The organism is Actinoplanes sp. NPDC051475, from assembly GCF_040689425.1.
Classification (GTDB): Bacteria; Actinomycetota; Actinomycetes; order Mycobacteriales; family Micromonosporaceae; genus Actinoplanes.
The window spans coordinates 1-213,267 of the sequence record NZ_JBFAZZ010000016.1 but is presented as its reverse complement, the minus strand read 5'-3'; the positions used below and the strand labels follow the sequence as shown (position 1 = coordinate 213,267).

Below are 213,267 nucleotides of genomic sequence, written 5' to 3'. Positions count from 1 at the left end.
GGCCTTCCTACATCACTACAATCACCACCGGCCCCACTCAGCAATCGGCGGCCTACCACCCATCACCAGGTTGACCAACGTCCCTGGACAGCACACCTAGGCCGCGAGGTCGAGGGCGGCCAGATATCCGAAGGTCATCGCGGGTCCCAGGGTGGCGCCGGCCCCGGCGTAGCTGCGGCCCATCACCGAGGCGGTGGCGTTGCCCGCCGCGTACAGGCCGGGAACGGGCGTCCCGTCCTCGCGGAGGACACGAGCCCGTTCGTCGGTGCGCAGTCCGCCCTTGGTGCCCAGGTCGCCGGGCACGACCCGGAAGGCGTAGAAGGGTGGCTTGCGCACCGGGCCGAGGCACGGGTTCGGCCGGTTCCGCGGGTCTCCGTAGTAGCGGTCGTAGGCGGAGTCGCCGCGGCCGAAGTCGTCGTCGTGGCCGCGGGCGGCGAACCCGTTGAACCGCTGCACCGTTTCGCGCAGCGCGCCGGGCGCGACGCCGATCCGCGCGGCGAGCTCGTCCAGCGTGCCGGCCCGATGCGCCACTCCGGCGGTGAACCAGCGCCGGGGCAGCGACGTCCGTGGGCCGTGCCCGGCGAACAGGTAACGGTCCCGGTACGTCCGATCGGTGACCAGCCAGGCCGGCACGTGCCCGGGTGCGGCGAGCATGGCGTGCACGGCGTCCACATAGGGTGCCGCCTCGTTGACGAACCGGCGGCCCGCGGCGTCCACCATCAGACTGCACGGCAGGTTGCGCTCGGCGAGGCAGAAGTACGGCCCGCCGGTGAGCGGCAGCGACGGCCCCCACCACGCCTCGTCCATCAGGTCGAGCGCGGCGCCCAGGCGCCGGCCCGCCTCGATGCCGTCGCCGGTGTTTCCCGGCGCGCCGGTCGTCCACGCGGCACCGACCGGCTGGTGCCGGCGGCGCATCGGCTCGTTCTGCTCGAATCCGCCGCTGGCGACCACCACGCCCCGGCGGGCGCGGAACGACAAGGGTCCGGCCTGGATTCCGGCGACCCGGCCGCCCTCGACGATGAGCTCCGTCATGGGTGTGCCGAGCCGCACCGGAACTCCGGCCGAGCGCAGACCGGCCCGCAGCCCGGCGGCAAGCGCCTGCCCCATGGTGAGCCGGCGTTTGTGCCGGAGCCGGGAGCTCAGGCCACCGGCGGCGAGCCGCGCCGCCGTCAGGATCGACCGCGGGTGGCGGGTGCCGAGCGACAGCCACCGGTAGTCGGCCGCGGTCACCGTGATGCCGGCCGGCGCGGCCCGGTACGGCGGGGCGAGCGTGTCCAGGTCGGACCCGAGCAGACGGGTGTCCAGCGGGCGCGGCTCGATGGTCCGGCCGCCGGGCAGCCCGCCGGGTGCCTCGGGGTAGTAGTCGGCGTAGCCGGGCACCCAGGCGAACTCGAGGGGGGTGCGCTCCCGGACGAGCTCGAGCATGGCCGGCCCGTACGCGAGGAACGCTTCCCGGCGCGACTCGGCCACCTCCGGTCCGGCGACGTGGGCCAGGTACTTGCGGGCGGCCTCGGCATCGTCCACGACCCCGGCCTGCCGCAGCACCGCGTTGCCGGGCAGCCAGAGCGCACCGCCGGAGCGGGCGGCCGAGCCGCCGAACAGGTCGGCCTTCTCCACCACGACCACGCTCAACCCGCGATGCGCCGCGGTGAGCGCCGCCGCCATTCCCGCCGCGCCGCAACCGACCACGACAACGTCGAATTCCGCCACTAGAACAGGTTATAGTTTTCTGCGTGGGTATGCCATCCGAGGCGTGGCACGAGACGGCCGATGTGGTGGTCGTGGGATTCGGCGCGGCCGGGGCCTGCGCCGCCGTCGAGGCGGCCGAGGCGGGCGCCCGCGTCCTGATCCTGGACCGCTTCACCGGTGGCGGCGCGACCGCGATCTCCGGCGGCGTGGTCTACGCCGGCGGCGGCACGCGGCAGCAGGCGCAGGCCGGCGTCGCGGACAGCCCCGAGGCGATGGCCGGCTACCTGCGCGAGGAGGTGGGCGACGCCGTCTCCGCGGCGACCCTGCGCCGGTTCTGTGCGCAGAGCGCCGCGATGCTGGCCTGGTTGGAGGAGCACGGCGTGCCGTTCGACGCCCGGCTCTGCCCGGACAAGACGTCCTACCCGACGAATCGGCACTTCCTCTACTACTCCGGCAGCGAGCTCTCCTTCGCTCAGCCGGCCCCGCGCGGGCACCGCACGCACGCGCCCGGCGCCTCCGGCCGGGTGCTGTTCGCCCGCCTCGCCGCGGCGGCCCGGGCGGCCGGCGCCGGGGTCCGCGTCCAGACCCGCGCCCACCGGCTGATCACCGCCGAGGACGGCCACGTGATCGGCGTCGACTGCCGAAGCTTGCGGGACGCACCCGCCTGGGCCCGGCGAAGCCACCGCGTCCTGCATCGGTGGTCGGTCAAGCCCGGCATCTATGTGCCCGCGCTGGGCCGCACGCTGCACCGGCCGGTGTCCTGGCTGGAACGCCGATACGCCCGCCCGCTGCGAATCGGCGCCCGGCACGGAGTCGTCCTCGCCGCCGGCGGGTTCGTGTTCGATCGCGAGATGCTCCGCGAGCACGCCCCGGCGTATCGGGGCGGCCTGCGGCTCGGCACGCCCGGCGACGACGGCTCGGGCATCCGGCTCGGCGTCGGCGTCGGCGCCGCGACCGGCCACCTGGACCGGGTGAGCATCTGGCGCTTCCTCACGCCGCCGTCGGCGCTGGTCGGCGGCCTGCTGGTGGATCGCGACGGGCGGCGGGTCTGCGACGAGTCCCGCTACGGTGCCGCGATCGGCGATGCCGTGCTGCGCTGCCCGGGCCGGCGGGCATGGCTGCTGGTCGACGCCGCGGTGCTCGCCGACGCCCGGCGCCAGCTGCGCGGGCAGGCGTCGTGGTTCCAGTGGCTGCAGGCCCGGTGGCTGTTCGGGGTCGACCGGGTCTCGGCGCCGTCGCTCGAGCGGGTGGCACAAAAGGCCGGGGTCGATCCGGCAGGACTGGCCGCCACGGTGGAGGCGTACACGGCCGATCGGCCCGATCCCGCCGGCAAGCCCGCTGAGCTGATCCGGCCGCTGGTCCGGCCGCCGTACTCGTTGATCGACGTCTCGATCCGCCGGCGGCTCGCCGTGCCGGCGCCCATGCTCACCCTCGGCGGCCTGCGGGTCGACGAGGTAACCGGGCGGGTGCTGCGGCTCGACGGCAGCGGCGTACCGGGGCTGTTCGCGGCCGGCCGCACCGCGGTCGGCGTCTGTTCGCACAGCTACGTCAGCGGGCTGTCGCTGGCCGACTGCGTCTTCTCCGGCCGCCGGGCCGGCCGGAGCGCGACGGCCGAGGACCGTGGAGGGGTGCATGCTCACCGAGACTGAGCTCCGGGCGCTGGCCGACCGGCTGCACGCGGCCGAACGGGACCGCGCACCGATACCGCCGCTGGTGTTGGAGCATCCGGACCTGACCGCGGCGGAGGCGTACGCGATCCAGCTGCACAACGTGCGCCGCCGCGACGAGGCCGTGGTGGGGCACAAGGTCGGCCTGTCGTCGGAGGCCATGCAGGTGATGATGGGCGTCGACGAGCCTGACTACGGTCACCTGCTGGCCGGCATGCGGCTGTCCGAGACGGAGCCGGCGCGGGCGTCGCGCTACTGCTACCCGCGCGTCGAGATCGAGGTCGCGTTCCTGCTCGGCGCCGACCTGCCCGGCGAGGGCTGCACCGAGGCGGACGTGCTGGCCGCCACCGAGGCGTTCGCACCGTCCATCGAGCTGATCGACAGCCGTATCGCGGACTGGAAGATCAGCCTCGCCGACACGATCGCCGACAACGCGTCCTCGGCCGGGTTCGTGGTCGGCGCGGGCCGGGTGGCGCCGGATGCGGTGGACCCGCGCACCATCGACGCCGTCCTGTACCGCGGGGACGAGGCGGTGGCGCGGGGACGCTCGGACGCCGTGCTGGGCAATCCGGTGACGGCGGTGGCGTGGCTGGCGCGTACGGTCGCCGGCTTCGGGGTCCGGCTGCGCGCGGGCCACCTCGTGCTGCCGGGAGCCTGCGCCCGCGCCGTCGACGTCCACCCCGGCGACCGGTTCCGGGCGGTGTTCACGGGCCTCGGCGAGGTCCGTGTGACCTTCGAGGAGGAATCGCATGGCTGAGCTCACGGCCGCCATCGTCGGATCCGGCAACATCGGCACCGACCTGCTGTACAAGCTGCGCCGCTCGGCGCTCGTCGAGCCGCGCTGGATGGCCGGCATCGACCCGGACAGCCCGGGCCTGCGCCGCGCCGCCGAGCTGGGCCTGGCCACGAGCACGGCCGGCACGGACTGGCTGCTGGCCCAGGATCCGCTGCCCGACCTGGTCTTCGAGGCGACCTCGGCGACCGTGCACCGGGCCAACGCACCGCGCTACGCCCGCGCCGGCATCCGGGCGATCGACCTCACCCCGGCGGCCGTCGGGCCACCGGTGGTGCCGGAGGTCAACCTGCACGCCCACCTGGACGCGCCCAACCTGAACCTGATCACCTGCGGCGGGCAGGCCACGATCCCGATGGTGTACGCGGTCTCCCGGGTCACTCCCGTGAGTTACGCCGAGATCGTGGCGACGGTCGCCTCCCGGTCGGCCGGGCCGGGCACCCGGGCCAACATCGACGAGTTCACCCGTACCACCAGCCGGGCGCTGGAGGTCGTCGGCGGGGCGGCGCGCGGTAAGGCCATCGTCGTGCTCAATCCGGCCGAGCCGCCGCTGATCATGCGGGACACGGTGTTCTGCGCGATCGACCCCGAGGCCGACACCGCAGCGGTCACCGCCTCCATCGTGGCGATGGCGGCCGACGTGGCCCGCTACGTGCCGGGCTACCGGCTGCTCAGCGAGCCGCAGTTCGACCCGCCGTCCCCGGCGACCGGTGCCCGTACCCGGGTCGGGATCTTCGTCGAGATCACGGGCGCCGGCGACCACCTGCCCCGTTACGCCGGCAACCTGGACATCATGACCGCCGCCGCGACCCGGGTGGGCGAGGAGCTCGCCCGGGCCGCCGTACCCGCCTAGGAGATCTCATGCCCTTCTCAGCCGAGCTGGACGTACGCATCACCGACTCGGCGCTGCGCGACGGCTCGCACGCCAAACACCATCAGTTCACCGTGGCGGAGGTCGCCTCCGTGGTCGCCGCGCTCGACGCGGCCGGCGTACCGGTGATCGAGGTGGCGCACGGCGACGGGCTGGGCGGCTCGTCGTTCACCTACGGCCTCAGCCGGACGCCGGAGCAGGAGCTGATCGAGGTGGCGGTGCGGACCGCCACCCGCGCCAGGATCGCGTTCCTGATGCTGCCCGGCGTCGGGGTGGTCGACGACATCCGGGTGGCGGCCGGCAACGGGGCGGGCGTCTGCCGGATCGCCACCCACTGCACCGAGGCGGACATCGCCGTGCAGCACTTCGGGCTGGCCCGCGAGCGCGGGCTGGAGACCGTCGGCTTCCTGATGATGGCCCACTCCCAGCCGCCGGAGGTGCTGGCGAAGCAGGCCCGCATCATGGCCGACGCGGGCTGCCAGTGCGTGTACGTGGTGGACTCGGCGGGAGCGCTCGTCCTCGACCAGGTGGCCGACCGGGTCGCGGCGCTGGTGGCGGAGCTGGGCGACGACGCGCAGGTCGGCTTCCACGGGCACGAGAACCTGGGCCTCGGCGTGGCCAACTCGGTGCTGGCCGTCCGGGCCGGGGCCACCCAGATCGACGGCAGCACCCGGCGTTTCGGCGCGGGGGCCGGCAACACGCCGGTGGAGGCGTTCGTGGGCGTCTGCGACAAGCTCGGCATCCGTACGGGGGTCGACTTCTTCGCCATCGTGGACGCGGCCGAGGACGTGGTGCGCCCGGCCATGCCCCAGGAGTGCCTGCTGGACCGGCTCGCCCTGACCATGGGCTACGCCGGGGTGTACTCGAGCTTCCTCACCCACGCCTTCACCCTGTCGCAGCGCTACGGGGTCTCGGGTGCGGAGATCCTGGTCCGGGCCGGGGAGCGGCGCCTGGTCGGCGGCCAGGAGGACCAGCTCATCGACATCGCGCTGCAGCTCAGGAATAGCTGACCACGACCGTGCCGCTGCGGGCCACCGCCTGGCACGCGAGGATGTAGCCGTCGGCGAAGTCCTCCTCCTCCAGCACCTCGTTGTGCACCAGCTCGACCTCGCCTGTGAGCAGCCGGCAGGCGCACGCGCCGCAGTTGCCCTGCCGGCACGAGAACGGCGGGTTGAGCCCCGCCGCGATGATCACGTCGAGCAGGCGGGTGCCGGCCGGCCACGGCAGCCGGTGGGTCTGCCCGTCCAGGGTCACCTCGGCGGTCGCGTCCTCCGTGGCGGGCAGGGCGGAGTCGAAGCGCTCCACCCGGATCCGGTCCTCCGCGACGCCCGCCCGGCCCAGGGCCTGCCGGGCCACCACGACGAACGGTTCCGGTCCGCACACGAAGGCCTCCCTTTTCGTGTACGGGCTGAGCAGCGGCGCCAGATCCTCCCCGCGGGGAGCGCCGCGCTCGTGGTCCAGCCAGTGCGTCACCATGAGCCGCTCGGGGTGCCGTTCGCGCAGCGCCGCCAGCTCCCCGGCGAAGATGACCGAGTCCGCGTCGCGGTTGGCGTAGACCAGGGCGAGCCGCCCGCGCCCGTGGGCGAGCACGGACTTGATGATCGCCATCACCGGCGTGATGCCGCTGCCCCCCGCGAGCAGCAGCAGGTCGTCGTCGAGCGAGGCCGGTGTGAACGTCCCGGCGGGCGGTGCGAGGTCGAGCTCGGCGCCGGCCCGGACGTTGTCGCAGATCCAGTTCGACGCCTGACCGTCGCGTACCCGCTTCACCGTGATCTTCAGGTCCGGGTCCGTGTGCGGGGAGCTGGAGAGTGAGTAGCAGCGGGCGACGGTGCCGCCGCCACCCGGCACCCGCACGGTGAGGTACTGCCCCGGGAGGTAGCCGAACGCCGAGGCCAGCGCGGGCGGCACCGCCAGCACCAGCGAGTGCGCGTCCGCCGTCTCGGCGATGACCTCGGCGACCCGCAGCCGGTGGAACATCAGGTCACCTCCAACCGGCCCGCACGGACCGCGCGATCGATGCTGTCGCGCAGGTCGGGGCAGGTCGGCACCAGCGCCGCCGGGCGCCCGGCGGCGTGCGCCGCGGCCAGCGCGGCGCACGCACCGGCGGCCCGGACGGTCCACTGGACGCTGGTCTGCTGGGCGCTGCGCTTGCCGACCCGGACCAGGGCGCCGCAGCGGTCACAGCCGAGGTCGGCGAGACCGTCCTCCAGGTACGCCCGCCGCTCGGCGACCGTCTCGGAGATCACGGCGCCGCCGCTTCGGCCTGGCGCCGCAGGTTCTCGGCCACCTCGGCCTCCCAGGTCTGGATCGCGCGGGTCGTGTCGACCTCGAACTCGTACCGGGCCACCATGTCCTCCGAGACGTCCTCGACGTCCACGTAGAACTGCTCGTACCACCGGCGGAGCTGGTAGACCGGGCCGTCCTCGACGCACAGCAGCGGATTGTCGATGCGGCTCTTGTGCTGCCAGATCTCCACGTCCTGCCGGAAGCCGACCCCGATGCCGCGGGCGAACTTGGCCGCCGCCTTCTGCGCCTGCTCGGTGGTGAGGCCGGGCAGCCGCTTGACGATCAGGCCCCACTGGAGCACGAACGAATCGGCCGTGACCGGATAGTGGCAGTTGATCAGCACGGACTCGACGTCGACGCCGTGGTAGTCGAGGTAGAGATTGTCGATCATGTACGACGGGCCGTAGTACGCGGCCTCGGAGCGCAGGCCCCCGCCGCCCGACTGGCTGGCACCGATCGGCACGTCCGGGCGCGGCCGGGTGGTGAGGTACTGCGCGGCCACGTGGCCCTCCAGCACGTTCTTGAAGAACGTCGGGAAGGCGAAGTGGATGTAGAAGAAGTGCGCCATGTCGACGACGTTGTCGATGACCTCGCGGCAGTTGGCGCCGTCGATGCGGATCGAGTCCCAGGTCCAGGAGCTCCACTCGTCGGAGAACGCACCCTCGACGCGCGGGATGGTGATCTCCGGCGGGGGAGGGGCGCCCTGCGGGTCGTTCCAGACGAACAGCTGGCGGTTCTCCTCGAGGGTGGTCCACGAGCGGGTACGGGCCCGCATCGGCACGCGGTGGGCGTACGGCACCGAGTCGCACCGGCCGTCGCCGCGCCAGCGCCAGTCGTGGAACGGGCAGGCGACCGTGTCCCCCTTGATCGTGCCCATGGTGAGGTCGCCGCCCATGTGCCGGCAGTACCCGTCGAGCACCTGCAGGGCGCCGCCGGAGTCGGCGAACACCACCAGCTTCGTGCCGAACGCCTCGATGGCGTGCGGCTGTCCGTCCCGGAAGGAGTCGGCCAGCCCGAGGCAGTGCCATCCGCGGGCGAACCGCGCCGGCAGCGCGCCGGCGTCGATCGTTCGTGCCCCGTCGCCGTTGCGCATGAGCCGCTCCCTACTTCCCGGTGGCCCGAAAGCTAGAACGTGTTCTAGTATAGGGATCGTCGAGTTCGTCGGCCAACCCGCTGGAGGGATCCCATGGAGGCAAGCGCCGGCGCGGCGGTGCTGACCGCGGTGCGCGACCTGGTGCCGGCCCTGCGCGAGCGCGCCCAGGAGACGGAGGACCGCCGGGCGCTGCCCGCCGAGACCGTCAAGGCCCTCGCCGAGACCGGGTTCTTCCGGCTGCTCCAGCCGGAACGGTACGGCGGATACGAGGCACACCCGCTGACCTTCCTGCGGGGCGTCCGGGAACTCGCCGGCGCCTGCGGCTCGACCGGCTGGGTGGCCTCGGTGATCGGGGTGCACAACTGGCAGCTCGCCCTCTTCCCGGAGCAGGCGCAGCAGGACGTCTGGGGTGAGGACCCGGGCACGCGGATGTCCTCGTCCTACGCGCCGACCGGCACGATTCGCGCGGTCGACGGCGGTTACCGGGTGAACGGCCGGTGGAGCTTCTCCTCCGGCTGTGACCACGCCGGCTGGGCGCTGCTCGGCGGCATCATCCCGTCCGGTGACGGCGGCGCGCCGGCCGACTTCCGTACCTTCCTGCTGCCCGCGACGGATTACACCATCGAGGACGTCTGGCACACCGTCGGGCTTCGCGGCACCGGCAGCAACGACGTCGTGGTGTCCGATGCGTTCGTTCCGGAGCACCGGACGCTCAGCTTCAACGACACTGCCCGCTGCCTCTGTCCGGGGCAGGAGGTCAACACCGCGCCGCTCTACCGGATCCCGTACGCGTCGATCTTCTCGTACGCCATCACCGCCCCGATCATCGGCATGGCCACCGGGGCGTACGAGGCGCACGTCAGCTACCTGCGGGAACGGGTGCGGGCCTCGTACGTGGGGGTGCGCGCGGCCGAGGACCCGTACTCGCAGGTGCGCGTCGCGACCGCGGCGGCCGACCTGGACGCGGCCTGGCTGGCCCTGGAGGCCGACCTGAGCGAGCTGATGGAGCTGGCGACGGCCGGTGAGAAGCTGCCGATGCGCCTGCGTCTGCGGACCCGCCGCGACCAGGTCCGCGGCACCGAGCTCGCGATCGGCGCGGTGGACCGGCTGTTCGAGAATTCCGGCGGCCGGGCGCTGGCCACCGGCACCCCCATCCAGCGGTTCTGGCGCGACGCGCACGCCGGCCGGGTGCACGCGATCAACGATCCGGAGCGGGCGCTGTCGCTGTTCGGCCGCGGCGAGTTCGGCCTGCCTCTCAACGACGCGATGATCTGAGGCGGCCATGACCACAAGTAGCGTCTCCATCGACTTCGCCGGCAGCAGCGCACACGCCGCCGGACTGCACTTCCACCGCGCCGGCGCCGGCCGCCCGGTGGTTCTCCTGCACGGCGGCGGGCCCGGCGCCTCGGCCTGGAGCAACTTCGGGCGCAGCCTGCCCGCCTTCGCGGAGCGCTTCGACACGCTCGCCGTGGACCAGCCGGGCTACGGCGGATCGGTGGCCGCGCCGATCACGGGGCAGTACTTCACCGCCTCCGCCGACGCATTGCTCGCGGTCCTCGACGAACTCGGCCTCGACCGGGTCGACCTGGTCGGCAACTCGCTGGGCGGCGGTACGGCGGTCCGGTTCGCGCTGCGCCACCCGCGCCGGGCCGGGCGGCTGCTGCTGATGGGCCCGGGGGGGCTGAGCCTCAACGTGTTCTCCGCCGACCCGACCGAGGGCGTGAAGCGGCTCTCCGCGTTCGGTGCGGCTCCGAGCCGGGAGAAGCTGACCGCGTTCCTGCGTACCCTCGTCTTCGACCCGAAGCTGATCACCGACGAGCTGGTCGAGGAGCGATTCGGTGCGGCCGCCGATCCGGCGGCGATGAGCGCGATGCGCGCGATGGGTGCCTCCTTCACCGATCCGGAGCGCTACGAAGAGGGCCTGCTCTGGCGCGACGCGCACCGGCTGCGTCACGAGGTGCTGCTGGTCTGGGGCCGCGAGGACAGGGTCAACCCGCTGGACGGCGCGCTGGTGGCGCTCAAGCTCATCCGCCGGGCCCGGCTGCACGTCTTCGGCGGCTGCGGGCACTGGGCGCACCTGGAGAAGTTCGACGAGTTCAACCGCCTGGCGTTCGACTTCCTGGAAGGTGACAGACCGTGAGTCTCGTTCGATCCCTCGGATACCTGCGCGTCGAGGCCACCGACGTGGCCGCCTGGCGAGAGTTCGGCGTCGGGGTCCTCGGCATGGTGGACGGACGCGGCCCGGACCCGGACAGCGTCTACCTGCGCATGGACGAGCTCGCCGCGCGCATCGTGGTCGTGCCCGGCGACCGGGACCGGCTGACCGCCACCGGCTGGGAGGTCGCCGACCCGGCGGCCCTGGCCCGGCTCACCGCGGTCCTCGAGGAGGCGGGCGCCGCGGTCAAACCGGCCGGCGCCGAGGAGCTCGCCGACCGCCGCGTCGGGCAGCTGGTCAGCGCTGACGACCCGTTCGGCAACCGCCTCGAGTTCTTTTGCGGTGCCGCGCTGGGCAGCCGCCCCGCGCTGAGCCGGTACGGCACCCGGTTCGTCACCGCCGAGCAGGGCATGGGCCACGTGGTGCTGCCGGCCGGTGACGACGCGGCGGCCCTGCACTTCTACACCGAGGTGCTCGGCTTCCGGCTGCGCGACTCGATGCGGCTCATCCCCGAGACCGTGGGCCTGCCGCCCAGCGACCGGCCGCTGTGGATGCGGTTCCTCGGCTGCGGCCCGCGCCACCACAGCGTCGCGCTCGCCCCGATGCCGGCACCCAGCGGCCTCGTACACCTCATGGTCGAGACCGAGACCATCGACGACGTGGGGCTGGCGATGGACCGCTGCGCCAAGCGCGGGGCGCCGCTGATCTCGACCCTCGGCCGGCACGCCAACGACCGGATGATCTCGTTCTACGTCCGGACGCCGAGCGGTTTCGACATCGAGTACGGCACCGGCGGCGGCACCGTGGACGACCGGACCTGGGTGGCGCGGCAGACCACCGCGCACAGCGTGTGGGGCCACCGCTTCGCGGCGGGAGCGCGGTGACGGCCACGCCCGGCTCCCTGGCCGCCGTGGAGGCCCGGCTCTTCCGCCGGGCGTTCGGCCACTTCTGCACGGGCGTCGTGGTGATCACGACGTGCGACGACGAGGGGCCGGCCGGGTTCTCCTGTCAGGCGTTCGTCCCGCTGTCCCTGGATCCGCCGCTGGTGCTGTTCTGCCCGCAGGCCGGCTCGGACACCTGGCGGCGGGTCCGCGGCTCCGGCCTGTTCGGGATCAACGTCCTGGCCGTGGAGCATCGCGACCTGTCCCGCGTCTTCGGCACCCGGGGCACCGACAAGTTCGCCGGCGTCGGCTGGGCGCCGTCCCCGGCCGGCGTACCGATCCTGACGGGCGCGCTGACCTGGGCGGAGTGCCGGGTGGAGGCGGTACACCCGGGTGGCGACCACGCCATCGTGGTGGGCCGGGTGACGGCCCTCGGGGACTGCCGCGACGGCGCGCCGCTGCTGTTCTACCGGGGGCGCTACACGGGGACGGCCGCGGTGTCGCCGTACGAGTCACCCGAGGTGGTCGACACCCTGCTCGCGTGGCCCCGGCACACCGACTGGATCTGACGGTTTGTTGCCGGAACGGCAAGGGAGTTTGTCATTTGTCGCCGGCTGTGCGGATGCTGGGCCCATGAGCGAACACGACCATCACGGAACCCAGGAAGAAGCGGCCCGCATGTTCGAGCCGGAGGGCTGGGACGAGCGGTACTCCGGCGAGGAGAAGATCTGGAGCGGGAACCCCAATCCGCAGCTCGTCGCCGAGGCGGCCGGACTGACCCCGGGTACGGCGCTCGACGTCGGCTGCGGCGAGGGCGGCGACGTGATCTGGCTGGCCCGCCAGGGCTGGACGGTGACCGGCGCCGACTTCTCCGCCAACGGCCTGGCCCGCGCCGCCCGGCACGCCGAGCAGGCGGGGGTCGCCGACCGCATCGACTGGTGGCGGATCGACGCGCGGGACTTCGCGGCCGACGGCCGGTCGTACGACCTGGTCACCACCCACTTCCTGCACCCGCCGGAAGGCGGGATGGCGGAGGTGACCCGGCGGCTGGCCGGCGCCGTGGCGCCGGGCGGCCACCTGCTGGTCGTCGGCCACGCGCCCTCCGAGGCCTTCGCCCACCTCGATGCGACCAAGCACAAGGCGATGTTCGTCGCCGAGGAGCTGCTGCCCGCCCTGCCGGACGGCTTCGAGGCCCTCGTGGTCGAGCAGCGGCCGCGCACGGTCACCCGCGGCGACGTGACGATGGACATCGAGGACTCCACCCTGCTCGCCCGCCGGACCTCCTAGGCGCGGGCCCGGCGGCGCAACGGGGAACTCGGCTTGGACACCGCCAGCGGGTCCCAGTCCGGGCCGATCGGCGTGAGCTTGCCCGGATCGGCGATCACGGCACCGGCCTTGACCTCGGCGCTGAGCGGACGGCGGAGGATCGCGCCGGCCACGCCGAGGCCGCTGCTGACGGCGCCGACGATGCCGTTGCCCCAGACGGTGCTGGCACCGGTGAGCCACAGGCCGGGTACCTCGGTCCGCGGGCCCGGCCGGCGCGGGCCGATCTGGTCGGCGGCCATCTCGATGCCGTAGCAGGAGCCGAGGCTGGACAGGGTGAACCGCTCATGGGTGACCGGGCTGGACGCCTCCTGCCACACGATGTGCCGGCGCAGGTCGGGGATCACCGTGCCGGCGCGATCGATCAGCCGCTCGGTGAGGCTCTCCTTGAGCGCGAGGTACTCCGGGTCCCGGCTGTAGGCGTCCCCGCCGGGCCAGAACACCCCCTGCGGCACGAGGCACATGACCTCCAGCGTGCTGTGGCCCGGCGGGGCGGCGTGCGGGTTGCCCGGGTCCTTGGTGGTGGCCGACGTGAGGAAGATGGGCATCTCGTCGGGGATGCGGCCCTCGTACGCGGCGCGGTAGGCACCCTCCACATCGGTGTCCGGGTAGCACCAGTACGTGCTGTTGGGCATCCGGTCGGCCAGGTCGATGTCGAGTCCGAGATAGACGCTGAACAGGGGTAGCGCCATCCGGTAGCGCTCCACGCGGGCGACGGTGGCCGGCGACAGGTGCTCGCGGCCGACGAGGTCGAGGTAGGTCCGCTTGAGGTCGGCCCCCGACACCACGATCGGGGCCATGATGGTCTCGTCGTCGTCGAGCTGGACGCCGACCGCGGCTCCGTTCTCGATCAGGATGCGGGTGACCCGCGCCTTGGTGCGTACCCGGCCGCCGTGGCTCTGGATGACGTCGATGAGGTGCGCGGGGACGACCTGGCCGCCGCCGCGCGGATACCAGGCGCCGCCGGTGAGGTAGTGATCGAGGAAGCCGCCGTGCAGGGCGACCGAGGTTCGCGACGGCGGCGCCCCGTAGTCGCCGGACTCGCCGACGATCACCGCTCGGGCGAGCGGGCTGAGCCGGCAGAAGGCGAACAGCCGGTTCAGCGGGAGCTGCCCGACGGTGGCGAGGGTCGGCGCCTTGCGAGCGAACCGCAGCAGACTCCGGACGGAGCGCTTGGGCAGCTCGGCGGTGCGCAGCTCGGCGCCGATCCGCCGCAGGATGCCGATGCAGAGTCGCAGGCCGCGCCGCTGGTCGGGGAACGCCTCGATCAGCCGGGCCAGGTAGGTGTCCCAGTCGCTCGGCACCCGGAACGTGAGGCCGGGGAACACCAGGGTCGAGTGCCCGTCGCGGTCGAGCGGGCGGAACTCGATCCGGTCCTCCAGGCCGAGCCCGCGCAGCGCCGCCGTCATGCGGCCGCCGGGGTGGCACTCGCCGATGTAGTGCATGCCGACGTCGAACTCGTACCGGTTGCCCTTGCGCCGGAAGACCTGGCTGCAGCCGCCGGCCACCTGGTTCTGCTCGAGCACCAGGGTGCGTTTCCCGGCGGCGGTCAGGTAGGCGGCACAGGTCAGCCCGCCGAGCCCGGAGCCGATGACGATCGCGTCCCAGTCGGTCATGAAGCACCTCCGCGGGCCACCATAGCACCAGATATATCACTTGCTATAGCGCTAGAATCCCGGGCGTGACCGAACGTCGTGGCAATCCGGAGGTGCGGGTCCGCCTGCTGGAGGGTGCCGCCCGCCTGCTCGCCGAGGAGGGACCGTCGGCGCTCACCCTGCGCCGCGTCGCCACCGAGGCCGACACCTCCACGATGGCCGTGTACACGCACTTCGGCTCCATGGCCGACCTCGCCGACGCGGTGGTCGACGAGGGCTTCCACCGGCTGGCCGCCCTGCTCGCCGCGGTGCCGCGCACCGCCGACGCGATCACCGACCTGGCCGGACTGGGCCTCGCCTACCTGGTCAACGGCCGGCAGAACCCGCATCTGTACGCCGTCATGTTCGGCAGCGCCTCGCTGGGCAAGTACCGGCCGCAGACCGCCGACGAGCGCCGGCGCGGCCGGTACACCTTCGACGAGATCGTGGACGCCGCCCGCCGTGCCGTGGACCAGGGACGGCTGCGGCCCGCCGAACCGTCGGCCGTCGCCGGCCAGCTGTGGACCGCGATGCACGGGTACGTGATGCTCGAGGTCGGCGGCTACTTCGGCACCGACGGCGTCGAGCACGTCATGATGCCGATGTTCGTGAGCCTGCTCAGCGGCCTCGGCGCCGACCGGGACGCCGCGTTCGCGTCGATCAGGACGATCGCGCCGATCGGGGCCCGCTCCCGCTGAGTTCCCGCGGCGGGAGAAGGGCGTCGGCCAGGCGGGCGACGTGGCGGCCGGGAGCACCGAAGAGCTGGGCCGAGGCCCAGGCCCGGCGTACGTAGAGGTGGGCGTCGTGTTCCCAGGTGATGGCGATGCCGCCGTGCATCTGCACCATCTCGGCCGCGATCGCCTGGAGCGCCTCCGAGCAGGTCACCTTGGCCACCGCGGCCAGCGCCGGGGCGTCGGCAGCGCCGGACACCAGGGCGTCGGCCGCGGCGGCGGACGCCGAGCGGGCCGCCTCCAGCCGTACGTGGGCCTCGGCCAGCCGGTGCTGCAGGGCCTGGAAGGTGCCGATCGCGCGGCCGAACTGCTCCCGGACCTGTACGTACTCGACGGTGGCCGCCAGCGCCTGTGACGCCGCGCCGACCTGTTCGGCGCCGAGTGCCACACAAGCCACGTCGCGCAGGCCCGCCAGCGCGGAACCGTCCCCGATGTGGCGGGCGGGCGCATCGGCGAGCCGCAGCGTCCCGAGCCGTCGGGTCGGGTCCAGCGGGGTCGAAGCGTGGCGGGTGACGCCGGGAGCCTTCGCGTCCACCTCGTAGAGCGCCGCCTCAGCGGGGACGAGCAGCGTGTCCGCGGCTGCCAGGTCGAGGACGTTCGCCACCTCGCCGGTGAGCCGGCCGGCGGGGGAGGCGGTGCAGGGCAGATCGTCCGGATCCCCGCTCCACGCCAGCGTGGCGATGAGCTCCCCGGCGCAGATGCCGGGCAGCAGCCGCGTGCAGGCGTCCGCGTCGCCGGAGCGCAGCAGCGCCTGGGTGGCCAGGACGGCGCAACCGAGCATCGGTCCCGGGGTGAGCGTGCGGCCCAGCTCCTCGAGCACGACCAGCGACTCCCGCAGGGTGGCGCCGGCGCCGCCGTACGCCTCGGGCACGGCCAGGCCGGCGACGCCGATCTCCTTGCACAGCCGGGCCCAGAGGCCGGCGTCCCAGCCGGACGGCGTGCCGATCGCCGCCCGCGTCGAGGATCCGGAGAGCAGGTCGCGCAGCGTGTCGCGCAGCGCCCGGCGTTCCGCGGTCAGGTCCATGGTCACCTCGTCAGCTCCGCCATCACCCGGGCCCGGTGCTGCGCCGGCGTACCCCACGCCAGCGTCAGCACGCGGACCTTCGTCAGCCACCGGCCCAGCCCGTGCTCCCGGGTGTAGCCGATGGCACCATGCACCTGCAGCGCCGCACGGGCGGCCCGGTGCGCGGCGGTGCCGCAGGCCACCTTCGCCGCCGAGACGTCCCGCGCGGCCGTGCCCGCGGCGCTGTGCTCCCTCGGCCCGTCCCCGTCGGCGAGGGCCACCGCGGCCGCGTACAGCAGGGGCCGGGCGAACTCCAGGCCGACGGCCACATCGGCGAGCCGGTGCTGGACCGCCTGGAAGCGTCCGATCGGACGGCCGAACTGGACCCGGGACCGGGCGTGCGCCACCGCGGCGTCGAGCAGCGCGCAGCCGGCACCCAGCAGCTGCGCGGCGGCGGCGAGGACGCCGAGGTCGAGGGCGCGGGCCACCGCATTCGCTGCGGCGGGCCCTTCGGCGAGGGCGCCGCCGGCCGGGAACACCTCGAACAGCCGCCGGGTGTAGTCCATCGAGGTGTGCGCCGGTCCGGTACGCGCCGCCCGGACGGAGTCGCCCTCGGCGAGCAGCACCAGATCGGCGGCGTGCGCGTCGGCCGCGTACGGCAGCCAGGGCGGCGCGGCGAGCGTGGCGACCACCCGCCCGGCGGCCAGCTCGGGCAGCCACTTGTCGCACAGCCGGTCGTCGCCGAGGGCGATCAGCAGCGCCGGTACGGCGGCCAGCGTCTCGGTCACCGGGCCGGGCACCGCGTGGTGACCCAGCTCCTCGGCGGCGATGACGAGGTCGGCAGGATCGGCGCCCGTCCCGCCCCACCGTTGCGGCACCGCGAGCCCGGCGACCCCGGCGTCGGCCAGCCGCGACCAGACGGCCCGGCCCGGCCCGCCGTCGCCCCGCGCCCAGCTCTCCGCCACCGCCGGCAGGTCGGCGGTGGCCAGCAGGTCGTGCAGGACGGCCGCGAATCGATCCTGCTCCGCCGACGGCACCAGCCTCATCGCGCCACCTCGCGGGGCAGGCCCAGCATCCGCTCGGCGACGATGCCCCGGTGCACCTCATTCGTGCCCGCGTAGATCGGGCCGGCCAGCGCGAACAGATACCCGTCGGTCCAGGCAGTGTCCGTCTCCGCCCGGGCACCGAGCACGTCGAGGGCGGTCTCGTGCAGCGCGACGTCCAGCTCGGACCAGAACAGCTTGGTGGCACTCGCGGCGAACGGTCCCGCGGGCGCGTCCAGCGCGGCGAAGGTCCGCATGCGGTACGCCTGAGCGCCGATCCACGCGTCCACCACCCGGTCCCGCGTCGCCGCGTCGCCGGGGTCGCCGGCCCGCCAGAGCGCCACGAGCCGCTCGGCGGCCGCGAGGAACCGGCCCGGGCTGCGCAACGTCTGCCCGCGCTCGTGGCCGGCCGTGCTCATCGCCACCCGCCACCCGTCGCCGGCCTCGCCGATCACGTCGCGGTCCGGCACGAACACGTCGTCCAGGAAGATCTCCGCGAAGCCGGGGTCGCCGTCGAGTTGGCGGATCGGGCGTACGGTCACGCCGGGGGCGCGCAGGTCGAACATCACGGCGGTCAGGCCGCGATGCCGGACGGCCTGCGGGTCGGTGCGGACCAGCCCGAACGCCCGGTCCGCCGCGGCCGCCCGCGAGCTCCACGTCTTCTGCCCGGACAGCAGCCATCCGCCGTCCGTACGCCGGCCGCGGGAACGGATCGCGGCCAGGTCGCTGCCCGCCTCCGGCTCGGACCATGCCTGTGCCCACACCTGATCGGCGCGGGCCATCGGGGGCAGGATCCGGTCGCGCTGCTCCGCCGTACCGTGCCGGAAGAGCGTGGGTGCGAGCAGGAACAGGCCGTTCTGGCCGATGCGGCCGGGTGCCCCGGCGGCGTGGTACTCCTCCTCGAACAGCAGCGCGTGCAGCGGCGGAACGGCCCGCCCGCCGTACTCCAGGGGCCACGAGACGACGGCGAGGCCGGCGTCGGCGAGGCGGCGCTCCCAGGACCGGTGCGCCGCGTCGCCCTCCGGCGTGTCCATGCTGGGCAGCCGGGCGGCGGGAACGTTGGCCGCCAGCCAGCGGCGGACCTCGTCCCGCAAGGCCCGCGCGGCCGCGTCGAGATCCAGGTTCACGGCGCGGCCCGCTTCATCGCGGCCGGATCGAGTCCGGCCAGCGAGTCCTCGCTGACCTCGACATTGTGGGCGTGGGCGACGTGGTGCAGGCCGAAGACGGAGTCCATCCCTGCGCGCATGCCCATCTCGTCCTCGCACTGATTGACCGCGCGCTTGGCCAGCGCCAGCCCGAACGGCGGCATCGCGGCGATCCGCCCGGCCAGCGCGAAGGTGGCCGGCTCCAGCTCGGCGCGGGGCACGACGCGATTCACCATGCCGATCTCGTACGCCCGCCGAGCATCGAACCGGTCGCCGGTGAACAGCACCTCGCGGGCGAACCGGGGCCCGAGCACCCAGGGGTGAGCGAAGTACTCGACGCCGGGAATGCCCATCCGCAGCACCGGATCGGCGAAGAACGCGTCCTCGGCCGCCACGATGAGGTCGCAGACCCAGGCCAGCATGAGTCCGCCTGCGACACAGGCGCCCTGCACCATGGCGACGGCCGGCTTGGGCATGTCCCGCCACCGCCGGCACATGCCGAGGTAGACCTCGAGCTCGCGGGAGTAGCGCCGGTCCGCGCCGGCCTTGCCGGTGTGGTCCCACCACAGCGCGGCCCGCCGGGGGTACGGGGTGTCCACGTCGCGTTCCGGGGTGCCGATGTCATGCCCGGCCGAGAAGTGGTCGCCCGCCCCCGCCAGCACGATCACCGCGACGTCGTCGTCGTCCACGGCCCGGGTGAACGCCGCGTCCAGGGCGTAGGTCACGGCCGAGTTCTGCGCGTTGCGATACCGGGGACGGTTCACGGTGACCAGAGCGATCCGGTCGCGGCGTTCGTAAAGGACGACGTCAGTCACGGCACCTCCCGGAGCAGATACTTGAGGACCTTGCCCGAGGCGTTGCGGGGCAACTCGGTGCGCAGCTCGACCGTGCGCGGCACCTTGTAGCCCGCGAGCCGGTCCCGGCAGAACTCGATCACCCGGTCGAGGGAGAGCTCGTGCCCCGGTCGCGGGACGACGTAGGCCTTGCCGACCTCGCCGTGGCGCGGGTCGGGTACTCCGATCACCGCCGACTCGGCCACCCCGGGCAGGTCGGCCAGGGTGCGCTCCACCTCGGCCGGGTACACGTTGAAGCCGCCGCAGATGAACATGTCCTTGAGCCGGTCGGTGATGGTGAGGTAGCCGCGCTCGTCCAGCCGCCCGATGTCCCCGGTGTGCAGCCAGCCGTCGGCGTCGATGGCCGCGGCGGTGGCGTCCTTGTCGTCGAGGTAGCCGAGCATGACGTTGGGGCCGCGCAGCAGCACCTCGCCGCTGGGCTCGCCGATCGCGACCTCGAAGTCCGCGGCGGCCCGCCCGCAGGTGTACGCCACGGTCCGGTCGTCGTCGCCCGGCCGGCACATCGTCGCCACCACCGCCTCGGTCAGCCCGTACGCCGTCAGCACGGTCCGTACCCCCAGCTCCGAGCGCATCCGAGCGATGAGCGCGGGCGGCACGGTGGTCGCTCCGGTCACGGCGAGGCGCAGCGACGACAGGTCGTGCCGGGGTCGCTCGGGATGGTCGAGCAGGTCGACGTAGAGGGTCGGCGGGCCGGGAAGCACAGTGATCCGCTCGGCCGCGATCAGCGCCATCGTCCGCGACGGGTCGAAGACCGCCTGGGGCACCACCGTGGCGCCGCTGACGAGGCAGGCGAGGATGCCGGCCTTGAGCCCGAAGCTGTGGAAGAACGGATTGACGACGAGGTAGGAGTCGCCGGGGACGAGCCCGCCGATGCCGGCCCACGCGGCCGCCGTGCCCAGCGACTGACGGTGTGCGCTCATCGCGCCTTTGCTTCGGCCGGTGGTGCCCGAGGTGAAGAGGATGTCGCTCACGTCGTCCGGGGTGACGGCCTCGGCGCGGGCGTCCGCGTCGGAGGCCGCCACGCCGTCGCCGCGGCGCAAGAAGGCCGGCCACTCCAGCACGTCCGGCTCGGGGCCGACCGGAACGTCGGTGGGCACCCGGACGAGGAGGCGGGGGAGGGGGATCCCGGTTCGGCCGGCGGCGGCACGCAACGCGGCGAGCCGGTCCGCGCCCAGGAAGGGGCCGGTGACGATCAGGCCTCGGGCGTCGCTGCGCTGCAGCACGTCGAGGGCCTCGACGGCGGTGAACCGGGTGTTCACCGGCACCAGCGTGGCACCGGCGTAGCTCGCGCCCAGCGCGGCCAGCACCCAGTGCCGGGTGTTCGGCGCCCAGACGGCCAGCCGGTCGCCCGGGTGCAGGCCCTCGGCGATGAACGCGCGAGCCACGATGCGCACCTGCTCCAGCAGCTCCATGAAGGACAGCCGGTGCTCACCCGGCTCCGCCAGCGCCGGCGCCGACCCGAAGGTGCGGGCCGCGTTCACGATGGCCGCCGGGATGGTCGATTCCACGGTGCCACCGTAGCCCAACCAAGCGGTTGCTTGGTAGGGTGATTTGACCGCGGCCTGAGAGGTGGCGCCAGTGGACGGTGACGAGGAGTTCCGCCGCGAGGTTCGGGACTGGCTCGCGGCGAACGTGACGGACGAGTTGCGGGGCGTGGGCGGCGCGGGCCGGGAGAACGAGGCCTATCCGCAGCGTCTCGCCTTCACCCGCCGCCTGGCTGCGGCGGGATGGACGACCCTCGCCTGGCCGGTGGCGCACGGCGGTCGCGGCGCCTCGCTCGCCCGGCAGATCATCTTCCACGAGGAGTACGCCCGCTCGGGTGCGCCGTCGCGCGTCGACCACATCGGCACCACCATGGTCGGGCCCACCCTCATGGCGCTGGGCACCGAGCCGCAGCGCCGCCGGTTCCTGCCCCGCATCGCCGCGGTCGACGAGCTGTGGTGCCAGGGCTACTCCGAGCCGGGTGCCGGCTCCGATCTTGCCGGCGTCACCACCCGCGCCCGGCTCGACGGCGACCACTGGGTGATCACCGGGCAGAAGGTGTGGACCTCGCTCGCGCAGGTGGCCGACTGGTGCTTCGTGCTGGCCCGTACCGAGCCGGTGCCCGAGGGCGGCCCGCGCCATGCCGGGCTGTCCTATCTGCTGGTGCCGATGCGCTCGCCCGGCATCACCGTGCGGCCGATCCGGCAGCTCACCGGCGACAGCGAGTTCAACGAGGTCTTCTTCGACGACGCGCGCACCGGCCGCGACCTCGTGGTCGGCGAGCCCGGGCAGGGCTGGCGGGTGGCGATGGCCACGCTGGGCTTCGAGCGGGGCGCGGCAACCGTGGGCCAGCAGATCGGATTCCAGCAGGACCTGGACGACCTGATCGAGCTCGCCGGGCGCACCGGGGCGGCCGCCGACCCGGTGCTGCGCGAGCGGCTCACCCGGGCCTGGATCGATCTGTCCGTGCTGCGGTCGCACACGCGCCGGGTCCTGAGCGAGCCGGACTCGACCGGGACCGCCTCGGTGATCAAGCTGCTCTGGTCGCGGTGGCGCCAGGGCCTGGGCGAGCTCGCCATGGCCGTGCTCGGGCCGGGCGGCGCCGCGGCCGGTCCCGGCGACCGGGACGTCGAGCGCTGGTGGCGGCTCTTCCTCTTCAGCCGGGCGGACACGATCTACGGCGGGTCCAACGAGATCCAGCGCACCATCGTGGCCGAGCGGGTGCTCGGGCTGCCCCGCCAGGACCGCCGGTGACCGAGCCGGCCGGGCACGGCCTGCTGGCGGGAAAGTCCGTCGTGGTCACCGCCGCGGCCGGCACCGGGATCGGCTCCGCCGTCGCCCGGCGGTGCCTGGCCGAGGGTGCCCAGGTGGTGCTCAGCGACAGCCACCGGCGGCGGCTCGACGAGACGTGCGAGCAGCTGGCGTCGGCATACCCGGGCCGGGTCTGGCCGGTGCCGTGCGACGTCACCGACGAGCATGACGTCCAGGCGCTCGTCGCGGCCGCGGTCGTCCACTGTGGGCGTCTCGACGTCATGGTGAACAACGCCGGGCTGGGCGGCACCCGCGCGGTGGTCGAGATGGCCGACGACGAGTGGCGGCGGGTCCTGGACGTCACGCTGACCGGCACGTTCCGCTGCACCCGGGCCGCATTGCGGCGGATGATCGCGCAGGGCGGCGGCGGCGCGGTGGTCAACAACGCCTCGGTGCTGGGCTGGCGGGCCCAGGCCGGGCAGGCGCACTACGCCGCCGCGAAGGCCGGGGTGATGGCGTTCACCCGCTGTGCCGCGCTGGACGTGGCCGGGCACGGCATCCGGGTCAACGCAGTGGCGCCCAGTCTCGCGGCCCACCCGTTCCTGGCGAAGGTGATGCCCGAGGAGGAACTGGCCGGGCTGGCGCTGCGGGAGGCGTTCGGGCGGGCCGCGCAGCCCTGGGAGGTGGCGACCGTGGTGGCGTTCCTGGCCAGCGACTACGCCTCGTACCTCACCGGCGAGGTGATCTCGGTGAGCAGCCAGCACGCCTGATGGTCACATCCGCTCGATGATGCTCGCCGTGGCCATCGCGCCGCCCGCGCACATTGTGATTAGCGCGGTGCCGAGGCCCGACCGTTCCAGCTCGTGCAGCGCGGTGGTGATGAGCCGGCACCCGGTGCTGCCGACCGGGTGCCCGAGCGCGATCGCCCCGCCGTTCACGTTGACCCGGTCGGGGTCCGCGCCGTGTTCGCCGAGCCAGGAGAGCACCACGGCGGCGAACGCCTCGTTCACCTCGAACCGGTCGACGTCGTCGATCTTCATGCCGGTACGGGCCAGCACCCGCTCGGTGGCCGCGATCGGGCCGTCCAGGTGGTAGTACGGCTCGGCGCCGACCAGGCATTGCGCGAGGAACCGGGCGCGCGGGCGCAGGCCGAGCTCCCGTGCCCGGTCCGCGTCCATGAGCAGCACGGCCGCGGCGCCGTCGGAGATCTGCGAGGAGGTGCCGGCGGTGTGCAGGCCGCCTTCCAGGACGGGGCGCAGACGGGCCAGGCCGGCCTCGGTCGTCTCGCGCAGGCCCTGGTCGCGCTCGACGGTCCGGGTCTCGCCGGTGGTGTGGCCGTCCGCGTCCAGCGCCGGCGCGCCGACCGGCGTCACCTCCGCCGCATAGCGTCCCTCGGTCCAGGCCCGGGCGGCGTTGCCCTGCGAGCGCACGCCGAACAGGTCGAGGTCGGCCCGGGTCAGCCCGCGCCGTACCGCGATGCGCTCCGCGGCCTCGTACTGGTTGGGCAGGTCGATGTGCCACGAGGCAGGACGGGGGAGTCCGGCGTCGGTACCGAGGTTGGCGCGCAGCGGGACCCGGCTCATCGACTCCACCCCGCACGCCACGCCGACCTCGATGGCATCCGCGGCGATCAGCCCGGCGACGAGGTGGGCCGCGTGCTGGGCCGATCCGCACTGCGCGTCGACGGTCAGGCAACCGGTCGCGTACGGCAGCCCGGCGTGCAGCCAGGCGGTACGGGTGATGTTGTTGGACTGCTCCCCGCCCTGCGTGACGCAACCACCCACGACCTGCTCGACCAGCGCGGGGTCGAGCCCGGTGCGGGCGAGGACCGCGCGTTGCGCCGCGCCGAGCAGCTCGGCGGCATGTAATCCCGCCAGCCACCCGCCGCGGCGGCCGATCGGCGTACGGACCGCGCCGATGATCACCGGAACACCCACGGTGGCCTCCCTGTAGAACGTGTTCTTATTCTGCGGCATCCGAGGTATACCACAGGCCGTGACGAGCGTGCTTGAATGTGGTGGAACCTGTTGCCGTAGGAGGAGCCGTGACCGAGCCTCGCATCCCCAGCGGTTTCGATTTCACCGATCCGGAGATCTACCTCGGCGGTCTTCCGCACGCGGAGTTCGCCGAGATGCGCCGGACCGCTCCGGTGTGGTGGATCCCGCAGGCGCGGGGCAGCGCCGGCTTCGACGACGAGGGCTACTGGGCGGTCACCCGGCACGCCGACGTGATGACCGTGTCCCGCGACAGCGACACGTTCTCCAGCTGGGAGAACACGGCCATCGTCCGGTTCCAGGCGGGCCTGGACCGCGAGCGGATCGAAATGCAGCGGTGCGTGCTGCTCAACATGGACCCGCCGCAGCACACGAAGCAGCGCGCCGTCGTCGCGCGCGGCTTCACCCCCCGGGCCATCAACGCGCTGCGGACGGCGCTGTCCGCCCGCGCGGAGCGGATCGTCCGCGAGGCGGGCGCCGCGGACACCGGCGACTTCGTCAGCGACGTCGCCTGCGAGCTGCCCCTGCAGGCCATCGCGGAACTGCTCGGCGTGCCGCAGGAGGACCGCCGGCACGTCTTCGAGTGGTCGAACGCGATGATCGGTTACGACGACCCGGAGTACAGCGGCGGCGCCGATCCCATGGAGCCGGCGATGGAACTGCTCGCGTACGCGATGAAGATGGCCGAGGAGCGGCAGGCCTGCCCCCGCGACGACATCGTGACCACGCTCGTGAAGGCGGAGATCGACGGCGAGCACCTGTCCACCGACGAGTTCGGCTTCTTCGTCCTGCTGCTGGCGGTGGCCGGCAACGAGACCACCCGCAACGCCATCTCGCACGGGATCCTGGCCCTGCTCGAGCACCCCGAGCAGTGGGAGCTGTTCAAGGCCGGGCGGCCGAAGACCGCGGTGGAGGAGATCGTCCGCTGGGGCACCCCGGTGAACGTCTTCCAGCGCACCGCGGTGCGTGACACCGTGCTGGGCGGTCAGGACATCAAGGCCGGCCAGCGCGTGGCGCTCTTCTACGGCTCGGCGAACTTCGACGAGACGGTCTTCGACCACCCGGAGCGCTTCGACATCACCCGCAGCCCGAACCCCCATCTCGGTTTCGGCGGCAGCGGCGCGCATTTCTGCCTGGGCGCCAACCTGGCCCGGCTGGAGATCGACCTCATCTTCAACGCGATCGCCGACGCCATGCCGGACATCAGCCTGGCCGGTCCGCCGCAGCGGCTGCGCTCCGGCTGGCTGCACAGCATCAAGCACCTGCCGGTGCGCTACCGCTGATCCGGCTCGGCCGCGACCACCCAGAGCGAGAAGAACTGCGAGCCGCCACCGTACGCGTGCCCGACCGCGGTCCGCGCCCCGGCGACCTGGTGGGCACCGGCCCGGCCCATCACCTGCATGGCTGCCTCGGCGAAGCGCAGCATCCCGGAGGCGCCGATCGGGTTGGAGCACAGCACACCGCCGGACGGGTTGACCGGCAGCCGCCCGCCGATCCGCGTCTCGCCGGCCTCGGTGAGCTTCCAGCCGTGCCCGGGCTCGGCGAAGCCCAGGTTCTCCAGCCACATCGGCTCGAACCAGGAGAACGGCACGTACAGCTCGGCGACGTCCACCTCGTCCAGCGGGTCGGTGATGCCGGCCGCGTCCCACAGCGCACGGGCCGCCTCGGCACCGGCACGCGGGTGCACGTGGTCCTTTCCGGCGAAGAAGGTCGGCTCGGTGCGCATCGCGGTCGCCCGGATCCACGCCACCTGCCGTTCGCTCGCCTCGGCCGCCGCCTGGTCGCCGAGCACGACGGCGCAGGCGCCGTCCGAGGACGGGCAGGTCTCGTCGTAGCGGATCGGATCCCACAGCATCGGCGAGGACCGGACCGAGTCCAGCGTGATGTCCGGCTGCCGGAGATGGGCGTACGGGTTGAGCGCCCCGTTGCGCCGATCCTTGACCGCCACCAGCGCGCCGATGTGCTCCGGTGCCGAGGCCCGGCGGATGTAGGCGCGGATGTGCGGCGCGAAGTAGCCGCCGGCACCGGCGCCGATCGGCGCGCTGAACGGCGGCTGGATGGACAGCGCCCACATGGCATTGGACTCCGACTGCTTCTCGAACGCGACCGCGAGGACCCGCCGGTGCACGCCGGCGCGGATGAGGCTGGTCGCCACGTTCGCGGTGGCCCCGCCCACCGAGCCGGCCGTGTGCACGCGCAGCAGCGGGCGGCCGGCCGCACCGATCGCGTCGGCCAGGAACAGCTCGGGCATCATCACGCCCTCGAACAGATCCGGCGCCTTGCCCAGCACGACCGCGTCGATCTGCGACCAGTCGGTGCCCGCGTCGGTCAGGGCCCGGTCGATGGCCTCGCGGCACAGCCCGGCCATCGACACGTCGGTGCGCCGGGTGCGGTGGTGGGTCTGCCCGGTGCCCAGTACGGCCGCCCGTCTCATCGTTGCGCCTCCAGCACGCAGACCAGATTCTGTTGCAGGGCCGGGCCGCTCGTCGCGTGCCCGGCCACCCGTTGAGCCCGTCCGGACATCACCAGCGCGGCCGCGGCCCCGATGCGGGTCAGCCCGGCCGAGAACATCGGGTTGCCGCAGAGTGCGCCGCCGGAGGGGTTGATCCGTACGTCGTCGCCCAGCCCGAGCGCCGTACGCAGCAGCAGCTCCTGGTGGGTGAAGGGAGCGTGCACCTCGGCCGCGTCGAGGTCGGCGGGCAGTCCCGCCGCCGCGGCCGCCGCGGCTGCCGAGGGCACGGTGGTCAGGTCCCGCTCGCCGAGCCCCTGGGGGTCGATCCGGTGTGCCGCGCCGGTGATCCAGGCCGGCCGCTCGTGCTGCCGGCGGGCCCGGTCGCCCGCCGCCAGGACCAGCGCCGAGGCGCCGTCCGAGACGGGTGCGCAGTCGTGCGCGCGCAGCGGGTCGGCGAGATACGGCTCGGCGAGCAGCCGCTCGGCCGTGGTTTCCTCGGCCACCTGGGCGTACGGGTTGGTCGTCGCGTCGGCCCGGCTTCGCGCCGCCACCTCGGCCATGTCCCGCTCGCTGACGAGCCCGGCGTCGAGCGCGAGGCGGGCCTGGAGCGCGGCGACGCTCACCGAGTCGGGCCACAGCGGTGCCGTCGCGTACGGGTCGAGCTGCAGCGCCAGCACCCGGCGCAGCTCACCGGCCGAGGACTTGCCGAAGCCGTAGACCAGCGCGGTCTCCGCCTCGCCGGCGAGGATCTTGACGTACGCCTCGTAGAAGGCCCAGGCGGCGTCCATCTCCACGTGCGACTCGCAGATCGGCGGGCACGCCCCGATGGCGTCGATCGCGTTGACGAAGGAGAAGGCCCGCCCGGCCAGGTAGTCGGAGGACCCCGAGCACCAGAAGTCCACCTCCCGCCGGTGCAGCCCGGCGCCGGCCAGCGCCTCTCGAAGCACCGGCACGAGCGTCTCGACGCCGCTGGTGGTGCCCGCCTCGGCCCGGCAGGGCGACTGGGCGAAGCCGATGACGGCGACGGTGTTCACAGGTGCTCCGCGTACGACTCGTAGGGCGCGTCGGGCTCGCCGGCCGGCGCGAAGTGCGCGATGTTCTCCGGCGTGGTGGACCACTGCCCGGGCTCCCGCCAGACCGCCGCCACCCGCATGCCCATCCGGACCTCGTCGGCGGGACAGCCGAGGATGAGATGCGACAGCGGGATGTCGGCCCCGTCCAGCAGGACCTGCGCGACGACGTAGGGCGGGTCGAGCCGCTGACCGGCGAACGGGACGTTGACCACGCAGAACGTGGTGATGGTGCCCCGGTCGGCGACGGTCACCTCCTCGTCCGGCGGTACGCCGTCGGCGGGACAGACCCGCGGCGGCACATAGACCTTGCGGCACACCGGGCAGCGCTGACCGACCAGCCGCCCCTCGGCCAGCGCCCGGAGATACCGGCTCTCCTCGGCCGAGGTCGTGTGCCGGTAGCTCAGCCGGATCGGGGTCGTCATCATGGTTACCGGCGGTTCTGCCGCATCGGTGGCCTCGGGGGTCGGCGCTTCGCCGGGTTCGAAGCAGGCGATGTCGCGGATGTGACCGACGCGTTCTGCGGCCCAGCGGATGCGGACCCGCATCCCGGTGTGCATCCGATCGGCCTCGCCCGCGTCCACGGCGTGCAGCAAAGCCGTGTCCGCCCCGTCGAGCCGGATCAGCGCCCAGCCGAACGGGTGGGCGAGCGGTTGCCCGTCGAGCGGCCGGCTCATCCAGCTCCAGCTCACCACGGTCCCGGTGGGAGCCACCTCCACCAGATCGGTCACCGGTGCGTGCGTGACCGGGTCGTACTCCAGCGGGGGGACGTGGACGCGCCCGTCCGAGGTCCGGCAGCCGTGCACCCGGCGGTCACGCAGCCCGGTCATGAATCGGCTGAGGATCGGGCCGAGCGAGCGGGTGTAGTCGAAGGCGATGTCCATCGGGGCGGACAGCGGCGGCGCCTGCGCGGTATCCACGAACGCCAGTGAAACACGTTGCCGCGTGGCCGGGCAAGATGCAGTGACGGCGGCCTTCCATTGAGTAGAACGCGTTATAGAATCGCGGCATGACGGACATCGGGCTGTGGACCATCGCGGGGAAGTCGGCGGACCGCGTCGCCATCGTGGACACCGACGGCCGTACCGTGAGCTACGGCGAGCTGGCCGCGCAGGCCGACCGGATCGGGCGCGGGCTGCGGGACCTCGGCCTGAACCCCGGCGACACCGTGGCGGTCCTGCTGCCCAACGGCGCCGACATGCTCGCGACCTTCTTCGCCGCCCTCCAGACGGGCCTCTACCTGGTGCCGACGAACTGGCACCTCACCGCCCCCGAGATCGCCTACATCCTCCGCGACAGCGGCGCGCGGGCCTTCGTCGCCCACGAGCGCTTCTCCGCCGCGGCGGTACCGGCGGCGGACGAGGCGGGGGTGCGGGACGAGGGGCGCTTCGCGGTGGGGGAGGTCCCCGGCTTCCGTCCGCTCGAGACGCTGGGCGCCGACGGGTCCGGCCGCCCGGGGTCGCGGACGGCCGGGGCGCTGATGGTCTACACCTCGGGGACCTCGGGCCGCCCCAAGGGCGTACGCCGGCCGCTCACCGGAGGCGACCCGGACGACGTACCCGGGGCCTCGACGTGGTTCTTCGGCCTCTTCGGCCTCGAGCCGTTCGGTGAGCACGTGCACCTGTGCGGCTCGCCGCTCTACCACACGGCCGTGATGAACTTCGCCGTCATCTCGATCCAGCTCGGGCACACCGTCGTCGTGATGGACCACTGGGACTCGCACGAGGCGCTGCGCCTGGTCGAGCGCCATCGGGTCACCCACAGCCACCTGGTGCCGACCCAGTTCGCCCGCCTGCTCGCGCTGCCCGCCGAGGTGCGTACGGCACACGACCTGTCCTCGATGCGCGTGATGATCCATGGCGCCGCGCCCTGCCCGGCGCACGTCAAGCGGCAGATGCTGGACTGGTGGGGGCCCGTGGTGGTCGAGTACTACGCGGCCTCGGAAGGTGGCGGCACCCTGATCACCGCCGAGGAGTGGGCGGCGCGGCCCGGCTCGGTGGGGCGCGCCTGGCCCGGGTCGAAGATCCGGGTGCTGGACGCCGACGGCAACGACGCGCCGGCCGGCTGCCCGGGCCAGGTCTATCTGCAGATGGGCGACGCCGGCTTCGAGTACCACCGCGACCCCGAGAAGACCCGCGAATCGTGGCGCTCCGGCATGTTCACGGTCGGCGACATCGGATACCTGGACGACGACGGGTATCTGTACCTGTGCGACCGCAAGAGCGACGTCATCATCTCGGGCGGCGTCAACGTCTATCCCGCCGAGGTCGAGGGGGAGCTCGCGGGGCATCCGGCGGTCGCCGACGTGGCGGTCTTCGGGATCCCGCACGACGAGTGGGGCGAACAGATCAAGGCCGTCGTGCAGCCGGAACCGGGCGTCCGGGCCGGGGCGGAGCTGACCGCCGAGCTGTTGGCGTACCTGGGCGGCCGCGTCGCCGGGTTCAAGCTGCCGCGCAGCATCGACTACGTCGACGAGCTCCCGCGCGACCCGAACGGCAAGCTCTACAAGCGACTGCTGCGCGACCCGTACTGGGCCGGGCGGGACCGGGCGATCTGAGCGTCAGACCCCGCGGAAGAGCGGGGTGCGCTTCTCGGCGAACGCGCGGGGGCCCTCCTTGGCGTCCGCACTCAGGAAGACCGCGGTGCCGAGCCGGGACTCCACGGCAAACGCCTCGTTCTCGGGCATCCCCTCGGTCTCCCGCATGGTGCGCAGGATGGCCTGGATCGCGAGCGGACCGTTGGCGGCGATCTTCCCGGCCAGCTCGAGCGCCTTCTCCAGCGCCTGCCCGTCGGGCACGACATGCCCGATCAAGCCGATGCGGCGGGCCTCCTCCGCGTTCAGGTGCCGGCCGGTGAGCAGCAGCTCGGCGGCGATCGTGTACGGCAGCTGCCGCGGCAACCGGACGGCCGACCCGCCCAGCGGGAAGAGTCCCCAGCACGCCTCGGAGACGCCGAACCGGGCGCCCGCGCCGGCCACCCGGACGTCGGTGGCCTGGAGGATCTCGGTGCCCCCGGCGACGGCGGGCCCCTCGACGGCGGCCACCAGCGGCTTGCTGAGGCGCCGGCCCTTGAGCAGCGCGTCGATCCGGGAGAGGTCGGTGCCGCCGGAGCGGAAGCCGTCGCCGGGATGGTCGCGGGTCATCGCCTTCAGGTCGGCGCCGGCGCAGAAGGCGCCGCCCGCCCCGGTGAGCACGCAGACCCGGATCTCCGGGTCGGCGTCCACCCGGTCCCAGGCGTCGCGCATGATGGCGAGCATCTGCCCGGACAGGGCGTTGCGGGCCCGCGGCCGGTTCATCGTGACGATGAGGACGGGTCCGCGCTGCTCGACGAGGGCGTGCGGTTCCTCGGTCTCGGCTTCCACGCCCGTCTCCTCCTCCTCCTGCAATGGGGCTTGCCCGGCACAATAACACGTTCTACTTTCGACTGATGGCGGCCAATATAGCGGATCTGTTCGAGCACGCGGTCGACGCGTTCGGCGCGCGTACCGCCGTGGCCTGCGGCGAGCGGCTGACGACGTACGAGGAGCTGGAGGCCGATGCCAACCGGCTGGCGCACTTTCTCCGTACGCGAGGGATCGGTGCGGGCGACCACGTCGGCCTGTACGCGGGCAACTCGATCGACGCCGTGACGGCCATGATCGCCGTGTACAAGCTGCGCGCGGCGGTGGTCAACGTCAACTTCCGGTACGTCGAGAACGAGTTGCAATTCCTCTTCGCCGACGCCGACCTGACGGCCCTGATCCACGACCGGAAGTACGCGCCCCGGGTCGCCGCCGTGCTGGCCGGCGCCCCGGATGTGCACACCGTCGTGGCCCTGCCGGACGACGCGGACGCCGACATCGCCGCGTACGGCGGGGTGACCTACGCCGACGCGCTGGCCGCCGGCGACCCCGTCCGCGACTTCGGCGAGCGCTCCGGCGACGACCTCTACCTGCTCTACACCGGCGGGACGACCGGCTTCCCGAAGGGCGTGATGTGGCGGCACGAGGACGTCTGGCGGGTGCTCGGCGGCGGCGTCGACTTCATGTCCGGCGTACCGCTCGACGACGAGTGGGCCCAGTCCCAGCGCGGCGCCGAGACGGGTGGGATGGTGCGCCTCTGCCTCGCCCCGCTGATCCACGGCAACGCCCAGTGGGCGGCGCTCGCGGCACTGTTCGGCGGGGACACCGTGGTGATGCTGCCGCACTTCGACGCCGACGCCGCGTGGCGGGCGATCGAGCGGCACCGGGTGAACGTGGTGGTGCTCATCGGTGACGCGATGGCCCGCCCGATGATCGAGGCCTACCAGTCCGGAGGGTACGACGGCTCGTCGCTGTTCGCGATCTCGTCGAGCGCCGCGCTGTTCTCCCCGGTGGTCAAGCGGCAGTTCCTCGAGACGCTGCCGAACGTGCTGGTAACCGATGCGATCGGCTCGTCGGAGACCGGCTTCGCGGGCCTGGGCGTGGTCGCCGAGGTCGAGGGCGGCGCGGTGGACGGGCCCCGCTTCACGCCCGGCCCGGACACCATCGTCATCGACGAGCACAGCCGGCCCGCCCCGCCCGGCGTGATCGGCCGGCTGGCCCGCGGCGGCTACCTGCCGCTCGGCTACCACAAGGACCCGGAGAAGACCGCCGCCCTGCTGACCGAGGTGGACGGCGTGCGCTACGCCGTGCCGGGCGACCTGGCACGGCTCGAGAAGGACGGCACCATCACGCTGCTCGGGCGCGGCAACACCTGCGTCAACACCGGCGGCGAGAAGGTCTTCCCGGAGGAGGTCGAGGGGGCGCTCAAGGCCCATCCCGGCGTCTTCGACGCGCTCGTCATCGGCGTACCCGACGAGCGGCTCGGGCAGCGGGTGGCGGCGCTGGTGCAGGCCCGGCCCGGTCATCGGCCCGACGCGGCGGACCTGGACGGTCACCTCCGCCGGCGGATCGCCGGCTACAAGGTGCCCCGGGAGCTGTGGTGGGTGGACGAGATCGCGCGCACGCTGAGCGGGAAGGCGGACTACCGCTGGGCGCACCGATACGCCGAGAAGCATTCTGACGAGGCCGTGACCCATGCGGACTGAGCTGTGCGACCTGCTCGGCGTCGCGTACCCGGTCGTCGCCTTCAGCCCCTCCGAGCACGTGGTGGCGGCCGTCAGCCGGGCGGGCGGCCTGGGCGTGCTCGGCTGCGTACGCTTCAACGACCCCGCCGAGCTGGACGCGACCCTGTCCTGGCTGGACGGCGAGACGGCGGGCCACCCGTACGGGGTGGACGTGGTCATGCCCACCCACGGCCCGGCCGAGGGCGCTCCCGCCGACCTGGACCGCCTGATCCCACCCGGGCACCGCGACTTCGTGGAGCGGACCCTGCTGCGGCTCGGCGTGCCCCCGCTGTCCGCCCACGCGCCGAGCCGGTCCGGCGTGCTCGGCTGGCTGCACTCGGTCGCGCGCTCGCACGTCGAGGTGGCGCTGACGCACCCGGTGCGGCTGATCGCCAACGCGCTCGGCCCGCCCCCGGCCGATGTCATCGACCGGGCGCACGGGCGCGGGCTGCTGGTGGCCGCGCTGGCCGGCCGGCCCGAGCACGCGCGCGGCCACGTGGCCGCCGGCGTGGACCTCGTCGTCGCCCAGGGCTACGAGGCCGGCGGGCACACGGGCGAGATCGGCAGCATGGTGCTGGTGCCGGACATCGTCGACGCGGTGGGGGAGCGGGTCCCGGTCCTGGCCGCGGGCGGGATCGGCAGCGGGCGCCAGGTCGCCGCCGCGCTGGCGCTGGGCGCGCTCGGGGTGTGGACCGGCTCGGTCTGGCTCGGCACCGAGGAGTATCGCAGCCCGCCCGCCCTGCGCGAGGCGCTCCTGCGGGCCGGCTCCGGTGACACGGTCCGCAGCCGCGTCTACTCGGGCAAGCCGGCCCGTCTGCTCCGCAACCGCTGGACCGACGCCTGGAACGAGCCGGAGGCCCCGCGGCCGCTGCCGATGCCGCTGCAGAACATGCTGGTGGCCGAGGCGCACTCCCGGCTCATGGCGGCCGGGGACCCGAGCGTCGTGCCGATGCCGGTGGGGCAGATCGTGGGCCGGATGAACCGGGTCCGGCCGGTCGCCGAGGTGCTCGCCGACCTGGTCGCCGAGGCGGACGAGACCCTCGCCCGCCTGCGCAAGCTCAGTACTTGAGCGTCAGCAGTCCGGCGCCGGCCGGATCGGAGAGAGTGACGACGAACAGGTTGTCGAAATGGCTCTCGCCGATGACGGGCGGCGCCGGCACCCCCAGCTCGGCGATCACCTCCGGCACGGTGTTGCTGTGACCGGCGATCACCACGACGGTGCCGAACTCACCGTCACGGATCCTCGGCGCGACGGCGGCCGCGGACGGCATCAGCCGCCCGCTGATGCCGAGCAGCTTGAGCAGCGGTTCGACCGTCTGCTGGGTGCGGACCAACGACGAGGTGAACACCGTGGTCACTCCGGCGGAGCCGGCGACGTGCGCGAGCGCCTCGGCACGCTCGCGCCCGTCGTCGTTCAGCGCCGGGTCCGCCGTGACCGGTGGAAGATCGATGTCCGCATGCCGGACCAGCAGGATCGTGATCATGCGCCCCTCCCGGAACCGATACTCGCAGTGATCAGTCGCCGGTCGAGAGGCGCGTCTCCATTCAGACAGTCGTGGTGAACACCGCGACCGCGTTGGCCCCCACGCTCAGTTCCTTACCGTTGTCGAAGCTCGCCGAGAGGTGATCGGCCGGCTTCGGGAAGCCGGTCGCCGGGTCGGTCGGCGCGTTGTCCGGGCTGTAGACGTACTTGTCCAGCTCGATCCTCCCGGTCGGCGCGGTGATCGAAACCCGGGCCGGAGAGGTGTTGCGGTTGACCAGGACGAACGTCCAGCCGTCGGTGCCCGGCAGCTTGGCCTTGAGCACCCGCACGCCGGTCGGCTGCGCGGGCGCGTACATCTGGGTTCCGGGCGGCAGGTACCGGCAGAGCAGGCTCCAGGTGTAGAACCAGGGCCGCAGCGTCGCCGGGCTCTGGGGCTTGAAGTGGTCCCACATCCCGCACTGGACGTCCTCGTCGTAGCCGTCGAGGCACCACGCCAGGGCGCCGTCCACGCCGGCCCGCGCCTCCTGCACGGCGAGGTCGGCCATCCGTACGCCGTGGGCGTACTCGCCGGTGAAGGAGTAGTCCTTGTCGGGATCCTCACCGGGCGCCTTCATGCCGGTCTCGCCGAGGATCACCGAACCGCCGTTACTCGCCTCCTTGAGCTGCCGCACCGCCTCGGTGACCGTCGCCTCGGGGTAGTCGGGCGGCGAGCCGAGGTCCACCTCGTGCACGTAGAAGTGAGCCTCGGACTGGGCGACCTCGCGGTCCATGGCGGACTGCAGCCACCAGTCGTTGACCGAGGAGCCGCCCGGGTAGGTCCACCCGGCGGAGTGCGAGTCGGTCTTCGTGAGGTCGTTCATCGGGTCGGTGGTGGCACCGCTCCCGGTGAAGAGGGTGACCGCCGAGACGGCCCGCTCGATGCCCGGACGGGGCGGCATCGTGAGCCGCAGGTACTTGATGCCCTCCGGGAACGCGCGCGGGGAGACGTCGACGCGGTACCACGCGGTGGTGGCGTTGGTCTTCACCGGCGGCGTCTGCTGGAGGTCGATGTCCGTCCACTGCGTGCCGTTCTTCGAGGCCTGGAACGTCCAGTGCACGCCGTCCGCTTCCGGCGTGCGGTAGAAGCGGGCCGAGAAGCCCGTCAGGCCCGCCTTCTTCCAGACGAGGTTCTGCTCGGTCCCGGCCGCCTCCACCGGCACCGACTGCAGGCCCAGGTCGCCCTCCTGGGCGGCGATCCCCGCCTCCGCGGTGTCCGGGCCGCCGATCAGGTCGGCGCTGAGGCCGGCGCGGCCGAACGCCGTTCGCAGGTTCGCGGTGGCGGTGACCCAGTCGGCGTACTTGAGGCCCTTGGCGTTGTTCGGCTCGTTGATGCCGTTGTAGCGGACGACGTTGGTGTAGCCCTTGGCCTGGAACTTGCGCACGAGGTCGGTCTGGAGCGTGGCCGCCTCGGGCGAGACGTAGAAGGCCGGGTCGTTCAGGCCCCACATGCCGGTCATCACGTTGGTGCCCTGCTCCTTGTAGTGCGCCAGGATCCGGAAGACGTTCTTCATCTGGGGGGTGTCCCAGTCGTACGAGCCGACCGTGCCGGACGGGTTGAACCACGGGCGGTTGACCATGATCCGCACCAGGCCGGGGCTGATGTAGTCGGTCCGCCCGGTCAGGACGCCGAACTCGGTCCTGGGCCACTCGTCGTTGCCGGGTGAGCCGTCGTCCGCGCCACGGTACAGCGGGTCCTGGTTGTATCCGAGTCCGAGCCAGGTGCTGCCGACGGCGTCGTCGAGCACGGCGGCGTGGGTCGGCGCGGTGGGCGCCAGCACCGTGGCGGCGAGGGCCAGGGCGGCCACCGGCGCGGCGAGCGCGCGCCGGAGGGTGGGTTTGGTGTGCATGGCGTCAGGAGATCCGTTCCGGGTCAGGAATCTACGCGGATAGTGTTCGCGTTCGGTAAGGATTCCACATCGGAGAGTTGCCGCGGTTGACGGTCGACGACGACCACGGCGCGGCCTGTGAGGGTTCCGGCTGCCAGCCGGGCGTACGCCTCGCCGATCGCGCCGAATGCGAACTCCTCGACCCGGTTGCGGACCGCACCGGCGCCGGTCAGGGCGATCACCTCCTGGGTGTCCGCGATCGTGGCGCCCTGGAAGGTGAAGACCTCGCCGTCGCGGGGAAGGCTGCCGAACCAGGGTTTCGCCAGCCGGCCGCCCGCCGATCCCACCAGCCCGTACGCCCCGCCGGCCCGGACCGCCGCGACGCCCGCGGCGATGGTCTCGTCCGCGCCGACGAAGTCGAGCACCGCGTCCGCGCCCGCTTTCCCGGTGAGCCGCCGCAGGTGTCCCGCAGTCTCGGCATCCACGCCGGCCAGCGGCACGGCGCCGGCCTCCTCGGCGAGCGCGCGCCGGCCCGGGTCCGGATCGACGGCCACCACGCGGGCCGCGGTCAGCACCCGCAGGAACTGCACCGCGAACAAGCCCAGCCCGCCCGCGCCCAGCACCACCACGGTGCCACCCGCGGTGATCCGTGGCAGCGCCCGCCGGACCGCGTGATAGGCGGTGGCGCCCGCGTCGGTGAGCGGGCCGGCGTGTGCCGGGTCGAGCCCGCCCAGCGGCAAGAGGCCGCGGCGGCCGGTCACCAGGACGTAGTCCGCGAGGCCGCCGTCGCGCCCGTAGCCGCGGCCGGCGAGCCCGTCCGGGCACCCGTTGTCCAGTCCCCGGACGCAGAACCAACAGGTGCCGCAGGAGGCGGACGCGGCCAGCGCGACGGCGTCGCCCTCGGCGAGGCCCTCGACGCCGGTGCCGAGCGCGGCGACCCAGCCGGCCGTCTCGTGGCCCAGGGTGTACGGCATCGCCCAGCCCAGCCGCTCGCCGGCCGTCCGCAGCATCCGCCGCATCGTGAGGTCCGACCGGCACAGCCCGCACCCGGCCACCCGCACCAGCACCTGCCCGGCGCCCGGTGCCGGCACCGGCACCGTGACCGCCTGCGGCGCGCCGCCCCACTCCACCATCCGGTACGCCCGCATCATCTCGCCCACGCGCCAAGAGTGAAACAGGTTCTCGGTGTGGTCAAGCCTCGACGGCAACGCCCGTTGACCCCAGAATAGAACGCGTTCTAGCATGAGCCAGTGCTCACCCAGCCGTTCTCGCAAGCGATCCACGAAGCGGAGCAGGTCATGGCCGCGGCCCCGCACGTACGGGACGACCAGGACCTGGTCGAGGGGTACGACTACCTCGCCGGCAGCATCCGGGCGTCGCTGCAGATGGCGTGGGCGTACGAGCGTGACTTCCCGTACTTCGTCCGCTCCACCGGGCCCTACACCAAGCTCGGCCTGGACAATCCCGACACGCTCTACTTCCACGCCTGGCTGCGCGACGACGCCGAGTACGTGGTCACCGGACGCCGGGGCAGCACCACCGACCTGAGCTTCCAGATCCTCGACGGCGACTATTCACCGCTCGAGGTGCCGGGCAGCCTCGCCGCCTTCGACGACCGCGAGATCGGCCTCGACCCGGACGGCTCGTTCCGGCTCCGGTTCGCCCCCGGCGTCTCCGGCCGCAACGCGTTCGCGCTCGCGCCCGGATCGGCCATGCTCGTCGTCCGCGAGGTGTTCAGCGACTGGGCCGGCGAACAGCCCGGCATGCTGCGCATCCAGCGCGCCGACCGGATCGGGCTGGCCCCGCCGCCGCCGACCCGCGACGCCCTCGCCAAGCGGTACACGGTGGCCGGCAAGATCCTGCTCAGCCGGCTGCGCACCTTCCTGGCCTTCGCCGAGCGGTTCTACCTCGGGCTGCCGGTGAACACCCTCACCCCGCCCCGCCCGACGCCCGGCGGCCTGGCCACCCAGTATTCCTCCGTGGGGCACTACGACCTCGGCGAGGACCGGGCCATGGTGGTCACCGTGCCCGCCTCCGACGCGCCCTACCAGGGCATCCAGCTCGGCAGCATGTGGTACGTGTCGCTGGACTACATCAACCACCAGACGAGCCTGACCGTGCCCCAGGCGCAGGTCGACCCGGACGGCATGATCCGGTACGTGGTCAGCGAGCGTGACCCGGGCGTGGCCAACTGGCTGGAGTGCACCGGTCACAGCCGGGGTTACCTCCAACTGCGCTGGCAGCGGCTGTCCCGCCCGCTGACCGCCGAGGACGGGCCGCAGGTGGAGGTCGCCGCGGTGGACGACGTACCGAAGCTGCTGCCGTACTTCGAGCCGATCGAGCCGGCCACCTACCGGGGACGGATCGCTGCCCGGCAGGCCGCGGTGGCGTCCCGGATGCTGGGGTGAGTCAGGTGTTGCTGGCGGACAAGGTCGTGCTGGTCGCCGGGGTCGGCCCCGGGCTGGGCCGCGCCCTCGCGGTCCGCGCCGCGCAGTGCGGCGCCGACGTGGTGCTCGCCGCGCGGACCGAGTCCTTCCTGGCCGAGGTGGCCGGGAAGGTGACGGCCGCGGGCCGCCGGGCGCTGGCCGTACCCACCGACCTCACCGACCCCGCGGCCGCCCAGCGGCTCGCCGACGCCGCGCTGGGCGCGTTCGGCCGGGTGGACGCGCTGGTGAACAACGCCTTCGTGATGCCGCCGATGCGCAGCCTGGGCCGGGTGGAGCTGGACGACCTGCGCGACAGCTTCGAGATCAACGTGCTCGCCGCGCTGCAGTTGACCCGGCTGCTCACGCCCGCGCTGGTGGCGTCCGGCGGGTCCGTGGTGATGGTCAACTCCGCGGTGCTGCGGCACTCGCGGCGCCCGTTCGGCCCGTACAAGCTCGCCAAGGCCGGACTGCTCGCCGTCGCGCAGAACCTGGCCGGAGAGCTGGGCCCGCACGGGGTACGGGTCAACTCGGTGGCACCCGGCTGGATCTGGGCGGACAGCCTGCGGACCTGGTTCGAGTTCCAGGCCGCCGACCGAGGGGTGCCGGCCCGGCAGATCTACGACGAGACCGCGGCGACGACCGACCTGCGCCGGCTGCCGGAGCCGGACGAGGTCGCCGACGCCATCCTCTTCCTCGCCTCCGACCTCGCCCGTGGCATCACCGGGCAGTGCCTCGACGTGAACTGTGGGGAGTTCCACCATTGAGCGGCACACGCACCGATGTGGGTACGGTCGACGACCTCCACGCCTCGGCGACCCGGCTCACCGGACTGGACGACTTCGGCGACGACGACTACCTCGACGGGCTGCGGACGCTGCTGGCCTCGTACGCGAAGGAGAGTGCCCTCACCCCGGCGGGCAGCAAGGCGACCCGCGCGATGGTGCGCGGGGCCCTGGTATCCAGGCTGCTCAGCGAGGCGGGCTGGCGGCAGCATCCGGAGTACGCGTCGGTGGCCGTGCCCCGGCCGGTCTTCGTGACCGGGCTGCCCCGCACCGGCACCACGGCCCTGCACCGGCTGCTCGCCGCCGACCCGGCGCACCAGGGCCTCGAGCTCTGGCTCGCCGAGGCGCCGCAGCCCCGTCCGCCCCGCCGGCTCTGGGAGTCCCATCCCGTCTACGCCGCGCTCCAGGCCGGGTACGGGCGGCATCACGAGGCCGACCCGGAGTTCATGGGCATGCACTACACCGCCGCCGACCAGGTCGAGGAGTGCTGGCGGCTGCTTTGCCAGTCGATGATGTCGGTGTCGTTCGAGTGCCTGGCCCACATTCCGGCGTACTCCGGCTGGCTGGCGGCGCGGGACTGGACTGGCGCCTACCGCCGGCACCGGCGGAACCTCCAGCTGATCGGCCTCGGGGATGCCGGACGGCGCTGGGTGCTGAAGAATCCGAGCCACCTGTTCGCCCTGGACGCGCTGCTCACTGTCTATCCGGACGCCGTGGTGATCCAGACCCACCGGGCGCCGCGCACCGCGATCGCCTCGGTGTGCAGCCTCAACGCCCGGGCCTCGCGGGGCTGGTCCGAGCGGTTCGCGGGCGAGACGCTCGGGCGGGACCAGCTCGCGCTGTGGTCGCGGGGTGTGCGCCGCTTCATGGCCGATCGGGCGCACCACGACCCTGCGCACTTCGTCGACGTCGACTACGACGACTTCGTGGCCGATCCGGCCCGGACCGTCGCGGCGATCTACGACCGGCTGGGCCTCCCGGTTCCCCCGCAGGCGCGGTCCGCGATCGAGGCCCTGCATGCGCCCCGCCCCGCTCACCGGTACGAGCTCTCCGACTTCGGGCTCAGCGCGGCGGAGGTCGACGACGCGTTCGGTGACTACCTGGCCGCCCGCCCGTCGGTCAGGTCATCCGGCCGATGACCCCGTCCGCGAACCGGCGGACGGCGTCCTTCTTGACGGTTACCGGGGCGTCGAATCCGGCGCTCTCGGCGAGCCAGGGCATCACGATCGCGTCGGTCACCCCGATGTCGGCCTGGCGGCGGAAGCCGTCCAGCCCGGGGGCGTCCACGCACACCGCCTGGATCTCGAACGGTTCGCCGTCCCGGCCGTACTCGGCGCGCAGGCGCGACAGGCGCTCGATGATCGCTCGCAGTGCCTCGAGGCGGATCATGGCCGAGCTCCAGCCGTCGCCGGTCCGGGCCGCGCGGCGCAGCGCCGGCTCGGCGTGGCCGCCCACATAGATCGGGATCGGCTCGCTCGGCGCGGGGCTCATCTGCAGGCGGCCGAAGTCGAAGTGCTTGCCGTGATACTCGACCATGCCGCCGCCGAGGATGAGGCGCAGCACCTCGATCGCCTCGTCGGCCCGGCCCGCCCGCTCGGCGAACGGGGCGCCGCACCACAGCGACTCCTCCGGGTTCCAGCCCAGCCCGACGCCGAGGCCGAACCGGTTGCCGATGAGGTTCGCCACCGAGCCCACCTGCCGGGCCAGCAGCACCGGATTGCGCGGCCCGAGCTTGAGGACCTGGGTGTAGAAGCGGATCCGCTCGGTGACCGCGCCCAGCGCCGCCGCGGTGACCATCGGGTCGGCCCACGGGGTGTCGGCATCCCAGAACCGCCGTCCGTCCGGTGTGTACGGATAGGCGGCGCCGGCGTGCTCGCCGTAGAAGATGGAGTCTGGCAGCGCGATCGCCGAGAAGCCGCACTCCTCGGCGGTCCGGGCGAGCTCGGTCAGCTGGTCCAGCGGGTTCAGCGCGATGCCGAGGGTGAACTTCATTCGAAAACTGTAACGCGTTCTACCGGCGACCGTAAGGTCTCGCCGAGCGTCAGCAGCTGCGCCGTGGCCCCGCCCAGCAGGAACTCGTGGTACTTGGCGGCGAGGAAATACCGGTGCAGCGGATACTCGACGTCGATGCCGACCCCGCCGTGGACGTGCACGGCCGTGTGCAGCACCCGATGCCCCGCCTCCGCGGCCCAGAAGCCCGCCGTGGCCACCTCGGCGCCGGCGGGCGGATGCTCGGACAGCCGCCAAGCGGCCTGCCAGAGCGTGACCCGCAGCGCCTCGACGTCGATGTAGGCGTCGGCCAGCCGCTGCGCGACCGCCTGGAAGGAGCCGATCGGCCGCTCGAACTGCACCCGGGTACGGGCGTACTCCGCGGTCATCTCGAGGGCCCGCTCCGCCACGCCGAGCTGCGCGGCGCAGGCGCCGACCGTCGCGTACGCGGTCAGCCAGGGTCGCGCCGCCCGGTCCGCGAGCAGCCGGTCGCCGGGCAGGACCGTGCCGCCCAACCGGAGCAGGCCCGCGCCGGGGCCGCCGGCCACCTCCTGGTCCGCTGTTTCGACGCCGTCATCGTCCGGCCGGACCAGGAAGACGCCCGCCTCGGCCGGCACCAGCAGCAGCGCGGCGCCGGTCGCGACCGGAACGACCGGAATCGTGCCGTCCAGCCGCCAGCCCGCCCCGATCCGCTCCGCCTGAACGGCGCCGGTCGCGGCAGTGAGCACGACCTCGCCCCGGCTCGCCGGCAGGGCCCACTCGGTCACCTGCTCCTCGGTGCCGAAGCGGGCCAGCGTGCCGGCCGCCACCACGATGGACGGCAGGTACGGCACGACGGCCGCGGCCCGGCCCAGCTCGGTCAGCACGGCGCACTGCTCCAGCAGCCCGTGACCCTCACCGCCGGCCCGCTTGGGCAGCGCTGCGGCGAGCACACCGGCGTCGGCCAGCGCCGGCCACAGCGGACGGCCCGAGGCCGCCAGGTCCCGCGTCAGGGCGGCCAGTTCCCGCGCCTCGTCGCTCAGTGAGAAGTCCACGTCAGCACCCCTATCGGCGGACGGGCAGCCCGAGCGGGCCGGCCGCGATGATGTCCCGCTGCACCTCGTTCGTACCGCCGCCGAAGGTGAGGATCAGCGACGCGCGGTGCATGCGCTCGATCCGGCCCTGCAGCAGCGCGCCGGGCGAGCCGGCCCGGACCGTGGCGGCCGGCCCGAGCACCTCCATGAGCAGCCGGTACGCCTCCACCGCCAGCTCGGTGCCGTACACCTTGCCGGCCGAGGCCCCGGCCGCGGCGGGGGTGTCGTCGCCGCCGGCCGCCGTCCGCCAGTTGAACAGCTTCAGCGCCTCGGTCCGGGCGTGCACCCGGGCCAGATGCAGCCGGACCCACTCCTGGTCGATCACCCGCCGGCCGTCGGCGAGCCGGGTCTGCCAGGCCCAGTCGGCGACCTCGCGCAGCGCGCGGCGCAGCGGGGCGGCCGAGGTGAGCGCCACCCGCTCGTGGTTGAGCTGGTCGGTGATCAGCCGCCAGCCCTGGTTCTCCGCGCCCACCAGCGCGGCCGCCGGGACCCGTACGTCGGCGTAGTAGGTCGCGCTGGTGGTCGGCCCCGCGAGCGTGCGTACCGGGGTCCAGGAGAAGCCGGGCGCGTCGGTGGGCACGATGAGGATCGACAGGCCCTTGTGCCGGGGCGCCTCCGGATCCGTCCGGCAGGCGAGCCAGACGTAGTCGGCGTACTGGATGAGGCTCGTCCACATCTTCTGGCCGGTGATGACGTAGTGGTCGCCGTCGCGGACCGCCCGGGTGCGCAGGGCCGCGAGATCGGTGCCGGCATCCGGCTCCGAGTAGCCGATCGAGAAGTGGACCTCCCCGGCGGCGATCCGCGGCAACAGCTCGGCGCGCTGCTGGGGGGTGCCGTGGCGCATGATCGTCGGACCGACCGTGTAGATGGTCAGGAACGGCACCGGTACGCCGGCCGTCGCGGCCTCGTCGGCGAAGACGAGCTGCTCCATCCGGGACCGGCCGCCGCCGCCGTGCTCCGCGGGCCAGCCGAGCGCGAGCCAGCCGTCGCGGCCCAGCTGCCGGACCACCGTCCGGTACGCGTCGCCGTCGCCGTACTCGCCGTGCTCGTCGGTCAGCGCCGCGCGCAGCGACGGCGTCATCAGGTCGGCGAAGTAGGCCCGAAGCTGCCGGCGCAGCTGCACGTGCGCCGGTGTGTATCCGACGTGCATGGGTGGCCCCGATTCCCTAGACTAGAACGAGTTCTAGTAGAGACGACGGAGCGGAGGGCGTCAACCGTGGAGGCGTTTCTGGTCGGTGCCGTCCGTACCCCCGTCGGCCGCCGTGGGGGCGCGCTGTCCGCGGTGCATCCGGCGGACCTCGGCGCGCATGCCATCACCGCGCTGCTGATGCGCACCGGGGCCGACCCGGGCGCCGTCGACGACGTCATCTTCGGCTGCGTGGACACGCTGGGCCCGCAGTCAGGCGACATCGCCCGCACCAGCTGGCTCGCCGCGGGCCTGCCCGAGCACGTGCCCGGCGTGACGGTCGACCGGCAGTGCGGCTCGGCCCAGCAGGCGGTCCATTTCGCCGCGCAGGCGGTGCTCAGCGGTACGGCCGACCTGGTGGTGGCCGGCGGTGTGCAGAGCATGAGCCAGGTGCCGATCGGCAGCGCGATGGCGCCCCACGGGCCGTACGCGGGCTCGACCGGCTGGGCCGCCCGCTACGGCGACCAGGAGGTCTCCCAGTTCCGCAGCGCCGACGAGATCGCCGCCAAGTGGGGCCTGACCCGCGCCGAGCTCGAGGAGTACGCGCTGACCAGCCACCACCGGGCGATCCGCGCGATCGACGAGGGCCGGTTCGGCGCCGAGATCGCGCCGCTGGCCGGGTGCGGCACCGACGAGGGCCCGCGCCGGGACACCTCGGCGGCGCGGATGGCCGCGCTCGAGCCGCTGCGTCCGGGCGGTGTCACCACCGCGGCCACGTCCAGCCAGCTCGCCGACGGCGCCGCCGCTGTGCTCGTCGCGTCCGCCGCCGCCGTACGCACCCACGGGCTGACCCCCCGCGCGCGGATCCACCATCTGTCCGCCCGCGGCGACGACCCGGTGCTGATGCTCACCGCCCCGTTCGAGGCCACGAGGCACGCGCTGCGCCGCGCCGGACTGGCGGTCTCCGACATCGACCGGTACGAGGTGAACGAGGCGTTCGCCGCCGTGGTGCTCGCCTGGCTCCGGGAGACGGGAGCCGACCCGGCCCGCGTCAACGTCAACGGCGGCGCGATCGCGCTCGGCCATCCGCTCGGCGGCACCGGCGCCCGGCTGCTCACCTCCCTGCTGCACGACCTGGAGCGCACCGGTGGCCGCTACGGCCTGCTGACCATGTGCGAGGGCGGCGGCCAGGCGAACGTCACCGTCATCGAGCGCTGCTGAGCGCGGCGAGCCGGTCGTCCGCCTCCTTCATGATCCGTTCGATGAGCTCGGCGCAGGACGGCAGGTCGTCGATGAGGCCGGTCACCTGGCCGGCCGGCATCACCCCGGACTCCGGCCGGCCCTGCACCATCGACGTCCGCAGCAGCGCCGGGGTGTTGGCCGCCATCACGGTCTGCGCCCACGACAACTCGCGACCCCGCCGGGTGGCGCGAGCGGCCTGCAGCAGCGCCGCCCACGACAGGCCGGTCTGCCGCTGGAACGCGCGGGCGTGCCGCAGCGACCGGGCCAGGCCGGCGACGCGCCCCGAGTGCTCGAGCGCCTCGACGAACGGGGTACGCAACACCCGGTGCGGCACGCCGTCGACCCGGGTGGTGACCACCGTGTCGGTGACCGACGCGGCCAGGTAGCGGCGCTTGACCTCGGCGCCGACCGGACTGTCCGAGGTGAGCAGGAACCGCGTGCCCATGGCGACGCCGGACGCGCCGTACGCCAGCGCGGCCACCAGCCCCCGGCCGTCGAAGAACCCGCCCGCCGCCACCACGGGAACGTCGACGGCGTCGACCACCTGGGGCAGGAGCAGGGTGGTGGGCACCGGCCCGGTGTGCCCGCCGCCCTCGCCGCCCTGCACCAGCACCGCGTCCACGCCCCATGCGCTCACCTTCACGGCGTGCCGGAGAGCACCGACCGAGGGCATGGTCAGCAGGCCCCCGTCGGCGCAGCGGCGGATCAGCTCCCGGCTCGGTGCGAGGGCGAAGGAGGCCAGCCGTACCCGCTCGCGGACCAGCAGGTCGATCCGGGCCGCGGCGTCCGGGCTGTCGGCGCGCACGTTCACCCCGAACGGGGCGTCGGTGCTCCGCCGGACCTCGTGGACGGCGGACCGCAGCTCGTCGAGGCTCATGGTCGCGGAGGCGATGATGCCGAAGCCGCCCGCCGCCGAGGTCGCGGCTACCAGCGCGGGGCCGGCCACGAAGCCCATGCCGGTCTGCACGATCGGGTGCCGGCAGCCGAGCAGCTCGGTGAGGCGGGTCCTCACCGGATCTCCTTCTCCCGCAACCCGTCCGGGTCCAGGCGACCCCGGATCAGGGCGAGCTCTTCGGCGGTGGGCAGCCGGGTCTGCGGCACGTCATCGGGTACGGCGAGAGCGAAGCCGGTGGCCCGCACGACCTCGGCCGCGGTCACGCCGGGGTGCACCGAGCGCAGCCGCATGCCGTGGTCCGGGGTAGCGAAGTCCAGGACGGCGAGATCGGTGACCACCGTACGGATCTCGTGGAACCGGTTGGCCGGCGTGCCGAGCGCGGCCGCACGGTCGTAGCCCACGCCGCACACCATGTCGACGCGCTCCACGAAGGTCCGCGGCGAGTGCCGCGGCACCCAGTAGCTGACGACGTGGTTGATGGTGTTGCCGGGGGCGCCGCGGACGCCGAGGAGCTGGGCGGCCGGCCGGGACCAGTCGCCGATGCAGGAGATGTTCTGGTTGCCGTAGCGGTCGAGCTGGCTCGCGCCCATCATCGCGTGCCGCCGGCCCGAGGCCACCACCTGGAACACCGCACGGTAGGGCAGCCAGCCCTCGACGGTGCCGCCGTGCTCGAGGGTCGCCTCGCCGTCGCTCAGCAGGAGCTCCGGGGCGAAGGTGAGCTGCGCCAGCCGGGCGCCGAGCCGGGGGATGAGCGCCATCGGCCCGGCGAGGATCGCGCCGTCGCCGCGCCATGCCTCCGCGCACGCGACGACGCAGAACTCCGCCCGGGTCGGCTCGCGGCCGTTCATCGCACGGCCGCCTGGTAGTCGGCCTCGTCGCCGTCCAAATACGCGGCCCGGAACCGTTCCCACTCCGACGGGGCGGACGCGGCGGCCGCGTACTCCCGCTGGAACGCCTCGTCCCGGCCGTAGTCCGGGACGCAGCTCGTGAAGTGCGCGCCGTGCGGGGTGGCCACCACGCCGTCCACCATCATCCGGTTGACCAGCAGGCCCTGCGGCGCCCCGCCCTCCACCAGCTCGGTCGTGCCCACCACGCGCTCGCAGGACAGGTAGCGGCGCCGCGCGGCCAGGCAGAACAGGTCGTCGAAGTACGGGTCGGGGCCCAGATAGCGCCCGTTGCCCCGCTCGTCGGCCAGGTTGAGGTGGATCAGGGCGGCGTCCAGCGGCAGTGCCGGCACGGCGATCAGCTCCTCGCCGTCGGCGTACGGCGAACGGACGGTCCGCAGCTCCGGATCCACGCGCGGCACGTCGGAGCCCAGCCCGGCCCGCATCGGCAGGAAGGGCAACCGGTTCGCGGCGGCCAGCAGTCCCCAGTAGAGCATTCCCTCGTCCAGCTCGGTCAGGGCCACGGTGCCCTCCTGCCGCGCCCGCCGGAAGTGCGGCTCCAGCGGGATGCTGTCGAGCGAGACGAAGCCGGTCACCACCCGGCGTACGCAGCCCGCCGCGATGAGCAGTCCGACGTCCGGCCCGCCGTAGCCGACCACGGTCAGATCGGTCAGGCCGGCCCGGGCGATCGCGCGGACCAGGGCCATCGGCTTGCGCCGCGACCCCCAGCCGCCGATGCCGATCGTCATCCCGGACCGCAGCTCGCCGGCCACGTCCTCGACGGTCATCATCGTGCCCACACGTCACCGTCCCTCGACGAAGCGCTGCCGGGCGCGGTCGCCGGCGCCGCTCAGGTTCAGCTCGAAGGTGAAGCCCTGCTCGAACCGGTACGACCGCTTGACGTCCACCGGATCGATGCCGTTGAGGGCCTCCTTGGCCCGCCGGATCACCACCGGATCCTTGGCGGCGATCTCCTCGGCCACCTCGCGGGCGGCCTTGCGCAACCCGGTGGCGGGCACCACCGAGAGCACTGTGCCGTACCGCTGCAGGTCGTGGGCGGAGACCGTCCGGCAGGTGTAGACCATCGTCCGCATCAGCTGCGGCGGCACCAGGCGGGACAGGTGGGTGGCCGCGCCGAGCGCGCCCCGGTCCACCTCGGGCAGGCCGAAGGCGGCGTCCTCGGCCGCGACGATCAGGTCGGCGTTGCCCGCCAGGCCGATGCCGCCGCCGAGGCAGAAGCCCTGCACCGCGGCGATCACCGGCACCGGGCACTCGTAGACCGCGGCGAACGCCGCGGCGCAGCCTCGATTGGCGGCCAGCAACGCCTCGTGTCCCGGGGAGCGTTGCATCTCCTTGATGTCCACGCCGGCGCAGAAGCCGCGGCCCTCGGCCGCCACCACCACCACCCGCGTGGCCGGCTCGGCGCCGGCGGTGGTGAGGGCCTCGGCGAGCTCCGTCCAGCCGGCCGCGGGCAGCGCGTTGACCGGCGGGAAGTCGAGGACCACCTCGGTGACGGCGCCGGAGTGCAGGAGTACGCCCACCGCCGCAGCCTAACCTAGCGCTTGCTTGGTGGTCTACGATCGACGGATGGACCCCCTCGCCGCAGCCGGCCGCGCCGTGGTCGTCACCGGGGGGACGCGGGGCATCGGGGCCGCGATCGCCGCCGCCTTCCTCGCCACCGGTGACCGGGTGCTGGTCTGCGGCCGCCATGAGCCGGCCGATCTGCCCCGCGCAGGCGGTGCGACGGCCGAGTTCGTTCGGGCCGACGTCCGGGATCCGGAGCAGGCCGCCGCACTCGTCGCCGCGGCCGTCGCGCGGTTCGGCGGCCTCGACGTGCTGGTGAACAACGCCGGGGGAGCGCCACCCGCCCCGGCGGACGCCGCCTCGCCCCGGCTGCACGCGAAGATCGTCGAGCTCAACCTGCTCGCCCCGCTGCACGTCTCCCAGGCGGCCTGCCCGGTGCTGCGGAGCCGGCCGTGCGGCGGGCTCATCCTCATGGTGGGCAGCGTCAGCGGGGCCCGCCCGTCGCCGGGTGCCGCTGCGTACGGCGCGGCCAAGGCGGGGCTGCACCATCTGGCGACCAGCCTGGCCATGGAGTGGGCCCCGGAGGTGCGGGTGAACACTCTGGTCGTCGGTCCGGTGGCCACGGAGACGGCGGGGCCGCAGGTGGACCTGGAGGCGGTGGCGCGCACCGTGCCGCTGGGGCGCGCCGCGACACCGGCCGAGGTCGGCGCCGCCTGCCTGCTGCTCGCCTCGCCGCTTGCCGGCTACGTGAGCGGGGCGGAGCTGGCCGTGCACGGCGGCGGCGAATGGCCCGGGTATCTGGCAGACCTCCGGGCCGCGGCGTACCCTCCGCAGAAGTAGAACGTGTTTCAATCGCCGCTGCCGGAGGTGTCTCATGGTGCTGTCGATCAAGTCGAGGCGGGACGAGGCCGGCCTGACCGCCGGCGAGCTGCTCATCGACGGGACCTGGCGCCCGCCCGCTGACGGTCGCACGTGGAGCCACGTGCATCCGGCCACGGGGGAGCAGGTCGGCGAGTTCGCGGTCGCCGCGTCCGTCGACGTCGATGCCGCCGTGCGCAGCGCCCGCCACGCCTTCGACGAGGGACCGTGGCCGCGCTCCCGGGCCAAGGAACGGATCCGGGTGCTGCGCCGGATCGCCGACCTGATCCGTACGCACGCCGGCGAGCTCGACACCCTGCTGGCGCTCGACAACGGCATGCCGCTCAGCTTCGGCCAGGCGTACGCGATGTCGACCGAGTGCGTGGCCGACGTCTTCGACCATCACGCCGGATGGATCGACAAGCTGGGCGGGGAGACGCTTCCGGCGTACCAGGGTGGTGAGCACGTCGTCCTGACCATGCGGGAGCCGGTCGGGGTGGTGGCCGCCGTGATCCCGTGGAACGCGCCGCTGCTGCTGGCCGCGCAGAAGCTCGCGCCGGCCCTGGCCGCCGGGTGCACGGTGGTGCTCAAGCCGTCGGAGTACGCGACGTTCGCCGCGCTCCGGCTGGTCCGGCTGATCGAGGAGGCCGGCCTGCCGGCAGGCGTGCTCAACGTGGTGACCGGCCCGGGCGATCCGACCGGGGACGCGCTGATCCACCACCCGCTGGTCGACAAGATCACCTTCACCGGCAGCAGGTCCGTGGGCCGGCTGGTGCAGGCCGCCGCCGCGGACGGGACGAAGCGGGTCAGCCTCGAGCTCGGCGGCAAGAGCCCGTCGATCGTCTTCCCCGACGCCGAGGTGTACGCGGCCGCGGCCGTCACGATGGGCACGGTGACGCTGGGGCTGTCCGGCCAGGCCTGCGTGGCGCAGAGCCGTGCGCTGGTCCATCGCGATGTCTACGACGACTTCCTGGCCGTCGCCGAGGGCATGGCCGGCATGGTCCACTACGGCGACCCGTTCGACCCCGAGACCACCGCGTCGCCGCTGATCAACGAGCGCCAGCTGCACCGCGTCCTCGGGTACATCGAGCGCGGGCAGCAGGAGGGCGCCCGGCTGGTGTGCGGTGGCGACCGCCCGGACGGCGAGCTGGCCGCCGGCAACTTCGTGAACCCCGCCGTCTTCGCCGACGTCAGCAACGACGCCACCATCGCGCGGGAGGAGATCTTCGGTCCGGTGCTGGCCGTGGTGCCGTTCACCGACGAGGACGAGGCCGTCCGGCTGGCGAACGACACGTCCTACGGGCTTTCCGCCACGGTGTGGACCAGCGACGTCAAGCGGGCCATGCGGATGACCCGCGCGGTCCGGGCCGGGACGGTGGGGATCAACGGCTACCAGCTCGAGCCGCATGTCGCGTTCGGCGGGTTCGGTCGGTCCGGGCTCGGGCGGGAGGGCGGCCGGGGCGCCATCGAGGCGTACACCGAGGTGAAGACGGTCCTGCTGCCCACGACCGACGAGCTCATGTGACCAGGCGGCGGTGGTCCCAGCTGACCGTACGGCTCGGCTCGACCACATAGGCCACGCGCTTTGCGGCCGCCCGCTCCACGTACTCCTCGAGGGCATCGGGGGGCGGGCCGCCGGGCAGCCGCGAGGCGACCAGGCGGCCGATCTCGGTCACCCCGGCCAGGTCGTCGATGCGTCGCACCACGCCGGTCACCTGGACGCCGCGCAGCTCGAAGTAGTCGTCGCCGTCCTCGACCAGGCAGGTCAGGCGGGGGTCACGGGCCAGGTTGCGGGCCTTCTGCGAGGTGCGGTAGGTCCAGAACGCGATCCGGGCGTCCCGCAGGCCGTAGAACATGGTGACCAGGTGCGGCGTACCGTCCGGATTGATGGTGGCCACCTGCACCTTGCGCCCGGCGGCCAGCAGGGCCGCCTCCTCGCCGGCCGGCATCCGGACCGCGGCGCGCTGGTTCACCTCTGCTCGCCGAATGTGCCGGGCGCCAGCGGCAGCGTCTCCTCGCAGACGAAGCCCGGCTGCGGCGGGTCGTCGGCGAACGCCGGCGCCAGCGCGGCGTCCAGGTCGGCCGCAGACCACTGACCGCCCCCGGCATGCCACGCCGCGCGGACCGTGGGCGGCCCGAGCACCGCCACCACGTCGCTGTGCACGACGAAGACCTCGCCGGTGATCCGCTCGCCGGAGGGCCCGGCCAGCACCGTGACCAGCGGGGCGACCCGCTCCGGGGCCATCGGGTCCGGGCCCTGCGGCGCCGGCCCCATCAGGTCGCCGGTCATCGCGGTGCGGGCGCGCGGGCAGATCGCATTGGCGCGTACGCCGTAACGGGCACAGCCGCGCGCGGTCGACACGGTGAGCGCGACGATGCCGCCCTTGGCAGCCGCGTAGTTGGGCTGGCCGGCCGAGCCGAGCAGGAACGCCTCGGACGACGTGTTGACGATCCGGGCGTACACGGGTGCGCCCGTCGCCTTGCTGCGCTCGCGCCAGTACGCCGTGGCGAACCGGGTGGTGACGAAGTGCCCGCGCAGATGCACCCGGATCACCGTGTCCCACTCCTGCTCGGACATGGCGAAGACCATCCGGTCGCGCAGCACGCCCGCGTTGTTGACCAGGATGTCCAGGCCGCCGAACGACTCCACCGCCCGGCTCACCAGGGCCTGGCCGGTCGACCACTCGGCGACGTCGCCGGGGCAGACCACGGCCTCGCCGCCGGCCGCCCGGATCTTCTCGGCCACGCCGTCCAGGGCCGCCCCGGGCAGGTCGTTGAGGACCAGCCGGGCGCCGGCGGCGGCGAGCGCGGTGGCCTCGGTCGCACCGAGCCCGTTGGCCGCGCCGGTGACCGCGGCGACGCGTCCCGCCAGCGGCAGCTGGTCACTCATGTCAGTAACCCGGTCCACTGAGGAGTCCTCCGTCCGCGACGAACTCGGCACCCGTGCTGTACGACGACTCGTCCGAGGCGAGGAACGCGACCAGCCGCGAGATCTCGATCGGCTCCGCGAACCGGGCGATCGGCAGCGACTTGAGGAACGCGCCCGGGTCCACTGTCATGCTCTCGCCCGCGGCGATCGCCATCGAGGTCAGCACTCCGCCCGGATGCACCGAGTTGACCCGGATGCCGAGCGGCCCGAGCTCCTGCGCGGCCGACTTGGTGATCCCCCGGACGCCGAACTTGCTGGCGCTGTACGCCGACAGCCCCGCCGCCCCGACCAGCCCCTCGATCGACGAGACGTTGACGATCGACCCGCCGCCGGCCGCGGTCATCGGCGCCACGACCTGATGGATGCCCAGCCAGCAGCCCACCAGGTTGACGTCGATCACCCGGCGGAACTCGTCCGGCGGCATCTCGCCGATCGGCGCGTGCCGCAGGATGCCGGCGTTGTTGACCAGGACGTCGAGCCGGCCGAAGGCGTCCAGCGCGGTGTCCACGGCGGCGGCCCAGCCGGCCTCGCTCGTCACGTCGTGGTGCACGTACCGGCACACCGGCGCGCCGAGCTCGTCGGCGACGGCCCGTCCCCGCTCGTCGAGCACGTCGCCGATCACCACTCGGGCACCCTCGGCGGCGAAGTGCCGGGCGTGGGACTTGCCCATGCCGCGCGCGCCGCCGGTGATGAGTGCCACCTTGCCGTCCAGCCGCCCCATCGGCCCTCCCCGGTGCCGGTTCCCGCCACAACCAAACGCTTGCTTGGGTAGCGTAACAGCGGGCGGCGCGATCGGCTCCGGTCGATTACGGCGCGGTGATGCCGTCGAACAGCAGGCGCAGCAGGCCGTCGGAGATCTGGTCACTGCTCCAGCCCGCTCCCCGCCCCTGCCGCCAGAACGTGGGAATCCAGAGGATGTCGCGCAGCAGCCGGTAGGTCAGGCGGGCGTCCAGATCGGCGCGGAACTGCCCGGTCTCCTTCCCGCGCTCGAGCTGCTGCACCCAGGTCCGCTCGATCTCCTTCATCGCCTTGCGCAGGTACGCGAACCGCGGCTGGCCGCTGAAGTAGTTCCAGTCGTTCTCCAGCATGGCGAGGGCGGCCCGGTGCCGCTTCAGCGTCTCGGCGCTGGAGCGGACGATCCGTTCGATCGCACCGCGGGCGTCCTCGCTGTCGGCCACCGCGGCGCGGTAGCCGGTGAGCACGTCGTCGAGGAACGCGCTCAGGATCTCGTCGCCGATCGACTCCTTGGAGTCGAAGTGGTGGTAGAGGCTGCCGGAGAGGATGCCGGCCGCGTCGGCGATCTCGCGGACCGTGGTGGCCCGGAAACCCTTCTCGGCGAAGAGGTCGCCGGCCAGCTGGATCAGATGCGCGCGGCGCTCCGAGGGCAGCGCGGCCTTCTTGGAGGTCGTCACCCGGGTCATTATGGGGACCGCCGGCCCTGGTTGCCCAATCGCTTGCTCGGTGCGTCGCCGCCCGTTAGCGTAGAACACGTTCTAATTTCGGAGGAGGCGCGATGCGGGCGGCGGTGCTCCACGGTATCGGTGACGAGAAGTTCGACATCCGCGACGACGTGAGCGTGCTGGGCCCCGGCCCGGGCGAGGTCCGGATCCGGGTCCGGGCGGCCGGCGTCTGCCACTCCGACCTGTCGGCCCGCGCCGGGCTTTTGCCCCAGCCGGTCCCGGCGGTGCTCGGGCACGAGGCGGCCGGCGACGTGATCGAGATCGGCGCGGGGGTCGAGGACCTCGTCCCCGGCGACCGGGTCACCGTGAACTGGCTGCCGTCCTGCGGAAGCTGTCCGTCCTGCCGGCGCGGCGAGCCGCACCTGTGCATGACCCACGTGATGGCCGGCTACGCCGCGCCGCGGTTCATGGTCGGCGACACCCCGGCCTTCGCGATGGCGGGCTGCGGCGCGTTCGCGAGTGAGATCGTCGTGCCCCGCGCGGGCGCCGTGAAGATCGGGCAGGACGTGCCGTACGAGGTGGGCGCCCTGATCGGCTGCGGGGTCATGACCGGTGTCGGCGCCGTCATCAACACGGCCGCCGTCCGGCCCGGGGACACGGTCGTGGTCATCGGCTGCGGTGGCGTGGGCATCGCCGCGATCCAGGGTGCCCGGCTCGCCGGTGCGGCCCTCATCGTGGCGGCCGACACCGTGCCGGCCAAGCACGACATAGCGCGGCGGTTCGGCGCCACCCACGCGGTCACCCCGGACGAGCTGAGCGACCTGTCCGTCGAGCTCACCGGCGGCGAGGGCTTCGACTACGCGTTCGACGTCGTGGCGGTGCCCCAGACGCTGCGCACGGCGTGGACCGCGGCGCGCCGGGGCGGCACGGTCGTCGTCGTCGGCGCCGGCAGCGCCGAGCACCGGGTCGAGTTCAGCCCGTTCGAGCTGCTCTTCGAGGGCAAGAAGATCATCCCTTCCCTGTACGGCTCCGCCGACCCGCCGCGCGACTTCGACCGCCTGCTGGCCCTCTGGCGCGCCGGCCGGCTGGACATCGAGGGCATGGTGAGCCACCGGCTGACCCTCGAGCAGCTCGACGACGCCCTGGACTCGCTCGGCCGCGGCGACGTGATCCGCCAGGTGGTCGTCCACGACTCGGACCTCTGAGCCCGGCATGCGCCTGGGAATCCAGCTCGGTTACAGCGGCGAGGGCTTCGCGGACGCCGTCGAGGAGGTCGTCGAGTACGAGGCGGCCGGCGCCGAGATCGTCGTCGTGCCGGAGGCGTACAGCTTCGACGCGGTCAGCCGGCTCGGCTACCTAGCGGCCCGGACCCGGCGGATGACGCTCGCCTCCGGGGTCATGCAGCTCTACACCCGGACCCCGACCCTCACCGCCATGACCGCTGCCGGGCTCGACTACGTGTCCGGCGGCCGCTTCTCGCTCGGGCTGGGCGCCTCCGGCCCGCAGGTGGTCGAGGGCTTCCACGGCGTCGCGTACGACGCGCCGCTCGCCCGTACCCGGGAAGTGGTGGAGATCTGCCGGCGCGTCTGGCGCCGGGAGACGCTGGTCTTCGAAGGCGAGAAATATCGGATCCCGCTGCCACCGGACCGGGGGACCGGCCTGGGCAAACCGCTCAAGCTGATCAACCGGCCGGTTCGCGAGCGCATCCCGATCCTGCTGGCCGCGATGGGACCCCGCAACGTCGCACTGGCCGCCGAGATCGCCGAAGGCTGGCAGGCGCTCTTCCTCGCCCCGCGCGCCGCGTCCCGGGTCTTCGCCGACCCGCTCGCCGAGGGCCTGGCGCGGCGCCGGCCCGAGCTCGGACCGCTGGACATCATGGTGCCCGTACCGTTCGCCGTGGCCGACGCCGGCCCGGCATTGCTCGGGCCGCACCGCGCGCAGCTCGCGCTCTACATCGGCGGGATGGGCGCCCGCGGCCGGAACTTCTCGAACGACCTGGTCCGCCGCTACGGCTACCGGCGCGAGGCCGAGCGCATCCAGGAACTGTTCCTCGGCGGCTGCCGCGCCGAAGCCGTCGCGGCGGTCCCCGAGGAGCTGGTCCGGGAGACGGCGCTGGTCGGCCCGGCCGGCGAGCTCCGGGCCCGGCTGGCCGAGTTCGCCGCGGCCGGGGTCACCACGCTGCTGGTGGCACCGCTGGCGGCCACCCGGGCCGAGCGGGTCAAGGACGTCGCCGAGCTCCGGCGCCTCCTCGACGAGCCCGGCGCCGCGGACTGACCTTCCCCTCACAGCCAGTTCTGCTCGGTGGCGATGCGGATGGCGTCCAGCCGGCTGCGGGCGCCGATCTTCTGCATGATGGTCGACAGGTACGTGCGGACCGTGCCGGTCGTGAGGAACAGCCCGGCGGCGATGTCCCGTACGGAATTGCCCGCGGTGGCGAGCCGGAGCACATCACGTTCCCGCGGGGTGAGCGGGTTGGGTCGGCCCTTGAGCACGGAGGCGGCGATCGTCGGCTCGATGAAGCGTTCCCCGGCCGCCACCCGCCGCACGGCGTCGGCCAGCTCGCCGACACGGCAGTCCTTCTTCAAGTACGCCCCGAGCCGGCAACCGAGGGCGTGCCGCAGGGCGTTCGACGCGGCCGCCGTGGCGAGCACGAGGACGGCGGAGTCGGGACACTCCTCGGTGAGGATGTCGACGGCGTCGATCACGGAGCTCATCAGGGTGTCGAGGTCGACCACGAACACGTCGGCCTCGACCTTGCGGGCCAGGTCCGGCGTCACCTCCACGGTGGTGTGCTCGGCGACGACGTCGAGGTCTTCCTCGTACGACAGGGATTTCGCGAGTGCGGTTCTGAGCAGGCAGGAATCGGCGATCAGCATGATGCGGATCACGGTGGTGTCCTTCCGGGTGCGTGCACTCTGCCGGGCTCGTACCGGCATCGGACGGGAGGCACGGAGTCCCGCCCGGCGACCATCGGTGCCGGGCGTGGACGGGAAGGATCAGCCGGGCGGCGGCGCGCTGGTGGGCCGGCGTCCGCGCCGGTGCACCGAATCGAGCGTCGAGGTGGCGACCGGAGCCGGCGGGCAGAGCCACGCGGCCGAGGTCGTGGCCAGGGTCCGCGGCGCGGGGTCGGCGCCGGCGGCGGCAGCGGAGGACGCCAGACCGAGGTACGCCGGACCCGGCTGTGGCCAGGGTCGCGGTGCGGTGCCCGGCGAGCTCGCCGACGTACCACGCTGAGGGTTTGCCGGGGCGGACCGGGTGCACCGGGTGGGGGCAGGAGCATCCTCCCGGGCGCCGACCGGCGGTCGCGCTGCGGGCGGGGGTCCGGCTGCCGGCTTCGACACCGCGGGGACGTGCTTCGGTGGCGTGTGCCGGTCGGGCACGACGGCGGTCCGTGCGGGGCGGACCGGTCGCGGCGCCGGCGGGGTGACGACCGGCCGGAGCGGCGGCTTGGTGACGACCGGCCTGGTGACGACCGGCCTGGTGACGACCGGCTTCAGGACGCGCGTGAGCGGCTTCGACACCGGCTCGACGATGCGCGAGACCGGCTTGAGGACCGGCTTGACCGCTTTGGTGAGTCTTGTGGTCACTGGCTTCAGGGGATGGTCGGTGCGGACGGTCTTGACCCGCTCCCGGGTCCGGGAGACTGCGGCCTTCACGGTTTTTCCGGGCTGTGCTGTCTCGGCCACCTCCACGACCCGGCTCGAAGACCTGGCAGCCTGCGCCGATCCGCGGTCCGCGTGCGCTGCGCCGGCGCTGAGCAGCAGATAGCCCACCACCGCGCATCCGGCGACCAGCGCCAGCCGGAGGACCGCGCCGAGCAGGCGTCGGGCCGTCCGGCCGGGCATCATCGCCGTTGCCACCGAGCTCGCCACCCCCTCCTCGCGAAGCCGCTCCACTAGGGACCGTAGCGCCGTCGGCGCGAGATCGCACACCGGCCGGCGCCTTTTCCCTGGACCGCCTTCCGTCAAACGCTGCGTTTGTCAGCAATTCGCGGTGAACCGTCTCCCGGACCCTTTGACATCGACCACTGTCGTGACCAGCGCGTCCTCGGCAGCATTGGTGGGGACCGATGAAGGAGGCCGGAATGGACCGCCGATACGACGCCTACTGCGCCGCCGACCCGCTGTTCTACGAGTCGCTGGCGACCGTGCAGCGCTCGGCCGGCGACTTCCCTGCCGCCCGGCGGCCGCTGCCGGAAGGGTGGCGGATCCGGGCCCACGAGGACTGGCTGATCGCCGGGCCCGACGGTGCGCGCCTGCCCCGGCAGGGCTGGAAGATCCATTCCTCGGGCTGTCCGCAGAACGCGCAGCGGATCGTCGACACGATCTGGCACTACTGCGTTCCACGGGGCATTTCGTTCAAATTCCTCCGGTCTCGGCAGGTGCTGTTCATGCGCAACTCGAAATACTCGCCGCGCGCATCCAGCGGCAAGCTGGCCACCATTTATCCGCTGGACGACGCCGGCGCGCACACCATCCTGACCGAGCTCGGCGCGCTGCTGGCCGGCGAGCCCGGGCCGTACATTCTGAGCGACCTGCGCTGGGGCGACGGCCCGCTCCACGTCCGCTACGGCGCCTTCGCCCACCTGTACTGCGTGGGCGAGGACGGAGACCTGGTGCCCGCGCTGGGCGGGCCGGACGGCACGCTCGAGCCGGACCGGCGGCAGGCGGTCTTCAGCCTGCCGTCCTGGCTGGAGCTGCCGACGTACCTCCAGCCGCATCTCGACGCCCGCAACGCGGTGACCACGAACGACCTGCCGTACCGGGTCACGCAGGTCCTGCACTACTCCAACGCCGGCGGCCTCTACGCGGCAGAGGACCAGCGCACCGGCGAGCGGGTGGTCCTCAAGGAGGCGCGACCGTACGCCGGGCTCGACGGCCGCGGCGACGACGCGATCACCCGGCTGCGCCGCGAGCACGAAATGCTGGACCGCGTCGCCGACGCCGGCGTCACGCCGCGGGTGCACGACCGGTTCCCGCTGGGTGAGCACGAGTTCCTGGCCCTGGAGTACGTCGAGGGTGAACCGCTGAACCGCCTCATCGTGCAGAAGTACCCGCTCACCGACCCGGACGCGGACGCCGCCGCGCTGGGCGACTACACCGAATGGGCGCTGGGCATCCACCGCCAGGTGGAGCAGGCCGTACGTGCCCTGCACGACCGCGGCATCGCCTACGGCGACCTGCACATGTTCAACATCATGGTGCGGCCGGACGGGCGCATCGCCCTGCTCGACTTCGAGGTCGCCGCGCCGATAGCCGACCAACGCCGCCCGGGCCTGCGCAACCAGGGGTTCGCGGCGCCGCGCGACCGGGTCGGCGCGGCGGTCGACGAGTACGCCCTGGCCTGCCTCGCCATCGCGCTGTTCCTGCCGCTGACCCCGTTGCTGCGCCTGGACCTGGCCAAGGTGCGGCACCTCGCCGACGTCATCGCCGAGCACTTCCCGGTGCCGCGTGAGCTGCTGGACCACGCGGTCGCCGTGGTGGAGGGCCCGTCCGCCGCGCGGGTCGCGGCCGTCGGCACCCGTGACTGGTCCGTCTTCGACCCCGAACCGGAGGCCTGGCCCCGCGCCCGGGACGCCCTCGTGCGCGCCATCCTGGGCAGCGCCACGCCGGAACGCACCGACCGGCTGTATCCGGGCGACATCGAACAGTTCCGGGTCGGCGGCCTGGGCATCGCGTACGGCGCCGCCGGAGTGCTCTACGCGCTGGCCGAGTCGGGCGTGGACATCCCCGCCGAGCACGGCGACTGGCTGCTCAAACGAGCCGCCGACCCGGGCTTCGATCCCCGCCATGGATTCCTCGACGGGCTGCACGGCGTCGCGTACGTCCTGGATCATCTCGGCGATCGGCAGCCCGCCCTGGACCTCGTCGAACGCTGCTTGGCCGCCGGATGGGAGGGCCTGGGGCCCGATCTGGCCGGCGGCGTCGCCGGGATCGGCCTCAACCTGCTGCACCTGGCCGGCCGCACCGGCGAGACCGCGTTGCGCGCCGCGGCGTTGCGCGCCGCGGACATCTCCCGCGACCGGCTCGGCGATGTCGACTCCGTGCCCGGGACGAGCGGCGGGCGGCACCCGCACGCCGGGCTCACCCGCGGCTCCAGCGGGGTGGCGCTGTTCTTCCTGCGGATGTACGAGGCCACCGGCGACCGCGAACACCTCGACCTGGCGGCGACCGCGCTGCGGCAGGACCTGCGGCGCTGCGTGACCCGGCCGGACGGTTCGCTGGAGGTCGACGAGGGCTGGCGGACCATGCCGTACCTGGCCGAGGGCAGCGTCGGCATCGGGCTGGTGCTCGACCACTACCTGCGGCACCGGGCGGACGAGCAGTTCCGCGAGGCGTCCGAGGCGATCGCCCGCTCGGCCCGGTCCCCGATGTACGTCCAGCCCGGACTCTTCGCGGGGCGCGCCGGCATCGTCGCGTACCTGGCGCTGCGCGGGGACCCGGACGTCTCCGGCCAGGTGCGGCGGCTGGCGTGGCACGCCCTGCCGTACGGCGGCGGCCTGGCCTTCCCCGGCGAGCAGTTGCTGCGGCTGTCGATGGACCTGGCCACCGGCACCGCCGGCGTCCTGCTGGCGCTGGCCATGGCCCGGCACGAGCGGCACGTCTCACTGCCGCTCCTCGACTCCCACCCGGCGCGGGTGGGCCACGACGACTTCGAGGGGAGGTGAACGGACATGGCACTTCTGGACCTGCAGGGCATGGAGCTCTCCACCGAGCAGCGTAACGGTGGCGGCAGTCGCGCCTCGCTGCTGCTGTGCGGCGACAGCTCGCTCAGCGTGACCACCTGCAACTGAGCACCACCCGTTCGATCCGTACACCGGTATCCGTGAGATCGATTCGTGAAGGAGAACTGTCATGGCGCTTCTGGACCTTCAGGGCATGGAACTGACCAACGAGCAGCGCGGTGGCGGCGGCAGCCGCGCGTCGCTGCTGCTGTGCGGCGACAGCTCGCTCAGCGTCACCACCTGTAACTGACGCCGTCGGTGTCGCGCGGCCCCGGATGTCCGGTCACGAGCCGGCCCGGGGCTGCGCGCCGCCATGCCCCGGGAGGGATGCCGTGACCGCGCACCGCGTACTGGTTCCGCTGGCCGTCGTGGCCGGCCTGTCCGCCGCCGCGGAACTCGCCCTCCCACTGGTGATCGGCCGTACCGTGGACGCGATCGTCGCCGGCGGCGACGCGGGCCGCGCCCTGGCGTGGGCGCTGGCGCTGATCGGGGTCCTGGCCGTGGCCGACCCGGTACGCGACCTGCTCGCCGGACTGGCACCCGCGAACCGCACCGCGCACCTGCGGAGCCGGCTGGTACGGCACACGCTGGCGCTGGGGGCGCGCCGTCCGGAGGCCACCGGCGACGTGGTGAGCCGGGTGCTCACCAGTGCGGCAGAGGCCGGTCAGGGCGGGGTGGCCGTGGTCCTCGCCGTGGTGGCCGTGATCCCCGTGGCCGGTGCGGTCGCCGCGCTGGCGTACCTGGACCCGTGGCTCGTCGCCGGGTACCTGGCGGGTGCGGTGGCCGTCACCGGCCTGCTGCGGCGGCACGTGCGGGACACCTCCGACACCGTCGTCCGGTATCAGCGGGCTCAGGCGGAGATCGCGGCGCGGTTGTCCGACGCGCTCGCCGGGCGCCGTACCATCGCCGCCGCGGCGACCGTGCCGGCCGAGATCCGCCGCTGCCTGCACCCGCTGGGGGACCTGTCCGCCGCGGGCCACGGCACCTGGCGCGTGCTCGCCCGGTCGGCCGGGCAGAGCGCGCTCGCCGGTCCGATGGTGCACCTGTCCGTGGTCGCCGTCGGTGGCTGGCTGCTGGCCGACGGCAGCCTCACCCCGGGCGAACTGCTCGCCGCGATCCAGTACGGCGCGCTCGGAGCGGGCGTCGGCGGCCTGGTGGCCGGCTTCAGCCGGGTGGCGAGAGCCCGCGCCGGCGCCCGCCGCCTCGCGGAGGTCCTGGATCACCCCGTGCCCCGGTACGGCCACCGTCGGCTGCCGCGCGGACCGGGCGTCCTGACCTTCCGGGACGTCACCGTCGCAGCGGGCGGTGTCCCGGTCCTCACCGGCGTGACCCTGACGCTGCCGGGAGGCCGCCCGATCGCCGTGGTCGGACGCTCGGGATCCGGCAAGTCGACGTTCGCCGCGCTTGCCGCCCGCCTCGCCGACCCGGACGAGGGGCTGGTGTGCCTGGACGGGGTGCCGCTGACCGAGCTGTCCGAGGACGCCCTCCGCGAGGAGATCGGCGTCGCGTTCGAACGCCCGGCCCTGGTCGGTGCGACGGTCGCCGACGCGGTGGGGCTGGCACACGACCGGCCGGACGCCGCCGCGGTGGCCGCCGTGCTGCGGGCCGCGTGCGCCGACACGTTCGTCTCCCGGCTACCGCACGGTGCCGCGACCGCGCTGGCCGAGGCCCCACTGTCCGGCGGGGAGGCCCAGCGGCTCGGACTGGCCCGCGCCTGGCACGCCCGTCGTCTGCTGGTGCTCGACGACGCCACGTCCAGCCTCGACACCGCGACCGAGGCGGAGATTCTGAGCCTGCTCACCGGCGGGGGGCGTACCCATCTGATCGTGGCGCATCGCACCGGCACCGCCGCGCAGTGCGCGACCGTGGTGTGGCTGGACGGTGGCCGGGTGCGCGCCGTCGCGCCGCACCGGCAACTGTGGACGGATCCGGACTACCGCGCCATCTTCGGGAGCCGGTCATGACCGGCGCACTGCGGACCGTGGCCCGCGAGTCGGCGGCGGTGCTGCGTCGCCGCCGCAGGGACGTGTGGCGGCTGGTGGCGTGGTCCGTGCCGGAGTCCGCGCCCGCGATGCTATCCGGACTCGTCGTGGCGCACGCGGTCGATCAGGGCTTCCTCCGCGACCGCCCGTGGACCGGCACCGCCTGGCTCGGCCTGCTCGTCGTCGCCGCCGTGGCCGGGTCGTGGGGCGCCCGGCGGGCGAACCACGCGGTCGCCGGGGTCGTCGAGCCGTTCCGCGACGACCTGGTCACCCGCGTGGTTACCGCCTCGCTGCGCGCCGCCGCCCGGCCCGGCCCGGACGTCGCGCCCGAGGGCGCGGTGGCCCGGCTGACGAACCAGGTGGAGACGGTACGCGACGCGTTCGCCGGCCTGGTGCTGGTCTCCCGGGGCTTCGTGGTCACGGTCCTCGCAGCGCTGATGGGCACGGCGTCCCTGGCGGCCCCGCTGCTGCCGCTGATCGCACCGCCGCTCCTCGCCGCCCTCGCCTTGTTCGCAGTGGCGCTGCGGCTCGGTGTCCGGTGGCAGCACGACTACCTGGCTGCGGGGGAGCGGCTCGCCGACCGGGCGGCCGCGGCGGCCGGCGCGGCCCGGGACGTGGCGGCCTGCCGCGCGGGCGAGCGCGCCGCCGGGTACGTCGACGAGGCCGTAGCAGCCCAGGCCCGGGCGGAACGGGCGCTGGCCCGGCTCGCCGCGGTGCGGTCGCTCACCGTCGTGGTCGGTGGCTGGCTGCCGCTGGTGGCGGTCCTGGCCGGGACCGGGCGGCTCCTCGGCGCCGGCATCAGCACCGGCGCGCTGATCGGAGTGCTCACCTACCTCGCGCAGATCCTCGTGCCGGCCCTGGACCTGTTCGTCACCACGGTCGGCAAAGCCGGCCTGCGGTTCGTCGTCACGCTGGACCGCCTGCTGCGCCGCGCCGCGTCCGAGCCCGCCGCCGAGCGGCCGGCGGCCGCCGCGGCGCCCCACCCGGCTCGCCTGGAGCTGTGCGAGGTCACGTTTCGCTACGGCGCCGCCGCGCGTCCGGTCCTCGAGGATGTCGACCTGGCCGTGGGACCCGGGGAGCATCTCGCCGTGGTGGGGCCCAGCGGAGTCGGCAAGTCCACACTGGCCGGCCTGCTCTGCGGCACGCTGCGCCCGGAACGGGGCACGGTCCGCTACGGCGGTATCCCGGTCGCGGACCTCGACCCGGCCGCCCGGGCCCGGTGCCGGGTGCTGATCCCGCAGGAGGCGTACATCTTCCCCGGAAGCGTCGCGGACAACCTGCGTTACCTGAACCCGGCCGCCGGCGACCGGGAGCTGCTCGCCGCGGCCGCCCGGCTCGGCGCGGGCCCGCTGCTGACCCGGCTCGGCGGTCTGCCGGCGTACCTGTGTCCCGGCGATCTGTCCGCCGGCGAGCGCCAGCTGCTGACGCTGGTCCGCGCCTACCTGGCCCCCGCGCCGGTGGCGGTGCTGGACGAGGCCACCTGCCACCTCGATCCCGCGGCTGAGCAACGCGTGGAGGACGCCTTCGCGGAACGCGGCCCGCTCGTGGTGATCGCGCACCGGATCAGCTCGGCCGTACGCGCGTCCCGGGTGCTGCTGCTCGACCCGGACGGTCCGCTCCTCGGCGACCACCGGAGTCTGCAGGCGGCCAGCCCGCGATACCGGGAGATGACCGGATACTGGACGGCGTCGGGCTCAGAGCCACCCGGCGCGGCGGGCCCGCTCGACGGCGTCCGCCCGGCTCTGCGCGCCGACCTTGGCGGTGATCCGGCTCAGGCGGTTGCGGACGGTGCCCGGTGAGAGCGCCAGCTTCCGGGCGATCTCGACCGCCGGGAGCCCTTGGGCGGCCAGTGCCAGCACCTCCCGTTCCCGGCCGGTCAGCGGGTTCTCCGGCTGCCCCAGCAGCCAGACCACCAGCTCCGGGTCGATCACCGAGCTGCCGTGCGCCAGGCTGCGCACCGCGGACAGCAGATGGCCCAGCGAGGCGCGCCTCGTCACGAAACCCACCCGGCCCAGGTCCTCCGGCGCGATCCGTGCGAGGACGTCGGTGCGGTCGGCGTCCATCAGGATCAGCACCCGGATCTCCGGTACGGCGGTGCAGACCGCCGCGGCGACCAGGAGGGGATCGTCGTCCCCGGGGTCGAGCACGGTGAGATCGGGCGGCAGGGGCAGCGCGGTGGCATCGCGCCACGCCGCCAGCTCGGCGACGACCTCCAGATCGGACTCCGCGCGCAACGCGGCGGCCAGCGCACCCCGGTAGAGCGGGGCCTCCTGCACGATCGCGATGCGGATGGGGGAGGACCCGGCCTTCGGCACGCCCACACGATGCCACGGCGCGAACACGGTGCGCCACCGCGTTGACCGTCGGATAGAGGTCAACGAATCTGTCCCTCCGGAGGGGTTGCCCGGAGGTCATATGCGATAGAACCGCCTGGCGGTGCCGGCGAAGAGATCTGTCCGCTCGGTTCCGTCGAACCCGGCCGTGATCGCGTCGAATGCCGCGAAGAGTCTTCCGAAGGTCGAATAGAGGCCGTCGACAGGGAAGTTGCTGGCGAACATGCACCGGGACGGTCCGAAGGCGTCGATGGTGTCGAGGACGACACGCCGGATGCTGTCGGTGGTCCAGGTGTGGTCGCTGGTACCGAGCGCGGAGATCTTGACGGTGGTGTTCGGCCGGGCCGCGACGGCGGTCAGGTCACGCCTCCATCGATCGAGCGCGGCCGGGTCCCGGTCGATGGGCATGCCGGCGTGGTCGAGGACGATCGCGATGTCCGCGTTGTCGGCCGCGAGATCGGCTGCCTGTCGCAGTTGGCCGGGGAAGACCTGCAGGTCGAACGAGAATGCGAACCGCCGCAGCGCTGCGAGCCCGGCGAGCCAGGCGGGGTCGGTGAGGAGATCTGCCCGGTCGCGGTGCGTGTAGACAGGATCGGGATGCCAGTTCAGGATGTCGCGGACTCCGCGGACCGAAGGTAGCGCGGCGTGCAGGGTGAGCATCGTCAGCGCATCCGGTGCGCTGAGGTCCACTTTGACCACCTGCACGCTGGGGATGTCGTTGCCGGTGATGAGGGTGTCGATCCATCGGCTCTCCCACAGGGGGTCGGCGGCGCCGTTCTCCACGTGGACGGATCCGGCGAGCTGGGCACCGAGCGCGTCGAGTTGGGCCGCGTCGGCCCGATAGTCGTCGAGGAGATAGTCGCGCCGGAGCGGGACGTCGTCGCCGTGGTAGCGGGTGACACGCGGGCCTTCCAGCCACGGGTAGGACGCGGCGCTGAGGTGGCAGAGGTGGTGGTGGGCGTCGATCACGTCGAGGTCGAGCATCCCTGTGTCACCGCCGATCGGTCGCATGCCGGAACAGGGACAGCTCGACGCCGGCGTGGTCGAGATCGCCGTCCCCGTCGGCGACCGCGTGCTCGAACACGGTCCGCAGCGTGGCCGCGACCGGCAGGGTGAGTCCCCGTGCCGTTGCCGCCTCGGCGACGAACCGGAGGTCCTTGAGCTGGTTGGCCACGCTCCCGCCGCCCTGGAAGTCGCCGGTGAGCCATCGGTGCCGCTTCTGGCGGAGCACCTCGGAGTCGGCGAGTCCGCCGCCGAGCAGGTCCAGCAGCTGTTCGCGGTCGATGCCGTCGGCGTCGGCCAGCACGAGGGCCTCGGCCAGTGCGGTGACGGTTGCGGCGACGACGACCTGGTTGCAGGCCTTGGCGGTTTCCCCCGCGCCGCTCGGGCCGAGGTGCCCGACCGTGGAACCGACGAGCGAGAGCACCGGCCAGGCGCGATCGACGGCGTCGTCGGCGCCGCCCACCATGACGCTGAGGGCCCCGGACTCGGCGCCGGCGACGCCGCCGCTGAGGGGCGCATCGATGACGTCGATGCCGTCCCCGGCGAGCCGCCGGGCCAGCGTGGCGACGCCGACGGGTGACACGGTGCCGTGCACGACCAGGACAGGCCGCTGCAAGCCGGCGGCGGCCCACCCCGCGATCAGCCCGTTCTGACCATCGAGCACATCTTCGACGTCCGCCAGGTCCGTGAGGACGGTCAGAGTGAACGGGGCGGCAGCCGCGGCCGGGGTGGCCGCTACCCGTGCGCCGGCCGCGTGGAGGGCCGCTGCCTTGGCCGATGTCCTGTTCCACACGGTCAGCGATCCGAGGGCCGTCAGGAGGCGCCGGGCGATGGGCTCGCCCATCCGCCCCAGGCCGAGCACCGCGACGTCCGGCGTGCCGGCGGACGATGCCGCAGAGGCGCTCATCCTCAGGCTCGACGGGCATCGGGCCGGACGAGGATGCTGTGGTTCTGCACCATATCGTTGAGCAGCGGCGCGTCGTCGCGGCTCAGCCAGGACTCGCGTCGGCTGCACGCCAGAGCGCCGGCGGCGCCGGCCGCGGTCAGCCCGTCCAGGAACGGCTCGCCCTGCGCGAGTCGTGACACGAGCATCGCCAGGAACGAGTCGCCGGCGCCGACCGCGTTGACCGCCGACACCGCGTGGGCACGGTACTGCCGGACCTCGCCGGTGCGGGACATGCCGAACAGCCCTCGGTCGCCGAGCGTCACCACGACGTCCCGGGGACCGCCGTCGCTGCGGCGCAGCACGTCCGTCGTCGCCTCGAGGCCGGGCGCCGCCCCGTCCGCGCCGGCCACCTGCTGCCACAGCGCCGCCGCCTCGGCCTCGTTGAGCACCAGGACATCGGTGTGCGGCAGCACCACGCGTGCGCCGGCGGTGACGGGGGAGAAGTTCACGACCACCTGCGAGCCCGCCGCCCGGAAGCGGCGGGCCGCGTCGGCCACTGTGTCCAGCGGGATCTCGAACTGCATCACCACGTGCGAGAAATCGCTCCGGCGGTCGAGGGCCGAGGTGGTGTCGCCGGCGCCGACGTTGTAGTTGGCCCCGGGCACCACGCAGGTGTCGTAATCGCGTCGGGCGTTCACCCGTACGTGGCCGATGCCGGTGCCCGCCGTGGGGTCGGTGCGGACGAAGTCCGCGTGGACGTGGCCCTCGGTGAGCGCCGCCAGGATGAACCGTCCGAACATGTCGTCGCCGACGCGACCCACCAGGTAGGAGGGCAGACCTGTGGCCGCGACGCTCATCGCGACGTTGAGCCCCTTGCCGCCGGCGCCCAGCTCGAAGCGCCGTCCGACGTTGTAGGCGCCGGGTATCCGGTTGTCGGACTCGTAGGCGATGAGGTCGGCGTTGAGACTGCCGACGACGCAGACGGCCGGACCGGAGTGCGGGCCGAAATCGATGGGCGGCCCGGCTGTCATTGCCGCACCAAGGCGTCCCACCACACGGTGGCGCCTTCCATCGCGTCGGGGTTGGGCACCCGGCCGCCATCCGCAAGCCGCCGGGCGATGGCGAGCAGCTGCTTGGTACGCGCGATGTTCGTCTCGCATTCACGGACGGGGTTCTCGCGCACCGGGTCGGTGTCGAAGTAGTACGTGCCCGCGTACCCGTCGCGCAGCAGGTAGAAGCAGGCCTCCAGCGTCTGCACGAGGTTCACCGATCCGGTGGCGAGGCCGTCGTCCGCGGCGCCCCATCCGTCGTTGAGCTGCAGGCCCTTGAGGCGTCCCTGGGCCAGGCACACAGCGATGGACTGTGCCGGATTCTCGTGGGCCATCAGCATGTGGGCGATGTCGAGGGTCACCGCAAGGTTGTCGCGGCCCGTTTCGGCGATGAGTGCCAGGACGCTGCCGGTCGTCGACAGCAGGGTCCGGGCGCGCGGCTCCGCGGGCTTGTACTCGATGCTCACCGTGATGTCCCCGGCATGGTCGGCGACCTCGCCGTAGCACTCGACGAGGTGTTCCCACGCGGAGCGGTAGTCCATCTGGAAGGGGTACTCGTAGCCGTCGTGCGCCGGCCACAGGATGACGTGGTCCGAGCCCATCTCGCGGCACACGTCGACCGCGTCCTTGGCGATCTGGGCCGCGGCTGTCCGTACCTCCGCGGAGGGGTGGGTGAAGCCGCCGTCGGAGAACTCCGCGGCCGGCCACCGGACCTGGATCCCGGTGTTGACCAGGCCGGCGTTCTTGATCGCGGCGGACAGCTCGGCGGGTGTGGTGTCCACGAAGTGCTCGGGGTAGTTGACCTCGAGCGCCGTGAGCCCTGCGACGGTGCCGGCGATCTCGACGAGGTCCAGCGTCGGGGTCCTGGTCTTCGGGTGCGCGACCCCGCCGCCGAGAGCGAAGGAGTTGAGCCGGGTCGCGAAGTGCGGCTGCGCTGGCGTCATCGTCATGCCTGCTTTCTCGGGAAGAACGCGTGAGTGAGCACGGTGCTCAGCGGCTCGCCCGTGAGCCGACGGACTTGTCAGTGGTGCCGGCGGGTGGCGGGGCCGCCGGGGCAGGTTCGGAGCGATTGCGGCGACCACCGCGTCGCAGACCCCACCAGTCGCCCTTGCTGCCCTGATCGATGGCGACGGCGATCACCACGACGAGTCCGACGACGATCTGCTCGTAGAAGCTGGGCACGTTCAGCAGGGTGAGGCCGTTGGTGAGGGCGCCGAGGATGAGTGCGCCGACGAGGGTGCCGGCGATGCGGCCCTCACCGCCCATCAGGTTCGCCCCGCCGATGACGGCGGCGGCGATCGCGGTGAGCAGGTAGGGGGCGCCGGCGGACGACTGGGCTGCGCTGATGCGGGCGACGATGACCAGGCCGGCGAGGGCTGCCAGCATGCCGGAGAGCGCGTAGACGAGGATCTTGACGCGGGCGACGCGGACGCCGGAGAGCCATGCGGTCTCCTCGCTGCCACCCGTCGCGATGACGTTCTGGCCGAACACGGTGCGCCGCAGCAGCAGCCAGGCGAGTACTGCGGCGACTACGACCACCACCACGACGATCGGCACACCGCCGAGGTAGCTGTTGAGCAACAGCACGAAGTCCTGCGGCACGTTGTAGACCGGCTTGCCGTCGGTGGCGACGTACGCGAGGCCCTGGTAGACGCTCATCGTGCCGAGCGTCGCGATGAACGGTGGCAGCTTGAGCAGCGTGATCAGGAGGCCGTTGACGACGCCGGCCGCGAATCCCAGCGCCATGCCGACGAGCAGCGCCGGGATCGCGCCGACGCCGCTGTTGACCATCAGGTTCGCCGAGACGATGCCGACCAGGCTGGCGATCGATCCGACGGACAGGTCGATGCCGCCGGTGATGATGACGAAGGTCAGGCCGATGCCGATGAGCGCGTTGACGCACGCCGACACGAGAACGTCGCGCAGGTTGCCGATCGTCAGGAAGTTGGAGTTCAGCACGCCGAGGATGATGAAGATGGCCGCGGCGGCGATGAAGATGGCGAGCGCTTGCATGTCGATGTGGGGACGCCGCGATCGGCGCACGGCGGCGGTGTCCGAGCTCATGGTGTTCCCTTCGCGATGCCCATGGCGCTGGCCACGAGGCTGTGTTCGTTGATGTCGTCGCCGACGTGCTCGGAGAGGAACCGGCCGTTGCGCATGACGAGCACACGGTCGCTCACCGAGATGATCTCGGGCAGGTCGGACGACACGACGACGATGGCGTTGCCGGCGGCGGCGAGCTCGTCGATGAGGCCGTAGATCTCGGCCTTGCCGCCGACGTCGACGCCCTTGGTGGGCTCGTCGAACAGGAAGACCCGGGAACCGCGGCGCAGCCACTTGGCGATGACGAGCTTCTGCTGGTTGCCGCCGGAGAACTGGCGGGCGCGCAGCCGGACGTTCGCCGGCCTCAGCCCCAGCGACCTGCCGAGCTCGGCCGACACCGCGACCTGGCGGCGCACGTTGATCATCGGGCCTCGGCCGACGAGGTCCGGTGCCGCGGTCAGCGCGATGTTGGCGTACGCGGGCATCTGCAGCGCCAGCCCCTGGCGCTTGCGGTCCTCCGGGATGAACGCGATGCCGGCGTCTCTGCTGCCGTTCGGGCTGTGGAAGCGCACCGGTCGCCCGTCGATGGCGAGCGACCCGTGGCAGCCCGGATCGGCGTGCACGAGCGCACGGAGAAACTCGGTGCGGCCGGAGCCGACCAGCCCGGCGATCCCGACGACCTCGCCCGCTCGTACGGCGATGTCGTTGCTGACGGGGCTGTCCGGCCGGGTCACCCCGGTCGCGGTGAACAGCACCGGGGCGTCCGCCCGCGCCGGATGAGCGCGCCGGAAGCCGAGCAGCTCACGGCCGACCATGTTGCGCACGATCTCCTCGGTGGTCGTGTCGGCGATCGGCGACTCGTACCCGACGCGGCCGTCACGGAGCACGACGACGCGGTCGGACACCGACATCACCTCGGGCATCTTGTGGGACACGAAGATGACGCCGATGTCGCGCTCGTGCGCGAGGTGGCGCACCCGGTCGAGCACGGCCGCCACGTTGTGCTCGAGCATCGACGTGGTCGGCTCGTCGAGCGCCACGATCTTCGCGCCGGAGGCGAACGCCTTGGCGATGGTGAGTGCGTGCCGCTGGGCCGGGCTCAGCCGGGAGAGCCGAGTGCCGCGCTCGAGCGGGAAGCCCATCGCGGACACGTCGGCGAGCGCGCCGTGGACCGCCGACGCCGACGCCCGCCGCTGGGCCGCGGTCTTGCCGAGCAGGAGGTTCTGCTCGACCGTGAGCTGGGGAACGATGGCCGGCTCCTGGTGCGCGATCATCACTCCTTCGGCGAGCGCCTGACGCGGCGAATACTCGCTGCGCCGGACGCCGTCGACACTCACCGAGCCGCCGTCCGGGGCGAGGGATCCACCGAGGATGCCGAGCAGGGTGCTCTTGCCCGCGCCGTTCTCGCCGGCGAGGGTGAGGACTTCCCCGTGACGGAGGGTGAAGCTCACGTCGTCGAGGGCGCGTACGCCCGGGAACGACTTGGCGACGTTGCTGATCTCAAGGAGGGCAGGGTTCATGACCATCAGGGCATCCCGGTGGGGTACTTCGCCACGTTGTCCTTGTCGATGATGAAGGCCGGCACGTCGACCCACGCGGGCACCGTCTTGCCGTCGAGCAGCCAGAGGGCCGTCTTCACGCCGGCAGCGCCTTCGGTGCTCGGCCGTTCGCTGACCGTCGCGGTGTAGCTGCCACCGTCGGCTATCTTCTTCTTGGCCTGCGGGATGCCGTCGGTGCCCACGATGATCACCTTGCCGGTCAGGCCCTTCGCGTCGACCGCGGCCTGCACCCCGAGCGCCATGGTGTCGTTCTGGGAGTAGAACGCCTTGATGTCGGGGTTGGCGGTGAGCATGGCGGTCGCGATGGTCTGCGCCTGGTTGGTGTCCCACTTCGCCGTCTGGGCCGCGACGAGCTTGAGGTTCGGGTGCTTGGCGACGCCCGCCGTGAAACCCTTGCCGCGGTTGAGCGCGTTCGACGAGCCCGGATCGCCTTCGATCTGCGCGACCTTGCCGCCGTCCGGCAGCTTGGTGGCGATGTAGTCGGCGGCGGTCAGCCCGATGGTCTCGGCGTCGGGTCCGACGTAGACCACACCGGGAACGGTGCCCTTCGCATCGTTGAGCACGATGGCCGGGATGCCCTTGGCCAGGGCCGCGGTGAACACGCTGTCCAGGGCGGTCGCGGAGATCGGCGAGGCGAGGATGGCGGAGCAGCCCTGATTCATCGCGCTCTGCGCCTTGTCCAGCTGCTCGGTGATCGACGCCTCGTCGTTCACGGCGAACGTCTGGGAGGCGACATTGAGCTTCTTGGCCTCCGCTTCGAAGCCGGTGCGTTCGAAGCCCCAGAACTCGTTGGCCAGGGTGCGCGTGACGTAGCAGAGTTTGGTGTCCGGCTTGACCGTCGGCGCGCCGAGGGACTTCTCCACCTCGGCGATGTCGGTCTGCTGGCCGGCCTTCACGAGCGAGGCGATGGTGGCCGAAGATCCTGAATCGGCGGCGGAATCTCCCCCGGGGGTCGCGGTGCAGGCGCCCAGCGGGAGGAATGCCGCGGCAGCCGTCGCAAGGACCGCGAGCGGGCGCAGTCGTCTGTTCATGGTCGTGCCTCTCGGGAGGGGTGAGTCATGCGGTGATCGGTTCGAGCCGGATGTCACTTCCGGACGAGCGCCTCGGTTTCCCGGCGCAGCTCCAGTGCGGTGGCGAGGGACTCGTCGATGACGACGTCGTCCCAGCTGACGCTGCGCCCCTTGGGCACGTCGTTCTTGAGCGGGACGTGATGGGCGAGAGCGACGGGCAGCAGTCGCCTGCGGACCGAAGTGCCGGCGGACACGAGCTTGCCCCACACGGTGTAGCCGCCTTCGCCGTCGAGGAGCTCACCGGCGGTGAGGTCCTTCTTGGCCGTTGCGACGACGTCGCCGTAGAAGCCCTTCGGTGAACCGGTGGCCGTACCGCGCAGCACGGCGTTGGCGATCGAGATGTTCAGCTCGAGGCCGACGTAGTGGTAGGGGCGGTAGAGCGCCGCGTACTGCCCGGTCGGGTCGGGGTGCCAGGGGTACTCGGTGAAACAGCCGGACACGTACGCGTTCGTCGCCTTGACGACGACGAACACGCCCTCCTGGGTGTTGAACGGGATCGGCGTCCCGTCGCGGGTCACACTCGACATGACCTCGACCGAGCCCTCGCCGGCGAGCACCCCGCCGACCGCGGCCGGGCGGCAGATCGTGGCAATCTCCTCCACGTTGCCCGGGGTAAAAGTGAGGCCCTCGTCGGAGGGGATGAGCCCGGCCGCGTTCGCGACCGCGGCCATCTCGATCGCCGCCTTGGTGCCGTCCCGGAACGACGTGTGCATGTACGGATTGAGCTGGCCCGAGTCGGTGAGCTCCTTGGAGAACTCCCAGTTGTCCCAGACGTTGTCGGGATTCATCTCGTGGTAGTGCTCGAGGTACTTGGCGCCCTTGCCGGCGCAGGCGACGTCGAATCCGGACGCGCGGGCCCAGTCGACCAGCTCCATGATCAACGCCGGCTGGTCGCCGTACGCCATGGAGTAGACGACGCCGGCCTGCTCGGCGCGGCGGGCGAGCGCAGGGCCGGCCAACGCGTCGGCCTCGACCGTCACCATGACGATGTGCTTGCCCGTACCGATGGCGCGCAGGGCGTGGTCGACGCCGACGATGGGGTTCCCGGTCGCCTCGACGACGATGTCGAGATCGGCGTCGAACAGCGGGGCCGCGTTCGGCAGAACCGCCGTCGTGCGGTCCGCGACGGCCGCGTCGACGTCGGCGGCGACCGCCTCCGCCGGCCAGCCGACCAGCTCGAGGGCGCCCTTCGCCCGTTCGACGTTGGTGTCGGCGATGCCGACTACGTGGATGCCGGGGATGTTGCGCGCCTGGGCCAGGTACATCGTGCCGTACCGGCCGGCGCCGATGAGGCCGACGCGGATGGGCCTGTCGTCGCGTTCGCGCTGCTGGAGCGCCGCATGAAGATTCACGGTCACCTCCACGTTCGTGGGGTACCAGGGCGACGAAGGGCGATCCGGGCCGGCCGGCGGCTCGCCGATGTGTCGCAGAGGTGCGTGGAAACGGTTACAGTTTTGTACCAGCGCGCGATGGCCTCGGTAAATACCGCGTTCACCATCTGTAGGCTGTGGACAACACAGGGAGACTGCCGGTGCGAAAGCCAGCCACGATCCGCGACGTCGCGCGGGAAGCGGGCGTGTCGGTCGCCGTTGTGTCCCGCGTGCTGAACGAGGGCAGTGGCCCGGTCGCCCCGCACACCAGGTCGAAGGTGGTCGACGCGATCGAGCGGCTCGGCTACCGCCCTCGCGCGGCGGCACGCGAGCTTCAGCAGCGTTCGTTCACCACCATCGGCCTGATGCTCACCGACCTTGCGAACCCGTTCTTCGCACGGCTGGCCGACCGGGTGGCCTGGGAGGCGAGGGCTCGTGGCGTCCAGGTCGTCCTGCTCACCACCCAGGAGGACGCGCACCTCGAGGCGGAGTCCGTCGATGCGCTCATCGGCCGCTCCGCCGGTGCCGTCATCGCAACCCCCACCGGCGGCAACCTCGACAAGTGGACTCGGCTCATCGAGCTCGGCGTCCACGTCGTCTTCGTCGACCGCGAGATCGACGAACTGCCCGAGGCCGACGTCGTCGCGATCGGCAACGAACGGTCGGCCGAGACGGCCACCCAGCACCTGCTCGAGCTGGGCCATCGGCGGATCGCGTTCATCTCGGGCCCGCTGTCGACCTCCACCGGCCGCGACCGTGTCATCGGCTTCCGCAGGGCCATGACCCGAGCGGGGGTGGACGTCGACGACCGCCTCATCTGCGCCGTTCCGTTTCGTGGCGACTCCGGAAGTGACGCGGTGGGGGCTCTCCTCGACCTGCCCGCTCCCCCCACGGGGTTGATCGTCGGCAACACCGCCCAGGTTCGCAGCGCCCTGCACCGCATCAAGCAGTCGTCGATCGCCGTACCGGACGATCTCAGCCTGATCGTGTTCGACGACAACCCCTGGACCGACCTGGTCTCTCCGTCGCTCTCGGTCATCCGGCAACCGATCGACATGCTCGCGCTGCACTCGGTCGAGCTCGCCACCGGCCGGATGAAGGGCGCACTCACCGAACGCCCCAGGCACATCAGGGTCAACGCCGAATTCATCCAGCGCTCGAGCTGCGCCCCGCCCCCCGCCGCCCCGGCCTGACCAGCTCAGCTGGGTGTACTAGGGCGCGACCTCGCCGGCGGCGGCCGGCGGGGCGACGCGCCCGTGCCGCACGGAGACCGCCGCCAGGGCCGATCCCACGATCAGCAGGACGACGCACTGCCCGAGCCCCGCGCGTCCCGGCACGACGTACTCCTGCGTCGGCGCGTCGAGGCCGATGGTGTCGAGGAGCAGCACCGCGTGGAGGGCGAGCACCGGGGGAGTCAGCAGCGCCAGGGTCAGCGGCCAGGTCGACGCGCGGCCCGCCCGGGTCAGTGCGGCGATTCCCGCGATCGTCAGCCCGGCGCACCACAGACCCGTGCCGCCGGCCATGACGGACGCCAGCAGGAACTGGTCCGGGAAGTGGAAGATCAGCAGTTCGACGCCGGTCAGCACCGCGACGCCGGCGGGCAGGGCGACCAGCCAGGGCCGCAGCCGGACCGGCGGGGCGTCGGAGTGGAACGCGACCAGGGCGAGCAGCGGCAACGCGTCGAAGGCGAGCCAGGAGAGCTGCCAGGTGGCGTTCGCGCCGTGGTCGGCGTACAGGCGGGTCAGTCCTCCCACCAGCACCGGGGCGAAGGCCACCACCGCCAGGACCCGGGCCGCGCGCCGGTGACCGTGGAGCGCGGCCAGGTAGGCGGGCAGCCACAGCAGGCTCGACATGCTCCACAGCGCCTGCCACCAGCTGGTGAAGCCCTGCGCCGGCTCGGGCAGGCCCGGCAGCTGTTCCACGGACCAGATGCCCAGCACCACCCCGGTCAGGGCGAACACCGTGTGGGCCAGCAGGCCGATCAGCGCGATGCGGCGTACGGCCTCGCCCCACGCGACGTAGCCGGGCTCGCCGCCCAGCCGCAGGCGTACCGCCAGCACGGCGATGCTGGCCACCTCGGGCCAGCGGGGGCTCGAGATGTCGACACCCTCGAGATCGTCGGGCCGGGACCGGTACGCCCGCTCCAGGAACGTGGCCGTCATGTCGTCCGCCCACTTGTCACGGTACGAGCGGGGGAGCAGCTGGAGCGCCCGGCGGTAACGCTCCTCCAGCAGGCTGGTCATGCGATCCCCTCCGCCGGACGGGTCGCGGCCAGGCGGCGGCTCGCGGCGGTCGCGTTGGCGCGATGGCGGTCCACCTCGGCCGTCAACGCGGCGAGGCCGTCGTCGGTGAGCCGGAAGTAGCGCCGCAGCCGGCCGTTGTGCGGCTCCTCCCGGTCGAGCTCGACCAGGCCGTCGGCCACCAGCCGGTCGAGCATCCCGTAGAGGGTGCCCACCTTGAGCACGACCCTGCCCCCGGACAGCTCCTCGACATCTCCCATGATCCCGTAGCCGTGCCGCGGGGTATCCACGAGTGAGGTCAGGATGAAGAACGCCTGCTCGATCATCGCCTTGGTTGCCACGCTACCTAATATCATGCACGGCAGAGTATTGCGCAAGACCCGATATCAGCGGACCACGGTCACCGTGCACTTCGCGTACGCCGACACGTGCTGGCTGACCGAGCCGAGCACCAGCCCTGCGAAGCCCCCGTGACCGCGCTGCCCCACCACCAGGAGATCGGCGCCGGACGACTCGTCGATCAGCACCTTCGCCGGGGTGCCCTGTTTGACCACCGGCCGCACCAGCACCGGTGGTTCCTCGCCGAGCTCCTCCTTGATGACCTGCAGAAGGTCGTCGGCGGTGCGCTGGCTGGGGTCCGGCACGTACCGCTCCGACACGCTGATACTGCCCGCCGGCGGCAGCAGCGTGTGCTCCCACACGTTCACCACCACCAGATCGGCTCGATGCTCTGCCGCCTCGGCGGCGGCCCAGGTCAGTGCCTTGCGGCTCCCGGGCGATCCGTCGACGCCGACCACGATGGTCTGCCATTCGCTCACCGTCGTCTCCTCTCCTTGGCAGCCGGTGCCCTCCAGAGTGGTCGAGATCTTGGCCGGCCGCCATTCGTGCGGTTCAGCGAGTATTCACGCTGGTCGTCGCTTCCAGTTGCGAGCTGGTCACAGCGGGCTTAGCTTCGCATCGATGGTCGCACTTTGATTGCGTCGGCCGAAGGGGGTCCCATGACCACCACCACGAATGCCGCAACCGTCTCGCCCGAGGCCGGCCAGGTGGAGCGCAAGCCGCTGATGTCCGGCTCCGCCCTGCTGATGATGAACCTCGGCTTCTTCGGGGTCCAGTTCAGCTTCGGCCTCACCCAGTCCGCGGTGAACCCGCTCTTCCTGCTGATCGGGGCCAAACCCGACCAGCTCCCGATCCTCAACCTGGCGGGCCCGGTCACCGGCCTGCTCATCCAGCCGCTGATCGGGGCGATCAGCGACCGGACCTGGCATCCACGCTGGGGCCGGCGCCGCCCGTTCATCACGGCCGGAGCGCTGCTCTGCGCGGTGATCCTCTTCCTGTTCCCGTTCGTCGGCATCCTGTGGCTGGCCGTGGTCTGCTTCTGGCTGCTCGACGCCGGCAACAACACCTCGATGGAGCCGTACCGGGCGTTCATCTCCGACCGGCTGCCGAAATCCCAGCTGGCGCGCGGCTTTCTGACCCAGAGCATGTTCACCGGGGCCGGCGCGGTGCTGGCGAACCTGTCGCTGTTCATCCTGGAGAAGGTGTCGCCGCTGCAGCGGACCGCCGGCAACGGGGTGCCCTACTGGATGTACGTGTGCTTCATGATCGGCACGGTCTGCATCCTGCTGACCGTGCTTACCGCGATGGCTCGTACCAGGGAACTGACCCCCTCGGACGATGAGATCGCGGAGATGCGCGCCACGCCGAAGGGTCTGCAGCACGCCGTCCGCGAGATCGCGGACGCCGTCCGGTCCATGCCGGTCGCCATGCACAAGATCGGCGTGGTGTTCCTCTTCCAGTGGTACGCGATGTTCATCTACTGGCAGTTCGTGGCGGTCAGCCTCGGTCAGACGGTGTTCGGCGCCACGCCGGAGGAAGGCGGGCCGGCCTGGGAGGAGGCGATCGGGTGGAGCGGTCTGGAGAACGCCGCCTACAACTTCGTCACCATGGTGTCCGCGCTCTTCCTGGTGGGCTTCGCCCGGCGGATCGGCGCCAAGCGGGTGCACGCGGTCGCCCTCGGCCTCGCGGCGCTGTCGCTCGTCTGGCTGTCCCGCATCGACAACCAGTACGTGGCGCTGCTCCCGATGATCGGCGTGGGCATCTTCTGGGCGAGTGCGGTCGGCGTGCCGTACCTGATGGTGGCCAGCATGGTCCCGGCCAAGCGCACCGGCGTCTACATGGGCATCCTGAACATGATGATCGTGGTGCCGATGCTGATCCAGACGGTCACGTTCGGCTGGATCTTCCAGCACCTCCTGGACGGCAAGGGCAGCAACGCGATCATGCTCGCCGGGGTCCTGCTGGGCATCGGGGCCCTCGCGATGCTGTGGGTCAACCCGCCCGACGAGGCGGACGAGTCGCCGATCGTGCCGCTCGGCAGCAGGCGCAGCATCACCGTCTACGACCGGGTCGTGGTCGGCTCGGACGGCACGCCCACCAGCCTGTACGCCGTGGACCGCGCCGCCGAGGTGGCGCAGGCCGCCCAGGCGCGGCTGGTCGTGATCACGGCCTACCGGGAGGGCGGCGAGAGCGCGTCTCCGGGCGCGGCCGCAGGCGTGCACCGTGACCTGTACGGCGTCGACGCCGCCCGCGAAGCCCTGCAGAAGTCGGTCACCGGGCTGACCCAGGAGCGGGCGCGCTTCATCGATCAACGGCTGGTGGCCGGGGACCCGGCGCAGGCGCTGCTCGACGCGGTCGGCAACAACCCGGCGAACCTCATCGTCGTCGGCAACCGGGGACTGGGTGCGAGCGAGGGTCAGCTGCTGGGGTCGGTGCCCGCCGGCGTCGTGCGCAACGCCGTCTGCGATGTGCTGGTCGTGCAGACGTCGGCGCTGGACGAGGATCGGGTCTTCGCCGGACAGGGCGGCGGGAACCGGCCCGAAGTCGCCGGCGCCGACACCGGTCCGGAGGCCGGGCCGCCGCCTCGGTGACGTCCCGCCCCGACCCTGAGCCGGGCCCGGAAACGGTGACCCCCGCCGGCGTCGTCCACGTTTCGTGGACGGCTTCGGTGGGGGTTTCTTCGTGAGGCGCCGGGCAACCGACAGGATTGCTCCTGCCGGTTGCCGCCCCCTAAGGCCCGCGGCTGTCATCGCCGTGCCCCTTAGTCCCCGTGGGGTGGCGCGTTGGTCCAGAACACAGCTGTTGCTCTAGATTCTGCATTGGACCACGCATGTTGCTTGCTGTCGGTGACTATACGCTCTCGAGCGGCGCCACTGTCAACGAGCGTATCGCCCTCCGGTGATGTGTGATACAGCCGTTTATTCGATGTCCATCTAGGAGGACTGGTGACGGGAGACCAGACGGGGTCCGCGGGGCGCGACATGCCGCACCTCGAGACCCTGGCGGACAAGCTGGAGTTCCTCTTCGACCGGGTACGCCCCACCGGCGACGAGCTCGGGCCGCACGAGGAGACCGGCCGCAGGTACACCACCAAGGAGATCGCCAACAAGATCAATGTGGCGGCCGAGCGCGACGGGACCGGCGTTACGATCAGCGCCGCGTACGTCGGCGAGATGCGGCGCGGCATCACCACCGACCCGCGTACCTCGCACGTCAAGGCGCTGGCCCAGGCGTTCGGGGTCGATCCGGCCTTCTTCGTGGACAGCCGGATCACCCGGCGGGTCCAGGAGCAGATCGATCTGCTCACCGAGCTCCGGCAGATGAAGCTCCAACAGGTGGCGCTGCGCCGGGTCCTGCGCCAGCAGGGCCTCTCGGACGACAGCACCCGCCTCATCGAGCAGGTCGTCGACCGCTGCCGGAAGCTGGAGGGACTGGACGAGGACGGCCGGGGATGACGGCCGGGCGGGAACGGGGTGTCCAAGGTGGTCGATGGCTGACATCATGCCCACGGGGAGGGCGGAGACATGGCGGACCGAGGGATACGTAGGAGATGCGAGGCGATCCTCGCGGAACTCGACCTTCCGGACGCCCTGGGCGTCCAGGATCTGTGCGACGTGATCGCCGAACGCCAGGGCCGGCCGATCCACCTTCTCGGCGAGAGCCTGCCGGCCGACAGCCCGTGCGGGCTCGCCGTGCGCACCGACCGATTCGACGCCATCTTCTATGAGGCCAACACCAGCCGGCTGCACCAGGAGCACATCATCCGGCACGAGCTCGGCCATCTGATCTGTGGTCACCTGACCGCTCCCGTCCTCGACGCCGAGGCGTCCCGGCTGCTGCTGCCCAACCTCGATCCGTCGCTGGTGCAGGCCGTGCTCGGCCGCACCAACTACAGCGAGGTCGAGGAGAAGGAAGCCGAGATGATCGCCTCGCTGCTGCTGCGCCGGTTCGTCCTCAGCCGTTCCCGGGAGACGCCGCGGGAGGATCCCGCCTCGTCGCCGGTGCTCGGCCGCCTGCACCACACGTTGATCGATCCGTAAGGTGAGCCCGTGTCGAAGGTGATCTACCCGGTCGTGGCGCTCCTCGCCCTGATCGCGCTGGCGTACAAGATTCCGCCCCTGCTCCGTGACCCGCGCAGTCCCACCCGGCGTGCCCTCGTGGCCATGCTCGCGTGCCTCGCCTGGGCTCCGCTGGTGAACACGCCGTTCGTCTACGTACGCTTCGACGCGCTCGTCGGCGTGCCCAACCTGGCCCGCCTGATCGCCCACTACGGCATCATCGGCTTCGCGGTGTCGGTGCAGATGCTTCTCCTGCACTGGACCGTCGAGCGCCCGGCGGCCCGGAGCACCTGGATCCGGCTATCCGCCGTGGCCACGGCGGTGGTGGCGATGGCCGTGTTCTTCGTGCTGGCACCCCTCGACGTGTCGCTCACCAGCGATTTCACCGCCCGGTACGGCAACGCGCCCTACATGGCCGCGTACATGCTGGTGTATCTCGGCTACTTCGTGGTCGCGCTGGTCGACATCCTGCGCCTGTCGTGGCGCTTCACGGGGCTCACCCGGCAACCGTTCCTGCGCATCGGGCTGCGGCTGGTCAGCTACGGCGCCGTCTTCGGCCTCGCCTACTGCCTCGAGAAGGGCTTCTACGTGGCGGCCCGCAACGCCGGTTACGAACCGTTCCCGGCGGAGGTGCAGGAGCAGATGTCGCCACTGCTCACCGGCCCGGGCTGCGTGCTCATGCTGATCGGCTTCACCATCCCGTCGTGGGGGCCGCGGGTGTCCGCCGGCCGTGCGTGGGTGCAGCGGCTGCGGACGTACCGGAAGCTCTATCCGCTCTGGAAGATCCTGTACGAGGCCACGCCGGAGATCGCCCTCGACCCCGAGCACGCGCACCGTGGCTCCGTCCGCGACGTCGAATACCGGCTGGTCCGGCGGGTCGTGGAGATCCGGGACGGCTGGCTCGCGCTCCGGCCCTACTTCGACGCCCGGGTCGCGCGCGAAGCGGCTGTGCGGTCCGACGGGCCGGGCCAGGAGGACGCGGTCCACGCGGCGGTGCTCGTCGCGGCGGTCCGGGCCAAGGCGCGGGACGAGAAGCCGGCCGAGCTCTACACCGCCGACCCGCAGGGCGGCACGGACATCGCGGAGGAGACGGCCCAGCTGCTGCGCATCGCCCGGAAGCTGAGACCGTCCGGCGTGGACATGCCCGCGGCCGCGACGGGAGCGGGGGTGGCACGGTGAACGAGGCCCTGCGGCACATCGAGGCGTTGGCCGCGCTGCTGCCGGACGCCCAGCGCAGCGCCCACGCGTACGCCCGCAGCATCGACCTGTTCTCGGGGTCCGACGACGTCGCGGCGGCCCACCCGGCCGGGCGCGCCTATGTCGCGGCGACCAGGATGGCCCTGCTGCACAGCGAGGTGAGCGAGGCGCTGCAGGAGATCCGCAGCCGCTCGCTGGATCTGGACCCGGCCGCGCGCCGCCCGGACGACGCCCTGAGCCTGGAGCTGGCCGACATCCTGATCCGGACCCTGGAGCTGTCCGAGTATCTGGGGGTCGACCTGGGCGCCGCGCTGGTAGCCAAGACCGCCGAGACGCTGAGCGGGTACCGGCACGGAGGGGTCCGCTTCTGACCCGCGGTGATTCAGCCCAGGGTCACCGGCAGGGCGACGAGGCCGCGGGTGCGGTAGGACGGCCGCCAGCGGACCTCGCCGGCCGGCACCGCCAGCCGCATCCGCGGAAAGCGGCGCGCCACCGTGCCGATGGCGATCTCCAGCTCGATGCGGGCCAGGGGTGCCGCCAGGCAGTAGTGGACGCCGTGGCCGAAGGTGAGGTGCGCGCCGGAGCGTCCCGGCTGCACCTCGTCGGGCGCGGGAAAGGCCTCGGGATCACGGTTCGCCGCACCCACGACGAGGAGCACGGTCTCGCCGCGGGGCACGACCACGCCGGCGATCTCGATGTCCTCGGTCGGGAAGCGCCGCAGGACCACGGGAGCGGGCGGTTCGAAGCGCAGCAGCTCCTCGACGGTCGAGCCCAGCTGCGCCGGGTCGAGCGGGAACGCGGACCGGCGGAGGAGCGTGAACAGTCCCGTACCGATGGCATGCACGGTGTTCTCGTAGCCCGCGAACAGCAGCAGGAACGCCAGGGACGTCAGCTCGTCCTCGGTCAGCCGGTCCCCGTCGTCGCGCGCCGCGATCAGGGCGGAGAGCAGGTCGTCGGCCGGGTCGGAGCGCTTGGCCGCGAGCAGATCCGCAAGGTACGCGTGGATGGTGCCCACGGCCCGCGCCGCCGCGGCACGGTCCCCCTTCGGCGGGCTGACCATCGCGTCGGTCCAGGACCGGAACTCGTGCCGGTCCGCCTCCGGAACGCCCAGCAGGTCGGAGATGACCGCCACGGGAAGGGGGCCGGCGTAGTCGCGGACGAGTTCCGCCTCGCCGTTTCCCGCGACCGCGTCCAGCAGGGCGTCGGCGGTCTCCTGGATCCGCGGGCGAAGGTTCTCCACCCGGCGCGGGGTGAACGCCTGCGACACCAGCTTGCGGATCCGGGTGTGGTCGGGCGGGTCCATGTTCAGCAGGTTCGCGTCCAGCGCCGGCGGCAGCGAGAAGCCCCGCCAGCTGCCGTTGCCGTTGCTCTTGTCCACCGACAGCCGGGGATCGGCCAACAGCGTGCGGACGTCCGCGTACCGCGTCACCAGCCAGGCCGGCGCCCCGTCGGGCAACTCCACGCGGCAGGCCGGGGCCGTCTCCCGGAGCCGGCGATAGAGCGGGTACGGGTCGTCGAGGAAGTCCTCGGAGATCGGCAGGGACACCGTGGTCATCGCGTGACACCCTCCTGTCCGGCTCCCCGCTCATGAAGAAAGGTCGGGCATCCACGGGGGGAGATGCCCGACCTTCGATCCAGATGCAACCACAACCGGCGCCGATCCGCCACCCGGCCCCCGCGCGAATCGGCCTACGCCGGCTCGATCCAGAGGTTGCGGTAGCGGACGTTCGCGCCCGGATCACCGTGGTCCTGCAGGCGGATCGGCAGGAACTCGGGGCCCTCCGGGGCGCCGTTGCCGGTGGGACCGTCGATGGCCACGTCGTTGTGGACGGTCGTACCGTTCCAGACCACGGTCACGCGGGCGTTGTCGGTCTTCGTGGCGCCGTCGTAGCGGGCCGCCCGGAACGTGATGTCGTAGGTCTGCCAGGTCTCCGGGGCCGTGCCGGCGTTGGCGGAGGGCGCCCGTTTCAGGTAGACGGCGGCGCAGTCGTTGTCGGCCAGGGCCGCCTTGCCGTACGTGTCCAGGACCTGGATCTCGTAGCGGTCCTGGAGGTAGATGCCGCTGTTGGCGCGGGCCTGACCGGTCACGTCGGCCGGCAGGTTCGGCAGCCAGAACTCGGCGTGCAGCCGGAAGTCGCCGAAGGTCTGCTTGGTACGGATGTCGCCGCCCAGCACCTCGGCCGAGCCGCCGGACACCGGCCAGGTGGGCGCGGTGCCGTCGGCGTTCTGGAAGGCCTGGAGGTTGCCGCCGTCGAACAGCGTGACCCGGCTGGTGCCGTTGTGCGTCCACCGCTGCTGGGCCACGTCCGCCCACCCCCAGATCTGTACGGGCGTACCGTCCGTGCTCGCTCCGCCCGCGGCGTCGAGCACCTTGCCGGACTGCGGGTTGAGCAGCGAGCCGTTCGACTGCTGCTGCCAGACCTGCGCCGGGCCGTTGTTGCAGGTGTAGAGCTGGACCTTGGTGCCGTCGGCCGTGCCGGCGTTGTCGACGTCCAGGCACTTGCCGAGTGCGCGGAGCGTGTCACCGTTGCGGGTCCAGCTCTGCGCTGAGGAGTTGTTGCAGGTGTAGAGCTGGACCTTCGTTTTGTCGGCGGTGCCGGCGTTGTCCACGTCGAGGCACTTGCCGCCGATGCCGGTGACGGTGCCGGTCCGCGGTCCGGCCGTGGCGCCGGTGCCGACCGTCAGGTTGTCCAGGTTGACGTGCCCGACGTCGCCGGTGTCCACCCGGTACGCGATCGTGTTGCCGCCGGCCCGCAGAGTCACGGTGTCAATCTTGGCCGCCCACGTGTCCCAGGTGCCGGTGTCGGCGAGGCTGACCTGCCGGATCTTGCTGCCGTTGACGTAGAGGCTCACGGTCTTGGCGCCCGATGACGGGTTGGGGCCGTTGCTGTACCGCAGGGAGACGGGGTATGAGCCGGCCGACGGCACGTTGACGGCGAAGGTGGTCGCGGCGCCCACCGAGCCGTAGCCGGCGACGAACCCGGACCCGGTGTAGCCGGTGTGGTCGGAAGCTACTCCCGCGCTCCCGCTGAGGCCGGCGTACTCCGCCTCGACCTGGTCGGTCCGCAGAGTCGTGCCGTCGACGAGGCTGTTCAGCGTGTACCAGGCCTCGGTGCTCCACAGCGACGCGCCGGAGGTCGAGGTGAAGGGGCGAGGGGAGCGGACGTGCACGACCCGGCCCGGCTTGAGCCCGTTCAGCTTGAGCGTCACCTTGAGCCGGTCCGCCGAGAGGGTCGCCGACGCCACGGACAGCGTCTCCTCGTCGACCTTCGGGCCGCCGTACGCGGGGGTCGGCACGTAGCGCCACTGCTCGGCGCGGTACCGGGCGGCGAGCTGCGCGGCGGTGCCGTCCGACACGGGCTGGGTGTACTCGAGTTCGAAGCCGTCCGCGATCGCGCGCATCGCCTTGATGTCGAAGACGCTGGTGCCGTTGGGTGTCAGCTTCTGCAGGCCGTACGTGAGTTTGCCCTCCTGGCCCCAGTTGCCGCCCGCGCCGAGCCCGCCGATGTAGAGCGCGCCGTCCGGACCCTGGGTCAGGCGCAGCACGCCCACCTCCAGGCCCTGGGTCAGGCGGAAGACCGCGCCCTGGTACTGGCCGTTGATCTTCTCCAGGAAGCCGCGCTGGATGCCGCCGTACGTGACGTCGCCGAAGAGCATCTGGCCCGCGTACGGCCCGGAGTCGAGCAGCAGCGGGGTGCTCGGCGAGTTGGCGATCTCGTTCTGCGGCAGCCACAGCACCGGCTGGGTGACCGGCTGGCCGTCGAACGGGCCGTCGGGGTTGGTGTAGTGGTTGAAGAAGCGGCCCGGCTTGATCTGCACCAGTTTCGAGGCGGGCAGCCAGCCGCCCTGGTTGTCGGTGACGAAGATGTCGCCCTCCGGCCCCCAGCCGATGCCGTCCGGGGTGCGCAGGCCGCCGGCGACGTACTCCACCGCGCCGGTCGTACGGTTGATCTTCAGGCTGGTGCCCCGGTTCGGCGAGCCCTGCGGTTCGGTGGTCGCGCCGCCGAGATCGATCGAGACGGACAGGTTCAGGTAGAAGAAGCCGTCCTTGTAGAGCAGGCCGAAAGCGAACTCGTGGAAGTTGCCGTCGAAGGGCCACGTGGCCACCGTGCGGTACTGGTCGATGACCTCGTCGCCGTTGGTGTCGGTGAGTTCCGTGAGCTCGTGCTTCTGGGAGACGTAGATCTTGCCGTCGACGATCTTCAAGCCCATCGGTTCCCGGAGCCCGGTGGCTGTCCGCTTGTACGTGACCCGGCTCGGCGAGGTGGTGCCGGTGACGCCGCTGAGGACGTACACCTCGCCGGCGACGGTGTCGCTGCCGCCCCAGGTGGCGATCGCCAGGCGCCCGTCGGGGAACCAGTCCATCGCGCTCACCTGCGGTTGGAAGCCGGCCGGTCGCAGGTCGGTCAGCGTGTAGCCGGGGTGCACGGCGGTGAGCGGAAGGCCGTCGCCGGGGCTGTCCGCCGAGCCTTGGCACTCCTTGCGCCCGGGCGCGGTCACCCGCACCACGCCGGAGTCGGTGCTCAGCGCCGAGGTCGGTACGACCACGAACGCGCTCGCTCCCGGCGGCCGCCACTCCAGGGTGAGCTGCTGGCCGCCGTCGCGCTCGAAGTAGTCGATGTGCAGGCCGTGGTAGCCGGTCGTGAGGCTGACACTGCCCTCCACCGAGGTCGCCCCGTGCAACCCGTCGTGGTTGATGACGGTCGCGCCGTCGATCAGCAGCCGGGACCCGTCGTCGCTGGTGAGCCGGAACGCGTACGTCCCCGCGGCGCCGATGGAGACGTTGCCGATCACCTCGGCCTGGAAGTGGTCCTCGAAGCCGAAGTCGGCCGCCGTCGTCCAGTTGATCGCCGGCATCAGCCTGTCGACGTTGGGCGTCTGGCCGGGCTTGAGCGTGCAGATCGTGTCGCGTGCCGTCTGCAGGTCGTAGGTCCTCAGGGTGACGCCGGGCTCCTGCGGCGGGACTGCCGCGGCGGCGGGCGCGACGGGCATCAGGGCCACGATCAGCGTGGTGACGCCCAGGGTTGACATCAGTCTGTTCATCGGACGCTCCAGGTCGATGACCATCGATGCCTGGAGACGCTAGGCGCCTTCTGCGCGGAAGTCCATAACTTTGTTAACTGGCGGCGCAACTTTTGCTTGTCAGAGCAAAAGGGGTCAGCCCGGCAGCTGGTGCGGGAGGCCGCCGGCCTGCGTCATCGCCTCGTACTGCTTCTTCGCATGCTCGGACAGCGCAGTCACCCAGACCGCCGTGCCGTAGGCGCAGACCTCACTCCACGCCGCGCCGATCTGGCCGTTGTCGAACCGGTACGCGACGATGGCGTTCGCGCCGCGCTGCTTGGCCTGCCAGACCATGCGGCCCATGGCCTCGTTCCGGCTCTGCACCATCAGCTGGGTCATCTCGGGCACCTCGCCGCCGCCGAGCGCCCGCAGGCCCGCGGTCATCCCGGCGCCGAGGGTCTGGGCGCGTACCGTGACGCCGAACACCTCGCCCAGCACCGCGTCGATCCGGTAGCCGGGCAGGTCGTTGGAACTGACGATCAACACGAGGCCGATCGTATCCTGTGCAGATTGCTCAGCCTCGACCCGCTCCGACCCGCCGATCTGCGCAGAATGCTCGCTCGAAACTGGGCGTGTTGTGCACCACAGCCGCGTTCACCAAGCTGAAGGCCGCAGCCCGATCAAGCTGAGGGGGACCAGCCCATGTCCGTGCACGACACGCTCACCAACGAGGAACGGCTCGCGGAGCTCGACCTCGACACCCTCAAGCAGCTCGTCGGGCTGGTCGAGTACGACTCCGGCAGCGACCCCTTCCCGGTCACGGGCTGGGACGCGGTCGTCTGGGCGGTAGGCAACGCCACGCAGACGGCGCACTTCTTCCAGTCCGCCTTCGGGATGGAACTGGTGGCGTACTCCGGTCCGGAGACCGGCAACCGTGATCACATGTCGTTCGTGCTGAAGAGCGGTGCGGTCCGGTTCGTGATCCAGGGCGGCGTGCACCCGGACAGCCCGGTGATCGCCCACCACGGCAAGCACGGCGACGGCATCACCGACATCGCCCTCGAGGTTCCCGACGTCGACCGGTGCATCGAGCACGCGCGGGCGCAGGGGGCCACGGTTCTGGTGGAGCCGCACGACGTCTCCGACGAGCACGGCACCGTCCGCATGGCCGCGATCGCCGCGTACGGCGAGACCCGGCACACGCTGATCAGCCGCGACGGCTACTCCGGGCCCTATCTGCCCGGCTACGTCGCGCGGACCTCGGCCTTCCGCAAGCGGGACGGCGCGCCGAAGCGGGTCTTCCAGGCCCTCGACCACGTCGTCGGCAACGTCGGGCTGGGCGAGATGGACGAGTGGGTCGCCTTCTACAACCGGGTCATGGGCTTCACGAACATGGCCGAGTTCGTCGGCGACGACATCGCCACCGACTATTCCGCGCTGATGTCCAAGGTGGTCGCGTCCGGCAACCACCGCGTGAAGTTCCCGCTCAACGAGCCGGCGATCGGCAAGAAGAAGTCGCAGATCGACGAGTACCTCGAGTTCTACCGGGGGCCGGGCGCCCAGCACCTGGCGCTGGCGACCAACGACATCCTGCGTACCGTCGACGTGCTGCGGGGCGAGGGCATCGAGTTCCTGAACACGCCGGACTCGTACTACGAGGACCCGGAGCTGCGGGCGCGCATCGGTGAGGTCCGGGTGCCGATCGAGGAGCTGCAGAAGCGCGGCATCCTGGTCGACCGGGACGAGGACGGCTACCTGCTGCAGATCTTCACCAAGCCGATCGGCGACCGGCCTACCGTGTTCTTCGAGTTCATCGAGCGGCACGGCTCGCTCGGCTTCGGCAAGGGCAACTTCAAGGCGCTCTTCGAGGCGATCGAGCGCGAGCAGGAGCGCCGCGGCAACTTCTGACGGAGGGTACGGATGGCGCACTACCAGCGGGCCGGCAGCATCCCGGCCAAACGTCACACCCAGCATCGCGACTCCGGCGGCGCCCTCTACTACGAGGAGCTGATGGGCGAGGAGGGATTCTCCTCGGACTCGTCGCTGCTGTATCACCGGCACGTTCCCTCGGCGATGGTCGACGCGCGCGTCTGGGAGCTGCCCGACCTGGCGACCGTACCGAATCAGCCGTTGATGCCCCGGCACCTGAAGTTGCACGAGCTGTTCGGCGAGCAGGAGTGGAAGTCGCGGGACGCGGTGCGCGACCGGCGGCTGGTCCTGGGCAACGCCGACGTCCGGATCGCCTACGTCGTGGCCGGTGAGACGTCGCCGCTCTACCGCAACGCCACCGGCGACGAGTGCGCGTACGTCGAGTCCGGCGCCGGCACCGTCGAGACGATCTTCGGTGACCTCGAGGTCGGTGCGGGCGACTACGTCATCATTCCGCGGGCCACCACCCACCGCTGGGTGCCGGCGGGACACGAGCCGCTGCGCCTGTACGTCATCGAGGCCAACAGCCACATCGCCCCGCCCAAGCGGTACCTGTCGCGGTACGGGCAGTTCCTGGAGCACTCGCCGTACTGCGAGCGCGATCTGCGGACGCCCGGCTCGCCGCGCACGGTGGACGAGCAGGACGTCGAGGTCTTCATCAAGCACCGTGGCGACGGCCCGGCCGGGCTCGCCGGGACCGTGCACGTGGTGCCGCACCACCCCTTCGACGTGGTCGGCTGGGACGGCTGCCTCTACCCGTACGCGTTCAACATCGCCGACTTCGAGCCGATCACCGGCCGGGTCCACCAGCCGCCGCCGGTGCACCAGGTCTTCGAGGGCGCCAACTTCGTCATCTGCAACTTCGTGCCGCGCAAGGTCGACTACCACCCCCTGGCCGTGCCGGTTCCGTACTATCACTCCAACGTGGACAGCGACGAGGTCATGTTCTACGTCGGCGGCGACTACGAGGCCCGCAAGGGTTCCGGCATCAACGTCGGCTCCGTCTCGCTGCACCCCGGCGGCCACTCCCACGGCCCGCAGCCGAGCGCCATCGAGGCCAGCCTCGGAGCGGAGCGGTTCGACGAGCTCGCCGTCATGGTCGACACCTTCCGGCCGCTGGGCCTGGGCGAGGCCGGCCGCGCCTGCGACGACGGCAAGTACGCCTGGACGTGGGCGGGGCGGGGACCGGCCTCGTGACGGTTCTGTACGCCGGCCTGCTGGACGACGCGGCCATCTTCCCGCCCGGCAACGTACCCGTGCCGGACGCCGTACGGGCCTACCGCGAGCGTCGGTCGTCGCCGCTGCTGGGCCCCTTCATCTGCTCGCTGCCCCGGTGGGAGGAACTGAGGGCGACGCTGACCGCCGGGTCCCCGCTGCCGGTCGCCCTCACCGTGCCCGGCGGGGCTCCGGACGTTCCGGCCGCGATCCGGCAGGCACGCGGCGAGCCCGGGGTGGAGCTGGCGGCGCTGGAGGTCCCGGCGTCCGCCGGAACCCTGGCCGACCTGGTCAAGGCCGTCGACCGGCAGGTGCTCACGTACGTCGAGCTGCCCTGGGTCGATGTCACGGCGGCCACGGTCGCCGCGCTTGCCGACGCCGGCCTGCGCCTCAAGATCCGCACCGGGGGAGTGGTCGCGACGGCCTTCCCCGACGAGCGACAGCTGGCCGGCGCACTCGTCGCGGCGGTGCAAGGCGGCGTACCGTTCAAGCTCACCGCGGGACTGCACGACCCGATCCGGCACCGGGACCCCGCCACGGGCTTCGAGCACCACGGATTCCTGAACGTGCTCGTCGCCACCGCCCGCGCTCTGGAAGGCGGCGACGTCACCGCGGCGCTGGCCGACCAGGACGGCGTACGGGTGGCGGCCGACGTCGCGAAGATCGACGACGCCCTGGCCGGGCGGGTCCGCCACCACTTCGTCAGTTTCGGCACCTGCAGCGTCACCGAGCCGATCGACGGCCTGGTGCACCACGGACTACTCCCGGAGGACCCGCGTTGACCACCGTCTCTGCCGCGACCTGGCTCGACGTCCCGGCGGATCACCCGTTCGGCGTCGCCACCCTGCCCTACGGGGTGTTCAGCACGGCTTCCGACCCGGGCGCCCGGGTCGGGGTCGCGATCGGTGAGATGATCCTGGACCTGGCGCCGGCCGTCCGGGCCCTGGCCCCGCAGCTCGCCCCCGCCGTGGCGGGACCGTCGCTGGACGCCCTGCTGGCCGCCGGCCCCCAGGCCTGGTCAGAGGTCCGTGCCCTGGTCACCACCTGGCTCACCGACGCCACCTTCAGTTCGCAGCTCGGCGGCTGTCTGATACCGGCGCGGGACGCCGTCATGCACCTGCCGTTCACGGTCGCGGACTACGTCGACTTCTACGCCTCCGAACAGCACGCGACCAACCTCGGCCGGATGTTCCGGCCCGGCCAGGACCCGCTGACGCCGAACTGGAAGCACCTGCCGATCGGCTACCACGGCCGCGCCGGCACCATCGTCGGCTCGGGCACCGGCGTCGTCCGCCCCTGCGGCCAGCGCCGCGGCACCGACGGTGAGATCACCTTCGGGCCGTCCCGGCGCCTCGACATCGAGGCCGAGCTGGGCTTCGTCGTCGGCACCCCGTCGCGGCTGGGCCGGCCCGTCGACCTGGCCCGGTTCGAGGACCACGTCTTCGGGGTCTGCCTGGTCAACGACTGGTCCGCGCGCGACATCCAGGCCTGGGAGTACGTGCCGCTCGGCCCGTTCCTCGGCAAGTCCTTCGCCACCTCGATCTCGCCGTGGATCGTACCGCTGGCCGCGCTGGGTGCCGCCCGGGTGGCACCGCCGGAGCGGACCGTGCCCCTGCTGCCGTACCTCGACGACGCGCGGACGCCGCCGTGGGGGCTGGACGTCCGGCTCGAGGTGCGGCTCAACGGCCACGTCGTCTCCCGCCCGATGTTCGACGGCATGTACTGGACCGGCGCGCAGATGCTGGCGCACCTGACCGCGAACGGGGCGTCGCTGCGTACCGGTGATCTCTATGCCTCCGGCACGATCAGCGGTGAGCGTCCCGACCAGCGCGGCTCGCTCATCGAGCTGTCGTGGGGCGGCGCGGAACCCCTGCGGCTGCCGGACGGGACGACCCGGACCTTCCTCGAGGACGGCGACGAGATCGTGATCAGCGCGACCGCGCCCGGCGCGGACGGCGCCGTCATCGGTCTCGGCGAGGTGCGTGGCCGCATCCTGCCCGCTGCGGAACCGGACCGGTAGGCGCCCGCTCCGCCCTTTGCCATCCCGGTCGCCGGACCGAGATGTACCTTTTGTCAATGGCGGCCGAGGGCTCGAGCATCTGGTTGACGCTGCTGGTGGAAGCGCTGTTCACCGCGGTGTTCCTGCGTGTCCTCGCCGGCTATCTGCACCGGCGGGACGGGCTGCATCGCGATGTCGTCGTGATGTTCTCGACGCTGGCGGTGCTGTTCGTGCTTGCGGTCGTACGGCAGGCCTTCGGCGAACCCCCGCCGGCCCTCTCCGTGGCGGCATCCGGTCTGCTGCTGGGCCAGCCCTTCCTCACTCTGCGCGTGGTACGCGGAATCGGGACGGTGCATCCCGGCGTGTACACGGCGGCGGCCGCCGGCTGGGGCGTCAGCGTCGCCCTGCTGGTCCTCGGCGGGGAGGCGATGGGGGCGTGGTCGCTACTGGCAGTGGTGGCCGTGTTCGTGGCCACGGAGATCGCCGCGTCGTGGTATCTGGCCAGGCTCGCGGCCGCCCGCACGGGAGCGCCCCGGGCCCGCTTGTATCTGGCCGCCGGGGCCACCGCGTTGTTCGCCGTGGCGATAATGGTTGCCGGCGCGGGCTCAGGAAACTCCGCGCTCGCGCAGGACGCGCAACAGGCGGCAGGAGTGATCGCCCTGGCGTCGGCGCTCGGCTATCTGCTGGCGTTCACCCCGCCCGGCTGGGCGCGGCGCGCATGGTCGAGCCGTGCGGCGTACGAGGTGGTGAGGCAGCTGTTGCAGGTGCGGCCGGACGCGCCGGCGCAGGAAATCTGGGACCACTACGCGCACGCGGTACGCCACGCCACAGCCTCCGGCGCCGTGGTCGTGCTCACCTGTGCTGATGACCAGCTGAGCGAGGTGGCGCGGGTCGGCCTACCCGCTCCCGGCCCCGCCCCCGGTTCCGGCGAGGCCGACTGCACGGCGCTGATCGAGTTCAGCGCGAGCGTCGACACCGACGACGCCCGCCGCCCCGCCGACACCCCAGCCGTGGCACTGGACTACGCCCGGGCGGGGGGATTCAGGTTCGTCACGGTGGCGTCGCTGCGGCTGCCGACCCAGCCGGCGGTGATGTTGCTCCTGAGCACCCATCGCAGCCTGTTCACCGAGGACGACGTGCACATGCTCGGCGACCTCGCCGGCCAGGTGGCGGCGCTGAGCCAGCGTGCGGATCTGCTCAGCGACCGCGATCGGCTCACCGGCGAGCTGTCCGACTCCGTGGCGGCCCTGACGGCGGCCGGCGAGGCCAAAAGCACGTTCATGGCGAACATGAGCCACGAGCTGCGGACGCCGCTGAACGCGATCATCGGCTTCAGCGACCTCATGCGCACCGAGCCGGCCGCCGAGGGGCACAGCACCGTGCCCTCGGAGTGGATCGAGCACGTGCACTCCAGCGGCCAGCATCTTCTCGGCCTGATCAACGAGGTCCTCGACCTGGCGAAGATCGAATCCGGCAAGACCGAGCTGCAGTGCGAGCCCGTCGACCTTCCCAGGGCCGTGAACGAGGTCGTGACGAGCCTGGCGGCGCTGTGGCGTCCCAAGGGCCTGGAACTCACGGTCGCTGTGGGGCCGCTGCGGCTCCAGGCCGACCGGATGAGGCTGCGGCAGATCATCACGAACCTGCTGTCGAACGCCATCAAGTTCACCCCCGACCAGGGGAAGATCTTCATCGTGGCCCGGCGGGTGGGCCGCGACATCGCCCTCAGCGTCGCCGACACCGGGCCGGGGATCGCCGTCGCCGACCAGCTGCGGGTGTTCGAGGAGTTCCAGCAGGTCGGTGACCAGAGGAGCCGTTCCGGCGGCACCGGGCTGGGTCTCGCCCTGACCCGCCGCCTGGTCGACGCCCACGGCGGGCGCGTCGAGCTGCAGTCCGAACCGGGCCGCGGCGCCAAGTTCATCGTCTACCTGCCCGCTGCCGACAGAGTGGAGCCCGGAAGGGCCGTTGCGCCGGCCTCCTGCGGCGGGGTCCTCGTCATCGAGGACGACCGGGCCGCCGCGGACCTGTTGTCCACCCAGTTGCAGCGTGCCGGTTATCAGGTCACCGTGGCGACCTCCGGTGAAGAGGGGCTCGAAGCCGCGCGAGCGTGCGACCCCGAAGCCATCCTGCTCGACATCCAGCTGCCCGGCGTCGACGGCTGGCAGGTGCTGGCGGAACTCAAGAGCGATGACCGGCTGCGCCACATCCCGGTGGTCATCATCAGCGTTCACGATGCCACCGACTTCGGTCTCGCGCTCGGCGCCGTCGACTACTTCGTGAAGCCCGTCGACCGCAGTACCCTCATCACCTGGCTCGCCCGGCACGGCCTGATCCCTCCCGGTACCGACCGGGAGCTGACCGTGCTCGCCATCGACGACGACCCGCACAGCCTCGATCTCATCCACGCCAGCCTGCAGGGCGAAGGTATCGACGTGGTCAAGGCCACGGGGGGCGTCGACGGGCTCCGGGCCGCTCGCCGGCACCATGTCGACCTCATCATCTGCGACCTGCTCATGCCGGACCTCGACGGCTTCGACGTCGTCGCCGCGCTGCACAACGACCCGGACACCCGCGGCATCCCGGTGGTCGTGCTCACCGCCCACACCCTCACCGAGGCCGACAAGACCCGGCTCAGCGGCAAGGTCATCGCCATCACCGACAAGACCTCGCCGGCCGAGGGCCTGCCCGACCTCGTCCGCACCATCGGGGAGCTCACCGGTCTGACCATCGACTCCGACGTGGTCGTCGCCTGAGGCGTCGAAACGCCCCGTTGACAAGGCCGCAATACGCAAGTACATCTATGTGAACGGTCACATTGATGTCTGCGAAGGGGCACCTCATGGAGATCTCGTCCCGGACTCGTCCATGGCGAACGGCGTTCGCCGCCCTGGCTGCTGCCGTTCTCTCGGCCGCGGCGCTGACCGTGGCGCCCGGCAGTGCGCTGGCAGCCGTCACGTCGCCCTGCGACATCTACGCCAGGGGCGGCACACCCTGCGTCGCCGCTCACAGCACCACCCGCGCTCTCTTCGGCTCCTACAGCGGTGCCCTTTACCAGGTACGACGCTGGTCCGACGGCGCGACCACCAACGTCGGGGTGCTCGGCGCCGGCGGTTACGCCAACGCGTCCACCCAGGACTCCTTCTGCTCGAACACGTACTGCACGATCGTGCGCATCTTCGACCAGTCGGCGCGCCACAACGATCTGACGATCGCCCCCGGCGGTGGCGCCAATCCCACCCCCGATCAGGGCGCGAACGCGGCGGCGCTGCCGGTGACGGCGAACGGTCACAAGGTGTACGGGGTCTACATCTCCGCCGGCAACGGCTACCGCAACAACGCGACGAACGGCATCGCCACCGGCAGCCGGCCCGAGGGCATGTACATGGTGACCGAGGGGACGCACTACAACGACCGGTGCTGCTTCGACTACGGCAATGCCGAGACCAACAACATGGACACCGGCAACGGCGACATGGACGCGATCTATTTCGGTACGTTGTGCTGGTTCTCGCCGTGCGCAGCGGGACCACGCGTCGCGGCGGACCTCGAGAACGGGCTGTTCGCCGGCGGCAACGGCTCCTGGACCGCGAACACGGGTCGCAGCACACCGTTCGTGACGGCGGTGCTCAAGAACGACGGCACCTCGAGGTACGCCATCAAGGACGGCGACGCGCAGTCCGGCGGCCTGGCGACCCGATACAGCGGGGCGCTGCCGAGCCAGGCGGGCTACCGGCCGATGACCAAGCAGGGCGCGATCATCCTCGGCATCGGCGGCGACAACAGCAACGGCTCCGTCGGCTCCTTCTTCGAAGGCGTCATGACCGCCGGCTATCCGAGCGACGCGACGGAGAATGCCGTCCAGGCGAACATCGTGTCCGTCGGATACACCAAGCCGGTCCCCTTCCCCGTGAACGGTGCCACGTATCGCCTCACGAACCTCGCCGGCGGCAAGGTTCTCGACGCCGTCAACTGCGGCACGGCCAACGGTACGCAGATCGACCAGTGGCAGCCGCTCGGCAACACGTGCCAGCAGTGGCGCTTCACGACCGCCGGCGCCGGCAAGTGGACCATCACGAACGTCAACGCGGGCAAGGTGCTCGACGCGGTCAACTGCGGGCAGGCGCTCGGCACGGCGGTCAACCTCTGGCAGCCGCTCGGCAACCTGTGCCAGCAATGGGCCGTCATCCCCGCCGGGAACGGCCGCTACGAACTCGTCGTCGAGAACAGCGGGATGGTGCTCGACAACGTCAACTGCGGTACGGCGAACGGCACCCGAGCAGACCTCTGGATGTGGCTGAACAACACCTGTGAGCTCTGGTCGATCGCCCCCTGAAGCGTTGCGTGTTCCGGATCGCCGGAGGCCCTTTGTGGCCTGCCGGATCGGCGAGGCTGTGTCATCGTGCCGTCTGAGTGACGGCACGATGCCGTGTCACGCGGACTCCACCATGGCTCGAAAGGTACAGAAATGACATCGGAAGAGGATCTCGGCGGCGCGGAACTGCTGTCCCGGGTCCACCTGCTGCTGGAGGCCATGGTCGTCGCGCCTGGAGACGCATCACTCCTGGAGGCGGCAGCGGCCCAGGCGGCCGTCGCGCTCGGTGCCGACAGCGTGGTGCTCGGCACGATGAGCAGCCGCGATGCCCTGCACGCCTTCCTGTGGCCGGGTGTGGGCGGCGCGATGCACGAGATCGGCGCCCTGCAGGTGGAATCCCGGTTCCCGCTGACCGACACGATAGTGCGGGGCGAGCCGATCTGGCTGTCGTCCCCGTCGGAGATCAGGGCCTTCTATCCCTATGCGGGAGGCCTCTGGGGGCGGGCTTTCGCCGCGGTGCCCCTGATGGTTCGGCAGCATCCCGTCGGCGCGCTGGGCGTGATCTACGACCGGGCCGGGCACTACTTCACCGGGCCCGAGCGAGCCTTCCTCGCTGCCGTCGCCGACATCTGCGCCATCATGGTGTCGGACAAGCCGACGCTCACGTGGACGGCGGACCCGGCGAACCGCAGATCCCTTCATCCCTAGGGCGCTGAATCGTGGACGATGGCACGGTGTCGCGGTTCTCGCTGGAATCCGACGACGTCGAGGAGATCCGTTCCTTCGGCGCTGCGCACTACTTTCCCCGGCGATTCCTGCACCCCCAGAGCCGGTCGGGACGGCTCGCCGCCCGGTTCGACATCCTCAGCCTGGGCCCGCTGTCCATCTGCGATGCCCGGTACGGCGCGGACGTCACGCTGGGGTACGACGCTCCCGATGCGTACCAGGTGGGCGTACCCCTGTCCGGTCATCTGGAGGCGCACCAGGCCGGCCGGGCGCTCCTCAGCGCCGGGGACCGGGCGGTGGTCTCCCGGGCGGGCGAGGACGTCGTGCTCGACCGCTGGAGCGCCGACGGCCGCCAGCTCGTCGTCAAGATCGACCGGGAATTCCTGGAGTGCCGGCTGCAGGATCAGCTGGACGTGGCGATCCGGGGCCCGATCGCCCTGGCCGGCCGGCTCGACGTCGCCGGCGGTCGCGGGCGGAGCTGGGCGGCGCTGGCCAGGCTGGTGGCGGCCGAGTTCAACGGCGAGACCGGCATGTTCGACCATCCGCTCGTCGTCGGTCGGCTGCGGGAGACTCTCGCCCTCGGGCTGCTCCTGGCCGTCGACCACCCCTACCGTGCGGAGCTGAACCGCCCGGCCCGCTGTTACCGGCCACCCTTGGTGCGGCGGGCGGTCGAGGCCATCCACGCCCGTCCGGAATACTCCTACACCGTCGCGGACCTGGCCATCGCCGCCGGTGCCAGCGTGCGTACGCTGCAGGGGGCGTTCCGTCGCTATGTCGGCTGCACCCCGATGGCGTACCTCCGGCAGGTGCGGCTGGCCCGGGCGCACGATGATCTGCGCGCCGCGGACCCGGGTACCACCACTGTGGCGGAGGTCGCCTACCGCTGGGGCTTCCTCCACCTGGGCCGGTTCGCAGCCGCCTATCGGGCGCGGTACCACGCGACGCCGTCCCGGACTCTCCAGGGCCCCTGACGGGGTGTTCCGGTGCCGGCCCGGTCCCGTGGCGCTCGACCTGACAGGTCTCCACCCCCTCAACGGGACCGGGCCGACAAGGTCAGAATCGGCGCACGCGGCGGCCCGCGCCTCGTCCGCGCCGGGTGAACCTTGCCGGCCGCCGAGTCACGATCTCCGTGCCGGCACCGCTACCGGGGTACCGGCGCGCTCGCGCGGTTCTTCCGGCACCGGGGCGGGGGTTCTCGTCCGGCGGCGCTGCACCGCGGCGTCGACGGCCAGCCCGACCAGTGACCCGCCCGCCGCGGCGAGGAACGGCATCACGAGGAGGATGCCGTAGTCGGTGCGGGGAGGGCGACCACGTAGGGCGTCCACTGCGGTGCTGAACCTTCGCCGGTAATTCATGATCTTCCTCCTCCGATTCGGATGTCCCACCATGTGGCCGTGCCGGCCACGCCGAGACCCAGGGCCTCGAGTGCTACCAGTCCCGGCCCCGCCGTCCGCTCCGGGGTCCGCATCCGAAGCAGGAGAATGACCGCGAAGGCGATCAGCACGGCCAGGTCGAGCAGCCGGCGTACGGTTTCGGTCCGGGCGTCCATGGTCTGACGGACGGTGATCCGGTCGATCCAGACCGCGATAGCGGTCACGGTGCCGCCCACCAGGCCGGCGACCACGGTGCAGTAGGCCAGCGTGCCGATGAGCGTCGGCGCACCGAGGAGCCGGGAGACGTCCAGGATGACCGCCACGGCCAGGAGGCCGAGCGGGAACATCAGCAGCACAGGCTGCACCGCATTGCCGCGGACGCTGAGCCGGGTCTGCATGCGACCTCCTCCGCGGACCGGCACCGAACGGGCGGGACGTCGTCGAGCCTCGCCCGGCCGCCCGCTCGCCGCCTCGTCCGTTGCGGATGAGCTGCCCGGCGGTGTCCATGTGGCACGGTGTTCTCCGGACGCTCTACACAGGAGGGAATGGCGGAACCGCACGAACGGTCACTACTTGTTGAATATTGACGCAACACTGTGTGACGGTGGGTGTTGCCACGCTCTTGATCGCATGGTTCGCTGGGGGAGCGAAGGCGCTGGAGGCGTGGTCGTTCTAGGGGTGCAGGGACGGTGGACCGCGATACCGGATTCCGGGAGGCTCCTGACGCATTTGTCGTCGCAGCCGGAGCCGTGGGGGTGCCGGCGGCATAGCCGACCGCCGGCGACGGGGGACGGCTTCACGGATGCGGACCCGTGCCGGAGAGGGCGGCATGGACGTCGACAACGTGGCCGGGCGGGTGAATGGTTCCCTGACCTCGGCCGAGCGACCGAGACATCGAGCGAGCCGGCGTCACGGGCCGTCCGCGTTCACTCCGTTCAACGCCGCGAAAATGTCCCGGCCGCGAATGTTACGGGCCCAAGTTCACCGGCCACGCCTTAACGCGACGCTCGATGCTTCGGTGCATGTCCCCGTGACGCTCGTGTGCGCCGGCGCGGGCTGGGGCAAGAGCGTACTGGTCTCGGCGTGGGCGGAGCGCTGCCCGTTTCCGGTGGCCTGGCTCACCGTCGATCGCGGCGACAATGACGCACAGTCGTTCTGGGCCTACGTGGTCGCGACTCTCCGCGCCGCCGGCGCCGTGCCGGCCGGTAATCCGCTCGGCGAGTGGCGGAGCGTTCCGTCCGATGACGACGAACGCATCCGTTCCCTCGGAAGCGGCATCAAGCGGCTGCAGACGCCGACCGTCCTGGTGGTCGACGACTTTCACGAGGTCGACGATCCGAAGGTCCTCCGCGAGCTGAGTGCACTGATCGACCCTCCGGCGCCCGACCTGCACCTGATACTCATCAGCCGGTCCGAGCCGGCGCTGCCGTTGCACCGGTTGCGTCTCACGGGTGCGCTCGGGGAGATCCGCGCACGCGACCTGGCCTTCACCGCCGACGAGGCCGCTCAGCTGCTGGCCCGCCCCGCGCTCGAGCTGGACGGCGACGACGTGGCGGCGCTGGTAGACCGCACCGAGGGCTGGCCGGCCGGGCTGCAGATGGCGGCCGCCTTCCTGTCCGGGCCCGGCGGCCCTCGCCCGGTCACCGACTTCACCGGCGACGTCCGCCCGGTCGACGAATACCTTGCGACCGAGGTGCTGTCCGGACAGTCGCCGAGAATGCTCCGCTTCCTGCTGTACACGAGCATCTGTGATCATGTCAGCGGCGAGCTGGCCGATGCGCTCACCGGGGACGACGACGGCCAGCGGACCCTCGAGGAGCTGGAGCTGGTCAACGATTTCGTCGTGCGGCTGGGCGCCAGACCCCTGTGGTTCCGCTATCACCACCTGCTGCGCGACGCACTGCGGCATCAGTTGCTGGTGCGCAGTGCGCAGATGGTGTCCGAGCTGCATGGGCGGGCGGCGCTCTGGTATCTCGCCCACGGCTCGATCTTCGACGCTCTCGGTCACGCGGTCGCCGGGCGCGACTGGCCGTTGGTCGGCCGGCTGGTCGTCGCGCAGGCCGCCCCGCTCATCCTGTCGGCGAACCGGACGGCGCTGATGAAGGTGCTCCGGGCCGTACCGGCCGCCGAGTTGGCCACCACCGCCGAGCTCATGGTGTGCGGCGCCCTGCTGCTGTTCGACGCGGGGGATTGGGACGCCATGCCGGCACGCCTGCAGGGGGCGCGTGACCTGCTGCGGGATCGTCCGGAGTCCGAGCGGTCGCCGGTGGAGATCACCATCCGGTCGCTGGAGATGAGCGTACGCCGGGCGGTGGGCGACATGCCGGAGGTGGTGGCGTTGACGACGCGCCTGCTCACCACGCTCAGCAAGGTTCGTTCGGCCGAGGTGCCGGCGGCCGAGCAGTTCCGCGCGGTCGCGCTGAACAACAAAGGCGTCGGGCTGTTGTGGCAGGGCAGGACGGATCTCGCGGAGCGCTTCCTTTGGAGTGCGTCGACCGCCGCCCGGGCGGCCGGCATCGAGCTCGTCGAGATCAACGCACTGGGCCACCTGGCCATGCTGGAGGTCATGGCCGGCTCGGTGCAGGAGGCCGCCCGGCTGGCCGGGGCGGCAAGGGACCTGGCGGAGCGGCGGGGATGGACCTATGCGTTGCAATCAGTTGCGGCACACCTCGCTCTGGTGCTCGTGCACGTCGAACGCCACGAGCCGGCTCAGGCGGAACAGGTTCTCCACCAGGGCCGGCGAGCCCACCGCAACGAGCCGGAGGCGGTGCAACGGCTGACGTGGCTGGGCACCCAGGCCCGGCTCGCGCTGGCACAGGGCGAGCCGGCGCGGGCGCGGAGCCTGCTCGCGCAGGCGCGCCGATACCGGGACTCCCGCATCCGGGCGCCCGCCCTCGACCGATGGCTGCTGCTCACCGAATCGGAGCTCGATCTGCGGGCCGGCGCGGCCGAGCTGGTGGAGCGGCGGTACGCGGAGATGGCGCCTCGAAGCCCACTCACCTTCGCCGAGCGCGTCCGCCGGGCGCGGGCGGCGTTCGAGATGGGCAACGTGAAACAGGCGGAGGACCTGCTGGCCGGGCCGCCCCCGCCGTTGGCCGAGACGGTGGCCACCGTCGAGGCGTACCTTCTGACCGCCCTCATCGCCGATGCGAGACGGCAGGGGGTTCGCGCGGGCGATGCCCTCGCCAGGGCGGTCGCGCTGGCCGAGCAGGAGCGGCTGCGCAGGCCGTTCGTCAGCATGGGCGGCGGCCCGCTGGAACGGCTGATCGGCCGGCAGAACCTGCTGGCCGGCCGCCCGACGACCTTCATGGCCGGCGTCCTGAGAGCGATGACCGGGGCGGGTGCGGTGGAGCGGGCCGTGCAGCGTAACGGGGACCTCAGCGAGCGGGAGATGGAGGTCCTGACGTACCTGCCGACCATGCTGACGGCCGGAGAGATCGCCGCCGAGCTGGGTGTCTCCATCAACACCGTCAAGGCTCACCTGAGATCGATCTATCGCAAGCTGGGCGTGGCCCGTCGGCGCGAGGCGGTGACCCGCGCGCGGGCATCCGGCCTGTTCTGAGCCGTCCCGGCCGGCTCAGTGCAGGATGGTCTTCAAGCCGATCAGGGCGACGCCGAACAGTCCCGCCACGGCGGTGGAGACCAGCTGCTCGCCACGGGACAGCCGGCCCTGCCGGCCGATCCGCCAGCCCGCCATGCAGAGCAGGACGGTGCTGCAGACCAGGGCCGCGACGATCGCGGTACGCAGGTTGGCGCGGAGCAGCCAGGCCACCACCAGCACACCCAGCGGCAGGAGGGAGGCCGTGACCATCTCCCAGCCGCTGGTCAGTTGCGCGCGGACCGTGTCCCACCGGGGGCGGTGGCCCTGGTGGATGCGTTCGGCCACGATCCGGGCGTACCGTTCCGCGGCCCAGTAGATCGAGAGCGTGACCAGCACCGCGACGACGGTGGTCGACACCGTCGGCGCGTGGGAGGCCACCATGACGGCGGCGCTCACGATGATGCCGTACAGGCCCGCCGCGGTCGCCTCCTGCACGTCGTGGGGTGACTTCGGCTGCCGCGGCGAGGCGTGACGGGCCTGCTGAGTGCGCACGCGGACCTCGTCAGTGGGCGCCGGTAGCAGCGAGTGCGTCGCCCGGTCCCGCGGTTCGCGGACCCGGGGGACGGGCGCGGGCGGCGACGGTCACGAGCACCTCGTAGGCCGCCAGCACCAGCGCGATGACCAGCAAGGAGGTCCATGACGACCACAGCAACGCGAGCACGGCGGCCACTACGACGCCGCCGACGCGCAGTGGGTCCAGGTGGGCGGCGGCCCAGCCGGGGCCGCGCGCGGCGAGGACCCGACCGCCGACCCGCGCCCCGCGGCCGGCGGCGCGCATCCCGAGGACGGTCTGCCGGCGGAGCCAGGTCGGTGCCCGGCCCGGCCCGATCAGGTACATCGCCACGGCCAGGACCGCGCCGATCACGATGATCTGGACGCCCCGCAGGCGCAGCAGGCCGAAGACGCTCGTGAAAGCCGCCGCGACGCCGTCTCGGTAGACGCCCGCGGGCACCTCGCCGAGCAGTTGCCCGCGTACGGCCCGCAGCGCTGCGGTCACCGCCACGGCGGCGACGACCAGCCACAGGCCGAGCTGGAGCAGCGTGCGCCGGCGCTCCGGAGAGACCAGAAGCGCGAGGCACAGCAGGACGAGCGTACCGATCACGCCGAGCACCAGGTCGCGCTTGGCGGTCGCCACGGCCTGCTGAGCGGCCCACAACTGGCCCGAGTCGTAGATCGTGAACTGGGCGAAGTTCTCCGGCAGGGTGATCCCCAGTGCGTCCTGCACCCGGATCCGCAGATTGTCCGGGATCGCGCCGCTGCCGAGGTCCGGCAGGGAGATCTGCTTGCCGAACAGCGTCGGCATCTGGTTGCTGAGCTCCCGGAGCACCTGGTTGATCAGTGGCAGCAGGTCGATGTCGACGTGGTCCTGCCGGCCGATCACGACGGTGCTGGTGCCGTCGATGATGGCGAGGGCGCGCTGGTGCGCGCGACGGTTCAGCTCCACCCAGATCCCGGCGAAGCGATCGCTCTGCAGCACGTTCGTGACGGTCGTCCGTACGGCGCCCCGCAGCTGGCCCGTCGCCGGTCCGGCGAGGAACGCCGCCTGCTGGGGAAGGACGCTGCGCACCCGCTGCTCCACGTCGAGGGCCGCGAACACCTGCGTCGTGGTGTACTCGGCGACCGCCGTGGCGACCTGCGGGTTCTGCGGCAGCGGCGCCACCGTCGAGACCCACCGGTCGGTACTGAGCACGGTGGTGGCCGCCCACACCCCGACCACGCTCGCGACGAGGGCGAACGCTGACAGAGCGATGAGCACGGCGGCCGTGGCGCGGCGCAGGGTGCGGACCACGGCGGCACGGCGGCGCCGGGTGTCGAGCCGAGCGTGCAGCGATGTCACCTCGGCGCGCAGCCGGGTGAGCTCGTCGCCGCGCATGGTTTCCGGGCCAGGGGTGCCCGCCTCCGCGGTCATGCCGGTCACCTCCGCGTGATCCGCAGCATCTTGGCCTCGCCTCCGTGGACGATCAGCGCGTAGATCGCCGACACGTCGAAGCAGACCGCGAGGATGGTCCAGGCCGGATAGGCCGTGACGAATCCGAGGTTCACCAGCGCGTTGATGGAAGCCACCACCACGCCGACGACCCGCGCCCATCGGTATCCGAGCACGACCCCGCCGCCGGCCGCCACCAGGACCACGCCGAGGATCAGCAGCGCCCATCCCCAGACGGCGTAGTTGACGTCGACCGCCAGGCCCGAGGTCGACGAGCGGTAGAAGCTTTCGTCGAACACCGCGACGAGCCCCTGGACGGCATTGATCAGGCCTGCGCCGCAGAGCAGGATGCCGATGAAGACCACCCAGCCGAGCCACGCGGTGGCGGCCCTGGGCTCGGCGCTCGAGTGCGCCTGTACTTGCTCGCTTTCGGTCATGGCTGGTCCGTTCCTCCTCGTGGGCGGGAAGCGCTCCTCAGCGGTACATGCGCGGCGCGGCACGGACGGCCGTGTGCGCGGAACCGGCGACCAGCGAGCCGATGGCCACGCCAAGGACGAAGTTGAGGCCCGCGGTGAACAGGCGGGAGCCCAGGTCCTGGTCGGTGACGAAGGGCGCCAGCATCGCCACCACGGTCGCCAGCGTCATGACCCAGCCGAAGAAGAGCATGGGCCGGGGGGTGAACATGAGCAGCAGGTGCATCACCCCGGTGGCCACGAGGCTGAGCATCGCGGCGCCCAGGGCGTACCATCCGGTTCTGGCGTCGCCCCACACGCCGGCACCCTTGGGCGCGAGCACGTCCACATGGAAGAGTCCGCGACCCACGAGGACCCCGACTATCGCGATGAGGGCGGCCACGACCGCGGTGGCCGCACCGCCGGCCCACAGCCGGCCGGCGTTGAGCGCCGGTCGCGGTGACGGACTCGCGGACTGGTACATCGCCGTCATGGCGTTCCTCCTCCAGGCACCGCGGCTACCGTGGCCGCTCGTGGGCCGAGCGTCGTCGGCGGGCGGGTCGCTGTGCTCATCCGGCGGGGGTGAACCGGCTCGCGGGTCCCGGAAATACCCCGTCAGGGATGAGGGTCGGGGTGCCGGGGCGCGGTCACGATGGCTCCGACGCCGCCGGACACCAGGAGGGCGGCTCGGGGCGAACCGATGTCGGGAGCGAGCGATGACAACCTTCACCGTGTGGAAGTTCGACGATCCGGACGGCGCGGACCGGGCCGCGCGGATCCTCACGAATGCCGAAGCGGACGGGCTGGTCAAGGTCGAGGACCATGCGATCGTGCGGTGGCCGGCCGGGGCGGCGCAGCCCAGCACCGCGCACGGGCACGAGGGCGTCTGGCAGGGTGCGGGCTGGGGCGGGATCTTCGGCCTGCTGATCGGCACGTTGTTCTTCATGCCGCTGGTCGGTGGCATGGCCGGTGCGGCGCTCGGCGCCCTCGGCAGGGCCACCGAGGACGCCGGCATCAGCAAGGAGGACCTGGCGAAGATCCGCGACGAAGTGACGGTCGGCACGTCCGCCCTGTTCGCCGTCACGGACCAGGGTGACCTCGACCGGCTGGGCGAGCGGTTCCGGGGTATGCGGAGCAAGCTCATCGCCACCAACCTCACCGACGGCGAGCGGGGCATCCTGTTCGAGACGTTCGGCGGCGCCTGAGCGCCCTCAGTAAGGCGTCGGGACGTGCCGGACGGACAGGCCCGGCTCATGGTAGCCGTCCGGCTTCTGACGCTTCGGGAGCGTCACCTCGAGCGGCTTCAGCGGCCGGTACGGGACGCTGCTGAGCAGATGACTGATGACGTTGAGGCGGCCGCGTTTCTTGTCGTCGTTGTTCACCACGTACCACGGGGCCCAGGCGGTGTCCGTGGCGCGGAACATGGCGTCGCGGGCCCGTGAGTAGTCGTACCAGCGGCTGTACGAGCGGAGATCGAGCTCGGAGAGCTTCCAGACCTTGCGCGGGTCGTTGATGCGGCTCTCCAGGCGCCGCGTCTGCTCGTCGGCGCTGACTTCCAGCCAGTACTTGAGCAGGATGACCCCGGAGTCGGCGATGGCCCGCTCGACTCCGGGGGCTGCCTCGAGGAAGTTGTGGGTCTGCTGCTCGGTGCAGAAGCCCATGACCCGTTCGACGCCCGCGCGGTTGTACCAGCTGCGATCGAAGATCACCACGTCGCCGGCGCCGGGCAGGTGCGGCAGATACCGCTGCAGGTACATCTGGGAACGCTCGCGCTCGGTCGGGGCCGGCAGTGCCACGACGCGGAAGACCCGCGGGCTGACCCGCTCGGTGATCGCCTTGATCGTGCCGCCCTTGCCCGCGGTGTCGCGTCCCTCGAACACGATGCAGATCTTGGCACCCGTACCCTTCACCCACTCCTGCATGGCGACCAGCTCGCCGTCCAGACGGCGCAGCTCCCGCTGGTACTGCTTGTTCTTCATCCGAGGGATCATGGTGTCCTCCTTGCGCGTCTGCGGATGGTCTGTTCAGTCGCGACGGGCTCGCGCGGGCGTGACCGCGCTCCGGGCGTCGAGAGTCGCCTCCGGCGCACGGCCGCGCCGGATCCCCTTGGCGACCTCGACGACCAGCGGCAGCGCGGCGGCGAGCAGGAAGCACCCCAGCCACTGCCGGCCGGTCAGCCCCTGCGTGAGCAGGCTCCGCTGGAGGAAGTCGACCCGGGTGGCCACCACCACCAGCCCGACCGGGATCAGCCCGATCGCCGCCGCCTTCAGCACCGGCGGGAGCAGCCCGGGGGCCGGGTCGCGGCGGTTGACCAGCGCGTTGCCGACCGTGCCGAGCCCCATCACCACGAACGCCATCGTCATGGCCGCGCTCGGCGCGTCGGTGCGCGGCGTGTCCGGGCCGGCGACCATCGGCGCGAGCGCGGCGAGGAAGAGCACCGAGGCGTAGAGCAGCCACGACAGCACGGCTGCCCGGTTGGTGATCGGCACCCGGGGATCACGCGGTGGCCGGCGCATGACCTCGGCGTCGCCCGGATCCACGGCGATGATCACGACGCCGACCGCGGTGGCGCAGAAGAACAGGTAGAGCACCATCGAGGGGGTCAGGGCCACACCGTGGTTGATGTTCAAGGCGGTGGCGGCCACGAAGAGCATCACCAGGGACAGGAGCTGGGTCATCTGGTAGCGGACGTACGCGACGATCTTCTCGTAGACGCGGCGGCCGATCTCGACCGCGTGCACCAGGGTCCCGAAGTTGTCGTCGGTGAGGATCATCCGTGCGGCCTGCTTGGTGACCTCGCTGCCGCTGCCCATCGCCACCCCGATGTCGGCCTGCTTGAGCGCCGCGGCGTCGTTGACGGCGTCCCCGGTCATCGCGACGATCAGGCCCTGGTCCTGCATCAGACGCGCCAGGCGCAGCTTGTCGCGGGGCGAGACCCGGCCGAAGACGTGCAGCTGGGGCAGCTGCCGCGCCAGTTCCTCGTCGGACAGCTCCGCCAGCTCCTTGCCGCTGATCGCGCCGGCCCCGAGCCCGAGCGTCTCGCCGATGGCCCGGGCCGTGACGGCGTGGTCACCCGTGATCATCCGCACGTCGATGCCGGCGTCCAGCGCAGTGTGCACGGCGCCCCGGGCCTCCACGCGGAGCGGGTCGATGATGCCCACCATGCCGACGAAGCCGAGGTCCTGGGTCAGTGACATCGGGTCCGTGGTCAGCGCCGGCACCTCGTCCGCGCTGACGATCCGGGCAGCGAAGGCCAGGACCCGCAGGCCCTTGCCGGCCATCCGCCGGTTGGCGGCGGTGATGTCGGCACGGGACTCGTCGATCGGTGTCTGGGCGCCGCTCAACGGCCCGCCGACCCGGCTGCACCGAGTCAGGACCACGTCGGGTGCGCCCTTGACCAGCTCGATGACGCAGTCGGTGCCCGCCACCGCGTACCGGTGGAAGGTCGCCATGAACTTGTAGTCCGAATCGAACGGCACCTCGGCCAGGCGGGGGTAGGTGCGCCGGGCCTCGCCGGCGTGCACACCCAGCTTGGCGGCGAGCACCACGAGCGCGGCCTCGGTCGGATCACCGATCACGGTGCCGTCGTCGCCGACGGTCGCGTCGCTGTCCAGCGCGAGCCCCAGGGCCAGCCGGGTGAACTCGGGCACCGGTGCTCCCGACGCGGAGGTGACGGCCCCGGTCTTGCGGTAGCCCTCGCCCTCGACGGCGTACCAGGCGCCTCCTGCGTAGAGCTGCGAGACCATCATCTCGTTCATCGTCAGCGTGCCGGTCTTGTCGGTGTTGATGGCGCTGGTGGCGCCTAGCGTCTCGACGTCGGTGAGGTTCTTGACGATGGCCTTTGCCTCCGCGAGGCCCTTAGCCCCGTACGAGAGCAGCCCTGCCACGAACGCGGGCAGGCCGGTCGGAATGGCCGAGATCGCCATGGCGGTGCCCAGCAGCAGGAGCTGGTCGAGTGCCATGCCGCGCAGCCAGCCCACCACCACGATGAACGCGACAGCCGTCCAGGCGACGATGCCGAGGACCTTGGTCAACGAGTCGAGCTCACGCTGCAGGGGCGACCTGGTCCGGTGCACCGAGCTCAGCATCGTCGCGATCTGCCCCATCTCGGTGTGCATGCCGGTGGCGGTGACCACCATCGTGGCCGTACCCCTGGTCACCGAGGTGTTCTGGAACAGCATGTTCGACCGGTCGCCGACCGCGACGTCACCGGTGGGCAACGCGCGGGCCTCCTTGGCGACGGGTGCGCTCTCCCCGGTGAGCGCCGCCTCCTGGGCCTCGAGGGTGGCCGAGTGCAGGATCCGGCCGTCGGCTGGGACCAGGTCGCCCGCCTCGACGCGGACGATGTCGCCGGGAACGACCTCCGTGGCGGCCACGAGGGTGAGCTTGCCGTCGCGGACGAGTCTCGCCTGCGGTACCTGCATCTTGGAAAGAGCGTCCACACTGGCCCGCGCCTTGAGTTCCTGCCGGGCGCCGAGGACCACGTTGAGCAGGATGAGCAGGCCCACGATGATCGAGGTCGAGAACTCGCCGATCAGGATGCTGACGGCGACCACGGCCACGAGCATGATGTTCATCGGGTCGCGGAGCTGCTGCATCGCCACCGCCCACGCCGACGGCGGCTTCTCGGCGGCGAGGCGGTTGGGCCCGTAGCGGCTGAGCCGGGCCGCCGCCTCGTCGTGGCTGAGCCCGCGGTCGGCGTCGCTCTCCAGCGCTGCGACGGTGACTATCGCCGTCTGGGCGTACCAGGGACGGCGGCCGTCGGAGGCGCCGGCCTTCGTCTGCTCGATGGTGCCGGTCTCGTCGGTCATGGCGTGCCCTCTCCGAAGCCGGCCGGGGGTTCCCGCTCGGCTCGGGCTCCACCTTCGCGGCTGCCCCCGCGGAGGTCCCTCACCCGGAGGGGATGGTTTCGCCGCTCCTGCGCGATCGCGTGTCCCAGCACCGCCGCCAGCAGCAGGCAGAACGCCAGAATGTACAGCCAGCCGATGTAGGTGAAGGCGACGCCGATGGTGCCGTAACGGTCCTCGCTGGAGCGCAGCGCCCACGGCAGGTATCGGGCTCCGACGGGACGGACCGCGAGCATCATCAGCCCGAAGGCGAGGCCACCGGGCAGCGCCGGCCGGGCCGGCAAGGCATTTCCGAGCAACAGAAGCGGCAGGAGGACCGCGAGCGTGCAGTCCGCCAGAAAGAGCAGGACTGCCGATGACACAGCGGGCAGAGGCAGTCCGGCCGTGAGCCGGCCGAGCATGCGGGTACCGACGGCGAACAGGGCCAGCGTCAGTACCGTGGCGAACCATCGCCAGGCCGCTCTCGGACCGGTGGGCGTGCTGGATACGGACCACACGGCTCCGTAGGCGCGGGCGAGCGCCCGGGCGAGCCCGGTGGAGGACAACAGGACGACCAGGCTGCCGAGCATTCCGAAGGCACTGATGCCTTGGTGGCTGAGTGCGTCGTCGATGACGCGCCGGGACGACTCCGGCACGTGCGCGAGGTCCGAGACACGGGAGGTCCGGCTCGGCCCGAGCACCGCACCGAGCAGGATCAGGACCGGAAAGATGGACGTGAACGCCTGTGCGGCGAGCGTCATCGACCGGTCGAAGATCTGCACCCGGGCGAACTCCGTGGCGGTCCGGGCCAGGAGACTGCGGGGATCCGGTATGCGCCGCACGGGTCACCTCGACGGTCCGCCGCTTGTGCCGTCCGCCGAGATGAGGGCGCCTATCCAGCGCGTCGCCGGGTCGATGTCCACGAGCAGACCCTTGGCCAGCAGGCTCAAGGGGATCGCCAGGAGCGCGCCGAGGGGGCCGAGGACCCAGGTCCAGAACACCAGGGACAGGAACGACACGGTGGCCGACAGGCCGACGGCGTCGCCGACGATCTTCGGCTGGATCACCGACTGGATCACGAAGTTGACGACGCAGTACAGCGCGACGACCATGGCCATCCGCGGCGGGCCACCCTCCAGGAGAGCGAGCAGCGCCGGCGGCACCAGGCCCACCACGAAGCCGATGTTGGGAATGTAGTTGGTGATGAACGAGAGCAGTCCCCACAGCAGTGGCAGCGGGATGTCGAGCGCCCAGAGCACCACCGTGTCGATCACTGCGACGATCAGTCCGAAGATCGTCGAGACCAGCAGGTAGCGCCTGGTGCCCTGGGCGAAGGAGCGCAGCGCGCCGATGACCTCGGGGCGTTGCGTCGCGGCGGTCGCGAGCCGGGCGGGGAAATGGACCGCGTCCAGGCACAGGAAGAGCAGCAGGGCGAGCAGGAAGACGCTGTTGGAGAGCAGCGCGAGAAGTCCGCCGAGCGTGTTCAGCACCAGCTCCGCGACGCCGCCCGGGCCGATCAGCCCGGTGAGGTCCTGCACCTGATGCGCGTCGACTCCCAGGGCGTCGAGTGATCGGGTGGCGGCGGCACGCAACTCCGCGAACTGGCTCTGGTACTGCGGCATGAGGTCGACCAGGCGGGTGACCGACAGCACCAGGGCGATGCCCAGCCCACCCAGCACGACGTACACCGTCGCTATGAGGGCCGCGGCTGCCGCCCAGACCGGTGCGCCCAGGCCGCGCAGCCAGGTGCTCAGCGGGCTGGCGGTGACGGTCAGCATCAGGGCGAGAACGACCGGGCCGAGGATGTCGGAGACCGAACGCAGGCCGGCCACCGACACCACGACGCTCGCCAGGCCCAGCAGCACGATGACTCCGCGGGGCAGGGCGGAGCCGCCGTCGCTCACGCCGCCGGACGGGCGGCTCACCTTCAGGACTCCTTGACCTCGGCGCCGTGCACCGCGAGCGCGTAGATGACCAGGATGTCGGTCGCGATGACGATGGTGCACCAGATCGGGTAGGCCGGCAGGAACGCGATGTTCGCCAGGGCGCTGAGCACGGCCACCACGATGCCCAGGACGCGGGCCCACATCTGGCCGAGCAGGACGCCGATGCCGATGCCGATGGCGGCGAGACCCAGGAACAGGTGCGTCCAGCCCCAGGACGTGTAGTCCATGGTGAGGGTCAGGCCGTTCCGGGTGACCAGGTACTGATCCTCCTTGAAGAGGGCGACGAAGCCCTCGATGGCCTGGAAGCTGCCCATCATCACCAGCATGATGCCGCCGAACACGACGAACCCGGTCCATCCGGTGCGTCGACGGGCCGGCGCGTTGTACGGATCGTCCGCGGTGTAGCCGCGCTTCTCCTGGGTGTCCGACATGACGATGCCACCTCTCCTTGTTTCCTTCGGTCGTCCGGCCGCTCGACCGGACGTCATGTCTGGCGCCGTCGCACCGGCGCCTGCGGCAGGTCGTTGACCGCCGCGCTCAGGTACGGCCCCACGAGGGCCAGCCGGGACTCGCCGTCCGCGGCCACCTCTATCCGCGAGCCGTCCCACACCAGCAGGCAGACGGCGATCGGCTGCGATCCGCACCGCCTGATGTCCCCCGGGGCCAGGTGGTACACGCCGGCCGACACTGCCGCCCGTACCGGGATGACTCGGCTGATCACCGGTCCACGCCGGACCACCAGCACGTCGTCCACCCATGCCGCCCACATCGGTCGCGACCACCACCGGGTCAGCCGCGGCCAGATCGCCGACGGGTATCCGCAGGCGCGGATCCGGCACCGGAACGCGTCCTCGAACCGCACGAAGCGTCGCCGGCTGCGGTACGCCGCGACGTCGGCGGCGATCAACGCGCCGAGGAAGGCCGCGATCATCAGTGATACGAGCACGGGAGCCCTCCCTTCGGCTGTCGTCCGCATGGTCGCCCGCTGGGAAAGGCCTTCGCGCCATCCGCCGCGAGTGAGATGGGCGGCGGCCGACCATTCGCCCGGGACGATCCACCGGCCCGTGCCCTTGCGCTGAAATGGGGCGTGACCTCGAGCGCCTTGGCACTGATCGCGGCCGCCGTGTTCGCCTGGGGGGCGTTCTCGGCGAGGCTCGAGCGCGCCGACCTCACCGCCCCGATCGCCTTCGTCGGCGTCGGTGTCCTGGTGGCCGGCTTCTCCGGGTTCGGCGCGGATGCCGGCTCGACCGGCGTCACGGTGCTGACCGAGGCGACGCTGGTCTGGGTGCTGTTCTCCGATGCCGCCCGGGTCGGCCTCCGCGAGTTCCGCCGGGAAGCCGGGCTGTACGGCCGGCTCCTCGGCCTGGCCCTGCCCCTGACCGTGGTGGCCGGGGCCGTCGGCGCCTGGGCCATCCTCGGCATCTCGACGCCGTGGCTCGCGCTGCTGATCGGTGCCGCCCTGGCCCCGACGGACGCCGCCCTGGGCGCCGTCGTGATCACTCATCCCGCGGTGCCCGATCGGGTCCGGCGCCTCCTGAACGTGGAGAGCGGACTGAACGACGGCATCGTCACGCCGGTCGTGATGGTCGCGCTGGCCGGGGCCGCGTCGGCGCCCGGGCACGCCGGGGCGACCGTGGGCGCGGCCGCGCTGCAGCTGGTGGGCGGCGCGCTGATCGGCGTGGCCTTCGGCGCGGGCGGGGGAGCCCTGCTGCGGGTGGCCGGCCGCCGGGGCTGGGCGGCCGACAACTTCGCCGGCCCCGCGGTACTGGCGCTGGCCCTGGTGGCCTACGCCGGATCGCTGGCGGTGCACGGCAACGGGTTCGTCGCCGCCTTCGCCGGGGGCCTAGCGTTCGGGCACGTCGCCGGCCGGGGCGGTCCGCGCGAGGTCTTCTACGTCGAGCAGACGGCCGGGCTGGCGTCGCTGCTGGTCTGGCTGCTCTTCGGTGCGGTCGCCGTACCGCTGCTGTACGACCGGATCGACGGCGGGCTGCTGCTCTACGCCGTGGTGAGCCTGACCGCCGTACGGATGATCCCGGTCGCGCTGAGCCTGATCGGCGCCCGCCTCGGGACCCGTACCGTCCTCTTCGTCGGCTGGTTCGGTCCCCGCGGGCTCGCCTCGGTGGTCTTCGCGTTGCTGGCCGTGGAGCAGCTGGGCGAGCGCGCCCGCCCGGCCGTCGCCGTCATCGTCCTGACGGTCCTGCTCAGTGTGGTGGCGCACGGCCTGACCGCCGGTCCGTGGGCCGCCCGGTACGGCGCCCACGCCGGCGCGGACCACGAGGCCCGGCGAGCGGCATGAGGGACCGGAGGACGCCGATCGTCGCGGTGTTCCTGCTCGGCTGGGCGGCGCTGGGCATCACGATCGGCGTCCTGCCGGGAATCTCGGCGACGAGCGGCTGGGCCGTGCTGCTCGCCGCGGCCGTGCTCGGCCTGCTCGGCGCGGTACTGCGCCCGGCGGCAGCGGTGCTGCTCACCCGCGTGGGCTGGGCCGGCGTCCTCGGCGGCTGGCTGCTGGGCCAGGCCCTGATCGTCTACCTTGCGCTGTCGGTGACGCCCGGGCTGCACATCGCCGGTTTCGGGGCCGCGTTCTGGGCGTCCTGGATGTACGCCGCGCTGGCCAGCATCGGTCTCTGGTTCGTCACGGCCGGTCAGCCGGCGATGATCACCCGGCATCTGCTCCGGGTGAACCGCCGCCACCGGCGGGCCGCTCCCTCGAGCGACGTGCCGGGCGTGGTCTTCATCCAGATCGACGGGCTCTCCGCCCCGCTGGCCCGGTGGGCGATCGCCGCGGGCTGCCTGCCGACGCTCACCCGGTGGTTGCGGTCGGGCAGCCACACCCTGGCGGAGTGGCACGCGCAGCTGCCGGCGACCACCCCGGCCAGCCAGGCCGGTCTGCTGCACGGCGCGAGCGCCGCAGTGCCGGCGTTCCGCTGGTACGAGAAGGACTCCGGCCGCCTGGTCGTCACCAACCGGCCGCGCGACAGCGCCCTGGTCGAGGCCCGCCTGAGCGACAGGCGAGGCTTGCTGGCCGACGGTGGTGTGAGCGTCAGCAACGTCTTCTCCGGCGATGCGCCGACGAGCCTGCTGACCATGAGCACCATCGGGGCCCGGGCGACGGCCGGCCGTCCCGCCCGCTACGTCAGCACGTACCTGCTCGATCCGTTCGGTCTCACCCGTTCGCTGATGCTGACCGTCGGCGAGATCGTCAAGGAGCTGCACCAGGCGCGACGGCAGCGGTTGCGGCGGGTGCGGCCGCGGATCCGCCGGACCGCCTCGTACGTGCTGTTGCGGGGGCTGACCAACGTGTTGCTCCGCCACCTCAACCTCTCGATCATCGCCGAGCACGTCATGCGCGGCGCCCCGGCCGTCTACTGCGATTTCGTCGACTACGACGAGATCGCGCACCACGCCGGACCGGGGCGCCCGGAAGCCCTGGCGGCGCTCGAAGGCATCGACGGTGTCCTCGCGACGCTGGAGGACGTGGCGAAGGCGGCTCCCCGCCCGTACCGGTTCGTGGTCCTCTCCGACCACGGGCAGAGTCAGGGGGCGACCTTCGCGCAACGGTACGGCCACACCCTGGAGGAGCTCGTCCATACGCTCAGCGCCGCGCCGGGTCCGGGCGTCGTCGCGACCGGTGACGACGAGCAGGCCGGCCGGGCCCGGGCGTTGCGGGCCGGGCTGGTGGGCGGCACGGGCGAGCAGACGAAGGACGGTCGTGCCGTGCCCGAGATCGTCGTCGCGGTCTCGGGCAATCTGGCCCTGGTGTATCTGGCCCGGCATCCCGGCCGGATGACGATGGAAGACATCGAGGAGCGCTGTCCGCGGCTGCTTCCCGGCCTCGTGGGCCACGGCGGTATCGGGTGGATCATGGTCCGGTCGCGCCGGCTCGGCCCGGTCGTGCTGGGCCGAGCCGGGCGCCGCATCCTCCTCGACGACCGGGTCGAGGGCGAGGACCCGCTGGCCGGGTTCGGCCCGCTGGCCGCGGCCGATCTGCGCCGGCACGACACGCTGGCGCACGTGGGCGACATCGTCGTCAACAGCCTGCTGGATCCGGTGACCCAGGAGGTCGCCGCCTTCGAGGAGCTGATCGGCTGCCACGGCGGCCTGGGCGGGTGGCAGAGCCGGTCGATGCTCGTCCATCCCGCCGCCTGGCCGGTCACCGAGGAGCTGATCGGTGCCGACTCCGTACACCGGCAGTTGGTGCGCTGGAGGGAACAGCTGATCAGCGGGGCGGGGCCGGCCGGGACCCCGGACCCTCCTCGTGGGGAAGCCGGCGCACCTCGATGAGGCGCAGGCCGAGACCGTGGATGCGGGAGATGAGACCGACGACGGCGGATTGATCCGGTAGGGATCCGTGCAGCACCGTCTCCGGCGGTTCGACGCTCACGGTCAGATCCCGGAGTTCCGCGAGCAGCTCTGCCGGGATCTCTCCGGAGACCCTGACCTGATATGACGCCTCGGGCATGATCTTTCCCTCCGTCGCCGCGCCCGCCGACCGGTCATCCCGCGAATCTTCCGCTGCGCTTCAACTCGGCCCGCATGATGGCGACCTCGTCCGCGCCCGGGACCACGATGCGCGGATCCGGGGTGAAATCGAGGTCCGGGTCGCGTTCCTTGTAGTCGACGGCGTTGAGGATGACCTTGATCGTGTTCAGCCGGGCCCGCTGTTTGTCGTTGGAGCGGATGATCAGCCAGGGGGCGGCCTTCGTGCCGGTGCGCACGAGCATCTCGTACTTGCGATTGGTGAAGTCGTCCCACCGGTTCTGGGCCTGCATGTCGATCTCGCTGAGCTTCCACCGGCGCAGCGGGTCGGTCAGGCGGCGCTCGAACCGGTGGGCCTGCTCCTCCTTGGTGACGCTGAAGTACAACTTGACGAGGACCGTGCCCTGACGCACCAGATCCTTCTCGAACCCGGTGACGCCGCGCAGGAAGTCCTGGTACTCCTTGCGGCTGCAGAATCCGAAGACCCGTTCCACCATCGCGCGGTTGTACCAGCTCCGGTCGAACAGCACGATCTCGCCGCCGGTCGGGAACTGGGCCACGTAGCGTTGGAAGTACCACTGGGTCCGCTGGTCCTCGGTGGGTCGTCCGAGCGCGACGACGCGGTAGTGCTTTTCGTTCATGAAACGGGTCACCCGCCGGATGGCGCCGCCCTTGCCCGCGGCGTCGCGCCCCTCGAACAGCACGATCATCCGCAGGTCCTCGGCCTCGAGGTGGCGCTGCAACTTGAGCAGCTCGACCTGCCACGCCCGCAGGCAGAGATCCGCGTTCAGCTTCCGGGCCAGCGTCGCGCGCTCGCGCCGGAGCGTCGCGAGTTCCCGCATCGCCTCCCCGTACGCCGCGGCGAGGTCTGCCGGGAGCCGCTGCGGTGACGACGCGGGCATCGTGGTCCTCCTTCGAGCAGGTGACTCTCAGCGTCGCGCGGCGATCGTTATCGGACGTCATCCCGGACGAGTGACGCATCAGATGAGCCCCAGCGAGCGGGCCCGGCGAACCGCCTCGTTGCGCCGCGACGCGGAGAGTTTGCGCAGGATGCTGCGGACGTGGGTCTTCACCGTGTTGACCGAGACGTACAGCGTGGCGGCGATCTCCTCGGTCGGCAGCATTCCGGCCATGCCTTCCAGGACCTCCATCTCCCGCCGGCTCAGCGACTCGACGATCACCAGGTTGCCGGGCTCCGGTGCCCGGCCGGCGGGCTGCGGAGCCGTCGGCGCCTCACCCTGCAGGGTCCGGTACTGGTGGGTCAGCTCGTCGTCGTCGCGCAGCACGCGGCGGAGCCGTGCCCAGACCTGCTGCACGGCGCGACGATGCGCGTCCGGGACGGCAGCCCGCAGAGCGTGCCGCAGGGAGCTGCGGGCATTGGCGGCGTCGCCCGTCTGGTCGGCGATCGTCGCCATGGTCAACCAGGCTTCCACGCAGATCGGCGGGGCCAGTCCGGCCGAGCTGAGCACCGGCACGAGGGTTTCGGCCGCCCGCTCCGCCGCGCCCCCGGCGGCCAGGGCGGCGGCGTGGAGCACGACGACGTCCGGCGGGTGCGGCTGCGCGAACCGGCCGACCACCTCGATCGCCTCGGGGGCCCGGCCGGTGGTGATCAGCAGATGGGCGCGGGACACGCTGATCTCCCGGACCATCCACTCCGGTGGGACGCGACCGGGCGGGGCCGACGCCTCCTCGAGCAGGCTCAGGGCGCCCCGGAGCTCGCCGCGGGCCTGTAACCGGCGTGCCTTCACCAGCGCGAATGCGGCGGCGGCGACCCCGTCGTCGCGCGGATGGCGCTTCGGGTCGGCGGCGCGCAGATGGCGGCCGGCCGCGTCGACGTCGTACCGCTCCATCGCCACCCAGGCGAGGGCCACGCGGGCCACGATCGGCCTGCGCGCCTGCTCCAATCCGCATCGATCGGCCGCGTCGACGGCCTCGGTGGCCAGTTTCTCGGCGTGCCGCAGCCGACCGCGGTACGCCTCGATGAGCGCGAGGTGCTGCAGGCAGTCGATCGCCAGGTACCGGCATCCCGCTGCCGTGGTGGCCGCGGCTTCCGCGAGGCAGATCGCGGCCGCATCGACCGCGCCGAGCCGGCTGTGGGCGAATCCGCGGGCCGCCAGCGTCAGCACCCGCAGCTCGGGGCGCTTCGCCAGCACTTCGGGAGGCGCCTCGGCGAGGGCCTGCTCGGTCGCCGGGCTCAGCTGCAGGACCTCGGAGTGATCGTCGCGCGCCGCCGCGACGAGAACGCTGAGCACCGAATCCGCCAGCGCGAGCGCCTTGCTGTACTCCCAGCCGCGGCTCATGACCAGTTCCTGCGCGCGGGCCAGATGGCGGGCGCTGCGATCGGCCGAAGCGTCGCCGAGCTCGAGCGCGGCGACGACAGTCGCGACTTCCGCGTTGTCGCAATCGTCCGGAAGCTGCCCCAGGAGCGCCCCCAGCCGGCCGGTACGCCCTTCGACCACCAGGCGGCCGATCGCGTAGTGGTCGATGACCACCGTGGCGGCCATGTGCCAGTCCCGCGCCTTGACGGCGTGGTTGACCGCCTCGACGGTTTGGCCGTGGGCCGCGAACCAGCGCGCCGCGTGGCGGTGCAGGTCAGGCGCCTGCTCGGGTGCCTCACACATCAGCTGGGCGCGGAGCAGCTCGGCGAAGAGCCGATGGAACCGGTACGCCGTCGAGTACTCGGCCGCGGGCTGGACGAACGCGTTCCGGCGCTCCAGGTCCACGAGCAGCCTGCGGGCGTCGGCACGCCCCGTGACCGCCTCGGCCAGCTCGGGGGTGAAGGTGTCCAGGATGCTGGCCTCCAGCAGGAACGCCCGGACGTGCGGTGGCTGGACCCGCAGCACCTCGTCGACGAAGTACTCGGCGATGGTCGCCTCGTTTCCGGTGATCGTGTCGACGAGGCGGTCGGCGTCGCGGTGGTCCTGCAGGGCCATGGCGAACAACCGCAGGCCGGCCGCCCATCCCTCGGTGTGTTCCAGCAGCGACGCCAGCCCGGCCGGGCTCAGGTCCACGCCGTGCAGGGTGAGCAGTGCGGCGGCCTCCTCGGTGGTGAACGCGAGATTCTCGCTGCGGATCTCGATCAGCCGCCCGGCGAGCCGGTACCGGTGCAGCGGCAGGGGCGGATCCCATCGGCCGATCAGCACCAGCCGCAGCATCGGGGTCGCGTGCCGCAGGACGAACTCCAGGTCCGTGGCCCATCGTTCCCCGCCGGCGCTCGACGCGCCGTCGAGGACGAGCAGCAGCGGCCGGTCCTGGTCGGCCAGCTCGGCCGCCAGGCGCACCAGGAACGAGCGGTCCACGCCGGCGCGCGACGGCACGGGGGTCAGCGACGGCGATATGGCCACTCCGGAGCGCCGGAGTGCCGCCACGACGTACGTCCAGAACACCGATGATTGATCGTCCTCGTCCTCCAGGGTGATCCATGCGACGGCGGTGTCGGCCATACCTCCCCGGACCCAGGAGGCCACCAGCTGGGTCTTGCCGGCGCCCGCGGGGCCCACCACCAGGGTGACCGGGACGTCCCGGCGGGCGGTGAGCGCTTCGATCAGGCGGGGCCGGGCCACCATGAAGCGTGGACGTTCGGGCACCTCGAATTTGGACTCGAGCAGGGGATCGCCATCCGTCACCGGACCGATCATGGGCGTGGTGAGAGTGAGATCAGCACGCACGGGTCCTCCCTCCTGTGGTGCAACCACGGAGCTGCGAGATACAGCCTTCCGGCTGGGTCGGAGTGCCACATCGTCCGGATCGGATAATTTCTGTCCTGTTCGTCCGCGACGGATGGTGCGCCCCCGGGCACCGTCGGTGTTCGGTCGCAGCAGGGATCGGAGTCGCCGATCGCATCGCCGGAGGCACGCCATGGCAACTCGGACAGGACCCGACATGAGAACGACGCTGGGCGACGAGGCGGCCGCACCGCCCCGTACGCCTGCGGCGAGGCTGGCGGCGGGACGGGCGTCCCGTGCCGAGGTTCCCCTCGACGCGCATGCGCAGGTGCCGGCGATCCGCGCCCGGGCGGACGCGGTCGACGTGCTCGCCGCTCAGGCGGCGACGCGGGTGCCCGAGCTCGTTCCCATCCGGTACGGCCGGATGCTCGTCTCGCCCTTCACGTTCTTCCGCGGCGCCGCCGCGGTCATGGCGGCGGATCTCGCCCGGACACCGGTCTCGGGGTGGACGTGTCAGATCTGCGGGGACGCGCACCTGAGCAACTTCGGCCTGTTCGCCTCCCCGGAGCGGCGGATGGTGTTCGACGTCAACGACTTCGACGAGACCCATCCGGGACCGTGGGAGTGGGACGTCAAGCGCCTGGCGGCGAGTCTCGTCGTCGCAGCCCGGGACAACGGCTTCCGCCGCAAGGTCCGCTCCGGTGTCGTCCTCGCCGCCGTGGGCAGGTACCGGGAGGCGATGCAGCGCTTCGCCGGGCAGCGGGAGGTCGACGTCTGGTACGCGCGCGCCGACCTGGAAGAGGTGAACGAGCTGCTGAAGGAGCAGCTCAGCAAGACCCGTCGCAAGCGCTTCGCCGAGGCCCAGGCGAAGGCGCGCACCCGCGACACCATGCAGGCGTTCCGCAAGATGACGGCGCTGGTGGACGGGCACCGCCGGATCGTCGCCGATCCGCCGCTGCTGGTGCCGATCCAGGATCTGCTGCCGGAGGCGGGCCGCGCGGAGCTGGAGAGGCACATGCGGGACCTGCTGGCCGGGTACGCCGGCACCCTGTCTCCCGACCGGCGTCACCTGTTCCGGTCGTTCCACTTCGTCGACCTGGCCCGCAAGGTGGTCGGGGTCGGCAGCGTCGGGACCCGGTGCTGGGTGGTCCTGCTCAGCGGCCGCGACGAGGACGACCCGCTGCTGCTGCAGGTGAAGGAGGCTCCGCCCTCGGTCCTGGCCGCCCACGTCCGGGCCCGGCCGGATGCCGGATGGCGCAGCGAGGGGGAGCGGGTCGTGTCCGGGCAGCGGTTGATGCAGGCGGCCGGCGACATCTTCCTGGGCTGGCAGTCCTTCGCCGGCTTCGACGGCCGTACGCGCGACTTCTACGTGCGGCAGCTGCGCGACTGGAAGGGTTCCGCGATCGTCGAGACGATGGACCCGGAGGGGATGCGCGTCTACGGCGCCCTCTGCGGCTGGACCCTTGCCCGGGCCCACGCGCGCACCGGCGACAGGATCGCGATCGCCGGATACCTGGGCGACGACGACGCCTTCGATCGCGCGCTGGTGGAGTTCGCCGAGACCTACGCCGACCGCAACGAACACGACTACGAGCGTCTGGTGGCGGCGGCACGCTCGGGCCGGATCCCCGTCCGGGAAGGGGTCTGAGGGCTCAGACCGGCGTCTGCGTACCGGCGTCGCGCACCCGGGCGTGGAACAGGCCGAGGCGGTAGAGCCGCTCGAGCCGGCGGACGGTGAACGGGTGCGAGCGGGGAAGCTGGGAGAGGCCCACCCAGAACCCCGTGAGCCGCTCGCCCTGCCGGACCAGCTCGTCCACGTCGACGACGTTCTCGGTGTGCCGGCCCGAGGCCAGCAGCACCAGGCCGGTCATCCCCAGCGGTGCGAGGTGGGCGCCGTGCCGGTCGCACGAGTATTCGCGCAGCCGGGACAGCGCCGGGCCCAGCAACGGAATGCGTTCCGAGTACGCCACGGCGAGCTGATACCACAGCGACACGTGGTGCAGCCGGATGTGGCCGAGCTCGTGGCCCAGGATGAACCGCAGACCTTCCCGGTTGTCGTGGTACAGGTTCGCGAACAACTCGTTGGACAGGACGACGTAGTCGTGGCCGGTGGCCTGCGCCGCGAAGGCGTTCAGGGCGCCGTTGCCGTTGGCGAGATAGATCTGCGGGCGGCGCCGGAGCCCGAGGCGGTGCGCGAACTCGTCCATCATGCGGTACAGGTCGCCGTACTGGCCTGGCGACAGCTCCACCGCGGTGCCGCGTACGGATGCCCGCTGCGTCTCCCGGACCACGATGAGGAACGGGACGAGCAGGAGCAGGCCGATGAGGGCGGAGCGGACGGCCGTCGCCCAGCCGGAGTCCTCGAGGCGCTCGGGCAGGAACGGCAGCATCACGGCGGCCTGGATGATCAGGGCGATGATGAGCACGTTGAGCACCGCCATCAGGACGAAGAACGGCACCTCGGCGGGGTGCCGCAGCCCGCTGCCGGTGGTGGTGTGCTGCCGCTTGGACGTCTTCACAGCGGTCCTCCTGTCCGGGTACTGATACTGGCGCCGAGCGTCCGCCGCGCCACCCGTCCCCGCCTCATCCCGGCGAGATGAGGCCCTTGGTGCCGGCCCGGGGCGAGACTGCGGGATATCCCGAGCGCCGACACGGAGGCCGTCATGATCGACGTCAGAACCGGCGGTACGCCGGCGCCGGTGTCCTCGCGTCCGGCACAGCGCTGGCTGGCCCGGCTCTCCTTCGCCGCGGCCGTCGCAGCGACGGCTCTGGTGCTGGTGGTGGCCGGGCTGCGCGCCGGCATCGCCCTGCTGGTGATCGCGGCGGCAGGCATGGCCTTGACCCTGGCGGCGGCATGGTGGTTCCTGACCCACCGCGGGCTGCTGCGGGCGCTGGCCGGCGTCGCCGTCGTCCTCGCCCCGCTCATCGTCGCCGTCCTGTACGCCCGGGCCCGGCTCGTCTGGGTCGTCGTCGTGTTCGCGATGCTGTGGTCGGCGGCGCTGGCGGCGGGACGGCGGGCCCTCTCGATCGCCGATGCCGCGCCGCCCCGGGAGTACGACACCCCGCCGCCGGCGCGGCCGTATCTGATCATGAATCCGCGCTCCGGCGGCGGCAAGGTCGTTCGGTTCGATCTCGTACGACGGGCGCAGGCGCTGGGCGCGGAGGTGCTGCTCCTGGAGGGCACCGGCGTGACCGTGACCGACCTCGCCCGCAAGGCCATCCGGGACGGCGCCGACCTGCTGGGCGTCGCCGGGGGAGACGGCACCCAGGCCCTCGTGGCCGGGATCGCCGCCGAGCACGGACTGCCGTTCATGGTCGTCTCCGCGGGCACCCGCAACCACTTCGCCCTCGACCTCGGCCTCGACCGGGACGACCCGGCCACATGTCTCGACGCGCTGACCGACGGCGTCGAGGTGCGTGTGGACCTCGGCATGGTGGGGTCACGGACGTTCGTCAACAACGCGTCGTTCGGGGCGTACGCGGCTGTCGTGCAGAGTCCCGCCTACCGCGAGGACAAGGCCCGTACCACGCTGGACATGCTGCCCGGCCTGCTGACCGGCCGGAACGGAACCGGGCTGCGGCTGGTGGCCGGGAACCGGGAGCTGACCGGGGCGCAGGCCGTGCTCGTCAGCAACAACCCCTACGCCATCGAGGACATCGCAGGGCTGGGACACCGTCCGCGGGTCGACGGGGGTGTCCTCGGCGTGCTGGCCGTCACGGTCCGCGGCGCCGTCGACGCGGCCGGGCTGATCCGCGGGCGGCGGCGGGCGAAGTCGCTCACCGCGTTCACCGCCCGGGAGGCTGTGATCGACGCCGATGCGCCGTCGGTGCCCGTGGGGATCGACGGGGAGGCCGTCACGATGTCCACGCCGGTGCTCTGCACGATCGTGCCGGGTGCTCTGCGCGTACGGGTGCCCCGGCGGCGTCCCGGCGTCCCCCCGCCGAGGCCGGAGCTGGACTGGGCCCGGTTGCGCCGGCTCGCCCTGTCCACCGGCCGCCGATGAGCGCACCGGGCCGCACCGGGCTGGTGATCGCGCACCTGTCCGACCTGCACCTGGGAGCCCACGACCCGGACACGGTGGAATCGGTGGTCGCCGACGTCGCGGCCGTACGTCCGGCGCTGACGGTCGTCACCGGAGACTGCACCATGCGCGCGCGGAACCGCCAGTTCCGTCAGGCCCGGTACCTGATCGACCGGCTGCCGGCGCCCCGGCTCGTGGTGCTCGGCAACCACGACGTCCCCCTGGTCAGCGTCCGGCGGCTCGTCTCGCCGTACCGGCGTTATCGGCTCTTGATCGACTCCGACCTGGAACCGGTGGTGCGGCTGCCCGGCCTGACCGCGCTCGGGCTGCCGACCGCACCCGCCTGGCGGTGGAAGAGCGGCAGGGTGTCGCGGCGGCAGAGCGACTCGGTCGTGGCGGTGCTCGGCGCCGCGCCCGTCGGTGACGTCCGGCTGCTGGCGCTGCACCATCCACCCCGGGCGACGGGTCTCGCCACGGTCGCCGGTCGCGGCCGGCTGCTGCACGCCCTCGCCGTCTCGCGGGTGGACCTGGTGCTGGCCGGACACACCCATGTACCGGCGGCGGGCCTCGTCGGGGCCACGCTCGAGGTGGTGGCCGGCACCGCCACGAGCCGGCGCACCCGTGGCGTCGGCAGGTCATGGACCGTCATCCGGATCGACGAGGCGGCCGTCGTCGTCGAGGAGCGCCACCAGTCCGGTTCCGGGTGGCGTACGGGTCCGACCACGCACTGTCCGCGACGGAGCTGACTCAGTCGACGCGGATCACGGCGGTACGGGCCAGCTTGTCGTGGACGCCCTGGTGCCGGCGGTCCACCAGGAGCCACACCGCACCCAGCGGGAAGTAGGCCAGCACGACCGCCCGGACCGCGGCCGCCATCCACGACAGACCGGGGGAACGCACGGCGACGACCCGCAGGCCCAGCAACGCCATGCCCGGGGTCCGGCCGGCGAGCGCCCAGAACAACGTGCTGTAGGCCGCCAGCATGGCCGGCAGCATGAGGAGGAAGGCCGATGCGGCGGAGCGGGTCACGTCGTGGATCTCAGTGCCCATGACCGAAGTGACCAGGCCGGCGAGGGCGGCGCCCGCGGTGAAGAACACGGAGACGATCAGCGCGTCCAGGGCGTACGCGATGGTCCGGCTGACCGGGCCGGCGTACTTCCGCTGCGCCGGGGTGCTCACAGGTCGGGAGGTGGCGCCGGTTCCGGCCGGGGGGCGCGGTGGAAGACGCGGAAGGTCAGCCTGTCGACTGCGGTGTCCCCGGCGTCGGCGCCGGCCCGCAGCCGGCCGACCAGCTCGTCGACCATGCTCTCGCGCTGCCCGCGGATCAGCGTCTGGATCCGTTCGGGCTCCTTCTCCAGCAGCAGCAGGACGTCGTCCAGCACGGCCCGCACCACGGGGCGGAGCAGCCGCTGGAGCTGGCGGTCCACGACCCGGTCGATCAGCGGGGACGCCGCGACGGCGGTGACCGCGGCTTCGGCCGCCTCCGTGGTCCGCCGCCGGTAGCGCGCCCGCTCCACGGCCCCTCGTTCGGCGAGCTCGGTGAGACGTTGCCGCCGCCACTCCGCGGCCCGGCGCAGCTCGCGGATCAAGCCGGCCGTGGCCTCCTCCGCCGCCACGGCGGTCCCCAGTGCCGCATCGCCCCACCGGGCGAGCCCGAGGGGTGACCGGTCAGTGGTCGCATGCTGGTCATCCGTGGTCGTCATGGCTTCACGGTGCCGCGTCGTGCCGGGAATGGAGCCACCCGCCAGGGATGACTCCGATGGCACACACGAAAGCGGATGCAGCCGGACGTGAATCCGGCTGCATCCGAGGGCGTGGTCGTCAGCGGCGTCGCCGGGACACACGTCGTGCCGTGCGGCGGCCCGTGCGCCGGGCCACCCGGCGGGATCCGAACATGTCCGTACCTCCTTCTGCGTGGGCAGCGGCGCTATCGGGCGGCCGCCGTCTCGAGATCGTGCAGCTCCTTGGCCTCCTCCGCGGTCGCCAGGCCGATGCCGACCAGGTCGAGCGGGCTGATGAAGCCGTCGCCGATGCGGTAGCCGCCGGCCCGCGCGATGGCGTCGCGCAGCGGTACGGCCCAGTGGTGCTCGATGAGGAGCAGCGCCGCGGCGGTGTCGGCGGGGATCTCCGCGATGATGTCCCAGGCGTCCGCGTCGGTGAAGGCCTGCAGGCCCTGCGCCGCCGCGGTCTCGGCGCCGGCGGCCGCACCGGCCTCCGCGCCGGCCTCCCCGTCGATGCCGAGCCCGACTAGTGCACCGATCTTGCTGCCGAGCTCCACGGCCTCCTGCGTGGAGAGGTTGCTCAGGTGCTCGACCTCGATCTCGCCCTGCGAGTCCTTGTAGACGGCGAGCGCGTCGATGACGCGTACGGTGTCGCTCTTGCGGAGCCGCTCCAGCTCCGCGATGACCTCTCCATGGAAGTTCGGATGATTGAAGCCGAGCACGATCATCTGGACCGGACCGATGGCCATCTGCTGGCTCTCCTTCCTGATCGGACAGAACCGTGGGTGGGTGTCACCCCACGCCGATCCTTCGAGCCGGCGCCGGATGCCACCTCATCCAGGGTGGATGACCTGGACCCGGATGAGCTCGACCCCGGACCGGTCCAGGCGGATCAGCAGCCGGCGCAGTTCCTCGGTGGTGAGCCGGGCGTGGATCGTCGAGTGCCGGGGGACGGCCTCGCAGCGCACGCCGGCGAAGGCCGAGCGGAGCACCGGGCCGAGGAAACCCTCTACGCAGATCTCGTACTGCACGCCCATCGGGGACACAGCCTCCGTCGTTTCGCTGACGAGTAAGACTCTTCCACCGTGCCCGCGCGCCGGCGTCCCGGCTTCATTCGTGCGGAATGAGGCCCGCCGGGGGACCGCCTGACTGACTGGGTGGGACCAGTTCTGCGAAGGGATGTGTACGAATCATGTCTACCCTCGTCGCCATCGGCTACCCCGACGAGACCACCGCGACGGCCGCGTCGCTGGAGGCTCAACGGCTGACCAAGGACCTCATCATCCAGCCCGACGCGATCGCGGTGATCATCCGTGACCGCGAAGGCAAGTTCCACGTCACCACCAATCACAACGCGGTGGGTGGCGGCGCCACCTGGGGGATGTTCTGGGGGCTGCTGTTCGGCATGCTGTTCTTCATCCCCTTCCTGGGGATGGCCGTCGGCGCCGGCCTCGGTGCCCTGATGGGCAAGATGAGCAAGGGCGCCATCAACAAGGAGTTCCAGTCCCAGGTACGCGACCTGCTCCAGCCCGGCACGTCGGCGCTGTTCCTGGTGGTCGAGCAGGTGACGCCCGACAAGGCCGTCGAGGGACTGTCCCGGTTCGGCGGTACGGTGCTCAAGTCGTCGCTGTCCAAGGAGACCGAGGCAGAGCTGCAGGAGGCGCTGCACGGTGGTGACGAGCGCCGGCGGGCCGACCAGGAGGCCGCCACGCCGGCCCCGTAAAGGGCTCGAGCAGGATGCCGGCCGGCATGGGCCCCGGCCGGCATCCGGCGTTCCGGATCCGTTCATCCCCGTGAGATGACGTGCGCACCGGTGCCGCCGGTGACGCTCGGGACATGAGACGCATTCCGAAGTGGATCGCCATCGCGGCGGTGTCCGCACTGTTGGGTGCCGGTGGATGTGGTACGGACCAGCCGCCGGTGTGCGACAGCCTCGCCGCCGTGCAGGCCACGATGAACCAGGTGCGGAACGCGAACGTCGCCGAGAACGGCCTGACGTACCTGGAGACGAACCTCCAGCAGCTCAAGCTGGACCTCCGGCAGCTCGCCACCGACGCCACGGCGCAGTTCGCACCGGAGGTCGAGGTGGTGCGGGCGGCCGCGAACCAGTTCTCGGCGAGCCTGGACACCGCCCGCGCCGATCTGGACGTCACGGCTCTGGCCGGCGTACGGGCGACGCTGGGCACCCTGCAGAACAGCGTCCGCAACCTCGGCGACGCGATGTCGGGTACCTGCTGAGGTCGGTGGCCGACCGGAAGGGAAAGGCGATGACACAGCGCACGGTGGAGCACAGCGAGGCGACGGCATGGGTCGCCTGGGTCCTGCTCGGCGCGGTCATGCTCGTCATGCTGGGGACGGTGCACATCTGCACCGGCCTCATAGCCCTGATCCGTCCCGAGGTCCTGGCCGGCGGTCGCGCCGATCTGCTGCTGCCCGTAGGGCTGACGGCGCTGGCCTGGATCCACCTGGTGCTCGGCGCCGCGGCCGTGGCCGCGGGCGTGGGACTCGCGGCGGGGCGTCGCTGGGCGCGGATCGTCGCGATCGTGCTGGCCGGTCTGGCCGCGCTGGTGAACTTCGCCTTCGTCGGCAGGTATCCGGTGTGGTCCGTCACGGCCATCGCCATGACCGCCATCGTGATGTACGCGGTGGCCGCCCACGGGGCAGAGGTGGCCGACGCCCAAGGCCACTCGTGACAGGGGAGGCCGGCATGTGGGGAAGGCGGATCGCGCGCCGGATGCCGTGGGCCCGGATGCCGCTGCGCCGCGGCTCCGACCGCGTCCAGGCGTGGCTGACGTTCGTCATGGTCGTCACCATGGTCCTCGTCGCACCCTGGGCGATCTGGTGGGCGGGGCGGACCACCTACCGCGGGTCCGAGCGGGCGAGCGCGTGGGAGCGGCAGCACCACGTCCCGGTGCAGGCCGTCCTGCTGGACGACGCCTCCCTTCCGGGCGATGGGGGTGGCGCGGTCACCGTACGGGTGAACGCGCGCTGGACCGCACCGGACGGCGCGCTCCGCACGGCGACGATCTCCGCCCCCGAGGGCCTCCGGGCCGGCAGCACGCTGCCGATCTGGGTCGACGACCACGGGACCGTGGTACCGCGGCCCGGCCGGCGCAGCCCCACCGTGGACGCCGCGGTGGTAGGGCTGCTGGCCGCGGGCGGGCTGGCCACCTGCCTCGGCGGTGTCCGGCGGATCGTCGTCTGGCGGCTCGACCGGCGCCGCCTGCGCTCGTGGGAGGCGGAGTGGTTGGTCGTCGGCCCGCGGTGGAGCCGGCGATGATTGAGACCGGCACGGAGCCGGCCGGTGCCACCGGGCTGGGCCGCTGGATCCCCGGCTTCCGGACCGTGGCGGGCTACCGGCGGAGCTGGCTGACCAAGGACCTCGTCGCGGGCCTGGTCCTGTCGACCCTGCTCGTGCCGCAGGGCATGGCGTACGCGGAACTCGCCGGTCTGCCCCCGATCACCGGCCTGTACACCACGGTGTTCGGCCTGCTCGGCTACGCCCTGTTCGGGGCCTCCCGGATCCTCGTGGTGGGCCCGGACTCCTCGCTCGGGCCCATGATCGCCGCGGTGCTCATCCCGATCGTCGGCTCGGGCGGCGACCCGGTCGTGGCCATGGGGCTGGCATCGATGCTGGCGCTGCTGGTCGGCCTGACCATGGCCGCGGCCGGCATCGCGAAGTTGGGCTTCATCGCCGACCTGCTGTCCAAGCCGACGCAGATCGGCTACATGAACGGCCTCGCCCTCACCATCCTGGTGGGGCAGCTGCCCAAACTGTTCGGCTTCTCGGTCGACGCCGACGGCGTCATCGGCGAGGCGGCCGGCTTCCTCCGCGGGCTGGCCGCGGGCGACGCCGTCCCGGCCGCGCTCGGGGTGGGCCTGTTCACCCTGGTCGTCATCGTCGCCCTGCAGCACTGGCTCCCCAAGGTGCCGGCGGTCCTGATCGCCGTGGCCGGTGCGATCGCCGCCACCTGGCTGCTGGACCTGGGCGAGCGGGGCGTGCACCTCGTCGGCCCGCTGCCGGCCGGCTTCCCGCCGCTGACGCTGCCGCACGCGTCGTGGTCACAGCTCGTGCTCCTGCTGGTCGGCGCGGTCGGCATCACCGTCGTGTCGCTGACGGACACCATCTCGACCGCGTCGGCCTTCGCGGCCCGGTCGGGGCAGGAGGTCCGCGCCGACCAGGAGATGAAGGGTGTCGGCGCCGCCAACATCGCGGCTTCCTTCTTCCAGGGTTTCCCGGTCAGCACCAGCGGTTCGCGCACCGCGGTCGCCGAGCAGTCCGGTGCGCGTACCCAGCTGACCGGCGTGGTCGGGGCGGCCGTCATCCTCCTGATGCTCGTGCTCGTCCCGGGGCTGTTGCGGGACCTGCCGCAACCGGCGCTCGGCGCGGTGGTCATCGCCGCGTCGCTGTCGCTGGCCGACATCCCCGGCACGGTACGGCTGTGGCGCCGGCGCCGCCTCGAGTTCCTCGTGTCGATCGCGGCGTTCCTCGGCGTGGCGCTGCTGGGCGTTCTCCCGGGCATCGGCATCGCCGTCGGGCTGTCGGTGCTCAACGTCTTCCGCCGGGTGTGGTGGCCGTACCAGACCGAGCTGGGCCGGCCGCGGACCGTGCAGGGCTACCACGACGTGCGCTCGTACCCGGACGCCGAGCGCCTGCCGGGGCTGGTGATGTTCCGCTTCGACGCGCCGCTCATCTTCGCCAACGCCCGGGTCTTCCGGGACCAGGTCCGGCGGCTGGCCCGCCGGGACCCGGCACCACGCTGGATAGTGGTGGCGGCGGAGCCTGTGACAGACGTCGACACCACCGCCGCGGACATGCTCGAGGCTCTCGACCGCGAGCTCAACGCCCAGGGGACGGCGCTGGTGCTGGCCGAGCTGAAGGATCCCGTCCGGCGCAAGATCGACCGGTACGGCCTGGCCGGCCCGCTCGACCCGGCGCACTTCTTCCCCACCCTGGACGAGGCCGTGGCCGCGTACCGGGCGCAGACCGGTGCCGCCTGGGAGCCCCGGTCATCCGTCCAGGGTGACGTGCCGCACACGGAGGGGCGGTGAGCATGGCGGCATGACGACTGCAGCATCCTCCGGGGCCGAGCAGCGACGGCTGCGTGAGGCCGGTACGACGGGCGCCGATTGGCGTCGATGGGGTCCCTACGTGAGCGACCGGCAGTGGGGGACGGTCCGCGAGGACTACAGCGCGGACGGGGAAGCCTGGTCCTATCTCAGCCACGACCAGGCCCGCTCTCGCGCGTACCGCTGGGGCGAGGACGGCATCGCCGGGTTCAGCGACGACGAGCAGCGGATGTGCCTGGCCGTCGCGATGTGGAACGGGCGCGACCCGATCCTCAAGGAGCGGTTCTTCGGAGTGACGAACGCCGAGGGCAACCACGGCGAGGACGTCAAGGAGTACTACTTCCACCTCGACGCCACACCGACGCACTCCTACCAGCGGATGCTCTACAAATACCCGCAGCGCGAATTCCCGTACGGCGACCTGGTCGCGACCAACCGGTCCCGGGGCCGCGCGGACTTCGAGTACGAGCTGCTCGACACCGGGGTGTTCGCGGACAGCCGCTACTTCGACGTCGTCATCGAGTACGCCAAGGCCGGCCCCGAGGACGTGCTGCTGCGGATCACCGTGCACAACCGCGGGCCGGAGCAGGCCGACCTGCGCCTGCTGCCGACGCTGTGGTTCCGCAACACCTGGTCCTGGGGCTCGAACGGCAACCGCCCGGCCCTGCGTGAGGTGCCCGGCGTGCCCGGGGCGTCCGTCGTCGCGGCCACCCACCATCGGCTCGGCGAGCGGTGGCTGCTCTGCCACGGCGCCCACCGGCTGCTGTTCACCAGCAACGACACCAACACCGAGCGGCTGTTCGGTACGCCCAACCCGTCGCCGTACGTCAAGGACGGCATCGACCGGTTCGTCGTCCACGGCGACGACACGGCGGTGAACCCGGCGGCGGCCGGCACCAAGGTCGCCGTCGACGTCGCGCTGACGGTGCCGGCCGGCGGCTCGGCGACGGTCCGCGTGCGGCTCACCGACGAGGCGGTCGTCCCCGGTGCGGCGGATGCGCGTATCCAGACGGACGGTTTCGACGAGATCGTGCAGCGGCGCCGGGCCGAGGCGGACGAGTTCTACCGTGACCTGCTCGCCCCGGAGCTCAGCGACGGTGAGCGGCAGGTGACGCGGCAGGCGCTCGCCGGGATGCTGTGGAGCAAGCAGTACTTCGGCTACGACGTCGAGCAGTGGCTCGCCGAGCACGGCCTGGACCCGCTGGAGGCGCAGGGCATCCGCAACGGCGACTGGTTCCACCTGCTCGGCCACGACATCATCTCCATGCCGGACACGTGGGAGTACCCGTGGTTCGCGGCCTGGGACCTCGCCTTCCACGCGGTGACGCTCGGCATGGTCGACCTCGCCTTCGCGAAGGAGCAGTTGGATCTGCTGTTGAGCCGGCGCTACCTGCATCCCAACGGCCAGATCCCGGCGTACGAGTGGAACTTCAGCGACGTCAACCCGCCGGTGCACGCCTGGGCCGCGTACCTGCTGTACGAGCTCGAGAAGTCGCGTACCGGGCACGGCGACCGGGCCTGGCTGGAGAACGCCTTCCACAAGCTCGCCAAGAACTTCACCTGGTGGGTGAACCGCAAGGACGTCGACGGCCGCAACGTCTTCCAGGGTGGCTTCCTCGGCCTGGACAACATCGGCGTCTTCGACCGCAGCGCCCCGCTGCCCACCGGCGGCCACCTGGACCAGGCGGACGGCACGGCCTGGATGGCGCTGTACTGCCAGAACATGCTGCAGATCGCGCTGGAGCTGGCCGAGGAGGACCCGGTCTACCTCGAGCAGGCGCAGACATTCTTCGAGCACTTCGCGTGGATCGCGGTCGCGGTCGGCCACACGGCCGGCAAGGCCGAGACGATGTGGGACGAGGAGGACGGCTTCTTCTACGACCTGCTGCGCCGGCCCGACGGCAGCGCGACGCGGCTGCGGGTCCGCTCGATGGTCGGACTGCTGCCGCTGGCCGCCGCCACGGTTCTGGGACCGCAGGTCACGGACAGATATCCGGAGCTGCTCGACGGCGCGAAGAACTTCATCGCCCGCCATCCGAGCGTGACCTCGGTGCTGTCCGAGGGCCGGTTCCTGGGCGAACGCGGCAACAGACTGCTGGCGCTCTTCGACGAGCCTCGGCTGCGCCGCATCCTGGCGCGCCTGCTGGACGAGAACGAATTCCTCAGCCCGTACGGCATCCGCTCGCTCTCGCGGCATCACGCCGAACACCCCTACGACCTGGAGGTGGACGGCCGCCGGTTCCAGGTGTCGTACCAGCCGGCGGAGTCCGACACCGGCATGTTCGGCGGCAACTCCAACTGGCGGGGGCCGATCTGGTTCCCCATGAACGCGTTGATGATCCGGGCCTTGCTCAACCTGCACGTCTGCTACGGCGACGACTTCACGGTGGAGTGCCCGACCGGCTCGGGGACGCGGATGACGCTCTTCGAGGTGGCGCGCGAGATCTCCGACCGACTGACGCGGATCTTCCTGCCGGACGACGACGGGCACCGGCCCTGCTACGGCGGCCAAGCCGTCTTCGCCGAGGACGAGCACTGGCGCGATCTCGTGACTTTCTCCGAGTACTTCCACGGCGACAACGGCGCCGGCCTGGGCGCCTCCCACCAGACCGGGTGGACCGGGCTCGTCGCGGTGCTCCCGCACCTGTTCGCCGGCCTGACCAGCGAGGACCTGCTCGAACGCGGCCTGACCGGCGTCCGACACGAGCGGTCCGGAAAGGACATCCGATGACCGGCTGGCCCTCGCACCCCGTCGTCTACGAGGTGAACACGGTGCCCTGGCTGACCGCGCTGCGACAATGCCTGGGACCCACGACGACGCTCGCCGACGTGCCGGCGAGGGTCTGGGACGAGCTGGCGCCGGTGGGAACCAACGCCGTGTGGCTGATGGGCGTGTGGGAGCGCAGCCCGGCCGGGCTGGACATCGCCCGGCACGACGCCGCGCTCCAGGACTCCTTCCGTACGGCGCTCCCGGGTATGCGACCGGACGACCTCGTCGGCTCGCCCTACTGCGTACGCCGGTACGTGGTGGACGAGCGCCTGGGTGGCCCGGAAGCGCTCGCCGTGGCCCGGGCGCAGCTCGCCCGGCGCGGAATGCGCCTGATCCTCGACTACGTGCCGAACCACGTCGCCCCCGACCACCCGGCTGTGACAGCACGTCCGGACTGGTTCGTGCAGGGCACCCGCGACGAGCGGGACAAGGATCCCGCGGCGTGGTGCGACATCGGCGGGCGGGTGCTGGCCCACGGCCGCGATCCGTACTTCGCCCCCTGGCCCGACGTCGTGCAGCTCGACGCCTACAACGGCGGCATGCGACAGGCGACCGCGGAGGTCCTGGGCGAGATCCTGAGCCAGTGCGACGGTGTCCGCTGCGACATGGCGATGCTGCTCACGAACGACGTGTTCGGCAAGACCTGGGGCGCGCACGCGGGTGCCGCGCCGGCCGAGGAATTCTGGCCGGTGGTGATCGGCCAGGTACGCCGGCGGCATCCGGGTGCGGTCCTGATCGCGGAGGCGTACTGGGACATGGAGTGGACGCTGCAGCAGCAGGGCTTCGACTTCTGCTATGACAAGCGCCTCTACGACCGCCTCGCGCACGAGGACGCCGCAGCCGTACGGATGCACCTCGGCGCCCGCGTGGACTATCAGGAACGGCTCATCCGGTTCATCGAGAACCACGACGAGCCGCGCGCCGCGACCGCCCTGCCGGGTGGCCGGGACCGTGCCGCCGCCGTGGCCATCGCGACGCTTCCGGGCGCCACGTTGTGGCATCAGGGCCAGCTCGAGGGGAGCCGCATGCAGCTGCCGGTGTTCCTCGGCCGGCGCCCGGACGAGCCGGTCAGCAGCGACCTCGGCCGGTTCTATCATCGCCTGATCGCCGCGGCCGCCGTCCTGCGCCGGGGAAACTGGACCCTGCTGGGCGTCAACGGGTGGCCGGACAACCCCACCCATCGGGACCTGCTGGCCTGGGCCTGGCACGGCAGCCTGCTGCATCATCTGGTCGTGGTGAACCTCTCCGACCATGCCTCGCAAGGGCGCGTAGTGCTGCCGTGGGAAGCCCTGCGCGGTCACGACTGGCGACTCACCGACCTGGTGGAGGGGCAGGTCTACCGGCGTGACGGCGCCGAGCTCGCGGGCGCGGGACTCTACGTCGATCTGCCGCCGTGGGGCGCCCACGTGCTGGCCCTGGAGCCGCGCTGACCCGGTTCGGCCGCGTCCTGGAGCGGCTCGACCGCCTGCAGCGACGCCGGGCGGGCCTGGGGTTCCCGTTCGCCGTGCTCCGCAAGTACCTCGACGACGGCGGCGGCCGGGAGGCCGCACTCATCACCTACTACGGCTTCCTCAGCCTCTTCCCGGCGCTGCTGCTCGCGCAGACGGTCGTCACCCGGGCCCTGGCGCAGCGTCCGGAGCTTCAGCAACGGCTGATCCTCGCCATGGTGCCGCCGTCGCTGCAGTCCACGGTCACGAACGCGGCGACCGCCGTACCGGACTCGCCGGTGGCCCTCGCCGCCGGCCTGACCGGTCTGCTGCTGTCCGGAACCGGAGTGGTCTTCGCGGCGGCCCGCACGCTGAACCATCTCGCGGCCGTCCCGTACCGGCGGCGTACCGGCATGGTGTCCGGCCCGGTACGCGTGGTGGCCGCCCTGATCCTCATTCTGAGCGGCGTCGTGACCGTCGGTTGCCTCATCGTGGTGACCGCCGCGTATCCGGGCCTGCCGTGGGCGTCCCGGATCCTGGCGGTCGTGGGGGAGGGGACGATCGTCTTCGTCGTCCTGCTGCTCGTCGCGCGCCTGCTGCTGGCCCGTCCGGCGCCCGTGCGGGCGCTCTGGCCTGCCGCCCTGCCGGGCGCGGTCGCGGTGACCTGCACCCTGGAACTCGGCGCGGCCTTCCTGCCCGGGCTCGTCCGCCGTGCCGGCCCCGTCTACGGCGGCTTCGCGACGGTCGCCGGCATGTTCACGCTGCTGTACGTCCTTAGCAACGCCCTGGTGTTCGCGGCCGAGACAGCCGCGGTGCGCCAGGCCCGCCTGTGGCCGCGCGCGGTCGATCGGAGCCTGCCCACCGGGGCGGACGCTCATGCCCTCGAGCTGCTGGCTCGGGAGCAGGAGCGGATCCCCGACCAGCGGATCAGTTCCCGTCTCCTCCGGCCGCCGCCACGGAGAGCCGACCGCGGGGAAGCATCGCGGCCGCCACCAGCCCGATGAGGCCGGCCGCCGCCACGACGACCATCGCCAGCGCGTACGACCGCTCCGGCGTGGCCGTGAGGCCCGCGACGAGGACGGTGCCGGCCAGCGCCGCGCCCACGGAGGACCCGAGGTTGGACACGCTGCGCGACAGGCCTGAGATGTCTCCCTGCAGATCGTCGCCGAAGCTCGACTGCACGATGTTCACCGAAGGCGTCAGCATGGCGCCCAGTCCCAGCCCGATCAGCACGAGCCCGGGCACGAAGGCCCATACCCCGCTCGTACCGTTGACCAGGAACAGCCCGGTGACGATGCCGGCGATCGTGACGACGAAGCCGGCCACGATGACGGTCCGCGGGGCGCGCCGCTTCGCGAACCGCTCCGCGGCGAGCGACGACACCAGCAGCCCGGCGGTCGTCGCCGTGAAGATCAGGCCCGTCTCGACGGCGTTGTAGCCCCGCACCACCTGCAGGTACGCCGACACGGTGAACGAGACGCCCATGAGCATGAGCCATTGCACGTGCTGCGTGACCAGACCCAGGTTCGACGTGCGGTTGCGGAACAGCGCCATCGACAACAGCGCCTCCCGGCCCGCGCGCTCCTTGGCCCGCATCGACACGAAGAACCACGTCAGCACGAGCGCACCCCCGGCGAGCAGGCCGCTCATCAGCCAGAGGTTGTCGTCCGCCGCGAGTATGCCCGTGACGACGAGGATCAGACCGAGCGCGGACAGCACCGCGCCGCCGACGTCGAACGGCCGTGTCGGGTCCGGCGGGAGGGGGTCGCGGACCCAGCGCCGGCTCAGCACGACGATCACCGCGATGATGAGCGCCTGCAGCACGAAGGAGGCGCGCCAGCTGAACGCCGAGGTGATGAACCCGCCGATCAACGGTCCGGCCGCGGCGCCGATACCGCCCATCGCGCTGATCGCGCCGAAGGCCCGGGCCCGGGAGGTGACCTCGGTGAAGAGCAGGGTGGTGAGGATGTAGACGGGCGGGATCAGCAGCGCCGTGCCGACCCCCTCCAGGATCGAGTTGCCGAGGATCAGGACGCCGAGCCCCGGCGCCACCGCGCTCATCAGTGCGCCGATCCCGTAGACGACGAGGCCGGCGGTGAGGCACCGCTTGCGGCCGTACCGGTCGGTCAGCTTCCCGCCGGGGATCATCAGCGCCGCCATCACGAGCAGGAAGATCGTGATGGCGATCTGCACGCCCTGCACGGTCGTGTGCAGATCCTTGCTGATGTCGTTGATCATCACGTTCATGTTCGAGCCGGCGAAGCTGCAGATGAACTGCGCCAGCGCGAAGGGAACGAGGGCCCGGCGCAGCGCACCGGAGGGCCGTCCCGCCATGACCTGCTCAGCCATTCCGCACCGTCCTGCTCAGCTCGAAGGGTTCCGGTCCAAGGCAGAGTGCGCTTCGCGGAACGCGCCGGCATCATCCGCCGGGCATGACGCTCGCCCCGGCGTCCGGCGGGTCCCCGGTCGCTCACCCACGGCGGATGATGACCGCGCTCCGGCGCCCGGGTTTGCTCAGCACGGCGGTCCACGCCGATAGCGCACAGCGCCGAGGAGGTCACTATGACCGGGACATCCGCAGAGGTCGGCCGCGGCACCGCGGGCGGCTGGCCGGGCGCGGCCACCGAGCTCCGATCGATGCCGGTTCCCTGGTGGACCCTGCTGGCCACCGGGATCTGCGGCGTCGTCTTCGGCGCCGCGGTCCTCATCTGGCCGGACCTCTCGCTGCGGATCATGGCGGCGCTCGCGGGTGTGTGGCTGCTCGTCGCCGGCATCGCCCGGATCATCGGCGCGTTCCTGCCGAGCAATGGCGGCAGCATCGTCCGGCACGTCCTGTCCGGGATCGTCGGCATCGTGGTGCTCATCGCCGGCCTGGTCTGCCTGCGCGACCTCGTCAGCCGCCTGGCCGTCCTCGCGCTGCTCTTCGCGGTCACGTGGATCCTCAGCGGGCTCACCGGGATCCTGATCGGCCTGCAGCGGACCGGCTCGGCCCGCGTCGGCTTCGTCGCCGTCGGCCTGATCTCCCTGATCGCCGGCATCGTCTTCCTGGTGCTGCCGGACGTGTCGCTGACCATGCTCGTGGTGCTGACGGGTGTGAGCAGCCTGATCGTCGGCCTCGCCGAGGTCGTGCTGGCGCTGGTTCTGCGCAAGGCCCGTGCGGCGTGACCGCCCGAAGCATCCTGCAGTCTGTGAAGCGCGCCTCGGCGACCCCTGGCGCGGCGTAGCGTTCGGTGAATGGTGGGTCTTTTCGGCCGACTCCGCGTCGGCGCGCGGCTGGTCGTGTGCCTGGGGACGGTGGTGGCGTTGTTCGTCGCCGCCGGTGTCGTGGGCCTCGTCGCCCTGCGGGCGCAGGACCGGGCGGTCGCGCACATGAAGGACATGCTGCTGCTCAGCCGGGCCGTCCAGGAGATCAAGTACTTCAACTCCGACGTCAGCGGGTGGCAGGTCGCGTACGCGTGGGAGGCCGCGCTGGGCGACCCGAAGGCGGCGGTCAAGCCCGACGCGGTCAGCCGCGCCGGCTACCTGGAGGTGGTCGGGCGGCTGCGTACGCATCTCAAGAGCGTCGACACGACGGTGATGACCGCCGAGGAGAGCAAGACCTTCAAGGCGATCCGCGACGACTGGGACGCGTTCCTCGCCATGGACGACACCATCGTCGCCCTTTTCGCCCAGGGCACCCCGCAGTCGGTGAGCAAGGCGAACGAGACGATCGGCGGCGCGTCCTGGGACATCTACTTCCGGATTCTCAAGAACACCCAGACGCTGGTCGACAGCGCGCAGTCGCGCAGCGATGCCGCCGCGGCGAAGGCGACGGCGGCGTCCCGGACCGCGCAGATCCAGCTCAGCCTGGCGATGGTCGTGGCGCTGCTGCTCGCCGTGCCGCTGGTGTACCTGACCCGGCGCAGCATCGTCGCGCCCCTGATCGCCGCGGTGGCCACGCTCAAGGCCGTGGCGGGCCGGGACCTCACCCGGCGGGTCGATACCAAGGCGATGGGCGGTGAACTGCGCGACATGGGTACGGCGGTCAACGAAGCCGCCGACACGCTCGGCGCGGCCGTCAGCCGGATCAAGGCCGACGCCGCCCAGTTGTCGCAGGCATCGCAGGCCCTGCGCACCGGCACCGGTCGCCTCGTCACGGGCTCGAACGACGCGGCCACCCAGGTCAGCAACGCCGCGGCCGCCGCGGAACAGGTGAGCACGAACAGCCAGACGGTCGCCGCCGCCACCGAAGAGATGGAGGTCTCCATCCAGGAGATCGGCCACAGCGCCGCCCAGGCCGCGAGCGTGTCCACCGAGGCGCTGAGCGCGGCATCGGTCGCCGGTGAGCGGGTGCGCCAGCTCAACGGCTCGTCGTCGGAGATCGGCGCGGTGGTGAAAGTCATCAACGCCATCGCGCAGCAGACGAACCTGCTGGCGCTGAACGCGACCATCGAGGCCGCCCGGGCCGGCGAGGCGGGCAAGGGCTTCGCCGTGGTCGCCGGCGAGGTCAAGGACCTGGCCCAGGAGACCGCCCGGGCCACCGAGGACATCAGTGCCCGGGTACGCGCCATCCAGGACGACAGCAGCGGCGCCGCCGAGGTCATCGGCACCTTCCAGGGCGTCATCGAGCGGATCAACGACTACGTGACCGCCATCGCCGGCGCCGTGGAGGAACAGAGCGCCACCACCGCCGAGATGAGCCGCAACGTGGCGCAGACCGCGGCCGGATCGGCTCTGATCGCCGAACACGTCTCCGCCGTCGCCGACACGGTCCAGCACACCCACAGCGACCTGACGGTCAGCACCACCACCATCGAGGAACTCGCTCACATGGCCGAGCAGATGAACCACTCCGCCACGACCTTCAAGGTGTGAGCATGACCCGGTCGCGTCCACCTCGCTTGGCCGCGTAGAGGCGGGCGTCCGCCCGGGCGAGCAGCGCCGGTGCGGCTCTCTCGTCATCGTCCGGCAGCCCGGCCACGCCGACGCTGACGGTGACCGCCCGTACCCCGGTCACGTCGCTCCAGGCATGATCGCGAATGCGCAGCCGCAGGGCATCCAACGTCGCCAGGGCGTCCCGGGGTGCGAGCCCGGGCAGCACCAGGAGGAACTCCTCGCCACCCAGGCGCGCGGCGAAGCCGTCCGGCGCGCATGCCTCGAGTTCCGCCTCCAGGATCCGGGCGAGGCGGGCGAGCACCCGGTCACCCGCCTCGTGGGACAACTCGTCGTTCAGGCGCTTGAAGTTGTCGACATCGAGAAGGGCCAGCGTCAGCGCCGGCGAGTCCGCTATCAGGCCGGGCAGCCGTTCGTCGATGAAGCGCCGGTTCCGCAGGCCGGTCAGGGCGTCGCGACGGGCCTGCTCACGGAAGCGCTCGGCCTCACGGCGCGCCTCGGCGGTCTCGAACATGGCCTGCCGGGTCCGGGCCTGCGCTTCCCGCTGCTGCGAATGCAGCCGGCTGTGCAGGGCGAAGAAGGCCTTGTGGGACAGCAGCGCCTCGGGGAACCGGCCCCGCGAGGCGTGCAGTTCCGCCTGTTCCTGGTGGACGCGGGCCAGGAGAGCGTGCAGCTCCCGGTCGGTGCACAGGGCCCGGCAGTCGTCCAGACTGCGCTGGGCCTCGTCCGCCGCGCCGCGACCACGCCGTGCGCGCGCCAGGGTGAGCAGGTACTCCGCGAGGGCGTCGGCCTCTTCGTGCTCGCCGCGGCGGTGCCGGTCGATGCACTCCAGCATCATCCGCTCGGCTTCCTCGTACCGTCCGCTCGCGACATGGACGGACGCGACCGTGTCCATGTCGGCAGGCTCGAGCTCGTGGCCGTATGCCGCCGCGGCGCGCAGCATCTCCGCGGCGATCCGGGCGGCCTCCTCCGGATCGCCGAAGGCGGACTCGGTCCAGGCCCAGTTGTTGAGTGTGCCGACGTGCAGCCTCGTCTGGCCGAGCCCGGCCGCGAGCTGCGCGGCCTGCGCGTACCGCTCGCGCGCGGAACCGATCGACCCGACCTGCCCCAGGGCGTCCGCCAGCTTGGTGCGATGCCACACCTGCATGTACGCCGTGGCCGACTCGTCGAGCAGCTCGACGCTGATCAGCATGTGGTCCAGGGCGGCGGCCGCATCACCGAGATGGCGGTACAGGGTGGCCCACAGGGAGTGTGCGCGCGACAGCAACTGACGAGCGCCGTGTGCGGTGGCCCAGCGGGTCACCACCGTGAAGATCCGGGTGGTCTGCGAGAGATCGCCCGACCTCAGCCACAGGTGGCCCGAGCAGAGGCGGGCGCGGGCCGCCAGCAGCTCGTCGCCGAGTTCGTACGCCCGTCGCTCCAGCTCCTCCGCCCGCGTACGCATGACGGAGGTGTCGAAGACGTACCCGTCCTCGAGCTCGGTGAGGGCGTCCGACAGGGCCGCGGCGTCGAGCGCGGTGATGTCCATTGCTCGCTCCTCTTCCGGCCGGGGGTCCTCATCGGCGGCGGCGGGGCCGATCTGAGCGAATCGCCAGACCGCTGATGTCGGCCCGGAACGCCATGACGGACCGGTTACGCGGCCCGGCGCATACCAGATCCCGGCACAGCGCTCGCAGCAGGGCGGCACCGCGCGGTGAACGGACCCGCGCCTGCCGCTCGACGGCGACCCTGCCGACGGCGCACGCCTCCTCCAGGTCGCCGCCGACGACATGCGCGTCGGCCAGGTAGATGCCCTCGTAGAGGGCCGCACGCTGAGTCGCGGGCGCGGATCCGGCCGCCGACGCCGGATCGAGCAGCGCGATGCCTCGCCGCAGGAGGGAGCGGGCTGCGGCCGGCCGCCCGCGCGTCAGGTCGCGGTGCGCCAGCTGCACCAGGGTGCGGGCCACCATCGGGCCGGTCGTTCCCCCGGCCAGCCGGTGCACCCACTCCGGCTCGCCCTCGGAGGGCTTCGCCGCCAGCCACTCGGCGGCCAGTTCCGCGGTGCGGCGGGCGGCGGCGGGGGCACCGTGGCGGGCATAGGCGTAGGCAAGCTGCCCGGCGATGAAGGCGCTGGTAGGTCCCCGTCCCGGCGCCGCCTGCCGGGCGGCCTCGCTGATCCGGACGGCGTCGGCGACCCGGCCGGCCGCCTCGACGTTGCCGGCAAGGTCGCGCAGGACGTGCGCGGCCAGCCGGCGGTCGCCCGCCTCGCGCGCCGCCCGGAGCGCGACCACGAGATAGCCCCGGGACTCGCGGGGCCGGTCGGCGTCCATGGCCAGCCAGGCGCCCAGCTGCGCCAGCTCGCCCAGCGCGCGTACCAGCCGCCGGGTCAGCCCGTCGCTGCGGCCGCCCTGCCGCAGCAGCAGCGACACCGCCTGGTACTGGGCCGCCACGTGGCCGAGCGCATCGGCGCCGTCGACCGTCTCGGCGGCTTCCCGGAGCGCCGCGACCCCCCGCTCGAGCTGGTCCACCAGGACCGCGCCGGTGCCGCCGGCGTCCCGGGCTCCGGCCAGCCGCCCCGGCCCCACCTCCAGGAACCCCCAGGCGATGTCGGCCAGGACACCGCTGTCCGGAGCGGCGTCGCCGGGCGCCCCGAACGGCGGGCCGGCGGTGGCCCAGAACTCGCCCGGCTCCGCGACCGGCCCGGCGGCCGCGCGCCCCTGCCACAGGTCCGCCGCGGCGACCGGACGACCCAGCGCGTCGGCGAGCACCTGCGCGGCGTACCCGCAGACCGGCGGGTAGGGCACCCGGCTCCGGTCCCGCCAGTGATAGGGAGCCGACGCGGAGATGGTGCCGGCACCGTAGGCGTCATTGATCCGGCGCGCGAGCGTCCGGGGGCTCCAGCCGAGCTCGGCAAGGCAGTGGGCGAGGGCCTGGTTCGGCGACCGGGCGGGTTCCACCGTCGAAGGTTAACAACCTTGACGGCATCGACGCATGGCGATGGCGCACGGGTTCTGGCTTCATGGATGCCGGTAGGAAGGAGCGCCGGCATGAACGGATCAGCGGCGCGGCGGCCGCGGGACTCGCGGCCGCCGGGATACCCCCGGCGGCGCGGGAACATGCCCTGGCGCTGACGCCCTCGTCACACCACTGCAACGGGTCGGAGCGACGGGGCGTCCAGCAGGGCCTCGAGGGCTTCGGCGGTCAGTGGCCGGGCGAAGTAGAAGCCCTGCGCCTGACGGAATCCGAGCTCGTGCAGGCGGTCGGCCTGAGCTGCGGTCTCCACGCCCTCGGCGACCGCCTCCAGCCGTAGGGCCCGCGCGATCTGGCCGATCGAGGTGGCGATCGCCTCCTGCTCCACGGTGCCGCCGACGCCGTCGACGAAGGACTTGTCCACCTTGATCACGTCCACCGGGCAGGTGCGGAGCAGGCCGAGCGAGGAGTGGCCCGTACCGAAGTCGTCCAGGGCGATGCGGCAGCCGAGTTCGCGCAGGCCGCCGACCGTCTCGGCGGCGCTGCCGCCGCCGAAGACCGCGGTCTCGGTGATCTCGATGACCAGCCTCGACGGCTCCAGGCCGCTCTCGGCCAGCACCGCCGCCACCGTGGCGACGAACGACGGCTCCTGGAGCTGCCGGGCCGAGACGTTGACGTTGATCTTGCTGGGGACCCGGTCGCCGTGCCGGAGCTGCCAGTCGGCGCCCTGGCGGCAGGCCTCGCGCAGCACCCACTCGCCGACTGGCACGATGAGGCCGGTGCGTTCCGCCACCGGGATGAAGTCGGCGGGGGAGACGAGCCCGCGCACCGGGTGGTGCCAGCGCACCAGTGCCTCGACGCCGATGAGGTCGCCGTCGGGGAGGCCGACGATGGGCTGGTAGAGCAGGTGGAACTCGCCCCGGTCGAGGGCCTGGTGCAGTTCGGCCGCCAGCCGGGCGTGCTCGTGGGCGGCCGCGTCCATGCCGGGCTCGTACCGTACGCAGCGGTTGCGGCCGGTCTCCTTGGCCGTGTACATCGCGACGTCCGCCTGGCGCAGCAGCTCCATGGCGTCGCTCTCGCCACGCCCGCCGGTGGTCAGGCCAAGGCTGCCGTGGACCACGAGCTCGTAGTCGGCGGCCGCGACGGGCCGTCCCACAGCCGCCAGGATCCGCTGGGCGATCTCGGCCGCCTCGTCGTCGCCGGCGCCGGGCAGCAGCACCCCGAACTCGTCGCCGCCCAGCCGGGCGAGCATGTCGCCGGTACGCAGGCAGTCGCCCAGCCGGGCACCGAGGGCCACGATCAGCGCGTCGCCCACGCCGTGCCCCAGCCGGTCGTTGATCGACTTGAAGTCGTCCAGGTCGACCAGGACGACGGCCGCCCGGCCATCCGGCCCGGCGTCCTCGAGCACCCGTGTGGTGGCCCGGGCGAACAGCTCCCGGTTCGGCAGCCCGGTCAGCTGGTCGTGGGTCGCCCGGTACGCCAGTTCGTCTGCGTGCTGCCGCGCCTCGGTGATGTCGCGACCGGTGCTGACGATCCCGCGCACGCTCGGCTCGTGCAGCAGGTTGGTGTTGACGACCTCCATCCACCGCCACGAGCCGTCGGCGTGCCGGTAGCGCATCTGCCACACCGTCCGGTTGCCGAACCGGCTGAGCGCCGCCTTCAGGTTGTCGACGGCCTGCTGCCGGTCGTCGGGATGGATGTAGTCGATCACGGATGTGCCTTCGACCTGCTCGGGGGTGTGCCCCAGCGCCCGTTCGATGCCCGGGCTGGCGTAGAGCAGGGCGCCCTGCTGGTCGATGATCGTGATGATGTCGTTGGCCTCCTGGGCGAGGCACCGGAACCGCGCCTCCTGGCGGCCGAGCTCGAGCATGCCGGCGTCGAGGCGGTCGAGCAAGCGGCCGTTGTCCCGGAACACGAACACCTGGCGCACCACGACCAGCAGGGTGAGGCCGACCGAGCCGAGGGCCAGCCCGATGATCTGCGACGTCGAGTGGTGCACGGCGTGCACCAGCAGCACGTCCAGGATCGTGACCCCGACGTACGGCAGCAGGCTGGGCCGGCGGGCCCGGGGCCGGGAATTCGCCAGACGGTCCGCCGCCGCCGACTGGGAGCGGGCGGCTGCGGCCACCGCGAGCCCGACGAGCGGAGCGGCGATCTGCACCGCGCCGGCCCCCGGGAAGTACGCGACGACCCCGACGACGGCGGCCATCGCCCAGCCCAGGCTGCGCACGGCGGTCCGGTCGACGGTCCGGGCGCCGGCCGTGCCGACGCGGGTGATCACCATCATGACCAGGATCGCGAGGATGATCAGTTGCCGTCCGCCGAGCGCAGGACCGGCACCGTCGGTGCGCAGGTACCAGGCGAGCAGGGCGCCCGCGAACACTATGGCCGCGATGTCCAGCCACATCTCCCGCCGGCGAGCGGGCGGGAAGGGGCCGGTGGGCAACCCGGCGAACGTCCACAGCGCGAGCAGGATGGCGGCGCCGAAGCCGTATCGGGTCACCTCCGGGTAGGTGCTGCCGGCGACCGCCACGCTACCCACGACCACCGCCACGGTCAGCCGTATCCAGAATCGCCGGACGGCGCCGGCCGCCGCCTGCCGCGCGGCCAGCACGCAGGCGACGGCGGCCAGCGGCAGGGCGGCAGCCGCGGCCGCCAGCGGCAGCCACGCCGGAAGGTCACTCTGCAGGAGCGTGGCGGCCTGCAGGGTCCCGGTGATCGCGACGACGAGGCCGTTCGCGCGAACCAGCCCTGTCTGTGCCTGTCCCGCCATCACCCGTCCCGCTTCCCACCACCGATACGACGTTAGCTAAGTCGGCGGTACGGGGTGACAACTGAGCGGTCGGGGCCGTGAGGGATCAGACGGGAGACCACAGGGCGGGTGCGTTCGGCGGCTCCCAGCCGGGCAGCGAGGTGTGGCTCTGCAGGCAGCGGTAGTTCCGGCCGCCGTAGCTCACCTGCTGTCCCGCGGTGTACGCCGTGCCGGGCTGCCACGTACCACCGGCCGGTGGCGGGGTGCCGCCGCCGCCACCGACCTGGTTGACGGCGGCCTGCGCCTCGGCCATGTGGGCCTGGTAGGCGCCGTTGGTGTAGGTCACCCACTCCGGCCAGCCGCGGGCGGCCCAGATCGTGTGCGTCGCGTTCGCGGCGCAGGACGGGCTGAACGCGCAGGAGTCGGAGACCTCGCCGTGCCAGTAGCTGTTGATCTGCCAGAGGCCGCGGTCGACGCTGCAGTCGGTGTTGATGAGGCGGGCCCGGGTCCACCCGGCGCTCTCGGCGAGGGCCACCGCCACCGAGATCGTCCAGTCCTGGCCGGTGAACCCGGCGTTCTTGGCCTCCTGGGCGATCTGGACGGCGCTGTAGTGGTCACCTTCGAGGAAGCTCTGTTGCTGACAGGCGGCCGCTGTGACCGGAGCGGCAGCGTGTGCGGCGGTCGTTGTCGGCGCGATCAGGAGGAGGATGGGGACCGCGACGAGGGCGAGACGGAAGAGGCGCATCATGACCTCCACATATTTAGGAAACTTTCCTAATAGCCTCGCAACATACGCGCCACATTGATACAAATCAATAGGCGACCGCGTCGCGTCCGGCCTCCTTGGCGCGATAGAGGGCGGCGTCGGCGTGGCGCAGCATCTCGTCGGGGTCGACCAGCCCGGAGCCGTCGGCGACGCCGATCGAGATGCGCACCGCGAGTCCCGCCGCCAGCTGCTCCCACGGATGGTCGCGCACCGCGTCGAGCAGGCGGTGGCAGGCTCGTACGGCGTCCTCGTGGGAGATGCCGGGCATGATGATCACGAATTCGTCGCCGCCGAGCCGGGCCGGCAGGTCCGTGACCCGCAGGTGCTCCGCCAGCAGCCGGCTCAGCGCCAGCAGGACGCGGTCGCCCGTCTCGTGGCCGTACCGATCGTTGACGACTTTGAACTTGTCCACGTCGAAGACGGCGACGGCGAGCGGTGGTGCGCCGTACCGCCGGTTCAGGTTCGCCAGGTCGGTGAGGTACTCGGTCATCCGCCGGCGATTCGCGATCCCGGTCAGCGGATCGGTCCGGCTCAGGTGCAGGACCTCCTCGTTGAGCCGCCGGAGATCGACCATCTGGGCGGCGAGCGTCGCCCTGGCCCGCTCCAGCTCGGCGATGACCGCGGCCTGCTCCTCGGTCTGCCGGCGGTACCGCGCCGCCTCCCGCTGCGCCTGCTCGACCTCGAAGCGCACCCGCAGGGCCCGGATCCGGCGATCGTGCGCACCGCGCGCGGCGGCATCGGCGAGCTCGCGGCAGCGAAGAAGGTGTTCGTAGGCCCCGGCGTCGTCACCGGTCGCGTGCAGCACCTCGGCGAGCAGTGACTCCGCCAGGGCGCCGCCTCGCAGGGAGTGCAGGTCCCCGGCCAGGGCGATGACGCGCTCCAGCGTGTCGCGCGCCGCCTCCCAGCGCATGGCCGGGATCAGCACCGTACGGACCAGCACGAGGAGCCGATCCACCTCGTATCCCTGGTTGGCGACGGCGCCGCCGGGCAGGCGGTTGTGCGCCCCCGCGCGGCCGAGCCACCCCTCGGCGTCGTCCGGGCGGTTCAGGTCGGCCAGCACCTGCGCGTACGCCGTCATCGCCCGCAGCGCGTCCAGCGGCATCCCCGCCCGCTCGAACAACTCCAGCGCGCGCTCGCAGGTCTCGGCCGCGGCGACCGGGTCACCGATCTCGCGCTGCCCGTCGGCCACCATGGCGAGCATGGTCGCGGCGCCGCTCGCGTCGTCGCAGGCGAGGAACAGCTCATGGGCCTGCTCCAGCAATTCGCGCGCGTGCTGCGGCTCGCCCATGTCGGCCCAGAGCGTGGCCACGAGGCTCAGCACGCGCCCCTCGCCGTAGGGGTCGCCGGCCTTCCGGTACGAGGTCAGCGCCTCGTGCGCATGCTCCATCGACTCGGGGACGCAGTCGAGCATGTGCAGGCACATCGCCGTCGTATGGTGCGCCTGGGCGGCCGCCTGCCCATGGCCGAGCGCGTCGGCCTCGGTGACCAGCTTCAGCGCCGTGGAGAGGGCGTCGACCGGGTGGCCGTGGCGGGCGGTGAACTCCGTGACCATCGCGGTGCAGCGCACGCGGGCGACGTCGTCGCCCAGCGCCACGGCGCGGTCGAGCCCCTCGCGGGCCAGCGCGACGCGGCGCTGGGGGTCGCGGACCAGCCGGGCCGCCTCGTCGACGAGTGCCGTCAGCTCGGCGGCGGCAGTGAGGGCGGTCTCCACGTCCGCAATATCGGCAGTCGTGCCGGGTCCGTGAATCAGTGCGGCCTCGAAATCGACAAGCCACGATGTCTTGCGCCTTTGTTCAGGGCTCGATACCGTGACGCAATTGTCAGGCAAGTTGCCTAACAGTTCGCCGGGGTGTGTAGCATCGCACGCCCATCACGCGCCGTCACGGCGCTCGGGGAGGCTCAGGGTGAAGCTGGCCAAGGGATCGATACTCACCGCTTGCGCGCTCGTTCTCGTTCTGGTTCTCGCCGGAGCGGACGCCCGGACGTCGGGGGCCCGGGCCGTCGGTGCCAGGACTGTCGGTGCCGTGACCGCCGGCGCCGTCCTCACGCTGCCGGGCACACCCGGCTCGTCAGCCGTGATCCCCGGCTTCCTGATGCAGACCTCGGCGAAGGTCACCGACGACGTGGCCGTGTCGCGTCCCGGCTACGCGACGGCCGGCTGGGTCCCGGTCTCGCCGCGCTCCACCGTCTTCGCCGGGCTGCTCGCCGCCGGCCGGTACGCCGACCCGTTCTACTCCACCACGATGAAGTCGGTGAACACGGCCGACTTCAAGGTGCCGTGGTGGTACCGGGCCGACCTGGTCGCCGGCGGCGAGAGCGGCCAGCGCACCGTCGTCGACCTCAGCGGGGTCGTCTCGCAGGCCGACGTGTGGGTCGACGGCACGCTGGTAGCCGCCAAGGACCGGGTGGCGGGTCAGTACACCCGGCACGAGCTCGACATCACCGCGCTCGTGCACCCGGGTCTCAACAGCATCGCCGTCAAGGTGTACCCGAACGATCCGGCCAAGCAGCTCACCTCGGGCTGGATCGACTGGACCCAGACCCCCCCGGATCGCAACATGGGCATCGTCCGCGACGTGGTGGTACGCCGTACGGGCGCGGTCGCGGTGGCCAACGCGTACGTCGTCACCGGCCTGGCCGTACCGGCGCTGGACCACGCCGACCTCACCGCCAAGGTGGCCGTGCGGAACCAGACGGCGGCGACCGTGGCGGCGACGGTGCAGGCGACGCTCGCCGGCACGACGCTCAGCCAGCCGGTCAGCCTCGCCGCGCACGAGACCAGGACCGTGACGTTCGCGCGCCAGAGCGTCGATCACCCGCAGGTGTGGTGGCCGGCCGGCATGGGCGCGCAGCCGCTGTACTCGCTGGACGTGTCGGCCGACGTCGCCGGCGCGGTCTCCGACCTGGCGCACGAGAGCTTCGGCATCCGTGACGTCAGGGCGCCGCTGAACGCGGGCGGTGCGCGGGCGTACAGCATCAACGGCCGCCCGCTGCTGATCCGCGGTGCGGGCTGGTCGCCGGACCTCTTCCTGCGGTGGGACGCGCGCTACGTCGAGGACAAGCTCCGCTACGTCCGCGACCTCGGCCTGAACACCGTACGGCTGGAGGGCCACCTCGAGGCCGACGAGTTCTTCGAGCTCACCGACCGGCTCGGCATCCTGACGCTGCCCGGCTGGGAGTGCTGCGACAAGTGGGAGGGCGACGTCAACGGCGGCGAGCCGGGCGAGAAGTGGTCCGAGGCCGACTTCGTCATCGCCGAGGACTCCATGGCCGCCGAAGCCGCCCGCCTGCGCGACCACCCCAGCGTCATCTCGTTCCTGATCGGCAGCGACTTCCCGCCCTCGGCGAGGATCGAGAAGAACTACGTCGACGCGTTGCGCGCCACCGAGTGGCCGACGGCGATCGTGGCCGCGGCCTCGGACGACTCGTCGCCGATCACCGGTCCGTCCGGCATGAAGATGACCGGACCGTACGACTGGGTACCGCCGAGCTACTGGTACGCCAAGCGCGAGGGAGGCGCGGTCGGCTTCAACTCCGAGACCAGCGCCGGCCCGGACATCCCCACGCTCGACACGCTGCGCCGGATGATGTCGCCCGCCGAGCTGGACACCCTGTGGCGCAACTTCACGGCGTCGCAATACCACCGGTCGCCGTCGAGCACCTTCGGCACGCTGAAGATCTTCGACAACGCGCTCGCCGGCCGGTACGGCGCACCCACCGGCCTCGAGGACTACGTCCGCAAGGCGCAGCTGGCCCAGTACGAGGCCGTACGGGCGCAGTTCGAGGCGTACGGGCGGAACTTCCGCGACGCGAGCGACCCGTCGACCGGCGTCGTCTACTGGATGCTCAACAGCGGCTGGACCTCGCTGCACTGGCAGCTCTTCGACTACTACCTCGACCAGAACGGCGCCTACTGGGGCGCGAAGAAGGCCAACGAGCCGCTGCACGTGCAGTACTCGTACGACAACCACTCGGTGGTCGTCGTCAACAACCGTCACGGGGCCGAGGCCGGGCTGACCGTCGAGGCCGGCCTGTTCACCATGGACGGCACCCAGAAGTACCTCAAGAGCGTCGCCGGGATCGGCGTCCCCGGTGACGGGGACCGAGCGGTCGCCCTGACCGTGCCTACGGTCAGTGGGCTTTCGGGCACCTACCTGGCCCGCCTCGTGCTCAAGGACGGGACAGGCCGCGAGATCGGCCGGAACGTGTACTGGTTGTCCACCAAGGACGACGTCATCGACTGGGCGAACAACGACTGGTACTACGTGCCGACGACCAGCTACGCCAACCTGGCCGGCCTGTCCGGGCTGGCGCCGGTCAGCGTGACCGCGTCCGCCACGTCCGCGGGCGGCGCCGACGGCACGACCACCACCACCGTGACGCTGCGGAACACGTCGACCGGCAAGGTCCCCGCCTTCATGGTCGACGCGCACGTGCTCGGAGCGGCCGGAGCCCCGGTGCTCCCGGTCCGCTGGAGCGACAACGACGTGAGCCTGTGGCCGGGGGAGAGCACCACTCTCACCGCCACCTACCGCACCGCCGACCTTTCCGGCGCCGCCCCCTCGGTGCGCCTGTCCGGCTGGAACGTGGCCACCAGAGTCATCGGCCACTGAACATAACCAGCTCGTCCTCCCATCCCCCCTTCATTCCCTGGAGGAGCACGTGCAACGAAAACTGAAGGCTGCCATCGTCTCGCTCACCCTGCTTTCCGCGGTGCTCGCGGCATCCCCGGCACGGGCTGCGGCCGGCCCCAGCGCGAGCGAGCTGCTGGCGAAGGTGAGCTCCTGCACCGTCGTCTCGCACGGCAAGTACGCCACCGACGACGAGGCGTCCTCGACCGTCAACATCTGCAAGAAGGGCTCGGCGTTCTTCTGGAAGGCCGACATGGACATCGACTGCGACGGCGTACGGACGTCGAACTGCAACGAGGACACCGATCCGTGGTACCAGGACCAGACCTCGTTCGAGACGTCGAGGGGCCGGTCGTTCCAGGCCGACAGCACCCACTACTTCGTCATCCCGCTGCCCAGCTCGCGGTTCAACTACTCCAGCAACGGCATCAAGCCGGGCAGCGTCGCGGCCGTCATCTACAACAACAAGGTCGTGTACGCGGTCTTCGCCGACGAGGGACCGAGCAACATCATCGGCGAGGCGTCGTACGCGACTGCGCGGGCGCTGGGCATCAACCCGAACCCGGAGAACGGCGGCGTCGACAACGGCGTCACGTACATCGTCTTCCCCGGTAGCGTGCCGAGCCCCGTGGAGTCGAACAGCGCGATCGACAGCAAGGGCAGCGCGGCCGCGACTGCCTTCGTCAACAGCTGACGCCGGGAGGGATCGATGCGCTCGCGAAGAGCCCTGCTGGTCGCCGGCATGATCGCCACCACCCTCCTGCCGGCCCTGCCGGCGCACGCGGCGCCCGTCCGCTACGAGGCGGAGAACGCGGCGATCACCCGGGGGGCGGTCGAAGCCGACCACCCCGGGTTCACCGGTACGGGTTTCGTGAACTACGACAACGTCGTCGGCAGCTTCGTCGAGTGGTCGATCCCTGCCGCATCCGCCGGCAACGTCAGCGTCGCCATCCGGTACGCCAACGGCACCGGCGTGGACCGTCCGATGGACATCTCGGTCAACGGCACGCTGGTCCGCAGCGCGCTGTCGTTCCCGGGCACCGGTAGCTGGGACACGTGGCGGACGGTGACGTTCACGGTCGGGCTCTCGGCCGGCACCGACCGGATCCGGGCCACCGCGGTCACCGCCGACGGCGGGCCCAACGTCGACTCCCTCAGCGCCGGGGTGCCGGGCGACACGGTCCCGCCGACCGCGCCCGGGCAGCCCGCCTGCAGCGCTGTCACGGCGACCAGCCTCACCTTGGCGTGGGGTGCGTCGAACGACGACGTCGGCGTGGTCGCGTACGACATCTACCACGACGGCAACAAGATCAGCGAGGCGGCGGGCACCACCACGTCGAAGTCGCTGAGCGGCCTGCAGCCGGGCTTCGAGTACCGGCTGTCGGTCTTCGGCCGCGACGCAGCGGGCAACGTCTCGACGAGCAGCCCGCAGGCCGTCTGCACCACGCTGCCCAGCTCCGACGGGCAGCCGCCGACGGCGCCTTCCGGCTTCACCACCGCCAACATCGCCGGGAGCAGCGTGGACACCTCCTGGTCGGCGTCGACGGACAACGTCGGGGTCACCGGGTACGAGGTGCGCAGCGGTGGCTCGGTGCTCAAGGCTGTGGGCACCGTGACCTCGACGACGGTCACCGGGCTCGCCTGCAATACGGCGTACACGTTGACCGTCGTCGCGAAGGATGCGGCCGGCAACGTGTCGGCACCGAGCAACCCCAGGTCGTTCACCACGCCGGCCTGCAGCGGCGGCGTGCCGTCCAGCATCACCACCGTCTCCACCGGCTGGACGATCCCGTGGGGGATCGCCTGGATGCCCGACGGGCAGACGGCGATCGTCACCGAGCGCGACTCGTTCAAGGTCTTCAAGGTCACGCTCACTGGCGCCCGTACCCAGGTCGGCGTCGTGCCGAACACCGTCACGACCGACGGGGAGGGCGGCCTGCTCGGCGTCGCGGTCGATCCGATGTGGACCACGAACCACTTCGTGTACTTCATGCACACCGCGCCGGAGGGCAACCGCATCGCCCGGATGACCTACAACGGCAGCGCGCTCACGGCGTACACGTCATTGGTGACCGGCATCAAGAAGAGCCGGTACCACAACGGCGGGCGGCTCGGGTTCGGTCCGGACGGGTATCTCTACGCGACCACCGGGGAGGCGCAGACCCCGGACCTGGCCCAGGACAAGAGCTCACTCAACGGCAAGGTCCTGCGCATGAGGACGGACGGCAAGCCGGCACCCGGCAACCCGTTCACCGATTCGCTGGTCTACAGCTACGGCCACCGCAACCCGCAGGGCCTCGCCTGGGACTCCCAGGGGCGGCTGTGGGAGGCCGAGTTCGGCAACAGCCAGTACGACGAGCTCAACCTCATCAAGCCCGGCCGCAACTACGGCTGGCCGATCTGTGAGGGCACCTGCAGCGTCTCGGGCATGGAGAACCCGAAGCGCCAATGGCCGGTGAGCACCGCCTCGCCGAGCGGCATCGCGATCGTCCGCGACGTCGTCTACATGGCGGCCCTGCGCGGCGAACGCATGTGGCGGATCCCGTTGCTGGACGGCGAGAACACCGGGACACCGACGTCGTACTACGTCGGCACGTACGGGCGGCTGCGCACGGTCGTCAAGGTTCCCGGCGCCGACCAGCTCTGGCTGAGCACGACCAACTGCGACAACAACGGCGGGGCGCCCGACGGATCCGACAAGATCTTCCGGATCACGATCGCCTAGCCGGCTTCCCCCACCCCTCGGGAGGACAGATGTCACACCCCATACGACGACTAGGCATGACCGGGCTCGTGGCAGGCGTGGTGGTGGCGCTCGCGCCCCTCCCGCTGCCCGCTGGAGCGACGACGACCACCGGCGTCGCCACGGTCGCCGCACCGAGCATGGCGGTCGCGCCGTACGAGTACTTCGGCTGGGGCAACCCGCAGAGCCCGACGTCGGTGATGTCCGCGACCGGTATCAAGTTCTTCACCCTCGCCTTCATGCTCTCCGACGGCGGATGCAACCCGCGGTGGGACGGCTCCCGCCCGCTGACCGGCGGCAACGACCAGGCGAAGATCAACGCCATCCGCAACGCCGGCGGCGACGTCATCGTCTCCTTCGGCGGCTGGAGCGGCGACAAGCTGGGGGAGAAGTGCTCGTCGGCGCCGGCGCTCGCCGGGGCTTATCAGAAGGTCATCAACGCCTACCACCTCAAAGCGATCGACATCGACATCGAGGCGAGCGAGTTCTCCAACGGCACGGTCCGCAAGCGGGTCATCGACGCGCTGAAGATCGTCAAGACCGGCAACGCCGGCATCAAGACCTTCATCACCTTCGGCACCACGCCCGGTGGCCCGGACTCCACCGGCGTCGACCTCATCAAGAAGGGCGCCGCGGCGGGCCTGGACAACGACGGCTGGACCATCATGCCGTTCGACTTCGGCGGCCACAGCGGCACGATGGGCGCCGCCTCGGTCAGCGCCGCCGACGGGCTGAAGAAGGCCGTCAAGAACGCATACGGCTACAGCGACACGGTGGCGTACTCGAAGATCGGCATCTCTTCGATGAACGGCAAGACCGACGAGGACGACGAGACAGTGACGCTCGCCGACTTCCGCACGATTCTGGCGTACGCCCAGCAGCACCACATCGCCCGCCTGACCTTCTGGTCGATCAACCGCGATCGACCCTGCGGCAGTGGCAGCGACGCCGATTCGTGCAGCGGCGTCTCGCAATCCGCGTACGCGTACACGAAGGTGTTCGCTCAGTACTAACGCGTTCTGCCCGGGGCCGCCGAGCGTTCCAGCACGAGGTCCCGGGCACCGGTCAGGCCCACGGCGAGGGCGCCGAGAAGCACCGCGTCGGTGTCCAGGGTGGAGATCTCGATGCGCGGCGGGTGCAGCGCGACGAGGTGCCGGAGCCGTTCGACGACCGGCCGGGTCAGCAGGTCGCCGGCATGGCCGCCGACGCCGCCGCCCAGCACCACGAGCTCCGGGTCCAGCACCGCCGCGACCCCGGCGAGGGCCCGGCTCAGGTGGTCGACCTGCCGGTCCACCGCCTGCCGGGCGGCGGGGTCGCCGGCGCGGGCCGCGTCGAGCACGTCCTTCGCCGTCTCCGCGCCGGTCATGCCGAACCGCCGCGCCGTCGCCACCACGCCGGTCGCCGAGGCGACCGATTCGAACATGCCGCGCCGGCGTGACTCCGGCTGCTCCAGCAGCGGGTCACCGTCGCCGATCGGCAGGTACCCGATCTCGCCGGCGGCGCCGCGGAAGCCCCGGTAGAGCTGTCCGTCGATGACGATGCCCATGCCGGTGCCGGTGCCGATCGAGAAGTAGACGAAGTGCCGGACCCCGCGGCCCAGCCCGTAGGTGGCCTCGCCGACGGCCGCGAGGTCGACGTCGTTCTCGACCACGTACGCCGATCCCGTGACGTCGGCCAGCCGCGTGACGCTGTCGCGCTGCTCCCAGCCCGGCAGGTTGGGCGCGAGATGCAGCGAACCGGTTCCCTTGTCGTGGATGCCGGGTGTGCCGAAGACGGCCAGGGTGACGTCGCCGCGTGCGATGCCCGCCGTGCCCGCGACGTCGTCGGCGAGCCGGGTGAGCTGGGTGACGAGGTCGCCGGTGTCCGATCCGCGGGAGGGCTCGTCCTTGCGGGCGACGATCTCGCCGACCAGGTCGGCCAGGGCCACCCGCACGTACGCGCGCCCGATGTCGACCGCGAGCACGTGGCCGGCGTCGGGGCGCACCTCGTAGAGCAGCGCGGAGCGGCCGGCCGGCCCGGCGCGCAGGCCGACCTGGCGCAGCAGGCCGGCGCTCTCCAGGTTGGTCAGCGCCAGGGCGACGGTCGGCTTGGACAGCCCGGTCACCCGGGCCAGCTCGGGGCGGGAGGCCTTGCCCAGCCGGAAGACCTCTGCGAACACGGCGCGCTCGTTCATGACCCGGAGCACGCTCGTCGTACTGGCCGTCGCACTGCTCTGCACGCCCACCAGGCTGCCACATCATTTCGTAAAGGTCACTCACCAATTTCGTAAAGGTCATTGCCAAGAGCGGCCCGGTGCCCGACGATGCATGGCAAACCCCCGAGGAAAGGGTGCGCCGTGAGAGCCAGATGGTTCGTCGCAGTCGCCGCCACCGCCGCCGTCCTGGTGAGCGCATGCGGCACCACGGATGCCGATGACAAGCCGAGCGGGAAAGAGGCGCCGACGATCGCGCTCTTCCTCCCCGAGTCCAAGACCACCCGCTACGAGGCGTTCGACCGGCCGCTGTTCGAGGCCAAGGTGAAGGCCCTGTGTGCGGAGTGCAAGCTGCTCTACTCCAACGCCGACCAGGACGCCGCCAAGCAGCAGCAGCAGGTCGAGGCGGCCCTCACCCAGGGCGCCGATGTGCTCGTGCTCGACGCGGTCGACGCGGGCGCCGTCGCACCCCTGGTCAACCAGGCGAAGCAGAAGAAGGTCCCGGTCATCGCGTACGACCGGCTGATCTCCAGCATCTCGTACGAATACTACGTCTCCTTCAACAACGTCCGCGTGGGCGAGATGCAGGGTCAGGCACTGCTCGACGCGCTGACCGCCGCCGGCACGGCCACCAAGGGCCAGATCGTGATGATCAACGGTTCGCCGACCGACCCCAGCTCGGCCGACTACAAGAAGGGCGCGCACAAGGTCCTCGACGGCAAGGTCCGGGTCGGCCGGGAGTTCGACACCCCGGACTGGAGCCCCGACAAGGCCCAGCAGGAGATGGAGCAGTCGATCACCGCGCTGGGACGCGACTCCGTCGTCGGGGTGCTCTCCGCCAACGACGGCATGGCCGGCGGGGCGATCGCGGCGATGAAGCGGGCCGGCTACCAGACCCTCCCGCCGATCACCGGCCAGGACGCCGAACTCGCGGCGGTGCAACGGATCCTGACCGGCGAGCAGTACATGACGATCTACCTGGACATCCGGCATGAGGCGGAACAGGCCGGGGAGCTGGCGGTGGCGCTGGCCCGCGGCGAGAAGCCGGCCGCACCGGCCACGGCCGACAACGGTACGGCGCAGATCCCCGCGTACCTGCTGGACCCCATCCCGGTGACCGCCGACAAGGTCAAGGACACGATCGTCAAGGACGGTTTCTACAAGGCCGCCGACATCTGTACGGCGCCGGTCGCCGCGGCGTGCGCCAAGGCGGGGATCCAGTAGTGCTCTCCGCACACTCCATCTCCAAGCGGTACGGCGCGGTCCAGGCTCTCGACGGGGTGAGCCTGGACCTCCCGGCCGGCGAGGTCGTGGCCCTCGTCGGCGACAACGGCGCGGGCAAGTCGACCCTGGTCAAGGTGCTCTCCGGGGTCGTCACGCCGGACGACGGCGGGATCGAGCAGGACGGGCAGCCGGTCCGCATCACCACGCCGCACGAGGCGCAACTGCTGGGCGTCTCGACCGTCCACCAGGATCTCGCCCTCTGCGAGAACCTCGACGTCGTCGCCAACCTGTTCCTGGGCGGCGAGCGGCGGCGCTGGTCCGTCCTGCGTCCCATCCGGATGGAACGGACGGCGCGCGACCTGCTCGGCTCGCTCGACGTGCGGATCCGCGACATCCGGGTGCCGGTGGCCATGCTCTCCGGCGGTCAGCGCCAGTCGGTCGCCATCGCCCGCGCGCTCGTCGGCGAGCCCCGGGTCGTGATCCTCGACGAGCCGACGGCCGCGCTCGGCGTCGAGCAGACCGCCCAGGTGCTGGACCTGATCCGGCGCCTGCGGGACCGCGGACTCGCCGTGCTCGTCATCTCCCACAACCTCGCCGACGTGCGCGCGGTCAGCGATCGGATCGTCGTGCTCCGGCTCGGCCGCAATGCCGGCGAGTTCCGTACGGCGGAGTCGACCCCGGAGGCCGTCGTGGCCGCCATCACCGGCGGCGTCACCACGGAGGGAATCCTGTGACCACGTTGGCAGTGCTGCTGCGCAAGCCGCTGCGGCCGCTGCGGGGCTCCGGGCGTACCGATCTCGGTGCCTGGCCCGTCGTCGCCGGGCTGGTCCTTATCGCGATCGTGTTCGGCTCGCTGAACGACCGCTTCCTGTCCGCCGAGAACCTCACCAACCTGGCCCTGCAAATGGCCGCGACCGGCACCATCTCGCTCGGCATCATCATGGTGGTCCTGCTGGGGGAGATCGACCTGTCGGCCGGCTCGGTGAGCGGCCTGTGCGCGGTCATCATGACCATCCTGTACGTCCACCACGGCTGGAATCCGGCCGTGGCGATCGGCGCGGCGCTCGCCGGGGCGGCACTGATCGGGCTGCTGCACGGGTGGATGTTCACCCGGCTGGGCATGCCGTCGTTCGTCGTCACCCTGGCCGGGTTGATCGGCTGGCAGGGCCTCATGCTCTACCTGCTGGGCAGCGGCGGGACGATCAACCTGCCGTTCGACGGGTTCCTGGCGAAGTTGAGCGACACCTGGCTGCCGGCGTGGGCAGCCTGGCTGATCGCGGTGCTCATCGTCGCGGTCTGGGCGGCGGGCGCGGTGCTCACCCGCCGGCTCCGACGCGCCGCCGAGCTGCCGGTGACCTCAGGTCTCGGCGTGGCCCTGCGCGCCGGCGGGCTGGCCGTGGCCCTGGCCGCCGTCGTGTCCGTGCTCTCGGCCGACCGCGGGGTCCCGCTGCTCCTGATCATCTTCGCCGCCCTGGTGGTGGTCCTCGACCTGGTCCTGCAGCACACCGTGTTCGGCCGGCACATGTACGCGGTGGGCGGCAACGCGGAGGCGGCCCGGCGGGCGGGCATCAACGTGAGCCGGATCCGGCTGATCGCCTTCGCCTCAGCGTCCACACTCGCGGCGTGCGGCGGCATCCTGGCCGCGAGCCGGCTCGCCGCCGTCAACCAGAGTTCCGGCAGCAGCGACACCCTGCTCATGGCCATCGCCGCGGCGGTGATCGGCGGCACGTCGCTGTTCGGCGGCCGCGGGCGCCCCTACGCCGCGCTGCTCGGCATCCTGGTCATCCAGTCGATCACCAACGGGATGCTGCTGCTCAATGTGGACTCCTCGGTGCGGTACATGGTGACCGCCGCGGTCCTGGCGGTGGCCGTCGCCCTCGACTCGCTGGCTCGCCGGGGCCGGCCCCGATGACGAGGCACGTGCTGGCGATCGACTTCGGCGGTACCAAGATCGCGCTCGCCACGGCGGCCGTCGGCTCGCCCGACGGCCGCCCCGACACCACCGTGCGGCTGCGGACCCTCGGCGGCGCGGGCGCGCTGCAGGCCGTCCATCGGACCTTCGACGCGGCCCGGGACCTGCTGGCCACCCCGGCGGCGGTCGGTGTCTCCACCTTCGGTGTGCTGCGCGGCGGCCGGGTCCGGCTGGCGCCCAACGTGCCGGGGTGGGACGGCATGGCCCTGCCGGAGCTGCTGCACGCGGAGTTCGGCGATGCGCCGGTCGCCATCGACAACGACGTCAATGCGGGCGCCGCCGCCGAGTTGCGGTGGGGCGCGCTGCGGGGGATCGACGTCGGGCTCTACGTCAACCTGGGAACCGGCCTGGCGGCCGCGCTGGTGGCCGGCGGACGGGTGCTGACGGGTGCGCACGGTGCGGCGGGGGAGATCGGCTACCTGCGCGACAGCGACACCGATCCGTCCTTTGCCGACGGTCATGCGCCGCTGGAGGAGGCGGTGTCCGGCAGCGCGCTGGCCCGGCGTGGCTCCGAGCTGCTCGGGCGGCCGGTGACCGCCGCCGAGCTGTTCGAGCTGGGCGCCGAACCGGGGGTCACCGACCTGCTGGACGAGGTCGTGGACACGCTGTCGCGGACGATCGCCAACCTGTGCGTCACCCTGGATCCCGAACGGGTCGTCATCGGTGGCGGCATGATGGGCGCGGCCGGCCACATCATGCCCCGGGTGGCGAGCGCCTTGCGCCGTGCCGTGCCGTTCCCCCCGGGCCTGTCCGCCGCCCGGTTCGTCGACGACGCACCGCTCGTCGGCGCCGTCGCCCTCGCCCTGGAAGCCGCCCGCTGAGGAGGCCGGTCGGCCGGTTGGTCGATCGGCCGCTCGTCCGTTCATCCTCTTCCGGGCGATGCCGCTGTGTCGTCCGGCACGAATCCACCGCGGTGCCCCTTGTTTCACGTTTTCCCGGCGTAGCGTGGAAGGCTGCCCAGGGCGGGTTCGGACTCCGCACGCCTGGTTGACGCCGACCCGCGAGGTGAAGATGGTGCACGCCCGTTGACCGTGACGACCGCGCTGCGACTGGTAGACCTTCCCCCGATCGCCACCGCGCCGGTGACCCCGGCGGTGTTCCCGTCCTCCTCGGCCCCGGTGCGCCGCACGCTCGTCGACATTCTCGACGAGACCGTACGCGAGCAGTCCGGCGCCCCCGCCCTCGACGACGGTGCGGCCGTCCTGTCGTACCGGGAGCTGGCCGATCGGGTCGACGCGGTGCGGCTGACGCTCACCGGGCACGGGATCGGCGTCGGCGACCGGGTGGGCATCCGGATCTCCTCCGGTACGGCCGAGCTGTACCTCGCGATCCTCGGCGTGCTCGCGGCGGGCGCGGCGTACGTACCCGTCGACGCCGACGATCCCGAGGAACGTGCCGAGCTCGTCTTCGCCGAGGCGGACGTGTGCGCGGTGCTCGGTGACGGGCTCGAGGTGTCGCTCCGCCGTACCCCTGAGGGCGGAAGCGGCCGGCCCGGCCCGGCGGACGACGCCTGGATCATCTTCACCTCCGGATCGACGGGCACGCCGAAGGGCGTCGCCGTCAGCCACGGCGCGGCGGCGGCCTTTGTGGACGCCGAGGCGCGGCTGTTCCTCGCCGGCGAGACCGGCGAGGCGATCGGTCCGCACGACCGCGTGCTGGCCGGGCTGTCGGTGGCGTTCGACGCGTCGTGCGAGGAGATGTGGCTCGCGTGGCGGCACGGCGCGTGCCTGGTCCCGGCGCAGCGATCCCTCGTCCGTAGCGGCGTCGACCTGGGTCCGTGGCTCGTCGAGCAGCGCATCTCGGTGGTGTCCACTGTGCCGACGCTGGCCGCGCTCTGGCCGGTCGAGGCGCTGGACGAGGTCCGGCTGCTGATCTTCGGCGGTGAGGCCTGCCCGCCGGAGCTCGCGGAGCGGCTGGCCGTCGAGGGGCGCGAGGTCTGGAACACGTACGGGCCGACCGAGGCGACCGTGGTCGCCTGCGCCGCCCGGATGACCGGCGACGGCCCGGTCCGCATCGGGCTGCCGCTCGCCGGCTGGGAGCTCGCGGTCGTCGGCCCGTCGGGCGAGCCGGTCGCGATGGGGGAGACCGGCGAGCTGGTCATCGGCGGGGTGGGCCTCGCGCGCTACCTGGACCCGCAGAAGGACGCCGAGAAGTTCGCGCCGCTGCCGGAACTCGGCTGGCGACGGGCCTACCGCAGCGGGGACATCGTCCGGGCCGAACCCGAGGGGCTGATCTTCGTCGGCCGCGGCGACGAGCAGGTCAAGCTCGGCGGGCGCCGGATCGAGCTGGGCGAGATCGACGCCGCGCTGCAGGCGTTGCCCGGGGTCGCGGGTGCGGCCGCCGCGGTGCAGCGGACCGCCGCGGGCAACCAGCTGCTGGTGGGATACGTGGTGCCGCGCGACGGTGCCGACTTCGATGCCGAGGCGGCGGCGCTGCGGATCCGTGAGCAGCTGCCGGCCGCGCTCGTTCCGTTGCTGGCCACGGTGGACGCCCTGCCGACGCGGATGTCCGGCAAGGTGGACCGGGCCGCGCTGCCCTGGCCGTTGCCCTCCGCGGTGGACACGTCGGCCGCGGCGGGCGAGCTGAGCCCGACCGAGGCCTGGCTGGCCGGCGGTTGGGAGGAGATTCTCGGCGTGCGCCCCACCGCGGCGGACGCCGACTTCTTCCACCACGGCGGCGGCAGCCTGACCGCGGCGCAGCTGGTGGCGTGGATCCGGCGCCGGCATCCGCAGGTCTCGGTGGCCGACATCTATCTGCACCCGCGGCTGTCACAGCTGGCGGTGATGCTCGACGGGCTCGGCGCCGCGGCGGTGACCCGTCGTAAAGTCCGGCCGACGCCACGGCGGGCCGGGCTGGTCCAGGCGCTTTTGATGCTGCCGATGCTCGCGCTGGTCGGACTCCGGTGGCTGACCGTGCTGGCCGCGATCGGCAACGTCCTCGGCCTGGTCGCTGCGGTGGCATGGGCCCCGGCCGTGTCCTGGTGGTGGGTGGCGCTGGGCTGGGCGCTGCTGTTCAGCCCGCTCGGCCGGATCGGCCTGGCCGCCGGCGGGGCGCGGCTGCTGCTGCGCGGCGTACGCCCGGGCAGTTACCCCCGCGGTGGCAGCGTGCACCTGCGGCTGTGGGCCGCCGAACGGCTCGCCGAGCTGACCGGCGCGACCAGCGTCGCCGGGGCGTCGTGGATGATCACGTACGCCCGGGCCCTCGGTGCCCAGATCGGCCCGGACGTCGACCTGCACTCCGCGCCGCCGGTCACGGGCCTGCTCAAGCTCGGCCGCGGCGCAGCGATCGAGCCGGAGGTGGACCTGTCCGGCCACTGGGTCGACGGTGACGTCGTGCGCATCGGCAAGGTGCGGGTCGGCGCGGGCGCCCGGGTCGGGTCCCGCAGCACCCTGATGCCCGGCGCCCGGATCGGCAAGGGCACGCGGATCGCCGCGGGCTCGACCGTGGCCGGCGCCGTACCCGCGAACCAGCGCTGGGCCGGCTCGCCGGCGGCACCCGCCGCCAAGGACCCGGCCCCCTGGCCCGCGCAGCGTCCCCCGCGGTCGAGGATGCGGTCCCGCTTCTGGGCGGCCGCGTACGGGTTGACCGCGCAGCTGGTGGGGCTCGTGCCGGTCGCGGCCGCCCTGCCCGCGACAGCCCTCGTCGGCTGGACTCTCGCCGTCCGGCCGGCGGCCGGCCCCGTGCTCGCCGCCGTCGCGGTCGGGACCATCGCCTACGTCGTCGGGTACGCGCTCCTGATCCTCGTCGCCGTCCGGGCGCTGAGCATCGGTCTGCGCGCCGGCTACCACCCCGTGCAGGGGCGGGTGGCGTGGCAGGTGTGGGCGACCGAGCGGCTGATGGGCATGGCCCGGGTCGGCCTCTTCCCGCTGTACGCGAGCCTCTTCACGCCGGTGTGGCTGCGGCTGCTGGGCGCGAAGGTGGGCCGCGGCGTGGAGGCGTCCACGGTGCTCGCGCTCCCGGCGATGACCACGGTCGCCGACGGGGCGTTCCTGGCCGACGACACCATGGTCGCCACGTACGAGCTGAGCCACGGGTGGCTGCGCGTCGCCCCCGCCCGCATCGGCAAGCAGGCGTTCCTCGGCAACTCCGGGATGGCGGCGCCCGGCCGTTCGGTGCCCAAGCGCGGCCTGGTCGGCGTCCTGTCGTCGGCGCCGCGCAAGGCGAAGAAGGGCTCGTCGTGGCTCGGCGCCCCGCCGATGCCCCTGCGCCGCACCGTCGAGTCGGCCGACACCAGCCGCACCTTCGACCCGCCGCTGCGGCTGAAGCTGGCCCGGGCCGCGATCGAGCTGTGCCGGATCGTCCCGGTGATGTGCGCCGCGACCCTCGCGGCCGGTGTCCTCGCCGCGCTCGCGGTCGTCTGGCAGACGGCCGGGTGGTGGGCGGCCGCGCTGGCCGCCGGGCCGGTGATGCTCGTCGCGGCGATCGCCGCCGCCACTCTCGCGACAGCCGCGAAGTGGCTGCTCGTCGGCCGGTTCCGGGTCGCGGACCGCGCGCTGTGGACGTCCTTCGTGTGGCGCAACGAGCTCGCCGACACGTTCGTCGAGGTCCTCGCCGCGCCGTCGCTGGTCCGCTTCGCGACCGGCACGCCGCTGCTCACGGCGTGGCTGCGGACGCTGGGTGCGAAGATCGGCCGCGGCGTGTGGCTGGAGACCTACTGGCTGCCCGAGTACGACCTGGTGCGGCTCGGCGACGGCGCCACGGTGAATCGCGGTTGTGTCGTGCAGACCCACCTGTTCCATGATCGGGTGATGAGCATGGATCAGGTGACCCTCGACGCGGGAGCCGCACTGGGCCCGCACGGCATCGTTCTGCCCGGCGCGAGCATCGGCGCACGGACCACCGTCGGGCCCGGCTCGCTGGTGACCCGCGGCGATGCCGTACCCGCCGGCAGCCGGTGGCTCGGCAACCCGATCGCGACCTGGCCGGCGAGGTAGGCACCGCATGACCCCGACGGGGGCGCGTGGTGCCCTGCCCGGCGCCGACCGTTCGACCGACTCGTACCTTCCCGAGCACGGCAACGGCGGCTACCGGGTGCTGCACTACGACCTCGACCTCGACTACCGGGTCGGCCCCAACCGCCTCGCCGGCCGGGCGACCGTTACCGCCGTGGCCACCCAGCCGCTGTCGCGGCTCACCCTCGACCTGGGCCGGTTCCGCATCCAGGACGTACGGGTGGACGGCCGCCCGGCGAGGCACGCCCACCGGCCCGACAAGGTGCACGTCAAGCCCGAGCGCCCGATCGGCACCGGTGACACGTTCCGGGTGGACATCCGGTACGCGGGCAACCCCGTGCCCATCTCCGGCCGGTGGGGCGACATCGGCTGGGACGAGCTCACCGACGGCGTGCTCGTCGCCAGCCAGCCGAACGGGGCACCGTCGTGGTTCCCCTGCGACGACCAGCCCGGCGCCAAGGCCACCTTCCGGGTGGCGCTCACGACCGCCTCCCCGTACACGGTCCTGGTGACCGGCGACCCCGTCGCCCGCCGGCGCGGCGCGGGCCGCACCACCTGGGTGTACGAACGACGCGAACCCACCGCCCCGTATTTGATGAGCGTGCAGATCGGGCGCTACGAGCTGATCGACCTCGCCAGGGGCGGAGTCGTGCAGCGCGCCGCGATCCCGCCCACGCTGCGCGCCGGGTTCGCCCACGACTTCGGCCGGCACGGCGAGATCATGGAGGCGCTGCAGCGGCTCTTCGGCCCGTACCCGTTCAACGAGTACGTGGTGGTGGTCGCCGACGACGTCCTCGACGACCCGATCGAGGCGCAGGGCATGGCCGTCTTCGGAAGGAACCACGTCGACGGGCGGCGCACCCACGAGCGGCTCGTCGTGCACGAACTGGCTCACCAGTGGTTCGGCAACAGCCTCACGGTCGCCGACTGGCGGCACATCTGGCTCAACGAGGGCTTCGCCACGTACGCCGAATGGTTGTGGTCCGGCGTCTGCGGCGACCTGCCCACCGACGCACTCGCGGCCCAGTGGTACGCCCGCATCGCCGCCCGCCCGAGCGACGTCATCGTCGCCGACCCCGGCGTCGACCGGATGTTCGACCCGCTGGTCTACAAGCGTGGCGCGCTCACGGTGCACGCCCTGCGGAAGAAGGTCGGCGACGAGTCGTTCTTCGCACTGCTGCGGGCCTGGGTGGCCGACCACCAGTACGCCACCGTGACGACCGGCGACTTCCGGAAACACGCCCAGCGCTTCGCCCGGGAACCGCTGGACGGCCTTTTCGCCGCGTGGCTCGACAGCGCGGCGCTGCCCCCGCTGCCTCGCTAGCGCCGGACACCGATCCCGGCGGCCGGGTGGCGTGCCGGCCGCGCCCCGGCACGCCGTACCGATTCACTTCTTCTTGTTCTTGCTCTTCTTCTTGTCCTTCTTCGACTTCTTCGCCACGGCGCTCTCCTTCCGTCGGGTGCGGACAGGAAAAGGCTAGGGGGTGAACATGACGTGACTGTTCGGTTTATGACGCGCGTGGCCGCCGCTTGCTGCAGCTCCAGGCCGCAGAAGTATGAACAGGGGGCCGCTCAGCCGCCGGCCGAACCGTGCCCGGCGGCCGTCGCCCGCCGGACGGCGAGGAGACGCTGCTCGACACGGTCCGCGGAGCCGCGCAGCTGCGGTGCCCGCCGGGGATGTGCCGTGGCGTTGGGGGAGTCCGGCCCGTGCCGGCGCAGCATGTCGGTGAGCCGCTGCTCGATGCTCATCCTGCGCCCGCTCGGCCCGACCGTCTGATCGGCGTAGGCCAGGGCGTCCGCCACGGCTGACCGCTCGCGAGCAAAGGCGGCCATTTCATGCTCGAGGCCGCGGACCCGGGCGACGGCGAGCGCCTCGGAGTGATGGGCCACGAGGCCGGCAAGCCGCACCGGCCATCCATGCGCCGTCAGGTACCGGGCGCCGTCGAGCGGGTGGAATCCGGACGTCCGCACCACCGTCGAGTAGCCGATGTCGTGCAACCACGCCGCGGCGACCAGCAGGCCGGCATCGCCCGGGGAAACCGTGCCGGCCAGCCGTTCCGCGCGCCGAGCCACCCCGGCCGAGTGGTGCCACCGCTGCGGTAGCTCGGAGAGCAGAATCTCGGCGAGATCGTGGGCGTCGTGCACGAGGCCGGTCGACGAATCGACGGTTGTCATATCCTCACCGTATCGACGCCATGACGGTGCGCAGGTGAACGGAATGTAACGCTTGTGGCTTCTGGGCCGCGGGCCCGCTCGGGTCGCTAGGACGCCTGGCGGACGGGCGTGTCGGCCAGCCAGGCGTCGGCCAGGTCGCCGAGCGGAACGCCGAGGGCCCGGCTGAGGCAGACCACGGTGCCGAACGCCGGCGCGGGCAGGCGGCCCGCCTCGATCTTGCGCAGCGTCTCGGGGGAGATGCCGGCTGCCAGGGCCACCTCGACGAGACTGCGGCCGGCTCGCGCGGCACGGAGGGCGGCTCCGAGGCGATGGCCCGCGGCGATCTGTTCGGCGGTGAGCGGTTGGCGAACCATGCCCGCAGAATATCCCTCCGGACCGGCCCGCGGCGGGGGTGGTATAAAAATACCGCATCCGGAGAGGGAGGCTGTCGTGATCGAGCTCAAGTCCGCCGAGGAGATCGCCCGGATGGCGGTGACCGGCCGGTTCGTCGGCGAGCTGCTCGCCGAGCTGGGCGGTGCCGCCGCGGTCGGCGTCAACCTGATGGACCTCGAACACCAAGCCCGCCGTCGGATCAAGGAACGCGGCGCCGAATCCTGCTACTGGGACTACGCCCCGTCGTTCGGCCGCGGCCCCTTCCGCAACGTGCTGTGCCTGTCGGTCAACGACGCCGTACTGCACGGCCTGCCCCACGACTACGTCCTGCGCGACGGTGACCTGCTCAGCATCGACATGGCGGCCGCCATCGACGGCTGGGCCGCCGACTCCGCGCTCTCCGTCGTCGTCGGCACCCCCGATCCGGCCGACCTGAAGCTGATCGAGGCCACCGAGGTCGCCCTGGAAGCCGGCATCGCCGCCGCCCGGCCCGGCGGCCACCTCGGCGACATCTCGGCCGCGATCGGCGAGGTCGCCCGCTCCTACGGGTACGGCGTCAACGCCGAGTTCGGCGGCCACGGCATCGGCCGCACCATGCACGAGGCCCCGCACGTCGCCAACAGCGGCCGCGCCCGCCGCGGCATCGCCCTCGACCCCGGCCTCACCATCGCCATCGAGCCCTGGTTCTGCCGCTCCACCGACAAGATCGCGTACGACGCCGACGGCTGGACGATCCGCTCCGCCGACGGCTCCCGTACCGCCCACTCCGAACACACGGTCGCCATCACGGCATCCGGCCCCGAGGTCCTGACCCGTCGCCCCGCTTCGGCCGCCTGAGTCAGAGCCGCCGGGCCTGGACGAGGACGAGGCGCTCGGGGAAGAGCACCGGTGCCTGCACGCCGGCGACCGCGAGCGTCCGGCCGCTCAGCTCCACGCCGTCGGCGCGGCGAGTTCCGCGTCGGAGCAGTCGCGGAGCTCGGCGCCCCAGTGCAGTACCCGGGGCAGGAGCGGGCCGGCGCCGTCGAGCACCAGGCTCACCCCGTCGGCATGCCAGTGCAGCGGTGCTGCGGCCGTACCCTCCTGGGGGGTGGTCGAAGTCATGGTGAACCCTTCACGGGTCGTCCTCGGACGACTCGCGCAACTGAGCGGCCGCCCGCTCGGGCGTGATGTCCCGCTGGGGCCCGGCGAGCAGCTCGTAGCCGACCATGAACTTGCGGATGGTCGCCGAGCGCAGCAGCGGCGGGTAGAAGTGGCCGTGCAGGTGCCAGCCCGGATGTTCGGCGCCGTCGGTCGGCGCCTGGTGCAGCCCCATCGAGTACGGGAAGGTGACGCCGAACAACCGGTCGTAGCGGCGGGTGAGCCTGCGCAGGATGTCGGCCAGCCCGTCGCAGCCGGGTTCGGTGAGGCCGGGCAGGGACCCGGTGTGCGTACGCGGCAGGACGAGCGTCTCGAACGGCCACACCGCCCAGAAGGGCACCAGCGCCACGAACTCGTCGTTCATCGCCACGAGGCGCTCACCGTCGGCCAGTTCCGCCGCCAGGTAGTCGCAGAGCAGGCAGCCGTCGTACGCGTGCTGCTGAGCCGATTCCTTCACGGCCTCGTTGGGCAGCCGTTCCTCGGCCCAGATCTGGCCGTGCGGGTGCGGATTGCTGGCGCCCATCATCGCCCCGCGGTTCTCGAAGATCAGCACGTGGGCGACCCACGGGATCGCCCCCAGTTCCGTGTACTGCTCCGTCCAGGCGTCGACGACCTGCCGGATCTCCTTCCGCTGCATCCCGCCGAGGGTGAGGTCGTGGCGGGGGGAGAAGCAGAGGACCCGGCAGATGCCACGTTCGGCCTCGGCCACCAGCAGGCCGCCGGACACCGGTGCCACCGGCTCGGTGTCCGGCAGCAGCGCCGCGAAGTCGTTGTCGAAGACGTAGGTCGACGTGTACCGGGCCGTACGGACTCCGCCGGCCCGCGTGTTGCCCGGGCAGAGGTAGCAGTCGGGGTCGTACGCGGGCCGGCTGTCCGGCACCGGATCCTCCACCTGCCCCTGCCATGGGCGTGCCGTGCGGTGCGGTGACACCAGCACGTACTCGCCGGTGAGCCGGTTCAGGCGGCGGTGCGGAGTGCCGGACAGCGGCATGCCCATCGATGACCCCCAGAGCTATCGGGCGACCTTGAACAGGCCGCCGAGGAAGAACCCGAACCACTTCTCCCGGTGCTTCCACTCGAGCCGGGCGAACGCGTAGGCGGCCATCGCCGAGAAGAACACCTGCCCGACGATGACCAACGTGGACACGACCAGGGAGTCGAAGAGGTACCGCCAGAAGGTGATCGGCTGCACGGCGCCGCCGGCGTCGATCAGGACCGTGGTGGCCGGGGGAGCGGTGTCGATGGCCATGGCTCCTCCTCAGTTCAGGTCGGACGTGTCGGCCCGGGTGACCCGGTACTGGACGAAGGTGATGATCACGAGTACGAGCAGCAACGCCACCGACATCGCTGAGGCGTACCCGAATTGGAAGCGGCCGAACGCCCGCGGAGCCGCCGTCACCGGCATCCAGAACCTTCTCGGCGCGGTGTGACGCCGCTATCTCCCCGCCGCGGGCCCGAAACTGTCCAGCACCACGGTCAGCTTCGGCAACTGGGCCGCCCACGCCGTCGTCGGCGCCCGCCACTCGACGGCGTACCCATGATCCTGCACGGCCTGTAGGCGTCGGAGAGCGCGCAGCTGTCCTCCGGACCGGTTCTGGAACGTGTACTCCCACACCGCGCTATGCGGTGCGGGCAGCGCCTCGATTCGGATCCGCCGGTACGACCCGAGCCGCACCCGGTCCTCCTCGGCGATGAGCGCCGCGACGCCGTCGTCCGGTGGCACGGCGGACCTGCTGATGCGCAGCGTCGGCCGGCCCTCGGGAGCGGTGAACGTCAGCTCTCCCGTGGGCTCCCGGCTGTGCCGCCATCCGCGGGGGACGGCGACCCGGAATCCGGTGGGGTCGATCCACCACGTGAAGTCGGGCGGCAGCACGACGGCCCGGCGGGCGGTCGGGGACGCCGTCACCGTGGGGTGCGCGCCGGGCCGGTGACCGTCCCGGGCGGTTCCGGTCGCCGCGCCGACCGCCGCGATGACGGCGGCCGCGGCGACCGCCGCAGCCCAGCGAACGTGTCGCGAGCGCGCCGGCTTGGGCGTGGCGGCGGGCGGCGGCGCGGGCGGCGCCGTCGGCTCGGCCACCCGGCGGAGCCGGTCCTCCACCTCGGAGGGCAGCAGCCGGGCCGCGGGGTCGCACTGCAGCAGACCTTCCAGTACGCCGGTGAGCGGCCCCGCACGCACCGGCGGATCCGGCGTGCCGACGCCGATGGCCTCGAGGGGCTTCCCGGCGTACGGGGGACGGCCCTCAACGGCGTGGTACAGCGTCGCCCCCAGCGACCAGAGATCGGCCTGCGCGGTTCGATCGCCCCCGGCCAGCCGTTCCGGTGCGACGTACCTCGCCGATCCGGGGACGGTTCCGGCGGGGGCCGGCGCGTGGACGCCCTCGTCGGTGACGGGGGGACCGAAGTCGGACAGCACGATCCGCCCGCCGTCGCCGATCAGGACGCTCGCGGGCTCGACGTCGAGGTGCAGCACCCCGGTACGGCTCGTCGCGGTCAGCCCGTGCAGCACGGCGAGGCCGATGGCCGCGACCCGCGCCGGCGGCAGCGGGCCGGAGTCCTGGACGACCTGCAGCAGCGAGCGGGACGCGACGTACTCCATCACGATCCACGGCTCGTCCTCGTCGGGCAGCACGTCGAGGACGCTGACCACGTTCGGGTTTCCGATCCCGGCGAAGGCGCGCGCCTCCCGCATGGTCAGCTCGCGGACCTGTTCCTGCTCGTCGGCGCCGAGCCCGGCGGGAGAGACGCACTTCCTGATCGCGACCTGGCGGTGCAGGACCTCGTCGGCGGCCAGCCATACCTTGCCCATGCGCCCGGTGGCGAGGGTGTGCAGCAGCCGGTACCGCCCGGCCACCAGTTGTTCCTGCGGCGCCATGCCGTCACCTCAGAGGTTGCGAAGGTCAGCGGCCCTCTCGACCGTACCCGCCCGCGTACGGTGATTTCATCTCTCGTTGCACGGATTTCGGGTGATGCCGGATGGTCCACAAGGGCGGTGACGATCTCCGCTCGGAGGACTCGACCTTCGTCGATGCCAGCGTAGGGTCGGCGGCGGGATCACCGTCGGCAACCGCCCGGGTGCTTCGCGTCCGGGGTTGCCGTTCCTGCACGATCGACGGGCGGCGAGGCGCATGCGGATACACGGAGTTGGTCACCAGTGGCACCTGTTCCCGATGCTGTGCGCGGGGCTGGCCGTGGTCCTCACGGCCGGGCCGGCCGCCGTGGGATCGAGGCCGGCGCCCGTGATCGATACCGGTCACGGGCACGTTCACCCCGCGGGCGTGGCCGTTGCCTCGGCACCCGCTTCCGCGGCCGACCAGGCCGTACGCCTCCAGGCGCTGCTCGGCCAGCACTCGGTGCTGGCGGCCGACCTGATGCGCAGCCGGATCCGCGGTGACGACAACTTCGCCCAGGCCGCGAACGCCGCGCTCGGCAGCAACACCGACGCGATGACCGCCCTGGTGGGACAGCTCTTCGGCGCCGCCACCGGGGAGAAGTTCCGGCCCCTGTGGTCGGAGCACGTCGTGGCGCTGTTCGCGTACGCGGGCGCGGTGGCGGAACAGGACACCGCCGCCCGGACCCGGGCCCGCGGGGAGCTGGTCGAGTACGAGGAGGAACTCGCCGACTTCTTCGCGGGAGCCTCACACGGCCGGCTGTCCCCGCAGGCGGCACGCGAGGCGGTCGCCATGCACGTCGACCACCTGACGAAGCAGGCCGACGCGTACGCGGCGCACGACTACGCCACCTCCGACCGGCTGTACCGGCAGAGCTACCAGCACACCTACGACCTGGGCCTGACACTGGCCGACGCGCTGCTGGCGGCCCGCGACCGCGCCACCCTGCGGACGCCCATCTGGCGGCTGCGGTCCCAGCTGGGCAAGGTGCTGGCCGAGCACGCCGTGCTGCTGGAGGACGTCACCCGCGCGGCGGTCACCAACACCGCGGACTTCGACGCGTCCGCCGAGATGATCAACGGCAACACGCGGGACCTGGCGGCCGCGGTCGACACCCTGTTCGGCGCGCCCACCGCGCGGCGGTTCCAGTCGCTGTGGGCGTCGCACGTGGAGCTGCTGGTGGCGTACGCGGGCGCCACCGCGGCCGGGAAACCCGACCGCAGGCACGAGGCGCGGGCCGAGTTGCGGACGTTCGAACAGCGCATGGCCGCGGTGCTGGCTCCCGCGACCGGCGGCCGGGTGTCGCCGGCCGACCTGTCCGCGGCGCTGCAGACACACGACCAGATGCTGCTGGGCCACGCCGACGCGTACGCCGCCCGGGACTACCGGAGCGCCCAGGACATCGCCGACAAGACGTACGAGCACATGTTCGCCTTGGCCCGCCGGCTCGCCGACGGATTCGGCGCGACCGTCGCCGCGCGCCTGCCGCGCGGCGGCGCCCAGACCGGTTACGGCGGGCTCGCCGTGGTAAACCGTTGACATGCCCGTGTACGCCCGGACGGTGACCCTGGGATGCCTGGCGCTGGTCTTGATCACGGTGCTGACCGGCGCCCCGCCGCACGCCACCCGCCCCGGCCCCGCGGCGCGCGCCACGACGGTGGGCGCGGCGCCGGTGGGCCCGGTGGCGGCGGACGGCTTCCAGTCGGTGCGAACCTACGCCGCCGTGGCCCGGCCGGTGCGGCTGCGGATCCGGGCCCTGCACGTCGACAGCGAGGTGCAGCGGCTCGGCCTGCAATCCGACGGATCGGTCGCGGTGCCCGAGCGGCCCGACGTGGCCGGCTGGTTCGAGCCCGGCCCGCGCCCCGGCCAGCCCGGACCGGCGGTGATCCTGGGCCACGTCGACTCCCACGCCGGCCCGGGAATCTTCGCCCGCCTCGGCACCGTCCGGCCCGGCGCGCTGGTCACCGTCGACCGCGCCGATGGCAGCACGGTGACGTTCCGGGTCACGGGGGTGTCACGCGTGCCGAAGATCAAATTCCCGACCGATCTCGTGTACGCCCCCAGCCTCGACGCCACCCTCCGGCTCGTCACCTGCGGCGGAAGCTTCGACCGCTCTCGAGGAAGCTACCGGGACAATGTCATCGTGTACGCGGACAAGGTCTGAGCCCCGCCGGGGGCGTACGCCGGCGGTGCTGGCGGTACTGCTCACGGCACTGACGGCGATCCCGTGGGCGGCACCCGCGGCAGCGGCCCCGGCCGTCCCGGTCGCTCTGCCGATCACCGCGTCCCTGGTCCGCGGGGACCGGACGGCGCTGGTCGTCGACCTGAGCGCGAGCACCCGCCCGGGTAAGCCGAGCGTCACGGTGACCCGCGACGGCGTGCCGCAGCCGGCGAACCTGATCCCCCTGGTCTCCGACGGACTCGCCGTCGCGCTGGTCGTCGACACGTCGGTGGCCGGAGCCGCGACGCTGCCGGCGTGGCAGAGCGCCGCCGCCCGGTTCATCCTCGAGGCCCCGCCCACCACCCAGGCGGTCGTGATCGCCGACTCGTCGCCCCCCGCGGTGATCGCCGGACCCCAACGCGGCCCGACCGGCACCCTCCGGGCGCTCACGTCCGTGCCCGCCCGGGGCGCCCGCGACACCGCCGCGGCCCTGACGCTGGCGATGCGGCAATTCCCGGCCATGGCGCTCGGCCGGCGGCTGGTCGTCCTCTACACGACCGGAATGGACGCGCACGGCGAGGACGCCGGAGCCCTGGCCGCACGGTTCCGGCAGAGCGGCACGATCCTGGTGGTGGTCGGCACCGCCAGCACGGGCCCGTACTGGTCGACCGCGGCGGGGGAAACCGGGGGCTTCTTCGCACCCGCGGGCGACCCCGTGGTCGTTCCCGCGCTGGACCAGGTGTCGACAGTGCTCGGCAGCCGCTACCTCGTCGAGCTCCCGACCCCGCCGACGTTGCCGGCACGGGTGTCCGTACGCGTGGACACCGGCGACCTCACCCTGACCGGCGACGCGATCGTGGCGGCGGCAGCGCCTCCGGTGCCCGCGAGGAACCCTGCCTTGACGCGGACGGCGGTGATTTTGTGGATTGCGGTCGCCGGGGTCGCCGTTCTGATCGCTGCGGCCGCTTACCTGCGCCGCCGCCGCTCCCGTCCGGCTCGCGGCTCCCGGCCGGCACACGGCGTCCGCGGCTCCCGGCCGGCCCGCGGCGTCCGCGGCTCCCGTTCGGCCCGCGGCGCCGGCGCCTCTGGTGCGGCCCACGACGATACGTCGGCTCCGCCTCTGGTCGGGACGGGCTCGCCCGTGGTCGGGACGGCTCCGCCTGTGGTCGGGACGGCTTCGCCCGTGGTCGGGCCGGTGGCGCGGGGGCACGCGGCGGTGGCACCGCCGGTGGTGCGCGGCCGCGCCACCGTACACAGTGATCAGCCGCCGGATCAGCCGTAGGGCAGGTAGTAGGTCCCGCTCCCACTGAAGTTGTGCCCGCCGCCCGCCGGGCAGGAGCCGGTGCCGTTGCCGCTGTACGCCAGGCAGTAGCACCTGTTGCACCACCGCCAGCCCGGTTGCTCACCGGACGGGGGAGTGCCGTACGAGACCCGGTAGTCACCACTGGTGTTGCGGTTGTGCACTCCGCCGTTGTGGCAGCGCCCGTCCGACGTGCTGCCGCCGTACCAGAGGCAGTAGCACCTGTTGCACCAGCGCCAGCCCGCCTGCCCGGGGCCCGACGTGTGAGTCACGATGTAGTTGCCGCTGCCCCCGTAGTCGTGGCCCCCGCCGACGATGCACCACGCCGTGGTGGTTCCGCCGCCGTAGAAAAGGCATTGGCACCTGTTGCACCACCGCCATTGCGACTGCACCGCGTCGGTCCCAGGGCCTTGTGCCATGGCCGGCCCGGACATCAGGGCGGCAGCCCCGATGGCGCCCGCGGTGACGGCACCGGCCTTGAGCACGGCGCGACGCGGGAGCTCGTGCCGCCCTCCGGCAGATGTGTCCACAGTTTCCCCCCTCGATGGATACATTGACATGTAGCTATATCGAAAGGCTCCACCATTCAGGCGGGAGGGGACAAGGGCGGACCCGGCTGATCATCTTCAATTGGCGCCGAAATGCGATATCGACGAAATAGTCGCGCGTCGGAAACGCATTCTTCACATCGGCCCGGCAATCGGTATTTCACAATTCTCTGAAGCGTGAGGAATTCAGCGTCCACCGTTCTCCAGGCATGGCCTCCGCCTGGCGCGACGCCGCCCTCGATCAGCGTGAGATCGAGGCCGAGGTCAGGGACAGCGAGGCGGAGCTGGACCGCGAGGCGCCTCGCGCGGAGCACGGCTCTCTCGTCGCCCGGAACGTGATGTGCGGCGATCGCGACCGTCGCAACGACACCTGGGAATCGGATCTCCACGATCACCAGCGCCGGCAGGAACGGCGGGTAGCTGCTGCCACCGACGACTCCCAGCGGTGAGCCGTCAGCCGTTGTCGAGGGCGCGCTGCAGCTCTGCCTTGGTCATGGATGAGCGGCCTGTGACGCCGCGCCGGCGGGCTTCGGCGTACAGGTCGGCTTTCGATCTGTTGGGTTTGTTCGGAGAGCTTGGCTTGCCGAGTTCCTGCCAGCGGGACTCCGTCATGTCCACGCCGAACTTCGCGGCGGCGCGTTTGATGCGGCGGAACGCCTCGTCGCGTTCGGAGTCGGTCACGTCGCGTACCTGATCGAAGCGGGCGATCGCGTTGCGGACGTGCCGGGCGTCCTGCAGCGGCTCCTTGCGGACCCGCGGGAACGCGAACGTGCTGTCCGGCATCGCGTCACGCTCGGCGGCGCTCAGCTGTCGTCGTGTCTTGGTAGCCATGACCGGCGAATACCCGCTGCTCGCGATGACATGCCGGCGCCGGGCCACCCACGCCCGTGGTAAGACCCGGGCGGCCCGGTGTCACCGCCCGGCGGGTGCGGGCGAGACCGGTATGGCCCGCCGCCGTGACCGCCGGACCCCACCGATGAAGGCGTCAACGACGAGGAACACCGCGAGGGGTACGCCGAAAAGTGGCATGGCCCAGCCGACCGCGAAGACGACCGGTACGCCGACGACGATGCTCCACCCGGGCAGACCCACCCAAGCGCCCCGGACAGGCGCGGCGCCGACCACAGCGCGCCGGTCCGTACGCGTGGGCCGGCGCTGCCACCACATGCGGTAGCCCCACAGAATGACGCAGAGCAGCCCGACGGCGAGCGCGGCGAGCAGGATCTGGTTGGCGACGCCGAACAGGCGACCCATGTGCGCCTGCACGCCGAGCTTGCTGACCTGGGCGAGCAGCGGCCAGTCCGCAAAGTCGCTACGAGCGGTGACCGCCGGGGTGGCGGGGTCCACGGCGATCCGATCGAGTCCGACCGGCCAGGTGTTGTCGATGCCGGCAACCGTCCACGGCTGCCGACTGCTCTCCGGTACGGCCAGCTCGACCGGCCCGGTGAGCCCGTTGTCGCGCGCCACCTTGAGCACCGTGTCAGCCTGGGCGAGGTCCACCGGTGCCGCGGTGGCACTGCCGCCGCCGTGATGGCCTCCGGATGACGCTGCCGTCTCGCTGGTGGCGAGTGACGGGCTGTGCGCGTCGAAGGCGTCCAGCACAGCGGTGAAGCTGGCACCGGCGTGGCGGGACCAGGTGAGGCCGGTCGCGGAGAGGATGAGCAGGCCGACGCTGAGCCACACACCTGTGGCGGCGTGCCAGCCGCGGGTGCGGCGTACGCCCTTCTTCGCGGCGAGGTCCGGGGCGACCATCAGGCGGACACGGCGGCGCCGCCGCCACCACAGGACGAGGCCACCGGCGGTGAGCACCCACAGCCAGCTGGCGGCGAGTTCGGAGTAGTAGCGGCCGACCACGCCGAGGTGCAGGTTGCGGTGCAGGTCGTCGAGCCAGGTCGTGACCGGGGTCGAGCCCCACCACGTGGTGAGCTGCCCCTGCACCTCGGCGGTGTACGGGTTGACGTAGACGGTGTGCTGGTTCTCGCCGAGCTCGGGCTGGGAGAACACGACCCTGGTGGTGTCGTCACCGGCGCCCGGCTGCACCGCCGACACGGTGCCGCCGGGGTGCGCCGTGCGGGCGGCGGTGATCTGCTGGGCCAGGGGGAGTGCGGTGGATCGGGTCGCGGTGACGGTGAGGCGGTCGCCGTACAGCATGGCGTCGAGCTGCGGGGTGGCCGTGTAGAGCAGGCCGGTCAGCGCGGCGACCACGAGGAACGGGGCGACCAGCACCCCGGCGTAGAAGTGCAGCCGCAGCAGCAGTGCAGCGAACGCGGACGGGCGGCGGGCCGGCCGTTCGGGTCCTGCTGTCACTGCTGCTGCGGGGACCAGGTCCGGCGTGATGGCCATCGGCTGTCCTCATCGGGGTGTCGGCGGCGCGGGAACGCCGGGCATCCAGGGGGTGCAGTCGAAGGCGCCACTGGGGTGGCGCCGTTCACGCCAGTAGTCGTCGTTCACCCGCCGTGAGTTCCCAGTGATCCACGGCGGCTTCCCCCGGGAGGCCGGGAGAACGAAATGGTCAGCCCCAGTACGCCGACGACCAGTCGTCGCTCGCCCAGGACCGCCCGGTCCAGCTGCCGGCCGTCCAGGAGCGTCCGGTCCAGGAGCGGCCCGCCCATGCGGGGTCGGACCACGTCGTGCCGGCTCCGGTCCAGGGGGCGCTGTTCGACCAGGTCGACGCCGCCCAGGTGCGGCTCGCCCAGGACGTGCCGGTCCAGCCGTCTCCCGCGAGGCGGAAGCCCATCCAGCTGCCCCCGCTCCAGGAATCTCCGGCGCCGCTGCGGGCGGCCCAGGTCGCGGTGGTGACAGGTCCCCAGACGGTACGCTGACCCGCAAGCGGCATGGTGTCGAACACCACCCGGCTGGAGCCGCGGGAGTTGTCGAGCGTGCCCGAGCCGTTGGACGGGTTCCACGTCGGCTTCTGCGTCGTCGTGGTGAGGGCGATGGCGGCGTTCACGTTGATCTCCTGGAGTCCCAGGTTGGCGGCCACGCCGTTCGGGACCCGGGCGGAGCTCTTGATCAGCCAGTCCTTGAGCTGGTCCGGGGTGGCCGTGGGCCGGGCCTGCAGCAGCAGGGCGGCGGCCGCCGACGTGACGGCGGTGGCCTGCGACGTGCCACTGCCGCGGAACAGGGTCTCGCCGACCCGGGCCGTGGGGTAGGTGGTGTCGATGTACGAGCCGCCGTCGCGCAGCGACATGATCGAGACCCCGGGCGCGAGGACGTTGATCTGCTTGCCGGCCTTCGGGAGGTTGGTGAAGGTGGCCAGCGTGTCGTCGGTCAGGGCGGTGGTGCCCTTGGTGGCCGCGGCGCCGACCGTGAGGATGAACTCGTCCGACGCGGGGTTGGCCAGGGCGCCGAAGTCGTTGCCGTCGTTGCCGGCCGCGGCGACCACGAGGATGCCCGCCTGCCAGGCCTTCTCGACCGCGAAGCCGAGCGGGTCGTCCCAGGTGTTCGGCGTGCCGCCGGAACCGTACGACAGGTTGATGACCTTGATGGGGTTGGCCGGGTCGTCGTTGCGGTGCTCGACCACCCAGTCGACCGCGGCCATGACCTGGCTGACGTCCACGGCGCCGTTGGCGGTACCCACCTTGATCGAGGTGAGCTTCACGTCCGGCGCGAGGCCCTTGGTGCCCGTGGCGGCGTCGTTGCCCACGATGATCCCGGCCATATGCGTGCCGTGGCCGAACGTGTCGAGGTAACGCAGGTTCGGCGCCTGGGACTCGAAGGAGAGGTCCGGGCCGTTGACGACCTTCGCCGCGGGCAGCCCGGCCACCGGCGCGACCCCGGTGTCGATCAGTGCCACGCCGACGCCCTTGCCGGTCAGGCCGGCCGCGGTGCCTGTGCCGGCGCCGATGACGGTACGGACCTGGCTGAGTGTCATGGCTGGCTCGGTGCTGACGGAACCGAGCCAGCCGGCCCAGTGTCCCCCGGTGCTGTGCCGGTCACCTTCTCCGCCGGGCACATCGCCGATGGCAGGCAACACCATCAGACTCGCGGCCGCTACCCATGCACTGACGCGCTTCAAGCTCATTGACACTCCGTGGTCGCCCGGGTCGTGAGCGACTTCATCGGCACCCCGTCGGCAACCTTGAGGACAACCGAATTGCCATCGGAGGGCGAAGCCGGGGCGGCCGGAAACCTTCACTCGGCGGCCGTCGTGCCGATCAGTCGCCACGACCCGCAGACCGTCGGTGACCGCGAGCGTCGCCGACCAGCCGGCCGGAGTGAGGGGGGATGAGGGGTTGCGGGAGCTGAGGTACGTGGTCCGCGGAGCGAGCGGAGCTCTCGTCGTCACCCACGGCGTAGCGGCTCTGATCGCCGCCGCGTGGCTCTTCACCACCGCCGGCGGCAGCGCGGCGACCGCCTTGTTCGCCAACATCGCCGAGGCGGTGGCGCCCCTGTACGCCGCGATCGCGTGCGCCAGGACCGCGCGGCGGACGCAGGGCCTGCCCCGGCGCGCCTGGGCGATGCTGGGCCTGGGTGCGCTGTCCTGGTCCGCGGGTCAGGTCATCTGGACGTGGTACGAGCACGTCCAGAGCGTCGAGGTGCCGTTCCCCTCGATCGCCGACGCCGGTTTCCTGGCCCTGGTGCCGCTCACCGTCGCCGGTGCCGGTGCCTTCGTCGACCTGCGGCGCGGCACGGTCCGGATGCTGCTCGACGCCCTCCTCATCACCGGGTCCCTGTTCTACCTCAGCTGGGCCACGATCCTGGGCCCGCTCTACGACGCCGGGGCCGCGAACACCCTCGAATGGCTCGTCACGATGGCGTACCCCGCCGGTGACGTCGTGGTGGGCAGCATGATGTTCCTCCTCCTCGGCCACGTACGAGGGGGACAGCGGGTGGTCTTCGGTATCCTCGGTGCCGGCTACCTCGCGCTCGCGGTGTCCGACAGCGGTTTCGCGTACCTGATGCAGAGCGGGACCTACACCAGCGCGAGCGCCGCGGACATCGGCTGGATCTGGGGTTTCCTGCTGATCGGCCTGGCAGCGGCGCTGCAACGGCGCTGCGGACCCGTGCAGATCGTCGGTACGGGCCGGACCTGGGTCGCCCTGCCCTACCTGCCGCTGGCCGTGGCGATCGGTGCGTCGGTCGTGGTCACGGTGCAGCGGGGCTCGGTGGGCCCGATGCTGTACACGTTGTCGACCGTTCTGGTCGTCGTGGTCGTGATCCGCCAGCTGCTGGGCATGCGGGACAACCACCGCCTCACCATGGAGCTGCGGGCCACCGTCGGCAACCTGCGCCTGCGGGAGGTGGAACTGCGGGCGAGTCAGCAGAAGTTGATGAGCCGGCAGGAGGAACTGCGGCGGCTGGCCTTCACCGACATGCTGACCGGGGTCGCCAACCGCTCCGGCCTCTTCCGTCACCTCGACGCGCTCGCGGACCGGCCCGACTGTGCCGGCTTCCTGTCGATGCTCTACGTCGACCTCGACGGGTTCAAGGACGTCAACGACACCCACGGCCATGCCACCGGTGACGCGCTCCTGACCGCGGCGGCGAACCGGATGGGCGCCGCCCTGGGCAACGGTGAGTTCCTCGCCCGGATCGGCGGCGACGAGTTCGCGATCCTCGTCGCGCACCGCGACCTCGGCGAGGCCAAGAACCTCGCCGGCCGGCTCGTCACCGCGCTGACCTGTCCGTTCGAGATCGATGCCCGCACAGTGACCGTGGCCGCCAGCATCGGCGTGGCCACGCAGCCGGCGGCCGCGGCCGATCCCCACGAGCTGCTGCGCGACGCCGACACCGCCATGTACACCGCGAAGGTGGCCGGCAAGGGCCAGTACTGCGTCTTCGACATCGAATCCGGCATGCCGCCGTTACCGCTCCGATAGCGAATCTTCCGGTGCCCTTAAGGCGCGCCCGTCGAGACTCCCACCGTCACGGAGATCGATATGGCCCCGGGAGGACCGCTCGTGAAGCATGCGAGGAAGAGCAGAGGCGCGCTGCGAGCGACGGTGTTCGGTGGGGTGACGCTCGCCGTGTTGGGTACGGGGGCGATCGTCACCGCCGGCTACTCGGACACCGGCGAGATGCCGGAGCCGACCGCCTCCGACCGCCTCGCAGTCAGCACGGCCGCCGCCGACCAGTACGTCAGCGGCACCTCGACGGGCTTCAAGAAGGGCTCCGAGGACGGGTACAGCCGGGAGCGGGTCACGCCCACCGGCCGTGGCCTGACGTACGTCAGCTACTCCCGTACCTATCGGGGCCTGCCGGTCTTCGTCGGCGGTGACGCCGTGGTGGTGACCGACGCCCAGGGTGCCGTCCGGGGGAGCACCGCGGCGTCCGAGGCCCTGAAGGTCTCCACGAAGCCGCAGGTGAGCGCCGGGAGGGCGACCGCCGCGGCGACGCGCGAGCACCGCGGCACCGTTCGCGGTACGCCGAAGCTGGGCGTGATCGCCGAGGACGGCGGCCGGCTGGTGTGGGAGGTCGTCGTGGACGGCCGGGGGGAGGACGGCCCGAGCCGGGCCCACGTGTTCGTGGACGCGCGCACCGGCCGCTACGTGGGCGCATGGGACGAGGTGGCCGGCGGTACCGGCAACGGCCACTACAACGGGAAGGTGCAGATCGGCACCTCCGGCAGCGGCGGCCAGTTCGAGATGCGCGACCCCGCGCGGGGCGGCATGCGGACCGTGAACGAGTCCACCGGCCGCGGCTTCACCGACGCCGACGACACCTGGGGCACCGGAGCCGGCAAGGACCCGGTGACCGGCGCGGTCGACACCCAGTACGCCGGCGCGGCGATGTGGGACATGCTCAAGGACAAGTTCGGCCGCGACGGCATCGACGGCAAGGGGCGGACCGCGGCCATGTTCGTCGGCCTGGCCGACGTCAACGCGTTCTACAGCTGTGCCGGCACCGAGGACGCGAGCCAGGACCAGAGCAAGTACGGCCGCACCGCCGACGGCGCCCGCCAGGTCAACTCGGTCGACGTGGTGGCGCACGAGCTGGGGCACGGCGTCTTCTGCCACACCCCCGGCGGCAGCCGGGGCACGTCGAACGAGACCGGCGGGCTCAACGAGGGCACCGGCGACATCTTCGGCACGCTCGCCGAGCACTTCGCGGCCAACCCGAACGATCCGGCCGACTACCTCGTCGGCGAGGAGGTCGACCTGGTCGGCGAGGGCCCGATCCGCACCATGTTCGACCCGTCGAAGAGCGGCGATCCGAACTGCTGGTCGTCGGCCATCCCGCGGACCGAGGTGCACTCGGCGGCCGGCCCGCTGAACCACTGGTTCTACCTGGCCGCGGAGGGTTCCCGGCCCGCCGGCGGGCCGGTCAGCCCCACCTGTGACGGCAGCACGGTCACGGGCGTCGGGCTCTGGAACGCCGGGGAGATCTTCTACCACGCGCTGCTGCGCAAGACGTCGGGCTGGACGTACTCCCAGGTCCGCAAGGCGACCCTGGACGCCACCCGGGAGCTGCACCCGGACGGCTGCGCCGAGTTCAGCGCCGTCAAGGCCGCCTGGGACGCGGTCAGCGTCCCGGCGCAGGATGATCCCACCTGTACGGCCCCGGCCGAGCCGGCGCCGAAGCCCTCGTCCTCCGCCTCCGCGCCGGTCCCGTCGGCCTCGACGACCCCGCCGGCGAGCGGGCAGCCGGTCGCGGCGCCGGACATCGACGGCACCAAGGTCGAGGCGCACCTGAAGGAGTTCGCTCGCCTCGCCGAGGCGAACGGCGGCAACCGGGCCCACGGCACCGCCGGGTACCGGGCGTCGCTCGACTACGTGAAGGGCAAGCTCGACGCCGCGGGGTACAGCACCCGGATCCAGCAGTTCACGTTCGGCGGCAAGACGGGCTTCAACCTGATCGCCGACCTGCCCGGGCGCGGCGACCCGGACCGGGTGGTCATGCTCGGCGCGCACCTGGACAGCGTCGACGAGGGTCCCGGGGTCAACGACAACGGCAGCGGCTCCGCCGGCATCCTCGAGGTTGCGCTGACATACGCCGAGTCGGGCGCGAAGGGTGACAAGGCCATCCGCTTCGGCTGGTGGGGTGCGGAGGAGGAGGGACTGGTCGGCTCGAAGGCGTACGTGGCGTCGCTGTCGGCCGCCGAGAAGGCGAAGCTGACCGCGTACCTGAACTTCGACATGATCGGTTCGCCCAATCCAGGATATTTCGTCTACGACGACGACCCCCGGGGCGCCTTCATCACCAAGGCCTTCGAGGACGGCTTCGCCGCCGAGCAGGTCCCGTCCGAGGGCGTCAGCGTCGACGGCCGTTCGGACCACGCCTCGTTCATGGCGGCCGGCATCCCCAGCGGCGGCACCGCCACGCTGAGCCTCGCGCCGGCGATGAGCCGGGCCCAGGCAACGAAGTGGCACGGCAAGGCCGGGCAGCCGTTCGACCCCTGCTACCACAAGGACTGCGACACGATCGACAACGTCAGCGCCGCCGCGCTGGACACCCACACGGACGTGGCCGCGCACGCCGCGTGGCAGCTGACCGGGGTGCAGGCACCGATCGGGCCGGCCGCCGGCACCCGGGTGAGCAACGACGCCGACTTCCCGGTCCGTGACCGGTCGGTGGTCGAGTCGCCGATCACCGTGCAGCGGGAGGGCGACGCTCCGGCGACCCTCGAGGTGGACGTCGACATCACCCACCCCTTCCGCGGCGACCTGGAGATCCACCTGGTGGCGCCGGACGGCACCGCGTACCTCGTCAAGGCCGCGAGCCGCTTCGACCGGGCGGACGACGTCAAGCTCAGCAAGACGATCGACGCCTCGGCGGAGAAGGCCGGTGGCACCTGGAAGCTGCGGGTGCGCGACCGGTACTCCGGCGACAGCGGCACCCTGCGGTCCTGGGCACTGACCTTCTAGGGCGGGGCGGTGGCCGGGGACGGATCCGCGGTGGGCGCGGGCCGTCCCCGGCCGCTATGGTCGGCACTTGATCTTTCGACCGGCGGTGCTCCTGGAATGAGACGCAGTTACGTTCGCGTCGCCCTCGCGGTGACGACGCTGGTGGCCCTGGCGTTCGTCATCCCGCTGGCGCTGCTCGTGCAGTCGGCGGCCAAGGATCGCGCGCTGCGCGAGGCGGAACGGCAGGCCCTCGGCCTGTCGGCCGTGGTGGTGGTCGCCACGGACCGCGACCTCGTCCTCAACTCGATCATGAGTACGGAGGCGGGACAGCAGGGGAGGCTCGCGGCCCACCTGCCCACGCTGGGCACGGTGGGGACCACCCGGGTCGCCAACGGCGCGATCATTCACGTACGGCAGGAGCAGAGCGCCGGCACGGTCGACGTGGCCGGGGGACGGGCGTACCTGCGCCCGGTGGCACTGCCCGAGGGGCTCATCGCGGTGATCGAGGTATACGTGCCGTCGACCTCGCTGCGGGCGGGCGTCGGCCTGGCGTGGCTCGTGCTCATCGGCGAGGCGATCGTCCTGGTCGGGGTCTCGACGTTCCTGGCGGACCGGCTCGCCGCCCGGGTGGTGCGCGCCAGCGGGGATCTCGCCCGGACGGCCACCAGCCTCGGGGCGGGCAGCCTGCACGCCCGGGTCCGGCCGAGCGGCCCCCGGGAGATCGAGGAGGTCGGCGGCGCGCTCAATATCCTCGCCGACCGGTTCGCCGAGCTGCTGGCCACCGAGCGGGCCCTGGCCGCGAACCTGTCGCACCGGCTCCGGGTGCCGCTGACGGCGCTGCGGCTGAACACCGAGGCGCTGCCCGCCGGCGCCGACCGCGACCGCCAGCTGCGGGTGGTGGACCGGCTCGAGAACGAGATCAACGCGGTGATCGTGGAGGCGGCCCGCCCCCTGTCGGCGCGCCCGCGGCTCCGCTGCGACCTGGGTGCCGTCGTGACCGACCGGACGGGATTCTGGGGCGCCCTCGCCGAGGATCAGGGCCGGCCCTGGCAGGCCGAGCCGCCACCCGCCGGCATCACCGTGCCGGCCGCCTTCTCGATGGTCGCCGAGGCGCTGGACGTACTGCTGGGCAACGTCTTCCACCACACCCCGGAGACGGCCGCCTGCCGGGTGTCCGTGCAGCAGGGACCCGACGGGGCCGCGGTCACGGTGGACGACGCCGGCCCGGGCTTCCGCGACCCCGAGGCGGCCGTGTCCCGCGGCGCCAGCGACGCCGACTCCACCGGGCTCGGCCTGGACATCGCCCGGCGCCTCGCCGCCGACACCGGCGGCCGGCTCACCGTCGGCCGCAGCGAGCTGGGCGGCGCTCGCGTCGTCCTGACCCTCGGCGTGGCCGGCGAGGACGCCCCGCCGCCGGCGCAACGCCGCCCGCGACTATGGCAGAGGCTCGGCGGTGCGCACGCCCGGCGGTGACTCAGCCCGCGTCCTCCGGCGCGGACAGCCGGATGCCCACCCCGCGCAGGGTGTGCAGGTAGCGCGGCGCCGCGGCCCGCTCGCCCAGCTTGCGGCGCAGCCACGTGACGTGGACGTCGACGGTCTCCAGCGAGCGGCTCTCCGAGCACCAGACGTCGTCGAGCACCTGGCGCCGGGTGACCACCTTGCCGGCCCGCTGCATCAGGTACGCCAGCAGATCGAACTCGAGCCGGGACAGCTGCAGGGCTGCGCCGTCGAGCGACACGGTGCGCGCCTCCTGATCGAGCACCAGGCCGCCCACGGTCAGCGTGGCGGTACTCGGCCCGGCGCCGCGGCGCAGCACCGCCGCGATCCGCGCCTCGAGCTGCTCGGCGGAGTACGGCTTGACCACGTAGTCGTCCGCGCCCGCGCGCAGCAGGCGGATCATCTCGCTCTCCGCACCGCGGGCCGTCGCGACGACGACCGGTACCGCGGAGGTGGCCCGGATCCGCCGCAGCACCGTGGCACCGTCGAGGTCGGGGAGGTTGAGGTCCAGGACCACCACGTCGGGACGCGAGCTCGCCAGCTCCCGGAGCCCGTCGAGCGCGTCAGCACACAGCCGTACGACATGCCCGGTAACCGACAGTGAGCGGTCGATGGCCTCCCGGACATCGCGGTCGTCCTCGATCACCAGCACGTGAGCCATCGTCATAATCTATCGATCGTTAAGGCAGAATGTAATCATGGGCCGGAGCTGGAGATTCATCGTCGCGTGGCTGACCGCTGCCGCCGCGGCCGTCACCGTGTCATGGCTCGGGGTCCGCGTCGGCATCGCGCCCGCGATCACGGACGAGGCGCCGGTCGCGATCGACGTCAACCGCCGGTACACCGAGGTCCGCTTCGGACTGCCCGACGCCACGCCGACGCCCGCGGCGCCCAAGCCGAAACCCAGCCGCACGTCGTCCCGGCCCACCCGGGCGCCGTCCACCCCGGCGCGCAGCCGGCCGGCGCCTTCGCGGTCGCCGTCGGCCACCCCGTCGGCGAGCCCGTCGCCGTCCGCGCCGGATCGGCGTCCGCGCTACCGGGTCAACGCCGAGGGTGGCGACGTGATCGTCGCGTACTCGCCGACCCGGATCGACGTGGTCGACACCGAGCCCCTGCCGGGGTACGTGGCGAGCATGACCCGGCGCAGCAACACGCTGGTCGTCGTACGGCTCGCCGGGCCCTCGCACGCGTCGGTCGTCACGGCGTACTGGGACGACGGGCCGGGGGCGCAGATCGTCGAGGAGTACGGCGGCTGAGCGGGTCATCCGGCGATCAGCAGGCGCAGGAGCGCCGCGACACCGATGACCACGATCAGCGAGCGCAGCAGCAGCGGCGGTAACCGGCGGCCGAACCGGGCCCCGACGACCCCGCCGAGGGTCGCGCCGGCCGCGATGAGCAGCACCGCCGTCCAGTCGGCCGACCCGGGCGAGACGATCAGGAAGGTCACGGCGGCGATCGCGTTCACGCCCGTGGTGAGCAGGTTCTTCAGCGCGGTGACCGACTGGAGGTCCTCGGACGTCAGCACGCTCATCAGGCCGACGATCAGCACGCCCTGCGCGGCACCGAAATACCCGCCGTAGATGCCGAGCAGGTAGACGCCGCCGAGGACGGTGCCGAGCCGGGGCCGGGACAGCGTCGACAGGCGGCCGGAGTCCGTGGTGGTCTCCCGTCCGCGGGCGGCGCGCCGCTGCAGGGCCGGCCTCCACACCACCATGCCCAGGCCGATCGCGATCAGCGCGGGGACGATCATCCTGAAGGCGTCGTCCGGCAGGACGAGCAGCAGGACCGCGCCGGTGACGCCGCCGAGCAACGCCGCCGGCAGCAGGCTGCGCACCTCGCGCCGGTGCGCGACCAGCTCGCGGCGGTAGCCGAAGGTGCCGGTGATGCCGCCGCCGACCAGGCCGATGTTGTTGGACACGTTGGCGACCAGCGGCGGGTACCCGAACAGCACCAGCGTCGGGAAGGTCACGAGCGTCCCCGACCCGACCACCACGTTGATCATTCCCGCCCAGAACCCCGCGGTCAGGATCGCCAGCGCCTCCACCACCACCCCATGATCGCCCTCCCGGGGACCGGGCCCGCCGGCCCCCGGGCGAAACGGGCTATCTGCCCCCGCACACCCTGCCCGTGTTGATGCAGGCGGCGATCCGCTGCATCGTGCGGGCGGCGTTGACGTTGACGAAGTCGTCGTGGTCGGAGAAGGGGTTGTGGTCCTCCTCGGGGAACGAGTCCAGCGCGTACTGGCCCCTGACCTGAACGTCGCGGGGGATGGCGTAGGAGATGGTGACTCGGAGTTGGGGGATCGCCACGAAGTTCGCCGGGCAGGCGCCGGTGGTCTTGTCGGCGAACGCGACATGGCTGCGGTGGTTGGCGCTGTCGATGTTCTTGCCGTCCCAGCAGCCGGGGAAGTCGTGCACGCGCTGCACCTTGCTGCCGGCCGGGCAGATCGGGTACCGGTCGGAGAGCCGGTCGGCGAAGCCGGAGCAGGTCCAGGCGGCGCGGGCGTTGGCCGGGCCGCGGCTGGTGGGCTTGGCATCGCCGGTCAGCGCGCGGAGGAACTTGGGCATGGGCACCACCTTGCTGGTGGCGTTGCCGCGGTACTCGATGAGCACGGCGGCGGGCCGGACGATGCCGCCGGTGTTGTTCGGCAGTTCGAGGTTGGGGCCCTGCGGGTCCGGCAGCGCCTTCGGCGCGTCGCTGTTCGGACCGCCGCTGTTCTGTCCGCTCACGGTGCACGGTGCGAGCGCCTCGAGGCCCTGCGGCCGGTCGCCGCGGCGGGCGATGGCGGTCGCGATGCGGTCGAGCACCGCGACGCGCTTGGCCTTGAGCGGCCCCAAAACGGCGTTGGCGACGAAGTCGGGGCCGCCCTGCCCGCGTGAGGTGACCAGGCGCTCGTTGGCCTCGGAGAGCTGCCGGTCCAGGTCCGCCAGGTTCCGGTTCACCTCGTCGAGCGCCTGAGCGGGGACGGCGGGAAGCTTGTCGCGTACCGCCGGGCATTGGACCTGGGGCGTGGCGGCCAGCTTGGCCTTGACCTCGGCGGCGGTGTGGCGCATGGCGGCGTGCATGCCGTCGTAGTCCACATCGCACTCCACGAGCGACACCATTCCGGCGGTGCGGCCCCCTCCGGCGGCGGCGATGCTGTCGCTGAGCGCCCTGATGAGACGGGCTCGCCGCGTGCGCAACGAGGCCAGCAGCGACTCGTTGGCGCGCGCGTCGATGCGACCCTTGCTCGCGGCCATGCGGTCGTTGGCCCAGGCGGTCGCCAGATCGAGGGAGCGGAGCCCGGCCCGCACGGAATTCCATGCCCCCATCGGTACGGCGGGGAGCCGGTCCCGCACGCTCGGGCACACCACCGTGGGCGTGGTGGCGGCGAGCGCCCGCCGCGTGTCGGCCGAGGATCTGACCGACTTGTCGATGCGGACGACGGGCCAGAAGTACGACGACTTGTCGCCGTTGCGGCACGTGGTGCCCGAGGCGTCGAGATCGGCGTTCGACGAGTTCGCCGTGATCGCGAGGTTGCCCACGAAGTCGTGCACGTGCTCGGCGCCGTTCTTGATACCCGGCTGGGCCACCGGGTTGTCCGGGCTGAACTTGCCGTTGCCGTTGGTGCCGCAGTCCACGACGAACCGGCCCTTGGCGCCCTTTGCACCGACCTTGGGTGGCGGTGCGTCGGGGCGTACGGATTCGATGGGAACGAATTGGTTCAGCTCGGTGGCCGCGTCCGCGGTACCCCTGCCGCCACTGGTCACGAAGGTGACGGTCAGAGCTCCGCTTGCGGCGAGCACTGCCATGGCAGTCGCGATCCTGGCCTTGCGTGATGACAGCAGTGCTGTTCGCCGTGGTGTGGTCCGCACGCTGATCCTCCCTGCGGTCGATGCGTCGACGACCCGCGTCGGGGCGTCGGGCAGCGGTACGGCGGGCTGAGCGCGTACGGACGGGTCGTCCGGCAACCGTCAGAGGACGGTAAGAATTGGTGCGCCGATCAGGGAACCCGCAGCTCCTGCCACGGAATGCGCCGGGTGTGGCGGCGCACGACGTAGTGGGCGAGCTGTTCGAGGAGCCAGGGACCGGTGTGCTGGTCGCGTTCGTAGCCGAGCAGGCGGCCCCAGCGGCCGCTGGTGACGATGGCCGCGGTGATCCGCTCGAGGCCGTCCGGGCCGCGACTGGTCTCCAGGTCGGCGATGCGCCCGAGCGGGTGGCCGTCGCGGTGGCGAACCTCGCGGCCGATGAGGGCGCCGACCCGTGGGGGTGGTGGTGCGTCAGCCGGCATGGTCGGCTCCCGGAATGCGGTCGATGAGGTGGTCGCGCAGCCACGTCTCCAGTGGTGCGTCGGGCAGCAGCTCGCGGCGGACGCTGAGGTTCACCGCGCTGTCGACGGTGGCGACGAGGTCGTACGGGATGCGCATCGGTTGCTTGCGGTCGTCGGGGGCGAGCCGGCGGGCGGTGCCGGCGATCCAGGAGCCGAGCCGTCCGCCGATGCGCACGCCGAGGGCCTGCTGGCCGACGAGCAGCGCGGCGACGTACGGCGTGCCGTCGCCGGTGGTGGCGAGTTCGATGTCGTCGACCTTGCCGACGGGCCGGCCGTCGCGGTCGAGGATCTGCCGGTCGAGCAGGTCGAGGGCGATGAGCATGTCAGCCGGCTCCCATCCGGGTCACGAGCATGAGCGGTATCGCGGCGATCGCGGCGGCCACCACGACGACCAGGTAGACGCTGCCGACGGCGTTGGCGAGGCGCCCGTTGACGCGGTCGCCGAGGTAGCCGCGGTCGTTGGCCACGACCAGGATCGGCAGGTACGTCAGGGGCAGGGCGACGGCGCTGAAGACGAGCGTGTACTCGGTGAGCTGGATCGGGTCGATCGTGGTCATCAGCACGGCCACGCCGACGAGGATGCCCACGATGAGGACGGTGTGGAACCGGGCGGCCTGGCGGGGACGGCGCAGTTTGCCCCACGCCCAGCCGAAGTACTGCGCGACGGTGTAGGCCGTCGAGAGGCCGGTCTCCATGGCGGCGCCGAAGGTGGCCGCGAAGAACCCGAGGATCGCGGCGGCGAGCCCCAGCTTGCCCACGGCGAGGGCGACGGGCATGGCGACCTGCGCCAGCGAGTCGACGGACACCTCCCGCGGCTGGAACACGGTTGCCGAGGTGACCATGATCGCGAAGGCGAGCAGCCCGCCGAGCGGGAAGCCGACGAAGACGTTGACCCGGGAGCGGACCAGATCCTTGCTGGTCCACCGTTCCTCGACACCTCCCGAGGAGAAGAAGAACACCTCGTACGGAGTCAGGGCGGACGCGAACAGGGCGACGGCCACGAACCAGTAGGTGCCCCAGTCCTCGCCGCCCGTGGGTCCGGGGTGGGCCGCCTGCTGCCACAGCTCTGCCGGGTCGGGGCCGAGCTTGACGGCGGCCACGATGAACACGATCAGGACGAGGCCGGTGAGTCCGAAGACGTTCTCCAGTACGTCGAACTTCACGCGCCACAGTGCCACCCACAGCACCACGGCCACGACCGGCACCCACAGCAGGTAGTTCACGCTGGTGGCCAGTTGTAGCGCGAGCCCGACGCCGCCGAGCTCCGCACCGAGGGTGAGGACGGTGACGAGCAACGAGCCGGCCAGGTTCGCCAGGGCGACGCGGGGGCCGAGGCGTTCCCGGACGAGGTCGAAGACGGGACGGCCGCTGACGGTGGTGACCCGGCCGCTCATCTCGGCGTACGCGCAGATGCCGATCACGCCGACCAGCAGGACCCAGGCGTGGGCGATGCCGAAGCTGGCGCCGGCCTCCGCGTTGGCGACGATGTCGCCGATGTCGACGAAGCCGCCAATGGCGGTGAGGATGCCCAGGGCGACGGCCAGGACCCGCTTCACGCCGCTCCCCATTCTTCCAGCAGCCCGGAGAGCTCCTCGGCGCTGCGCTCCAGCCGGCCGGCGGCGGCTCGCCGCTCGTCGTCGCCGGCGGCCGTGGTGGCGTCGCCGAGATCCTTGACGGTGTCCCGGAGCAGCGGGGCGAGCCGGTCGCGCATCGCCGTGCTTGCGGGGTCCGGGGGTGGTTCGGCGGCGAGCTTGTGCGCCGCACCGGCCAGCGCAGCGGCCGCATCGTCGTAGGCGGTGGCCGCGAAGGTGGGGAACACCTGACCGGCTGTCTGCTGCCGGGCCACGAGGGCGCCGGTGCCGGCCGCGTCATGGGTGGCCTGGGCGACCTGCACCAGGGTGCGCCGGTAGTCCTGCGGTGTCGTCGGCTGGGCGACCTGGTAGGCAACGCCTGCCCAGAACAGCAGCAGGGCCGCGGCAGCGACGCTCAGACGGGCCGATCTTGTCACAGACAACCTTTGCCCAAGGCAAACGTGTCTTAAGCGCCGCGCGCGAGGACCTTGTCCTGACGCCACGTCGCCATCCAGTCCGTCAGGTCCGGCTCGGGCAGCGGGCGGGCGATGTAGTACCCCTGGATGACGTCGCACCCGTGCTCCCGCAGGTACCGGTAGTCGCTCTCGGTCTCGACGCCTTCGGCCACGACGACCAGGTCGAGGGCGCGGCCCAGGTGCAGGGCGGCGTCGGTGACGGCCCGCTTGCTCCGGTCGACGGTGAGCCGCTGGACGAAGCTCTTGTCGATCTTCACCTCGTGGATCGGCAGCTCGGCGAGGCGGGCCAGCGAGGAGTGCCCGGTGCCGAAGTCGTCGATGGAGAGCTTCACGCCGAGGCGGTGCAGGGCGTGCAGGGTGATCATGCTGCGGGCCGGATCCTGCATGACGGCACCCTCGGTGATCTCCAGGGTCAGGGCGGCGGCCGGCAGCCGGTGGCGGCCCAGCGCCTGCTCGACATCGTCGGCGAAGGCGGGCTCGGCGAGGGAGAGGGGCGACACGTTGATGGCCATCGAGATGTCGTGCCCGGCTGCGCGCCAGGTCGCGCACGCGGCGAGGGCCTTGTCCATGACGTTGAGGGTCAGCTGACCGATGAGCCCGGACCGCTCGGCGAGCAGGATGAACTCGTCCGGGGAGACGGGACCGTCGGCGTGCTGCCACCGGCTCAACGCCTCGACGCCGACGACCGCACCCGTGGACGCCGAGATCTTCGGCTGGTACACGACGTCCAGCGCGCCGTTCTCGACGGCGGCCCGGAGCGCGCCCATGATCCTCAGGCGGCGCGGGGTGTGCCGGTCGTCGTCGGACCGGTAGATGCGTACGCCACTGCGAGCGTCCTTGGCGGCGTGCAGCGCGACGTCGGCCCGCTGGAGCAGCCGCTCGGCGTCGTAGCCGTGGTCGGGGGCGTACGACACGCCGATGCTGGCCTGGGCGGTGATGGCGATGTCGTCGACGTCGATGGGACGCTCGAGCACGCCGCGCACCCGGTGCGCCACAGCCAGCACGTCCGCGGGCGTGGCGGCATGCGCGACCAGGACCGCGAACCCGTCGCCGCCGACGCGGGCGATCGTGTAGTGCTCGCCGAGCTCGCCGTGGAGGCGGCGGCCGACCTCCTGCAGGACCCGGTCGCCGACGTCGTGGCCCAGCCCCGCGTTGATGTCCTTGAAGCGGTCGAGCGCGAGCAGGAGCACGCTGACCCGGTGCGACGTGGCACGCGCGACCTCGAGCGCCTCCTGCAGGTCGGTGACGAACCGGCGCCGGTTCGGCAGCTCGGTCAGGGAGTCGGTCAGGCCGGTGTGCCGCAGCACCTCCACCAGCCGGGCGTTGCGCAGGGCCACTCCGGCGTGGCGGGCCAGCGCCTGGAGCAGCCGGAGGTGATCGGTGGTGAAGGCCGACAGCTCGGCCATGCGCCCTGCCACGAGCAGGACCGCGGTGACGTCGTCGAGGTCGAGGGGAACCGCCATGGCGTCGTCGCGCAGGATCGGCGTACCGGTGGCGGTGGGACGCCACCACTCGTCGCCGGTGCTGCCGACGGACTCCTTGCGGAACCGGTCGCGCCCGGCCACCTGGAGGCGTACGGCGCTGTCGTCCTGCAGTAGCAGCAGCTCGGCCGACTCGGCGCGGACCAGGTCACGGATGCGGCCGAGCGCCACCCGGGCCACCTCCGTGGCGTCCCGGGCGCCGGTGACCGCCTGGGTGAAGTCGTACAGCGCCTCCACCTGGGCGTGGCCCTGGGTCTGCTGGGCGTAGCGCTGGAAGACCCGGTACATGGCGAACGCGAGGACGGCGAGAAGCACGGCGGCGGGCGCCCGGTCGTGCACCACGACCGCGCTCACCAGGCCCATGGTGGTGGTGACCGCCACCAGGGGCAGCTGGAGCAGGTCGCGGATGTCCGCGCGCAGCAGGTCCCGCCACTGCCGGCTGTCGTCCCGCATGGCGATGACGGCGGTGATCAGGACGATGGACACCAGGTCCGTGGCGAAGGTGGCCGCGTACGCCGCGACCCATCCCACCGGTCCGAGGGGGTCGGCCGCGCCGGCGGCGAGGTGGAACACCGCGCCGGCCACGGTCGCCTGGGTGGCGTAGAGGCAGGTGTTGAACGCCAGCTTGGTGCCCCCCTGGCGGCGGAAGGCCACCAGCCCGGCGAGCCCGCCGATCAGGCGCGCCGCGACCAGCAGCACCGGGTGCACCATGACCAGCCCCAGCACCAGCGGAACCTCGCTGAAGCTGATGCTGTGGGAGCCGCGCCGGACCGGGAAGGTCACCACGAACTTGTCCGAGACCGTGAACAGGACGGTGAGGGCCACGAGGGTGACGAGCTGATCGGTGACGGGAGGGACGTCGCCGGTGAGCCAGGCCACCTGCCCGGCCAGGCAGAGGGCGGCGAGGATCACCGTCAGTGCGCCCACGCGAGGCGACCGCAACCGCATGGGCGTCTCCTTCGCCGGCCTACTCACCCTTTATCGGCGCCGTTCGAGGTGGTTTGAGGAAACCCGGCCATCGTCAGGTCCAGCTCCGGCCGGTCCAGGACCGTCCGCACCAGGTGCCGGCCGTCCAGGAGCGGCCCGTCCAGGACCGCCCGGTCCAGGAACGCCCCGCCCAGGCGGCACCGGTCCATGACCGTCCGGCCCAGTTGACTCCGGTCCACGGTGCCGGGCTCCACGTCTTGGCCGCCCAGGACGTACCGGTGAAGGCGCCGCCGGTCCAGACCGATCCGTTCCAGGCGCCGGCCTTCCAGGCCTTGCCGTCCTTGGCCGCCGGCGCCCACGTCTTCGGGGTCCAGGCGACGCCGAAGATGTCCTTCTCCCCGCGCAGCAAGGTCCCGGTGAGCCCGTCGACGACGTGGTTCGTGCCGCGAGAGCCTTCCAGCGAGCCCGTCCCTGTCGCGGGCGGGAAGGCCTGGGCCGAGTCCTTGGCCGGGGACAGGGTCGCCGCCTCGGCGATGTCGAGCTGTCCGGCGCCGGCCGCGACGGGATCCGCGCCGGCCAGCGGGTCCGCGGTCCGGACGAGGAGGCTCTTGACCTGGTCGGGGGTCAGCGACGGGCGCTGCTGCAGCAGCAGCGCCACCGACCCGGAGACGACGGCGGCGGCCTGGGAGGTGCCGCTGCCGCGGAAGAGCCGTTCGTTACCCGCCGCGTCGGCGACGCGCGCTGTCGGAAATTCGGTGTCGATGTACGAGCCGGGGTTGCGCAGGGACACCACGGACCGCCCGGTGGCGAGCAGGTCGGCATGCCGGCTGGTGTTTCCCCGGCTGCTGAACGTAGCCACGGTGTCGTCGGTCCGTGTGTCCGTGCCGGCTGCGTCGGCGGCGCCCACCGCGATGACGTAGGGATTCGCCGCCGGCATGGTCACCCGCGGCGCCGCGGCGCCGTCGTTGCCCACCGAGACCACCACGACGATGCCCTTGCGCCATGCCGCCTCGACCGCGTAGGAGAGCGGATCCAGCGTCGCGCCCTGAGCGGAGTCCGTACCGAAGGACAGGTTCAGCACCCGGATGTTGAGCCCGGCGTCACCACGGTGCGTGACGACCCAGTCGATCGCCGCGATGACCTGGGAGACGTCGCTGGCGCCGTCCGCGGCGGCCACTTTGAGGCTGATCAGGTGCGCTCCGGGCGCCAGTCCGTCGAAGCGGGGCGTCCCTGCCGGCGTGGCCGGGTCGCTGCCCGCGATGATGCCGGCCATGTGGGTGCCGTGACCGTACGTGTCCAGGTTGGCGAGGCCGGGGACCTGGGACTCGAAGGAGAGGTCCGGGCCGTTGATCACCTTGTCCGGCTGGTCCAGGCCCCGGATCGGCGCGATGCCGGAGTCGATCAGGGCCACGCCGATGCCCGCGCCGGTCAGCGACGCCGTGTCGACGATCTTGTCCTGCTTCTTGCCGCCGGCCGCCCTCTTGATGGCCTCGACCGGCGCGTTCTTTCCACCGTCGTCGATCCACTTGTCCGCTTTGAGGCGTACCGCACGGTCGACGGTGACCGCTGTCACGCCAGGCGTGGTCCGCAAGGTCGGCAGTGCCGCCGGCGGCACGTGCCCGGCGAAGCCGGAGATGAGGCCGAGAGGCCGGTCGACGGTTCCCCCGGCGGCGCGGACGGCCGCCTGCACCCGTGCCGAGTCCTGCGCCGATCCGGTACGCACGATGACCGAGACGGGCGTGGCCGAGCCGGTACTCGCTCCGGCCGGCGTCGCGACGCCGACGAGGCCGGCGGCGGTCAGGGGACCGGCCAGCATCGCGGCGGCCCGCCACGTACGTCCTGCTCGACTCACCTTGGTGCTCCTCGGGGAACGGGCCCTTCCTGCTCCGGGCCGCCTCGTTCGCGACATCGTCCGGGGCCGCCGCCGCTGGACCGGATTGAGCTCTTCTTGAGCTGATCTCCACGCCGGGCAGACCCGGGCCGCCCGGCCTCCTCCGATCGGTGATCAACTCGTTCCGACTTGGCGGTAAAAAGGGCGATTTCGCCGGTGTCCCGCCGGTTCGAACCCGAATAGGTTCGTGCTTCCATGACCGGCGAGGATGCGCGCCGGGCCGCGTACGCCAGGAGGATCCGATGTCGCTCAGCCCTCGTCTGACCGGGGCCGTGGCGGGAGCCTTGATACTGGCGACGTCGCTGATCGCGCCCGCCGGCGCGCAGGCGGCGCCGGTGGCCGGGGCGGCCGTCGCCGGCGACTCCACCAGTGAGCAGGAGATGCAGCGCGTCGACGGCGTGCCGGCCCCCGACCTCGACTGGTTCAAGTGCTACGGGCAGGCCCAGTGCGCCACCGCCCACCTGCCCCTGGACTACGACGACCCGGACGGCCCGACGGTGGAGATCGCCGTCGTGCGGGTCAAGGCCCGCAAGCCGGCGAGCCGCATCGGCAGCCTCTTCGTCAACCCCGGCGGGCCGGGCGGCTCCGGCACCGAGATGGCGGCGATGGCGCCGGCCTTCCTCAGCGACACCGTCCTCGACCGGTTCGACATCGTCGGATTCGACCCGCGCGGCGTCGGCGCCAGCGACAACCTCAAGTGCTTCTCCTCGACCCGGGACCAGTCGGTCGCGCTGGCGCGCATGAACACCTTCTTCCCGTACGGCGAGAAGGAGGAGGCCGGCTTCGTGAAGTCGGCACAGACCGTCGGCCGCGCCTGCTCGAGCACCGGCGGTGACCTGGCCGGCGCGATGTCCACCGCCGAAGCGGCCCGCGACATGGACGTCCTGCGGCGCACCGTCGGCGACCAGAAGCTCACGTACCTGGGCTTCAGCTACGGCACGGCGCTCGGGCAGTACTACGCCAACATGTTCCCCGACCGGGTCCGCGCCCTGGCCCTGGACGGTGTGATCGACCCGATGTCCTGGGTGGGCACCGAGGCGACGAGCGGCCGGCTGCAGGACGACCGTCTGCGCTCCGCGGACGGCGCCTACCGTGCGCTGGTGAAGCTGCTCGAACGCTGCGACAAGGCCGGGGCGAAGCGGTGCGAGTTCGCCGCGGGGAGTCCCGGGAAGCACTTCGCCGCCATCGCCCGGAAGCTGCGGGCCAAGCCCCTCGTCCTCGGCAAGGACCCGATCACCGGCACGGTCCGGCTGACGTACGCCACCTTCATCGGCCTGACGCTGAGCATGCTCTACCTCCCGTTCGCCGGTGAGATCGTGACGCAGATGGCCGCCGAGGTGGCGACCATGCAGGAGAGCCCCACCACCAAGGCGCGGCTGCGTACGGCCGCCCGGCAGGCCCTGCTCGAGCGGGTCACCCGGCTGCGGGCGCCGGCGCGGGACTTCCCGTACGACAACTCGCTGGACGCGTTCGCCGGCGTGATGTGCACCGACGGCCTGCACCCCGCGGACGCCGCGAGCTGGCCGGCCCTGACCGCGGCGGCCGACCGGCGCGCGCCGTACTTCGGCCGGGCCTGGGGCTGGAGCAGCGTCCAGTGCGCCGCCGACACGTGGACCGCGCGGGACGAGGACGCCTACGTGGGCCCGTTCAACCGGCGTACCAGCGCGCCCGTGCTGTTCGTCGGCAACTACTGGGACCCGGCGACGAACTACCGGGAGGCGGTCGCGTCGGCGCAGCGCCTGCCGAACAGCCGGCTGCTGACCAGCGACAACTGGGGCCACACTGCGTACGGCACCTCGACCTGCGTCACCGGTGCCGTCGACGCGTACCTGCTGCGGGTCGCCCTTCCGGCGGCCGGCAAGCTGTGCCGCTCCCCGCTCCAGCCGTTCACCGGAAGCCTCGGATTCGGCGGCGGTTTCTCCGCCGGGCGCAGCTTCGCCGCCGGCAGCGGATCCGAGCCGGGCAAACCCAAGCAGCTGCCCCCGGTGGCAGGCCCGTACGGCACCCTGCCCCGGCGCTGACCCGTAAATCGGCTGCGCAGGAGGACGGCCCCTTCTTAGGGTGCCGGATGACTTCTCACCTCTTCGCGGTCTGCTTCGGTGCGAGCCGGCCGCGGCAGCTGGCAGGGTTCTGGTCCGGAATGCTGGGCTGGGAGACGCTCGACGAGCCACCCGGAGGTGCGGCACTTCTGCCCGGCGACGACACCGGGTTCCGGATCCGGTTCCTGCCGGCCCAGGGCCCGAAGGCCGGCCAAAACCCGATGCATTTCGATCTGACGAGTACGTCCCCGCAGGACCAGCAGCAGACGGTGGCCAGGGCACTCGAGCTCGGCGCGGAGCACATCGACGTCGGCCAGCGCCCCGAGGAGGGGCACGTGGTGCTCGCCGACCCGGAGGGCAACGAGTTCTGCGTCATCGAGCCGGGCAACAGGTTCCTCGCCGACTGCGGGTTCATCGGCGCCCTGTCCTGCGACGGTTCGCAACAGGTCGGGTACTTCTGGAGCGAGGCGCTGGGGTGGCCGCTGGTCTGGGATCAGGACCAGGAGACCGCGATCCGCTCGCCGCACGGCGGTCCGAAGATCACCTGGGGCGGTCCGCCGCTGATGCCGAAGACGGGCAGGAACCGGCTGTTCCTCGCTCTCGCCGCCGTACCCGGTGATGAGCAGCCGGAGATCGACCGGCTGATCTCGCTGGGCGCGACCCGGATCGACGCCGGGCGGGACGAGGCCGGCGGCGTGCTGATGGCCGATCCGGACGGCAACGAGTTCCGGATGTCGGCGCCCGGCTAGGCGGACGGTCGGGTCAGTGGTCCTCGGCCGTGGCGAGGTCGATCTCGAACCAGACCGCTTTTCCGGGCGGGTGCAGGTGGTGGCCCCAGCGGCTGCTCATGGCGTCGACCAGCCACACCCCGCGGCCGCCGCGGTGGTGGAAGTCCGGCCGGGTGAGGGCCGGCGGAGTGGTGCTGGAGTCGTACACCTCGACGCGCAGGCGGTCGGCGTCGACGGCCAGGTGGATGCGCAGCGGGGGAGGGGCGTGCCGGACGGCGTTGGTGATGAGTTCGCTGGTCAGCAGCTTCACCCGGTCCGTGAGGCGGCCGTGCAGCTGCCATGCGGTGAGCTGCTCGGTGATGAAATGGCGCCCCTGGGCGGCCGCGGCGTCGGCGGCGAGCAGGTTCGCCAGGACGGCCGTGCGGATGCCCGTCCGCACGGGAGCGGCCTGGGGTCTTCGGAACGGGTACGGGGCGGACGGGCCTGGGCGGCGCGACATCGGTCTTCCCGAGACAGGGCGCAACAATGAGCGTCTTTGCCTCGCGGGCGCTCAAAGGGCGCCGCCGGGGCTCGGCAGCGCACGTGGCCAGTTTCCCAGAAGGAGGCGGCCGGGAACATCGACCGGCCCGGTGGTGTCGGCACCCCGACTCGCGACGCCACAAAGGATCATCCGGCCCCGGAGACGGGCTCAGCGTGACGGCTCAGCGTGACGGCGAATCGGTAGCTCCGGTCGGCCGGGAGCTGGTGCTCGGGGGCAACGCCGGGACCGCACGACGCCGAACCCAGGCCGTTCTGGGCCAGGTCCGCGTTGACGAAGACGCGATCGCGGGGCCGGAGGTCGTACGGGTGCCCGGCGGCGTCGAGGTCCTCACTGGTCCATCGCCGTGCGGTCAGCTCGAACGTCGGCTCCCCGTCGATCCGGATCCCGCCGCCACCGGGTCCGGTGATGCGAGCCCATCGCACTGCGGTGCGGTTGCCGTTCTCCTGCGGGAACACGTACGGGGTCTGCAGGTCGTCGATCCGCCGGGTGTACCGGCCGATCCGGGCGGCGTGGCGGCTGTCGGCGTACGCCTCTCCCGGGCCGCCGCCGAACCACTGCACCTCGTCGAGCGTGGCCGGCGCCGCCAGCCGGAGGCCGACCCGGGGCAGGACCCCGTGCCACGCTCCGACCGGCTCCGTCGTGACCTGCACGGTGAGGCGTTCGCCTTCGGCGGTCCATCGGTACGTCGTGAGCACGGCCAGGTCGGTGGCGGCCGGCGCGACGCGGGTGCGCACGACGTACCCGTCGCCGTCGATCCCCGCGGTGACCAGCCGATGCTGGAGCCGGTGCAGCCCGATGCGGCGCCATTCCCGGCCGACGGCGTCCCGCACCTCGCGAGGCGGGTCGTCGTTGGACGTGGGTGCCCGCCACAGGTCCAGCCGCGGGCCGGTCACCGGCAGGTCGCCGAGCCGGATCAGCAGGCCGCTTCGCGGGTCGAAGGTTCCGGGACCCACGTCGACCAGGCCGTCGTCGCGCGACCGCGGACGCCTCGTCGCCCGGGGTACGGCGGCGGGGAGCTCGTCGTTCCGCTGTGCCTGGGCCCAGGCGATCTCGTGGCCGGCCGGCGCCCACGGCTGCCCGGCGGCGAGCACTGCCCGTACCGTGAGCCAGCCGTCCCCCGGCGGGGCGGGCAGCGGGACGGTGGTCTGTGCCCCGGCGGCGAGGACCGGCACGTCCAGGCGGTCACCGGCGACGGGGATGCCCTCCCGCTCCAGGTGCCACTCGTACGCCAGGTGGGCGGTGTCGCGGACGTCGTAGCGGTTCTCCACGGTGGCTGTGGCCGCGGCCGGGTCGACCGTGATTTTTACCGGTGCGAAGACCTTCTTGAGTTCGATCAGTCCGGGCGACGGCGTGCGGTCGGGCAGGACCAGGCCGTCGGCGATGAAGGTGCCGTCGTGCAGCGGCTCGCCGAAGTCGCCGCCGTAGGCGAAATAGTCACCGGTGCCGTCCGGGCGCGGGCGCCGCACCGCCTGGTCGATCCATTCCCAGACGAAACCGCCCTGACATCGCGGGTACGTGTCGAACAACGCCTGATACTCCGCGAGGCGGCCGGGCCCGTTGCCCATCGCGTGCGCGTACTCGCAGAGGATGAAGGGGAGCTGCCGACGGTGTGCGTCGGCGGACGGATCTCGGGTGGGCGGTTCCTGCCCTTGCCCGATCGCGGCGACCTCGTCGGGGTGGGCGTACATGCGGCTGTAGCAGTCGGTGTAGCCGCTGTCCCGGTCGCCCTCGTAGTGGATCATCCGGCCGGGGTCGCGGTCCCGGATCCACCGGGCCATCGCCGCCAGGTTGCGCCCGGTGCCGGCCTCGTTCCCCAGCGACCAGGCGATGACGCTGGGATGGTTCTTGTCGCGCTCCACCGTCCGCCGGGCGCGGTCGAGCAGCGCCGGCTCCCACCGGGGATCGTCGCTGGGGTTGCCCCGCCAGCCGACCTCCGAGAATCCGTGGGTCTCCAGGTCGCACTCGTCGATCACCCACATGCCGAGCTCGTCGCAGAGCCCCAGGAACTCCGGCGCCGGCGGATAATGGCTGGTACGGACGGCGTTGATGTTGTGCTGCTTCATGAGCAGCAGGTCCTCGCGCATGACATCCACCGGCACGGCCCGCCCGGTGTCCGGGTGCCACTCGTGCCGGTTGACCCCGCGCAGCGAGACGGGCGTGCCGTTGACGGTCCACCGGCCGTCGAGCATCGCGACGGTGCGGAAACCGATCATCAGCTCGGCCCGTTCGGCGCCGGTGAACACCTCGGCCCGGTAGCGGTCCGGGCTCTCGGCGGACCAGGGCCGTACCCCGTCGACGACGTGCGGCCCGGCGGCGTCCACATCGACCAGTCCCAGCTCGGCGACGGTGAGCCGGGCCGGCACCGGGGTCTCGACGCGGAGCACGCCGCGGCCGGTGAGATGGTCGTAACCGGCGTGCACGGACACGTCGTCGAGGCCGCCCTCCGGGCGCGCCAGCAACCGGACCTGCCGGAAGATGCCCGACAGCCACCACATGTCCTGGTCCTCGAGGTAGCTGCCCGCGGACCACTGGTGCACCCGTACCGCGAGCACGTTGGGTCCCGGCCGCAGCATCGGCCCGGCCGGGAACTCGGCCGGCAGCCGGCTGCCCTTGGCGTGACCCAGCTCCACCCCGTTGAGCCAGACCTTGAAGCAGGAGTCGACGCCGTCGAAGCGCACCACCGCCGGTCCGGCCGGCCAGCCGTCGGGCAGGTCGAACGCCGCCCGGTAGTCGCCGGTCGGGTTCTCGTCCGGTACGTACGGCGGGTCGACCGGGAAGGGATACCGCACATTCGTGTACGCCGGGGCGCCGTACCCGTGCAGCTGCCAATGGGAGGGCACCGGCAGCCGGTCCCACCGCCCGTCGTCGAAGCCGGGCTGCTCGAAGCCGTCGCCGGTGCCGTCCGCGGTCGGCATCAGGCGGAACCGCCACATCCCGTCCAGGGCCAGCTGGGCCGCGTCGGAGGCGAACGCCGTCCGCGGCGGGCACATCCCCGCCCCCGGTCCGACATCTTCGTGGTATCGAGCCGCCATGAGCGCACCGTAACCCGTCCCGCGGGGACCGCGCATAAACTTGATTTATTCCAGAGAAGCGCAATATGGTTCATGGCGTGACGTCCGACTTCGAGGCGCAGCTGCGAGCCGTCTCGTTGCGCGTGACCCGCCCCCGGCTGGCGGTGCTCGCCGCGCTGCACGACCACCCGCACGTCGATACCGACACGGTGATCGCGCTGGTTCGGACCGGCCACCCCATGGTCTCCCACCAGGCGGTTTACGACGTCCTGCGCGCGCTCACCGACGCCGGGCTGGTACGCCGCATCCAGCCGGCCGGTGCCACCGCCCGCTACGAGTCGCGGGTGGCGGACAACCACCACCACATCGTGTGCCGCTCCTGCGGCGCGATCGCCGACGTCGACTGTGCCGTCGGCGGCTCTCCCTGTCTCACCGCCTCGGACGACCACGGGTTCACGGTCGACGAGGCAGAAGTCGTTTACTGGGGCACCTGCCCCGACTGTTCGGAAGGAAGCTGATGAGCGACACCCAGGACCACCCTTCCAGCGCTCAGGGCGTTGACAAGAAGGAGGCGGAAGGCTGTCCGGTCGCGCACGACTCCGTGACCGCGAGCGGCAGCGAGAGTGAGAACCCGGCGATCGACTCGCCGACCCCGAAGACCGGTGGCCGTCCGCGTACCAACCGGGACTGGTGGCCCAACCAGCTCGACCTCTCGGTGTTGCACACCCACTCGTCCAAGAGCAACCCGCTGGGCGAGAGCTTCGCCTACGCCAAGGAGTTCCAGAAGCTCGACGTCGAGGCCCTCAAGCGGGACATCGTCGGGGTCCTCACCACCTCGCAGGAGTGGTGGCCGGCCGACTTCGGCCACTACGGCGGTCTGATGATCCGCCTGAGCTGGCACGCCGCGGGCACCTACCGCATCAACGACGGCCGCGGCGGGGCCGGCGACGGCGGTCAGCGCTTCGCCCCGCTCAACAGCTGGCCCGACAACGCCAACCTCGACAAGGCGCGCCGGCTGCTGTGGCCGGTCAAGCAGAAGTACGGCCAGAAGATCTCGTGGGCCGACCTGCTCGTGCTCGCCGGCAACGTCGCGCTGGAGTCGATGGGCTTCAAGACCTTCGGCTTCGGCTTCGGCCGCGAGGACGTCTGGGAGCCCGAGGAGATCTTCTGGGGCCCGGAGGACACCTGGCTGGGCGACGAGCGCTACGTCTCCGAGAAGGAGATGGCGGAGGGCGTCGGCGCGACCGAGATGGGTCTCATCTACGTCAACCCCGAGGGGCCCAACGGCAACGCGGACCCGCAGGCGGCGGCGCACTTCATCCGGGAGACGTTCCGCCGGATGGCGATGAACGACGAGGAGACCGTCGCGCTCATCGCCGGCGGCCACACCTTCGGCAAGACCCACGGCGCCGGCGTCGCCGACAACCACGTGGGCCCGGAGCCCGAGGGTGCCCCGCTGGAGGCGCAGGGCCTCGGCTGGCTGAGCACGCACGGCAGCGGCAAGGGCGGTGACACGATCACCAGCGGTCTCGAGGTGACCTGGACCGACCGGCCCACGCAGTGGAGCAACCGCTTCTTCGAGATCCTCTTCGGCAACGAGTGGGAGCTCACCACCAGCCCTGGCGGCGCCAAGCAGTGGACCGCCAAGGACGCCGAGGCGATCATCCCGGACGCCCACGACCCGGCGAAGAAGCACAAGCCGACGATGCTCACGACCGACCTGTCGCTGCGCGTCGACCCGGCGTACGAGAAGGTCTCGCGCCGTTTCCTCGAGAACCCGGACGAGTTCGCGCTGGCCTTCGCCAAGGCCTGGTACAAGCTGCTGCACCGCGACATGGGCCCGGTCAGCCGCTTCCTGGGACCGTGGGTTCCGCAGCCGCAGCTGTGGCAGGACCCGGTGCCGGCCGCCGACCACGAGCTCGTGGGTGACGCCGACATCGCCGCCCTCAAGGCGAAGGTCCTCGACTCGGGCCTCACCACCGCCCAGCTGGTCGCCACCGCCTGGGCCTCCGCCGCCAGCTTCCGGTCCACCGACAAGCGCGGCGGCGCCAACGGCGCCCGGATCCGTCTCGAGCCCCAGCGCGGCTGGGAGGCGAACCAGCCGGAGCAGCTGGCGACGGTCCTGAGCACCCTCGAGGGCATCCAGCGGGAGTTCAACGAGGCCGGCGGCGCGAAGATCTCGCTCGCCGACCTGATCGTGCTGGCCGGCTCGGCCGCCGTCGAGAAGGCGGCGCGCGACGCCGGCGTCGAGGTGACCGTGCCGTTCCACGCGGGCCGCACCGACGCCACCCAGGAGCAGACCGATGTGGAGTCGTTCGGGGTGCTCGAGCCCCGGGCCGACGGATTCCGCAACTACCTGCGCAGCGGCGAGAAGACCCAGCCGGAGGTGCTGCTCGTCGACCGGGCGTACATGCTGAACCTGACCGCGCCCGAGATGACCGTCCTGGTCGGCGGCCTGCGGGCGCTCGGCAATAACGTGGCCGGCAGCCGGCACGGCGTCCTCACCGACCGGCCCGGCGTGCTCACCAACGACTTCTTCGCCAACCTGCTCTCCCCGGGCACCCGGTGGAAGGCGTCGGAGTCCGAGGAGCACGTGTACGAGATCCGCGATCTGGCCACCGACCAGGTGAAGTGGACCGCCACCGCGGTCGACCTGATCTTCGGCTCGAACTCTCAGCTGCGGGCCCTCGCGGAGGTCTACGCCAGCGAGGACGCCCGCGAGAAGTTCGTTGCGGACTTCGTCGCGGCCTGGACCAAGGTCATGGAGCTCGACCGGTTCGACCTCGCCTGAGGCACGTGCACGAACGAGCCCGGCCGGCCCGCAACGGGGCGGCCGGGCTCGTCCCGTCTCAGGTTCCCCGCACCACCTCGTCGACGACCCGTTTCGCGCCTGCGTCCGCGTCGTACGTGATCAATGCCTTCCACAGCGCCCACCCCCGGCCCCGGGCCCACGTGCCGGCGTCGACGTCGATGCCGGCCCGGAAGGCTTCACGGCTCGCTCCCGACAGCAGCGTCCAGGCGATGGCCAGGTCGCACGCGGGGTCACCGACGCCGCAGGTGCCGAAGTCGATCACAGCGGCCAGTGCTCCGTCACGGACCAGGAGATTGCCCGCGGCCACGTCGCCGTGGAACCACACCGGCCGGCCGTCCCACGTCGCTTCCAGCGCCGACTCCCAGATCTGCGTGACGGCGTCGCGGGGCACGCGACCGTCGAGCACCTCGATCGCCCGGCGTGCCTGGGAGTCGTAGATCCGCAGCGGCCCGCCGCGGAACCAGTTGTGCAGACCGGGCTCCGGACCGCCCACCGGGTCGATCCGCCGCAGGGAGACGAGAAAGGCGGCCAGACCGGCCGCCAGCCCGGTCAGGTCGCCGATGGCGCCGGTCCCGGCCGGTTCGCCGTCGATCCACTCGTACACGGACCAGGGGAAGGCGAAATCCTCGCCGGGCACGCCCTTCGCCAACGGTACGGGGATCGGCAGCGGCATCCGTGAGGCGAACATCGGCAGCCAACGGTGTTCCTTGTCGACCGCCAGTGCGTACTCCCGCGCGGTGGGCAGCCGTACCGACATGCGGTCGCCGAGGTGGAAGGTCTGGTTGTCCCAGCCGTTCGTCGCGACGGGCCGGACGGGAAGACCGGCCCAGTGCGGGAACTGGCGGGCGATCAGCCGTCGCACCACGTCCGCGTCGACGAGGCGACGATCTGGAGAAGGGATCACGCCCGAAACGTCGCACGGGGGACGCGAGCGGGCAAATGAATTGCGGCCGGGTGCAGGATCTCCGACACAAGAGGTCAAGACGTGCCTACGCAGAGGTAGACCGGGGTGTCGAAGACCCGTCGATCAGCCAATCCGGGGAGCTCTCATGGCCATCGCCTCCACCACCCTGCTCTTCTCCGCCCACCCGGCCCTCACGGCCACCCTCGCCGAGACCGTGCTGACGGCGACCTCGCCGCGTACGGGTGTGCTCGACGAGGTCCGCGCCGAGACCGAACGCGCCCACAGGCTCGTCCTGGCCGGCAACTACCAGGACGCCGTGCCCGTCTACCAGGCCGTCCGGAACCGGATCTTCCGGCTGCTGACGCCCGGCGGCCCGCGGGGGCTGGGGGACCGGTACGCCGCCCCGCACGACCTGGCACACCTCAAGGAGATGGTCCGGGCCAGCGCCACCCTGCTCGCCGACCTGGTCCCCGGCATTCCCGACCCGCCCGTCATCCAGGCCGAACTCGACCCCGGATCCGTCCAGGAGTTCGCTGAGGGCGCCCGCGCGGTCCCGCACGCCGGCGACGAGAAGGCCCGGCAGTTCGCCGACGTCGCGGCGCTGGGCCAGTACGCCTTCGACAACGGCGACTACGAGACGGCGGTCAAGCACCTCACCACCGCCGCGGACATGGCCGGCGACGACCGGTCCGCACGCGCCGGCCTGCTGCTCAACGCCGGTGCCGCGTTCGTGCAGCTCGGGAACCTCGACCGGGCCGAGAGACTGCTCGCCGACGCGCTCGAGGGTTTCCAGGGCGCGCAGGACTCGCTCGGGGCCGCCCAGGCAGCCCACAACCTCGCGGTGGTCAACGCCGCTCGGGGTGACGTCGCAAGGACCGACGGCGCCTTCAAGGAGACCGACGAGCGGTCCCGCGTGGCGGCCGGCCAGGCGGGCATCGCGCTCGACGTGGTGCGGTCGCTGGGCCGCTCCGGCAACGGCAACGGCAACGGCCCCAACCGGGTCACCTCCCTCGTCGCCGTCCAGGAGCTCGACCGGAAGGCGACCAGCATCGATGTGCAGCAGACCCTCGGGCAGGGCGCGCAGCTCATCGTCCGGGACCCGCTCGTCGCCACCGCCTGGTCGAGCCGCCCGCTGGACAGCACCATCGAGCAGGCCGGCCGGGCCGTCACGTACAGCGCCGGGGTGCTGATCGGCTCCGACATCCGTACGGTCAGCTGGCAGAAGGCCAAGACGCCCAGCGTCGAGTCGCTGCTGGCCGCCGGGTACGAGTCCCGGCTCACCGCGAAGTCCCACTTCGACCTGCGGGCCGTCGTGTTCACCGGCGCCGACCTCTCGGTGCAGCTCGCACACCTGTTCTACTATGTCATCCCGGTCGGGCTGGCCGAGGCGTACGCGGGGCTCGGCGACTGGACCGCCGCCCGCATGTGGCTGTACCGGGCCGCCGACTACCCGTACCTGAACGCCGAGCTGGAAGCGCCCGCGCTGTGGCTGCGGATCGCGCAGACCCACCTCGGCGAGGGCGACGCCCTCTACAAGTCCGACGAGTTCGCCAAGGCCCTGGCCGCGTACGGCGGGATAGTCGCCGCCGACAACACCGCCGGTGACGCGCCGGTGTTCACCCACGCCGCGCTGGCCGCCACCGGAACGCTCGTCGCGACGTTGCTCACCGACCCGGCGACGCTGCCGGACGGGCTCGACGCGGGCCTCGGCGCGGTCGTGCTCGACATCGCCGCGCGGGTTCAGCAGCTGGTCGCGAACCTGGACTGGTTCGGCGTGCCCGCGGCCTTCGTGCCGCCGTTCACCTTCGACTACCTGCAGAACGCCGCTCGGTTCCTGGGCCAGCAGGCGCAGGCCGCCGAGCGCGACTACATCCAGTTCATGGAGCGGTACGACTCCGGCAAGCTCACCCGGGTTCAGCTCAACCAGGCCGCCGCTGCGGCCGGTGCCGACGAGGCCGTCGCCAAGCAACAGGCCGTCGCCGCCCAAGCCGAGGTCACCCTGGCCACGACCGCGCAGACCCTGGCCACCACCCGCAAGGCCAACGCGGACGCGGCCCGCAGCGCGTACAACACGATGGCGAACGAGCAGATCTGGCTCGAGACCGACATGGCCTGGTACAGCTCGCAGAACAACTGGGAGCTCAACAACCCGATCCCGGGCGACGGCCGGGACATCCACGAGGTGATCGCCGCCGACCGCAACCGGCTCGGCCAGATCAGCCGCGACTACGAGCTGCTGCGCATGCAGCAGACCGCGAACGAGCTGGGCATCGCCGCCCCCAGGCCGGCGACCAGGTCGCGCTCTCCCAGGCGCGGTCCCGGGCGGCCGTCCTGTCCTCGCAGGCGGCGTCGCTGCGCCGGCAGCAGGCCCAGCAGCTGGCCGCCGCGTTCGAGTCGAGTGTGCTCACCCCGGAGGTGTGGCGCGCGCTCGCCGACTTCATGCAGCAGCAGGCCCAGCGCTACCTGTACTGGGCGACGCGGATCGCGCGGCTGATGGAGCGGGCGTACGAGTTCGACTTCGACGCGACCGTGGACCGGATCCGGCTCGACTACTCCGCCGGGGCGGCCGCCGGGATGCTCGGTTCCGACCAGCTGCTCGCCGACATCGACTACTTCACCTACGACCGGATCACCCGGACCACCCACAAGATGCTGCGGGCCAGCCAGAGCGTGTCGCTGGCCGAGCAGTTCCCGTTCGCGTTCGCGACCGGGTTCCGGCGCACCGGCGAGATCCAGTTCAACACCCTGCTGTCCGACCTGGAACGCGGCTATCCCGGCTCGTACAACCACCGGGTGCAGGCCGTCGAGGTCACCCTGGTCGGCCTGGTGCCGCCCGGCGGGCTGCGCGGCACCCTCACCAACAGCGGCGTGTCGCAGTACCGGGCGCTCACCGGCGACACGAAGTGGCGGCTGCAGGACATCGACACGATGCTGCTCAGCGCGTACACCCGTAACGACGCGATGATGTTCCGGCCGCGCCCCGAGTTGCTGAGCGTCTTCGAGGGCGTCGGGATGGCGTCCGGATGGACGCTGCGGTTCCCGCCGGAGATCAACGACGTGGACTTCCGCTTCATCGTGGACGTGCAGGTCACGTTCCACTACGAGGCCCAGTTCGACCGGGCGCTCGCCGCCGACGTCGCGGCCCGGCCGGTGCCCGCCGAGGCGTTGCGCGCCACCACCTCGTTCAGCCTGGGCAACGACTTCCCGGACCGCTTCTACCTGTGGCAGAACTCGGGCACGGCCACCGTCACCGTCGGCCCGGAGCATCTGCCGCACCACCACCTCGACCTGAAGGTGCGGAGCATCTCGCTGCAGCTGCTCGGTGCGGGCGCCGGCCCCACCCCGGTGCCGCTGACGATCACCGCGCCCGGCGGTGCCACCGCCGATGTCACCCCGGACGCCACCGGCCGCGTCCCGTCCGGCGACCCGGCCCTGGCCGCGCTGGCCACCGCGGAGGTGCGCGGGGACTGGGCGCTGGCGACGACCGCCGGCCCCGGCGACCGGGCCACCGTCGAGAACATCCTGCTGTTCATCGAGTACGACTTCACCCCGCGCGGTGAGGCGTGAACGGCGCCGGCCCCGACGTGCTGGCACTGCCCAAAGGCGGCGGCGCGGTCGGGGGGATCGGCGGCAGCTTCACGCCGGACCTGAACACCGGGGGCGGCGGCTATGCCGTACCGCTCGACCTGCCGCACGGCGTCGACGGCCACACCCCGCAGCTCACGCTGCAATACAGCACCGCGTTCGGCGACGGTGAGTTCGGGCTGGGCTGGGCGCTGGCAACGGTACGGGTGGAGCTGACCGCCGACACGTACACCCTGGCCGGCGCCGGGCGGCTCGTCGACGTCCCCGGCGAACCCGGGCGTCTCGTGCCGGAGACCGACGGGCTCGGCTGGCGGGTCCACCGCGAGGGCGACGGGTTCATGCTCACCGACCGCTCCGGCGTCCGCCACGTCGTCGGCACCACCGCGGCGGCCCGCATCGCCGACCCGGATGACCCGTCCCGCGTCTCGGCATGGCTGGTGGAACGGTCGATCCGTCCGTCCGGCGACGAGATCGTCTACACGTGGGACGGCGACGGGCTGCTGCGGTCGGTCGCCTGGGCCGCGTACCGGTTCGACCTCGGCTACGAGACCCGGCCGGATCCCGTGCTCGACGCGCGGCCCGGCTTCCTGCGGACGATCACGCGCCGGTGCACGACCCTCGAGCTGCACGCTCCCGCCGAGGCGCCCTCGCTTTTGCGGCGGTACACCGTGGACTACGCGGCCGGACGGCCCACCGGGCACAGCCTGCTCGCCGGGATCACCCTGTCCGGGCACGGCCCGGCCGGCGAGGTCGCCACGTTCCCGCGGCTCGCCCTGGGCTACACCACCTCGGAGTTCGGGTTGCGGGCCGCCGGTGCCGCGCTCGCCGCCGCGCTGGCCCGGCCGGAGGGCACCGTGGCCGACCTGACCGGCGACGGCCTGCCCGACGCGGTCGTTCTCGGCGGCGTCCCGACGGTGGCCCGCAACCGCGGGGACCTCACCTTCGATCCGCCGCGACCGCTCGGGCGGACCGGCCTGCCGGGTCTGCCGTCGGGGACGGCGCTGTTCGCCGCCGACCTCACCGGCCGCGGCCGCGTCGACCTCGTCGGGATCGGGGCGGGCCGCCGCCACCGCTACCCGGTGGACGGCGCGGGGGTGCTCGGCGCGCCGGTCGTCAGCCCGTACGCGCCGACCTTCACCCCGATGGACGCGGGAGCCCGGCTGCTCGACCTCGACGGTGACGGTGCCGCGGACCTGATCAGCCTCGTGGCCGGCGTGCTCACCACCGCGGGCAGCGACGGCGGCGGCGAGGACTGGCGGTCGGTCGGCCGCCGCGTGGTCGGCGGCGGCGACCCGCTGACCGGGGTCGACCTGCGCGCACCCGAGATGCACGTCGCGCCGATGACGGGCGCCGGGCCGGTGGACCTCGTCGAGGTCCGCAACGGCCTGGTGCGGTACTGGCCCAACCTGGGCGACAACCGCTGGGGTACGCCGCGCAGCATGGCCGGCAGCCCGGTCCTGCCCGCCGGCTACCGCACCGACCGGCTGTTCCTGGCCGACGTGGACGGCGACGGCTGCGCCGACCTGGTCTACGTCGACACCGACGCGGTCCGGATCTGGCTGAACCGGGGTGGCACGGCGTTCGAGGAGGAGGTGACGGTCGGCCCGGTCCCCGGCATCGCCGCCGAGCGCGTGGAACCCGTCGACCTGCGCGGCATCGGCTGCACCGGGCTGCTGCTGGCCACCCGGCACGGCACCCGGCCCGCCGCGTACCACCTCGACCTGGACGCCAAGCCGTACCTGCTGAACCGGATCGACGACGGCCTCGGGCACACGACGACGATCGAGTACGCCACCTCGGCGGCCGAGTCCCGCAGGGACGCGGCCGAGGGTCGCACGTGGACGACGTCGCTGCCGTTCCCGGTCCCGGTGGTGCGGCGGGTCACCCAGACGGACCCGGCCGGCGCCGACCGGGTCAGCCGGTTCCGCTACCACGACGGGCACTGGGACCCGGCGCTGCGCCGCTTCCTGGGGTTCGCCCTGGTCGACGAGGTCGAGGAGGGCGACGCCTCGGTCGCGTCCATCCTCAAGCGCACGGAGTTCCACCTGGGACGCACCCCGGAACGCGTCGACCGGCCGCCCACCGATGCGGAGCGCCTCGCCGCCCAGGTGCTGCGCGGCCGGGTGATCCGTTCGGCCGGATATCCGGCGGACGCCGACCCGGACGTCGACGACCCGCTGTTCGAGGTGCGCCAGGTCTGGCAGGCGCACGGGGACGGCGTGACCGTCACGCCCCGGCTGGCCGAGCGTCGTGAGGATCACCTCGACGGCGCCCCGTCCGCCTGGCGCAGCACGATCACCACCACGGTCGCCTGGGACGCGTTCGGCAACGTCACCGACCAGCGCCAGCGCAACGAACTAGCCGCCGATCCGGGTGCCGCCGCCGAGCTGCGCACGCTCACCGCGTACGCGACCGACCCGGCGGCATGGATCGTCGACAAGCCGTACCGGATCATCCAGACCGACGGGGACGGCCTGGTCGTCGACGCCCGGATCCTGCGGTACGACGGCCCGGCGTTCACCGGGCTCCCGGAGGGGTCCGTCGGCGCGGGGCTGGTGACCTCGGAGGAACGTCTCGCCCTGCGCGACGACCAGGTCGCCACGGTCTACGACGGCATCCCGGTCGACCCGGCCGCGCTCGGCTACCACCGCCGTGCCGGCGAGGACGGCTGGTGGGTGTACGCCCGCCGCTACGACCGTTCCACCCCGGGCGTGATGGTGAGCCTCGACCCGCGCGGCAACCCGGTCACGCTGCACCTCGACGCCGACCGCCTCTTGCCGGTGCGCCGGGTCGACGCCCGCGGCAACGACATCGCCGCCGAGGTGGACCGGCGGGCCCTGCGGCTGGCGGGCCTCGGGGACGGCAACGGCGGGACGCGGCGCAACGGATACGACCCGCTCGCGCGGCTGGCCGCCGAGTTCCGTCCCGGCGACGACCCGGCCGCGCCGACGGTCACCTACCGGTACCTGCTCGATCCGGCCGGGCCCGCCGTCGAGACCGGCGAGTATCCGGCGGCGGACCGGGGCGACAAGGTGACCACCCGGCGGTTCCTCGACTCCGACGGTCACGACGTCGGCGTCGCCCGCCTCGACGGGGACGGCACGTGGGTGGTCGGTGAGGCGATCGACCGCAACGCGCGGGGCCTGGTCGCGCGGGCGTACCTGCCGTACCGCAGCCCGGCCGGCCCCGATCCGCAGCGCCCTACCGCCGCGCTGCCGCACACCGCGACGGAGTACGACGTGCTCGGCCGGCCGACCCGGGTCACCCTGCCCGGCGGCGGGTTCCGCGTGGGGGTGCACCTGCCCGGCCGCTCCGATCTGTACGACGAGGAGGACACCCGCGCCGGCGGCCCGCATGAGGGCACGCCGACCAGCTTCCACCTGGACGCCGCGGGTCGGGTGGGGCGGGTGGTCTCCCGCGAAGGGGCCACCGAGATCACCACCGCGTACGACCTGCGGGACCAGCCGATCGCCGTCACCGACCCGGAGGGGCGTACCTCGACCGTCCACTACGACCTGCTCGGCCACCGGATCCGGGTGGACGACCCGTCGGCCGGCACGGTGGTGTTCGTCCACGACGCGGCGGGCAACCTCGTCCGGCGCCGCAACGCCGCCGGTCAGCTCGCCGACCAGGAGTACGACGTGCTGAACCGGGTCGTGCGCACCCGGGCCACCGGCCGGCCGGACGTCACGTACCGCTACCTCGACCGCGCCGACGTGGGCGCCGGCGGGGCACCCGGCCGGCGGCTGGGCCGTCTCGCCGGCGTCGACGACGTCCGCGGGTCGATCACCTTCGACTACGACGTGCGCGGCGAGGTGGAGACCCGCCGGATCGTGCTGACCGGCGGGGACGCGTACACCGTGCGGCGGCGCACCGACCGGCTGGGCCGGGTGTCGGCGATCGGCTACCCGGGCGCCGCCGGGGACGTGCCGGGCCCGGTGCTGACGTACGCGTACGGCCCGCGGGGATTCCTGCGGTCCGTCTCCGGGGTGATCGACGCGATCGACTACGACGAGGCGGGCAGCCCGGTCCGGACCGCGTACTCCGGCGGTGCCCGTACCGAACGACGGTTCGACGCGTTGTCGCGGCTGATCTCCGCGGAGACCAGGGACGCGGCCGACGTCGTCCTCGACCGCCAGGATCTGACCCGGGACCTGGGCGGCCACGTCACCGGCGCCGCCGGGTGGACGTACACCCACGACGACCTCTACCAGCTCGTCCGGGCCGAGCCGGCGGGCGGCACCGCGATCGACTATGCGTACGGCCCGGCGGGCGACATCATGTCCCGCTCCGACGTGGGCACCTTCGTCTACGGCGAGCGCGGCGCACCACCGACCGCCGTCACCACCGCCGGCGCGGGCAGCTACGACTACGACGTGTCGGGCCGGCAGGTCAGCGGCCCGGCCGGCACGTTCACGTACGACGGGCGGGACCGCCTCACCGCGGTCACCGGCGCCGCCGCCACCGTCTCCCTGTCCTACGGGGCGTTCGACGAACAGGCGGTCCGGGAGACGACCGCCGGCGGCACTACCCGGAAGGTGGTGCTCCTCGACGACCTCGTGGAGGTGCGCGACGGGGCGCTGGTCCTGTTCGTCACGGACGGGCGCAGCCGGATCGGGCAGCTCACGCCCGGCGGCCCGGTGGCGCTGTGGCACACGGACCACCGGGGCTCGGTCACGCTCGTCACCTCGGGCGGCGGCACGGTGCTCCAGCGGCTCGCCTACGACCCGTTCGGCAAGATCACCGCCGTCGGTGCGGGTGAGCCTCCGCGGGCCACGTACGACACGTACGACCTGGTGCAGGAGTTCGGGATCTACCTGTCGCCGGCCCGCCCGTACGACCCGGTGCTCGGGCGTTACCTGGTCCCCGACACGGTCGCGCCCGACCTGTGGCACCCGGCCGGCCTCAACCGGTACGCGTACGCCGCCAACGACCCGGTGACCCTGCGCGACCCGGCGGGCCGCGCCTGGTGGCAGATCGCGCTGGCGATCCTGGCCGTGGTCGCGGTGGTGGTCCTGACGGTCGTCACGTTCGGCGTCGGCCTGATCGGCCTCGGCGCGATGATCGGGGTGTTCGCCGCGATGGCGGCCGGGGCGGTGGTCGGCGGCATAGCCGCGGCCCAGGCCGGTGGCGACATCGCCCTGGGCATCCTGCTCGGCGCCGCGCTGGCCGGGGCCGCGGCGCTCGGCGGTGCCCTCGCCGGTGCCGGATTCGCCGCCGCCTTCGGGGCGAAGGCGCTGGTCACCCACCTGCTCGCCGGTGCGGTCAGCGGGCTGCTGCTGGGCGCGGCCACCGGGTTCGCGGCCGGCTGGGCGGGCGGGCAGGGCTCGGCCGGCGACATCTGGGAGAAGACCTGGAAGTCGGCGCTCGCCGGGTTCGCGACCGGCCTCGTGTTCGGGCTGGCCAGCTACGGCTTCGCGCAGGGCTGGTTCGGCACGGGCAACATCAATCCGCGGGTGCCCACCGGCGCCGAGTGGCAGAAGGCGGCCGCCGAGGGCGCCAAGGCGGCCGGCGAGGCCGGCAACGCCGGCGCTTCCGCGGGGGAGGCGGCCACCCAGGCCGCCACGTCCGGCGGGCTCAGCGCCGGGGGAGCCGCCCTGAACTTCGGGGCGTCGACCGGCTTCAACGTGCTGCAGACCTTCGTGTTCAACCCGGTGGCGATGACGCTGTTCATCGAGGCGACCGCGTCGCTGTTCGCGTTCGATCTGGTCGACGACATCATCGACGCCGTCAAGAACAGCGGTGCGAAGACGTCCAAGGCCGGCACCTGGTGACGGTCGGCGGTGGCGGGCCGGCGACGGCCCGCCAC

General features: G+C 72.3%; 182 protein-coding genes. 87 read left to right on the top strand and 95 right to left on the bottom strand.

All coding sequences use genetic code 11. From position 1 onward, the window contains the following. Positions 1–100, top strand: a 100-nt coding sequence (locus tag AB0368_RS29860) for an integrase core domain-containing protein (protein ID WP_139338182.1), incomplete at its 5' end; no start/stop codon positions are given. Here the strand turns inward: AB0368_RS29860 and kstD are convergent. After that, positions 97–1,710 (bottom strand): 3-oxosteroid 1-dehydrogenase, encoded by a 1,614-nt coding sequence (gene kstD, locus AB0368_RS29855; protein ID WP_366157329.1) that lies wholly within the window; start codon positions 1,708–1,710, stop codon positions 97–99. The two genes, AB0368_RS29860 and kstD, sit on opposite strands and share 4 nt — an antisense overlap. Positions 1,711–1,739: 29 nt before the next feature. On the opposite strand from kstD, the gene AB0368_RS29850 reads away from it, so the two are divergent. From AB0368_RS29850 to dmpG, 4 genes are read left to right on the top strand one after another with little or no spacing between them, the layout of a single operon-like run. Next, positions 1,740–3,338: an FAD-binding protein gene (locus AB0368_RS29850; RefSeq protein ID WP_366157339.1), complete on the top strand. Its 1,599-nt coding sequence runs from the start codon at positions 1,740–1,742 to the stop codon at positions 3,336–3,338. Then, a complete protein-coding gene (locus tag AB0368_RS29845) occupies positions 3,322–4,113 on the top strand; it encodes a 2-keto-4-pentenoate hydratase (protein ID WP_366157328.1) in 792 nt (263 codons plus the stop codon). Before AB0368_RS29850 ends, AB0368_RS29845 begins: the two co-directional genes overlap by 17 nt. Next, complete coding sequence (locus AB0368_RS29840; RefSeq protein ID WP_366157327.1) at positions 4,106–5,002, top strand: acetaldehyde dehydrogenase (acetylating); 897 nt, start codon at positions 4,106–4,108, stop codon at positions 5,000–5,002. Before AB0368_RS29845 ends, AB0368_RS29840 begins: the two co-directional genes overlap by 8 nt. Positions 5,003–5,010: 8 nt before the next feature. Beyond that, positions 5,011–6,030: a 4-hydroxy-2-oxovalerate aldolase gene (gene dmpG / locus AB0368_RS29835; protein ID WP_366157326.1), complete on the top strand. Its 1,020-nt coding sequence runs from the start codon at positions 5,011–5,013 to the stop codon at positions 6,028–6,030. Here the strand turns inward: dmpG and AB0368_RS29830 are convergent. The 3 genes from AB0368_RS29830 to AB0368_RS29820 are packed head-to-tail and all read right to left on the bottom strand — an operon-like array spanning position 6,017 to position 8,399. Continuing rightward, positions 6,017–6,997: a ferredoxin--NADP reductase gene (locus AB0368_RS29830; RefSeq protein WP_366157325.1), complete on the bottom strand. Its 981-nt coding sequence runs from the start codon at positions 6,995–6,997 to the stop codon at positions 6,017–6,019. The genes dmpG and AB0368_RS29830 overlap by 14 nt on opposite strands. Beyond that, positions 6,997–7,266: a hypothetical protein gene (locus AB0368_RS29825; protein ID WP_366157324.1), complete on the bottom strand. Its 270-nt coding sequence runs from the start codon at positions 7,264–7,266 to the stop codon at positions 6,997–6,999. The genes AB0368_RS29830 and AB0368_RS29825 overlap by 1 nt, the downstream gene beginning before the upstream one ends. Continuing rightward, positions 7,263–8,399 (bottom strand): Rieske 2Fe-2S domain-containing protein, encoded by a 1,137-nt coding sequence (locus AB0368_RS29820; protein WP_366157323.1) that lies wholly within the window; start codon positions 8,397–8,399, stop codon positions 7,263–7,265. The genes AB0368_RS29825 and AB0368_RS29820 overlap by 4 nt, the downstream gene beginning before the upstream one ends. Before the next feature lie 93 nt (positions 8,400–8,492). Here AB0368_RS29820 and hsaA point away from each other — a divergent pair, with 93 nt between their 5' ends. The 5 genes from hsaA (at position 8,493) to AB0368_RS29795 (ending at position 12,722) form a co-directional block, all read left to right on the top strand. Then, complete coding sequence (gene hsaA / locus AB0368_RS29815; protein WP_366157322.1) at positions 8,493–9,674, top strand: 3-hydroxy-9,10-secoandrosta-1,3,5(10)-triene-9,17-dione monooxygenase oxygenase subunit; 1,182 nt, start codon at positions 8,493–8,495, stop codon at positions 9,672–9,674. Between the two features lie 7 nt (positions 9,675–9,681). Further along, positions 9,682–10,539, top strand: a complete 858-nt coding sequence (gene hsaD / locus AB0368_RS29810) for a 4,5:9,10-diseco-3-hydroxy-5,9,17-trioxoandrosta-1(10),2-diene-4-oate hydrolase (protein ID WP_366157321.1) — start codon at positions 9,682–9,684, stop codon at positions 10,537–10,539. Further along, positions 10,536–11,438, top strand: coding sequence for an iron-dependent extradiol dioxygenase HsaC (gene hsaC, locus AB0368_RS29805; RefSeq protein ID WP_366157320.1), 903 nt, complete (start codon positions 10,536–10,538; stop codon positions 11,436–11,438). Before hsaD ends, hsaC begins: the two co-directional genes overlap by 4 nt. Then, positions 11,435–12,004: a 3-hydroxy-9,10-secoandrosta-1,3,5(10)-triene-9,17-dione monooxygenase reductase subunit gene (gene hsaB, locus AB0368_RS29800; RefSeq protein WP_366157319.1), complete on the top strand. Its 570-nt coding sequence runs from the start codon at positions 11,435–11,437 to the stop codon at positions 12,002–12,004. Before hsaC ends, hsaB begins: the two co-directional genes overlap by 4 nt. Positions 12,005–12,068: 64 nt before the next feature. Then, the gene (locus tag AB0368_RS29795; protein WP_366157318.1) at positions 12,069–12,722 is read left to right on the top strand and encodes a class I SAM-dependent methyltransferase; all 654 of its coding nucleotides are present in this window, start codon (positions 12,069–12,071) and stop codon (positions 12,720–12,722) included. Here AB0368_RS29795 and AB0368_RS29790 read toward each other — a convergent pair. Further along, entirely contained in the window at positions 12,719–14,374 is a 1,656-nt protein-coding gene (locus AB0368_RS29790; RefSeq protein WP_366157317.1) for an NAD(P)/FAD-dependent oxidoreductase, read from the bottom strand. The genes AB0368_RS29795 and AB0368_RS29790 overlap by 4 nt on opposite strands. Positions 14,375–14,439: 65 nt before the next feature. On the opposite strand from AB0368_RS29790, the gene AB0368_RS29785 reads away from it, so the two are divergent. After that, on the top strand, positions 14,440–15,090 hold the full coding sequence (locus AB0368_RS29785) for a TetR/AcrR family transcriptional regulator (protein ID WP_366157316.1): 651 nt from the start codon (positions 14,440–14,442) through the stop codon (positions 15,088–15,090). On the opposite strand, the gene AB0368_RS29780 is transcribed toward AB0368_RS29785, so the two are convergent. From AB0368_RS29780 to AB0368_RS29760, 5 genes are read right to left on the bottom strand one after another with little or no spacing between them, the layout of a single operon-like run. Beyond that, a complete protein-coding gene (locus tag AB0368_RS29780) occupies positions 15,053–16,141 on the bottom strand; it encodes an acyl-CoA dehydrogenase family protein (protein ID WP_366157338.1) in 1,089 nt (362 codons plus the stop codon). The two genes, AB0368_RS29785 and AB0368_RS29780, sit on opposite strands and share 38 nt — an antisense overlap. A gap of 8 nt (positions 16,142–16,149) precedes the next feature. Further along, entirely contained in the window at positions 16,150–17,172 is a 1,023-nt protein-coding gene (locus tag AB0368_RS29775; RefSeq protein WP_366157315.1) for an acyl-CoA dehydrogenase family protein, read from the bottom strand. After that, the gene (locus AB0368_RS29770) at positions 17,169–18,296 is read right to left on the bottom strand and encodes an acyl-CoA dehydrogenase family protein (RefSeq protein ID WP_366157314.1); all 1,128 of its coding nucleotides are present in this window, start codon (positions 18,294–18,296) and stop codon (positions 17,169–17,171) included. Before AB0368_RS29770 ends, AB0368_RS29775 begins: the two co-directional genes overlap by 4 nt. Next, positions 18,293–19,129: an enoyl-CoA hydratase gene (locus tag AB0368_RS29765; protein ID WP_366157313.1), complete on the bottom strand. Its 837-nt coding sequence runs from the start codon at positions 19,127–19,129 to the stop codon at positions 18,293–18,295. The genes AB0368_RS29770 and AB0368_RS29765 overlap by 4 nt, the downstream gene beginning before the upstream one ends. Beyond that, the gene (locus tag AB0368_RS29760) at positions 19,126–20,676 is read right to left on the bottom strand and encodes a FadD3 family acyl-CoA ligase (RefSeq protein ID WP_366157312.1); all 1,551 of its coding nucleotides are present in this window, start codon (positions 20,674–20,676) and stop codon (positions 19,126–19,128) included. The genes AB0368_RS29765 and AB0368_RS29760 overlap by 4 nt, the downstream gene beginning before the upstream one ends. 70 nt (positions 20,677–20,746) lie before the next feature. Here AB0368_RS29760 and AB0368_RS29755 point away from each other — a divergent pair, with 70 nt between their 5' ends. Beyond that, the gene (locus tag AB0368_RS29755; RefSeq protein WP_366157311.1) at positions 20,747–21,904 is read left to right on the top strand and encodes an acyl-CoA dehydrogenase family protein; all 1,158 of its coding nucleotides are present in this window, start codon (positions 20,747–20,749) and stop codon (positions 21,902–21,904) included. Continuing rightward, positions 21,901–22,671, top strand: coding sequence for an SDR family oxidoreductase (locus AB0368_RS29750; protein ID WP_366157310.1), 771 nt, complete (start codon positions 21,901–21,903; stop codon positions 22,669–22,671). Before AB0368_RS29755 ends, AB0368_RS29750 begins: the two co-directional genes overlap by 4 nt. A gap of 3 nt (positions 22,672–22,674) precedes the next feature. Here the strand turns inward: AB0368_RS29750 and AB0368_RS29745 are convergent, their stop codons facing one another. Continuing rightward, positions 22,675–23,838 carry a steroid 3-ketoacyl-CoA thiolase gene (locus AB0368_RS29745; protein ID WP_366157337.1) on the bottom strand — a complete coding sequence of 388 codons (1,164 nt, stop codon included), beginning with the start codon at positions 23,836–23,838 and terminating at the stop codon, positions 22,675–22,677. 107 nt (positions 23,839–23,945) lie between these two features. Here AB0368_RS29745 and AB0368_RS29740 point away from each other — a divergent pair, with 107 nt between their 5' ends. Next, positions 23,946–25,178, top strand: coding sequence for a cytochrome P450 (locus AB0368_RS29740; protein WP_366157309.1), 1,233 nt, complete (start codon positions 23,946–23,948; stop codon positions 25,176–25,178). On the opposite strand, the gene AB0368_RS29735 is transcribed toward AB0368_RS29740, so the two are convergent. From AB0368_RS29735 to AB0368_RS29725, 3 genes are read right to left on the bottom strand one after another with little or no spacing between them, the layout of a single operon-like run. Beyond that, positions 25,169–26,329, bottom strand: coding sequence for a thiolase domain-containing protein (locus AB0368_RS29735; RefSeq protein ID WP_366157308.1), 1,161 nt, complete (start codon positions 26,327–26,329; stop codon positions 25,169–25,171). The genes AB0368_RS29740 and AB0368_RS29735 overlap by 10 nt on opposite strands. Then, the gene (locus AB0368_RS29730; RefSeq protein WP_366157307.1) at positions 26,326–27,381 is read right to left on the bottom strand and encodes a thiolase domain-containing protein; all 1,056 of its coding nucleotides are present in this window, start codon (positions 27,379–27,381) and stop codon (positions 26,326–26,328) included. Before AB0368_RS29730 ends, AB0368_RS29735 begins: the two co-directional genes overlap by 4 nt. Then, positions 27,378–28,337: an OB-fold domain-containing protein gene (locus AB0368_RS29725; RefSeq protein WP_366157306.1), complete on the bottom strand. Its 960-nt coding sequence runs from the start codon at positions 28,335–28,337 to the stop codon at positions 27,378–27,380. The genes AB0368_RS29730 and AB0368_RS29725 overlap by 4 nt, the downstream gene beginning before the upstream one ends. 89 nt (positions 28,338–28,426) lie before the next feature. On the opposite strand from AB0368_RS29725, the gene AB0368_RS29720 reads away from it, so the two are divergent. Beyond that, complete coding sequence (locus AB0368_RS29720; protein WP_366157305.1) at positions 28,427–29,974, top strand: acyl-CoA synthetase; 1,548 nt, start codon at positions 28,427–28,429, stop codon at positions 29,972–29,974. 3 nt (positions 29,975–29,977) lie between these two features. Here the strand turns inward: AB0368_RS29720 and AB0368_RS29715 are convergent, their stop codons facing one another. Continuing rightward, a complete protein-coding gene (locus AB0368_RS29715) occupies positions 29,978–30,778 on the bottom strand; it encodes a crotonase/enoyl-CoA hydratase family protein (RefSeq protein ID WP_366157304.1) in 801 nt (266 codons plus the stop codon). 65 nt (positions 30,779–30,843) lie between these two features. On the opposite strand from AB0368_RS29715, the gene AB0368_RS29710 reads away from it, so the two are divergent. Together AB0368_RS29710 and AB0368_RS29705 are read left to right on the top strand one after the other, a co-directional pair. Next, positions 30,844–32,463 (top strand): acyl-CoA synthetase, encoded by a 1,620-nt coding sequence (locus tag AB0368_RS29710; RefSeq protein ID WP_366157303.1) that lies wholly within the window; start codon positions 30,844–30,846, stop codon positions 32,461–32,463. Next, complete coding sequence (locus AB0368_RS29705) at positions 32,453–33,550, top strand: nitronate monooxygenase family protein (protein ID WP_366157302.1); 1,098 nt, start codon at positions 32,453–32,455, stop codon at positions 33,548–33,550. Before AB0368_RS29710 ends, AB0368_RS29705 begins: the two co-directional genes overlap by 11 nt. Here the strand turns inward: AB0368_RS29705 and AB0368_RS29700 are convergent. From AB0368_RS29700 to AB0368_RS29690, 3 genes are all read right to left on the bottom strand, one after another. Further along, complete coding sequence (locus tag AB0368_RS29700; protein ID WP_366157301.1) at positions 33,540–33,965, bottom strand: phosphoglycerate mutase family protein; 426 nt, start codon at positions 33,963–33,965, stop codon at positions 33,540–33,542. The two genes, AB0368_RS29705 and AB0368_RS29700, sit on opposite strands and share 11 nt — an antisense overlap. Positions 33,966–34,026: 61 nt before the next feature. After that, complete coding sequence (locus tag AB0368_RS29695) at positions 34,027–35,850, bottom strand: hypothetical protein (protein ID WP_366157300.1); 1,824 nt, start codon at positions 35,848–35,850, stop codon at positions 34,027–34,029. 23 nt (positions 35,851–35,873) lie between these two features. Beyond that, positions 35,874–36,980: an alcohol dehydrogenase catalytic domain-containing protein gene (locus AB0368_RS29690; RefSeq protein ID WP_366157336.1), complete on the bottom strand. Its 1,107-nt coding sequence runs from the start codon at positions 36,978–36,980 to the stop codon at positions 35,874–35,876. A gap of 99 nt (positions 36,981–37,079) precedes the next feature. Here AB0368_RS29690 and AB0368_RS29685 point away from each other — a divergent pair, with 99 nt between their 5' ends. The 3 genes from AB0368_RS29685 to AB0368_RS29675 are packed head-to-tail and all read left to right on the top strand — an operon-like array spanning position 37,080 to position 40,176. After that, the gene (locus AB0368_RS29685) at positions 37,080–38,237 is read left to right on the top strand and encodes a hypothetical protein (protein WP_366157299.1); all 1,158 of its coding nucleotides are present in this window, start codon (positions 37,080–37,082) and stop codon (positions 38,235–38,237) included. A 5-nt stretch (positions 38,238–38,242) separates the two neighbouring features. Next, positions 38,243–39,019, top strand: coding sequence for an SDR family oxidoreductase (locus AB0368_RS29680; RefSeq protein ID WP_366157335.1), 777 nt, complete (start codon positions 38,243–38,245; stop codon positions 39,017–39,019). Continuing rightward, positions 39,016–40,176, top strand: coding sequence for a sulfotransferase (locus AB0368_RS29675; RefSeq protein WP_366157298.1), 1,161 nt, complete (start codon positions 39,016–39,018; stop codon positions 40,174–40,176). Before AB0368_RS29680 ends, AB0368_RS29675 begins: the two co-directional genes overlap by 4 nt. Here AB0368_RS29675 and AB0368_RS29670 read toward each other — a convergent pair. From AB0368_RS29670 to AB0368_RS29660, 3 genes are read right to left on the bottom strand one after another with little or no spacing between them, the layout of a single operon-like run. After that, positions 40,157–41,029, bottom strand: a complete 873-nt coding sequence (locus tag AB0368_RS29670) for a TIGR03619 family F420-dependent LLM class oxidoreductase (RefSeq protein ID WP_366157297.1) — start codon at positions 41,027–41,029, stop codon at positions 40,157–40,159. The two genes, AB0368_RS29675 and AB0368_RS29670, sit on opposite strands and share 20 nt — an antisense overlap. After that, the gene (locus AB0368_RS29665) at positions 41,026–42,060 is read right to left on the bottom strand and encodes an acyl-CoA dehydrogenase family protein (RefSeq protein ID WP_366157296.1); all 1,035 of its coding nucleotides are present in this window, start codon (positions 42,058–42,060) and stop codon (positions 41,026–41,028) included. Before AB0368_RS29665 ends, AB0368_RS29670 begins: the two co-directional genes overlap by 4 nt. Positions 42,061–42,070: 10 nt before the next feature. Continuing rightward, positions 42,071–43,249 carry an acyl-CoA dehydrogenase family protein gene (locus tag AB0368_RS29660; protein WP_366157295.1) on the bottom strand — a complete coding sequence of 393 codons (1,179 nt, stop codon included), beginning with the start codon at positions 43,247–43,249 and terminating at the stop codon, positions 42,071–42,073. 66 nt (positions 43,250–43,315) lie between these two features. On the opposite strand from AB0368_RS29660, the gene AB0368_RS29655 reads away from it, so the two are divergent. Then, the gene (locus tag AB0368_RS29655) at positions 43,316–44,446 is read left to right on the top strand and encodes an acetyl-CoA C-acetyltransferase (RefSeq protein WP_366157294.1); all 1,131 of its coding nucleotides are present in this window, start codon (positions 43,316–43,318) and stop codon (positions 44,444–44,446) included. On the opposite strand, the gene AB0368_RS29650 is transcribed toward AB0368_RS29655, so the two are convergent. The 4 genes from AB0368_RS29650 to AB0368_RS29635 are packed head-to-tail and all read right to left on the bottom strand — an operon-like array spanning position 44,430 to position 47,787. Continuing rightward, positions 44,430–45,479 carry a nitronate monooxygenase gene (locus AB0368_RS29650; RefSeq protein WP_366157293.1) on the bottom strand — a complete coding sequence of 350 codons (1,050 nt, stop codon included), beginning with the start codon at positions 45,477–45,479 and terminating at the stop codon, positions 44,430–44,432. The genes AB0368_RS29655 and AB0368_RS29650 overlap by 17 nt on opposite strands. Then, positions 45,476–46,210, bottom strand: a complete 735-nt coding sequence (locus AB0368_RS29645; RefSeq protein ID WP_366157292.1) for a CoA-transferase — start codon at positions 46,208–46,210, stop codon at positions 45,476–45,478. Before AB0368_RS29645 ends, AB0368_RS29650 begins: the two co-directional genes overlap by 4 nt. Further along, positions 46,207–47,037 (bottom strand): CoA-transferase, encoded by an 831-nt coding sequence (locus AB0368_RS29640; RefSeq protein WP_366157334.1) that lies wholly within the window; start codon positions 47,035–47,037, stop codon positions 46,207–46,209. The genes AB0368_RS29645 and AB0368_RS29640 overlap by 4 nt, the downstream gene beginning before the upstream one ends. 12 nt (positions 47,038–47,049) lie before the next feature. Then, complete coding sequence (locus tag AB0368_RS29635; RefSeq protein ID WP_366157291.1) at positions 47,050–47,787, bottom strand: enoyl-CoA hydratase family protein; 738 nt, start codon at positions 47,785–47,787, stop codon at positions 47,050–47,052. Between the two features lie 46 nt (positions 47,788–47,833). On the opposite strand from AB0368_RS29635, the gene AB0368_RS29630 reads away from it, so the two are divergent. Both AB0368_RS29630 and AB0368_RS29625 read left to right on the top strand, forming a co-directional pair. Then, complete coding sequence (locus tag AB0368_RS29630; protein WP_366157290.1) at positions 47,834–48,610, top strand: SDR family oxidoreductase; 777 nt, start codon at positions 47,834–47,836, stop codon at positions 48,608–48,610. Between the two features lie 34 nt (positions 48,611–48,644). Next, positions 48,645–50,153 (top strand): aldehyde dehydrogenase family protein, encoded by a 1,509-nt coding sequence (locus AB0368_RS29625; protein WP_366157289.1) that lies wholly within the window; start codon positions 48,645–48,647, stop codon positions 50,151–50,153. Here AB0368_RS29625 and AB0368_RS29620 read toward each other — a convergent pair. From AB0368_RS29620 to AB0368_RS29605, 4 genes are all read right to left on the bottom strand, one after another. Continuing rightward, complete coding sequence (locus AB0368_RS29620; protein ID WP_366157288.1) at positions 50,146–50,601, bottom strand: pyridoxamine 5'-phosphate oxidase family protein; 456 nt, start codon at positions 50,599–50,601, stop codon at positions 50,146–50,148. The two genes, AB0368_RS29625 and AB0368_RS29620, sit on opposite strands and share 8 nt — an antisense overlap. Further along, complete coding sequence (locus AB0368_RS29615; RefSeq protein WP_366157287.1) at positions 50,598–51,518, bottom strand: SDR family NAD(P)-dependent oxidoreductase; 921 nt, start codon at positions 51,516–51,518, stop codon at positions 50,598–50,600. Before AB0368_RS29615 ends, AB0368_RS29620 begins: the two co-directional genes overlap by 4 nt. A gap of 1 nt (position 51,519) precedes the next feature. Then, complete coding sequence (locus AB0368_RS29610; protein WP_366157286.1) at positions 51,520–52,278, bottom strand: glucose 1-dehydrogenase; 759 nt, start codon at positions 52,276–52,278, stop codon at positions 51,520–51,522. A gap of 85 nt (positions 52,279–52,363) precedes the next feature. After that, positions 52,364–52,969, bottom strand: a complete 606-nt coding sequence (locus AB0368_RS29605) for a TetR/AcrR family transcriptional regulator (protein ID WP_366157285.1) — start codon at positions 52,967–52,969, stop codon at positions 52,364–52,366. Positions 52,970–53,070: 101 nt separating this feature from the next. On the opposite strand from AB0368_RS29605, the gene AB0368_RS29600 reads away from it, so the two are divergent. Then, complete coding sequence (locus AB0368_RS29600; protein ID WP_366157284.1) at positions 53,071–54,162, top strand: zinc-binding dehydrogenase; 1,092 nt, start codon at positions 53,071–53,073, stop codon at positions 54,160–54,162. A gap of 7 nt (positions 54,163–54,169) precedes the next feature. Beyond that, complete coding sequence (locus tag AB0368_RS29595; RefSeq protein WP_366157283.1) at positions 54,170–55,231, top strand: LLM class F420-dependent oxidoreductase; 1,062 nt, start codon at positions 54,170–54,172, stop codon at positions 55,229–55,231. 8 nt (positions 55,232–55,239) lie between these two features. Here AB0368_RS29595 and AB0368_RS29590 read toward each other — a convergent pair whose 3' ends face one another. Next, positions 55,240–55,845, bottom strand: coding sequence for a response regulator transcription factor (locus tag AB0368_RS29590; protein WP_366157282.1), 606 nt, complete (start codon positions 55,843–55,845; stop codon positions 55,240–55,242). Between the two features lie 108 nt (positions 55,846–55,953). Further along, positions 55,954–56,829: a hypothetical protein gene (locus AB0368_RS29585; RefSeq protein WP_366157281.1), complete on the bottom strand. Its 876-nt coding sequence runs from the start codon at positions 56,827–56,829 to the stop codon at positions 55,954–55,956. Positions 56,830–57,041: 212 nt separating this feature from the next. On the opposite strand from AB0368_RS29585, the gene lanKC reads away from it, so the two are divergent. The 5 genes from lanKC to AB0368_RS29560 all read left to right on the top strand — a co-directional run bounded on the left by lanKC (position 57,042) and on the right by AB0368_RS29560 (position 63,462). After that, positions 57,042–59,624, top strand: coding sequence for a class III lanthionine synthetase LanKC (gene lanKC, locus AB0368_RS29580; RefSeq protein ID WP_366157280.1), 2,583 nt, complete (start codon positions 57,042–57,044; stop codon positions 59,622–59,624). A gap of 6 nt (positions 59,625–59,630) precedes the next feature. Further along, positions 59,631–59,750, top strand: a complete 120-nt coding sequence (locus AB0368_RS29575) for a SapB/AmfS family lanthipeptide (protein WP_366157279.1) — start codon at positions 59,631–59,633, stop codon at positions 59,748–59,750. 61 nt (positions 59,751–59,811) lie between these two features. Continuing rightward, positions 59,812–59,931, top strand: coding sequence for a SapB/AmfS family lanthipeptide (locus AB0368_RS29570; RefSeq protein WP_366157278.1), 120 nt, complete (start codon positions 59,812–59,814; stop codon positions 59,929–59,931). Positions 59,932–60,013: 82 nt separating this feature from the next. Continuing rightward, positions 60,014–61,645: an ABC transporter ATP-binding protein gene (locus AB0368_RS29565; RefSeq protein WP_366157277.1), complete on the top strand. Its 1,632-nt coding sequence runs from the start codon at positions 60,014–60,016 to the stop codon at positions 61,643–61,645. Beyond that, positions 61,642–63,462: an ATP-binding cassette domain-containing protein gene (locus AB0368_RS29560; protein ID WP_366157276.1), complete on the top strand. Its 1,821-nt coding sequence runs from the start codon at positions 61,642–61,644 to the stop codon at positions 63,460–63,462. The genes AB0368_RS29565 and AB0368_RS29560 overlap by 4 nt, the downstream gene beginning before the upstream one ends. Here AB0368_RS29560 and AB0368_RS29555 read toward each other — a convergent pair. The 9 genes from AB0368_RS29555 to AB0368_RS29515 form a co-directional block, all read right to left on the bottom strand. Beyond that, positions 63,358–63,978 carry a response regulator transcription factor gene (locus AB0368_RS29555; RefSeq protein WP_366157275.1) on the bottom strand — a complete coding sequence of 207 codons (621 nt, stop codon included), beginning with the start codon at positions 63,976–63,978 and terminating at the stop codon, positions 63,358–63,360. The two genes, AB0368_RS29560 and AB0368_RS29555, sit on opposite strands and share 105 nt — an antisense overlap. Positions 63,979–64,074: 96 nt before the next feature. Beyond that, on the bottom strand, positions 64,075–64,980 hold the full coding sequence (locus tag AB0368_RS29550; RefSeq protein ID WP_366157274.1) for an amidohydrolase family protein: 906 nt from the start codon (positions 64,978–64,980) through the stop codon (positions 64,075–64,077). Between the two features lie 7 nt (positions 64,981–64,987). Next, entirely contained in the window at positions 64,988–65,905 is a 918-nt protein-coding gene (locus AB0368_RS29545) for an NAD(P)-dependent oxidoreductase (RefSeq protein ID WP_366157273.1), read from the bottom strand. Between the two features lie 2 nt (positions 65,906–65,907). Further along, entirely contained in the window at positions 65,908–66,915 is a 1,008-nt protein-coding gene (locus AB0368_RS29540; RefSeq protein WP_366157272.1) for a PfkB family carbohydrate kinase, read from the bottom strand. Next, a complete protein-coding gene (locus AB0368_RS29535) occupies positions 66,912–67,883 on the bottom strand; it encodes a sugar phosphate isomerase/epimerase family protein (RefSeq protein ID WP_366157271.1) in 972 nt (323 codons plus the stop codon). The genes AB0368_RS29540 and AB0368_RS29535 overlap by 4 nt, the downstream gene beginning before the upstream one ends. A 40-nt stretch (positions 67,884–67,923) precedes the next feature. Continuing rightward, positions 67,924–68,997, bottom strand: a complete 1,074-nt coding sequence (locus tag AB0368_RS29530; protein ID WP_366157270.1) for an ABC transporter permease — start codon at positions 68,995–68,997, stop codon at positions 67,924–67,926. Continuing rightward, the gene (locus tag AB0368_RS29525; RefSeq protein ID WP_366157269.1) at positions 68,994–70,496 is read right to left on the bottom strand and encodes a sugar ABC transporter ATP-binding protein; all 1,503 of its coding nucleotides are present in this window, start codon (positions 70,494–70,496) and stop codon (positions 68,994–68,996) included. Before AB0368_RS29525 ends, AB0368_RS29530 begins: the two co-directional genes overlap by 4 nt. Positions 70,497–70,501: 5 nt before the next feature. Further along, positions 70,502–71,566: a substrate-binding domain-containing protein gene (locus tag AB0368_RS29520; protein ID WP_366157268.1), complete on the bottom strand. Its 1,065-nt coding sequence runs from the start codon at positions 71,564–71,566 to the stop codon at positions 70,502–70,504. A gap of 53 nt (positions 71,567–71,619) precedes the next feature. Beyond that, a complete protein-coding gene (locus AB0368_RS29515) occupies positions 71,620–72,957 on the bottom strand; it encodes a Gfo/Idh/MocA family oxidoreductase (protein WP_366157267.1) in 1,338 nt (445 codons plus the stop codon). A gap of 179 nt (positions 72,958–73,136) precedes the next feature. On the opposite strand from AB0368_RS29515, the gene AB0368_RS29510 reads away from it, so the two are divergent. Continuing rightward, complete coding sequence (locus AB0368_RS29510) at positions 73,137–74,168, top strand: LacI family DNA-binding transcriptional regulator (protein WP_366157266.1); 1,032 nt, start codon at positions 73,137–73,139, stop codon at positions 74,166–74,168. 18 nt (positions 74,169–74,186) lie between these two features. On the opposite strand, the gene AB0368_RS29505 is transcribed toward AB0368_RS29510, so the two are convergent. From AB0368_RS29505 to AB0368_RS29495, 3 genes are read right to left on the bottom strand one after another with little or no spacing between them, the layout of a single operon-like run. Continuing rightward, positions 74,187–75,218: a hypothetical protein gene (locus AB0368_RS29505; protein WP_366157265.1), complete on the bottom strand. Its 1,032-nt coding sequence runs from the start codon at positions 75,216–75,218 to the stop codon at positions 74,187–74,189. Next, positions 75,215–75,556: a PadR family transcriptional regulator gene (locus tag AB0368_RS29500; RefSeq protein ID WP_366157264.1), complete on the bottom strand. Its 342-nt coding sequence runs from the start codon at positions 75,554–75,556 to the stop codon at positions 75,215–75,217. The genes AB0368_RS29505 and AB0368_RS29500 overlap by 4 nt, the downstream gene beginning before the upstream one ends. Positions 75,557–75,601: 45 nt before the next feature. Next, positions 75,602–76,033 carry a universal stress protein gene (locus AB0368_RS29495; RefSeq protein ID WP_366157263.1) on the bottom strand — a complete coding sequence of 144 codons (432 nt, stop codon included), beginning with the start codon at positions 76,031–76,033 and terminating at the stop codon, positions 75,602–75,604. Positions 76,034–76,213: 180 nt separating this feature from the next. On the opposite strand from AB0368_RS29495, the gene AB0368_RS29490 reads away from it, so the two are divergent. The 5 genes from AB0368_RS29490 to AB0368_RS29470 all read left to right on the top strand — a co-directional run bounded on the left by AB0368_RS29490 (position 76,214) and on the right by AB0368_RS29470 (position 81,180). After that, positions 76,214–78,145 carry an MFS transporter gene (locus tag AB0368_RS29490; RefSeq protein ID WP_366157262.1) on the top strand — a complete coding sequence of 644 codons (1,932 nt, stop codon included), beginning with the start codon at positions 76,214–76,216 and terminating at the stop codon, positions 78,143–78,145. 390 nt (positions 78,146–78,535) lie between these two features. Further along, positions 78,536–79,009 carry a hypothetical protein gene (locus AB0368_RS29485; protein WP_366157333.1) on the top strand — a complete coding sequence of 158 codons (474 nt, stop codon included), beginning with the start codon at positions 78,536–78,538 and terminating at the stop codon, positions 79,007–79,009. A 69-nt stretch (positions 79,010–79,078) separates the two neighbouring features. Continuing rightward, positions 79,079–79,594 (top strand): hypothetical protein, encoded by a 516-nt coding sequence (locus AB0368_RS29480; RefSeq protein WP_366157261.1) that lies wholly within the window; start codon positions 79,079–79,081, stop codon positions 79,592–79,594. 9 nt (positions 79,595–79,603) lie between these two features. Continuing rightward, positions 79,604–80,791, top strand: coding sequence for an MAB_1171c family putative transporter (locus tag AB0368_RS29475; RefSeq protein WP_366157260.1), 1,188 nt, complete (start codon positions 79,604–79,606; stop codon positions 80,789–80,791). Further along, entirely contained in the window at positions 80,788–81,180 is a 393-nt protein-coding gene (locus AB0368_RS29470) for a hypothetical protein (RefSeq protein ID WP_366157259.1), read from the top strand. Before AB0368_RS29475 ends, AB0368_RS29470 begins: the two co-directional genes overlap by 4 nt. An 11-nt stretch (positions 81,181–81,191) precedes the next feature. Here AB0368_RS29470 and AB0368_RS29465 read toward each other — a convergent pair whose 3' ends face one another. From AB0368_RS29465 to AB0368_RS29455, 3 genes are all read right to left on the bottom strand, one after another. After that, positions 81,192–82,364 (bottom strand): cytochrome P450, encoded by a 1,173-nt coding sequence (locus AB0368_RS29465; protein ID WP_366157258.1) that lies wholly within the window; start codon positions 82,362–82,364, stop codon positions 81,192–81,194. A 134-nt stretch (positions 82,365–82,498) separates the two neighbouring features. Next, on the bottom strand, positions 82,499–85,852 hold the full coding sequence (locus tag AB0368_RS29460; RefSeq protein ID WP_366157257.1) for a family 16 glycoside hydrolase: 3,354 nt from the start codon (positions 85,850–85,852) through the stop codon (positions 82,499–82,501). Positions 85,853–85,966: 114 nt separating this feature from the next. Continuing rightward, positions 85,967–86,356 (bottom strand): YbjQ family protein, encoded by a 390-nt coding sequence (locus tag AB0368_RS29455; RefSeq protein ID WP_366157256.1) that lies wholly within the window; start codon positions 86,354–86,356, stop codon positions 85,967–85,969. 156 nt (positions 86,357–86,512) lie between these two features. Here AB0368_RS29455 and hppD point away from each other — a divergent pair, with 156 nt between their 5' ends. The 8 genes from hppD to AB0368_RS29415 all read left to right on the top strand — a co-directional run bounded on the left by hppD (position 86,513) and on the right by AB0368_RS29415 (position 96,959). Next, the gene (hppD, locus tag AB0368_RS29450) at positions 86,513–87,718 is read left to right on the top strand and encodes a 4-hydroxyphenylpyruvate dioxygenase (protein WP_366157255.1); all 1,206 of its coding nucleotides are present in this window, start codon (positions 86,513–86,515) and stop codon (positions 87,716–87,718) included. Positions 87,719–87,730: 12 nt separating this feature from the next. After that, positions 87,731–88,936 (top strand): cupin domain-containing protein, encoded by a 1,206-nt coding sequence (locus AB0368_RS29445; protein ID WP_366157254.1) that lies wholly within the window; start codon positions 87,731–87,733, stop codon positions 88,934–88,936. Beyond that, on the top strand, positions 88,933–89,736 hold the full coding sequence (locus AB0368_RS29440; RefSeq protein ID WP_366157253.1) for a hypothetical protein: 804 nt from the start codon (positions 88,933–88,935) through the stop codon (positions 89,734–89,736). Before AB0368_RS29445 ends, AB0368_RS29440 begins: the two co-directional genes overlap by 4 nt. Next, positions 89,733–90,974, top strand: a complete 1,242-nt coding sequence (fahA, locus tag AB0368_RS29435) for a fumarylacetoacetase (protein WP_366157252.1) — start codon at positions 89,733–89,735, stop codon at positions 90,972–90,974. Before AB0368_RS29440 ends, fahA begins: the two co-directional genes overlap by 4 nt. Before the next feature lie 56 nt (positions 90,975–91,030). After that, complete coding sequence (locus AB0368_RS29430) at positions 91,031–93,703, top strand: response regulator (RefSeq protein WP_366157251.1); 2,673 nt, start codon at positions 91,031–91,033, stop codon at positions 93,701–93,703. Between the two features lie 65 nt (positions 93,704–93,768). Further along, positions 93,769–95,283, top strand: coding sequence for an arabinofuranosidase catalytic domain-containing protein (locus tag AB0368_RS29425; protein ID WP_366157250.1), 1,515 nt, complete (start codon positions 93,769–93,771; stop codon positions 95,281–95,283). A 132-nt stretch (positions 95,284–95,415) separates the two neighbouring features. Then, a complete protein-coding gene (locus AB0368_RS29420; RefSeq protein WP_366157249.1) occupies positions 95,416–95,970 on the top strand; it encodes a GAF domain-containing protein in 555 nt (184 codons plus the stop codon). A gap of 11 nt (positions 95,971–95,981) precedes the next feature. Beyond that, positions 95,982–96,959 (top strand): AraC family transcriptional regulator, encoded by a 978-nt coding sequence (locus AB0368_RS29415; RefSeq protein ID WP_366157248.1) that lies wholly within the window; start codon positions 95,982–95,984, stop codon positions 96,957–96,959. Positions 96,960–97,106: 147 nt separating this feature from the next. Here AB0368_RS29415 and AB0368_RS29410 read toward each other — a convergent pair whose 3' ends face one another. Continuing rightward, on the bottom strand, positions 97,107–97,343 hold the full coding sequence (locus AB0368_RS29410) for a hypothetical protein (RefSeq protein WP_366157247.1): 237 nt from the start codon (positions 97,341–97,343) through the stop codon (positions 97,107–97,109). Next, complete coding sequence (locus AB0368_RS29405) at positions 97,340–97,759, bottom strand: DUF2231 domain-containing protein (protein ID WP_366157246.1); 420 nt, start codon at positions 97,757–97,759, stop codon at positions 97,340–97,342. Before AB0368_RS29405 ends, AB0368_RS29410 begins: the two co-directional genes overlap by 4 nt. Positions 97,760–98,391: 632 nt before the next feature. On the opposite strand from AB0368_RS29405, the gene AB0368_RS29400 reads away from it, so the two are divergent. Continuing rightward, a complete protein-coding gene (locus AB0368_RS29400) occupies positions 98,392–100,923 on the top strand; it encodes a LuxR C-terminal-related transcriptional regulator (protein ID WP_366157245.1) in 2,532 nt (843 codons plus the stop codon). 15 nt (positions 100,924–100,938) lie between these two features. Here the strand turns inward: AB0368_RS29400 and AB0368_RS29395 are convergent, their stop codons facing one another. From AB0368_RS29395 to AB0368_RS29380, 4 genes are read right to left on the bottom strand one after another with little or no spacing between them, the layout of a single operon-like run. Continuing rightward, positions 100,939–101,454 (bottom strand): hypothetical protein, encoded by a 516-nt coding sequence (locus AB0368_RS29395; RefSeq protein ID WP_366157244.1) that lies wholly within the window; start codon positions 101,452–101,454, stop codon positions 100,939–100,941. Positions 101,455–101,464: 10 nt separating this feature from the next. After that, positions 101,465–102,871 (bottom strand): hypothetical protein, encoded by a 1,407-nt coding sequence (locus tag AB0368_RS29390; RefSeq protein ID WP_366157243.1) that lies wholly within the window; start codon positions 102,869–102,871, stop codon positions 101,465–101,467. Positions 102,872–102,876: 5 nt separating this feature from the next. Then, on the bottom strand, positions 102,877–103,326 hold the full coding sequence (locus tag AB0368_RS29385; RefSeq protein WP_366157242.1) for a hypothetical protein: 450 nt from the start codon (positions 103,324–103,326) through the stop codon (positions 102,877–102,879). A 37-nt stretch (positions 103,327–103,363) separates the two neighbouring features. Next, complete coding sequence (locus tag AB0368_RS29380; RefSeq protein ID WP_366157241.1) at positions 103,364–103,834, bottom strand: DUF6069 family protein; 471 nt, start codon at positions 103,832–103,834, stop codon at positions 103,364–103,366. A gap of 223 nt (positions 103,835–104,057) precedes the next feature. Here AB0368_RS29380 and AB0368_RS29375 point away from each other — a divergent pair, with 223 nt between their 5' ends. Beyond that, positions 104,058–104,546 (top strand): DUF1269 domain-containing protein, encoded by a 489-nt coding sequence (locus AB0368_RS29375; RefSeq protein WP_366157240.1) that lies wholly within the window; start codon positions 104,058–104,060, stop codon positions 104,544–104,546. Between the two features lie 6 nt (positions 104,547–104,552). Here AB0368_RS29375 and ppk2 (AB0368_RS29370) read toward each other — a convergent pair whose 3' ends face one another. From ppk2 (AB0368_RS29370) to AB0368_RS29345, 6 genes are read right to left on the bottom strand one after another with little or no spacing between them, the layout of a single operon-like run. Further along, complete coding sequence (gene ppk2, locus AB0368_RS29370) at positions 104,553–105,332, bottom strand: polyphosphate kinase 2 (RefSeq protein WP_366157239.1); 780 nt, start codon at positions 105,330–105,332, stop codon at positions 104,553–104,555. Positions 105,333–105,365: 33 nt separating this feature from the next. After that, entirely contained in the window at positions 105,366–108,152 is a 2,787-nt protein-coding gene (locus AB0368_RS29365) for a cation-transporting P-type ATPase (protein WP_366157238.1), read from the bottom strand. After that, positions 108,149–109,009, bottom strand: a complete 861-nt coding sequence (locus tag AB0368_RS29360) for a YhjD/YihY/BrkB family envelope integrity protein (RefSeq protein WP_366157237.1) — start codon at positions 109,007–109,009, stop codon at positions 108,149–108,151. The genes AB0368_RS29365 and AB0368_RS29360 overlap by 4 nt, the downstream gene beginning before the upstream one ends. Positions 109,010–109,012: 3 nt before the next feature. After that, the gene (locus tag AB0368_RS29355) at positions 109,013–110,092 is read right to left on the bottom strand and encodes an AI-2E family transporter (RefSeq protein WP_366157236.1); all 1,080 of its coding nucleotides are present in this window, start codon (positions 110,090–110,092) and stop codon (positions 109,013–109,015) included. Between the two features lie 2 nt (positions 110,093–110,094). Next, on the bottom strand, positions 110,095–110,544 hold the full coding sequence (locus tag AB0368_RS29350; protein WP_366157235.1) for a hypothetical protein: 450 nt from the start codon (positions 110,542–110,544) through the stop codon (positions 110,095–110,097). A gap of 53 nt (positions 110,545–110,597) precedes the next feature. After that, entirely contained in the window at positions 110,598–111,059 is a 462-nt protein-coding gene (locus AB0368_RS29345; RefSeq protein ID WP_366157234.1) for a hypothetical protein, read from the bottom strand. A gap of 141 nt (positions 111,060–111,200) precedes the next feature. Here AB0368_RS29345 and AB0368_RS29340 point away from each other — a divergent pair, with 141 nt between their 5' ends. Together AB0368_RS29340 and AB0368_RS29335 are read left to right on the top strand one after the other, a co-directional pair. Next, entirely contained in the window at positions 111,201–112,409 is a 1,209-nt protein-coding gene (locus AB0368_RS29340) for a cation:proton antiporter (protein WP_366157233.1), read from the top strand. Then, positions 112,406–114,397: an alkaline phosphatase family protein gene (locus tag AB0368_RS29335; RefSeq protein ID WP_366157232.1), complete on the top strand. Its 1,992-nt coding sequence runs from the start codon at positions 112,406–112,408 to the stop codon at positions 114,395–114,397. The genes AB0368_RS29340 and AB0368_RS29335 overlap by 4 nt, the downstream gene beginning before the upstream one ends. A gap of 212 nt (positions 114,398–114,609) precedes the next feature. Here the strand turns inward: AB0368_RS29335 and ppk2 (AB0368_RS29330) are convergent, their stop codons facing one another. After that, complete coding sequence (gene ppk2, locus AB0368_RS29330; RefSeq protein WP_366157231.1) at positions 114,610–115,494, bottom strand: polyphosphate kinase 2; 885 nt, start codon at positions 115,492–115,494, stop codon at positions 114,610–114,612. A gap of 78 nt (positions 115,495–115,572) precedes the next feature. Further along, a complete protein-coding gene (locus tag AB0368_RS29325) occupies positions 115,573–118,260 on the bottom strand; it encodes a LuxR C-terminal-related transcriptional regulator (protein ID WP_366157230.1) in 2,688 nt (895 codons plus the stop codon). 214 nt (positions 118,261–118,474) lie between these two features. Between AB0368_RS29325 and AB0368_RS29320 the strand changes: the two genes are divergently transcribed. Then, positions 118,475–119,905 (top strand): DUF2252 domain-containing protein, encoded by a 1,431-nt coding sequence (locus tag AB0368_RS29320; RefSeq protein WP_366157229.1) that lies wholly within the window; start codon positions 118,475–118,477, stop codon positions 119,903–119,905. 4 nt (positions 119,906–119,909) lie between these two features. On the opposite strand, the gene AB0368_RS29315 is transcribed toward AB0368_RS29320, so the two are convergent. Continuing rightward, positions 119,910–120,776 (bottom strand): M48 family metallopeptidase, encoded by an 867-nt coding sequence (locus AB0368_RS29315; RefSeq protein WP_366157228.1) that lies wholly within the window; start codon positions 120,774–120,776, stop codon positions 119,910–119,912. Between the two features lie 144 nt (positions 120,777–120,920). Between AB0368_RS29315 and AB0368_RS29310 the strand changes: the two genes are divergently transcribed. After that, positions 120,921–122,261 carry a diacylglycerol kinase family protein gene (locus tag AB0368_RS29310; protein ID WP_366157227.1) on the top strand — a complete coding sequence of 447 codons (1,341 nt, stop codon included), beginning with the start codon at positions 120,921–120,923 and terminating at the stop codon, positions 122,259–122,261. Continuing rightward, positions 122,258–123,025, top strand: coding sequence for a metallophosphoesterase (locus AB0368_RS29305; protein ID WP_366157226.1), 768 nt, complete (start codon positions 122,258–122,260; stop codon positions 123,023–123,025). Before AB0368_RS29310 ends, AB0368_RS29305 begins: the two co-directional genes overlap by 4 nt. A gap of 1 nt (position 123,026) precedes the next feature. Here AB0368_RS29305 and AB0368_RS29300 read toward each other — a convergent pair whose 3' ends face one another. The 4 genes from AB0368_RS29300 to AB0368_RS29285 form a co-directional block, all read right to left on the bottom strand. Then, the gene (locus AB0368_RS29300; RefSeq protein ID WP_366157225.1) at positions 123,027–123,458 is read right to left on the bottom strand and encodes an RDD family protein; all 432 of its coding nucleotides are present in this window, start codon (positions 123,456–123,458) and stop codon (positions 123,027–123,029) included. After that, positions 123,455–123,982 carry a hypothetical protein gene (locus AB0368_RS29295; protein ID WP_366157224.1) on the bottom strand — a complete coding sequence of 176 codons (528 nt, stop codon included), beginning with the start codon at positions 123,980–123,982 and terminating at the stop codon, positions 123,455–123,457. Before AB0368_RS29295 ends, AB0368_RS29300 begins: the two co-directional genes overlap by 4 nt. Positions 123,983–124,206: 224 nt before the next feature. Continuing rightward, positions 124,207–124,749 carry a hypothetical protein gene (locus AB0368_RS29290; protein ID WP_366157223.1) on the bottom strand — a complete coding sequence of 181 codons (543 nt, stop codon included), beginning with the start codon at positions 124,747–124,749 and terminating at the stop codon, positions 124,207–124,209. Between the two features lie 84 nt (positions 124,750–124,833). After that, on the bottom strand, positions 124,834–125,037 hold the full coding sequence (locus tag AB0368_RS29285) for a hypothetical protein (RefSeq protein ID WP_366157222.1): 204 nt from the start codon (positions 125,035–125,037) through the stop codon (positions 124,834–124,836). A 155-nt stretch (positions 125,038–125,192) separates the two neighbouring features. On the opposite strand from AB0368_RS29285, the gene AB0368_RS29280 reads away from it, so the two are divergent. The 8 genes from AB0368_RS29280 to AB0368_RS29245 all read left to right on the top strand — a co-directional run bounded on the left by AB0368_RS29280 (position 125,193) and on the right by AB0368_RS29245 (position 134,271). Continuing rightward, positions 125,193–125,723 carry a DUF1269 domain-containing protein gene (locus tag AB0368_RS29280; protein ID WP_366157221.1) on the top strand — a complete coding sequence of 177 codons (531 nt, stop codon included), beginning with the start codon at positions 125,193–125,195 and terminating at the stop codon, positions 125,721–125,723. Between the two features lie 113 nt (positions 125,724–125,836). Further along, a complete protein-coding gene (locus tag AB0368_RS29275; RefSeq protein WP_366157220.1) occupies positions 125,837–126,238 on the top strand; it encodes a hypothetical protein in 402 nt (133 codons plus the stop codon). 29 nt (positions 126,239–126,267) lie between these two features. Further along, positions 126,268–126,693, top strand: a complete 426-nt coding sequence (locus AB0368_RS29270) for a hypothetical protein (RefSeq protein ID WP_366157219.1) — start codon at positions 126,268–126,270, stop codon at positions 126,691–126,693. A 14-nt stretch (positions 126,694–126,707) separates the two neighbouring features. Further along, positions 126,708–127,280, top strand: a complete 573-nt coding sequence (locus AB0368_RS29265; protein WP_366157218.1) for a hypothetical protein — start codon at positions 126,708–126,710, stop codon at positions 127,278–127,280. Further along, a complete protein-coding gene (sulP, locus tag AB0368_RS29260) occupies positions 127,277–129,052 on the top strand; it encodes a sulfate permease (protein ID WP_366157217.1) in 1,776 nt (591 codons plus the stop codon). The genes AB0368_RS29265 and sulP overlap by 4 nt, the downstream gene beginning before the upstream one ends. Before the next feature lie 10 nt (positions 129,053–129,062). After that, positions 129,063–131,801, top strand: a complete 2,739-nt coding sequence (locus AB0368_RS29255) for a glucosidase (RefSeq protein WP_366157216.1) — start codon at positions 129,063–129,065, stop codon at positions 131,799–131,801. Beyond that, positions 131,798–133,270, top strand: a complete 1,473-nt coding sequence (locus AB0368_RS29250) for an alpha-amylase family glycosyl hydrolase (RefSeq protein ID WP_366157214.1) — start codon at positions 131,798–131,800, stop codon at positions 133,268–133,270. The genes AB0368_RS29255 and AB0368_RS29250 overlap by 4 nt, the downstream gene beginning before the upstream one ends. Further along, entirely contained in the window at positions 133,234–134,271 is a 1,038-nt protein-coding gene (locus tag AB0368_RS29245) for a YhjD/YihY/BrkB family envelope integrity protein (RefSeq protein WP_366157213.1), read from the top strand. Before AB0368_RS29250 ends, AB0368_RS29245 begins: the two co-directional genes overlap by 37 nt. Here the strand turns inward: AB0368_RS29245 and AB0368_RS29240 are convergent. Continuing rightward, complete coding sequence (locus AB0368_RS29240) at positions 134,195–135,616, bottom strand: MFS transporter (protein ID WP_366157212.1); 1,422 nt, start codon at positions 135,614–135,616, stop codon at positions 134,195–134,197. The genes AB0368_RS29245 and AB0368_RS29240 overlap by 77 nt on opposite strands. Before the next feature lie 213 nt (positions 135,617–135,829). Here AB0368_RS29240 and AB0368_RS29235 point away from each other — a divergent pair, with 213 nt between their 5' ends. Beyond that, entirely contained in the window at positions 135,830–136,432 is a 603-nt protein-coding gene (locus tag AB0368_RS29235) for a DUF308 domain-containing protein (RefSeq protein WP_366157211.1), read from the top strand. Between the two features lie 69 nt (positions 136,433–136,501). After that, positions 136,502–138,121, top strand: coding sequence for a methyl-accepting chemotaxis protein (locus tag AB0368_RS29230; RefSeq protein WP_366157210.1), 1,620 nt, complete (start codon positions 136,502–136,504; stop codon positions 138,119–138,121). On the opposite strand, the gene AB0368_RS29225 is transcribed toward AB0368_RS29230, so the two are convergent. From AB0368_RS29225 to AB0368_RS29205, 5 genes are all read right to left on the bottom strand, one after another. Beyond that, entirely contained in the window at positions 138,111–139,667 is a 1,557-nt protein-coding gene (locus tag AB0368_RS29225) for a GGDEF domain-containing protein (protein WP_366157209.1), read from the bottom strand. The genes AB0368_RS29230 and AB0368_RS29225 overlap by 11 nt on opposite strands. Positions 139,668–139,695: 28 nt before the next feature. Continuing rightward, positions 139,696–141,075 carry a hypothetical protein gene (locus AB0368_RS29220; RefSeq protein WP_366157208.1) on the bottom strand — a complete coding sequence of 460 codons (1,380 nt, stop codon included), beginning with the start codon at positions 141,073–141,075 and terminating at the stop codon, positions 139,696–139,698. 182 nt (positions 141,076–141,257) lie between these two features. Then, on the bottom strand, positions 141,258–143,861 hold the full coding sequence (locus AB0368_RS29215; protein ID WP_366157207.1) for an EAL domain-containing protein: 2,604 nt from the start codon (positions 143,859–143,861) through the stop codon (positions 141,258–141,260). Positions 143,862–143,946: 85 nt separating this feature from the next. Then, entirely contained in the window at positions 143,947–144,585 is a 639-nt protein-coding gene (locus AB0368_RS29210; protein ID WP_366157206.1) for a carbohydrate-binding protein, read from the bottom strand. Between the two features lie 67 nt (positions 144,586–144,652). Further along, the gene (locus AB0368_RS29205) at positions 144,653–146,317 is read right to left on the bottom strand and encodes a GGDEF domain-containing protein (protein ID WP_366157205.1); all 1,665 of its coding nucleotides are present in this window, start codon (positions 146,315–146,317) and stop codon (positions 144,653–144,655) included. 313 nt (positions 146,318–146,630) lie between these two features. On the opposite strand from AB0368_RS29205, the gene AB0368_RS29200 reads away from it, so the two are divergent. From AB0368_RS29200 to AB0368_RS29185, 4 genes are read left to right on the top strand one after another with little or no spacing between them, the layout of a single operon-like run. Beyond that, entirely contained in the window at positions 146,631–149,219 is a 2,589-nt protein-coding gene (locus tag AB0368_RS29200) for a beta-mannosidase (RefSeq protein WP_366157204.1), read from the top strand. Positions 149,220–149,268: 49 nt separating this feature from the next. After that, complete coding sequence (locus tag AB0368_RS29195; protein WP_366157203.1) at positions 149,269–149,931, top strand: glycoside hydrolase family 75 protein; 663 nt, start codon at positions 149,269–149,271, stop codon at positions 149,929–149,931. 15 nt (positions 149,932–149,946) lie between these two features. Then, positions 149,947–151,962 carry a PQQ-dependent sugar dehydrogenase gene (locus AB0368_RS29190; protein ID WP_366157202.1) on the top strand — a complete coding sequence of 672 codons (2,016 nt, stop codon included), beginning with the start codon at positions 149,947–149,949 and terminating at the stop codon, positions 151,960–151,962. A 56-nt stretch (positions 151,963–152,018) separates the two neighbouring features. Next, a complete protein-coding gene (locus AB0368_RS29185; protein WP_366157201.1) occupies positions 152,019–152,993 on the top strand; it encodes a chitinase in 975 nt (324 codons plus the stop codon). Here the strand turns inward: AB0368_RS29185 and AB0368_RS29180 are convergent. Beyond that, on the bottom strand, positions 152,990–154,198 hold the full coding sequence (locus tag AB0368_RS29180) for an ROK family transcriptional regulator (protein ID WP_366157200.1): 1,209 nt from the start codon (positions 154,196–154,198) through the stop codon (positions 152,990–152,992). The two genes, AB0368_RS29185 and AB0368_RS29180, sit on opposite strands and share 4 nt — an antisense overlap. A 117-nt stretch (positions 154,199–154,315) precedes the next feature. Between AB0368_RS29180 and AB0368_RS29175 the strand changes: the two genes are divergently transcribed. From AB0368_RS29175 to AB0368_RS29150, 6 genes are all read left to right on the top strand, one after another. Next, complete coding sequence (locus tag AB0368_RS29175) at positions 154,316–155,395, top strand: sugar ABC transporter substrate-binding protein (protein ID WP_366157199.1); 1,080 nt, start codon at positions 154,316–154,318, stop codon at positions 155,393–155,395. Beyond that, positions 155,395–156,129 (top strand): ATP-binding cassette domain-containing protein, encoded by a 735-nt coding sequence (locus AB0368_RS29170; RefSeq protein WP_366157198.1) that lies wholly within the window; start codon positions 155,395–155,397, stop codon positions 156,127–156,129. Before AB0368_RS29175 ends, AB0368_RS29170 begins: the two co-directional genes overlap by 1 nt. Continuing rightward, complete coding sequence (locus tag AB0368_RS29165; RefSeq protein ID WP_366157197.1) at positions 156,126–157,307, top strand: sugar ABC transporter permease; 1,182 nt, start codon at positions 156,126–156,128, stop codon at positions 157,305–157,307. The genes AB0368_RS29170 and AB0368_RS29165 overlap by 4 nt, the downstream gene beginning before the upstream one ends. After that, complete coding sequence (locus AB0368_RS29160; RefSeq protein WP_366157196.1) at positions 157,304–158,188, top strand: ROK family protein; 885 nt, start codon at positions 157,304–157,306, stop codon at positions 158,186–158,188. The genes AB0368_RS29165 and AB0368_RS29160 overlap by 4 nt, the downstream gene beginning before the upstream one ends. A 204-nt stretch (positions 158,189–158,392) precedes the next feature. Beyond that, positions 158,393–162,301 (top strand): Pls/PosA family non-ribosomal peptide synthetase, encoded by a 3,909-nt coding sequence (locus AB0368_RS29155; protein ID WP_366157195.1) that lies wholly within the window; start codon positions 158,393–158,395, stop codon positions 162,299–162,301. A 7-nt stretch (positions 162,302–162,308) separates the two neighbouring features. Next, positions 162,309–163,643 (top strand): M1 family metallopeptidase, encoded by a 1,335-nt coding sequence (locus tag AB0368_RS29150; RefSeq protein ID WP_366157194.1) that lies wholly within the window; start codon positions 162,309–162,311, stop codon positions 163,641–163,643. A 248-nt stretch (positions 163,644–163,891) separates the two neighbouring features. Here the strand turns inward: AB0368_RS29150 and AB0368_RS29145 are convergent, their stop codons facing one another. After that, entirely contained in the window at positions 163,892–164,494 is a 603-nt protein-coding gene (locus tag AB0368_RS29145) for an HD domain-containing protein (RefSeq protein ID WP_366157193.1), read from the bottom strand. 86 nt (positions 164,495–164,580) lie between these two features. Further along, positions 164,581–164,847 carry a helix-turn-helix transcriptional regulator gene (locus tag AB0368_RS29140; RefSeq protein ID WP_366157192.1) on the bottom strand — a complete coding sequence of 89 codons (267 nt, stop codon included), beginning with the start codon at positions 164,845–164,847 and terminating at the stop codon, positions 164,581–164,583. A gap of 76 nt (positions 164,848–164,923) precedes the next feature. Here AB0368_RS29140 and map point away from each other — a divergent pair, with 76 nt between their 5' ends. Then, positions 164,924–165,703 carry a type I methionyl aminopeptidase gene (gene map / locus AB0368_RS29135; RefSeq protein ID WP_366157191.1) on the top strand — a complete coding sequence of 260 codons (780 nt, stop codon included), beginning with the start codon at positions 164,924–164,926 and terminating at the stop codon, positions 165,701–165,703. A gap of 87 nt (positions 165,704–165,790) precedes the next feature. Here map and AB0368_RS29130 read toward each other — a convergent pair whose 3' ends face one another. The 5 genes from AB0368_RS29130 to AB0368_RS29110 are packed head-to-tail and all read right to left on the bottom strand — an operon-like array spanning position 165,791 to position 168,875. Beyond that, positions 165,791–165,967, bottom strand: a complete 177-nt coding sequence (locus AB0368_RS29130) for a hypothetical protein (protein ID WP_366157190.1) — start codon at positions 165,965–165,967, stop codon at positions 165,791–165,793. Between the two features lie 10 nt (positions 165,968–165,977). After that, positions 165,978–167,000 (bottom strand): UDP-glucose--hexose-1-phosphate uridylyltransferase, encoded by a 1,023-nt coding sequence (locus AB0368_RS29125; RefSeq protein WP_366157189.1) that lies wholly within the window; start codon positions 166,998–167,000, stop codon positions 165,978–165,980. A 15-nt stretch (positions 167,001–167,015) separates the two neighbouring features. Continuing rightward, entirely contained in the window at positions 167,016–167,252 is a 237-nt protein-coding gene (locus AB0368_RS29120) for a hypothetical protein (protein ID WP_366157188.1), read from the bottom strand. A gap of 9 nt (positions 167,253–167,261) precedes the next feature. Next, positions 167,262–167,402, bottom strand: coding sequence for a hypothetical protein (locus AB0368_RS29115; RefSeq protein ID WP_366157187.1), 141 nt, complete (start codon positions 167,400–167,402; stop codon positions 167,262–167,264). 36 nt (positions 167,403–167,438) lie between these two features. Then, complete coding sequence (locus tag AB0368_RS29110; protein WP_366157186.1) at positions 167,439–168,875, bottom strand: serine/threonine-protein kinase; 1,437 nt, start codon at positions 168,873–168,875, stop codon at positions 167,439–167,441. A 403-nt stretch (positions 168,876–169,278) separates the two neighbouring features. Between AB0368_RS29110 and AB0368_RS29105 the strand changes: the two genes are divergently transcribed. Genes AB0368_RS29105 through AB0368_RS29095 form a run of 3 tightly spaced genes read left to right on the top strand, consistent with a single transcriptional unit; the run spans position 169,279 to position 172,334 of the window. Beyond that, positions 169,279–170,430 carry a hypothetical protein gene (locus AB0368_RS29105; RefSeq protein WP_366157185.1) on the top strand — a complete coding sequence of 384 codons (1,152 nt, stop codon included), beginning with the start codon at positions 169,279–169,281 and terminating at the stop codon, positions 170,428–170,430. Between the two features lies 1 nt (position 170,431). After that, positions 170,432–171,055: a class F sortase gene (locus AB0368_RS29100; protein ID WP_366157184.1), complete on the top strand. Its 624-nt coding sequence runs from the start codon at positions 170,432–170,434 to the stop codon at positions 171,053–171,055. Between the two features lie 25 nt (positions 171,056–171,080). After that, positions 171,081–172,334 carry a VWA domain-containing protein gene (locus tag AB0368_RS29095; RefSeq protein WP_366157183.1) on the top strand — a complete coding sequence of 418 codons (1,254 nt, stop codon included), beginning with the start codon at positions 171,081–171,083 and terminating at the stop codon, positions 172,332–172,334. On the opposite strand, the gene AB0368_RS29090 is transcribed toward AB0368_RS29095, so the two are convergent. Beyond that, complete coding sequence (locus AB0368_RS29090; protein ID WP_366157182.1) at positions 172,325–172,882, bottom strand: hypothetical protein; 558 nt, start codon at positions 172,880–172,882, stop codon at positions 172,325–172,327. The two genes, AB0368_RS29095 and AB0368_RS29090, sit on opposite strands and share 10 nt — an antisense overlap. A gap of 227 nt (positions 172,883–173,109) precedes the next feature. Between AB0368_RS29090 and AB0368_RS29085 the strand changes: the two genes are divergently transcribed. Next, positions 173,110–173,349 carry a hypothetical protein gene (locus tag AB0368_RS29085; RefSeq protein ID WP_366157181.1) on the top strand — a complete coding sequence of 80 codons (240 nt, stop codon included), beginning with the start codon at positions 173,110–173,112 and terminating at the stop codon, positions 173,347–173,349. 4 nt (positions 173,350–173,353) lie between these two features. Here AB0368_RS29085 and AB0368_RS29080 read toward each other — a convergent pair whose 3' ends face one another. The 3 genes from AB0368_RS29080 to AB0368_RS29070 all read right to left on the bottom strand — a co-directional run bounded on the left by AB0368_RS29080 (position 173,354) and on the right by AB0368_RS29070 (position 176,774). Next, on the bottom strand, positions 173,354–173,731 hold the full coding sequence (locus AB0368_RS29080) for a DUF6582 domain-containing protein (RefSeq protein ID WP_366157180.1): 378 nt from the start codon (positions 173,729–173,731) through the stop codon (positions 173,354–173,356). A gap of 81 nt (positions 173,732–173,812) precedes the next feature. Beyond that, a complete protein-coding gene (locus tag AB0368_RS29075; RefSeq protein WP_366157179.1) occupies positions 173,813–175,243 on the bottom strand; it encodes a PepSY domain-containing protein in 1,431 nt (476 codons plus the stop codon). Positions 175,244–175,412: 169 nt separating this feature from the next. Continuing rightward, a complete protein-coding gene (locus AB0368_RS29070; RefSeq protein WP_366157178.1) occupies positions 175,413–176,774 on the bottom strand; it encodes a S8 family serine peptidase in 1,362 nt (453 codons plus the stop codon). 361 nt (positions 176,775–177,135) lie between these two features. Here AB0368_RS29070 and AB0368_RS29065 point away from each other — a divergent pair, with 361 nt between their 5' ends. The 3 genes from AB0368_RS29065 to AB0368_RS29055 all read left to right on the top strand — a co-directional run bounded on the left by AB0368_RS29065 (position 177,136) and on the right by AB0368_RS29055 (position 183,159). Further along, positions 177,136–178,722 (top strand): GGDEF domain-containing protein, encoded by a 1,587-nt coding sequence (locus tag AB0368_RS29065; protein WP_366157177.1) that lies wholly within the window; start codon positions 177,136–177,138, stop codon positions 178,720–178,722. Between the two features lie 198 nt (positions 178,723–178,920). After that, complete coding sequence (locus tag AB0368_RS29060; RefSeq protein ID WP_366157332.1) at positions 178,921–181,707, top strand: M28 family peptidase; 2,787 nt, start codon at positions 178,921–178,923, stop codon at positions 181,705–181,707. Between the two features lie 96 nt (positions 181,708–181,803). Continuing rightward, a complete protein-coding gene (locus AB0368_RS29055) occupies positions 181,804–183,159 on the top strand; it encodes a HAMP domain-containing sensor histidine kinase (RefSeq protein ID WP_366157176.1) in 1,356 nt (451 codons plus the stop codon). 1 nt (position 183,160) lies between these two features. Here the strand turns inward: AB0368_RS29055 and AB0368_RS29050 are convergent, their stop codons facing one another. Further along, positions 183,161–183,835 (bottom strand): response regulator transcription factor, encoded by a 675-nt coding sequence (locus AB0368_RS29050; protein WP_366157331.1) that lies wholly within the window; start codon positions 183,833–183,835, stop codon positions 183,161–183,163. Between the two features lie 46 nt (positions 183,836–183,881). Between AB0368_RS29050 and AB0368_RS29045 the strand changes: the two genes are divergently transcribed. Then, the gene (locus AB0368_RS29045) at positions 183,882–184,439 is read left to right on the top strand and encodes a hypothetical protein (RefSeq protein WP_366157175.1); all 558 of its coding nucleotides are present in this window, start codon (positions 183,882–183,884) and stop codon (positions 184,437–184,439) included. Between the two features lie 5 nt (positions 184,440–184,444). Here the strand turns inward: AB0368_RS29045 and AB0368_RS29040 are convergent, their stop codons facing one another. Together AB0368_RS29040 and AB0368_RS29035 are read right to left on the bottom strand one after the other, a co-directional pair. Then, positions 184,445–185,230, bottom strand: coding sequence for a sulfite exporter TauE/SafE family protein (locus AB0368_RS29040; RefSeq protein ID WP_366157174.1), 786 nt, complete (start codon positions 185,228–185,230; stop codon positions 184,445–184,447). Positions 185,231–185,285: 55 nt separating this feature from the next. Then, the gene (locus tag AB0368_RS29035; RefSeq protein ID WP_366157173.1) at positions 185,286–186,974 is read right to left on the bottom strand and encodes a DUF1996 domain-containing protein; all 1,689 of its coding nucleotides are present in this window, start codon (positions 186,972–186,974) and stop codon (positions 185,286–185,288) included. On the opposite strand from AB0368_RS29035, the gene AB0368_RS29030 reads away from it, so the two are divergent. After that, the gene (locus AB0368_RS29030; protein WP_366157172.1) at positions 186,973–187,107 is read left to right on the top strand and encodes a hypothetical protein; all 135 of its coding nucleotides are present in this window, start codon (positions 186,973–186,975) and stop codon (positions 187,105–187,107) included. The genes AB0368_RS29035 and AB0368_RS29030 overlap by 2 nt on opposite strands. Before the next feature lie 58 nt (positions 187,108–187,165). Here the strand turns inward: AB0368_RS29030 and AB0368_RS29025 are convergent, their stop codons facing one another. From AB0368_RS29025 to AB0368_RS29000, 6 genes are all read right to left on the bottom strand, one after another. After that, positions 187,166–187,453 carry a hypothetical protein gene (locus tag AB0368_RS29025; protein ID WP_366157171.1) on the bottom strand — a complete coding sequence of 96 codons (288 nt, stop codon included), beginning with the start codon at positions 187,451–187,453 and terminating at the stop codon, positions 187,166–187,168. Further along, positions 187,443–187,814: a hypothetical protein gene (locus AB0368_RS29020; RefSeq protein ID WP_366157170.1), complete on the bottom strand. Its 372-nt coding sequence runs from the start codon at positions 187,812–187,814 to the stop codon at positions 187,443–187,445. The genes AB0368_RS29025 and AB0368_RS29020 overlap by 11 nt, the downstream gene beginning before the upstream one ends. Position 187,815: 1 nt before the next feature. Further along, positions 187,816–189,048 (bottom strand): divalent metal cation transporter, encoded by a 1,233-nt coding sequence (locus tag AB0368_RS29015; RefSeq protein WP_366157169.1) that lies wholly within the window; start codon positions 189,046–189,048, stop codon positions 187,816–187,818. Continuing rightward, a complete protein-coding gene (locus AB0368_RS29010; protein WP_366157168.1) occupies positions 189,045–189,500 on the bottom strand; it encodes a hypothetical protein in 456 nt (151 codons plus the stop codon). Before AB0368_RS29010 ends, AB0368_RS29015 begins: the two co-directional genes overlap by 4 nt. A 29-nt stretch (positions 189,501–189,529) precedes the next feature. Continuing rightward, positions 189,530–191,968 (bottom strand): EAL domain-containing protein, encoded by a 2,439-nt coding sequence (locus tag AB0368_RS29005; RefSeq protein ID WP_366157167.1) that lies wholly within the window; start codon positions 191,966–191,968, stop codon positions 189,530–189,532. Positions 191,969–192,041: 73 nt separating this feature from the next. Next, positions 192,042–193,799: a S8 family serine peptidase gene (locus tag AB0368_RS29000; RefSeq protein WP_366157166.1), complete on the bottom strand. Its 1,758-nt coding sequence runs from the start codon at positions 193,797–193,799 to the stop codon at positions 192,042–192,044. A gap of 281 nt (positions 193,800–194,080) precedes the next feature. On the opposite strand from AB0368_RS29000, the gene AB0368_RS28995 reads away from it, so the two are divergent. Next, complete coding sequence (locus tag AB0368_RS28995; protein ID WP_366157165.1) at positions 194,081–195,859, top strand: alpha/beta hydrolase; 1,779 nt, start codon at positions 194,081–194,083, stop codon at positions 195,857–195,859. A gap of 47 nt (positions 195,860–195,906) precedes the next feature. Then, positions 195,907–196,626 carry a VOC family protein gene (locus tag AB0368_RS28990; protein WP_366157164.1) on the top strand — a complete coding sequence of 240 codons (720 nt, stop codon included), beginning with the start codon at positions 195,907–195,909 and terminating at the stop codon, positions 196,624–196,626. A 13-nt stretch (positions 196,627–196,639) separates the two neighbouring features. On the opposite strand, the gene AB0368_RS28985 is transcribed toward AB0368_RS28990, so the two are convergent. Further along, positions 196,640–197,044, bottom strand: coding sequence for an ATP-binding protein (locus AB0368_RS28985; RefSeq protein ID WP_366157163.1), 405 nt, complete (start codon positions 197,042–197,044; stop codon positions 196,640–196,642). Positions 197,045–197,271: 227 nt separating this feature from the next. Continuing rightward, positions 197,272–200,178 carry a glycoside hydrolase family 2 TIM barrel-domain containing protein gene (locus AB0368_RS28980; protein WP_366157162.1) on the bottom strand — a complete coding sequence of 969 codons (2,907 nt, stop codon included), beginning with the start codon at positions 200,176–200,178 and terminating at the stop codon, positions 197,272–197,274. A gap of 77 nt (positions 200,179–200,255) precedes the next feature. Here AB0368_RS28980 and AB0368_RS28975 point away from each other — a divergent pair, with 77 nt between their 5' ends. Together AB0368_RS28975 and katG are read left to right on the top strand one after the other, a co-directional pair. Beyond that, entirely contained in the window at positions 200,256–200,675 is a 420-nt protein-coding gene (locus AB0368_RS28975; RefSeq protein WP_366157161.1) for a Fur family transcriptional regulator, read from the top strand. Continuing rightward, a complete protein-coding gene (gene katG, locus AB0368_RS28970; protein ID WP_366157160.1) occupies positions 200,675–202,948 on the top strand; it encodes a catalase/peroxidase HPI in 2,274 nt (757 codons plus the stop codon). The genes AB0368_RS28975 and katG overlap by 1 nt, the downstream gene beginning before the upstream one ends. A 58-nt stretch (positions 202,949–203,006) precedes the next feature. Here katG and AB0368_RS28965 read toward each other — a convergent pair whose 3' ends face one another. Next, on the bottom strand, positions 203,007–203,873 hold the full coding sequence (locus AB0368_RS28965; protein ID WP_366157159.1) for an aminoglycoside phosphotransferase family protein: 867 nt from the start codon (positions 203,871–203,873) through the stop codon (positions 203,007–203,009). Between the two features lie 1,764 nt (positions 203,874–205,637). Between AB0368_RS28965 and AB0368_RS28960 the strand changes: the two genes are divergently transcribed. Both AB0368_RS28960 and AB0368_RS28955 read left to right on the top strand, forming a co-directional pair. Beyond that, positions 205,638–207,440 carry a hypothetical protein gene (locus tag AB0368_RS28960; RefSeq protein ID WP_366157330.1) on the top strand — a complete coding sequence of 601 codons (1,803 nt, stop codon included), beginning with the start codon at positions 205,638–205,640 and terminating at the stop codon, positions 207,438–207,440. Next, positions 207,437–213,232, top strand: a complete 5,796-nt coding sequence (locus AB0368_RS28955; protein ID WP_366157158.1) for a toxin TcdB middle/N-terminal domain-containing protein — start codon at positions 207,437–207,439, stop codon at positions 213,230–213,232. Before AB0368_RS28960 ends, AB0368_RS28955 begins: the two co-directional genes overlap by 4 nt. The last annotated feature ends 35 nt before the right edge of the window (positions 213,233–213,267 follow it).

Excerpts from the sequence above, each read along its gene's own strand:
- AB0368_RS29850 (WP_366157339.1), top strand. The coding sequence starts at position 1,740 with ATGCCATCCGAGGCGTGGCACGAGACGGCCGATGTGGTGGTCGTGGGA.
- AB0368_RS29845 (WP_366157328.1), top strand. The coding sequence starts at position 3,322 with ATGCTCACCGAGACTGAGCTCCGGGCGCTGGCCGACCGGCTGCACGCG.
- AB0368_RS29840 (WP_366157327.1), top strand. The coding sequence starts at position 4,106 with ATGGCTGAGCTCACGGCCGCCATCGTCGGATCCGGCAACATCGGCACC.
- dmpG (WP_366157326.1), top strand. The coding sequence starts at position 5,011 with ATGCCCTTCTCAGCCGAGCTGGACGTACGCATCACCGACTCGGCGCTG.
- AB0368_RS29830 (WP_366157325.1), bottom strand. The coding sequence starts at position 6,997 with ATGTTCCACCGGCTGCGGGTCGCCGAGGTCATCGCCGAGACGGCGGAC.
- AB0368_RS29820 (WP_366157323.1), bottom strand. The coding sequence starts at position 8,399 with ATGCGCAACGGCGACGGGGCACGAACGATCGACGCCGGCGCGCTGCCG.
- hsaA (WP_366157322.1), top strand. The coding sequence starts at position 8,493 with ATGGAGGCAAGCGCCGGCGCGGCGGTGCTGACCGCGGTGCGCGACCTG.
- hsaD (WP_366157321.1), top strand. The coding sequence starts at position 9,682 with ATGACCACAAGTAGCGTCTCCATCGACTTCGCCGGCAGCAGCGCACAC.
- AB0368_RS29795 (WP_366157318.1), top strand. The coding sequence starts at position 12,069 with ATGAGCGAACACGACCATCACGGAACCCAGGAAGAAGCGGCCCGCATG.
- AB0368_RS29790 (WP_366157317.1), bottom strand. The coding sequence starts at position 14,374 with ATGACCGACTGGGACGCGATCGTCATCGGCTCCGGGCTCGGCGGGCTG.
- AB0368_RS29775 (WP_366157315.1), bottom strand. The coding sequence starts at position 17,172 with ATGAGGCTGGTGCCGTCGGCGGAGCAGGATCGATTCGCGGCCGTCCTG.
- AB0368_RS29735 (WP_366157308.1), bottom strand. The coding sequence starts at position 26,329 with ATGAGACGGGCGGCCGTACTGGGCACCGGGCAGACCCACCACCGCACC.
- AB0368_RS29720 (WP_366157305.1), top strand. The coding sequence starts at position 28,427 with ATGACGGACATCGGGCTGTGGACCATCGCGGGGAAGTCGGCGGACCGC.
- AB0368_RS29710 (WP_366157303.1), top strand. The coding sequence starts at position 30,844 with ATGGCGGCCAATATAGCGGATCTGTTCGAGCACGCGGTCGACGCGTTC.
- AB0368_RS29705 (WP_366157302.1), top strand. The coding sequence starts at position 32,453 with ATGCGGACTGAGCTGTGCGACCTGCTCGGCGTCGCGTACCCGGTCGTC.
- AB0368_RS29700 (WP_366157301.1), bottom strand. The coding sequence starts at position 33,965 with ATGATCACGATCCTGCTGGTCCGGCATGCGGACATCGATCTTCCACCG.
- AB0368_RS29695 (WP_366157300.1), bottom strand. The coding sequence starts at position 35,850 with ATGCACACCAAACCCACCCTCCGGCGCGCGCTCGCCGCGCCGGTGGCC.
- AB0368_RS29690 (WP_366157336.1), bottom strand. The coding sequence starts at position 36,980 with ATGATGCGGGCGTACCGGATGGTGGAGTGGGGCGGCGCGCCGCAGGCG.
- AB0368_RS29670 (WP_366157297.1), bottom strand. The coding sequence starts at position 41,029 with ATGAAGTTCACCCTCGGCATCGCGCTGAACCCGCTGGACCAGCTGACC.
- AB0368_RS29660 (WP_366157295.1), bottom strand. The coding sequence starts at position 43,249 with ATGCACGTCGGATACACACCGGCGCACGTGCAGCTGCGCCGGCAGCTT.
- AB0368_RS29645 (WP_366157292.1), bottom strand. The coding sequence starts at position 46,210 with ATGAACGGCCGCGAGCCGACCCGGGCGGAGTTCTGCGTCGTCGCGTGC.
- AB0368_RS29640 (WP_366157334.1), bottom strand. The coding sequence starts at position 47,037 with ATGATGACCGTCGAGGACGTGGCCGGCGAGCTGCGGTCCGGGATGACG.
- AB0368_RS29630 (WP_366157290.1), top strand. The coding sequence starts at position 47,834 with ATGGACCCCCTCGCCGCAGCCGGCCGCGCCGTGGTCGTCACCGGGGGG.
- AB0368_RS29625 (WP_366157289.1), top strand. The coding sequence starts at position 48,645 with ATGGTGCTGTCGATCAAGTCGAGGCGGGACGAGGCCGGCCTGACCGCC.
- AB0368_RS29615 (WP_366157287.1), bottom strand. The coding sequence starts at position 51,518 with ATGAGTGACCAGCTGCCGCTGGCGGGACGCGTCGCCGCGGTCACCGGC.
- AB0368_RS29610 (WP_366157286.1), bottom strand. The coding sequence starts at position 52,278 with ATGGGGCGGCTGGACGGCAAGGTGGCACTCATCACCGGCGGCGCGCGC.
- AB0368_RS29600 (WP_366157284.1), top strand. The coding sequence starts at position 53,071 with ATGCGGGCGGCGGTGCTCCACGGTATCGGTGACGAGAAGTTCGACATC.
- AB0368_RS29595 (WP_366157283.1), top strand. The coding sequence starts at position 54,170 with ATGCGCCTGGGAATCCAGCTCGGTTACAGCGGCGAGGGCTTCGCGGAC.
- lanKC (WP_366157280.1), top strand. The coding sequence starts at position 57,042 with ATGGACCGCCGATACGACGCCTACTGCGCCGCCGACCCGCTGTTCTAC.
- AB0368_RS29575 (WP_366157279.1), top strand. The coding sequence starts at position 59,631 with ATGGCACTTCTGGACCTGCAGGGCATGGAGCTCTCCACCGAGCAGCGT.
- AB0368_RS29570 (WP_366157278.1), top strand. The coding sequence starts at position 59,812 with ATGGCGCTTCTGGACCTTCAGGGCATGGAACTGACCAACGAGCAGCGC.
- AB0368_RS29560 (WP_366157276.1), top strand. The coding sequence starts at position 61,642 with ATGACCGGCGCACTGCGGACCGTGGCCCGCGAGTCGGCGGCGGTGCTG.
- AB0368_RS29550 (WP_366157274.1), bottom strand. The coding sequence starts at position 64,980 with ATGCTCGACCTCGACGTGATCGACGCCCACCACCACCTCTGCCACCTC.
- AB0368_RS29545 (WP_366157273.1), bottom strand. The coding sequence starts at position 65,905 with ATGAGCGCCTCTGCGGCATCGTCCGCCGGCACGCCGGACGTCGCGGTG.
- AB0368_RS29540 (WP_366157272.1), bottom strand. The coding sequence starts at position 66,915 with ATGACAGCCGGGCCGCCCATCGATTTCGGCCCGCACTCCGGTCCGGCC.
- AB0368_RS29535 (WP_366157271.1), bottom strand. The coding sequence starts at position 67,883 with ATGACGATGACGCCAGCGCAGCCGCACTTCGCGACCCGGCTCAACTCC.
- AB0368_RS29530 (WP_366157270.1), bottom strand. The coding sequence starts at position 68,997 with ATGAGCTCGGACACCGCCGCCGTGCGCCGATCGCGGCGTCCCCACATC.
- AB0368_RS29525 (WP_366157269.1), bottom strand. The coding sequence starts at position 70,496 with ATGAACCCTGCCCTCCTTGAGATCAGCAACGTCGCCAAGTCGTTCCCG.
- AB0368_RS29520 (WP_366157268.1), bottom strand. The coding sequence starts at position 71,566 with ATGAACAGACGACTGCGCCCGCTCGCGGTCCTTGCGACGGCTGCCGCG.
- AB0368_RS29505 (WP_366157265.1), bottom strand. The coding sequence starts at position 75,218 with ATGACCAGCCTGCTGGAGGAGCGTTACCGCCGGGCGCTCCAGCTGCTC.
- AB0368_RS29490 (WP_366157262.1), top strand. The coding sequence starts at position 76,214 with ATGACCACCACCACGAATGCCGCAACCGTCTCGCCCGAGGCCGGCCAG.
- AB0368_RS29485 (WP_366157333.1), top strand. The coding sequence starts at position 78,536 with ATGCCGCACCTCGAGACCCTGGCGGACAAGCTGGAGTTCCTCTTCGAC.
- AB0368_RS29480 (WP_366157261.1), top strand. The coding sequence starts at position 79,079 with ATGGCGGACCGAGGGATACGTAGGAGATGCGAGGCGATCCTCGCGGAA.
- AB0368_RS29465 (WP_366157258.1), bottom strand. The coding sequence starts at position 82,364 with ATGACCACGGTGTCCCTGCCGATCTCCGAGGACTTCCTCGACGACCCG.
- AB0368_RS29460 (WP_366157257.1), bottom strand. The coding sequence starts at position 85,852 with ATGAACAGACTGATGTCAACCCTGGGCGTCACCACGCTGATCGTGGCC.
- hppD (WP_366157255.1), top strand. The coding sequence starts at position 86,513 with ATGTCCGTGCACGACACGCTCACCAACGAGGAACGGCTCGCGGAGCTC.
- AB0368_RS29445 (WP_366157254.1), top strand. The coding sequence starts at position 87,731 with ATGGCGCACTACCAGCGGGCCGGCAGCATCCCGGCCAAACGTCACACC.
- AB0368_RS29430 (WP_366157251.1), top strand. The coding sequence starts at position 91,031 with ATGGCGGCCGAGGGCTCGAGCATCTGGTTGACGCTGCTGGTGGAAGCG.
- AB0368_RS29425 (WP_366157250.1), top strand. The coding sequence starts at position 93,769 with ATGTCTGCGAAGGGGCACCTCATGGAGATCTCGTCCCGGACTCGTCCA.
- AB0368_RS29420 (WP_366157249.1), top strand. The coding sequence starts at position 95,416 with ATGACATCGGAAGAGGATCTCGGCGGCGCGGAACTGCTGTCCCGGGTC.
- AB0368_RS29410 (WP_366157247.1), bottom strand. The coding sequence starts at position 97,343 with ATGAATTACCGGCGAAGGTTCAGCACCGCAGTGGACGCCCTACGTGGT.
- AB0368_RS29405 (WP_366157246.1), bottom strand. The coding sequence starts at position 97,759 with ATGCAGACCCGGCTCAGCGTCCGCGGCAATGCGGTGCAGCCTGTGCTG.
- AB0368_RS29390 (WP_366157243.1), bottom strand. The coding sequence starts at position 102,871 with ATGACCGCGGAGGCGGGCACCCCTGGCCCGGAAACCATGCGCGGCGAC.
- AB0368_RS29385 (WP_366157242.1), bottom strand. The coding sequence starts at position 103,326 with ATGACCGAAAGCGAGCAAGTACAGGCGCACTCGAGCGCCGAGCCCAGG.
- AB0368_RS29380 (WP_366157241.1), bottom strand. The coding sequence starts at position 103,834 with ATGACGGCGATGTACCAGTCCGCGAGTCCGTCACCGCGACCGGCGCTC.
- AB0368_RS29375 (WP_366157240.1), top strand. The coding sequence starts at position 104,058 with ATGACAACCTTCACCGTGTGGAAGTTCGACGATCCGGACGGCGCGGAC.
- ppk2 (WP_366157239.1), bottom strand. The coding sequence starts at position 105,332 with ATGATCCCTCGGATGAAGAACAAGCAGTACCAGCGGGAGCTGCGCCGT.
- AB0368_RS29365 (WP_366157238.1), bottom strand. The coding sequence starts at position 108,152 with ATGACCGACGAGACCGGCACCATCGAGCAGACGAAGGCCGGCGCCTCC.
- AB0368_RS29350 (WP_366157235.1), bottom strand. The coding sequence starts at position 110,544 with ATGTCGGACACCCAGGAGAAGCGCGGCTACACCGCGGACGATCCGTAC.
- AB0368_RS29335 (WP_366157232.1), top strand. The coding sequence starts at position 112,406 with ATGAGGGACCGGAGGACGCCGATCGTCGCGGTGTTCCTGCTCGGCTGG.
- ppk2 (WP_366157231.1), bottom strand. The coding sequence starts at position 115,494 with ATGCCCGCGTCGTCACCGCAGCGGCTCCCGGCAGACCTCGCCGCGGCG.
- AB0368_RS29320 (WP_366157229.1), top strand. The coding sequence starts at position 118,475 with ATGAGAACGACGCTGGGCGACGAGGCGGCCGCACCGCCCCGTACGCCT.
- AB0368_RS29310 (WP_366157227.1), top strand. The coding sequence starts at position 120,921 with ATGATCGACGTCAGAACCGGCGGTACGCCGGCGCCGGTGTCCTCGCGT.
- AB0368_RS29305 (WP_366157226.1), top strand. The coding sequence starts at position 122,258 with ATGAGCGCACCGGGCCGCACCGGGCTGGTGATCGCGCACCTGTCCGAC.
- AB0368_RS29295 (WP_366157224.1), bottom strand. The coding sequence starts at position 123,982 with ATGACGACCACGGATGACCAGCATGCGACCACTGACCGGTCACCCCTC.
- AB0368_RS29290 (WP_366157223.1), bottom strand. The coding sequence starts at position 124,749 with ATGGCCATCGGTCCGGTCCAGATGATCGTGCTCGGCTTCAATCATCCG.
- AB0368_RS29285 (WP_366157222.1), bottom strand. The coding sequence starts at position 125,037 with ATGGGCGTGCAGTACGAGATCTGCGTAGAGGGTTTCCTCGGCCCGGTG.
- AB0368_RS29280 (WP_366157221.1), top strand. The coding sequence starts at position 125,193 with ATGTCTACCCTCGTCGCCATCGGCTACCCCGACGAGACCACCGCGACG.
- AB0368_RS29275 (WP_366157220.1), top strand. The coding sequence starts at position 125,837 with ATGAGACGCATTCCGAAGTGGATCGCCATCGCGGCGGTGTCCGCACTG.
- AB0368_RS29270 (WP_366157219.1), top strand. The coding sequence starts at position 126,268 with ATGACACAGCGCACGGTGGAGCACAGCGAGGCGACGGCATGGGTCGCC.
- AB0368_RS29265 (WP_366157218.1), top strand. The coding sequence starts at position 126,708 with ATGTGGGGAAGGCGGATCGCGCGCCGGATGCCGTGGGCCCGGATGCCG.
- sulP (WP_366157217.1), top strand. The coding sequence starts at position 127,277 with ATGATTGAGACCGGCACGGAGCCGGCCGGTGCCACCGGGCTGGGCCGC.
- AB0368_RS29255 (WP_366157216.1), top strand. The coding sequence starts at position 129,063 with ATGACGACTGCAGCATCCTCCGGGGCCGAGCAGCGACGGCTGCGTGAG.
- AB0368_RS29250 (WP_366157214.1), top strand. The coding sequence starts at position 131,798 with ATGACCGGCTGGCCCTCGCACCCCGTCGTCTACGAGGTGAACACGGTG.
- AB0368_RS29240 (WP_366157212.1), bottom strand. The coding sequence starts at position 135,616 with ATGGCTGAGCAGGTCATGGCGGGACGGCCCTCCGGTGCGCTGCGCCGG.
- AB0368_RS29235 (WP_366157211.1), top strand. The coding sequence starts at position 135,830 with ATGACCGGGACATCCGCAGAGGTCGGCCGCGGCACCGCGGGCGGCTGG.
- AB0368_RS29230 (WP_366157210.1), top strand. The coding sequence starts at position 136,502 with ATGGTGGGTCTTTTCGGCCGACTCCGCGTCGGCGCGCGGCTGGTCGTG.
- AB0368_RS29225 (WP_366157209.1), bottom strand. The coding sequence starts at position 139,667 with ATGGACATCACCGCGCTCGACGCCGCGGCCCTGTCGGACGCCCTCACC.
- AB0368_RS29215 (WP_366157207.1), bottom strand. The coding sequence starts at position 143,861 with ATGGCGGGACAGGCACAGACAGGGCTGGTTCGCGCGAACGGCCTCGTC.
- AB0368_RS29210 (WP_366157206.1), bottom strand. The coding sequence starts at position 144,585 with ATGCGCCTCTTCCGTCTCGCCCTCGTCGCGGTCCCCATCCTCCTCCTG.
- AB0368_RS29190 (WP_366157202.1), top strand. The coding sequence starts at position 149,947 with ATGCGCTCGCGAAGAGCCCTGCTGGTCGCCGGCATGATCGCCACCACC.
- AB0368_RS29185 (WP_366157201.1), top strand. The coding sequence starts at position 152,019 with ATGACCGGGCTCGTGGCAGGCGTGGTGGTGGCGCTCGCGCCCCTCCCG.
- AB0368_RS29160 (WP_366157196.1), top strand. The coding sequence starts at position 157,304 with ATGACGAGGCACGTGCTGGCGATCGACTTCGGCGGTACCAAGATCGCG.
- AB0368_RS29150 (WP_366157194.1), top strand. The coding sequence starts at position 162,309 with ATGACCCCGACGGGGGCGCGTGGTGCCCTGCCCGGCGCCGACCGTTCG.
- AB0368_RS29145 (WP_366157193.1), bottom strand. The coding sequence starts at position 164,494 with ATGACAACCGTCGATTCGTCGACCGGCCTCGTGCACGACGCCCACGAT.
- AB0368_RS29140 (WP_366157192.1), bottom strand. The coding sequence starts at position 164,847 with ATGGTTCGCCAACCGCTCACCGCCGAACAGATCGCCGCGGGCCATCGC.
- AB0368_RS29130 (WP_366157190.1), bottom strand. The coding sequence starts at position 165,967 with ATGACTTCGACCACCCCCCAGGAGGGTACGGCCGCAGCACCGCTGCAC.
- AB0368_RS29125 (WP_366157189.1), bottom strand. The coding sequence starts at position 167,000 with ATGGGCATGCCGCTGTCCGGCACTCCGCACCGCCGCCTGAACCGGCTC.
- AB0368_RS29120 (WP_366157188.1), bottom strand. The coding sequence starts at position 167,252 with ATGGCCATCGACACCGCTCCCCCGGCCACCACGGTCCTGATCGACGCC.
- AB0368_RS29110 (WP_366157186.1), bottom strand. The coding sequence starts at position 168,875 with ATGGCGCCGCAGGAACAACTGGTGGCCGGGCGGTACCGGCTGCTGCAC.
- AB0368_RS29100 (WP_366157184.1), top strand. The coding sequence starts at position 170,432 with ATGCCCGTGTACGCCCGGACGGTGACCCTGGGATGCCTGGCGCTGGTC.
- AB0368_RS29085 (WP_366157181.1), top strand. The coding sequence starts at position 173,110 with ATGGCCTCCGCCTGGCGCGACGCCGCCCTCGATCAGCGTGAGATCGAG.
- AB0368_RS29080 (WP_366157180.1), bottom strand. The coding sequence starts at position 173,731 with ATGGCTACCAAGACACGACGACAGCTGAGCGCCGCCGAGCGTGACGCG.
- AB0368_RS29075 (WP_366157179.1), bottom strand. The coding sequence starts at position 175,243 with ATGGCCATCACGCCGGACCTGGTCCCCGCAGCAGCAGTGACAGCAGGA.
- AB0368_RS29070 (WP_366157178.1), bottom strand. The coding sequence starts at position 176,774 with ATGACACTCAGCCAGGTCCGTACCGTCATCGGCGCCGGCACAGGCACC.
- AB0368_RS29060 (WP_366157332.1), top strand. The coding sequence starts at position 178,921 with ATGCCGGAGCCGACCGCCTCCGACCGCCTCGCAGTCAGCACGGCCGCC.
- AB0368_RS29055 (WP_366157176.1), top strand. The coding sequence starts at position 181,804 with ATGAGACGCAGTTACGTTCGCGTCGCCCTCGCGGTGACGACGCTGGTG.
- AB0368_RS29045 (WP_366157175.1), top strand. The coding sequence starts at position 183,882 with ATGGGCCGGAGCTGGAGATTCATCGTCGCGTGGCTGACCGCTGCCGCC.
- AB0368_RS29030 (WP_366157172.1), top strand. The coding sequence starts at position 186,973 with ATGGCAGTCGCGATCCTGGCCTTGCGTGATGACAGCAGTGCTGTTCGC.
- AB0368_RS29035 (WP_366157173.1), bottom strand. The coding sequence starts at position 186,974 with ATGGCAGTGCTCGCCGCAAGCGGAGCTCTGACCGTCACCTTCGTGACC.
- AB0368_RS29025 (WP_366157171.1), bottom strand. The coding sequence starts at position 187,453 with ATGCCGGCTGACGCACCACCACCCCCACGGGTCGGCGCCCTCATCGGC.
- AB0368_RS29020 (WP_366157170.1), bottom strand. The coding sequence starts at position 187,814 with ATGCTCATCGCCCTCGACCTGCTCGACCGGCAGATCCTCGACCGCGAC.
- AB0368_RS29005 (WP_366157167.1), bottom strand. The coding sequence starts at position 191,968 with ATGCGGTTGCGGTCGCCTCGCGTGGGCGCACTGACGGTGATCCTCGCC.
- AB0368_RS28995 (WP_366157165.1), top strand. The coding sequence starts at position 194,081 with ATGTCGCTCAGCCCTCGTCTGACCGGGGCCGTGGCGGGAGCCTTGATA.
- AB0368_RS28990 (WP_366157164.1), top strand. The coding sequence starts at position 195,907 with ATGACTTCTCACCTCTTCGCGGTCTGCTTCGGTGCGAGCCGGCCGCGG.
- AB0368_RS28980 (WP_366157162.1), bottom strand. The coding sequence starts at position 200,178 with ATGGCGGCTCGATACCACGAAGATGTCGGACCGGGGGCGGGGATGTGC.
- katG (WP_366157160.1), top strand. The coding sequence starts at position 200,675 with ATGAGCGACACCCAGGACCACCCTTCCAGCGCTCAGGGCGTTGACAAG.